Origin of the sequence: Dyadobacter sp. CY345 (genome assembly GCF_021502725.1) — a bacterium.
In the GTDB taxonomy this organism is placed as follows: domain Bacteria; phylum Bacteroidota; class Bacteroidia; order Cytophagales; family Spirosomataceae; genus Dyadobacter.
On record NZ_JAKFFS010000006.1, the window covers coordinates 230,687 to 461,372 of the forward strand.

Genomic DNA, 230,686 nt, shown 5'->3' on the forward strand with positions numbered 1-230,686 from the left:
AATCCCTTTTTCGGCACTGTTTAATTCACTGGCCAGCGTTGTAAGCCGGGAGTCAATAAAATCAAGTGTACTTCTGGTCTCCTGTTTCTTAACCAATATCCCAGCTACTTTATAATTCTGGATAAGACGATTCAAGATATCCTTTCCGCGTTGTGCAACCTGATCAGAAATTGATAAAACGGCTGCTGTGGAGGATTTGCTTGACAACGCAACACCAATTCGTTTTTGGTATTGGATGGCCAAAGCATCCGGATCGTGCAAAATAATCCTGATTTTCGCTCCTTTGAATTCACCAACATTAGCTGTTGGTTCAAGTTTCCAGCTCCCGAAGTTATTCTTGAAAGTTTCTTTATATGAAAACTGTTTCAGGTTACCGTCCGGCATACTGACAAAGAACGAGTTTTGATCAATAATGACCAGGTTAACCGTTGCACTGGAGTAATTTCCGGTTGGATTGATAAGTGTCAGTTTTACAGGGCTGTTTTTGTAAAGATCCTCTGTCGCAAGCCCATCCATCTTCTGGTAAGCTATATCAAGCTTCAAATCGCGGACAACCTCACTGATCAGCTGCTTGGATTTAAGGATTTCAAATTCGTTCTCCATGATCCGGTTTGTGCTTAACAGATCAATTTCATGCAAGGGAGATTGCTGGTCGGCAGTTTTCTTCTCATTTTGAATCAGAAGGGTGGCCTTAATTTCATAAACCGGCTTAGCGACTTGATAGTAAGTAAATACTCCAACTGCTGCTAACGATAGCCCGATAAAAAAGAGCGGCCAGTGATACAGATATTTTTTGAGAATGCTGCTCACATTGATGCTGCGCTGCTTTTCCTGCGGAATTCTAAAGGGTGTAAACTGGGCTAGCTGTGTACTCATAATTAGTTACCTGTATTAGTTCGAAAACAAAACAATGATAAAGTGCCAGGGAAAACGGGAGTAATATTTTAGTGGGCGTGTGATCTGTGAGCATACCAGAATTAATTTATAATCCGCTGCTTGCAAAACATGGTCTCTTAGAATTTTTTCTATCGAATCTGGCAGAATATCAAGCCTGTATTATGTTTCATTGCACACGGTCTATTTTGTGTTTTGAAACCGCAAAAGAGCTTGACATTTTTTCCTTTTTATTTTAAAAAAATTCAGCTTTCACTGAATAATTATAAATCGTCATGAGTTGTGGTTAGTCATAAGCAAAGGTAGAGATAAATTTTCTAAATCAAATATTCAAGCCATTTTAACCAAATAATTTACGGTCAAATATAGAGATGACAAACTTTTATATAAGTTAACCTAAAATTTTCATTACCTGACCTGCGTATTACTTAGGAGATTTTAGCTAAAATGTTTTCTACATTTCCTTGTTAAGTACTAACAAATGTTAATTTTCTCTAACTGAAACCGTTTAATAAGTTTCAACCAATTTTAAACATTTAGTGGTGGAAATCGGGCTGTCGAAGTGCTCATTATCACCATAAAGTTGAGAACTGCTTATACAATTGTGACTATGTATGCTCGAAAATACTCACCCAGGCAATCTTAAATTCAGTAGAAAAATTTTTACGTCACGTAGAAGTTTAGGATAACAGGCAAATCTGCCTACCCGAAATGGTTTTCGCCAATAAATGCACCATTTTAAAAAGAAGTAAACCGTTAAGTCAGAATGTTCCAATGACTTGGGCAAAAAAACACAACTATTTCAATGGCACACTGTACAAGTGATACTATGCCATTTCTTGACCAGCTATTGGGACAAGTTTCAGAGAGTACACCATTTTGCACTTTGTAAGTCAAAAATTTAACATATTCCTTATTTGGACAACTAACTTGTAGAAGTAATAACATAATATATGATATCATACCTCAAAGTAATTCCCAAACCAAGCATCAACGTATATAGAACATAGTTATATTAAGAATGGCATTGGTTTAAGTTTTACCGTACAAAGCATTTTATATGCTTCAATCTGCGCCGAGCCTTGAAAATTACCATTTAATAAATTCTGGTAAATCCAGCGAAATTTATTCGAATGGATTTTCTAGTGACGTTAATTATTCATGAGAAAAAAATACCCTGGGTAGCAATAACTCATATAAAATGCTGAATATTAATCACTTATATAAAATAAGCAAATGCAATAAATTTATATAAAATAATACTATGAATAGATTTGCCAATTTCGTTAAATTTATTAAACGGCAAATATCCTTCGGTAAACACTTAAAATACTGCAAAAAGAGCGCTGTAATAGTATCCGTTTAAAAAATATAGATATGATAAATTTGCATATCACAGTTATCCCGTCTAGATTTGTGTAGATAATACTCCGAATTTACCAGACACAATTAGATAAATGCAGCGATAGGTCTATGTCAATGCAAAAAACGAAATTGATATAATTATACTTCCGGTATTCCAAGGTCACACACACTACACCGAACTGCGCAAACCCGCAGTAAAATCATTGATACTTTAAAAATATTATAAGGTACTTGCTGAGAGTTCTGTATACCAGCAGATTAAAATTCTAGACGACGACTTGATAACACGCTTTTGCCTTTGAATACTTTTATGTTGCTGATGAGAATCAACTTTACATAAAAATTAATCTAGCGGAAGATGATGACTAGATCAGTTAAAAAGAAGTTGCTTATGGATCATAACAAATATTTGCAAAGAATCGAACTTGTCTGATTAGCAGAACTCGATGGCTGTCTTACAAAACCGGTCGTCAGGGCAGAATCAGAAAAAGAATTTCATTATCCGGAAGTCATTTACAAGCGGCGTTTCGCGCTGCTTAGGAATGGGTATGTCTGATAAAAAAACGCGGTATCAAATTATTATTTGCCAGGACACGAAGTAAGTGGCCTTGGAATCATTCTGTCAATCTATCAACGTATTAATATATTCTCACAGCATAATATTTTAATAATATGAAAAAGCGCTATCCTCGCCTTATGCTCAATGCCCATTTATGGATTGATGTGATTCTTTTGAATCTGTCTTTCCTTGCGGCATGCTTCCAAAGATTTGGCAACTGGAAGTACGTTTTGGATCAGCAGTATGTCATTCTTTTATTGACAGCTAACCTGGTTTGGATCTTTGTTATTTACATCCTGCAAACCTACCATTTCACCCGAATTTCCTTTAATTTCAGGAATCAGGTTGTCAATTTGGGTAAGGCAGCGCTTCTGCATGCATCCATCATTATGGGTCTGCTCTACCTCGCACACAGAGGCGATGATTATTCGAGGCAGCAATTTATTGTGACTTACATCGTATTCGCAGCCATGGCTTTGGTCGCCAGGGCGATCATTGTTCTTACATTATATATGTACAGAAAAGCAGGATACAACTACCGGAATTACGCTATTTTAGGAAAGGGCGATCTGGCTGAAATGATATTTGATTTTTACAATGAAAGGAAAGAGCTGGGATATCGTTATTGCGGAACTTTTGAGTTTGATGAAAGTACTGAAAAACTCGATATGCTCGAAGCCATAATGGGCGAAAATACTTTGGATTTTGTTTACTGCTGTCTGTCAGATTTGAGCGATGCACAGATTAAAAGTGTAATCAGGCTTGGAGAACGCCAAAAAACGCATATTCGTCTGGTACCTGATTTTCGTGGATTTATGACCAACATGGCCACAATCGAGTACCATGACCTGATGCCAATTATTCAGGTAAACACCAAACCGTTTTCAAGTGTCAATGAAAAAACCTTAAAGCGTTCGTTCGACCTCATCATTTCATCGACGATCATGATATTAGGTTTGCCGGCTTTTTTACTGCTAATGGCCGCTATCAAACTAAGCTCACCGGGCCCAATTTTCTACCGCCAGAAGCGTTGCGGACAATGGGGCAAGATGTTTGAAATTTACAAATTTCGGAGCATGGTTGTCAACGCTGACAAAATGGGACAGCATTCACAAGGAAGCAGCGATAAACGGATCACAAAGATTGGTCATTTTCTTCGTAAATCCAGATTGGATGAACTGCCGCAGTTTTATAATGTATTAAGAGGAGACATGTCTATTGTTGGTCCAAGACCGCTATATAAATACGATGTCGACATGCTGATGGAAGCAGAACCACATGATTTTCAGAGGTTATTAACTGTTAAACCTGGTATTACATCCATTGGGCAAATAAAAGTTGGCTATGCTGATTCCATGGCTAAAAATGTCGAACGCTTGAAATACGATCTTCAATACCTTAAAGAATACAGCATATTCGCTGATATAGAGCTTATTCTGAAAACCATGCAGCTGATGGTTTCTGGCAGGGGACAATAATTCCTTACCAGCAAAAGGCCAAGCATATTACGATAAGCAATAGCCATAAAGGGCTATTGCTTATCTGGCTAACTTCCGATAGTTTTGTTTAATAAAATAAGCATACAGTAAACACCTGCTTTCAACGCGTCTTCATTTGTAGAATCCAAAAAGAATGCCCTGTCCCATTATTAGTCAGACCATTCTGAGTAAAATACGCAGTTGAAAAAGTTACCCTGAATATTCAAACGACCCAGTACTCTATTTAATTTTTATCATCTTCATGCGTATCGCAATTTTAGGAACCCGCGGGATTCCCAATCGTTATGGTGGCTTTGAGCAGTGCGCAGAATATCTGGCGCGCGGATTAGCTGTAAAAGGTCACGAAGTGATTGTTTACAACTCGCATAACCACCCCTACCAAAAAAGTCAATGGAACGATGTGAGAATTATTCACATCTATGATCCGGAGTATCGCTTTGGCACAGTTGGACAAAGCATCTACGACTTGAATTGTATACGCGATGTCAGGAAACAGAATTGTGATATTATTCTTCAGCTTGGTTACAATACAAGTTCGATCTGGGGAGCGATGCTTCCAAAAGATGCTGTGGTGACTACGAACATGGATGGCCTGGAATGGCAGCGTTCTGGTTTCGGTGAATCTGTTAAAAAATTTCTGCTTTATGCGGAGAAGTGCGGAGTCAGATACAGTGACCATCTGATCAGTGACTCTGTCGGCATACAATCTTATCTAAAAGAAAAATATGCGATCGACTCTACTTTTATTCCGTACGGAGCCGACGAATTTAAATATCCCAACCCGTTTCTTCTGGACGATTATTTTTTAAGGCCTTACGAATACGATCTTCTTATTTCAAGACTTGAACCAGAAAACAGCACTGAGATTATATTGGATGGCGTAGTGAAAGCTGCTCAAAACAGACCTTTCCTGGTAATTGGAAATAATAAGACAAAATTTGGAGATCATTTAAAACGTAAGTTCAAGGGTTATAAAAATATCCGCTTTTTGGGAGGTATTTATGACATCAATAAGCTGAATAACTTGCGCTACTATTCCAACTTATATTTTCATGGGCACGCCGTGGGTGGAACAAACCCTTCACTTCTCGAAGCAATGGCTTCACAGAGTCTGATCGCCGCACATGACAATATCTTCAATCGTTCCATTTTAGGTGAAGATGCATTGTATTTTATGACGCCGGATCAGGTGTCTGAACAACTTGAAAAGGTAAGAAAATCAGAGCCGGACCATATTGTTAAAATTGACAGAAATACAGATAAAATCAGAACGACTTATACCTGGGAGAAAATTACAAATCAATATGAAGAACATTTCAAGAGCATTGCAAAAATTGTTACCCGCCCATCGGTACCAAAGTTAGTTTAATGCATGCCTGAGAAATGATTATTGCACACTCCTTAAAAATTCACAAATCATAGTTATTGTATGAATCGATTATCCCTCATCATTGCCTTTCTTGTCATTGCTTTTCTAAGTTCATGCGGATCGTATACAAACATTCCCTACTTCAAGGATCTGAATAAGCTGGCGCCAACGGAGGAGCAAATCTCCAATTATTCATTTTTCACGATCCAGAATTCGGATGTTTTAGGGATCAATGTAAGCAGTAGAAATCCGGAATCTTCGGCCATTTTCAATAGGGCGAACGGCAACAACGACGACAGTCCCCAGAACAGTTCGCAGAACCCTTCCATGGCTGGATATCTCGTAGATCAAAAAGGAGAAATACATTTGCCATTGATCGGTACGATGAAAGTTTCTGGCCTTACTACATCAGCACTGCGTGATACGCTTAATAAACTTCTAGTCACTTATTATAAAGACCCGGTGACGAATGTTCGTATCTTGAATATCAAGGTCGCTGTGTATGGTGATGTTTTGCATCCAAACGTTTATAACCTTCAAAACGAGCGGACAACTATTACCCAGGCGCTCAGCTTGGCGGGAGATTTAAATATCACTGCGCTCCGTAATATTATCCTAATCAGAGAAGTGGATGGAAAGCGTAGTTATATCCCGATTAATCTCAATTCAAAAAATCTGTTCGAGTCACCATATTATTACCTGAAGAATAACGACGAGATTTATGTGCAGCCTGACCGTACGAAGTACGCAACGGTCGATCGCGGATATCGTACAGCGACGCTGGTTTTGTCAGGACTTTCCATTATCGCCATCGTCCTTTCGAATCTTTTCAGATAATTCGGGCTGTTTGACAAATTAACTCAATGGTATAGAAACTGTTATTTTGGTACCGGAAACAGAATCAATTTTAACGATGCCGTTGAGCTTGTCTATTCGGGAATTGATGTTACTTAAACCCATCGAATTTTTCTTGGTCTGGGTTTGATCAAAACCTTTGCCGTCATCAAGGATCGTGATCAGCAATATATTATCGCTGAGCACGATCCCTAAATGAATTTGCGTTGCCTGGGCATGTTTTATGGCATTGTGGACAAACTCCTTGACAATCAAATAAACATTTTTCCGCATTTCGCTGGAAATTACTTTTTCCGGTATATCATCCGGTATCTGGACACTCAATTTTATCTGGGAATGATCAAATAATTTCATAGTCTGAAATTCTACATAATAGATCAGATTTTCCAGATTATCATTTTCGAAATTAGTGCTCCATATAATTTCTTTGATCTTCTCAGACATCTCATTGATCATTGAGCAAAGCCGTTTTATCTCGTCGTCCTGACGGCCGCTTCGGTTTACCATATCGGCAAAAAGTTTGATCGCAAAAAATCCCGCACCGATATCATCATGGATCTCGCTGCTGATCCGCTGACGCTCATTTTTAAGTGCCTGAAGCTGCTGGGCAAGCAGTCTGCGTAGACGTTTTCGATACAAATAATGGGAAACCAGCGCGTAGATTATCACAAAAAGTACAAGCAATATGGTTGCTTGCTGTCCTTCTAAATCTTTCAAAATCGTCAAACCCAGTATTCCGTTTAGTAAATTATAGCACATGACCGTTGGTAAAATCACATTTATTGACCGAGTTTGCTTAAATTACTCAAAAATCACTCAACAAATTCAGACAATGATTTCAATTTCCATTGTTGAAGACCATGAACATTATCGCTCAGCACTTCTAAAAGCCATCGGCGGCAACAAGCTATTTGAAATTATCGGCGTATATGAATCTGCTGAACTTGCTATTGAACCTCTCCTCAGAAACCCACCTGACATTGCTGTTGTTGATATAGAACTCGACAAAATGTCCGGAATTGAACTGATTAAATTTCTCAAAAACGAAGATATCCGGACACAGTTTTTAATGTGTACATCCTATCAGAATAATGAAAATGTTTTCAATGCGCTAAGGGCTGGTGCCAGTGGATATATTGTCAAAGACTCCAGTGCCTCAGAAATTGAAAACGCAATTATAGAACTGCATCAGGGCGGCTCTCCTATGAATACTTATATAGCCAGAAAAGTGATAAGTCTGCTGCACACCCAACCCCAAAAACAAACGTTCGGACTCAGCGAAAGGGAGCTCGAAGTCATTACACTTTTAAGCAAGGGATTGATTTATAAAGAGATTTCAGATCAGCTTACGATCAGCGCCAACACAGTGAAAAATCATTTGAAAAATATTTACAAAAAACTTCATGTTCAAAATAAGGTAGAAGCAGTTAATAAATATCGCTCACTTTGAAGTACAAAAAGCCCTGTTAGGACTAACAAGGCTGGACATCTGAAATTTTATTAAATCAAAGATTACTCTACGTGATTTTCGATTTCTTCCACATAAATATCCGGAGCATACCCGTCGCTAAAAAAAGTCAAATGACTTCTTTTGACATATTTATTCCATGCCAGACCGCCAAGTACTAATACAGACACCGAAACCTCAGGAAATAAATAAAGTGATATTATCAGGGAAGTAATCAGCACTGTTGCAACAGTCAGGATAATCGTCATTGGTGGAATGAAACTTCCCAGATTTGCACTTGACGTTATACTTTCACGGCGGGATTGAACATACCCGTCTTTAATAAATGGTAAGGTATTCATACTTTTCAATCTTGAAAATAACGTTGAGTAATATGATGAGGTAACGTTGAGCACTTAAAGATAGATAAGTTAAAATGCAAATCGCAAAAGAAATGCAAATAATTTCGTCGTTTTTGTAGCAAAATCGAGAATGTTAGTAAAATTAATATTACAAAACGATATTATCCAATATAGTGTTCACATCGGAGATTTATTCAATGTAGAGAAGTCTCTGGAACTCTTCCATAGATATTTCACACTGAATCACTGTTTTTATCGCACCACTTTCACTCCTTTTGGCGCATCAATTACAGATTTCACACGCCCATCAGCAGATTTATCATGACGAATTTTTACTATACCCAGAGGCGTAGGAAATGTGCCTTCCACCCATGAAAGATCTCCCAGGTGCGGCTGAATTTTGATAGTCTTACAGCCCGGTTCCAGTACAGTCACGCCCAGAACATGCTCTGAAAGCCAGGCTGTCGGCCCTGAGGCCCAGCCATGACAAAGACTATGGCGCAGATTTTTATAACAATATGCGCCAAAATCACCATGAATATCATCTTTCCCTTCCGGAACGATTTCAGTAATCGGAGCTGCATTTTTTGTCCAGTCCAGGTCAAAATCCTCCCAGAAAGTTGTGGCACCCATATCGAGCATACCGCCCCAATAATTACGAATGCAGTCGATCGCACCTTGGTAATCTCCGGCCCTGGCTTTCGCCTGTAACATGTAGTAACCATAAAAGGTAGACATGCGCGCGCATCCGTCCACAGCCAAAATATCGCTGTTAGCTTTCTCAGCAGGCACGATACCTGCAAGCGCCAAAAGAGCCGCGGCCTGCTTCGAACCGTTGGCATCTGGAACATACAGTTTTAAATTCGTTGATGTTTCTTTGCATTTTTTGGCCTGCGCTGGTTCGTCAAGAATCAGACAAAGTTCAGCGCCTGCATCCAAAGTCATAATCATCATAGCATGAAGACCGGCATGAATCGCTTTCGGATTTTCACTCGAAGGCCAGTCTAAAAAGCGGGTACCGTCCAGTGCTTCTTTATTATCTTTGGTTTTACTTATCAGAAGATCCAGCAGCTCAACCAGATATTTTTGCTGTTTTCTGAGATAGGGCAAATCTCCCTGAAACTTATATAAATCTCTGTGAATCAATACCCACCACATGGAATAAGCACTGATCCCGTTCATCCAGCCTGGCAATGGTGTGATGTCTCTGGCCTGATCCAGGCTTTTCGCTACTACTTCGTTTTTCCCAAAAACGGCATTGATGGTCATAATTTCCGGGTGCATATCCCCTACCCAGACAAGTCTGTCTCTTTTAATTCCATCCCATAAAAATTGCTGCATATTCAGATGCACCGTGTAAGCGCCTGTATTAAAAATCTGGTTCAGCCTGTCGTCGCTGCTTTTGAAAGAACCCAGATAGGGAATATCACGGTATTCGAATATCGCGCGCGCTTCTTTGAGCTGGAGCTCGCGGTTGGTATCTACCAGATCAATCCTCACAAAACGAAAACCAGTATTTCCGATCTGCGCAACACCCAGCCAGGGGACTTCGGTGATGATATCGCGCATGGCATGATCATTTGTTGCACCGCTAAGCGTATCGATTTCCGACATGGTTTCGCTGACAGACTCTCCAAAACGAATCCGTATTTTGATCGGCCGGTGGTCCGAAGGCTGATCGGTAACAAGCTGAATTCCTCCCTGAATTTCTTTACCAAAATCCAAAACCAGACCGGGGTGTTGATCCTCCGTACTTTTTAATATACAAAAATTTTTATGAACCAGATCCGCCTGACCACTTCCCGGCCTGAGCAGATTTTCAGCGTCAATAATACTTTGACCCGTCTTATCAGACTGCCAGACAATTCGTGTTGGCGTCAGATAATGCCTGACGCGCTGATCTTTTTCTGCAACCGTAGTATTCCCAAAAATCGGCGGTAGACTTTGTGTAAATCCATGTAGATGTATCAAACAAAAAAGACAGATGGAAAGAAAGAAGTATCGTTTCAAGGGATTCAGGAATGGGATAGATGATTAAAATTAATTTCGGAAAACAAAGAATAATTCTTCTGAAATCCAACCTGTCGTGTCCTGCCTGGCAAACATAACTTACTGATTATATAAAGGCAAAATCAAACCAAAATTAAATAATGGAATTATTCCTATTTTTGGGAAATAATCCATTATTTTTGATTTTCACTTCATCAACTGTTAATTTTATGCAAGTTATCTATTATGTGATCGTCGCCCGCGAAATGGTCTGGCAGTGGTATTACGACAAGAATAATGGCAAATGTTTCCGTGAACTTCTGGGTATGGACGCATACCGATTCATTGAAAGCCTGTCGAAACCTGGTGATCAGATTTCAGTTGGAAGCGATGTTCAACTGATTGAATCAGGTCCTGATCAGCAAAATCGATAATAATTAGCCGCTCGCAGCTATCTTTTACTGATCAAAAAAAATCAGAAATCATGTTAGACAGCAGCGGTGATTACGTTATAAATAAAAACTTCATAAAGGACAGTCAAATATCACATAATGTTTTACGCGGTTGTTGACATAGAGACCACAGGCGGATACCCGTCTGCGAGCGGTATTACCGAAATCGCTATATTAATTCATGATGGGGTTGAGGTAGTAGATCGGTACGAAACACTCATTAATCCCGAAAGATCTATTCCATTATCCATTCAGGCATTAACCGGAATAAATGATGCGATGGTGGCAGAAGCGCCCATTTTTAATGAGGTTGCCGGTAAAATCTATCAAATGTTGTCAGGATGCGTTTTCATAGCACATAATGTAAATTTTGATTACTCGTTTATCAAGCATCATCTAGCATTGGCCGGGCACGATCTGGATGCGCCAAGGCTTTGCACGGTACGGATGAGCCGTCAAATAAAACCAGGCCTCAAATCATACAGTCTGGGCAAGCTCTGCGATGCACTCGGAATTCAAATCGAAAATCGTCACCGGGCTGGTGGCGACGCTCAGGCGACTTCAATTCTTTTCTCAAAACTTTTAGCATGGGACATTGCCGGGCATATCCCAGCTATGCTTAAAAGAAGTTCGAAAGACCAGCAATTGCCTCCCAACCTGGCAAAAGAAGATTTTTTGAAACTTCCATCTTCACCGGGTGTGTATTATTTTAAAGACCAATTGGGAAAGGAAATTTACGTTGGAAAGGCGATTAATATTAAAAAGAGAGTGTCTTCCCATTTCACGGGGCACAACAACGGACCGCAACGCCAGCATTTTCTTCGTGAAATTTATTCGATCGATTTTATTCCCTGTGGCACAGAGCTTATGGCACTACTTTTGGAAGCGGCTGAAATTAGAAGGCTTTGGCCTAAATATAACCGCTCAATGAAAAAACCAGAGCCGCGTTTTGCTCTTCATGCATATGAAGACAATGAGGGATTTATTAGACTTGCCGTCGGCAAGTTCAGTAAAATTCAGCCAGGTATTCAGGTGTTTGATAAAGAAGCAGATGGTATACGAATGCTTCGACAACTGGTTATTGATTTCAAACTTTTTGCGCCCCGATGCTACTACGGCCGATATCCTTTGTTTGCTCCGGAATCAGAACAGATCAATCAGGTCAGCAGCGAATCACAAAAACTTGATGCACAGGAATATAACGCTCTGGTATGGCAAGCGCTTGATTCTTACTCAACAAACCTGCCCAGTTTTATAATCCTTGATGATGCCAGAAATTTTAGCGAACATAGCTGTATTTATGTTCAAAAGGGACGTTTCAGCCGCATGGGATATGTCGATAAATCATCTGATCTGACTGACTGGGAAGACATCGTGCAACGTTTACCGGCTTACTCTTCCAATCATTACATGAACCAACTTCTCATACGATATGCTGGTAACTACCCTGGCAAAGTAAGGCCTCTGAATAATCTTGATGTTTAGGTAACGTTTCCACATTCAGGGAATTAGCGCACGATTTGTAATTCCGTACAGCATAACTACATTGTCTAAAAACAGATTTATTCCTCCATAATCTGTTAATCTATCTTATTTATCTAAAATCAAAATTTCGTTAATGACAATCAGGATTGCGCTTTGAAGGCCATTCCTGAAAATGTGGCATATATAACATCTCAGATTCCGGATACCACTGTCTGTCTGGCATAAATTTTTACTACTGCACGGCATTTCAAACTAATAATGCCAAAACTATGGGAACGACATATCACAGAAGGCAGTTTTTACATCATGCAGTTTTTGCGGTTCCATCGATGATCGCGATGGATGCAATGGCGGCTCAACTTTATAAAGATAAAGGGGCAGGTGTAAATCAGGATAAAAAACTTGGAATTGCCCTGCTGGGTTTAGGTAAATATTCGGAGGAGCAGCTGGCGCCTGCACTTGCTGAAACGCAACACTGCAAATTAACAGGGATTATCACCGGAAGTCCGGAGAAGATCAAAAAATGGCAACAGAAGTATGATATTCCCGAGAAGAATATTTACAACTACGAAAATTTCGACTCCATTAAAGACAATCCTGATATCGACATTGTTTATGTTGTTGTGCCGAACGCCCTGCATGCGCAATATACCATAATGGCTGCAAATGCCGGGAAACATGTAATTTGTGAAAAACCCATGGCTACTTCTGTGGCGGATTGTCAGGCAATGATCGCTGCTTGTAAAAAGGCTGGAAAAATGTTATCCATCGGTTATCGTCTTCACTTTGAGCCGCATCATATGGCGTTCATGGATTTTGGCAAGAAGAAGAAGTTTGGAAAGCTAAATAAAATTACTGCGGTAGATAGCCAGGAAATGGAAAAGGGAGCTTGGCGGTTGGATCGAGAGCGGTCCGGAGGAGGCCCTCTGATGGATCTTGGTATCTACTGTGTTCAGGCGGCAATATATTCTGCTGGCACAAACCCAATAAGTGTCACAGCCAAGGAAGGAGAAAAAACTGACTTAGATCGCTTTCAAGAGGTTGAGCAGTCCATAGAATTTCAGCTGGAATTCCCAAATAATGTTGTTGCAAACTGTCAAACAAGTTATGCTGACAGCGGAAATCTTTTGCGTGTAGACGCTGAAAAAGGTTTTTATGAGCTTCAACCTGCTTATGCATACGACGGCATAAAAGGTAAAACTTCCCAGGGTGATATGGGACTCAAAAATGTTAATCAGCAGGCGTTGCAAATGGATGATTTTGCCAGATGTATCCTTAATAAAACGCAGACCCGGGTGCCTGGAGATATGGGGCTTCGTGATGTCAAAATCCTGATGGCAATCTATGAAGCTGCAAAGACTGGCAAAAAAGTCAACCTCGATCTTTAATTTAAAAATCTACTTTAATCAGACTTTAAAAGGATCCGGCGCCGACGCTGTCTGCTTCGATGCCGGATCATTCTGTGCTTGGTTTTTAATTTTTTACAGCGGCTGTTTCGAAATTGTAAAGTCGTTATTACAGCGTTTTCAAATCTATATCAAATCTGCCTTCCGTAACTTTTACAACCTTTTTATCTATAACGTACTCTGCGTCAAATTCGAAGGTTCCTGAAACAATTTGGTTGATTGTATCTAAGCGGGTAATGACGACTTTACCTGGATTTGTTTCCATCGAATGAAAAATTCTGAATTGATTATCATAGTAAATCCCAAAGGATTTGTCATAAAGATTTCCTAAACCGTTCGAGCCAGTATTTCCTTTTGGTAAGGTTAGCTGAACGCGCTCCCCAGAGTCGGAACTTGTATGAATCATCAAATAAAAGGTCTTTGAATCTATTATTCTCAATTCTGCGTCGATTGCCTTTGCAGACGGGCCACTCTCATTACTAAGACCATTTGCAATCCAGACCTTTCCATCTATTTTACACCCAAAGGTATTCAGTCCCTCGCTTGTAGGTGCAGGTAAGGATTCTTCGTCAGATTTGCAGCCGTTACTAATTGCGCTTACAAAGACTATTATCAGCAAGGCCCTAAGAAAGTAATTCATAAAATCCCGTTATTGGAAAATCCACTCGTGCTATTTTACGGAATAGAGCAAGTGGATTTTCTTTTAATTAATCACTTTAACCACACAGAATCTTTGATTATTCCAGACATGGACTGATATTAAAACTCACTAGCCGGTCTCTGTTTATCCAGGTTACGCTCTACAATTCTACTTTTGATACTCGATGCGCGCGTCCGATATGCATTATTCAACTGGTTTTCTCCTGCCTGCGAAGCAAAGTTTTCACCATGATCAGAAACTGAATGCTGCCGATTTATAACTTCCCCTCCTGCGTGCGCTTCCGAATGTTCCGTAGCATCTTCTGCTCCGTAGGCGTCCAGCATTTCAGAAACTTTCTCAGCCTCATTGTGGGTTTCGGTATGAACGGTAAGAATAACGCCCGCTTTCGAAGCATGTGCGTAACGGCTTACTTCTTCATGATCTGCGCCGAAAAGATCTTTAAAAAAAGCAGTGATCTTATCCAGTATTGCTGCGTCTTCCTGCTCACTGACAGGGAATGGCGCATCATTTTTGTAAGATGCGATTTTCATTTCTATCTGAGAAGGCGAATAACCTGCCGATATCAAATATTGCTCTGCCTGTTCAGCTGAATTTTTGCTGTCAAATATTGCTACTACGGTATTTGCCATGATGATTAGGTTTAAGATTTCAGAAAATTCACAGAATTACAATGCGGATACCAACTATTTTATTCTGTATCAATCAACTTTTGATATCGGTCAATCTGGCTCTCAAAGTTGCGAATTCCAGTCTCATAAATGATCCTGAGAGATTCCAGATCATCAATATCTGCCTCATACATTTTGTCAGCTTCAAGCTCCCTGTCCAGTTTCGGAAGCAAAGTTAACAATTTTTCAAGCGACTGTTTGTTCTGTTCGAGGCGGTAGCGGTTCCAGTCAATAAGGTACTGATAGCTCGTTTTTATATCCCTGTTTTTTGCCATGTTTTAGTTTAGATTCTCACTTCCCGACCAATTGGTCAATTAGCATATTCAAATCATTAATCGTTTTTGTTTACACATGGTGTTGAGCAAATACTATACCCGAAAAAACCAATTATGAAGTTCAGGCCATTTTTTAGATGCCAGCAATTAAAATTATACCAAAAATAGAAAAGCTGGCTTCATAAAGATTCATGGCTTTTCGCAAACCATATTGTAATCAACAGCTTACAAAAAGCTTGTTGTATGCTTAGAATTTTATATACCGTAACCAACTTTTATCCAAATAAATTATCATACGAAACTTTTGAACCGTTAGATAAGTTTGATCCACTTTGCATAATTTTTGAGCGAAAGTGGTCTGATTTTAATGCCTGCTACTTATCTCGCTCCTGGAATTAAAACTCATGATGATGGTCAGATTCGGGTTAATGAAACTTAAACGGAGTTAGTTTTAACTAAGCCCGTGAAAATTAAAAATTTTTTGAAAAACAATAGTAGACTACCAATTAAACAACCCAGCCTAAACATTTATGAAAACAGACCTAGCGCGCGCATCCGTGAGAGAAACCAGCATCGCGCATCTTGAAAAAGGAGACTTTATTATTAATTTGGGAGAAATTTTAGAGACGGATGAACTTACCGACATCTTTAGTATCGTCATTTTGAGAAATAACCAGAAGCAGGTTTTCACATTCAACAAAAATGAACGATTGCTTGTAAGAAAAAAATCCAGCTGAGTGTAAAACTACCAGCCAGATCAGGAGTTTTCGATATTTCCTTCCACACTTGATCTGGTTGGTAACCTAAAATCACGACCGACAGAAAACGCAATAAATGAAAGCCCATCAATATATGAGTTGAAGTAGTAAAACATGGCATCTCCTAACCGGATAAAATGAAATTGGCTCTCCCGACAAAGTCGAAAGAGCCAAAACTTTTACTCAGACATTACGTCAATCTTTGTTAGCCATCGCATCCAACAGCGTATAACGGCTTTTGTGTTTGTCTGTCTCCAGACGGCTGTTAACGTCAAGGTACATGTATTTGGCATCACCTTCCTTGTTCAAGGGAGACCATTCAGGCAAACCTTTTCCGTTAGGGTTTGATGTTTTCACAAAATTGGCAAAATACTCCTGCATCGTTTCCGACACTTTATGATCTTCCGGCGTCCAGGCATAAACCTTATTCAGTGAAAGATTTCCCATCGCATATTCAATTTCAGCCGAGTGCACAGCACCTTTTGGCAACGGTGGTTTCGCCGCAGACGTCTCGGTGCTTTTGGAAATCCCTCCGGCCAGGTTTGCAGAAACATTTCCAACCTCTGCGCTCATAGCAGGCCGTGGACGACCATATAGATAGCGATAAACTGGTTTGCCTCCGCCAGTTTTTGTATGAATATCGATCCATTTCCAGGTACCGAAACCGATGAAACGGTCTCCGGCAAGATCCGTGGCAACCTGTTCAACATCTGCGTCAGAGGCTGCCGAATATTCTTTCAGAACTTTGTCAGCTTGTTCGCCATAAAGCTTTTGAACTGCTTTTGTATAATTTTCTAGCGTCGGACTTTCTTTGCCAAGGATCATCCTGTAATTCATTTCCTCCGTATTCCAACCTGCGAGTAAAGGCACCTGGGACTGTTTTCCCGACAGGTATGTCTTCATTGGTGGCTCAGGAAAAAAGTATCCGTCGACCGCGGACATAAATCGTGGGACATCCGCTTTTGCAGTGGCCTTCAGCAAATCGTCTGCGGAAATAGTGCGCATTTCCGACAGGGAATTTTTTCCAACCATTGTGTTGAATTTTAATCCTGCCTGCTCTGCCTGTGCCAAAGGAACCGGTGGCAAAGTACCCAGAACCGATCCGCTTTCCCCAATCGCAGCTGAAAACAGATTTTTTGATAGCGGCGAGGCCATCAACGCGCTAACAGACAGTGATCCGGCAGACTCACCAGCGATGGTAACTCTGGCAGGATCACCACCAAACGCGGCGATGTTTTGCTTCACCCAGGCCAGCGCCGCAGCCTGATCCAGATATCCGTAATTTCCTGAGGCGTGGTGCGGGGACTCTTTTGTTAGATCTTCGGAAGCATAAAAGCCGAAAACGCCCAGACGGTAGTTGACGGTCAGGCTGACAATTCCTTTTTTCGCCATACTTTCTCCATCATAGCGCCCCTCGGAACCATCACCTGCAACAAAACCCCCTCCGTAAAAATATACCAGAACAGGTAGTTTTTCATTAGCCGATTTTGCCGGGGTCCATACATTGAGATAGAGACAATCTTCGCTCATGCCGTCGGAACGAAAACCCATATCGCCGAAAACTGCGTTCTGCATGGCACGAGGACCAAATTTATTCGTTTTACGGACTCCCTGCCAGTTTTTCACGGGCTGAGGCTCACGCCAGCGAAATTCTCCCACAGGCGGGGCAGCAAACGGAATCCCTTTGTAAGACCTCACGCCAGAGGCTTCAATAACACCTTCTACGGTTCCATTAGTTGTTTTCGCCAGAGGTTGTGACTCTGCCTTTTTAGACTGGGCCAGGGCACTCTGCATCATTTGCAGCGCCACCAGCATAGTAATAAATATTATTTTCATTTCATTTTATTTTAAGTAAACATTGGTTGGTTAAAGCATTTTGTAATAGTAATTTCTATATTGTCTCAATCTGGAACAATAATATAAATTTATTTTCACAATCTTTCTTTTTTCTAACTTGCACGTAAAATTTTTATATCATGGATGAAAAAGATGAGCGGTTTGAACAAAACTTCGAAGGAGTCGGATACCTGCCAGGCCTGGCTATGGACTTTGTAATATTCGGATTTGATCAGCATCAGCTTAAAATTCTCATTCTGGAATATCAAAATACAAGTTTGTACGCGCTCCCTGGGGGTTTTGTGAAAGAAAAAGAGAATTTGAATGACGCAGCCAGACGCGTCCTCCTTGAACGTACCGGGCTTTCCGATATTTACATAGATCAGTTTTACACTTTTGGAGATTTGGCTCGCTATGATGAAGTGCCGCTACGCACGATAATGCAGGCGAAGGGTATTAGTCCGGCTGCCGATCACTGGTTATTGCGCCGGTTTATTTCTGTGGGATATTATGCATTGATTGATTTTAGAAAAGCCGCTCCCAGGCCTGACCCGCTATCAGATACCTGCGTCTGGTACACACTTGACAAACTACCAACGCTGATGCTTGATCATAATGTTATCGTACAAAAAGCGCTGGAAACGCTCAGAGCCGATCTTGACAGAAAACTGGGTGGATATGAAAGCTGGGCAGCCCCCTTGCTGCCGAAAGCATTCACGATGAGCGAGCTTCAGAAATTATACGAAACGATCCTGGGCCAGAAACTTCGCCGATCAAGTTTCCAGCGGAAAGTGCTTGGCCTTGATATTTTGGAAAGACTAGAAAAACAATATAGCGGAGGTGCGCACAAGGCGCCCTATTTATATCAATTTATAGCGAGATAGTTACTTTCAACTTTGGCTAAACTTAAAATAACTTTTCATTCCGTCATACCGTTTTAAATTAATACCGATTTTGTCCGGTTTATTTTTAAATCAACCAAACAAAGGCAAGTCGAAAGCTTGTTTCAATATTTTTTAAATGTCCTGCACAGTGTCAAATTAAAATAAGTTAATGGAACCTGACTGCTGTACTTTTGATATCAAAGTTATATAGAGTCGGACATGATGGCTTTATATCATTGTTAATTGTCGCCCAGAGAAGTTGAGCCGTACTAACAAGATCATGACCAAATTGTGAAAATCAGGCGACCTGGTATCGATAGTAATGTCAGACCTGGATTTATAGTTAAAAAACAAAAAAAGCTTGAAAAACCGCCGACATTTTTAGTTAATGTCTATCTGCGTATATTTGAAAATGAACGCATATCTACCCTTTCTGATCGCCATGGTTGTTGCCATCGTGTTGCTGAACACTTTGGCCAATAAACTTAAAATCGCCTACCCTATTTTGCTGGTTTTGGCCGGACTTGTGACTGGCTTCATCCCCGGACTTCCTATGGTTCGCATTGATCCGGATCTTATTTTCTTTATTTTTCTTCCCCCGCTTCTATTTGAGGCTTCATGGTCCATCTCATTCAAAGAGATGAAAAGATGGTGGCGGATTATCGGAAGTTTTGCGTTTCTGGTTGTATTTTTTACTGCAATGTCCGTAGCAGTTGTCGCACACCACTTTATTCCGGGATTTACCCTGGCTCTTGGATTTTTGTTGGGCGGAATAGTTTCACCACCTGATGCGGTCAGTACCGGCGCTATCACAAAGTTCGTTAAAATCCCAAAAACCACATCTGCTATTCTTGAAGGAGAAAGTCTGCTGAACGATGCATCCTCGCTCATTATTTTTCGTTTTGCACTGGTCGCGGTTGGAACAGGCCACTTTGTCTGGCAGCAGGCAGCCATGAGTTTTATCTGGATGGTGACAGGAGGTGCAGGTATTGGTTTGCTTTTGGCCTGGATCTTCGTTCAACTGCACAAACGCCTTCCTCTGGATGCCCAGTCGAATATCGCGCTGACGATTATCGAACCGTATTTTATGTACTGGCTGGCCGAACAGCTTCATTGTTCCGGCGTACTGGCCGTGGTAAGCGGAGGATTATTCATGTCTGCAAGACGCCTGGTTTTCCTGAATAGCACTAGCCGCATCCAGAGTTTCAGCGTCTGGGGCAGTTTTGTTTTCATATTAAATGGTGTAGTTTTCCTGATCATCGGTCTTGAACTTCCCGAAATTGTTGAAGGCATGCGCGAAAATGGAATACCATTAAAGACTGCAATCGGATACGGCGTATTGATTACACTGGTTTTGATAACTGCCAGAATCATTAGTTCTTATGCCGCCTTACTTGCTACGTATCTTTTCCGCCCCGGTGTAATGCCTCCTGCCAGGTCCAAAAGGAGACGCTGGATGATGCCACTGTTACTGGGTTGGACCGGTATGCGTGGAGTTGTGTCTTTAGCTGCAGCGCTGGCTATCCCGATTACGCTGGATTCCGGAATGGCTTTTCCCGAAAGAAGTCTGATTCTTTTTATCACCTTCGTTGTCATACTGCTTTCACTGGTTGTACAGGGGTTAACCCTGCCCATGTTAGTCTCCCGCACAGGATTGTTTGAAAGTTTTGAAGAGGAATCTGAGGAATCGACAAGGCGCCGGATGAAATTAGGTTTGAAACAGCACGTATATCAGTTTTTGCAAGACAAATACGAAACTGAGTTAAATGGCAATGAGGCCTTAGAAATTTTTCTTAAAAAGTGGGACCATCGCGCCAAAGCGAGCGATGACAGCTGGATGAATGAAAAAACTAAAACAATATTCTTTGAAGTCCTTGAATCGCAAAGACAGTTTCTGACTGAGCTGAATCAGGATCCTAATATTGATGAAAGTATAATACGTCAGCAATTACAGCAAATCGATCTGGAAGAAGAAAGACTGAAAATAATTTGATCAGGTCCGGGCACAACCTTGCCGTCCAAACTTGAATATTTGTCGACCACTGAAATCTTTACATTTTTCCTTCTAATTGAATTACGCTCTATGGCAAAAAAAATATCCAAAAGGGTCAATTTTCAAATGAACAATTATAAAAGTGCTCCGGCAACATTTGCCACCGGAGCACTTTTTTTGTCAGTTAGCTTTAAGTGACGCCATATCGATCACGAAACGATATTTTACATCACCTTTTAACAAACGTTCATACGCCTGGTTAATATCCTGAATATTGATCATTTCAATGTCTGCGACCAGGTTGTGTTCTCCACAAAAATCCAGCATCTCCTGAGTCTCGGCAATGCCGCCGATCATCGAGCCAGCAAAACTTTTCCGTCCCATAATTAAACTAAATGCAGCTACTGGAAGTGGATGCTCGGGAGCACCAACGAGCGCAAGCGATCCGTCCACGCGAAGCAGATTAAGGTATGCGTTTATGTCGTGCTCTGCGGAAACTGCATCCAGAATAAAGTGAAGTTTACCGGCGTAAGCCTGCATCTGCTTTTCATCCTTTGAAAGCACAACTTCGTCTGCGCCGAGGCGTTTGGCTTCCGCAAACTTCGATTCAGATGTGGTGAATGCAACAACCTCAGCACCCATTGCTTTGGCAATTTTAATACCCATATGCCCCAGGCCTCCAATACCGACAACGCCCACTTTTTTTCCAGGACCGACTTTCCAATGGTGCAACGGTGAGTATGTTGTAATACCTGCGCAAAGCAATGGTGCGGCAGCAGCCAGGTCCATATTTTCGGGAATGCGCAGCACATAATTTTCATTCACCACCACACTTTCAGAATATCCACCAAAGGTTGGAGATCCTGGGATATGCTTGTCTGGCGCATTATAGGTGCCAGTCATTCCTTTTTCGCAAAACTGTTCAAGGTCATCATTACAATATTGACACTCCCGGCACGAATCCACCATACAGCCCACGCCAACTACATCGCCTACTTTAAATTTGCTTACATGGCCACCAACGCTTACGATTTTCCCCACTATCTCGTGTCCCGGAACACAAGGGTACATTGAAGGCCCCCACTCACTTTTTGCCGTATGCAGGTCAGAATGACAAACACCGCAGAACAAAATTTCAATTTCTACATCATGCGGAGTGGGTTTTCTGCGGTTGATGTCCATTTGGTTAAGCGGCGACTGAGCAGCCTCAGTTCCGAAAGCTTTTACAACGGTTGTTTCCATGATTATTGATTATTGTTTGTTTTTTGATGATTGATTATGCGTAGTCAGATTTCTTTGGGAACCGTTTTTTATTATATCCCAGATCGGCTATTTTCAATGTCAGATCGGATCCTCGGTCTCGTAATACATTTCTGGCAGGGAAATTTAAAAAACCAGGCATTTCAGATACTCACAAACCAGGCAATTGTAACCCAGAATTGTTGTGCATTAACTGACTCGTTAAAACCATTTATGCGATACTCAAAGCCCAATTCCAGTTTGTTATTATCGGCAGCGTTATAACCCAATGAAAGTAAACCGCGAATTTCCAGGTCCGGGTTACTTCCGGCAAAGATGCCCAAATATTCGTTGTTAAACTTACCATAGAATTCCTTAGGATCAACTTGTTGGCCATTCAGAGGCAATTCCATACCGAGGCGATACCGCAGGCGGAACTCCGCAGGGTCAACATTGTTAAAAGTCTCGTCTGCCACAACGCGATGTGCAATACTAAGAACTTCCAGCGTATTAACACTGCTAAATTGCTGACTTAGTCGATGCGTGAAACTGCCATCTTCCATGCGGACCATGTACCCGCCACCCAGAGAATTGTCAGCCGAAACCTTTTTCGTAAGCATAAAACCTAAATCCGTTCTTTCATATTCGAATCCATTGTTGACAACTTCTCCCGGCTGTCTACTGGAAAATATTTGTCTTGCTTCCAGCTTTGTGTTGAGCTTCCAGGTTTCTGCAACTTTGGCATTAATATTTATCTGCGTAAGCGAACCAGCCCGATAGTTCGATTGACTAAAAACTGAAAAAGAAGTAAGAAGAACTAAAAGTCCGGTAAGAGTTAATTTGTACATCAGTAAATCAAGTTATCTGTATTACGTTGTACAATCTCCCGGGTGGTAACTATCCTGCCATCGCTTTCAGAAAGTATCTCAAAATAATTTTCTTTCCCATCCCTGGTTCCCTTTATTATCAGTTCATACCTGGTCCGGATACCATCTGTGGCAGTTAATTCAAGCAAAGATTTCTTAATTTTACTTTCCTGCCCGACCCATTGAAGCTGGACTTTCTCAATCCTATATTTCTCAAAAGATTTGCTGAGTTCTTCTTTTAACACTTTGCGTCCCTCTGAAGACATTTCACTAATATTTGACATTATTTCAACATCCTGCAAATTTCCGGTTTCGTCAAACTCAATACTAAACCGTTTTCCGGAAGACTTCAATTTCGCCTCGATAGAATTCCCGGTAAGACTTTCTTCTCTGTACCAGTGGATTCTTGATTTTGGAAAGATTGAGGATACCAACTTCAAAGCTTGCTGCGGTACTTCATTTGATTTGATACTGTATTCCCGCTCATACTTCTTCTGCGCAAAGCCAGGTGTACATAACACCATAGCTGTCCAAAAAAGAAAAAATGTAAGAATGTACTGTTCTAATTTCACAGGAAATTAATTTAAATGAATCAAACTTTTAATGTGCCGTGGATATAAAGATCTTTTCAACACGCGAAATTTTCGCTTATATTTCTGAATAACTCACCGGGTTTAACAAATAAATATCTGCCCTTAAAAAATTATGCGCATATTTTGGCTGCGAATTCAGTTTGATCCATTCTGAATCGGCGCTAAAAGCTTTCCAATGCGCATCCCGTTCCGCTTTATTTTCAAAAGATGTCATATAAACAAGGCTTGGCAATTTACTACCGGCTTTAACTTTACCGCAGAAAACAGTATTGAACCCAAGCCGTTTAAATATATCTAATTCACCATTATTGAACTGACTTATCTTATTTTCATGCAGCTTTTCAGTGGCAGCTTCGTATCTTCTAAGTTCGTATATTCTGTCGGCAGCATCTGATTTAAGCGTAGGAACACTCAGCACAGGCATACCGGAAATGGATTCCATCAAAATTGACTCTATGCTTTTAAAGACAGGGTTATCAAAACTGGTATTCAAATAATCATCTCCGGCGGTAAGATAATTCTTGTCGGCAGCTATATTGTCAGATAGCGAAAAGAATTGTTTTGCAGACTTAAATGGAATGAGCACATAAATCAGCGAATCTGCATTTCCTGCTGGTTTGAAAACGCCAACTTTTCCGATTCCTGCCCGATGAAGTGCAGGTATATAAGCCTGTTTCAAATAATTTTCCAAACAATCACGCTGCTTCTCATCTTTTAAGTGATAAACCTTCAATTGATAAAGCTCTCTTTTTTCTGCTAACGCTGAGGTCTGGGCGAAGGCTGCCATGACAAATAACAAAACTGTGAAATACCTCGCCAAATTCGTCTTCATATTCATTTTAAGGTTATAATTATTGTTTTTAAATGCTGTAATATTTGAAAATTTACTTCCAAGGATCTACGCAGTTACCTGGAAATTTTTATTTGGTCAGTGTCGGCATAACTTTTATCCGATCAAATAAATCGTAAACCTGCGTTATTTGCAAACTCTGCCCTTTTAATATAATATTCGTACCAAATCATGTCAGGATCAATTTTATAAAATCTATCGGTCCTCACAGCCTTCATTTAATTCAGAATTATCTTTATATTAGCACATTGCAATATTGAAATTTTCATTTTTACAACCAGTCACATCTTAACTATGCAAACATTATTGTTTTGGGGAAATGGAGAAGATTTAAGCGATTTTCTATCAGCCCAGCCCAACGGACTGGTGCAAAATGTTGAGATCCAATACAATACAAAGCTTGGCAAAGCTTACGTCAGATCTGATAATCAGAAGGTACTGGATTTGTTATCACAGAAATTTGAATTATTGACTACAAGTCCCGACGAAGAATTTCCAGAGGTCGTTGCCCCAGAAAAATCCGGCTGGATTACTGTTCACAAATAATCTCACTAAATGCTTAACGCATAAAAAGATCACCTTCGACAATTCTTTTTCGAGGGTGATATTTTATATCTTGATAGCTGCTACCAAATATATTTTTCCGCCAGGATTCTCAAATAATTTATACCACTTCGCTTCCGATATCTCCCTTGAAATAGATACACTGCTCTTTCAGCTTACTGATGAGAAAATCCGCATCATATGATAATCTTTTTATGGCGCAAAAATCAGTGGTTACATTTATTATCAGCCAGGTGCCGTTAAATATAAAAAAAAGGGATTACTTTGAAATAGCCATTGTGACAAACATCAACAACTTACGTTTCAATAAATAAAAAGTATTAAATGAATATGGACAAACACAGTTCAAAGGCGTCTGCTGCTGGACTTTTAATTGCGCTTGGCATTATCTATGGTGACATCGGTACATCGCCGTTATACACAATGCAGGCAATCATTGGAACGGAGCGCATCTCACTCGACCTGATTTATGGAGCCGTATCATGCATTTTCTGGACACTATCTCTCCAAACAACGCTAAAATATGTCATATTAATCCTGAGAGCGGACAACAATGGTGAAGGTGGAATTCTTGCTCTTTATACATTAATCCGAAAAAATGCAAAATGGCTCATAGTACCGGCAATTATTGGGGCGAGCACATTGCTGGCAGATGGGATTATCACGCCGCCAATGTCTGTGTCTTCGGCTATTGAAGGTTTAAGAATTATTTATCCTGAGATTGAGACAATGCCTATTGTCATTGGTATCATTACGTTATTATTCATCATACAGATTTTTGGCACCACGCTGGTGGGAAGGGCGTTCGGCCCCGTCATGACCATCTGGTTTTTAATGCTATTCGTTTTGGGAGCTGCGCAGGTTATTCAGCATCCGGAAATCCTGAAAGCTCTTAATCCCTACTATGCCTACAACTTACTCGTATCACAACCAAACGGTTTTTGGTTATTGGGCGCTGTTTTTCTCTGTACGACAGGGGCAGAAGCGCTTTACTCAGATCTGGGACATTGCGGAAAGGGCAATATCAGAGTAAGCTGGATTTTCGTTAAATCCTGTCTTGTAATTAATTATTTCGGACAAGGTGCCTGGCTGGCTCTTCACGCCGGCGAGCTTCTTGATGGCCGGAAACCGTTTTATGAAATTATGCCAGGTTGGTGGCTTATTGCCGGAATCAGCATTGCAACGATGGCCGCGGTCATAGCTAGTCAGGCACTGATTAGCGGTTCATTTACGTTGATTTCGGAAGCGATCCGACTTAATCTTTGGCCAAAAGTTCGACTGATCTACCCAAGTGACCAGAAGGGACAGCTTTACGTTCCAAGTTTAAACTGGCTTCTTTGGGCAGGATGTATCGGCGTGGTTCTCTATTTTGAAGAATCGACCCATATGGAAGCGGCGTATGGCCTCGCCATTACGCTGACAATGATTATGACAACGGTTTTGTTTTCCTTTTACTTATTCGTAATTAAGAAAAATAAAATCGCAGCGGGCGTGTTTTTACTCGTTTATCTGGCTATTGAAATTTCATTTCTTGCGGCTAATTTACTTAAATTCTCACATGGTGGCTGGGTTTCACTGCTGCTTGCTTTGGTCATAGCAGCTGTGATGGGTTTATGGTTGAAAGCCCATTATATCAAACTTCGGTTAACAGAATTTGTTGATTTGAAACGCCATATTTCATCTCTGAAAGAACTTAGCAATGACATCAGCATACCTAAATATGCGACACACCTGATCTTTATGTCAAATGCTGATCAGGAAGATGAAATCGAGAGCAAGATTCTTTACTCAATTTTCCAAAAACGTCCAAAAAGGGCTGATATCTATTGGTTTGTGCACGTGGAAACGACAAACGAACCATATACAATGGACTATCATGTGAATGTGATGGCCGAAGATGATGTAATTAAAATTACTTTCCGCCTGGGATTTAGAATTGAACAGCGCATCAATCTCTTTTTACGAAAAGTGGTGGAAGATATGGTTTTAAATAAAGAAGTTGATGTGACCAGTCGTTATGAATCCCTAAACCGGCAAAATGTAATGGGCGATTTTCGGTTTGTTGTCCTGGAACGTTTCCTGTCCGTCGAAAATGATCTTTCCTGGTTTGACGAATTCGTAATGAAATTTTATTTCAGTATAAAAAGCATTACAAACTCAGAAGCTAAATGGTTTGGTTTGGATAGCAGCTCAGTAAAAACCGAAAAGGTCCCGCTGGTAATCCGTCCTAATCGAAATATAAGAATGCACAGGGTTTATGATCATTGATTGATTTGGAAATCTGGTATTTGCCTTGCCCGTTCAACAAAGTATAACGAGCAAGGATCGGCGGAATTATTCAGGCAATCTTGTAAAAGCCAATCAGTCGCAGCAAGTTGAAAAGATTTAAAATTTGGTAGTAGAAAGCCATACCCAGGTCGCTGCTAATTAACTTTTACAGGTTCACAGTCTCATTATTTCGAATTAATATTTTTCAAGGAGCGGCATGATTTCTTTCATGTCGCTCCTTTGCATATGCAGCAAATGCTCCCCGTTCTAACATGCGCGGATACTAATGCGTTTTCAACAGTACTTCAAAAACTAGACAACGTTGTCTACCCTAGTAATGCGCCAACTAACTTTGGCACAATAATTTAAATAACACACAGTGAGGAGAACTCTGAGTCAGGCGATTGAAATTTAGTTAATTACCTCATTTCATTCAACTAACAAGTTTCAGGAATTCATCTCAATCTAACCAGCATTACATTCATATCAACTTAACCAAACTACATTTTATGAAATCATCTCGCCTCATTCAGTCTTTAACACTTATTTCTGTGCTGGGCCTTAGCGCTTGTGAAGATCACCGCGATAGTCCAAATGCGCCATTTCCCGAACGTATCGATTTTGTAGCTGAGCGCCAATACCCGGAAGGGATAGCTTACTCTTCTCAGTTATCGAAATTCCTGATAACTTCAATCCCATTAGGGAAAATCGGGACGGTCAGCACCGACGGAAAATATGAAGATTTGATTAACGCACCGGAATTGATCAGCGGAATCGGTATGAAAGTTGCCGGAAATTACGCATTTGTTTGCAACAGTGACCGTGGTATATCAGTTAAAAGTACAACAGCAGGCGCTTTTCAAACCGCAGAACTTTTGGTCTTCAACCTGACTACACGACAATTGGAACGCCGCACAAATCTGGCTTCGCTGATCCCGGCTGAGCAGCGGAACTTCGCTAACGACGTAACACTTGCGCCGGATGGTACCGCCTTTGTTACTGACTCTTTTTCGCCGGTGATTTACCGGGTTTCTCCGGATGGAATTGCCAGTGTTCTGGCGCGGGATGAAGTTAATTTTACAAGCCCTGGTTTTGGATTAAATGGGATTGTTTACCATCCTGACGGTTACCTCATCGTTGCGAACACCGGACAGGGAAAACTCTTTAAAGTGGATTTACAAAATGGCAATCAGGTGAGTGAAATTATAGGCACAGGCGCGCTTCCGGGTGATGGTTTAACACTTCTTGATGGCGATTTGTACGTCGTGACAGGTGGAGCACGCGTCGCTCAACTTCGCAGCAGCGACAACTGGAAAACTGCTTCGATCCTAAAATTTGATGAGGTCGGTTACTTAGGTGCAACAACCAGCGTTGCAGTTAATAATCAAATATATACACTGAATGCACGAATCGGAACAATTGGAGATGCCCGGGATTTTAGTATTCAGCGGTTCCGTTAATCTCAGAAAAATCTAATCAATCTATTTTGAGGGTTGATAAAATTATAAGCGCAATAAGATCTCCGAAACTAAACGGAAGCTTATTGCGCCTAATTTTTTGGAAATAACCTGACCGCCGGTCAACGAATCGAGTTTAATTATTCAACAATCCAGCGGTTAACCGAATTATATTTTCCCTCCACTACAAGTTTATAAAAACCCTTTGGCAGTTTATTGATATCTATCGAAGCTTTCCCGGCCAAAACAGGTACCTGACTCATAAGCATATAGCGGTCGTTCCCTCCGGTTTCAAAATGATTAGTAACAGATACCCAAATCTTTACATCACCTTCATTATTTTTTGCCGACCAGCTCACGTTTATCTTGCCATCCGCCTTTGTAGCTGCCAGCTCTGACACGGAAATTTTTCCTGTCAACGAGATTCCGTCCAACTCGAAGAATTGTTCTTTCGGTATTTTCAGATCCAGATGCCGTGCCATGGTTGGCATGATATCGACAATAGAAGGAATTTGCTTGTGATCAGCGGATTTCGTAAAATAATCATTTAAATCCTTTGCGTTGGTAACAATCCAGGTACTGCGCTCGGCATCTGATTGACCACCATGATCTTTCCCTGAGGGTTCTCCCCTTCCATGATCAGTTGTAATAAAGACCTGCCAGTTTTCGCCATGCTTACTCTCCCTTTCCTTGACCGCCTGCCAAAGCTGGCCCATCTGCGTATCCATCCGCTTGACAGCATTAAAAAATTGATCACTATTTCCGTAACGGTGCCCCATGTCGTCCGTAAATTCGAGATAAACCCACGACAGGTCAGGCGCTTCATTTTTAATGTGTAAGGCAGCCTCATCCACTACCTTTCCGTCAATCTTACTGATGTACTCAGCATTTTTGTCGTGTGGGAAGTTGATCGTATCCAGTTCAAAACCATCGAAAAAATAATCCATTTTCATTTTCCCAGTTTCCGGTAAATCCGTTCCAATCAGCTTAGTGCGGTTATCAAGCCAGGTAGAATAAATTGCCGTCTTTTTCGCAGGATAGGCTTCCCGGAAAAATCTGAATATGGTCCAGTAATGATAGTTGGGCTTTTTGATATTGTTATCCCATACGTTGTGTTTATTTACCCAGGTTCCCGTCAAAAGGCTGTTGTAGCCTACCGCAGAAATCGTAGGCGTTTGGGAATAGGTTTTTTTCTCGCCACCCACATAAGCCCGGGTAATGCCTCCAACTTTGGCAATGGCATCCAGATTTGGAGTCGATACTTTTTTTAACTGTTCGTAGGATATACCATCGACGATCACAAACAAAGCTTTATTTTTACTGTTTTGTGCAAAAGCAGCGTCTCCAAAAAGAAGTGAAACCGCAAAAAAGACAGACCGTTTTAAATACATTTTTTATCTTAATTTTTAATAATTTTAATTCAAAAACTCAATTGTCCTAATAATGCACAGATATTTCGTTCTATATCGAAGACTAATTTGAATAACTTTCTGATCTTGAATGACTATTCCCAAAGGTTTGCAAAATTGCTGAATCAACCGCAGAATAGTTTTACTTCAATATTAATTTATCTTCACTATTCTGCCCGCTACGGAGAGAATTTAGCTGTCCATTTTTTTTGGGAGTGGAAAGTCACGTGACGGAACGTTCCAAATTGCAAAAAAAGCCGTCCGAACATAGTCCGACGGCTTCTGTTTACCTAATTCTTGATTTACATTTTAACAAATTCAACACGCCTGTTATTAGCTTTCCCGGCTGTCGTGTCGTTAGAATCGACGGGCTCTGCCTCTCCCTTGCCATCACTTTGCAGCCGCGAAGCTTCAATTTCAAACGTTGCCGAAAGCGCAGAGCGCACCGCATTTGCTCTTTTTTTGGAGAGTTCGACATTTGTAAGTTCATCGCCATCGGAATCTGTATAGCCGATAATATTTACTTTAAGTGAGGAATTCTCCTTCAATAACTGAGCGATATCCTGTAAAGTACCAAATGACTCTGGTTTAATCTGATCACTGTTCACGTCAAAGAGAATACCATTTGTACTGAATTTACCTGCACTCGCCAGTTTGTTTCTCAGATTAGGAGCACCAACAGCCAGGCGGATGTTCCCCGTAAAAAATGCACCTTCTTTATTGTCATATTCGGGATTGCTTGACGAAAAAATCATGGAATTCAAAACTGCCCCGGCATCCAGCGCCCTCGGCAGATCCAATACCTTTGTACTGTCCAGATAGACCCGGATACGTTGTTTTTGCCGCCAGATTGAAATTTTAACCGCTGGCTTGTCTGGTGTTTTAAATTCAGGGACACTATTCTTGTACTGATCACCTATTAGGTTCGTTGAGTAGTACATCTGTCCTTTGCCTGATGCCGGCTGAAAAACGAGTTTAAAATTCGCAACATCCGACACTTGCATTTGTGCTCCCATTTTAAACTTTTCATCAACAGTTTTGGTCTGGATCAGACTGATCATCCATTGACCAATGCCGGCAACCTGTTTGTTGGCCATCAGCTCCATTTGAAGTGTAAAATTTTCAGGCAAATCACCATTCATATTTTCTGGATAAAATACGCCGGATTGTGCCATACGAAGCCATTTTCCTTCCCGGCCATCGATCTTTACGAGCTCAGCGCTTGACCTGGTGTTCCAGTTTGATGGAAAATCCCCAAGTGACTCCTGAGAAAAATCTTCCAAAACAATCACCTTTTCACCAGCAATAAAATCAAATTTTGAGTAAGAATTAATGTCATGAATTTCGGTACCTCTTTCGCTTGTATTCTGAGGTTTTTGTTCAGCTTCCGGGCTATTAGTTGACACTGTAGAAGACTCCGGTTGTGAAGGCGTTTCCTGGGGTTCCGTTTTATTTTTTGGTTTCTTTTTCTGAGTTGCCTTGTCTATTGACTGATCAATTTTTTCGCCTACCTTTTGTTCAACTTTATTCCGAACGCGATCTAAAAGCTGTGCGTTGCTTTCAATGGCATAAACACTTACTATTAAAATCAATAAGATTTTTTTCATTGCTAAAAATTAGAATTATAAAATCACCAGAGGAAGCTGCAAAACAGTCCATGGGAGCAAATCAGACTAAAATCATTGTTATTACCAAATTAAATTTGAGTTAAGAAATGCGTAAAATACTGGGCTCCTCCGGACTGCTGTAACAACGCTTAAAAGCTTACTCTCTTTGTAACCGCTATTTTACTGAATATAAATGAGTTAACATCTGAAAAAATTTATTAGTGAATTTTGAATTAATTTCAGTCGTCTCAATACTTAAAAAATCTTATACTAAATCTTCCGCCAGTTTTAAAAAAATCGTCCTCAACGCCTGATTCCTGGCAAAGGCCCAAACCATCTCTTTCCGTAATGGCCAACGCTTATGCATACCATAAACATCAAAATTTTTTTATCACTTGCAGCTGCCTTGATATTTGATCCAAATAAAAATATTTCTATCTTAATTGCTTGTTTTACAGGGATTATCGAACTTAAAAAGGCACCGTACATAAATTATTTTGAGACCAATTTGCCTGCGTCCAGAAGAGATAAATTTGCGATAATCAAAACAACATTTAGGTTTGAATTCCGCTGCCGTTTTTTAATAATTCCTATTTCACAATTAACAATTTCTTCATTTTTGTTTCAGTAATTAAAGCAGCAAAAAAGTGATTTTTGTCTCAACCAAAGGTTTCAAAGCATTTGACGTTAAACAAATTACAAAGAACTCTCCTCGAAATATAAATGAAAGATGCCGATTGAATAGTTGTCGTACTCATCTCAAAAGCTTATTTTATGTTAAAAACATTACCTATTCCTAAACATTTTCGGAAGCTCTCCCGGGTTGTGCTTTGCCAGGCGTTACTTGCCGGGAGTCTGGTTCCGGTTTCAAAAGCAGAATTCAATGTGCTGAGCACCATTAGAATCGACAAAACTATTACCGGGCGAATTATCGATGAAACTGGCAGCGGACTGCCTGGTGTAAGTGTTATCGTAAAAGGAAGCAGCTCAGGAACCATTTCAGACGGTGAAGGAAAATACCAGATCAGCGTTCCCGATAACGCAGTCTCGCTAATATTTTCCTATGTCGGTTACCTGTCCGTAGAAACTCCGGTCGGAAACGCGACTTCTCTGGATATCACCATGCAGCCTGACGCTAGAAACCTGAATGAAGTGGTGGTCACTGCCCTTGGTATCAAACAGGAAACCAAGCGTCTAGGCTATGCGGTTCAGGAGTTGAAGGGTTCGGATTTGGACAAAGCCCGCGAGACCAATTTTGTCAGTGGGCTGGCAGGAAAAATTGCCGGCGTTCAAGTCATGACCAGCCCGAGCGGTATCGGGGGCTCGGCACGTATAACCATTCGGGGGGATAAATCTCTTGATATTAATAAAAACCAGCCGCTTTTTGTAATTGACGGCGTACCAATTACCAATGCATTAACGGGTTCAAGCGGACGGGATTTTCAGGAACTCGATTATGGAAACGGAGCTTCACTGATTAATCCGGATGATGTAGAATCTATGACTGTGCTTAAAGGTGCGAATGCATCGGCACTGTATGGGTCCCGCGGCGCGAACGGTGTGATCGTCATTACCACCAAATCAGGTAAGAACAGCAAAGGGCTGGGCGTATCGGTAAATGCCGGCCTGACTTTTGAAAACCCTCTGATACTTCCTGATTTTCAGCGCGTTTATGGTCAGGGGAACAATGGTGAATTTAGTTTCGTAGATGGAAATGGCGGCGGTATTCGTGATGGTGTGGATGAAAGCTGGGGTCCGCAAATGGACGGAAGACTTATTGCCCAACACAATTCTCCAACTTCGAATGGCTTCCGTGGCGGTGATATCTCCCTGGTTGATGACGGTGTCCTGGGATCACCCGCAGACCTTGCTGCACGTGGAACGATCACGCCAACCCCCTTTCTTCCCGGGAACGATCTGAAAGAATTCTACGAAACAGGTATAACCAAAAATACCAACATTTCAGTTACCGGAGCTAATGAAAAGGGCGATTTCAGATTATCCTACACGTTGCTTGACCAAAAGGGAATTATTCCAAATACGGATATAAAGCGTAACACGTTTGCTATCAACACCGGTTATAACCTGTCGCCAAAACTTTCTGTTCGTATCTCGGCGAATTATGTAAATTCAGCAAGCGACAACCGCCCGAACCTGACATACGGAACCGAGAGTATCATCTATCTGCTGCACTGCTGGATGGGTCAAAATGTAGACTTGAACAGTTTGAAAAACTACTGGATTCCCGGAATGGAAAATAAACAGCAGTTCAATTTCAATTATAACTACCACGATAATCCATATTTCAACCTATACGAAAATACGAACAGCCAAAGCGCGAACAGGATTTTCGGAAACATTGCCGTTAAATATAACTTTAACGATTGGCTGAGTTTACAGGTAAGAGGCGGTACTGACTTTAATAATGATCTCAGAAAAAGAAGACGTGCTTTCAGCACGCAGAGATTTCCGTTTGGCAGCTACCGTGAGGAACGTGTAAAAAATGGAGAATCTAACTTTGACTTCCTGTTTAACGCTTCAAAAGAGATTAACGAAACCTTTACAATCGGAGCAAATTTTGGAGGAAACCGCCAGATCAGTAAAACAAATAATTTTGAAGTTACGGCGCCTCAGCTTTTGATCCCTGGAATTTACAGCTTTAATAACACCCGCGTCGCGCTGGTAAGCTCGATCGACGATATCAATAAAGTAGTCAACAGTTTATACGGGTCAGTTCAGTTTGGTTATAAAAACTTCCTATTCCTGGATGTGACCGCTCGAAATGACTGGTCAACAGCGCTGACGCTTCCAGCGGCGGCTGATTCGTTAGGACAAACGATCAATTCCTACTTTTATCCTTCTGCATCATTGAGTGCAGTGGTAAGCGATATTGTTCAACTTCCTGAATGGGTTTCATTCGGTAAAGTTCGCACCAGTTTAGCTCAGGTAGGTAACGACACAGATCCTTACCGTTTCACATCCGGCTATATCCGCGACAATCCATGGGGTGATTATCCAATTTACAATTCCAACAGCACACTTGTAAATTACAATCTGAAACCTGAGATCAGTACATCCTTTGAAATTGGTACTGAATGGCGGTTTTTGAAGAGCCGTGCAGGTCTGGATTTTACTTTTTATAATATCAATACAAGAAATCAGATTCTTCCATCCGTGCCCGTTTCGCTTACATCTGGGTACAATACTAGGATCGTAAATGCCGGTGAGATCAGAAACTACGGGTTTGAAGTTGTGCTTTCAGGAACACCGATACAAACCGAGGCTTTCCGTTGGGATATCGGAGTGAACTGGTCGGCCAACCGCAGCAAAGTAATCGAATTTGATGGTGTGGTTGAGGATTACCAAATGGCTGAACGTCACGGCGTATCGATCCGCGCACAGGTTGGCGAACGCATGGGAGATATGTATGCTATTGGTTTCAAACGTGTTGAAGATAGAAACAGTCCTTATTTTGGCCAGAAAATATTGAACGAATCTGGCCGGTATGTCAGCACGAATAACCGTATCAAGGTAGGAAATTATAATGCCGACTGGATGGCAGGTATCCGCAATACCTTTACCTATAAAAATGTAAGTCTGGGTGCGCTTTTGGATATCCGTCACGGCGGACAGATTTTCTCTGAAACTTTTGTTGTAGGACTGGAAGCAGGTCAGCTGGAAGAAACTTTGGAAGGACGCGCAAATGGATATGATCTGACCGTTCCTGGTAATGGCGTAATCGCCCAGGGTGTCATTGAAAATGCAGATGGAAGTTTCCGCCCAAATGATGTGAAACTTTCCGCCCGCGAATATCATCAGTCACGTACCGGAAACCGCGATATCCCGGAAGGCGGAATTTTCAATGCTTCTTACGCCAAACTTCGCGAAATCAGACTTGGCTATACTGTCCCTGCGAAATACTTATCAAAAGCTAAAATCAGAGGTTTGAATGTTTCCGTTGTAGGCCGTAACCTGGCTGTATGGAGCAAAGTTCCGCATATTGATCCGGAGACTTCATCGCTAAGCGGCGGAACAATTATCCCTGGTATTGAATCGGTTGGTATGCCTACAACGCGCAGCTGGGGTTTCAATCTTGGATTTAACTTTTAATCAGGCTAAACCTTACGACAATGAAAAAGACAAAACAATATATAATCATACTGGTCGCAGCACTTTTCCTTCTGCCAGCTTGTACCGATGATTTTGTAGAAAAAAACACGGATCCCAATGCGATCACCGATGTAACGCCTGACCTGCTTCTTCCCGGTATTATTCGTACCGCCGTCAATGAAATGGTTAATCAGAGCTGGGGAATTGGCAATATTGTTATTCAACATACCGCTAAAATTCAGTTCGTGTCTGAGGACCGTTATACCTGGGGCGACCGCGACGGACTTTGGAATAACATGTATAACAATCTCCGGAACGTACAGCTTTTGATTGAGCTGAGCGACAAGAATAATTCCAAAAACTACAAGGGTATTTCATTGATCATGCGCGCCTGGATGTATTCGTTACTGACCGATGCGTATGGCGACGTTCCATATACCGAAGCGACGAAAGGAATCAGCGGCACATTTACACCGAAATATGAGACGCAGGAAGTAATTTATGCAGGAATCCTTAATGATTTGAAAACGGCCAACGATCTGCTGGGACCAGGCGAAACAGTTGTGGGAGATTTAATTTACAATGGCGACGTACAGCAGTGGAAAAAGCTTGCAAACAGCCTTCGCCTTCGTTATCTGCTCAGGATTTCTGATGTGAAAGATGTAAAGGCGGATATGCAGGCCATTCTTGCCAACCCAACTGCCACTCCGATTTTCAGCGAAGAAAATAAGAACAGCGACAACGCAACCCTTCGTTATTTGACTTCTGCGCCAAACCAGTTTCCGATGTATACTGCGCGTCAGGGATCTTTTGATGAATTTCGTTTGAGTAAAAATCTGGGAGATAAACTTACCGCTCTATCTGACCCAAGAATTACAGTTTTTGCTCAACCGACCGATGCATCTGTTGCAGCTGGCGCACCAAAATATACGGGAGTACCTAACGGATTAAACGAAGTTGCTGCGCTGGACTATGCCGGAGGACCTAATAACGTTTCACGGGCTGGTGCTCTTTTTTACAAAGGCTCAATCACCGAGCGCGGGCTGGACGTAGCCAAAGGATATATTATGGGATATCCCGAGCTTCAATTTGTATTGGCCGAAGCGGTGAAAAAGGGACTGGTCACCTCGACCAAGACAGCTCAGATGTACTATGAAGAAGGTGTTAGATCCGCATTCGATTTTGTTGATGTGACCATGCCTGCAAATTATCTTACAAGCCCGGGTGTAGCGTACAGCGATGCTGATGCACTTACGGTTGTCGGTACACAAAAATGGATTGCGCTCTTTTTTACCGGACTTGAAGCTTGGTTTGATTGGCGACGTACCGGAATCCCGACAATTACTGCCGGACCGGATAATGTAAATGGCGGAAAGGTTCCTGTCCGTTTTGCTTACCCGCGCAGCGAACAAGTCCTGAATGCCACTAGTTTGAATGAAGCAGTGGCAAGGCAGGGCGCTGATACCTACAATACAAAAGTATGGTGGGATAAATAATAAGCCCGACTATTTCGATATCGGTAAAATCAAGTTCTGTTGAAACAAAATCCCCAGAGATCTTTGCGATGCAAAGATCTCTGGGGATTCTATTTTTAGGAAGTTTGGGCCAATTTTCACGTAGCATGCATGAATAACCTGGAACTGGTATGTGGGTGATTTTGACGGTAATGATATGCATCCAACGGTACTGAAAAAAACTGTTCATAATCAATTTGCCCCTATGAAGGACTTCTTTAAATAAAACATATTATTTTTGGTACTAAAACCTCTTTGTAGGTTGTAACAATGGATATTGGGTTGACTATTGATTATTCAGTCCTTTTTAAAACCTTTTAATATTATAATGATGAACAAAAAAATCTTGCTGGTACTTGCCGGAGCAGCTTTTGTTTTTACGTCTTGTCAAAAAAAATCTTCTGAAACTTCTGATGCCGCAGTAACCGACAGTACATCTGCCCCAGTAGAAACCCAAAAAGCCAATTCAGATTACAAACCTGCATTTGCGGGACAAACCAGGATTGGCGGAGTTAAATCAACCACCGCTTACGAAGGGAAAGTTTTGACGAGCGATCTGAAAAGTCCGTGGGGTATCACAAGCCTTCCCGACGGCCGTTTAATAATTACGGAAAAAGAAGGCACAATGCGGATTGCTACAACAGAAGGTAATTTAAGTGCACCGATCACTGGTATTCCTGCGGTAAACGCTGACGGACAAGGTGGTCTGTTAGGAATTCGTGTGGATCCTGATTTTGGAACAAACCGTATGATTTACTGGATATTTTCAGAGAAACGTCCGGATGGAAATCTAACTGCTGTTGCCAAAGGGAAACTTTCCTCTGACGAAAAGAAAATTGAAGGCGCAACGGTCATTTACCGGGCCACGCCAGCATATGCCGGAAATCTTCACTATGGAGGCCGCATTCTTTTTGACAAAAATGCAAACCTGATCATCAGCACCGGCGAACGTTCCGACACGGTAACCAGGCCGCAGGCTCAGCAATTAAATTCCAGCCTTGGGAAAGTGATCCGGATCACCAAAGAAGGCAAACCGGTCGCTGGCAATCCATTCGAAAGTAAGAGCGGAGCAAAACCAGAGTTGTATTCTTATGGTCACCGCAATGTTCAGGGTCTGGCTTTTCATCCTGTTTCAGGAGATCTTTGGGAAGTTGAATTCGGACCAAGAGGCGGAGATGAACTCAACCGCATCGAAGCAGGTAAAAACTATGGCTGGCCAACAATCACTTATGGGATCGAATACAGCGGCAAAAAAGTTGGCGATTCGATTCAGGTTAAGGAAGGAATGGAGCAGCCGGTATACTACTGGGATCCTGTAATGTCTCCAAGCGGAATTACATTTTACAGCAGTGACAGCATTCCGGAATGGAAAAATAATCTTTTCATTGGTGGTTTGAGCAGCATGCACATTGCGAGACTGATCATTGAAAATAACAAAGTGGTAGGGGAAGAAAGACTTCTTGCAAACGAAGGCCAGCGCTTTCGTGATGTTACCGAAGGCAAAGATGGTGCGTTATATACTGTAACAGATCAGGGAAGATTATACCGCGTTTACAAGAAATAAATTTGATGTTGTAAAACGACAATAATACCATTTAAGATTTATAAGAAAAGTTCTCAGAACTGAGCCCGGGCGCAGTTTCTGAGAACTTTTCTTATTTCTTCTAGATAAAAAAAACTAGTCTCGAAGTTTAATAGAGCTGATTAAACAGCCATTTGAATGTTCCATGAGACTGAGACCTGAACGTAATTTCCGGCCCGAAAGCGTAGAGTTTGCCTTTTCCTACATTGGCTTCAAAGGCTGCTACCCCACCCTGTAGATATGCCTGCCCCCACGCCCACCCGCTCCGAAGCGGACTTGCGTTGGGAAACCAGGCAAGCGGTTTGATAATACCTTTCGCGATAGCATCAGGTGAAACCGTAAAGACAGGACTATTGTCAAAATAGACATCGGTTTTAGCATTCATTCCCCAGCTCGCTTTTGCGGTGGTATCGACGCTCACATTCAAAAGACTGCCCGGAATAAAGTATTTTTCTGATGGCAGCGGCTCACTGCTTCCACTTTTTGTTACCTCGGTTATTGCATTACGAACAGGCAAGCCCAAATGATAAGCAAGTCCGGTACTGCTGCCAATGGAAACGATTTTCCCACCAGCTTCCATGAACTTCTTCAATTGCGGAATGGATTTCGAAGCTGTTAGCGATCCCATCATCGGACGAAATTCTTCCGGAACTTCCTCTTCTTGTGGCCCTCTGCTTACAGCCATGGCGTTCATCACAGAATCGCGCGGCGAAGGGGCCGATATTGCACGGGTTACGAAAACGATTACATCATACTTGCTGCGCAAATCAGTACCGTCAATTTCTTTGGCAAAAACAACATTGAATGGAAAATGGTATTGTTCCAAAATCCAGCGCACCCATCCTGAAGGCATTGAGCCGCCATAAGTATCCCAGAGCGCTACTCTTAGCGGTTTTACTTTCTCCATTGATCCGGCAGGTTTTTTGGATACCGCGCCAACCTGGATACCGAGTTCTTTCGAAGATTTTTCTACGATACTTTTTGACTTTGCACTTTGAGGAATATAAAAAGTACCGTCAGATAGTCTAAAAACATCGGCTCCGGCCTTCAGCAGATCATTGACAGCTACGAAAGCGTCATTGACGCTGGCCTTGATCTGATAACCAGCAGAACCGGAAGTGACCTTACCTGCTGCCAGCTGCAACTGGCCATACGGCATTTTCTCAAATGGTCCGTCAAATGGGTCCAGTATACGGTCAAATTTCACACCCATCTGAAAGGCGAGTGTCCATCCAGCAGCATCATAAGGTTTGATAGGAGGACCGCCGGGATATTGAAAATCATTTGGATAATCCTGGGGTTCAAACATATCGAGGATATGCGGACGAAAAGCCTGAGCCGTTTTGACAATATAGGAACCGGCAGGATAATTTTTGCCCGCTACTGAAAACGAAGAAGTTAATTTTTCGATCTGGATACCAGTCCTTACCAAAGCGTTAATAAATTTAACCGCAGTAGGAAAGTCGGCCTGGTCCGAGGGAATAATGTAACCCCGTGGATCACGTTTGGCAGGAGCCTGAAATATTTCGTCATAATATTTTGAAGGTAGGCCTCCGCCAGTACGAGGAGCAACGCCAGCGGAAGCCGTTGTTTCTATTCCCCGTGGCCTTGCCTTCGCCTGATCAGCTTTGTAGGCCTGATGGATTTCATCCACGCGTTTGGGTGTCGGTGTCCAGTAATCGTTGCTGCCGCGGTTAATGGAATTTTTGCCCATTACATAAATATTGTAAAGCAGGTGATCGCTGTTACGCGCTGCATAATCCAGAACGGAATAGTTCAGTGACACCGAATAATCAATCGACTGTTTAAAATGCCAGGTTTTCTGAGGCGTTACCGGAAAAGGAGTGTTATTATTTGGAATCAAACGCTCAGGAATCAGCGGAACTGGCTCCGGCGTAGGCCCACCGATAATCTCGGTAAGAATCCCGATCATGTTATGAAAGTGCGTGGTTGTGCGCAATCCCCCATTGTACCAGGTAGAAAAACTTGAACCTGTCAAGCGCGTAAATCCAGGTTTGTTTTCAGCATTCAAACGGTTATACATCGCCGCTCCCACCGCATCAATTCCGGTAATCATCATTGGATCAAAAACATAATTAAATGGATCCCGGTACGGAGGCCCGGCTAAAATAGAGCCCGCCGGACCACGCTGATGGTGGTTGTACATAATCTGCGGTATCCATTCCACGAAGAGCTGCTTACCCATATTCCGGCTTTCTATCTGGTTTTGCATAAAAAAGTCGCGGTTATTATCGTGTCCTACGTATTTTTGATAAAGCCTGGGTATCCCCTCATTTTTTCTTTTTGCGGGATCTTTTTCTCTCATATACCAATCCGAAACCAGCTCCTGTCCATCAGGATTTGCATGCGTAAAAAGAATAACAACCTTATCCAGAATCCTTTTATTTTCTTCATCATTCCGGCTGACTATATTGTAAATTGTCTCGATCAATTGGTGTATCCCAACAACCTCGGTCGCATGTAAACCGCCATCAATCCACACAATTGACTTCCCTTCTGCCGCCATTGCACGAGCCTGCTCTTCACTCACTCCCTCTGCACGGGCCATTTTAGTTGAAATTTCCTTGTATCGTTCAAGTCGTTTAAGATTTTCAGGAGATGAAACAATCAGCATATATTGATCCCTGCCTTCGGCTGTCTTACCAATAACTGTCAATTTAATCCGATCAGAAACTGATGCAAGTTTCTTCCAGTAGGCTTCTGTTTGGGTAAAATTAGCCAGCTGATAGTCATCGCCAATCGTGAAACCAAAATGTTCTTTGGGGGTAGGAATCGTCTGAGCAAAAGACAACGAAATGGACAAAATAAACAACAAAACATGTAGACGAATTCGTATCATAGAGAACCGATTAGCGATTAGTAAGTGATTTGAATGACCTTGAAAAGAGTTTGGAATAACAACACGACGTTTTTTCGAACGATCAAGGTACCCCGACAACCAAATTCTTTCATATTTCTGCGAATGATTTGCAAAACGGATTTCACAGGGCAATCAATGGCAGCCTCCGTTGTATTTAAAGTTGACCCAAATAAGAAATAACAATTTTGCCGACGGATACGGCTCAGCTTTCTGTGTTGAAGTAGGTAGGCTATAACGGAGATTAAGAGTTATTGAAAAACTTCGGCTAATCCAAGTTATTCTTGTATCGCCCAAGACGAACTTTTACAGTAACGATCACCTATCACACTTGCATCCAAATCTATCTGCTTGTTGAAAAGTGCGTTGAATATTTTGTCAGCAGGCTCGTCGGTGTACCTGACATGAAGCCCTTCCAGATACTGCGTAGCTATTTCATAAGGAACAAAACGGTAACTATCAAATTGCTTCTCAATTTGCAAGCAAACCATCTCAAAAAAGGGTTGATAAATTCCTTCCGGTGATACAATAAGCAAATTTGTTGATTCGGCAAATGTGATTTCAGAAAGGTTGATCTGTGTCTTATCCCGACCGATTACCGTATAAAATTTACTAACAAGACTCACTGCGAAAAACAATTCTTTGGTTAATGTTCTATCAGGCAATCTCAAACTATCCAATATTAGATAGCCACTGAAGGAAGGCGCCTGACCATAAGTTGTTCCAATCACTTCCTTATCTGCCAGCAAGCCTACTTTGTTTTCAAAATCACTCCACCTTTGTTTGAAATCAGTTGCATCATGAATATTCTCCATAATTATTTTACCTAATTCATCAAATCCGGAATATTGAAAAAATAAACTTCCTTCTCTGGACATCCCCAACGGATAATACTGTTTTATTGACTTATAAATTGGCCAGAAATCGAATTTGCTACTGCTAAAATAAAAAGCGGAAAGTGGCGCGTTACTGGTCATCATTCGATCATGGGATAAAACATAAGAAAAGGGAATGTCTCTGTCGTGAAATCTAAAATTAGCGCTCCGCCTCAAAGAAAAACTTATAATTTCCTACCAACGGTTGACGAAAATCGTTTAACCTGGCTGATGGCGGAGGAGCTACTGTCCAGCCCTTTTGAACAGTTGGTATTTTTTCAAACTGAAAACCATCTTTCAATTTCAGACCATCCTTCGCTGCGATTTCTTTTGCCTTTTCCCGGGCTTCGGCAGCCATGTCGCGTAATAACTTTTCAGTGGATTCCTTTGAAAATTCACTGCTAACCGTAAGACCCGAGATTTCCTTATACTTATCTCGCAATGCTTCGAGCAATGTATATTGTGGACGCGAAAGCGTCAGTATATAGTATGGATGTTCATAGCTTCCAAACTCATTCACCGACCTAACCGTTTTTGGTCCTGCAAAATTGATTTTATTCGCTAAGAGAAAATTTAAAAGAATTTTATCTACATTTTCAATATCGCTTTCGGAAGGCGCAGTCCTGAAATTTGATGTAGTCATGAAAGTAATTTGCTCAGCTTCAAGAATTTCAATCCGGTTCAGTTCAATTTCAATCCTTTTAGTATCCATTGAGTTAATATTTTTTAATTATCAAGATCGCACACGAATCCCAAAATCTCAAACACATTTACAAATAATTTTTATTTAATATTAAGCTAGTTACAAACAATTTATACTTACCCAATTTACGTTCCTCCGCGATCAGGATGTAACTTTGGATATCTACCTAGCTTATACAATCTGCAAATGTTCCCAATTGCTTTTGATCCCATATACAAATACCCTGTTCAGGAAGGCCACCGTTTCCCCATGGACAAATATGAACTTCTTCCTTTACAATTACTCAGGGAAGGCATAGCAGAAAAATCTAATTTTTTCAGTCCGGACATTGTGGATATGGAAGCTGTATATGCCGTCCACGATCGTGAATATACAGACCGGTTTATTCAGGGAAAACTTAGCGACCGGGAAATGAGACGGATCGGCTTTACGCAGACACCACTGCTAGTCCGGAGGGAGTTAATCATTACCAACGGAACAGTCCAGGGGGCACTTGAAGCTTTGGATACCGGAGTTGCGTTTAATATCGCAGGAGGCACTCACCATGCAGGCCATGCGCAGGGGGAAGGATTTTGTATAATCAATGACCAGGCAGTCGCTGCGCAATATCTGCTCGATCACAAAAAAGCTTCAAAAGTACTTATTGTTGACCTTGATGTTCATCAGGGAAACGGAACTGCAAACATCTTTCTAAATCAGCCAGCAGTATTCACTTTTTCCATGCATGGAAAAAACAATTACCCATTCCGAAAAGAAAAAAGCGATCTGGATATCGCGCTTGACGACAAAACGGACGATCAGACATACCTGAAATTACTCGGCGAAGTGCTCCCAGGATTAATTGAGCAGGTGCGTCCTGATTTTATTTTTTATCAGGCGGGTGTTGATATTCTTCAGACAGACAAGTTCGGCCGGATGTCTTGCACGATCCAAGGGTGTCGGCAGCGTGATGAAATGGTCTTCCGACTTGCAAGCAAACACGGCATTCCTTTGCAATGCAGTATGGGAGGCGGTTATTCTCCACAACTCCGAACGATTCTTGAAGCGCATGCCAATACTTACAGGGTTGCTTCCACGATTTTCTGATATGAATTTTAAAAATATTACCGACGATTTCATTGGTACGCTATCTCGCCAACTGCTCCGAAAGCTTTGTTTGGTCGACCTCTGAGAAAAATTGTTTCAGAAGCAGTCGCAGTTTTGGATTTACTATATTTTTACAAAACGGTTTATCGGGATTGTTGTAATAATAATTCAGGTATGTTTCCTGATTCAGTTTGAATTCTTTAAAAGGAATAATCTGCGTTATGATTTTGTCATCAAATTCAGATTGCATCTCATCCAGTAAAACCTTCGCAAGCTGAGCCTGCTGATCTGTAAACGTGTAAATGGCCGATCTGTATTTGGAGCGCATGCTGTGAATAGAGGTGCAGCTATGCGTATGAAGATGAACTGCAATCAGCGTTTGCAGAGAAATCTCTTCTGTTTCATAATTAACCAGCACAGCCTCCGAAAAAGTAGAATTGTCACCAATGGATGAAATCCAGCCCTGCTCCACAGCTATAACTCCTTTCAGCGATTGAAAAATCGCTTCGGTACACCAATGACAACTTCCTCCAAATCCTATTTTGCTGATCATTTTCAAGTTCTAACAACCTTAACAATATTTAATTGAAAACTCTGCAATGCCTCAAATAATTTCAAGATGATCGGAGTCGTTTTTTTTATTTATCGGATCTATTTAATTACTGCATTATACGAGTTAGCTGCCAATCCTGTAATCAAATCATCCACTGCTGCCTTCATAATATCCATAGAAAAGAGTGAATTATCAGTTTGAAAACCGGGATATGTCAAAGCTTTTTTAATGTCATTTTCGAGATTTAGCGAAGACTGTTTGCAGTTGGAAAACAAGCCTTGTTCCTTCAAATAACTTGCAAGATATAACTGCTCCGACTGGCCGGGGGTCGGAATCAGAAGTGCTTTTTTACCCATAAATGCAAGATCCATCAGCGTGGAATAACCGCTTCGGCAAATAACAATTTCGGCGCTCCCCATCAAGTTTGCCAATTCTGAGGCATTTCTGTGAGTATAATAAATCGTATCGGAAGGAAGATTTACCGGAATAGGTCCTTCCGGCCTTCCACCTACGACTACGTACCTATAAGCCTGCGATGGTGGAATTTGATTTAAAATAATGTTCTCTAACTGGGTACGTTGAGGCTCGGGCCCTGATAACAGCACTAAAATTTCTCCGGGATTGAGACGTTGCCCGGACGCTGGGAGTTCAAGCTGGGAAAGTATTCCGATATATCGCGCATTAGAAGGTATGGTCGAAGGATGCGAAAGCTCACCTCCGATACTTTTGTGCTGCAATGCATCCACAATCCAGCAGGCATCAAATTTTTCCAGAATATTGTAATGAAGCCGGCGGAGAATGCTATCGGCAACCGGGCCGGCACCTGTTTTGATCGTCAGTTGATGCGTAAGAATAACTGATGGAACATTCTTGATTTTCAAGCCATACCGATTATCTGAAATAATCAGATCGAACTTATTTTTATCCTGAACATCACGCAACCATTGACGTTCCGCTTTAATTGCCCTTAAAATTTCAGGAACCTGCATCAATATTTTAAGCGGCAAAATGTTGCCAGTTGCGCTGTATCGTATGTTGTAGCCCTCGATCGGCAAAATCCTTAATTGGGGAAAATTACTTTTTAAAAGTAAAGCAACAGATCCATGAGCGGCCAGAGTAACGCGACAATTTTTCTCCAACAAATACCGGATCAGCGGTATGCACCGCGTTGCATGACCCAATCCCCAGTCAAGCGGCGCAAGTAATATATTCAATGAGTCCGGCATTCTTAAAATCGATTTTTCCACCCTGCGTTTGATGCAAAGATAAGAGCCATTAAGTAAATTGTGGGCCATTTCCCCAAGAATGGACAAGAACTATTGGAAACAAAAAACCCGGTCAAAGAATGCCGGGTTTATACTATTTTGTTGATTTCTATCGATCAGGCTGTTTTCTTCTTTTCAGTACTCTTCAACGCCCAGTAAACTAAAACAGGTTGAAAGAACAATCTTGCAAATCTCTTCCCGTCGGTATCCAGCCCGAAAGCATCCCTTTTATTAAGCAGCTGAGAAATATTCCCTGGAAAAACGGCAGTAAAAAAACTAGCGACAAGTTTCCCAACCGTTTCCCGATGTTTTTTAGGAGCAAGTACTAAGGCTCCGCCCATGGCTATCTCCGCGAACCCCGAATAAACGACGGTAGTGTCTTTTTTCAAAGGTATAATATCAGGAACTTGCGCCTGAAATTCTTTCCTTGAAAAGGTCAGATGACTGATACCTGCGAAGATCAGCCCAGCACCTAACACTATTCTCGCTGTCGATTGTATGTCTTTCTCGGTCATAACGGTTTTTATTTTTTTCTGGCAACTGCAAATATTATTCCATAGCGTAGCTTACTTATCGAAATAATAAAATACCTGTGTTGGATTTCAATTATCGTCTGAATTCAGATGATAAACCAACAGCGGCAGTTTAGTATCCAACACGAGCTTTTTAGTCAGGCTTGGATTGATGATAAATTGTTCAATAAAACTTCTCTCCCGCGTTGAAACGACCAAAAGATCTGCACCACGCTGTTCGCAGAATTTTTCGATTCCTTCCAAAACACCACCGCCTTTTTGAATATTAATTTCACTAGCATCAATGCCAAGCTCACTGCTTATCGAGTCCATGAATTGACCGTCAGGCTGGATGTTAGGCTGCTCCAGGGAGCTTACTTTGATAAACGACAGCTTTCCATCCAGTTGCGTGACCAGCGTATTGACCTGTTTTAAGATGCTGATTTCCTCATATTCAAGCTGAGTTGCGTAGACAACATTTTTAGGATGATACGCATCTGTTTGCGGGGGAACAATAAGCACCGGACAACCAGCAGACAGCGCAATGTCAGTTGCTGAACTTCCGATCAATTTGTCGAAAAAACCTCCTTTTCCAGTCCTGCCTACTACAATCATATCAGCACCCAGCTGCGCTGCCAGTCCGATTGCAGCATCTTTTACTGTACCTTTTTCAGCATAGGCAATAGCTTTTAGGCCTTCAATTTCTGCTTCAACAACATATTCGCCAAGCTGCTCTTTGAGAGAATCTTCCATTTGCTGATAAATGGGCAGTGAACTTTGCGTGATGGGAATGGCAAGATCCGCGATATTTGGTTCGGTGGCGTGCATAATACAAAGTTCAGCGCCAGTTTTTACGGCAAAGTATTTTGCCAAAAGAAAAGCCTTGCGGGCATTTTCAGAAAAATCGATGGCAACAAGTATTTTTTTCATGACAGGATTAAAATGATGATTGTTTAAAATTAGCCTTCTAATCTGCTACAATCTCGATGGCTATGCAATTTCTGATGAACCAAGTAAAAAACTTATGACCATAATCATGTAGCGAACTAATTTTCGCCGGGACAGTGCTTCGTTATGAGGCATTAATTTTGTGTTAGTCGAAAAGTGCATTAGTGCGTAATATTGCTACATGTTTTTTTATTATTTACTCCGTCTTCTGTCAATTTCGACGATGTTTTTTGGCAAAATTTCTGTTAATAAAAAATTAAATTTACTATCGATAACTTATCACAGAATATTTAACAGGGTAAAGTAGGATGTTTTATCAATGTCTTAATTTACTTTTTCATATAAAGCTAATTAGCCCAGCTGTTAAGCTCAGATTTGGCCCGGAATGATAGGAATTATTTGTACGTATATATGTATATTCGAAACGTATTTGGAATCTCTACAACACCAAATGTTAACAACTTATAGAACTACTTCTATTTTTTGGCTTAATTATTGTAATAGTCATTGAGTAAGACTGAACGTTATAAGGAACATTGATATGAAAATCTGTATCATCGATGATGATAATACTTGTCATTTTATAGCCCGGCTGCTGATATCAAAAATATTGGTAAAACCTGATATTCTGCAATTCTTCAATGGTCAGGAAGCATTTGATTTTATAGAAACCTGGCAGCACAAGCCGGAGTCACTGCCTAGTATCATCCTCCTGGACATTAATATGCCAGTGGCTAATGGCTGGAAATTTCTGGATATGCTACGAAAACTGGAAAATATATACCAACCTGCAATTTATATTACTAGCTCCTCGCAGGACCAACGTGACTTCTCTCGTATGGAAACTTACCACGAGGTTAGAGGATTTCTTCCAAAGCCAGTGTCGAAGGACATTCTCGAAAAAATTTTACTCGAAGAGCATTGTTAAATATGTTTTTCAACAAAATACTGCCGCTCCAAGCATCCTTCAATCAATGCGCCTCAGCGCCGGACTAATGATTTGACGATCTGAAAAAAAGTGGTTTATCTTCCCCCATATCCCATTCAAACCATAAAATAGTTTACGCTAATAATTACGTAAGCTCTGCAACGGCGATCCTGTCAGTTTGGAGGAATCTACCTAGCTTAACTAACTGGTTCTGCAAATACTTATAAAACAGATTAATTAATACTGGTATTTTCAAAATGAAAATTGAGAAAAACTTAAAAGTCTTCACTATTTAGACTAATTAGTATTAATTTCAACCCCGAAGACATTCGGAACAAGCGAAGAATTTGGAAATTTTGCATTTTACTAATAATTAACATAATGAAAAAAATATTTATCATTGCTGCGTTTGCAGTTGTCTCGACGTATGCCCATGCGCAGCAGAACATTTTATTGGAGCAATCCTTCTGGAAAACTTCTCCTGATGTGAATGCTATCAAAGTAGAAATTGAAAAAGGAAGTAATCCAGCGCAATTTAACGGGGCAACATTTGATCCTGTTGTGCTGGCAATAAACTCCGGAGCGCCGAATGCTACGGTCGAATATCTTATTTCGCAGCCTGGTAATGAGGTTAACAAATTAACACACGACGGCCGCATTTATTTGCATTGGGCTGCAATGAAAGGTAATGTGGAACTGATGGAATACCTTGTTGCAAAGGGATCCAAAGCCAATCTGGTCGACAGCCATGGCGCGACACCATTGAATTTTGCAGCTGGTTCAGGTCAGCAGAATACTAAAATTTATGATATCTGTCTCGCAAACGGCGCTGATCTGAAAAAAGACTTAAATTCTGAGGGAGCTAATGCGTTGCTTTTGGCTATTGCGAACGATAAGGATCTTACGCTGACAAATTATTTCATTTCAAAAGGGCTTGATCTGAAAAGTAAGGATGCCAGCGGTGCGAATGCTTTTAGTTATGCTGCAAAAGCCGGCAATATTGAAATGCTTAAAACATTGCTTCAAAAAGGTGTTCCGGCTCAGGATCAGGCAATGCTGATGGCTGCGCAGGGCACCCGTCGTGGGGCCAATTCTATCGAAGTTTATAAGTATCTAGAAACGCTGAATATTAAACCTACTGTAACAGGAAAAAATGGTGAAAACGCGCTTCATATCCTGGTGCGTAAACCTAAACAAAATGATATCATCTCGTATTTTCTATCCAAAGGTCTTGACGTAAACCAGGCAGACGAAGAAGGTAATACCGTATTTATGAATGCAGCTGCTTCTAATCGTGACATAGCGGTTTTGGAAATGTTGCTTCCAAAAGTTAAAAATATTAACCAGACAAATGCAAAGGGGGTTTCTGCATTGGCCATGGCTGTTCGCGGGAATTCAGCCGAAGCAGTAGGTTATTTGATTGATAAAGGCGCATCAGTTAACGCCGTAGATAAAAACGGTGATAACCTGGCATTTTATCTCGTCCAATCATACGCCCCACAGAGATCGGCCGATTTTGAAGCGAAACTAAAAATGCTTGAACAAAAAGGATTCAAGGTTACAACGCCGCAGAAAAATGGAAATACTTTGTATCATCTGGCGGTTGCTAAAAACGACCTGACACTTGTAAAAGGTTTGGAAAAACTTGGAATTGATGTCAATAGTAAGAATAGCGAAGGAATCACCGCGCTGCATAAAGCGGCTATGGTTTCAAAGGACGATACGATGATGAAGTATCTTTTATCGATCGGCGCGAAAAAGGAAGTGGTTACCAACTTCGACGAAACGGCTTTTGACCTGGCAGCTGAAAATGAGTCTCTTTCTAAAAATAACGTAACCGTAAACTTTCTGAAATAATATTCATGTCTAAAATATTCACAACAGTATTGCTTTTGGTTTTTATTTTTCTTGGTAAAACAGAAAAATCCTTTGCTCAAAAAAGCCCTTCCACCAAATATAAATGTATGATCCAAATGACCAACTACATGGGCGAAGGAGCATACATTGTCATTTCACTTATCGACCCAAAAGGAGCTTATGAAAAAACGCTCTATGTCATGGGGCCTGATAAAAAGTGGTATAACAGCCTGAAAGAATGGAATAAGTTCCGGACTAAAAAACCAACAAACATTAGTGCTATTACGGGCGCCTCGGTAACTGGCGGTGACCGCAGTGTAAACACGATTGAAATTGAGAATTCGAAAGTTAACAGCGGATATAAAATCAGATTTGAAAGCGCGGTTGAAGATAAAGAATACCACATTAAAGATGCCGAAATCCCACTAACTACTGAGGCACTTTCATCAAAAAGCGATGGCAGCGGCTTTATCCGGTATGTCCGTTTCAGCGCCAACTAAGGCTTATTTATGACAATTTCAATATGGAGATACAGCCACTTAGCACTGGCTGTATCTTCTTTTCTTTTTCTGGCACTGGCCTCCGTCACGGGTATCATTCTTGCGTTTCAGCCAATTTCTGAAAAGGCTCAGCCCTATCGTTCTGAAAATTTTGATAAGGCAACCTTGTCTGAAATACTTCCTTTGCTTCGAACCAAATATCCGGGAATCACTGAGCTTACGATTGATGCGAATGATTTTATTCTAGTAAAAGGGACTGACGATAAAGATGAAAATCTTGCAGCTTATGTAGATCCGCTGACCGGGAAAATCCTTGGTATACCCGGTGAGAAAAATGAGTTTTTCGAATGGGTCACCGGGTTTCACCGCTCATTATTTCTCCACGAAACAGGAAGATTCATTATCGGTGTGACGGCATTTTCACTTCTTTTAATCACTATCTCCGGAACAATTCTGATCATTAAGCGCCAGCGCGGATTACTGCGTTTTTTTACAAAAATACAAAGGGATAATTTTGCACAATATTACCATGTTGTAACAGGCAGACTTTCACTGATCCCGATCTTTATTATGGCGTTGAGCGGGACATATCTTTCCATGGAACGTTTTGAGCTTTTCAAATCGACTGTTCAATCTCAGGAAATTAATTTTGATGCTTTGCGCTCTGAACCTACTGCAAATGTCGCCGACTTTGCCATTTTTAAACAGATCAAACTTTCTCAAGTCCAGTCCATAGAATTTCCTTTTTCAGAAGAAGTTGAAGATTTATATACGATAAAACTGAAAAACCGCGAGCTCGCCATCAACCAGATTACCGGCGATGTCATTGCAGAAACAATTTACCCGCTTCCTCTGATCATTAGTAAGCTGAGTCTAAATCTGCATACTGGCAGAGCCAGCGGAATTTGGGCCGCAGTGCTTGCGCTGGCCGCTGCCAACATACTCTTTTTTATCTACTCTGGATTTAGCATTACTATAAAGCGCAGATCAAACAGGATTAAAAATAAATTTAAAGCACATCAAAGCGAGTATATCATTCTCGTCGGCTCTGAAAATGGCAGCACTTTTTATTTTGCCAGCGCAATCCAGCAACAACTCATTGCTGCCGGAAAGTCAACCTATCTCGCTCAGCTTAATGATTATACCCTTTACCCAGCAGCGAAACATATTATCGTGATGACGGCGACCTACGGCCTTGGCGACGCTCCGGCTAATGCAAAAGCATTTCAGGCGAAGTTGGCGAAGTATCCTCAAAAATCGCCAATTGATTTTTCGGTCGTGGGTTTTGGTTCACATGCCTATCCTGACTTTTGCAAATTTGCTTTTGAAGTAAATAACTTGCTCGCGCAACAGCCCTGGGCATCTCCCCTGCTCGAAATATATACGGTAAACGATAAGTCACCTGATGAATTTAATCAGTGGGCAGCTGATTGGTCTCAACATGCCAAAGTGCCTCTGAATCTGTCAGCAGGACTTCTAAAACCCCGGCAGCAGCACAAACAGCAGCTGGTGGTTACAGATATTACACACGTCCACGCGGGTGGTGATACGTTTCTAATTCGTTTTCATCTAAAACGCAGACAACAATTTTCATCAGGTGATCTTCTGGCTATTTATCCGGCTGCTGATTATAGAGAACGGCTTTATTCCATCGGAAAAATCGGCAAGGAAATCCAGTTATGCGTCAGGCTTCATCCCAACGGACTGGGTTCGACTTACCTTTCACGCCTAAAAGCGGGCGATACGATTGAGGCTTGCCTTGTCCCCAACGCACATTTTCATCTGCCTGCAAATGCGCCAGCGGTTCTGATGATTTCAAATGGAACCGGAATAGCTCCGTTTTTAGGTATGATCAACGAACTTCCTGCCAAAACGATTGCGCACTTATACTGCGGTTTCCGTGCCGAATCTTCATTTCAACTTTATAAAAATGCGCTGGAAGAAAGTAAAATGAATAATAAACTTCGCGGACTTCATATTGCATACTCGCGTGAGGGCAAAAAAGAATATGTTAAGGATATCTTGGAAAAAGACCGTCCTCTCATAGCCGATGTACTTGCCCGGAAAGGCGTTATTATGATCTGCGGCTCTTTATCAATGCAAAATAATGTCAGTGCATTGCTGGAAGAAACTTGTCAAAATGAATTAGGTCATAGTCTTAGTTATTATCAGTCGCGCAGTCAGATTCTAATGGATTGTTATTAAATTATTTTAAAACGGCAAAAAACTTTCTGTTTAAAAAATTGATACGTTACGAACAGACTGCTCAAAATAACAAAAGGGCGAGACTTTGAAATTTCAAAGTCTCGCCCTTTTGTTATTTTTTATGAATTGCCTATTTAAAATTACCCAGCTTTGACTTCAAATCTGATACAAGTTCAGAATTACTTTTCGAGGTAGTAAGAATTGTGTTTGCGTCCGAAGAATTACCATAAAAATCGTTATTGGCCTTTCCGTCCACAGAAAGTGCAGCGCCGTTCAATGTAATACCGGCAAAAAGTCCCTTGCTGCGCGAGTATGAATAGACTTCCGCTTCGAGTTTGTAATCAGTTTGTGCAGACGAGCTCCTTCCAACCGGGCCAGCGGCTACTGAAAGATCGCCGCCTAAGGTGAAGCTACCTTTTCCAATTTCCGTAAGTGTTTTGCTGCTTTTAAAAACAAGAACCAGATCAGTAGCCTGCACGCCAATCTGAGCACCCACGCTACCTCCTGTAATTGTCACAAAAATAGGATCACTCCATTGTCCGGCGCTGTTTTTAATCATGGCAACACCCTTTCCATGTTTTCCTCCAATCATCAATCCGGCATTAATCATTTTAGGCACAATGATGATACCCTGTGAAAGTGATAGAAGCTGTGCCGGAATATTTTCCTTCATCTCGCTAAAATCACTCAATACTGCAATAGAAGCTTTTAATTTTTCTTCTTCCTTATCCTGTGCGGAAACGGTTGACAATGTCACAATACTAAGCAAAAGGCTTAGCTGCCATAATTTAATTACTGATTTCATGTTAAACATCATTCGTTACGTGCTGATTTATTTGTCCATTTTCTTGCGAATGGTTTATCTGCAAGATCTGGTTTGACATAAACGCAAACTATCATGCCAGCATATATACGTTGTTATAAAATTTATGAAAACGAATACATACACTACTTGCACCCCGGATTGCATGTATAATTGAAGTTATAAATTACAGATTTAAAATATAATTATTTACATAATAGGATATCTTGCCATTATTAACTTATTAAGAATTTTCATCTTATAGCTGACTATAATAACAGCTAAAAATATAATGTTTATATAACTATTCAAATAAATATACTTTGCGATTTGATGATAATAACTTAAATAAATGTTTTTTGTAAACTATTGAAATACAAAACATGTTTGCAGTTTATAGACAAGTTTTGGGCTTAATGAAATAAAGTTTTAAATTTGCATCAACATAATTATTTTAATAAACTAATAATTGAATTACTAGACAAAATACCTGAAAGCGGACACAGCGGAAACACACATACAAATATTAAAATTGAATTATTACAATATTGGTTTAGTGTGTCTTAATCTTCAAATGGTATTTTGAATTTATTCACCAAACAAAACTGATCATGACACAAGTATCAAAACATAAAAGAAAATCTGCATTGCTGAATTTGAGGAATTCTTTCAAAAGTCTGCTCTTATCCAATTCGCGAAGCGTAGAGAAAAATGCAAAATCCGACGAGATTTCTGAAAACCGTTTTTCGGTTTTGTATAAATACAAATCACAATATCATCACATAGGTTGCTCTTCACAATCACAGGCGCAATCGACGCTGGGCATGCTGATGACCGATGGAGACCGCATACCGGTTGGAATTTATGATGCTAAAACGGACCTATTCGAGTGGGAAATTGTAGGACAATACTTTCATAGCCAGGATCCTATCAGCGAACAGAGCCGTCGCCTTGATGAAGTGCTGAATATTGCTCGCGCGCTTCGTCGCAGAGATTCAAGCTGGCAGCCAGGTTACCTTCAAAGACCAAGCTTTTTTGCTTAATAGTTGTTCAGTAGTCAAAAAACCTGAGGCTTTCTGACTACTGAACTTGTTTCATTTCAGGAATACAATCTTACTTTCCGAAGAAATTCCAGCTCATCTTTTACTTTTAGTTTTTCGTAAATGCGTCTTTTGTAGGTGCTGACGGTATTTTCTTTAAGCTTCATAATGGCTGCAATTTCCTTGTTCCATTTATTTTGGCTCATCAGCTGCATGATTTGCAGCTCTTTTACCGAAAGTCCATAATTCTTAAATCCGTCTTCGGTATAGGGACCTGAGCCAACATAATTCAACAACATTTCCTGCACCCCGCTGCTAGCGTATTTCCGTTTTTTCAAAAGTACTTTCCAGGCAAGCTCAAAGTCGTCCAAACTGGCGGTTTTGGATAAAAATCCATCTGCGCCTGCTTTTAAAAAAGGCAGAGCATAAATCGTTTCGTCGTGGGCGGAATAGATGAATATGGTTATTTCTCTTTGTTTCGCGCGAATGAGCTCTATCATTCTCACATTCTCACTTCCCGGAATATTTATATCGAGAATGACCATGTCAAATTGTCGCTGCTCAATCATGGACAAACCTTGCGGAAAAGATTCCGCTTCATAAAAATTTACTGTGGGATCCAATTCCGATACGATCGTACGGACCCCTAGCCTGATCAGGGTAAAATCATCAATTATCAAAAGATTCATATGCAAAACTAGACTTTAAAGCTGAAAGTATGACAAGGCACCCCTTCCAAAAAGAGAAAGAGCGCCTTGGTAATTAATTTGAAATTCAGATTTATTGTTACTTAGTGCGCAATAACTACTTTCCGCTGATCTGCCTGTCCGTTTGCATAAACTGCACGTACTGAATATATTCCGTTAGCAAAATCACTAACATCAACAGCAGAATTTTTCGACCCTTTGATAAGTTTCCCCGCCTGGTTGTAAATTTCTACCCTTTGGATCTGATTACCTTCTGCATCGACATTTAAAACATTGGCAGCAGGATTTGGATACATTTTCACCAAACTTAGCTCACCTTTAAACTTGATACTGTTGATACGGCTATATGCAAACGTTCCGTCACGGTCGATCATTTTCAGCCTGTAAAAGTTTTGGCCGCTCAATGGATTTGTGTCTGTAAAATGATAATTAGCCCTTGTGTTGCTTTCACCCTGCGCGTTTACTGACGACAGTTTATTCCAGATCTTCGCATCAGCACTTCTTTGAATCTCAAAACTTTCGCTGTTTGTTTCAGAAGTTGTTGCCCAGTTTAAATTAGCCGTTTTACTTTCTGCTGTCACTTCAAATGAAATTAGCGTTACCGGCAAAGGATCTTCGTCATAGGTGTATGTAAGGCAAACACCTGCGCCAGCAATCGTCTGTTCAGTACTTGTTGTATTGCCACTGGTAGTTGAAATTGTTTTGGAACCCTTTGCCTCCGTATCAAAAACTACGTTTCCTGTTCCCAGGTAAGCCGTTTTATCCCCTGTTACAATCGAATTTGCCGCCTGTCCAGAAGAGATATCGTAGTAAGTAAGCGTCTGACGGGCAGTCAGAACAATATCCCGGGCAGGTGGTGAAGGTGTGGTTGCAAATGTTTTAACAGCGTCCATATATGTCTCAACATCGCCTGGGCCAAGGATTGAGATAGAAGCACCGATGATAAGGGTTCTGATCCGGCTTTCAGAATCGGAGTCATTAGTTACACTGATAACCGGATGAGTCGCTAGCGTAGAAGTGAACACCGAAATATTTTGGAGTGCTGCGCCGGTAAGCGGAACGGCCTTATCGACTGCAATGGTTTGCGTCCAGTTCGTCATGGTAGGAGCCAAAACATTACAATTGGTGATCGTATTGGTAGTTCTTTGCAGTTCCAAGCCACCATTAGGGGCTAAACTTGACCCGGCAACTGCCGTGAATGTGGAAGAAGGATTGCCTGTCGGAGAAGTAAATCCGCTTGTTGGAAACTCATATTGCAAAACATAGTTCACCCCGCTTTGACCTGCTATGCTAAAATTACCGTCAGCATCAGTCAACGTGTAAGCGACAGCAACATTTGCAGAGCCCTGTACCACTCTGGATAATTTAACTACGACACCGGCAAGTTTCTGATCACTTCCCGTTACGGTCACCGATCCGGTGATGAAAGCATTGTGATCTGAGTTATGATCCGGAGCGGGTAATACTGGATAGGTTTGTGCTTTTAATTGTAGAGATAGAAAAACAAATAAAATGAGTTTGAGAGTTAGTGTAGTTGTTCTCATCATGAAGGGCGAAATTAGTGATTTATTTAGTATCTTACTGTACATCAACAACTTGCCTAACTTGATCAGTTTTAGGCCAGCAGCTGATTATCAGATAGCAAATTTCCTAAATAAATAATACCTTCTTGTAGAGATTTAAATCGTGATTTATAGAATTATGTGATTAAAATAATCACCAATTGTGATTCTTTTAATCAAATTAGTTTCAAAATTCAATAGAATAAATTCTATTGATTCACTCTAAACCTATTTTCACTGCCCTTTTGCTCACTTACAAAGATTTCAATTTGACAGGAACTGACTGCAACAACCTTGAAGAGGCAGACTATACTATCCGTATTAATTCTATCAAATTGTCATCGTTACTATCGTTTTGTCAGAATACGCGGGATGATAACGAAGAATATTTTTGTTTCAAATTCTGATTAATTATGAGAAGCAAAACCCCAGAACCTGTCGTATTTCGACTAATTCTGGGGTTTCAACAAAATATAAATTTCGATTATGCCTCAATACTGAGAATATTGTCGACAATACTGGCAGAGGCCTCTTCACAAAAATCGAGACCGGAATAATCCGGGTTATAACCTCCAATATAAGGTACAGCCATGATATAAATCCGGTCATTGGCCTTACCTTCGGAATCCACTACCTGAAAATTATCGTTAATCGTTATACCTGGAACATTTAGATAAAACTGTCCGTCGGATCCTTCGTCTACCTTTTGATTTCCTTTTTCAATCTGCTGTCTTGCCTTTTCAGGTGATTTGAACTTAATCTTCGCGCGGCTAACTGTATTGTCTTCTACCAAACTTTGAAATGGGAAAGCATCGAAAGATAAATGAGGTTGTCCAACACAATCCACAAAAGTTTTGAAATGAACAGATTTTGGATGTCCGGCGTCGTCGGTATAGTTATAATTTACCCCTCCGTTTTCAAAAGGTTCTACGGTACTTTCTTCACCTACTGAAACAATTTCTAACCTTCCGGCATGATGGACAGCAAGCAACTCATCGCATGAACTCTGTGGTGCAAACGCAATGACTACCGAAATTAATGGCATCAAAACTTTTTGAAGCCGCATCATATCCTCAGCTGATAGATATTTGGCAGGATAGTTCATGGCAAAACTCAGCACAGCCAACATTTCTTTCCAATAGATTGATTCTCTATTTTTTATGGATTGTTCGGCTTCGCGGTATTCAGCCTTGAAAAGCGTAAATGGATCCCTGCTTTCGCGCAGCCCCATCATAGAATCCACAAAATCCTCCATGCTCAAATCTTTTATTTTTGCATAAAAGCCAGGATCTTTTTCTATGAAAGAGTCTTTAAATTCCTTTTCAAAAACAAAATCAAGTGACAAAAATCCATCGTTCCCAGCCCTGTTATTATTGATACCTTCCTCGCTTAATAACGAATCATTGGAAACGAGCGGATCTTCAAGATGAAATCTTACGGCTGGCAGAAGACCATTTCTTGAATGCATAACAATCTTGAAATCAGAGCTTTCCTGAGATGGAATGTAACTTACTTTCCCCTCTTTATCGGTGCCAAATTGTCCGTTAGCCCTTGCTAATGTCCTGATCGCGTCAATGGCAGTCAATGAAGATCCTTTGAGTGCCACCGGGTGATTTAGCTGCAATTTAAGTTTTGCAGGCGGATATGGTGAATCAAAGTAGCCAGGAATCTTACCTTCATATTTCAACGGCCATTTGTGACCGGTACATATAATAACCTGATCAAACTCAAAATCACCTTTCCCTGCTATCTCGACCTTAGTCTTACAAGATTCAGGCACATCGATAATATCGACAACCTTACTATCAAAGTGGATTTCAGTTACTATTCCTTTATCAGCTGCCTTTTTAATCAACATTTCGAACTGATCAGATAAGTATTGTCCAAAAAGTAATCTCGGCAACACCTTATATTCATGGAACTGGTTCTTATCAATATTAAACTTTGCCAGCACGTCATCTGGCAGATCCTGTATCCAGTCCTTAATCGAAGTAACTATTTCAGGAATTTCATTGTCTGAGACGTTAGTAACATGCTCCACATTAGCACCTTGATCGCTGTATGGCATTCCAGCACCGAGCCTGTCTTTACTTTCAAAGATGTGAATTTCAAAATCAGGCTCTGCATCTTCGGCGAACCTTTTGTAGATGAACAATGCACTCGGACCACCGCCCAGAATGGCTATCTGCTTTTTCAAAATTTTGTTCCGTTGCTAAGTTTTATAATAATACGTCTCATGACTCTAAAGATTAAATAATTGTACCAGCATCTTTTGGAACGGTTTTTTAACCCAACTGTGGAAATCAGTTTAGTTTTTGTGCTTATGACGTTATCTGAAATTTGGATTTATCCGGTAAAATCACTCGGCGGTGTTCGTCTCAAAGAAGCTAATATTGAGCAGCGAGGTATGCAATATGACCGGCGGTGGATGGTTATCGATCACAACGGAACTTTCCTGACACAAAGGACAGATCCCAAGATGGCGCTTTTAAGCATTATTATTCAAGATGACGGATTTCTGATATTTGATAAGTCTGATCGGGAAAGTTCGGCCTTTATGCCACTTAATCCACAATCGAATAGAACGATTAATGTGAAGATTTGGAAGGACAATGTTCAAGCTGTCACCGTATGCAATGATCTGGATGTCTGGTTGAGCAAGCATTTGGAAAAAAATGTAAGGATGGTTTATATGCCCGATTCAAGCCAGCGCATGATGCATGCAGAGGATAGTTACGGACCTGCACTGGTCAGCTTCGCCGATGATTTTCCTTTCTTACTGATTTCTCAGGCGTCTCTGGATGATCTAAACAAGAAACTTGCTGCGCCTGTTACCATGGAACGTTTCCGCCCTAATTTTGTGGTTGCCAATACCATGCCTTACGCCGAAGATCAATGGAAAGATATTGAGATCGGCTCAGCTGAGTTTCTCGTCTCGAAGCCATGTGAAAGATGTATATTAATTAATGTCGATCAGGAATCAGCTGTTAAAAGCACAGAACCTTTAAAAACACTGGCCTCCTACCGAAAAGTGGATAAGAAAATTCTTTTTGGACAAAACCTTACCGGACCGGGTCGCGGAATTGTATTTGAGGGAGATGACGTAAAAATCAAATCCAACATCATTTAGGTATCACCCAATTTACTGAATGGCCAAGACAACGAGGCTGCGATAATTTCAATCTTCAAATAATTCTTTTGTTGATTTATCCTACAATTAGATGATATTAAAGAACATTGCGATCTAAAATGGCAAATTGAGATTACTTTATCATGGAAAAATCCCCTTGTAATATTTAAAGAATATTTAATATTCAGTTTAAAGTTAATTATCTGTTAACCGGCTTCTTACTATCAGGATTATCAAAGCATCTATACTCAGCGGCATGTCACCGTTTTCGTAGGCATCTTCTCTTTACTTTGTATTATTCTATCAACGTGCAACATGTTCTGATCATCAGTCAGTATAGGGATTGTAACTGGAACGATATTTCCTGAACAACAGGTCAATACGACACCAGCTATAATATTTAACCCCGAATACAATGTCAATCAGAATCAAAAGCCTGGCTTTTATATTATCTTTTGTATGTCTGTCTAATCTGGCATTATCTCAGGTTAACGAAGGCGCATTAAAACCAATGACGACGGATCAACGCTCCGTTGACTTTCTGCAATATCGTCCGCGATGGAATTTGAAAATTGGAGCAGGACTTGGCACGACCTGGCGGCAGAAGGAAAATTTTCTGGATGCTTCGGCGCTGTCAATTTCCGCTGAGCCATCTTTCCGTCTCTCCAATTATGTGGCTCTTGGTTTAAGAGGTGAATATACAATTATGAAATCCTACATGTCAAATATAGGCCGCGTTAAGTCTGACCCAATCGGGTCGATTTCAGCCACAGCTGACGTCATCAAGCTCTGGAATAATAATTTCGCGCCCTTTATCGGGCTTGGCGCCGGTGCCTACTTTCTGGGTACAGGTGTCTATCCGGTATCAACCAATCCAACACAAGAAGGTGTTGAGAATGTTAAACAAAATCTTGGAACACGTTTCGGTATCTCCCCCAGGATTGGTGTTAACCTGATGGCATTTTCTGTTGCTGTTGAGATTCATCTTATCGATGAAAAGGTCTGGTATAACCGGGACTATGCAACATTGAAAATAGGTTACACGCTTTAAATAAAAAAATTCAACGCGGATTGTTAGTCAGAAAACGGCTAGAATCCGCGTTTTTGTTTGTTAACAAATGATAATATTAAGCTCTTACCAATTCAGAAACTCAAAATATGCTAAAAGAAACCAAAAAGCGTTCTATTTTTGTTGCAGCCACTTGGCAGATTTGAAACAAACCCTGAACCTTTGATAAAAATGAATAAAAAAGATCGAACTGAGAATGGTCGGGAGGATGGATTACCTCCTTTTGTGCGTTCTTGGCAGCAGCTTTACGCGCTTTTAATCACGACGCTTGTAGTTCTCATTGCCCTCTTTTATTTATTCATGACCCATTTCGAATGAGCTATCTTGATTGGATTGTACTTTCTTTAACACTTACATTTATTGTCGCCTACGGTATTTACAAAAGCCGGGAAAACAAAGATATTGACTCGTATCTTCTGGCAGATAAATCCCTTCCCTGGTACCACGTCACATTATCCCTTATGGCAACTCAGGCCAGTGCCATTACGTTTCTTTCGGCTCCTGGCCAGGCCTACACCGATGGTATGCGGTTTGTTCAGTTTTATTTTGGGTTGCCGCTGGCCATGGTCGTTCTCTGCATCACCTTTGTCCCAAAATTTAATAAATTAAAAATATTCACAGCTTACGAGTTTTTAGAAGGCCGTTTTGATCTTCGTACCCGAACGCTGACATCATTTTTATTTCTTTTGCAAAGGGGACTTTCAACAGGTCTTTCAATTTACGCTCCCTCACTGATTTTGTCCTCCATTTTGGGATGGGATATCACCTGGACTAACATTATTTCTGGTGGAATTGTTATGTTATATACGGTGTCAGGGGGAGCTCAGGCCGTTTCGCATACGCATTTGCAGCAAATGGGCATTGTCACAATCGGGATGGTGATCGCTGGTTTTATGGTCGTCAGGTTATTGCCTGAAAATGTTTCATTTACCGATGCGCTGCACGTCGCTGGAAAAATGGGAAAAACCAATCTGATCGATTTTAGTTTTGATCTTAATAATCGTTATAATGTTTGGTCCGGACTGATCGGCGGTTTTTTTCTTCAACTCTCCTACTTCGGAACAGATCAATCACAAGTTGGCCGGTATCTGACCGGGAGCTCACAGGGACAAAGCAAACTTGGCCTCGCCATGAACGGGCTCTTAAAAATTCCTATGCAATTTTTGATCTTGCTCGTAGGCGTCCTTGTTTTTGCATTTTATCAATTTACCAACCCGCCTCTGTTTTTCAATCAGGTAGAAGTAAATAAGATTAAAAAAACGCAGTATGCAGCGGAGTTTGAAAAACTTGAAAAGGATCATGCACAGATCCAAAAAGGCAAACACACGCATGTCATGGCGCTAACCGATGCCTTAAATAAGGAAGACGAACCGGCCATCGATAAGTCAAGAATAATTCTTGGAAAAATTGAGAATGATGTAAAAGAGGTACGCGGCAAGGCACAAACTTTACTTTCCAAAGCGAACGGAGGTGATGTGAATGACGTCAATTATATATTCCTGCGCTTTGTGATCGATTATCTACCCGTCGGGATGCTTGGGCTTCTTATCGCGGTTATACTTTTGGCTTCCATGGGATCTGTCGCCGCGGCCTATAATTCGCTTGCTTCTTGTACCATTGTTGATATTTATAAACGATTATATCATAAGGATGACCAGGACAGAAACTACGTCCGGGCATCGCGCTGGGCAACTTTTTTCTGGGGTATATTTTGCATATTCGTCGCGCAGTACGCAAGCAGACTGGGCAGCATGATCGAAGCGGTAAATGTATTGGGCTCACTCTTCTACGGCGTAATTTTAGGAATTTTTCTTGTAGCTTTTTATTTTAAAACCATAGGCGGCCGCGCTATTTTCTGGGCTGCGATTCTCGGTGAAATTTTCGTGGTGCTCAGTTACTGGAAAGATCTTACGGCTTTTTTATGGCTTAACCTGATCGGATGTGTACTGGTAATTGCATTTGCTTTCATCCTGGAAAAAATCTGGCCTGAACCTGAGAAGGAAATTTCAATAGAAATGCCTTAGTCCGGACTTCCCGCAAATCACTTTTTTGTCTTTTACGAAGTTTATTTTCAACTTATCAAATAACTGTTTGATTTTTTCAAACAAACGTTTGATTTAATTTTTTATTCTTTTACCTTTGGCTCCGTTATCAAGCGACGTGTAATTTCCTATTGACGCCTGATACTTGCCAATGGAATATAACCACAAACAATTACAGATTATCGGCGTGGCCGAAAAGCTGTTCGCAGAAAAAGGATTCTCGGGTACTTCCATCCGTGACATCTCACAGGAAGCAGATATCAATGTCTCCATGATATCGTATTATTTTGGGTCAAAAGAGAAATTGATCGAAGCACTTTTTGAGACAAGATCAAGAGATTTTGTTAATCGGCTGGAAAGTTTGCTGTTGAATGTTGACCTCTCGCCAATGCAAAAAGTGAACCTGATGATTGACGGTATCGTTGACCGTTTAATAGAAAAACAATGCTTTCATAATGTTGTGGTTCGCGAGCAATTAGCGGGCAGCCGTACACCTATCATCTCAGAACTCCTCACAGTAATGAAGACCAAAAACCTTCGGGCTATGGAGGGTATCATCCAGGAAGGACAAAAACTTGGTGTATTTACAACGGATGTTGATGTACTTATGCTTTCTACGACGCTTTTTGGAACATTAAACCAGGCAATCAGTACGCAGCCGTTTTATCGCCACATCAACCAACTGGAAGACTTGTCACAGGATGAGCTTGATAATCACCTGAAACGAAAGTTAAGTATCCACCTGAAAAAATTATTTAGGGCGGTGCTTGATAAGGAATTAAACGAGGCTATTGCGAGTTAATGCATCAATACTCTCCCGTTTGTCCTAAGAAAGTTAACACCATTTATCATTATCAATTAACATTTCCCTTTTCATGAATTTTTATTGTAAAGCTAAAACAATAAGATTTTTAGCACTCAGTATTTCGCTTCTGATACTGGCGCCTATGCTGGTAGTGGGCCAACAGGCTACCACCGCCACGCAAAATGGTGCCGAACAGAATACACTCGCCAGCGGCAATTTGGAAGATATTATTCAGTATGCCTTAAAGAATCAGCCGGTAATTCGTCAGTCTGTTATTGATGAACGTATTGCTGAAAACACTGTCAAAAGCAAACTTGCAGACTGGTATCCGCAGATTAACTTCAATTATAATTTGCAGCATAACTTTATTATCCAGACGAGTGTCATCGCTGGAAACCCTGTAAGACTTGGCGTAAACAATACCTCCGCAGGACAGTTCACTCTTTCTCAGGCGATTTTTAACCGTGATGTTTTGCTTGCAAAAAGAACAAGAGGCGATGTTCTTCTTCAGGCTGGTCAGAATACGACGTTTAATAAAATTGATCTTGCGGTCAATGTGTCCAAAGCATTTTACGACGTGTTGGCAACGACAGAACAAATCCGTGTTTCAGAAGAAGATATCGTCCGGTTGGAAAGAAGTTTAAAAGATGCGCAGAATCAATATCAGGCTGGTGTAGCCGACAAAATTGACTTCAAACGCGCAACTATTTCTTTGAACAATACGAAAGCTTCCAAGAAAAGCAACGAAGAAGTTCTGAAAGGCAAGCAAGAATATTTGAAAGCGCTGATGGGTTATCCATTGGGTAACGAGCTTAAAATCACTTATGATTCTCTTCAACTGGAAAGAGAAATTATACTGGACACATTACAAGGCCCGGAAATTAATGCAAGGATTGAGTTTCAACAACTGGCCACGCAGAAAAGGCTTCTTGAATCTAATTTACAATATAACAAGATGAGCTTTTTGCCTACGATTTCGGCAAACGGAGCTTATAACCTGAACTACCAGAACAATCAATTCAGCGACCTATACGGAAATAACTTCCCGAATTCTTTTGCTGCGCTGACATTAAGTCTTCCACTTTATCAGGGAGGAAAGCGCAAAGCAAATATCAATATTGCGGATTGGCAGGTTAAACGTGTTGATCAGGATATTCAGAGTTTAAAACTGAATGTAAGTTCTGAATATGCCAACGCATTGGGATACTATAAAGGAAGCCTAGCAAATCTTCTGGCGCAAAAAGAAAATGTTGATTTAGCGAGAGAAGTTTACGATGTTATCCAGCTGCAATACCGCTCAGGTATTAAAACATATCTGGAAGTAATTACATCTGAAACCGACCTTCGTCTGGCCAGAATCAATTATTATAATGCACTCTATCAGGTACTGGCCAACAAGATCGATGTACAAAAAGCACTTGGTCAACTTAACTATTAATTATTGAAACTCCTTGATACCATGTTTTTAAATACCACAAAATATTATACAGCAGCACTTTCAGTTTTAATACTGGCTTCCTGCGGAAAAAAGAATGAGCAACAGGCGGCAATGCAGGGTCCACCTCCGGTGAATGTGACTTTACAGGAAGTTCAGACAACGGATGCGGTTTACCACGACGAATATCCCGGAACTGTAACTGCGCTAAATCAGATTGAACTTCGTCCGCAGGTGACAGGTTTTATAACGGGCATTAAATTTCAGGATGGCGCGCGTGTAAAAAAAGGACAGCTTCTTTATACCATCGACGCGCAGCTTTACTCTGCCAATTATGAACAGGCCGTGGCGAATCTTAACGTGCAAAAAGCGAATGTTGTAAAAGCGCAAAAGGATGCTGACCGTTACCATGAACTTGATAAAAATGATGCGGTTGCAAAACAGCTGGTAGATAATGCTGACGCAGCACTGGAAGTTGCTAAAAGACAGGCAGAGGCGGCACAGGCAAATATTTCTGCGGTTTCAACAAGCGTTCGTTATACCAAAGTTACTGCTCCTTTTGATGGCGTGATCGGTATCTCATTGGTTAAAGTAGGTGCAGCAGTTACAGCCGGTCAAACAGTTCTTAATACGGTTTCAACAGACGCTCAGCTGGCGGTTGACTTTAATGTAGACCAGAAAGAAATTTACCGTTTTTCTAACCTTTTGAAAACAAGCAACGCAAAAGATTCAACTTTTACTTTGGCATTTGGAACCGATATCTATCCGATTCCTGGGAAACTTGCACTTCTTGACCGCGCGGTTGATCCGCAAACTGGTTCGATCAAAGCCCGTATTGTATTCCCAAACAAAGATAATATGTTGAGATCCGGAATGACGGGAACGGTGAGGGTTCGTAATAATGCTTCTGCCCAATCGGTAATAATTCCTTACAAAGCAGTGACTGAACAACTTGGCGAATTCTTCGTATATGTTGCCGGTGATTCAAGTAAAGTTTCGCAGAGAAAACTTGTATTAGGCGAGCCGATCGGTGCGAATATCATTGTGAAACAAGGTCTTAAAGCAGGCGAGAAAATCGCTGTGGAAGGTGTTCAGAATCTTCGTGAAGGTGCTGTTATCAATACCGCTCCCCCAGCAGCTGCTCCGGCGAAAGGTGCTACAAAATAACGGTAAGCTAGAAAAACAGGAAAAGCGGCCCCAAGCCTGACCTCCTTCTGATTCCTTTAAATACTAAAAAAATGATTGCAGATATTTTTATAAAAAGGCCAGTTACGGCAATCGTTACGTCGATTGTGATCGTGCTTGTCGGCCTTATTGCCTTAACAACATTACCGATTGCCCAGTATCCTGACGTAACGCCGCCCACGGTTACAATCTCGGGGGTATTTACCGGAGCCGACGCCCAGACGGTCGAGCAAACGACAACAACGGCTATTGAAACGCAGGTGAATGGTACTCCGGGGATGAGTTATATGTCATCCAACAGTACCAGTAGCGGACAAAGCAGTATTAATGTAGTTTTTGATATTGGTACTGACGTAAACATCGCGGCACTTGATGTTCAAAACCGGGTAAGTGTGGCAGAACCTGCCCTTCCGGATGTTGTAAAAAGATTGGGTCTGACTGTTCGTAAAAGACAGCCAAGTATCATGATCGCCCTTGCGCTTTATTCTCCAAAAGGAACACATAGTGCTCAGTTTATTGGAAATTATGCGAATATTTATCTAAAAGACAGAATTCAGCGGGTAAAAGGTGTGGGTGATATTGTTTCACGTGCAGATGATTTTGGTATGCGTATCTGGTTGAACCCAGAAAAACTTGCCAATTTAAATATGACGCCTTCTGATATTTCCGCCGCTCTGGCTGAGCAGAATTTACAGATTGCCGCAGGAACTGTGGGAGCCAATCCGCAGCCTACGCAACAGGCGTTTGAATACAGTGTTCTTACAAACAGCCGTCTTAACACAAAGGAAGAGTTTGAAGATATTATCGTTCGTTCTGCTCCGACAGAAGGAAGTGTTGTTTACCTGAAAGATGTAGCGCGTGTCGAACTTGGTAAGTTTGACTATAATGCCAATGCGTTTGTCAATGGAAAACCTGCCGCATTTGTGTTGATCTATCAAGCACCCGGTGCAAATGCACTAGATACTTATGATGGTGTAATGGCTGCGCTGGCGGAAATGAAAAAAACTTTCCCGAAAGATATTGATTATGTAATTCCGGTTGAAACAGCCTCTGTTGTGAGGGTATCCATTGAAGAAGTACTGCACACATTTGCAGAGGCGATGATCCTCGTGGTGATTGTGGTATTCCTTTTCCTACAAAACTGGCGCGCTACGTTGATTCCAATTCTTGCAATTCCGGTGTCTTTGATTGGAACATTTATCTTCTTTATTCCTTTCGGATTTACGATTAATACGCTGACACTTTTCGCCTTCGTACTCGCCATCGGTATTGTTGTGGATGATGCAATTGTGGTGGTCGAGGCCGTCCAGCATAATATTGACCACGGCAGGCTTTCGCCAAAAGCAGCGACAGAAAAGGCGATGAAAGAAATATCCGGACCCGTTATCGCAATTGCCCTTATTTTGGCGGCTGTATTCGTTCCGGTAAGTTTTGTTCCAGGTATCGTGGGCAGACTTTATCAGCAGTTTGCGATTACCATTGCGGTATCTGTACTTCTTTCGGCATTCGTTGCACTTTCGCTAACGCCGGCACTTTGTGCGATGATGCTGAAACCTACAGAGGCGGCAGGTGCGAAAAAGAACTGGCTTGAAAAGTTCTTCGATAAATTTAACCGCTGGTTCGACGGCGTTTCTCATTCCTATACAAGAGGTGTAGCCAAATGGATAAAAGGGACTCCTTACGTATTAATTATGATGGTATGTCTGATCGTTGGTCTTGTGTTTCTTTTCAAAAACAAACCATCCGGCTTTATTCCTGTGGAAGATGAAGGACGTCTGTTTGTGACGTACGAGATGCAGGAAGCGGCTTCGACAACCCGTAACATTGCGATGATTAAGGAAATTATGGCGCGTGTTTCTGCCATTCCCGAGATCAAAACAGTTGGTGGACTCGCAGGACTTAACGTTATCAGTTTTTCCAACAAATCCAATGTTGGTACCATGTTTGTGAGTTTGCATCCCTGGGCAGATCGTAAAGGAGCTGAACATCATGTGCAGGCCGTTATTTCTGAAATTCAAAAACGTACAGCCGATATCAAAGAGGCCCGTGTTCTTGCCATTGCGCCTCCGGCGATTCCTGGGCTCGGACAAACATCTGGTTTTACTTTCGAACTTCAACAGACAACAAGTACGGATGATATCAAGAAATTTGAGGCCGTTACCCAAAAATTCCTGGCGGCTGTAAACCAGCGTCCTGAAATCGGGTTTGCCTATACTTTCTTCAATGCGAAAACTCCGTCTTATCAAATCGATGTGGACCGTGATAAAACCAAGAAACTGGGTGTTCAGGTAAATGATGTTTTCAGTACACTTTCCACACTTTTGGGTAGTACGTATGTAAACGACTTTAACCTTTATGGACGTAACTTCCGTGTAATGGTTCAGGCGGACAGCACTTTCCGTTCTAACCTTGATCAGGTAAACAAATTTTACGTAAGAAATTCACAGGGAAATATGATTCCGCTATCGGCAATCATTACGACGAAAGTTGTAGAAAATCCTGCCTTGATTTCTCACTATAATATTTACCGCGCGGTTGAAATCAACGGTACGCCAAAACCAGGTTTTAGTAGTGGACAAGCCATTCAGGCTTTGAAAGAAGTGGCAGAAACACTTCCCGATGGTTACGGATATGAATTCTCAGGTATGAGTTCAGAGGAGATCAAAGCGGGAGATTCGACGACGACAATTTTTGCTATATCGATTGTCTTCGTATTCCTTTTCCTTGCGGCGCTTTACGAAAGCTGGTCAATTCCTTTCTCTGTACTTTTTGCAGTACCGATTGGAGCTTTGGGATCAATTATTACGCTGACACTTTTACCAAATCTTACCAATAATATTTACGCACAGATTGGTTTGATCACGCTTATCGGGCTTGCTGCGAAAAATGCGATCCTTATCGTAGAGTTTGCAAAAGAGCGGGTTGATTCCGGGATGGAGGTTGTGAAAGCAACGCTTGAAGCGGTTCAGCTTCGTCTCCGTCCGATTATTATGACGTCACTTGCCTTTATCCTTGGGGTACTTCCTCTGGCTTTTGCAAGCGGTGCTGCTGCCGAATCACGTAAAACGATTGGATGGACGGTTTTTGGAGGTATGCTTGCCGCAACTTCACTAGCGATCTTTGTTGTTCCGGTTCTTTTTGTAGCGATTGAAAAACTTGCTAATAAGCAGAAAAAGAAAAGACAAGATCGGGAATCGAGACTGGCATAGAAAATTAGCATAGAAAAAAAATAGGCGTGGAAACCGAAACGTTCCGCGCCTATTTTTTTTGCTTTTTACATAGATACATACCAAATTCCTATTGCAATATGTGGTTTTTGAGCGACCGACAAGTTTGCCACACTAATTTAATTCTCCCATAGCGCTCTTTATTAAACGATTTTTTTGTAATTTGTAATATTTATTCTACACACCTAGCTACTATTTTCTCAAAATATGAGAGCCGTTTTTTTATTTGTGTTAATTTTAGTGACCTCATCTGCGTTCTGCCAGGTTGAAAAAATTAGAGAATTACAACAAAAACTTGCTGTAACCAGTGACAGTACGTCATATATCGATCTGTTAAACAAAATTTCACTTCTTTTTTATGAACAAAATGCAGACAGCACGCTTCACTACGCCTTACGAGCGAGGGAGATTGCATCTGGATTGGAATACGAAAAGGGAACAGCAGATGCGAATAATAATCTCGGGATTGTTTTTGATATAAAAGGAAACAACCAACTCGCTTTAAGGTATTATAATGACGCCTATAACATGTATGTGTCACAGAAAGACTCGTCCAATATTGTGCAGACTTTAATGAATATTGCGATGGTTTATAACGTCGGCGGTAAGCATCAAAAAGCACTGGTAAACCTGGATCAGGCACTTTCGATGGGAAGCATGATTTCCCATGATTCAATCACAGCGATCGTTATCTATAATTATATTTCAGGTTATCCGGAAAAATTTGATCACGAAAGAAAATCAAATCTTATCCGTAAAGCAGAAAAAATCTCAGCCAAATACCATGACGTTCGGCTTGCAATTGCTATACAACAGCTGAGAGCGGATGATTTGATCGCGAACGGTCAACGCCAAAAAGGAGTTCTTCTACTGGACAGTACGCTTCAGATCGCGCTGCAAATGGAATTAAATTATCTCAGTATGGACATATTCATAGATCTGGCAGATGATTATCTCAAACAAAGTCCACAAAAATCAATTGATCTTCTGCTTCAGGCACTTGAAATGGCAGAGGAGAAAAGTTACCGAACTTACGCCAAGGAAATCTGCAAAAAATTGTATGATATCTATCTGGAGAAAGGCGACAAAGCTATCGCATTCATTTACAGTGGAAAGTTGCTCCGTCTTTATGAGCGGCAAGCTGAGATTGACAAATCTTCTGGTATAGATTATATTGAGTATGCTGTGAAAGATCAGGAGTTGGCATCGCAGAAATTTAAGGCTGACTACAATAGAAAATTATTTTGGCTCGCCGCTGCAATCTGTATACTCACCTTGTTGGGTATCCTCTTCGTTTTACGAAATTCAAAATATATAAAAAAGACCAACCAGGTATTAACAACACAATTTCGCCAACTGGAATCGACAAGTGAAGCGCTGGAGAAAACCAATCAGGATTATGCCAAACTGATCAAAGTTGTGGCTCATGACTTACGAAATCCAATCGGCGCAATAAGTTCGCTGAGCTCGATGCTTCAAGAAGAGTCGCTCACAAAGGAAGAACAATCGCAGTTTATTGACCTGATACATGAATCGAGTAATAGCTGTATAAAACTGATCAGCGACTTATTGGAAACCGATTTTGACTTTAATGAAGCCGAACTTCAGAAAGAAGAAATCTACCTTCCGACTTTCCTCGAGCACACCATCGCGTTACTATCTTTCAGGGCTTCCGAGAAAAAACAACAGCTGCTTTTGAAAGCGTATCCTCATATCAACATCACTGCGGACCGTGACAAGTTATTGCGGGTTTTGAATAATTTGATTGGCAACGCTATAAAATTTAGTCCAGAGCAAGGCATTATTCAGATCAGCGCCCGAAAAAATGACAAGGGAATCGAAATAGTTGTCAAGGACAATGGATTAGGAATCCCGAAAGAGTCAGCTGAGAAATTATTTGATCCGTTTACATCTTCCAAACGACAGGGGACGGCAGGTGAACGACCTTTCGGATTGGGACTCTATATTTCTAAACAAATCGTCGAGGCACATGACGGAAATTTACGTTTTGAAAGCGTAGAGGGAGAAGGTTCTACATTTGTTGTTTTCCTGCCATTTTAGACAATGTTTTTTTCACTAATCCGGAGATAAAATTCAAAGCACCTATCATTTTCGTGTTAGAGAGGAGATAATCTGTTGTCATATCATGTTAAAAAACCTGGCAACGAGCCAGGTTTTTTAACATGATTTCATTTAAACTTTACCCCGCAAAATCTTTACTAACAAGGAAAGAGGTTTGATTTTATTTTCGAAAAGAGTGTAAATGTTCTTCCCCGATTTGAAAGTACGCATCTTATTTCCGTTGTAATTCTGGACAACTTTTTCACCGGTAAGCATGTTTTCTAAGCCGTCTCGTAAGTAGAGTTCCCTGGTAACCATATTGGATAACATGGGCGTATAATAATAACAATCTTTGAAAAAGTAGTGCGTTACCTGCGACCAGCGCGTTGTTCCTTCTTTGGTGACGGGCGATCCGCCATGAATAATATTGGAAGACCAGATTAAAACATCTCCCTTTTTTGCCAAAAATTTCTTTTTTTCGAATTTATTAACGTTAACTATTTTTTCAATAAAGTTCTCGTACTCGGCGTAGTCAGCATAAGTGGACGTTCTTGAATCCGTTTTAATTTGCGAAAAATCATATTCTGGTAAACGGTGCGAGCCTGGAAAGTAAAAAACAGGACCCTTTTCGTCGCTGATATCTTCAAGCGCAACCCATACTCCGCACATATATCGGGCTGGCAATGAGCTAAAATGTATTGTATCTGAGTGTGCTCTTTGCTGCGATCCAAATTTAAAATTTAGCGTCTGAAAAGGAATAGGCTCGCGATCGTAAAAAAGCCGAAGCATTTCCAATATTTTCGGATGGCAAGCCAGCTCTTTCGAAGCTTCGGACTCTTTCCAAAAATCCTGGACTCTTCGATCATCACGTTGTGTTTTGATTGGAAAATCAGGATTAAAAGCCTTTTTATCAGCATCTTCCCGAGTGGCGTCTACTAGTGAATCCGGGAGGATACCTGAAATCACCACAAAGCCATTTTTCTGATAATCCCTGACGTATTGAAGTTGTTGTTCAGATAGGTTTTTTGTTTTTAAAATCTCTTCGAAAAAGGGGGATTCAATCCATGGCAAATTCGCATTAATCATACTTCAAGTTTTAAAGGGTTGTTTTTCATGACTACAAGAACTAATATTTCTGCTGTGACAAAAATACATTTATTCCATTATCAATTTTGAAAACAACGAACCCTAATTAATTAATTTTCTGATTTAAGTGAAATATTGTCACCGGCTGGACACCGATTCAATAAAAAAGCCGGTTTTGATTGCTCAAAACCGGCTCTGGTATTATATCTGGATAACTTACAGCGATCTTTTTACTTCACGAAGTTCAAAGCTTTCTATAATATCACCAACTTCTATATCATTAAAGTTCTTGATACTCAAACCACACTCATAACCATTACGAACTTCCTGAACATCGTCTTTGTAACGTTTCAGCGAGTCAATTTCTCCGGTTAGAAGTACAATACCGTCACGAACGATACGTATTTTGTTGCTACGTTTCACGAAACCATCCGTAACATAACATCCCGCAATTGTACCAATACGGCTGATTTTGAATACCTCTCTGATTTCAATATTACCGGTAACAATTTCTTCAATTGTCGGAGCAAGCATACCGGTCATCGCATCCTTAATCTCATCAATAGCACTGTAAATTACAGAGTAGTGACGAATTTCAATCTGATCCTGTTCCGCCATTTTCTTAGCATTCGCAGAAGGACGAACCTGGAATCCAACGATAATTGCATCCGCTGCAATGGCAAGGTTAACATCCGATTCAGATATCTGACCAACCGCTTTGTGAATGATATTAACCTGAACCTCATTTGTTGAAAGTTGCAATAACGAATCTGAAAGTGCTTCAACAGATCCATCCACGTCACCTTTGATAATCAGGTTAAGTTCACGGAAACTACCGATCGCCTTACGACGGCCAATCTCTTCCAGTGTAATATGCTTACGTGTACGAATGGTTTGTTCACGTTGAATCTGCTCACGTTTCACAGCGATATCCCGTGCATCACGTTCGTTTTCAAATACGTTGAATCGATCACCTGCCTGCGGCGCTCCATTTAACCCAAGTAACTGAACTGGCATAGACGGCCCGGCAGTTTTCAGCTTGCGACCAAGATAATCGGTCATTGCTTTCACCTTACCAAAGTGCGCACCTGCCAGAACTACATCACCTACTTTAAGTGTTCCAGTTTCAACAAGGATCGTTGTAACATATCCACGTCCTTTATCCAAAGATGCTTCAACTACGCTACCGATCGCACGACGATTTGGATTTGCTTTAAGTTCAAGCAATTCTGCTTCCAAAAGTACTTTTTCTAAAAGAAGATCAATACCCAAACCGGATTTGGATGAAATTTCCTGAGTCTGGTATTTACCACCCCATTCTTCAACCAATATATTCATGTTGGCAAGTTCTTCACGAATTTTTTCCGTGTTGGCACCTGCTTTATCTACTTTACTAAATGCAAATACGATTGGTACACCTGCAACCTGTGAGTGATTAATCGCCTCACGTGTCTGTGGCATGATACTATCGTCCGCCGCAATTACGATAATTACAACGTCGGTAACTTTCGCTCCACGGGCACGCATCGCTGTAAAGGCTTCGTGACCCGGTGTATCAAGGAATGTAACCTGTTTGCCTGTTTTCGTTTTAACACTATATGCACCGATGTGCTGAGTAATACCACCGGCTTCACCACTGGCAACGTTTTCAGAACGGATATAATCCAGAAGGGATGTTTTACCGTGATCGACGTGACCCATGATCGTAACGATCGGAGCTCTTTCGATAAGGCTTTCTTCTGTATCAACTTCTTCAACAACGTCGTTTTGAACTTCCTCTTCCGCTGAGATAAAGGCAACTTCAAATCCGAACTCATCGGCGATGAAAGTAATCGCTTCTGCGTCAAGACGCTGGTTAATTGAAACGAACATACCCATGCTCATACAAACCGAAATTACTTCCTGAACCGTAACTTCCATTAAAGAAGCCAGGTCGTTTGCAGATACAAATTCGGTTACGCGAAGTACTTTTGTTTCTTCCAATCCGTCTGCGTTTGGATCGTTCTGATCTGCACGGTCGCGGCGACGAAGTCCTTTTCCACGTGTGGCTGTGCGGCTGTTACCTCCACCCATTCTTGCCATTGTGGCCTTAATATTGTCAGAAACTTCTTTGTCAGAAACTTCTTCCCTTTTTCCGCCTCTTCTGTTATTTGTGCGGCCTTTATTAGCAGCAGATCCAGCTCCTCCACCTGCGTTACCCGTTCCAGTACTTCCGGCAGCAGGCGTAGTCCCCGTTGTTCCGGCGGCAGGTCTGTTGGTGTTCGTATTGGTAGTACTACTATTGGCAGTTCTCGGCGCGTTCGTATTGGGAGCGCTATTAGGAGTTCTTGACCTATTGTTATCCCTATTGTTATTGTCTCTGGTTCCAGGAGCGCTTGGTGTTGTCGTAGTACCAGTCGCTGGCGTATTTGCCGGAGCACCTGCAGTTGCTGGTCTAACTTCATCACGAATTCGCTTACGCTTACGGCGACGTTTCTTGTCGGTTGCCGAATCGCTTGATGCAACAGGGTCCTTTTTCTTAGCCCTGTCAGAAGGCAGTTCAATTTTACCAATAACCCGAAGACCGCGAAGCTGCTCGCCGCGCGCTTCAATCAATTCAGAATCATTAGTTTCAGGTGTTGCCGGGCTGCTTTCAGTAGCCGTTTTGCTTTCAGCAACGGGAGGGATAGTTTCTTTTACGGGAGTTTCCACCGGGTTTGACTCTTCTTTTTGAGTTGGTGGCTTCACTTCGGCAACGGGTTGTACCGGGGCCACTGGTTCCGGTTTTTCAACTACTACCTCTTTTTCAGCAACTAGCTCTTTCTTTGGTTGTTCGATAATTATATCTTCAACAGGCGGTGTTACGACCGGCTGTGGTTCTGGCTTCACTTCCTGCTGAACTTTCACTGGCTCTGCTTCTTTTACCTCTGCTTTTGGCTCGGGTACGGCAACAGGAGCTGGTGGCGGTGTTTCAGCTTTAACTTCCTTAACAGGCTCTTCAACAACAGGTTCAGGTTTAGGGGGAGTTGGAGCGACCGACGGCTTTTTAGGGTCCAGATCTATTCTTCCTACCACTTTTATACCCGGAAGTCTGTTTTCCAAAGCAGGCGCTGCTGGCTCTGCTTTTTCTTCCACCTGAGGTTTTTCTTCAATTGGTTTAGAAGGCGAATTGCGGAAATATAAAATTCCGTCAACATCACTTTTGTGTTTTTCTTCCTTCACTTCTGCAACTGGTTCCGAAGAAGTATTTCTTGGAGCCCACGAAGATTTAAGATCTTCTGATTTGAAGTCTTTCGCAAGAAAATCAATTTGATCCGAATTAATTTTGGTATTGGGGTTACTTTCCACCTTGTACCCTTTGGCAGACAGATGATCCACGATCGTAGTAATACCTACGTTCAGGATCCTTGCCACTTGGCTTAGGCGCATCATTTTATCTTCTGCCATATTAGCAATTTGTAGAAAAAAGTTTTTGCATCCGTGGAAATATAAACACTATGTCAATACCTCCACATATTCTTGTAATTATTCAAACTCTTTGCGAAGGATATCCAGAATATCTTCAACGGTATTTTCTTCTAAATCTGTCCGTCGAACAAGTTCCTCTTTATTAAGCGCTAAAACACTTTTAGCGGTATCCAATCCTATTTTGTGCAACTCACTGATCATCCACGCGTCGATTTCATCAGAGAATTCCGAAAGATCAACATCTTCATCATTCTGCTCTTCGATATCGCGGAACACATCAATTTCCATACCAACCAGCTTTCCGGCCAGTTTAATATTCTGGCCACCTTTACCGATAGCCAAAGAAACCTGATCAGGTTTCAGGAACACTGATACGCGTTTTGCTTCGCGATCAATCTGCATTGAACTTACTTTTGCAGGGCTTAAAGCACGGCTGATAAGCAGTTCCAGATTGTCCGTGTAATTGATCACGTCAATATTTTCATTACCTAATTCACGAACGATTGAATGGATTCTTGATCCTTTCATACCTACGCAAGCCCCAACCGGGTCAATGCGGTCATCGTATGACTCAACAGCTACTTTCGCACGTTCACCTGGTTCACGAACCACTCTTCTCACCGAAATAATTCCATCATAAATTTCAGGAATTTCTACTTCAAAAAGGCGTTCAAGGAATACAGGAGATGTTCTCGATAATGTAATTCTTGGCGTTCCATTATTCATTTCCACTTTATGGATCACTGATTTAACAGATTCTCCTTTACGGAAACGGTCTTTTGAAATTTGCTCTGTACGCGGCAGCGAAAGTTCATTTCCCTCTCCATCCATGATGATCACTTCATGACGAAGGGTCTGATAAACCTCACCTGTAATCATCTCACCAACCTGATCCTTGTATTTTTCATACATGATCTCCTTTTCCATATCCTTGATTTTCTGGATCAGGGTCTGGCGGGCGGTCTGAACAAGTCTGCGACCAAACTCAACAAGCTTAACTTCCTCTGCAACTTCTTCGCCGACTTCAAAGTCATTCTGAATCTTGCGGGCTTCTGCCAATGGAATTTTGTTGTAATCCCAGATGTCCTCCGAATTGTCATCGACAATCTCGCGGGTGCGCCACATTTCGAGGTCACCACTTTCCGGGTTAATGATTACATCAAAATTATCATCAGTCCCGTATTTTTTACGAATCATTGTACGAAATACTTCTTCCAAAACGCTGATCATCGTTGGACGATCAATGTTTTTTGAGGTGGCAAACTCTGCGAATGACTCAATTAATATTCCGCTATCCATTGTTATGCTTAAGAATATTTGCTGATACTAAGTTATACATAATATATAATTTCCTGCAAATCAGATCGAAATGATAATCTGATCTATAAGTTTTTAAACGAGATTTCCACAAGTGCTTTCGAGACTTGATCCGTCGGGATCTCACGTTTCAGCGATGCTTCATCTACGGGCGTTTTCGATTTTTTCTTTGGCTCTGGCAACTGAAGTAAGATACTATCCTCTCTTGCCTCCATTAAAAGACCTGAAACTGACTCTCCTGTTTTCAAAGTTACCTTCAAATTTCTTCCCAGGTTTTTCAGGTATTGACGGAGCAGAACCAGTGGCTGGTCCAGGCCGGGAGAAGAAACTTCCAAGGTATATGGATCGGCAAAAACTTCCAGCTCTTCCAGTTGTTTTGCCAGTCTGCGGCTGATGGACGTACATTCCTGAATTGTAATTCCTTCGTCTTTATCGACGAGAATGGTTACTTTCTGACTTACCTTTGAAGCCTTTATCTGAATATCCACCAGAAAATAATTGCCTTCCTCCAAAAACGGAGTCAGCAAAACTTCCAAATGTTCTTTTATTGTCATGTAAGATGTACTACAAATAAAAAAGGGGATTAAATACCCCCTCAATCAACCGATCAAACTCGAATTATTATGCAAATGTAAAACTTTTTTATCATTTGTACAAACTCTTGGAGAAGTGTTCTTTATTCAAAGTGTTCGTCTACTTTTGTAACAGGATTGAAATCATATCGCATTGTGAAAGGATTTAAAGGTTTTTTTTGGTTTTTGTTTAAGTGTTTCGCCGCTTACTCTTTACTGGTGTATGCTTTAACGTATTGGGTCCCTACCCCGCACTGGGCTGCCGGTTTCCTGATGATGTCCCTCCCGGTGACGATAATCATCAACATAATTTTTGTTTTTATTTTTTTACTGGTCGATTCGAAGAAATGCCTCGCACCTATTTTCCTGATCGTGCTCGGGAGCGTGTTCCTCCCGAGGACTTACCAGTTTGGTAACGATTCAATAAAACCTATTGCGAAAAAATCGGCAGAAAAAACCTTCACGGTTATGAACTACAACGTTTATGGATTTTGGGTAACTCAGCGCCACGTCCGGGCTGATGATATCAAAACCGAACGTATGAAAGAGTGGATTATAAAACAGGATGCTGATATTCTTTGTATGCCCGAGTTTAATAATGAAAAACAGCTGCCAACCTACCGAACCGTCAAATACTTCAGGGAATCAGGCTACCCCTATTACAACCTGCTTGGTGAAGATATGAATGAAAAAAGCACATTCAAAAGCCTGGCCATTTTCTCTAAATTCCCCATTATCAAACACAAAGAAGAATCCTTTGAGCAACAAAATGGGCTTATGTATGTCGATGTTGTGATTCAGAAAGATACAGTAAGGGTCATTGGTGTGCATCTGTATTCCATGTCGCTCCAATTAAAAACCCTGGTAAGCCAGAAAGAATTTGACGGAGTGAAACGTGAAACCCGATCGACGTTATCATCCATGAAGAGGGGATTTTCGGCACGTACCAATGAAGTCAGGATCCTGGAAAAGTGGATAAGAGAATCGCCTTACCCTATCATCGTATGCGGCGATTTTAATGAAACTCCATACAGCTACTTTTACGGCCGGACAAGAGCTTTGCTCAAAAATGCTTTTGAAGAAAACGGTGAAGGTTTTGGATTTACATATAACCGTATTCCCTGGTTTATCCGGATTGATAATCAATTTTATGATGACAAAGCACTGGATCTCCTGGATTTCAAAACATTGAAGGATATAAAGTATTCCGACCATAATCCAAGTTTCGGAACGTATTCAGTAAACCGTGATTAGTTATAATCCGATTCTATTAACAAGAAGCGGCGATACCCTTTGAGAGTATCGCCGCTTTTTGTTAATAGAATTTCAATGATGTTAGTGATTGTATTGAATCCCAAGACTATCCAGCTCTTCTCTTGAAACAGAAGGCGGAAATATTCCTTTATTCAATTTTTTAACTACCAGTTCCCCTGTTTTAAGCGCTTCCTGCTTTGAATTAAACCCTGTATTGCCTGGCAAGCCGGGAATAATTTTCTGCTCGATCACTGGCACAGTATCCTGAAAAATCCGGTAACCCCAGGTGCTGTCAAGTTGAATTGCAGACACCTTGTAATCGCGAAGACCTTCGCTGCTTGCGTTTTTCTTGTTCCCATCACAGGAAGAAAGAAAAGCTACGGCAGTGAAGGCCCACGTGCAGATCAGAGCAGATCTGAAAATATTTGACTTTATGACCACTTCTTAGTTATCGTCGTCGTCAACTGCTGCGTCAGGATTGAAACCCCAGAAATCATCAACAGGTGTAGAACTTGCAAGTCCTGTTCCAAAATAACCAACGTTGTTGATTACGAAACCTGCTGCATATCCACGTGTACCTCCTTCGAAAGCTGTTTTTTCAACCCATGTATCAGAACCTGGGGTATATTCCCAGCAATCTGAATTCGCAGTTCCACCCACAACATATGCCTTTTCATTAATTACAAGAGCAAATCCGTTTGAACGTACTGGTGGGAAATCACCTTCGTCGTCGTCAAAGACAGTTTTCTGAGTCCAAGTTCCTTTTCCGCTGGTACCACCTGGAACGAATTGATAAAGGTCTCTTACAGTAGCCGCTGAATTGTTGATACCGAAACCAACATATCCAGTTCCGCCGATTGTAAATGAAGTTGCACTTCTTCTTTTCCCGCCAAGGAATGTAGCAACCTCAGTCCAGGTATCCGTTGTTGGATTATATTCGTAAAAGTCCTGATAAACACCAGATGCATTGTATCCAAGACCAACATATCCTTTATCTCCGATTGAGAATGCAGAAGCATACTGACGAGGAACACCTGCGAAATCAGCTACTGCTTTCCATTTGTTCGTTGCCGGATCATACTGCCAGAAATCTTTTTTGTAACCGTTATCAACGGTTGTAACTCCATCATAGCCCGTTCCAACATAAGCTTTTCCTCCTGCTACGAATGAAACAGCATCATTTCTTGCCGCCCCGGTGAACTCCGCAACCTGTGACCATATTTTGCCATCAGCGTCATATTGCCAGAAATCTTTTACTCTTGGAACGCTTTCTCTGGTATATCCTGTACCAATGTAACCTTTGTTATTAATCATAAAGCTTACTGCTCCATAACGGGGAATACCTCCGAAAGATGGTACGTCTTTCTTGTACCAGTTTCCAACTAAATCTGGATCAGAACTATCTCCGCAACCGAATTGGAATAATGCGGTCGAAGCAATTAGAAGGGTTAACGATGACTTTTTTAAGGTATTAAACATGGAAAAAATTCTGGTTTGACTAATTAATACAAATGAATACAAAAATGTTGGTATACTAAGGATAAAAAAAACAATTGCGATAAGATGACCGAATGTGTAGACGAAGAGACATCTGGACCAAATCTACTGCAAACATAACATCTTGGAATTGCTTAGAAAAATTATATATTTACTTTTTGCCTAAAAGTTTCATAATAGCCGTCACTGATAGGTACTGTGTTTTGTCCGATTTTGATGCGTTGGCTTCTGATTATGTCAATTTTATCAATTGAAACAATGTATGATTTGTGCACTCTGAAAAATAGATTCTTCGGCAATTTTTCTTCCAATCCTTTCATAGTCATTCTGGTAATGACAGGATTGGGCTGATTTACGAAGTAAATTTTCAAGTAATCTTTCAGCCCTTCAATATAACTCACATCGGATAATTTTATTTTTACCAGTGAGTAATCTGAGGTTACAAATAAATATTCAGAATTGGTAAAATACGCTTCTGAAAAATTATTTCTTCTGTCCCGAAAGCTTAATAAACTAAAAAGTTCATGCGCTTTATCGGCAGCTTTCCAAAATCGTTCTATCGAAATCGGTTTTAAAAGGTAATCTAAAACATCCAGATTAAAGGCTTCTAACGCAAAATTATCCTTATTTGTTGTGATGACAACCCGGGTGCTGTAAGATAAACTTTTTAAATAATGAAGTCCAGCCATCCCACAATTTTCAATGTCTAGAAATAGAAGGTCTACTTTTTGCGTTTTAAGAATACCGTCAGCATTTTCGGAAGATCTGAAAGTACCGATCAAATTAAAAAATGGGATACTGTTTATATGCTGACTCAAAATTTCCAGATCGTGTTCATTTTTATCAATGACAATACAATTAATATTCCTCATACGTAGTTTAAATGCAAATTGCCGATGTAATATTTAACCATACGTGTAAGCCGTCTATTTTGTTGCATCTAATTTTGGTCTACACATTTTGCCTGTTTGTCTAATTCCTTTTGTTATTCAGTTTATATCTGATAATTTTGCATTTTTACTGTTCTTGCGCTAAATGAAATTTACTCATTATTCTTTTAAAGGATTATTCTCGCCGGTTTCCAGCATACTCGCCGGATTATATTTGTGCGTTTCACTATCAGGTTGCCAATCGGGTGATGAAATCAACGCCCTGGAACAAACCAACCCTGACGATTTCCAGGTTCTGTTTTCTGATACGACTACCGTAAAACTTTCAACGGTTGCCTGGGATTCGACGATGACAGGCGGCGCAGGCCGGATGCTTATCGGAAGATATGTAGACCCATTTTTTGGGAACATGCAGTCTGCTGCTTATTTTCAACCTACGCTGGTGACTGCGTTCACCCTTCCTGAGAAGGCGGTTTATGATTCTTTGGTGTTAAAGCTTCCTTACGATACATATTACTACGGAGACACAACCAAAACGCTGAACTTTTCCGTTCACACTCTTCAGGCCGATATACTCGTTAAAAGCAGTTACTTTAATAATAACACAACGACTTTTGATAAGACGCCAATTGGCAAGAAAAGTTTTAGGCCTTCGCCAAACCAAACTAACTCACTCAGGATCAAACTTGATGATGTGTTAGGAAAAAAGGTGTTTGATCAAAGTGTAGCCAATCTTTTGACTACCAATGAACAATGGATCAATATTGTTAAAGGTCTTGTCGTAATGGCTGACGCGAAGGATAATGCCTCGGTATTAGGTTTTAAAACCAGCAGTGACAGTACCCTGGTAGAGCTTCATTACCACACAGAAGAAAAGGATGGTGTCAGCAAAGCAGTTGGTACATTTAAGGTAACAGCTGAATACAACCAGATTCTTGCCGACAGAGCGGGCACTGAGCTTGCAAAGCTGCCGGTCAACAGCAGGACTGCTTTACCTTCTGAACAATCAGGAAACAAAGTTTTTATTCAGGGTGGTGTGGGCTTAATGGCAAGAGCTGATTTCCCTACGCTGCGAGGATTGAAAGATGTAAAATACTCTGTTCCAAACCGGGCATTTCTTAGAATTACACCTTACAAAAATTCCGTTGTCAAAGGCATTTTCGGAGCACCTCCGGTCATACATGTATACTACTGTGACAAAAATAATCAGTTCATAACATCTAACGGACAGCCAATTCCGTTGTCTACGTTGGGAGGTACAACGCAGCCGGCTGCTGTTGTTGGCGAATATGTAAATGATCTTTTTACAAATACCGAATACTACGAATTTGATGTTAGTTCTCAGTTCACTTCGATACTTGCCAGTGAGTCAGCGGATGCAAACGGATTGTTGTTTATTACATCTGCCTTGGGTGCCAGCACGTTCCCTGAAACTCAAACAGAATTTTCCCAAAGCCTTACGCGACTTGTAATTGGTGATCAAAAAAATGCGGTGCAGCCGGGAGCAAAGCTTCTGCTTTATTACACAACGTTAAAACCATAGTCTGTAAGACAGTTTGATAACATAAAAAGCGAAAGCGGTCCAGGAAATTCCTGAGCCGCTTTCGCTTTTTATGTTTGGGTAAATAACTTATCAGATCGGATTACATGATATACCCATCTTTCGGTAAGATCTTATCAGGAATCAAAGGTGCATCAATGAGTTGCAAAAGATTAATTTCGATCGTTCTGGAAAGTGATGTCATCGGGATGTCATTGTGATTTCCTTCGAACGGGCTCTGCATAACGTAAGAAATACCTTCAACGTAAAAGAACAAAAACGATATCAGGAAAGTAATCGGAATGGCTATCCTTCCAAGACTTTCGATTAGGCCCATTGGCAAAATCAACGTAAAGAGAAAGATAATAAAATGCACAAAAAAGCTATACTGTGTCGGGAAAATTGTATTCTTAATCCTTTCGCACTGCCCCATCGAATCGCAAAGACGACTTAATGTGTCATCGATATTCTGGAAAAACAGTGTACTTAAATATTGCTTGTCGAAAGCATAATTCAATCGTTCCTGAATCAAGAAGAGTATAGCGTTTGGGATATTATCATGTCGTGATACATAATCGAGCTCTTGTTCGGTCAGATGCAAATGCGCATTGATCAACACAGATTCGCGCCGGAGACTGTTGCAGAGCGCATAACACCACGCAATCTGAAGATGCGTTATATTATCAACAATTGCACTTTTTTCATTCGGCTCAGCTTTAATGAATGAAAGCGACTGGCGGATCAGCGTTCTGCTATCATTGACGATTGCTCCCCACGATTTCCTCGCTTCCCACCAGCGGTCGTAGGCCGAGTTTGTCCTGAAACCTAACAAAAGTGAAAGAGCCGTACCTACTACGGAAATAATTGAAATTGGAAAAATGAGAAAGTGCCAGCCCTGATACTGGTACAAATAAAAAACAAGTGCGGCATATGCAGTAACAGCGAGAACCCCAGGCCATATTCCCTTTAAAAGGCGCCAGATAGAAAAAACTTCCTTAACGTACATTCAATAAAATTTAATAGTAATGAGTAAGGACAAATATTGTACCAAAGTAGCTTGACTAATATGCCAAAATGAAGTCTGCGAGGTGATGGGAGGAAACCTCGTGGCGAAACTGTTGTTGGGTTGCAGTATTAATCAGGTTAAAACTGTTTCAAAAAAAACCTATTGAATATTTTTTTTGCAATATCGATTAAAGCCCTGAAATTATTTGGCTTGGTTAAAAACTCATCTGCTCCTGCCTCCTTCGCTTTTATTGCCAGTTCCGGATTATCTGACGTTGAAAGCATTACCGTAGGAATTTCTGCGAGCTCCGGATCAGCCTTCATAGCCAGAATTGTTTCTATACCGTTCATTTTGGGCATATTCATATCGAGCACGACGATCGTATCTGCAAGATCATCCGTACCCTTAATGTTATCAATAAGCTCCATACCATCTTCGGACTCCACAACGTTCACGCCCGGATTAGCCTCTTCCAAAGCCTCCTTCATCAGCATTCTGTCATCCTCGTCATCATCTGCGAGATGAACCGTTTTGTTTTCGTCCATTTCGTATAAAACTCTCTACATGAAAGCATAAGTTTCCGCGAAATTACGAATAATTCGGTTAGGAATAATATTTTAACCTATTTAGACTCAGTATCAATTTGTAACATTTCGAATATGAAGCAACTGACATTTTTATTGATTGATGATGATCAGGACGACCACTTCATCTTCTCAAATGCACTTGATCTGGCATTTCCGGATTCACTTTGCAGTTATACTTTTAACTGTCCGGAGGCCATCGAACTACTGAACGGGCATTCTATGGTAATTCCCGATTTTATTTTTATGGATTGGAGTATGCCTTACATGAATGCTATCGAATGCATCAAATCCTTAAAAGAAATTAAGGATATTGCGGAAACGCCTATGTATATTCTATCCAGCTCCAAGCCAAGCTTTGAGATACAACACATCGTGGGTCTGCACATTAAAAAAGTTTTACAGAAACAAGATTCCATCCAGCAATTAGCCAATGAAATTCAGCAAGCAGTTGGAGGTTATTGATTACTCTCGGTTTGCAAAAGTAAAAGCTGGTTTTCAAAAAGATTCCTAGCCTACCGATTTAACAATTTGTGAAATCTTCTAAACCTGAATTCAAAAAAATCCAGTAACTCTTCTCTAGACAAGGCGAAAAAAGGCTGTTCCTCTACCTCGCCCCACAAAATAAAAGAAAATTCTTCTCCGGGGTTTTTCAAAAAATGAAAATAAATCGTCGTTTTATTTTCATGCGCCTCCCCTTCTTCGATCACATAAGGCTCTCTGACTATTCGATCAATATGAATACCGATTTGATGATAAGTCTCCTGTTCAAACTGCGGGTCGAATCGCTTGTAAAATTGACTTATTACAAGATCATAATCAATGCCGGTTGCAGGGAAAATATCTGACTGAAAAAAATCTAAAAGTTGTTCGCGTGTTGGTCGCTGCATGACCGTAAAATTATCAAACTGTATTTATTTCGCCAATTCTAAACTAATGTGATAAACCAGATCTTCAATACTAACCTCGGCAGTAGCTAGCTTGAGCTTATCCTTATCATAATACTCAGTCAGATATTTGTTATCATTCCCGCTATCGGTTACTATCAAATATTTCGTAGGATAGGTTTTGAAGTACTTTTTTGAGGTAATATGATCATAATTTAAAATAACATGGGGCAATTCAGCAGCTGAATCAACCTTGCCGTAAGAGATAATCACCAGATCACTTGTCGGCAAAAATATAGTGACAAACCATGCAGGATCGTAGTGAACAATTAATTTTACCAGGTCCATTTCATCAGAATCTGGTATGCGATTGGAACTGATAAATGCCACATTCTCCCATTTTGACTTAATTAACTGCCCGATGCGATCAATAAATAATTCCATGTATTCAGGTTAAATTACATAAGCTGTTTTTGTAATATACCTATTTTAAATTGTATACCGGGATTTAATTTTGACAGAATCGATTTACCGGTAGTTATGGCATCGCAAATATTTGAGCTAAGAGTAAATAAAAAAATACTAAAAACAAAAAAACTGCGATACCGGGGCATCGCAGTTTTGAAGAAATTTCGTAGGACGTAGCGGGCTCGAACCGCTGACCTCCGCCCTGTCAAGGCGGCACTCTGAACCAACTGAGCTAACATCCTGATTATCGTTTCAAATATATATCAATTAACTTTTGTCTGCAATCCGAACCTGTAAACTTTTTGCGACGGAATTCTGGAAAGGAGAATCAGGCCGATCACAAAGATAAAAAGCAAGGCAAGTATACTGTTTCGCATGCTCCCTGTAACCTGTTCAACGGCGCCATAGATGAATGTTCCAATCATGATCGCAAACTTTTCAGTAACATCGTAAAAGCTAAAAAAAGAAGCTGTATCAATGGTATTTTCAGGAATAAGTTTAGAATAAGTGGCTCTGGAAAGCGACTGAATTCCGCCCATGACCATGCCTACGGCGCAGGCAATCAAATAAAATTCACTGGCCTCGGTCGTATAATAAGCACCAGCACAGATGAAAATCCAAATGGCCACACCAATCATTAGCGCATAAATATTCCCAATTCGGGAAGAAATCCATGCAAACAAATAAGAACCGGCAATGCCCACAAGCTGGATAAGCAGCACAGTGATAATCAGGCTTTGAGAAGGAAGTTTTAGTTCGGTCGCACCAAAAATTGTAGCCACATACATAACCGTTCTTAAACCCATAGTATAAACAAAAAATGCAAGCAGAAACTTAGCAAGATAGGGCTGTTTTCTTAGCTCAGCATAAACTTTACCAAGCTCAGAAAAACCATTAAAAAGCCAGTTCATGACAGGTTTTTTGCCCTGATTATTTGATGGGAGATAATGAAAAGGAATCTGTGCAAACAATATCCACCAAACGCCGACAGTAAAAAACGAGATCCGGGCAGGCATTGCCCTATCCGAAATTCCGTAAAATGAAGGCGCCAGAACCATACTCAGATTAAACAACAACAAAATTACACTGCCCAAATAACCCATGGAAAATCCTCTTGCGCTTACTCTGTCAAAGTTTTCTTCCGTAACAATTTCAGGAAGGTAGGAATCATAAAAAACGATACTTCCGCTCCATCCTATCAAACTCAGCGCAAATATCAGAACAGAAATATTGAGCGTGTCTTTCGTAAAGAAAAAAAGCAGCATGCAACTTATCGCGCCGAGGTAACAAAAGAATTGCATAAACCTCTTTTTATGTCCAGTAAAATCCGCAATGGCTGTGCAAACCGGGATCAAAAGTGCTGTAAACAAAAAAGATGCTGAAACTGTATAAGAAAAAAGCACCGAACTCTTGACGGCTAACCCGAAGAAATTTACAATCCCGGTCCCGGCTGAAGCATTCATGGCAGCCGCTGAAAAATAAACAGGAAATATACTGGAAACGATAACCAGGGCGTGAACGGAATTGGCCCAGTCGTACATACACCAGGCATTTATTATCTTGGGGTTGTTCTTTTGCATAGAAGAAATTTTGATGCAAAATAAGAAAAGCGGCAGATTAAATCCGCCGCTTTTCTTACAATATTTATAAAGGCCAGTTTTATCAACAACTTTAGATTACAGGCTCAAAAACCATGTAGGTTTCTGTGTCAACGCCACCAACGGGCATTACTCTTTTAAGCCTCAGTTTACTATTGGTAAGTTCTGCAACCGTAAATTTTCCGGAGAATCCGCTCACTGCAATATCCAGCGTTGTTGAATCGTCAAGCAAATACCATGTTCCTCCGTTCAAAACCTGGCTCGTTTTACGTTCCAGCGCTTTGGTTACGTTGTTTGCCAAAAACTGAATGTCCATATAATCAGCAATCGCTTTGGTTTCTTCGTTAAGCTGAGAAACGGCAATTGCCTTTCCACTCAGGTCTGTAACCGAAGTCATACGCCACGGATAATTTACAAGAATTTTGCTCTTTTCCGTCGGCTTCGCAGGATCGTCACTATCTTTACTGCAAGAACCAAGCAGAAATAAAATAGCAAATACGGCAACAAGATTAATTAATCGATTCATTTTTACGTTTTTTGAGTATCAGTTTTGGCTTAACGGGCCATTCCATATCGGAATCTTAGAATAATTAAATTAACGATTCTTCGGCCTGTATTGCAAAATTAACGATTTGTTTCATCAATTCTTATCGAAGTCCATACAAATATGTCATCAAAAAATTTACACATTAAAATTATACTATTGATATTCAGCTCAGTCCAGTGTTTCGCGCAGGATTGTCAGCCAACTTATATTTATACACCAGTCACAACAAATAATAAAATTGAGTGGGAAAAGTTTCCCGAATTCTCTTTACCATTCAAGATTATTTATAATGGACCTCGTTTTGGAGACACCGAATCTGCGCCTCTGAAACATGGTTTCAGCCATCTGGCTTTGTTCAGTGGCAATGAAGGAAATACGCTTCCAGCGAAAAATAGGGCAATGCTTTGGAACAGTGTTGCAACCATCGCGGAAAACCAACCATGGGGCATGGATGCGATCAGAAGTCCGTGGGGAAATGATACAATCACCTACAAAAGACTTTGGGATCAGTACCTGACCAATATGGCCAATACTTTCAACGACTCATACGGAACCGGCGTGCCCAAAGCTGACGTAATTTGTCTGGACGTTGAAAGAATGTTGACCGAGGACCGCGACATTTTAAGATTAAAAGCAAATCCGGTCATTCCTGCTAATTACCGAAATTTGTCAGATGCAGATTTCCTGGCCACTTATAAACGGGATATTCGCTGGTGGTATACCGAAGCGATCAATCATTTAAAGAGTAAAGGACTTGATGCTTCGACAACAGTAACCAGTTACAGTGATGTTCCGGTAAGAGCCACATGGCTGAATATTGAAAGTAACAGCTGGCAGGATTGGACCACCAATCAGGCAAGAACGCATTACCTGACCCAGGATAATTCCGGAAAATTGGGCGGCACTTTTTATAACGCGATGAATGCCCTCACCCCTTCGCCTTATTATTATTACGGTTATGAAAGCCCGATCGGCAAGGATTATTTAACCTATTTGTTGTTTCAGATAGAAGTCAATAAAGCATGGAGCGACAAGCCCATAATACCTTTTGTATGGATGCGGATTCATGATAGTTTTGACCCAACGGTGCCGCTTATTCTGCCATTCCAGGCGCAGGCAACTGCGATTTTCCCATTCTTTTCGGGAGCAAAAGGGCTTTGGTTGTGGGACAATAGCTTCTACGATACCTCACGCAATGAGAATTATACCGTATATGAAAATTTCATCTACGGTCTGTATCGCCTTTCCGAATTCAAAGACATGTTTGAGGGGAATTATGAGCTTGTTATTCCAACAACGGCGCGAGATCTAATGACTTCCAAACGTCCGGTATGGCGTGGTGTAGTGAAAAACGGGAATATTTTGATCGCTGCACAAAACCCATACGCTGCCGACAATGCAGAAACAAGCGTAACACTTTCACATCAAAACTGGGTTAAAACAATAAAGCTAAAAGGCAAAGAAGTTTTTCTATGCAAATTTGACCTGAGTCAGGATAATTCAGCAACTGAGCCAACAATCACCGAAGCATTTTTATTTCCAAACCCAACAGTAACATCGGATTCAAAAATCAGGATGATCGGAATTAATGGAGTTACGGACATAGTATTTTCCTTGCTTGACAAGAATGGCACGGTCATTGTAGAGCGGACACTTCAATCATTGGTTGGGGAAACAGACCTGCCCATTGATTTGCCGACTTTGACGACCGGACTTTATTTCGCCCGTTTTAAAAGCCGGAACAAAACAATTACTCAGAAAATAATCATCACCAGATAATGAACCGTCTTAGCCAGGAAACCAGTCCATACTTATTGCAGCACGCGAATAATCCTGTGGATTGGTATCCGTGGGGCGATCTTGCACTTCAAAAAGCGAAATCAGAAAACAAGCCGATTTTGGTGAGTATTGGTTATTCAGCCTGTCACTGGTGCCACGTGATGGAACGTGAAAGTTTCGAGCACGACAATGTGGCTGAGATCATGAACGAGTATTTCGTTTGCATAAAAGTTGATCGCGAGGAGCGGCCTGACGTGGATGCTGTATATATGGATGCTCTCCAGGCCATGGGAACCCGCGGTGGATGGCCTTTGAATGTTTTTCTTTTGCCCGACTCAAAGCCGTTTTATGGCGTCACCTATCTTCCTCAGCAAAACTGGGTGCAGCTCTTGAAAAGCGTCCACAATGCTTTTACAAATCACTTTGACGAGCTTGCAAGTTCCGCTGAGGGGTTTGTCGAAAATATGGTCCGGTCAGACATTGATAAATACGGACTTGCTTCATCAGCGGATGGATACACTGTTGAAGCGCTGGACGAAATATTTGAGAAATTAAAGCAAAATTTTGATACTGTTAAAGGTGGAATGGATCGGGCCCCGAAATTCCCGATGCCTTCAATCTACAAATTTCTGCTGCGTTATTTTGATATTACACAGAATCCGGAAGCTCTTGCACAGCTAGAATTGACCTTGAACAGAATTGCTCTCGGCGGCATATATGACCACGTTGGCGGCGGATGGGCGAGATATTCTGTCGATGATGAATGGTTTATTCCGCATTTCGAAAAGATGCTTTACGACAATGCGCAGCTGCTGGGTATCTTTTCCGAAGGTTATGCGCTGACGCAAAATCCTTTATATGCTGAACGAATTCACCAGACTATTTCCTGGCTAGAAAATGAAATGCTAAGCGCGGAAGGTGGTTTTTATTCAGCACTCGATGCAGACAGCGAAGGTATTGAAGGGAAATTTTATATCTGGAAAAAGGCAGAATTGAAGGAAATTCTGGGAGATGATTTTGAGTGGTTTGCCAAATTATATAACATCAGCGCTCATGGTAATTGGGAGGATGGCTACAATCATTTACACCTGACCAACTATGTAACGCAAACTGCAAAGGCGGCTGGGATTTATGAGGAAGGTTTTGAACAAAAATACAAAAACGTGCTAGGGACACTACTTGCGGCACGTGCTTCACGCATCAGGCCGGGATTGGATGATAAAATTTTAGCTTCCTGGAACGGCCTGTTGATCAAAGGCCTGACGACTGCCTATCAGGCAACTGGCGACGAAAAAATCCGTAATCTTGCTGTACAGACTGGGATTTTCATTTCCGAAAGGATGACCGAAAACGGTAGATTATGGCATAGTTATAAAAACGGAACGGCAAGTATTACGGCATTTCTGGAAGATTATGCTGCGATCATAGAGGGGTATTTGGGATTGTATCAGATCACTTTCGACGAACAATGGCTTGAAAAGGCTACAACGCTTACTGATTATTCAATTGCCAACTTTTTTGATACATCGGAAGGTTATTTTTATTTCACAGACAGCGAGGGAGAGGCATTGATCGCCAGAAAAAAGGAGCTTTTTGATAATGTTATCCCGGCTTCGAATTCAATTATGGCACAGAATCTTTATGTGCTGGGAAAAATGCTGGATCGTACCGATTATTTAGAATTGTCAGATCAGATGCTTTCTAAAATGAGCAGATTGATTTTTACCGACGTTCAGTGGGTAACCAACTGGGCGGCACTTTATTGCCAGCGTGTGACGCTTACGGTGGAAGTTGTCATTGTGGGAGAAAATGCTGACGATATCCGGAAAGATTTTGACCGCTTTTTTATCCCAAATAAAATAATGGCAGGAACAACTACTTCCTCAGCGCTTCCATTATTAGAAAACAGAACTCCGTTAAATAACGAAACTGCGATTTATATTTGTTACGATAAAACTTGCCAGTTGCCCGTGACTTCGGTTGAGAAGGCACTTGAACAACTTGGTTGACTTGGCTAAATTTCTTAAATGAGGGCAACTGTTTTTTCCACAGCTGCCCTTTTTGGTATCAATCCAGAAGTGGAAAGTATCGTTCGCCGATAACACGCATGTGATGAATGGCGTGACCGATGATAACAAATCCAAGAGCCAAAGCCGAAATTTCACTTTTGTACGCCACTCCGCTTCTTAATATCATTTCATCACTCATATTTTTGAATAAAAGTTCTGTTGATTTTCTGACTACCGAAAACTCTTCCATGAGATTTTCAACGGTGCGTTTATTCGCAATGGTGTTAGCGGCAAGTAGTTGCTCCTCATAACCCGGCAGGACGGTATCGTCATTTCTTGAAAACCGCAGCGCACGGTAACTCATAATCCTTTCATTGTCGATCACATGCTGCAAAATATCTTTAACGGTCCATTTTTCAGGAGCGTAGACCTGTTCGTTTAACAATATTAACTTGTCAATTTCCTCGTAAACTCTTTCAGGAGCATATTTTTCAAATGCTTCAAAAATGTCAATATCTTCAACCAGGAGGATATACCTGTCAAAAAATTCAGGCATGGGGTTAATGTTCGATCGCTTCATCAGATGGGGCTTTTTACTTCAATATTAAGAAGAAAATTCAAAAAGAGTCATAAGACCTGATTTAGTGTTTTTGCAAATCGCGAGTAAATTTAAAATCTGACCTCTGGTTTTTACTTTCAATTTCTCCCTCTATATAAGCATGCAGTAAATCCCCTTTCGGGATCGCATAAACGATTCGCTTCGGAAAGTCATGCTTCGGATTTTCAAAAATATAGTCACTACCGGTAACTTTTGACAGATAGAATAAAGTCTCTTTTCCATCATTTTCCCCGTCTACCCGGACTGCAAAAACAATTTGGAAATTTTGATCCAGTGCCAGTCTTACTCTTTCCAGAACAATGGTATCAGCACCTGTAATTTTGAAACTTTTCCCTTGCAGTTCGTTGTCTGAAACTTTTTCCCATGATTCATATAAAACTCCGTTTTTCTTCTCAGTCTTCCAGATACCCAACAGGTTATCCAATTTTTGAAAGTCTTGCTTAGTAAAAGTTTTTGACTGCGCTGAGCATTCGCAACAGGTAATAACAAAGACAGTTGCTGCAAGACAGAATTGTCGAATGATTGGTATATTAATTAAAATCATAATAATTATCCTCTTATAAGTATAATTTTAGCAAAATGACCGTATCAAATTAGTAAATTATTTATTACATTTGGTTTACATTTTCCCTGAGACTTGAAAAAAATTGCTGTTATCGGCTTACTGGTGCTGTTGCTCTACAATATGTTTGGGCTCACAACTGCTATTTTATTGTTTGATAACAAGTATGAAAGTCCTTCAACTAATACTTCGGCTGGTGAATATGAATTGTTAAAAGTGTATATGCCATCCCTTCCCTATTCTTCCGACTGGGAAAATACTGAGGGACTTGACGGATTAATTAAATCTAATGGTCAGTTTTATAATGCCACGCACGTCAAACATACCAATGATACTTTGTATGTGACCGTAAAGTCGAATCAGGCAGCACGGGATCATTTCTTTGAATTGGCGGATAGAATGCAATCCCTGGCCGACCAGACCAGCGAAAACCCTGAAAACCAGAAGGGTAAGGCCATGAAAATACTGGATAACCTGTTGAAAAACTACGTTCAAAATCAAACTGCATTTGTTATTTTTCAGTCGGCAACCGCTGTACAAAAAGCTTCTGTTAATTACCCGTCAGAACAAGTAAAATACATGTTCTGGGTTAGACAGCTGCGGACACCTCCCCCGGAAAACCTAATTCTTTCCTAAATTTTCAATTCGAAAATTTTCTTTGCAAGCCTTGGACAAATGTTCTATGGCTGCTTTCCAGTATTGTAATAACCTCCTTTTATGGACTTGCAGATTATTCTGCGGTATTAATTGACCTATCTGATATGCTGAAAACTATACAATCAAAAATGCGTCTTTTGAAATTGACAATTACTTTGTCATTCTTAGCAAGTTATGCCTTTGCGCAGATGCCTAATGACGCAATTTATATGAACAAAGGCACTGCCTGCCTTGCTCTTTCCTACAATCATACCGCCTGGGACAAATATTGGGAGGGCACTACCAAGAGAGATAACCTCAATATCGGAACGCAAACGACACAAACTGCGATGGCAATGCTGGCTGTGGGTGTGACCAAAAATCTGAATGTCATTGTTGGCCTTCCGTATATCTGGACGCAAGCAAGTGCAGGTAATTTAAAATGGAACAAAGGCGTTCAGGATGTTTCCGGCTGGCTTAAATATCGTTTCTTCAACCAGGGAGGCCTTTCGCTGAACGCAGTTATTGGCGGTTCGATACCTGTCACCAATTATGTCCCGGACTTCATGCCAATGTCGATCGGACTTCAATGCAAAACAGCCACAGGACGGCTTGTTGTTCGTTATAAACACAAAACCGGCATATACGCTACGGCATTCGGAAGTTATATTTTTAGAAGCAAAATCAAGATCGACCGAGATTCTTACCTGATGGGCGAAACGCTTTACAATACCAATGAAGTAAGTGTTCCCAATGCATACGACTTGTCCGGTCGTTTGGGCTATACTAATAAATATCTCCAGACGGAGGTCTTTGCTGAATATGGTGCATGCACTGACGGCGACAATATCCGTCGCAATGCGATGCCTTTTCCAACAAATAATATGAAATCAACAGCTGTTGGTTTTTATGGCAAATTTCAACCGAAAAATCTTGGCTTCAACGTCAGGGTAGCGCGTGTCATTGACGGCGAAAATGTAGGCCAGGCTATGACCTATCAGGCAGGTATTTTATACCAGTTTGCGTATTTGAAATCGGCAAAAAAGTAAATCGTGTTATTATAGAAATCAGATGAAAAAGTATATAAAATCAATTCAAGTTTGGCCGGGAGTAATTTCATTGACAGGGAGTTTTTTTCTTGCAGTAACAATCTTTTCTTGCAGTAAATCAGTCAATGAACCTTCTGCGGCCATCAACATACCTTCAACGATTGACGCGAACGCAGGAAACTGGAAGACCATTGTTTTAGCTTCGTCAAATGAAATAGTCGTTGCTGAACCGAAATCAGAAACTTCCGCGGAATATTTGGCAGAAGTAAACAAACTTAAAGAAACCGCTGGTGCAGTAACATCCGCTCAGCGCGAGATTATTAACTACTGGGGAGCAGGCGCTTCATTTCGCTGGAACGAAATTGCACGAGAACTGGCTGCGCGTTACAACAACCCGCCTGCGCCGAATACTGAAGGCAAATATCCCGTTCCTGATGCTGCAAATCCACTCGCAGACCCGAAGTTTCCGTTCGCAAATCCACCCTATACAGCAAGAGCACTTGCTTATCTTAGCGTTGCCCAGTATGACGCTTTGGTATCGGCATGGAACTATAAATTTAAGTACAATCGCAAGGCTCCCTCCAAGACAGATGCTTCTATAAAAGCGATCCTCCCGGTTTCTGATCTTCCTACCTATCCGTCAGAAGATGCTGTCGTGGCCGCTGCATCGTTCGAAATTTTGAAAGCGATGTTTCCCGGTGAGGTTCCTTTCCTGGAAGCAAAACTGGCAGAACATAAAAACAGCCGTCTTTGGGCAGGTATGAATGTTGAAAGTGACATCACTGCCGGCGACGCACTCGGGAAAGCTGTCGGACAAAAAATAATGGCACGTGCAAAAGCTGATGGTATGGGTGCAGCAAACAATCAGGCCAAAACTCAGGAAATGATCGCAAATGCGGTAAAGTTGGGTATTGTTCAGACGTGGCAAAGTCAGGAGTTTCCTGCACGTCCGCCGATGCTTCCAACATATGGTTTCGTTCAGCCCTGGAATTTTAACTCTGCGACTGTTGTTGCCTTGCGCCCAAAAGCGCCGCCTGTAATTGATGGTCCGGAGTTCAAAGAAAACATGGACGAATTACTTTCAATCGCAAAAAAACAAACGCGCGAACAAGCTCGTATTGCCAATTACTGGGCAGATGGCGTTGGTAGTTATACCCCTCCGGGACATTGGCATCGGAAGGCTGCGACTTTGGCACATGCAAATAATTTTAGCGAAGTCCGCACAGCGAGAACTTTCGCTTTGGTTGGAACAGCCATGCAGGACGCGGGTGTAGCATGCTGGGATGCTAAATATTACTACTATTACCCAAGGCCTAATCAGATGAATCGCGCGGTGAAAACTTCTGTTGGACTTCCGAACTTTCCTTCGTATACATCAGGCCACTCAATGTTCTCTGGCGCGGCAGCAGAAGTTCTTTCGCATATTTTCCCAAAAGATAAAGAGGAACTTGAAGCAATGGCGGTTGAAGCATCGGTTTCGAGAATTTATGGTCTAATCCACTATCGTTTTGACTGCGAAGAAGGACTGGTCACGGGTCATAAAGTTGGCAATTATGCCGTTCAGCGTGCATTGACCGATGGTGCAGAATAAAACATGCTATTATTAGATATCAAAAACTGCCGGAGCCATAACAAACTCCGGCAGTTTTTTCTTTAAATCTTACCAACAAAATAGGGGCCTTTGAATTTTGGATTGTCATAGCACCAAAAACATCTGGGTCATGAAAACACAACTTACTAAAATTACATTTCTGGCAATTATGCTAACCGCTTCGAGCGCTTTCGCTCAGCGAGTTCAGACAGTATTTAAGGGCCATGGTATTAACAGGTCAGGCGGATACGCAGCCATCTCAAACAAATTCACTACGATCAACGGTGATTATGCAAACATGCCCGAAATCTATGGAGGTTGGTTTGTAAACAGCAAGTTTTTGATTGGAGCAAGTCTTGCCGCAACGACAAATTACATACCTGCACCTTACTCGTTCAATCAACCGACTGATCAGAAAATGACGTATCAATATGGACAATTTGGTCTTATGACTGAATATGTTTTTGCTTCCAATAAAGCGGTTCACCTGGTAGCCAATATGACAACAGGCGCGGGATTTACGCTTCGTTACGATAGAAGAAATGATTGGGACGATTTTGATGATTTGGACGAATGGGAAGATGACGACCAAAATGCAAACTGTTTCTTCGTGATGGAACCGGGTGTGCAATTGGAGATTAATCTTTTAAAGTGGATGAGATTTGCTCCCGGCGTTTCTTACCGAAAAACATTCGGTGCGAAAGGAGATGGATTGTCGGACTCAGATTTAAGTAACGTTTCTTATAATCTCACGTTAAAATTTGGAAGGTTTTAAACTAATTTTACCTCTAACAAAAAAAATCGTCCCAAAGCTAAATACAGACTTGGGACGATTTTTTTTTGCAATTTTTACTACGCAAGATTACTGATATCAAAAGGAAGTTTCCGCATTCTTTTTCCTGTTGCAGCAAAAATTGCATTCCCCAAAGCAGGTGCAATCGGCGGCAGCCCTGGCTCTCCTACTCCACCCGGATTTGCGCCGCTGTCCACGATATGAATGTCCATTTTTGGCGTTTCATTCAGTCGCATAATATTGTATTGATGGTAATTACTTTGATCACAAACACCGTTCGTGAATGTAATACCGTCTTTGATCGCAGCTGTTATACCCATAACGATATTCCCCTCAGTCTGGGCTTTTACGTTATCCGGATTGACATAATAACCGCAATCAATCACCGTCACAACCTTATCAATGGTCACACCCAGATCTTTTTTTGTTACCGTTATGCACGTCGCAGAAATACTGTCAAAGGATTTAAATACGGCAATTCCTTTACCTTGTCCTTCGGAAAGTTTTTCTCCCCAGGCAGATTTTTCGGCAAGCGTTTCGAGCACCTTTTTAAAGCGGTCATCCTTAATCAACTCCATACGTGCTTTCAACGGATCTTTTCCGGCAAGATGCGCCAGCTCATCAATAAAACATTCCTGCCCCCAGCCAAAATTCGAAGCATAAACCGAGCGCCACCAAACAATTGGAATATCCGTTTTTACGTTTGTCCAACTGATTTTTGATGCAACCGGAAAACTGTATTTGTTATTATTCATACTGATTTCCTCACTCAACCATGGATCAGCTTCATCAGATTTCAAACCTTTAAAAACCTGACCAACAATAGATTCACCTATGGCATGGTGATGATAACCTGTTATATTTCCATTTTCCACAAAACCCTGCATATGGCTGAGCATACCAGGACGGTACGGCCCTTGTGAAATATCGTCCTCACGTGTCCAGATGACCTTCACAGGTTTTTTCAGCTCGCGGGAAAGATGGCAGGCTTCCAAAAGAAAATCGTGATACGCCTTTCTGCCAAATGCTCCACCAAGCAAAGTCACATTGATTTTGACTTTTTCAGGAGCTACTTTCAGGTATGCACAGACATCTCTCAGTGCCCAGTCAGGCCCTTGCACTGGCGCCCAGATTTCAACCGAACCGTCATCTTTTACATGAACAATTGCATTTTCAGGCTCAATCGGCGCGTGTGCTAAAAATGGTGTTTCATAATTTGCTTCCAGTTTCTTTTCCGCAGCAGCATATTTAGCAGAAAAATCCCCTTTTTCTTCATAATTAATACCTTCCTTCTTAGCCGCTTGGTAGGTTTCAGCAAAGTACTTTTCGGTGCTGATCGTTTTTTCCAGATCGCCATTATCCCACTTCACATTCAGCGCCTTTTTCCCTTTCAGCGCTGCCCACCAGTTCGTTCCGATAACGGCTACCGCCTCCGAAGTCCTGTGTGGCATAGGTCTTTCCGTTTTTATAACTTTCAAGACACCTTTCACCTTTTTCGTTTCCGTGTCATCAATAGACACAACTTTTCCATGAAGCGAGGGCGAATGTAGAATACTGGCGTAGACCATTCCGGGTATATCAACGTCAAGGCCGTAAATTGCCTTACCCGTAACCCGCTCCGGAACATCAAGACGTTTGTTATATTTTCCAATGATTTTAAAATCTTTCGGATCTTTTAATTTCGGGTTTTTAGGCACTTCAAGTTTGGAAGCATCGTCTGCGAGTTCGCCATATCCTAGACTTTTTCCAGTAGGATTATGCACGATTGCGCCGTCTTTCGCAGAACATTCGCTTACCGGAACGTTCCAGCGTTTTGCCGCAGCTTCCGTTAACATTTCACGCGCGGCTGCCCCCGCCTTACGGATAGGTTCCCAAAGCGATCTTACGGAACTACTCCCGCCGGAAGTCTGATTTCCATATTTATCCTTTCCGTCACTCTGAGCAATTTTAACCTGGTCGAGGCTTACTTCAAGTTCTTCCGCCAGCAGCGATGGTACTGCCTGCGTAGATCCCTGGCCCATATCCGGACGAGGGTTGATGATCGTAATATTTCCGGCTGTATCAATCACGATGAACGGATTAATTTCCAGTTTTAAGATGGCCGGAATTATTTTCTTTACCGTCGCGTCTTTGGCAAAAGAGGATATGCCCAGCGCAAGTCCGAAGGATGTCAGGCCGGTCGTTTTGAGAAAGTCGCGGCGTGTTGCTTTTATATTTTCCAATTTTAATATCGCTTTGAGTGAAGGAATTAATTCTTGCCAATACCTTTTTCAGATACTTTGATCGTATCAGCTGCACGGTGAATAGCTTTGCGGATGCGATCATACGTACCACAACGGCAAAGATTTCCGCTCATTGCCGAGTCGATATCCTCGTCTGTGGGAGTCGGCTTTTCTTTTAGCAACGCCACAGCAGACATAATCTGCCCTGACTGGCAATAACCGCATTGCGGCACTTGTTCTTCGATCCAGGCCTGTTGAATCGCGTGAAGTTTTCCGTCACCAATTCCCTCAATTGTTGTAATCTTCGTCGTTTTCGAGACACTCGAAATGGGTGTCTGGCATGAGCGGGCAGGCTGACCATCCAGATGAACTGTGCAAGCGCCACAAAGCGCCATCCCGCATCCGAATTTGGTACCTTTCAGATCGGCAAAATCCCTCAATACCCACAAAAGTGGCATATCCGGTTCGACATCGACCCTGATTTTTTTGTTGTTTACTGTTAAGTTATAATTCGCCATGGTGATATTGTTTCTATGCAGAAGAAGTATTAAAATTATAATAAAAAATTAGAAATTAAAAACATCTATTAAATACTTATAAACCAACATACTAGACACTTTTCAGTTATTACATCCGACTCATTTTTTTAGGATTATATCTTAATGAAAACATGTAATTCCGGAACCTTCCACAGGTTACCGCTGGTTAACCAAGATAAAACCTGATCAGAATTTAGAAATTGCGGTGAACGGTATGCCCTATCTGCTGAACTTATTTCGATTTTAAAACCTGTTCTGGTTATTTCGATTAAAGCAATAAAATTATGTCAATTACATCTGCCGCTGAATTATCAGGAATGCAAAAAATAAGTGAAGCCGTCGCAATCACTTTAAAACGAATGCGTGACTTCGCGCGGCCAGGCATGACCGCAAAAGAACTTGATGATTTTGGCGGAAAAATCCTGATCGAAATGGGAGCAAAATCGGCTCCTCGTTTAACCTATGGTTTTCCAGGATGGACTTGTATCAGTGTTAATCATGAAGTGGCACATGGCATTCCGTCTGAAACAAAAATATTTAAAGAGGGCGATCTGATTAATATTGACGTCTCGGCAGAACTTGATGGCTTCTGGGCAGATAATGGCGGCTCATTCATTCTGGGCGAAGATATCAATAATCATAAGGCGCTTGTTGATGCTTCAAAGGTAATTTTACAAAAGGCAATCAGCCGGATAAAGGGAGGCGTAAAAATTTCCGAAATAGGCCGGTTTATTGAAATGGAAGCCAGAAAATCGGGTTTTAAAGTGATTAAAAATCTGGCTGGACATGGTGTTGGACGAAGCCTGCATGAAGACCCGCACGAGATCCTGAATTGTTATGTCCATGACAACAAACAGCGTTTTAGAAAAAATTCGGTTGTGGCTATTGAAACCTTTATCTCAACGGCATCCACCTATGCAGATCATGGAAAAGACGGATGGACTATGACAGGAAACAAGGGTGGGTTCGTCGCCCAGCACGAGCATACGATAATTGTAACAGATGGCAAACCCGTTATTCTTACTTCTGCGAATGAGATTTATTGAATGAAATTAGATGTTAGAGACGCCTGTCTTTTTGATATTCTTCTATTGATAGAATTTGAACAAGATCGTAATAACGCGGGAATAATGGATTAAGAACATAATTGTATTCCTGGGCATCACTGCACGTCTGACTTTAACGCCAATATATTTTCTTGTTTTGAAGAATTCATCGCCGAGCTGCTTCAAAACAAGATTTTCGGTAGCTCGCCAATCATCCGGCATTTCCCCGTCCGGCATTTCGTAAAATCTTGCAGAGTTCTCCACTTCGATCGTCATTACAAAAAGATTGGGCGGTAGTTCCGTTTCATCCACATGCACCAATAATTCAAGCATTGCCAAAGCTCGACTTTCACTTGTGTATAGGGCAAAAATACCTTCACTATTCCATCGACCTCCTTCACTTGCTGCGCCTTGCCCGCTGAGATCCCGCGCCCTTTCTTTCTTTTTTGCGATTCGATATAAAATCATGTCTTAAGAATAAACGCCATCCTCGATTCTTCCTAAGATCTGACTGACCAACTTAATACCGGTTGGAGTATTCAAAAGATCAAAAGGTTTCTGTCCTTTCAAAGCTTTGTTTTCTTTGTGAAGCCACCTGTTTAGCCTTTCCGTATCTTCAAAGACAGCCAAACCTTTTGCTACGGTATTAGCAATTTCTACGGAGAGCGAGGAAACCAAATTTCCAAAAACTTCGTCCTTCTTCTTTCTTGTGAGCGTTTTGTACGATAGGTTTAACAATATCGCCATATCTCTCATCGGAATGTTCAAAACATTGGCAAGGTTTTCAACTGATGATTTTGGGATACCGGACGTTGCCGCAACCAAATAATCCAGGCCGGATACCGGTTTTTGTCCAATCGATTTTTCACCGCCCAATATCAGCCAGGTCATTTCATTGACCGAGATATTCCCCCTAAGTTCTTTTAAATTATTCATAAGAGACATTTTACCCAAAGATAAGAATAAAATGTCCACTTTACTAAGGTGGGTTTTAACAGAAACCTTATATCCCATCCGTTACCTTCATCATTTTTGCCAACCCTGTTTTTGCAACTACAAGAGCGTCTTGTGCATAATAATCCTTATTAAACACTTCAAAAGAAAGAATAACCGGCCTTTCAGGATTTTTCAGCGAAGTAAGCAATCCTTTTAACGGCGCAACACCGTCGCCGGGGTATATCCTGTCAGCATCTGTTATGGCTTCACGCGGAGGAGTTTCGGGATAATCATTTATATGAAAAATTTCGATCAAAGGCTTTCCTACATCTTTGACACTGTCCATTCCGGACCCACCCTTATGTAAATGATAAACGTCCATCAAAACACGGGCTGACGGATGGTCTGACTCAACTGCTACGTACAATAGCTCGCCCACACGGCTCAGATTTTTTGAAAATCCCCACAATTCAAGATGCGGAACAACTTTCGTCTGCTCGCCTAATTCAAGGATTTTCCGGTACCGTTCAGCTATTCTGGGAAGCTCCAACGCCGCTCCGGTAGTTGCGCCCATTGGCGGTGCAGCTACTCTCGGACAACCAATTTCAGCCAGTTGATCCATTTCAAGTTTTAATTGTTCAAGCGCTTTTGAACGAGCGTTTTCGTCATCGACAATCCAGGTTGCAAAACCGATCACGTCTTCCACTTTCAGTCCAAGATCATCAATAATCCTTTTTGCTTCTTTTGTGGAATTGGTTTTCAAAAAATCCTGCAAAGTATTTACCCATATCTCCACAGATTTAAATCCAGCTTTTGCAGCCACTTCCAGCTCTTTTCTGAAGCCCAGCTTGTGGCCACGTAATGTGCTCATGTTCAGGGAATAGATAAAAGGTGCAGGCTTCGTCTTATTTATTTCCAAAGGAATAACTGCTGCCGAGGAGACAGCGAGAATGGAGGTAAATGATTCGCGGCGGTTCATTGATGATTTTTTATAAAATGATGTTATTTGAATAAAAGAAACAGCATTCCATTTTTTACCGATTTTATTTGAAATTGATTGTAAATTAGAGTCTCAATGAAGCATTGTTATTATAACATTAACACCCATGAATCCCACTGATTACACAGTCCCGGCAGACACACGTATCGGACATGTTCATCTAAAAGTTTCTAATCTTGAAAAAGCACTCGATTTTTATTGTGGACTATTGGGATTTGAATTGACCGCACGTTACGGGGATCAGGCTGCATTTATTTCCGCAGGCGGTTACCATCATCATATTGGGTTAAATACCTGGTATAGCAAAGGCTTTCCACCAGCTAGCCGGGACGGCGTCGGGCTTTTTCATACGGCTATTTTGTATCCATCCAGAAAAGATCTTGCCCGGATTTACAAACGCCTTATTGATTCTCATTACCCGCTTAGCGGCGCCAGCGACCATGGAGTTTCTGAGGCTATATATTTGAATGATCCAGATAACAATGGAATTGAATTATACTGGGATCGCCCAAAAGAGCTTTGGCCAGTAGCGGAGGATGGTTCTTTGGAAATGTATACGCGCGTCCTGAATCTGAACGGGCTATTAACTGAATTGAACTGATAAATCGACACAAACATATATCTCATGTCTGAAAATGATAAGCTTGACAAAATCGTGGAAGCGAGGTTAAAACTTAAAGCCCGATTTGAGGAAAAAATGTTGCAAACCCCATCCGTGTCAGACGAACAACCTATGGGAACTGGGCCCATCAACAGGCACGGTATGCCTCAGCTGCCGATTGGACAAATAAAAACTACAAAATGGCCAGTGCTGGATCTGGGTTTCAAACCTGATATTTCAACGTTAAATTGGAAATTGACGATCAACGGCGAAGTTGAATCTCCTTTGGAGTTATCCTGGCAAGATTTTATGTCCTTACCCCAAACGAAAGATGTCAGTGATTTTCACTGTGTAACCACCTGGTCCCGCATGGACGTTCCGTGGGTAGGGGTGAAACTCGCGGACCTTGCTGCCTTGGTATCTCCTAAATCGACAGCGACTCATATTCTTTGTTATGGCTATGATAAATACACAACAAATATCACTATCGAAGAAGCATTGAAAGATGATGTATTGTTAGTTCATACTGCCGATAATAAACCCCTGGAAAAAGATCATGGCGGTCCGGTGAGGATGATTACTCCACAACTTTACGCATGGAAAGGTACCAAATGGATTAACCGCATAGAATTTTTAAATAAAAATAAACTGGGTTTCTGGGAGCTGAGGGGCTATTCTAATACGGCATATCCATGGCGAAACGACCGTTACAGTTAAAATGTTCCCCATGTGGAAAAGTTGATATGTGCCTGGTATGATATTTGTTTTTATGTTTTAAACCAAACACAGATAGGCATGTATTTCATCTCTTTCCATAATGGGAAACCAACCACCTCTTCATCAGAAGTTGCTGATCAATTCGGCAAATCTCACAATGATATTTTAAGATCAATCGAAACGCTTAATTGTACCAGAGAATTTAAGACAAGTAATTTCATACCGTCTCCAAACTTATGGCCATCAGGAAAACCTGATCCAACAATATTGATTACCAGAGAAGGACTGGTGCTGTTGGTGATGAATCTTAAAAGCCCTGCTCCACTTTCGTTTAGAAACAATGTAGTAGCCAAATTCGACGGAATGGTATCCACTCTATAAATTAGGGTTAGACGTCTGATGATAGTCTTTGCAATCTCGTGCGAGCTGATTGCAAAGATCAAATTTTTCTCAAATTATTGGACATCTCTGCCGCATATATCTATTTTATTACCTTCGACGGTATTAATAAGACTTCTCCAATTTCCCTCCCTGTTTTCCAATAACTTCACATTCCGAGCGCCGAATGTAAAATTATTTTTACTTTTCAGGTAACAATACTACATTTGAAGTAAGACTCAACGGGAACATTTTCTTCATGCAGACTTCATTCAAAGACAAAGCACTCCGGTGGTCGTACATCAGTATTTTAATCGGACTGATCTTAATCTTCGCCTCTCAATACTTTGCATACAAAAATGTACAGGATTTATCGCTCCACAATCACGGTGTTAACGTAACTGTAAGGATACTGAATCAAACTGCAAATTTTGGATTATCTACCAAAGATGCGCAGTCGAACATGAATGAGTATGTCATAACTGGAAATGAGACATTGCTGGCCGATACTTATGCTACAAAAGTTAAACTTTTGGGTATGAGTGATACGTTGTTTAACCTTGTCAAAGGTGATAGAGTACAGACGGCTCGGGTGAGGAAACTGCTGGAAATTTCCGGGCAAATTGTGAAGAACGCACAGAATGTAATGAATGTTTACCGTGAGCAGGGAAATGAGAAAGCTTTTGAACTGATAAAGCAGGGAGAAGGCATAAGACTCAACAAATTGCTGACGAATACAATCGCTGCCATTGAGCATTCGGAAAAAAGTCATCTTGACCAACAGCGCGCACTGATACAAAAAACGCAAAAAAAGACAACTTTATTTATTACTGGCACAAGTATCTTCGGCTTTTTACTCACCGCCTTTGCCGTAATATCCCTGCTCTGGAATCAAAAAAAACAACGGCAGCTTGAACTGGAAATACGGCAAAAAGAACAAATCCTGGCTCAATATATTGAAGCGATTCCGGATGGTGTTATGGTCTTAAATACCAAAAAAGATATCGTTTTGTTAAATCAATCCGGCCGGGAAATGCTTGGCTTGACCGGTAAACTTGAAACCCTGGCTGAACAAGTTAGTAAATTGGTTCTCCTAGATCCATCGACCTACAACATCCGCTTCACCCCTGACACTTTACCTGTAAGCCGTGCCTTGGAAGGAGAAAAATCGGATGGGAATAAAATTGATCTGATCAAAGACAATGCGCTTTTTCATTTGGAAACAAGCGTGCGTCCGGTCCTGGGGCTGGATGGTGAAATTACAAATGCTATCTCTGTTTTCAGAGACATCACAGAGCGGGCGAATTATGAGGCAACCCTTGAAAAGGCCAGAAAACTAGCCGAAAAGTCGGTTCGTGTGAAAGATATATTTCTCTCTAATGTCAGCCATGAAATCCGGACACCATTAAATGCTATTATCGGATTTACCAGTCTTTTGGAAGAGCAGGTTTTTGAAAAGAAAAGTAAAGATTTCGTCAGTTATATCAGAATGGCCAGCAGGAATCTTCTCGAACTGATCAACGATATTTTAGACTTTTCCAAGATTGAAGCAGGACAGGTTATTCTCGACAAAACGAATACGTCAATTTCGGAGCTAATCGAGTCAGTCTCGGTTATTATCAATCAGCGCGCGAATGAAAAAGGTATTCATTATGAAAAGCATCTGTCTTCCGATCTACCTGAAGTTATTATTACCGACAAGCTCCGCATCTCCCAGATACTTTTAAATGTATGTGGAAATGCCATAAAATTTACAGAAAAAGGTTCTGTGAAAATTCAGGCGATGCCGGTTTCGCCAATTGTCGATAATCTGCAAACCATTCGTTTTACGATAACAGATAGCGGAATTGGTATTCCGGAAGATAAGGTTGATAAAATTTTTGAAAGATTTGTTCAGGCATCGGAAAGTACAACAAGGCTTTTCGGCGGTACAGGATTAGGACTTAGTATCGTTAAATCACTCGTGCAAATCCTTGGCGGAACAATTAAAGTGGAAAGCCAGTTTGGCCATGGAACAACTTTTATTCTGGATTTCCCGTTTGAGGTAGTGACGGATTATACGCCATCAGATAGTGAAGATTCATTCAACAATGAACCGGCCCATATTGGAAACATCCACGTTTTGGCTGCTGAGGACAACATTTTGAATCAAAAACTTCTTGAAGCTATTTTCGAGCGACTTTCGATTGATCTGACCATCGTCGGCAACGGTCAGGAAGCGATTGAAGCCATAGAGAAAAATAATTACGATCTGGTTTTGATGGATATTCAAATGCCGATTATGGATGGCTATACGGCCATTAAAAAGATTAGAAGCTCAATTTCTCAGACGCTGCCGATCATCACGATGACGGCCCATGCGATGGTTGGAGAAAAGGAAGAATGTCTGAGCATTGGGGCGAACAGCTATATTTCAAAACCTTTCCGGGAAATTGAACTGTTAAATACCATTTCCAGCCTGACCGGAAGACAAAATACCAACTTTAATGAAACCAATACAATTACCCATCACAATGAAGAATCTATGAGCACTAATATTGTAAATATTACCTATCTAAACGAAATTACCGGCGGCGATCCAGACCTTCAAAAAGAACTTATTTCACTTTTTGAAGATGAACTGGAAGTCCAGTCCTCGATGATTCATCAGGCTGAAAGTTCCGGAGATAATGAAAAATTGCGCCAGGTCGTTCATAAATTCCGGTCGTCACTGTTTTCCGTTGGCTTGCTTGGTACCGCAGATAAATACAAAAAAATTGAAGGTGAACTCAAAAACAACATTCGCCCGGTTGATCTGAAAGAGCAATTGAACGGCTTACAAATTGAAGCAGAATTAGGGTTAACTGAATTGAAGGCTATTGAAATCGGTTAATACCATAATAACCCTAGTGTGTAGATTTCTTGATTATTTGAACAAATCATACGATTTAGGATCAGCCTTTCACCTACCCTAATTTAATCTTTCGTAGGAAACAGGCAGACATCAATTTTCTAACCCGCTCCTAAAAAAGAAGCTTCCCTCTTAAAACAGGGAAGCTTCTTTAAACTACTACTATACCAAATTAACAAACACTTATTATTAATGAACCGATGACGGATCAATCTTGGTTTTACCGCTCCTTGTCATTAAAACAAAAGGAACGCAGAATAAAAATAAACAGCCCAGGAAAAGGAACACGTCCATATATGAAAGCACCGTCGCCTGTTTGTAAATGCTATATTCCAGCGTTTGATAACCGCTCTTCAACGCAATATCAGGGCTCATACCTTTTGCCATAAAATTTCTCTGCAATCCTTCAACGCGTTGTTGAACCACAGGATTGTTAACATCAAGACGACTTACCAGATCACTTCTGTGCTGCATGTTTTGTCTGGCTATATAAGTGGTAATTACTGCCACACCGAATGATCCTCCAAGCTGGCGCATCATCCCCGTAAACGCTGCCCCCTCCCCGATTTCTCTACCCTTCAATGTTGATAAAGCCAGTGTTGAAATTGGTACGAACAGAAAGCCCAGCCCTGCACCTCTTACAATGAGCATCCAAAAAAATGCGTCAGAACCGGTATCGGGAGTCAGGATAAAATAACCCCAGATGCTGTAAATAAAGAAAACTACCATTCCACCAGCAACCAGATACTGCTGTTTCACACCACGCTGGATAAGCTGCCCGACTATTGGCATACAGAAAGCTGTGACCAATGCAGCCGGTACCATAAGCATACCCGATTGCGTTGCCGTCCATCCGAGAGTCGCTTGTGTGTAAAGCGGAATAACGAATGTTGAACCGTAAAGTCCGAAACCTAAGACAAAGGAAAGAACAGTACCAATGAGGAGATTGCTATTCTTCAAAACCCTAAGCGCCACGATCGGGTTCTTATAACTCAGCTCACGCCAGATGAAGAAGAAAAATCCGAGCACCGCAGTGACTGTGCAAATAATGATAATTTCGTCGTTGAACCAGTCGTCTTCCTGACCTTTTTCCAACACGTATTGTAAAGAACCAACTGCAAGAGCCAGAAGGACTATACCCCACCAGTCAATTTCACTGGCTGATTTTTTCTCAGAATATTTAGGGCTGCGAATAAATTGCATTGTTAAAAGCGCTGCAATTGCTCCAAGTGGAAGATTGATGTAAAATATGTAGGGCCAGCTAAAATTATCTACGATATATCCACCCAGCGGAGGCCCTAACGTTGGACCTACAATTACGCCCAACCCATAAATCGCCTGAGCCATACCACGTTTTTCAGGCGGATAACTTTCAGTGATCAAAGTTTGTGCAGTAACCAAAAGCGCTCCACCTCCAAAACCTTGAATCAAACGGAAAAATACAAGCTCCCAGATATTATCTGAATTTCCGCAACAAAACGAGGCAACAGTAAAAATAATAATTGACGCTGCGAAGTAATTCCGGCGGCCAAATTGCTGTGAAAGCCAGCTCGTCATGGGTACGATGATTACGTTACCAATGGCATAGGCTGTAATAACCCAGCTCACTTCGGAAAGTGTTCCTCCCAAATTCCCCCGCATATCATTCAGTGCCACGTTCACGATCGTCGTATCGACAATTTCCAGAAGCGCACACATAACGGCTGTGATTGTAATGATTACCCTTCGAAAGCCGTATTCTACAAGGGATGGTTGTAATTCCATATGCTAATATTTTTATTGATGTTAAGATCTGGGCTAGTTTGCAACCGCAACTCACCACTGAATTACCTACATCTTAATCAAGCTCAACATCAACAAAGACATTCATTCCCGGACGCAGACGTTGAATAAATTCGTCTTTTACTTCTTTAAATTCAATGCGAACCGGAAGGCGCTGAACCACTTTCACGAAGTTTCCACTAGCGTTGTCAGGTGGCAAAAGTGCAAAACGAGCGCCTGTTGCAGGTGAAAACGAGGCTACTTTGGCTTCAAAGACGTGGTCAGGATAAGCATCGATATGAACCTTAACTTCTTGTCCCAGTTTCATTTTTATAAGCTGAGTTTCTTTAAAGTTGGCAACAACCCAAGGCTGGCTGTTTGCAATTATGCTAAAAAGTGACTGTCCGGCTTGCAAATACTGGCCCAATTGCGCGTTTACTTTCGATACATGACCATCAGTTGGCGCTGTGATAATGGTATACGATAAATTCAATTTCGCGTTATCAATATCAGCCTGACGTGCTTTAATTGTTGCGTTAACAACACTGGTCTGACGTGAAGTTGCAGCGGTTTGCGAAGTTGCTGCTTTTGCCTGACGTTGTGCCGCGTTTTTCTGAGAGATCAGTACCTGAAGCTGACGTTCCGCAGTTTGTTTTGTAGCCAACGCCTGCTCATATTCCTGTTGTGTAATCGAATGATCTTTGATCAGATTTTCATATCTGGCGAAATCCTGGTTTGCTCTCCAAACGCTAACTTTTGCCTGTTCAATCTGCGCTTCTGCAACTTCAACGTTCGCAATATACGTGCTGCCGCTGGCAACGGATGCATTTGTGGTGGCGTTCGCTACGACAAGATTCCCCTGAGAAGCATACAAGTTTGCTTGTGCCTGTTCCAATTTAATTAACTGGTCGCGGTTGTCAAGTACAATCAGCGTATCGCCTTTATGGACCATCTGATTATCTTTCACTTTAATTTCTGTGATATAACCTGAAATTCTTGGAATTACCGGGCTGATGTTTGCATCAATCTGCGCGTCATCTGTTTCTTCGTGATGAAGGCCGTGATTGTATTTTGTATAGCCCCAGGTTCCTCCCACAATGACAAGAACTGCAAGGATAATAACGAATGTGTAACTTTTCTTTTTAGGTGCCTCAATTTCAGCGCCGGTGTTTTGATTGGTTTCCATAGTCTTTGGAATAAAAAAATGTTAGAATGTGCGGACAAGCGATACTTTTTCGCCGCTGTTTTAAAAATTTGGTTAGTTAATTACGCCGGCAGTTTGTTCCAGCTTTTTGTAAGCTATGATCGCATCGGCTTTTGCAGCAGCATAGTTTATCCTAGACTGAACCTGCGCAACGTCTGCATCCAAAAGTTCAGTGGTAGTTACCAGGCTGTTATCGTATTTATTTTTCGTGATTCTGTAATTTTCACCAGCCTGCTCAACAGCTTTTTCATATACCTCAATCTTCTTCTTGCTTAGTACGTAATTGTAATAAGCTGTGTTAACTTCCAGGTGTATACGATCGAGTAAAATCTCTTCATTTGTTTTCATCTGGTAAAGTCTTGTTTTAGCTTCCTCAATTTTAGCTCCTGTTTTCCACAATGAAGCAAGATTATAACTTACCCCAATACCTGCGTTAAATGCGTTTGGAACCGTTACAAAACCGGGAATACTCAAAGCAACATAACCACCAGTCAGTGCTACACTTGGATAAAAATCCGCTTTGGCAACACGAATGTCAGATCCGGCGGCTTTTTGACGAATCGCAATCGCAGCCATATCCTTTCGATGTGTCAGTGCCGTTTGCTCCCAATCCATAGCATTTCCAGCTTCTTTCAAAATTTCAAAACTGCTGGAATCGGCCATAATGGAAGTGCCTTCCGGTAAACCCAAAAGCAGATTCATATTAATGGTGGTAATTTTCAAGTCGTTTTCAGCTTCCATCAAAGCCAGCTGCACGTTGGATTCCTGCAAAGTCGCTTTTAACAAATCGTTACGGGCGATGATGCCGTTTTTCTCGCGGTTTGTAAATTCGGTAACACGTTCATGTTCACGGACTAAGTTTTCAGCGACCAGATCTACTGATCTTTTTGCTTTATATAAATTCCCGTATGCCATAATTGCATTCTGAATTATTGCCTGACGATCACCCTCGGCATCAAGTCTTGAAGCTTCCTGCAAAAATCTGGCAGATTCCAGGCTGTATTTATAACGAAAACCTGAAAAAAGTGGAACAGATGCACTTGCCATTCCATACATCACCTGATTTACGTGAAGCGAACTCATTCCCGAAGAATCTCCCGTGCTTTCACCGCCGGTTTTTAAACTAACGTTAGGCGTATTTAATCTCAGATAAGATGCAGAAACAGCAAAACTTGGTAACTGATTATCTTTAATCTGGCGAATGTTAAGTCCAGCTATATCGACGTTAGACTGGCTCAATTTCAATTGTTTGCTGTTTTTCAGACTAAGCTCTACGGCTTCTTCCAGCGTGATCTGGCGTGGTGTTTGTGCGAATGAATGGGAAGATGCTGCCATCACTAAAATTGCGATTACTGCAAAAGCCATTCTTGTACTACTCAATGGTTTCATATGCTACTGTTGCTTTGAAGATACTCTTTAAATGTTTGCTCAATTTAAGTTTCAGGTCCTTTTCAAATTCTTCCTGAGTAAGATGTTCAAGATTATTTATTTTTCTAAAAAACGACTGTGTGGTTATCACCTGATTGACAGTTCCGTAGAGAGTTGCAGAAAGTAATAAGACATCAATATCCTCTCTAAAATGACCATTATTTTGTCCCTCTTTTATAATTGTATCAAGCCCCTTCCAGTTTTTCAATTTCAAATCGAAAATCAGATCTGATATCACCTGCGTCCGATCTTCTCCCGAAAGCTGCTCGCGCAGCATAATATTGTGAAATGACTGATTGCCCATTAATCTGTCGATTGCGCTATCAATCAGGATAAAAACTTTCTGGATCGGAGTTAAATCGTCGTTGGCTATGATCGTTTCCAGCCGCGTTGTTGATTCTACACTTCTTACCTCAAAAAGCGCTTCAATCAATTTTTCTTTTGAACCGAAATAATATGAGATCATCGAAACGTTAATATCTGCCTCATGAGCAATATCACGTATCGATGTCCCGGAAAAGCCTTTTCCTGCAAAAAGCCGCTCCGCCACATTGATGATCTGTAATTGTTTTGCGTTGTATTCCATTTTGTTGACTATCAGCATCTTTTTACGTTCTATTCCATTCCTGGCTGATTGATGATACAAATGTAACAGAAGGAAAATAACAAATCAAACGTTTGTTTGAATAAACTAAACAAACGTTTGATTTATTCAAGCAGTCATAAGAATAGTACCATTAAAATTATTTTAATGTGATTTTAGACGAAAAATCGTTGGTGTTATAACATTCCAATGACTTCTTGCCGCTCAGGAAATTGCGATTGGACCAACATTACCAAACTCCAATCAGAAAACTTCTGGAAAGGTGAAATTTGAAAATAGGCAAAAACGAAAAGAGCCGGAAATAATCCAGGCTCTTTTCAATCTTTTTGTAATATGGTTTTGATGAATTGGCTAATTAATCATTTAACACGATTCGGATTTTCCGTTACAAAAGCTCCCCAACCTCCCTTCTTCGATTTTTTAGTACCTGAAGATGATGCAATAGCCGCAGGAGAATTTGCATGATAATGATGACAAATCGCGATAGCAATGCCATCTGTGGCATCCATAAATTCTTTACTAAGCTCCATTTTCAGTATTTTTTCGAGCATATAGGCAACTTGTTCCTTGGAAGCCGCACCGCTTCCTGTCACGGATTGTTTTACTTTTTTGGGAGAATACTCAACGATCGGGATATCACGCGCCAGCGCAGCGGCCATAGCAACCCCCTGCGCCCGACCCAGTTTCAGCATTGATTGCGGGTTTTTTCCATAGAAAGGATCTTCAATCGCCATCTCGTCTGGCAGGTAATCATCGATCAGCTGTGAGATCCGCTCAAAGATTTTCTTCAACTTCAATTCATGCGTAGTATATTTGCTGAGATGAATCACACCGTACTGAACCAAAGTAATGTGCTGTCCTTTGACCGATATCACGCCGTAACCCATCACCTGTGTGCCGGGGTCAACTCCTATAATCACCTTTTCGGTAGCGTCAGCTTGCTGCATTTTAATCATGGTGCAAGATAGTCAACTGAAAGCTTCAAATGAAAAAACAGCCTGGCGAAAGCTTTTCTGGGCCGCAAAAATTATTGTTACCCTTCTGATTTTAAGTTACATATATAAAACGTTTCAAAACGAACAAAAGGGAATTGGCGATATTGGATCCGTTTACAATGAAATTTTACACGGAAATCATTTCACCACCTTATTAATTATGCTGGTATTGGTCCCAGTTAATTGGGCGCTGGAAAGTTTTAAATGGCAAAGACTTGCCAGAAAAGCTGTTTCTGTAACGTTCTGGGAAGCTTTCAGAGGAACTTTGACCGGGCTGGCAATCGGTGTGGCGGCGCCTGCCCAGCTTGGCGATACAATCGGAAGGGTTGCTGCGCTGAAATCTGATGACCGCCTGAAAGCCATCGGCGCGGCCATCGTTTCCAACGGAATCCAGTTTTATGTTTCGCTCATTTTTGGCGGCTGGGGCCTTGCCTGGGTCGGGGATAAACTAGGACTTGATTCAGCAGGTAAAAATGGCTTATATGTTTTGCTTTTTTTACTGATGTTGATTGGCTTTTTGGTTGTAGCATATCGAAAACGCCTGAATAATTGGGAACCTCAAAAAATATATTTAAAAAAAGCACTCTCCTACTTCCGGATAATCGGTTCGTATACTGGCACCGACCTGCTCGTTGCAACGACTTTTGGAACACTCCGCTACCTGGTTTTTTTGACGCAATTCCTTCTTGCCTTATCTTTATTCAGTTTTGCAATGTCGCTTATGGATTTGGCTGCCTGCGTTGCCCTCATTTTTCTTGCAAAAACACTTATCCCTGCCATAAACGTTTTAGGAGATCTGGGGCTAAGGGAATTTACTGCACTCTTTGTTTTCAAACAATACAATTTACCTGCCGAACAAGTCATTGCCGCAACTTTTCTGGTATGGATCATAAACGTACTCGGCCCCATCCTGATCGGAATTTTCCTGATATGGAAATACAAATGGAAGAGCCTAAAATAGGAATTTAAAATATGATAGAACAGTACATTACACCCTGGCTGATACCCGTATTATGGACATTATTGACAAGTTATGCGTTGTTTACCATCATTTTATATATTCTTTGGAAACGCATTCCTTCACAGTTTGTGAATCACAATAATCAGGCAGATTTCATCTCCGTCATCATTCCTGTGCGAAACGAAGAATCTAATATCATTGACTTATTACAAGATATCAGTGCCCAGACTTTCCCGGTTTCACGTTTTGAAGTGCTGATTATAAACGATGGATCAACAGATAATACTGCTGAACTTGTCGATAACTTTATAAATAAATCGAATTGCGCAATACAATTGATCGCATTGCCGGACACTCCAACCACTTCCCCAAAAAAACGTGCAATCGAAACTGCGATGGCACTTGCAAAAGGAAATATAATTGTAACCACAGATGGTGATTGCCGCGCGAAACCAGGCTGGCTAGAAGCAATTGCCAATTGCCACGCTGCCACTGGTGCAAAACTGATCAGCGGTCCGGTTACTTTTAACCACGAAACTTCTCTAACGGATCATTTACAAACTGTGGAATTTTCCAGTCTGATTGGAAGCGGCGCAAGTGCCATCCAGGCCGGTTTCCCTTCACTTTGCAACGGCGCAAACCTCGCCTATGAGAAAGATGCATTCTTCGAAGTTGGTGGTTACGACGGAGTAAGGCATATTGCTTCGGGTGACGATGAATTTCTAATGCATAAAATTTCAGCAAGATTTCCAGGTCGAGTTATTTTTCTGAAAAGTCAGGAGGCTGTCATCTCAACCCAGGCGCATAGGGACTGGTCATTGTTTTTTAAACAAAGAAAACGCTGGGCAAGTAAATGGAAACATTACCAAAGCAGAACACCTCTGGTTTTAGCATTATATGTATTTTCCTGCAACCTCGCAATTATCGTTGCAAGTACTTTATGGCTATGTGGAAATCTGCCACATAGTAGTTTTCTAATATTGGTTTTAATAAAGTGTGCCCCTGAATGGTTATTTCTCGGTACAATTCTACACTTTTTGAAAAAAAATGTTTCAATATTCTTCATTCCGCTAACTCAAATTTTTTATCCTTTCTATGTATGTTTTTTTGGTTTAATTGCACAAAAACCAGAATATGAATGGAAAGGCCGTAAATTGGTCTGAATGAGCATGTCACATGCTTGTTTTTAATCGAATTTGGCATGGTTTTCGTAGATATAGTTATGGGCAGAAACAAATTGGAAAGGTAACAGCCGGTTTCTCCGTTCTTAACTATATTGAAATATCATGAAGAGTCTTTTATCGATCTCATTACGTTGTTTGGACGCGCTGCTGTGGTCCCTGGGTTTATCAACAGTAGTTTTAGTGCTAATGTTAGGATTTTACTTCTGCTGGACAATGCCGGCGACTAAAAATGAGCAGGTTGAGCTGGCGAATAAGTCATCTGAAATGAAGATTGAGACAAAATCTGTAATGGTGACTCTTGATAACAATGCAGTTTACGCTGAGCGCTAACAGCCACTGGCGATTTACCGAGTGATTGACCTACACAGCTAAATTATACGGTAAAACAGTTCAGTTTTCTGTTAATGGTACCCCTTCATTTCCAAATCATTAAATTCTACAATATCAGTAGAACTTTATCTGTATTAACTTGACATTCATTCGGCGATTCTGTAAGTTTAGTTATCTAAACAACTCAACCTTAACGCCTGAATGTTATGAGAGAGACCCCATTAATTCCACATTCGCTACCTGACCAACTAAACTCCGGTTTGGCAATGAAGGGAGATAAGACTTATGTCTGGAAGCCACAGAATGATATTCGTATTTCCGAGCTCGCACGATGCATTAAATTTGTCACCCATCCCATCTGCCACGACCGGTCCTTGATTGATTCGGATTGTCTGAGGCATTTCACAATTATTGAACCTTAGGTTAAAATTACCTATACCCGTCAAAATACCTCAAACAAAAAATATTCGGACGTAAATCTGTCCCTAGGGCTATGTTGCTTTATCTCATTGTAAAGATATTGTACCACAGCCCTATTCTTTTCCAGAAAAAATTAATTTCAAATTAAATCCTCATAGCTGATCTGAGGATCGTTGCCTCTGTTATTTGAATTTCATAGCTTTATAGCATGATAGTTAGCGAATCAATCGAGGATTTTTACAAAACGCACCCCGGAGCAAAACTTGCTTCCGGGGATTCCCTTGCCGGCACTTTTCAGCAAGGGCATTTTAATATCTTTTCCCGGAAATTTTGTAACCGTTACAACGCTTACAGCCGGCGAGATTATTACAAGATTTCTCTGATCATCGGTAAGGGAAAATTGCTTTATGGCGACACGAAAATTGATATCAACCAAAATGCGCTGGTCTTTTTCAACCGCAATGTCCCCTATTCCTGGGAAACTTCTTCGGAGAAACAATCCGGCTATTTTTGCCTGTTCAACGACGACTTTCTGAACGGAATGAATCGCACAAAAAATTTCATGGATTCGCCAATTTCAAAAAATGATACTATCCCTGTTTACTTTATAAATGAACAACAGGAAAAATATCTCCTTGACATCTATCAGAAAATGGCGGCTGAGATGGAATCCAACTACGTTTTTAAATATGATCTGGTTAAAAATTACGTAAACCTCATTATTCACGAGGCAGTGAAGATGCAATCCTCGCAGACCACTGATAATCATGTAAACGGTTCAAGCCGCATTGCTTCCTGTTTCTCCGAACTTATGGAAAGACAATTTCCGATCGACTCGCCGGAGCATAAGTTACAGCTGCGTACGGCAAAGGATTATGCGCAAAGACTTTCAATCCACATCAATCATCTCAACCGGGCGTTGAAAGAAGTAACCGGAAAGACTACAACAGAACACATCACAGAGAGATTAATTCAGGAATCAAAGATTTTATTAAAAAAATCTAATTGGAGTATAGCTGAAATTGCATACTGCCTGGGATTCGAGTACCCAGAATATTTTAATAACCTGTTCAAAAAGCAAACCGGAATAACACCAAATTCATTTCGGAAATAAATGTTTGAATTTTATAGGTTATTATTTGAAATACATAAGAATATGTACATGGCGCCTCATTATTTTTGTAACCTAAGAATACAGTTCATAAAAAGATGAAAATGAAATTTATTTTCTCAGAAGATCCTCCTAAGACATTACTAATCTTTCGGCGTTTCAGCTATTTTCAATATTTATTAAAGAAAGAACTAAAATATTTACTTTTCGCTGCCTTATTCCTTATATCGGCAAAAACCAGTGCTCAGGTTTTGACAATCTCAGATGCCATTGAAACTGCTAAATCTAACTATGGCACGATCAAGGCGAAGTGGAACTACGCCAATGCATCAAGAGCAACCGTTCAGCAGAGCATTAAGGACTATCTGCCAAATCTTAATCTTTCTCTTCAGCAGGATTATGGTACAGTAAATGGGCAGAACGGTCCGTTATTTGGATTGGGCGGTCTGGGTGTTGCTTCTTCTGGACTTCCATTGGCAAATCAAAACTGGAATGCTGCCTTTGGGGCGTTATATTTAACTAACGTAAACTGGGATTTTTTTGCTTTCGGCCGCGCCCGTGAAAAAATAAACGTTGCAAAATCTACCGTGATCCGTGATGAAAGCGATTTTGAGCAGGAAGTTTTTCAACATGAAATTCGCGTCGCCGGTGCTTATCTGAATTTATTAGCCGCACAACGACTGACCCGTTCCTGGCAAAATAATCTTGCACGGGCAACTGCCCTGAAACAGGTTGTGGTTACCAGAGCAAAAAATGGGCTGATCGCTGGGGTAGACTCATCACTCGCTAATGCAGAAGTTTCCAGTGCAAAAATTGCAATTACCAGAGCAAAAGATTTTGAGCAGGAGCAGGCTAACCGGCTGGCGGTGCTTATGGGCATTGAGCAACAAGATTTTACGTTGGATACTGTCTTTATAGCAAGAATCCCGGTGTCATTCGCAGATTCTATTAACGCGCCATCAGAAAATCATCCGCTTTTGAAATATTATTCTAACCGGATTGCGGTTAGCAACCAACAGGCTAAATACTTCCACACGCTCAGTATGCCCGTTTTCTCTGCATTCGGAGTTTTTCAAACCAGAGGTTCAGGATTCAGTTCCAATTATGCACAGGATCAGGCCGCATATACAAGCAGCTTTGCGGAAGGTATCAAGCCTGTCCGGTCGAATTACCTTTTAGGTGTTGGGGTTGTCTGGAATATGACCAACGTGTTACGGATCCGCCATCAGGTTTTGTCTCAGAAATTTGTGTCCAATGCCCTTCAGAATGAATATGATCTGGTAGACCAACAAATCAAAAATCAGCTTATTTTGTCGAACAATAAAATACAAAATGCCCTTGCCAACTTTCGCGAAGCACCAATTCAGATTAAATCAGCAACTGACGCATATATCCAGAAAAGCACACTTTACAAAAATGGCCTAAGTAATATCGTTGATCTGACGCAGGCGTTGTACATATTAAACCGCGCAGAAACCGACCGCGATATTGCTTACAGCAACGTCTGGCAAGGACTTTTACTCAAAGCGGCAGCAACCGGAGATTTTAATTTATTCACCAGCAGTTTTTAGCATTCTTTTTGAAAAGAGAATTTGGCCCTCGCTTTAAAATCTTTTCATGATCCCTTTCCCAACCCTATGGAATTAATAAGAAGTGCACTTCGCAAACCCATTTCAATTTTAGTACTCGTTGCCGGGCTATTCTTTTTCGGTATCAATGCGGTGCGGACGATTAAAGTTGATATTTTCCCGAAAATGGATTTGCCGGTTATTTATATTTCCCACCCTTTCGGTGGATTTACACCTAACCAAATGGAGGCTTATTTCGGAAAGCCCTATGTCAATATTTTTCTTTTCGTGAATGGTCTGAAAAGTGTTGAAACGAAAAATATCCAGGGCCTCACGCTGATGAAACTAAGTTTTTATGAAGGCACAAATATGGCGCAGGCCGCTGCCGAGCTCAGTTCCTTTTGTAACCGGATGCAGGCTTCGTTTCCTGCCGGCTCTCAGCCACCTTTCATCATACGTTTCGATGCCTCAACGCTTCCCGTCGGACAACTTGTTTTCAGCAGTCCCACGCGATCCAATAACGAGCTTCTGGACCTTGCGCACGTATATGTCCGGTCTTCTTTTACATCAATTCCCGGCCTGGTTTCTCCACCGCCATTCGGAGGGAACCTTCGTACAATTTTGATCAAAGCGGATCCAGAATTATTACGTTCACATAACCTGACGCCGGATCAACTAGTGGAAGCGATACGGCTGAACAACCAGGCAACTCCGGCCGGAAACGTAAGGATCGGCGATAAAAATTACCTTACACCAGCCAATACGTCCATAAAAAATGTTCAGGATTTTGGCGACATTCCTTTATTTAAAGGTACTGTTCAAAACTTATATCTGCGTGATGTGGCTACGATTGAAGATGGTGCTGACCTTACTGCCGGTTATGCGCTCGTCAACGGAAAAAGATCTGTTTATCTTCCGATCACAAAATCAGCAGATGCTTCGACATGGGAAGTTGTGCAAAGTTTAAAAAAAGCGCTTCCCAGATTTCAGAGCCTGCTTCCGGAAGATGTAAAAATTTCTTACGAATTCGATCAATCGGCTTATGTAATAAATGCCGTTGAAAGTTTAATTACGGAAGGTGCGATTGGCGCGGTTTTGACAGGAATTATGGTGCTTATCTTTCTAGGTGACCCAAGAGGGGCATTGATTGTAATTCTTACTATTCCTACTTCTATTATTTCCGGGGTGTTGTTTCTTAAATTATTTGGACAAACCATCAACATCATGACGTTGAGCGGTCTTTCCCTGGCAATTGGTATTTTGGTTGACGAATCGACGGTAACCATCGAAAACATTCACCAGCATCTTGATCTCGGAAAACCCAAGGCGCTTGCCATTTGGGACGCCTGTAAAGAAATCGCTTTCCCAAAACTTTTGATTCTGTTTTGTATCCTGGCCGTATTTGCACCAGCGTTTACCATGACTGGTATTCCGGGAGCACTTTTTCTTCCTTTGGCGCTGGCCATCGGTTTTTCTATGCTTGTTTCCTACTTGTTATCCCAAACGTTTGTTCCAATCATGGCCAACTGGCTCATGAAAGAACATAAACCTAAACACAAAAAATCTGCTGACTCTTCCATTGCGGCTACGGAAAGTGATACCTGGGAGGACAAAAAAGAATTGGCCGAAAGGACAGACATCAACAATGATGGAAAAGTAACCGGTTTTGAAAAATTCCGGCGGGGCTTTATGCGGATGACTGATAAACTTTTGCCAAAACGAAAACCGGTTGTAATCGGATATGTCGTTATTATTTCGGCGTGTGCAGGATTTTTACTGGTCAATATCGGTAGAGACGTACTTCCAAAAGTGAACGGGCGACAATTCCAACTTCACATTCGTGTCGCTGATGGGACCCGGATAGAACGTACCGAGGAAAAACTTATTCAAACCATCGGAGTGCTTGAAAAATTAATCGGCAAAGAAAATATATCAATTACTTCAGCATTCGTCGGGATGCACCCTGCCCAGTTTTCCGTTAACCCGATTTATTTGTTTACAAGCGGGCCACATGACGCCATTTTGCAGGTAAGTTTAACCCATGATTATCATGTCAACCTTGATGATTTGAAAGAAGATCTGCGGAATAAAATGAAGGAAAATTTACCGGATGTAAAAGTTTCGTTTGAACCGATTGAACTGACCGACAAGATCCTGAGCCAGGGTTCTCCCACGCCCGTTGAAGTCAGGATTATGGGTAAAAATAAAAAACAGAATGAGGAGTATGCTAACAAACTGGCGGCCAAACTAAGCCAGGTAAGTTTTTTGAGGGACATCCAAATTGCTCAGCCGCTTCATTATCCATCGGTGAATATTGATATCGACAGAACCCGCGCCGCACAGCTTGGCGTTGATATGTCTGATGTTTCCAGGTCTTTAACCGCATCCACGTCTTCATCGCGTTATACAGAAAAAAATGTATGGCTCGATGAAAAAATCGGACTTAGTTATGCGGTACAGGTTCAGGTACCTGAAAATAAAATGAACAGTGTCAGCAGTATCGGGGAAATACCAATTCTCAAAAACTCTTCCAGACCCGTCCTGAGTGACGTCGCCACAATCAAAATGGACACGACTTATGGTGAAAACGATAATTTGGGCGCTATGCCGATCATTTCGGTTACAGCCAATCTACATAAAACAGATTTAGGGACGGCAACCACAGAGGTTCAGGCTGCCATTGCTTCCCTCGGTGAATTACCCCGTGGATTGACAATTGAACCGATCGGATTAAGTAACGTACTGATTGAAACACTCGACAGTCTCCAATCCGGACTTGGCGTGGCAATCGTTGTAATATTTTTAATGCTTGCCGCCAATTTTCAGTCATTTAAAGTTTCTCTTGTTGTATTAACGACAGTGCCAGCCGTATTGTTAGGCGCACTAGCCATGTTGACAATCACCGGATCTACATTAAATTTGCAGTCATACATGGGAATTATCATGTCCGTTGGAGTATCGATTGCCAATGCGGTACTTCTCGTTACAAATGCTGAGGAATTACGAAAGCATAATGGGAATGCATTGATGTCGGCAAAAGAGGCGACGTCGCTTCGACTAAGACCGATTTTAATGACCAGTGTTGCGATGATCGTTGGGATGATTCCAATGGCTGCTGGTTTTGGTGAAGGTGGGGACCAGGCTTCTCCTTTGGCCCGCGCGGTAATCGGAGGACTGATCGCGTCTACATTTTCAGCATTGATTATCCTCCCGCTGGTTTTTGCCTGGGTTCAGGAAAAAACATCGACTGCTTCGGTTTCATTGGATCCGGAGGATAAGGAAAGCAAACATTATATACCGGCTCATTAATTCAAAAATATTACAATGCAACCTATCAATAAATATTCGAAATTGAACAGTCTGGTTTTGGCTGCCCTTATGGCGACGGCAATCGGATGCAATTCGAATGCTGAAAAAAAAGAGCAGAAGGAAGAGGCAACTGCTGAAAAAAAAGTCTCGGTTACAGAAACTTTTCCATTGAAAAAAGAGGACCTCTCCACCGCTTTTCATACGCCAGGAGAATTGATTTCATACCAACAGGTTGACCTTTATGCCCGGGAGACCAGTTTTGTAAAAAAACTCTATGCCGATGTTGGAACGGAAGTGAAGGCCGGACAACTCCTGGTATCAATGGAGGCCCCGGAACTCAATTCGCGTTTAGCAGGAGCTGAATCGCGGGCAAAAGCGCAGGAGGCTGCATATATTGCGAGCAAAGCAAATTATAATCGTTTGCTGGAAACGAGTAAAACTCCGGGAACAATCTCGCAAAATGACCTTGACCAGGCTTTGGCACGGATGGATGCAGATTATGCGCAGCTTCAATCTGCAAAAGCGAGCCAGAAAGAAGTGGGCGCTTCTAAAAATTATCTTGAAATCCGTGCACCTTTTGCAGGTATTATCACGGCCAGAAATGTCAATCTCGGCGCTTATGTAGGTCCTTCCGGAAAAGGTTCTGAATTTCCGCTTTTCACGTTGCAGGATCAGAAAAAAATGCGTCTTGTTGTTTCAATCCCGGAAGCTTATGTGGGGTACGTCAACAATCAGACGGAAATCAAATTTTCTGTAAAAGCATATCCAAATGAGCAGTTCACCGCAAAAGTGAAACGTATGGCTGGCGCGCTTGATACCAGACTTCGTTCAGAACGAATTGAAATGGACGTAATCAACAATGACAAAAAATTACTTCCCGGCATGATTGCCGAGGTATCAATTCCTCTCTCTTCTCAGGCTGCCTCTTTTGTTGTTCCAAAAACTGCGCTGGTAACTTCGATGGAAAGAGTTTTTGTTGTCAAAGTAATTGATAATAAGGCGGTTTGGATTGATGTACAAAAAGGAAGAGAAGCAGACGGGAATGTCGAAATATTCAGCGACAGCCTGAAAGTGGATGACAAGCTCGTAAAATCCGCCAGTGAAGAAGTCAGAAATGGGTCTTCGTTGAATACGAAGGTTTAATAAAATGTGAAAGAAAATAGAATCCTTGAATAATCTGCCTCGGCGATATTCAAGGATTTTCATTTTTCAAAATTCATCCTTTACTTTTTTTAAAGGGAAATATCCGAGAAACAGCTCATCTTCTTCCATCTCTTTTTTAACTATCCTTATCGAATATCTCTCTTTAAAAACCATCGGCAAGATATCGCTTACCTGAAAAATATCATCCACATCGATCCCATATTTATCATCGATATGGGAAGGCGCACCTTTAAAGCCTGTATGTTTGTAAAATGCGGTTTGTTTTGCCAGTCGGATGGCCTCACTTTGCGTTTTCGCTACGGTCAGCATTTTATAATGAAATTCATCAAACTCCCCTGCCTTATATCCACCCAGGTTTATAAAAAATAACTTATCTACCCCAACTTCCATTGCCTCACTCCTTTCAGTGATTTCTATTGCATAACCATCCACAGAATTTACTTCGCGGAAGGCGTCAACATGAATTTTCTTTTTTGCCTCCGGCCAGCTTGCATTGATTTCCGGCACCAACTCCTTTAAAGAATTCCCTATACCAAAAAATATATCGTGCTGCTCAGTGAACCTGCCGGGAGGACGGCAACCTAAAAGTACCATGAATAACTTTTTTAAATCCCCAGTCTCTGGCATGTTTTTATACGATGGTTTAATAATATCGAAAAGTTATATAATAGTGACATAACACAATTATCCTTGTCATGAATTAATGTTTAGTTAGTTTTGTAGTCACCTGGAAACATTCAACCAGCTATCTAAATATCAGTCAATTGGTGGATTTAATCTAACAACTGATTGCCGATATTATCGCAAAATAATCTGTGATATTATATACTTCTGGAAAAAATTTATCTTTCAATAAAAAACATTTTGTGAAAATAAAACTTTACAACCCATTCCTGGTAAGAATTTGTATTTCCCTCTCACTTATTCTGTCAGCCAACGACCAACTAATCGCCCAGCGTTTTAATTCTGTCCTTTTCAGCAAACTTCCACAAAACTACCAATTGTACCCAAGAGATTCCCAAAGCGAGGGAACCGTTCCGATTTCAGGAATTGTAGAAGCTACGGGTTACAGTTACGTCTCGGTTCAGGTCTTCCGTAATGATATGCTTATCAAAAATCTGAAAGCAACCCTCAAATATGATAACAAAGGAGTTGGTTCTTTTTCAACTGAGACAAAAATAAAAGCAGAACTGGCTCAATATAGTTTCAAGGTTTTTGCTTGTAAAACCACTGACTCAACATTAATAGTTACGAGAGAAAATGTAGTAAGCGGCGATGTTTTTGTCATTGACGGGCAATCCAATTCTACCGGATTTTTTACCGAGGAAGCGACAGATCCCTATTGTCGCACTTTTGGAAAAATTACCGATATACTCAACACGACGCCATATAATCCAGTCGACACGCTCTGGGCGCTTTCTAATCAGGACAAATATTTTACCGGAGTTGGCACAATGGGCTTTGAAATACAAAAACAGCTATCACAGAAATACGGTATACCAAATTGTTTGATCAACGGAGGTTTCCACTGGTCTTCTTCTGTCAACCATGCACAGCGCACAGAAAACAACCCTGCTGATTTGAACACAGGATATGGACGAATGTTATACCGAATCCAGAAAGCAGGTTTGCAAGATGCAGTGAAAAGTTTTATTTACAGACAAGGAGAATCGGAGGCTTACCACGAAGGCTCGGATTGGGCGGGAAATTTTAGCAAAATGCGCAGCAATCTGAAACTTGATTATCCTAAACTTGAAAAAATTTACGTTTTTCAAATTGACATTATTTATTTCCCATCCACGACCGGAGCCGAACTGCGGGAGTACCAAAGAAAATTGCCTGAAATTTATCCCGATGTTCGATCGTTGGCGACCGTTGGAACTAAACAATTCGACGGGTTACATTATGGCTCCGAGGGTTACCGACAAAACGGGATGGAAGTTTCCAGACTTATTGCGAAAGATTTTTATCAATTGAAGGATACGGTCAATATAAATTCTCCCTCTTTAAAAAAAGTGTTCTATGCTTCGCAAGAGAAAAAACAATTAATTCTGGTATTTGACGAGGGGCAACAAATGGTGTATCCTGAACCATATAAAGTAAATAATCAGGTTACTTTACAAATGAAAGATTTCATTTATTTAAACGGTTTCTCTGCCGGGATTACGACCGCTCAGGCAGATGGCAACAGAATAATACTCAATTTCGACAACCCTCAAAATGCCCAAATAATTGATTACCTTCCTCCTTTCACACTGGAATCGAATTATTTTTATCCCTACAATGGTCCCTATCTAACCAATAGATTAGGAATGAGGGCGTTCACTGTATATCAGTTCCCGATTGCTAATAGCCTGAATTCCGTTAATTTAGCATCTTCGGTCAATCCGTTTGGCAATGCTGTTTTAAGCTGGTCGGAGGTTGCCGGAGCTACAAATTATGTGCTCGAACGGAAACGTGCCTTTGAGGAAAACTATGTTAGTATTGTTAATCTTTCGTCGGCGGCGAGAAGTTATGAAGATAAGACCAATGGTTGGTCTGGAAAAATTTCATACCGTTTAAAAGCGGCCAACGATATTTCTGAGTCTTCGACTTATGGTTATTCGGAAGTCGAAATTCCTATCGTTCTCGGAACAGAAAAGGAAGACAAGAATTCCTTTGAAATTTTCCCAAATCCAGCTACAAATAATGAAAGAGTCTCTGTTCGTTTTACAAGTCCTAAAAAAGGTGTGATTTTGCTTATCAATGCCTTCGGGCAAGTTTTGCGAAAACATGCCGTAAATCATCAAACGATAGTTACTCTTGATATTCACGATCTCCCCAGCGGCAACTACCTGATCCGGTTACAGACAGAAAATAAATTGATTACTAAAATGATTTCCATTGTCGATTAAAAAATCATAATTCGAAGTTGGTAAGCTGAGATTCACTGTTTTTACTTTTGTCGACAAAAGGTTAATATGAAAAAAAATTTCTGAATATATTTGCTGCATCAAGGAAATGGTGTTTTCCTATTTAAAACCGCCTTAAAAAGCTGATGACGCCTGGTCAATTTTAATGTAGAACATTATTTGCCAGAATTATCATGTCTGAAACAAAATTCAAAATGCCTTCTAACGCCAAAAGTTACTTTTTGTCTTTCAATCAAAAGTTTCCATCAACGAAGTACATTTTCAAATGGCTGTTTCTTAGCTCCGTTCTCGCCATTTGTGTTGGATCCGTTTCTGCTTTTTTTCTTGTATCGTTGGAATGGGCAACAAAATTAAGAGAAGCCAATATCTGGTTAATCGCGCTGCTGCCGCTTGCGGGTTTTCTGATCGGGTTATTATATTATTACTTTGGAAAAAGTGTTGAAGCCGGAAACAATCTCCTTATAGATACGATTCACGATCCAAAAGATTTCATTCCATTAAAAATGGCACCATTCGTTTTAATTGGTACCATTGCGACGCACATTTTTGGAGGATCAGCCGGCCGCGAGGGAACGGCACTGCAAATGGCGGGATCCATCGGAGAGCAGTTTTCAAGATTGTTTAAACTCAGCAAAGAAGATAGAAGAATACTGCTTATTTCAGCGGTGAGCGCAGGATTCGGTTCCGTTTTTGGAACTCCACTGGCCGGTGCGATTTTCGGGCTGGAAGTATTTTTGATCGGAAGATTAAGATATGACGCAATTTTTCCAGCATTTATGTCGGCAATTCTGGCCAGTCTGGTCACCGATTCCTGGCAGGTTTCCCATACGCATTATCATATTTCATTCATCCCAAAAACTTCTGTTCTAACGATTTTATATAGCATTGGCGCAGCGATATTATTCGGCATTACAGCAGCCTTTTTCAGCAAAAGTATTCACGCTGTATCCCGAATTTTCAAGTCAAAAATCGACTTCCCTCCATTGCGGCCCGTTGTCGGTGGCATTATTGTGGCACTTGGTGTCTGGGTTTTAGGCACTACTAAATATGTTGGGCTTGGGATACCAACCATACTGCTTTCATTTGAACAGAATCTCCCACCCTATGATTTTCTTCTGAAAATTATTTTTACAATCATCACGCTCGCCGCTGGTTTTAAAGGCGGAGAAGTTACCCCGCTTTTTTTTATAGGTGCAACTTTGGGTAACGCGCTTTCCTATTTTATTCCACTTCCGGTCGGACTGCTTGCCGGTATGGGCTTTGTAGCTGTATTCGCCGGGGCTACCAACACTCCGCTTGCCTGCACACTCATGGCGATCGAATTATTTGGCAGTGAGTGCGGAATTTATGTGGCTATTGCCTGCGTAGTTTCTTACCTGTTTTCAGGAAGCAGCAGCATTTACAGTGCACAGATGATCGGCGAACCAAAAAATTCAGTTTTTCTGGAACAGTCCGGTAAAAGAATGCGTGAACTTTAATGATGCGCGACCAGCTTTTTCCACTCCGGATGCCTTTCCAGAAAACTGAGCACATAAGAGCAGCGCGGAACAATCTGTCTGTTTTCAGATTCCAGCAATTCGAAGGTTTTTGTCACCATCGCTGACGCGACACCTCTTCCTTCCAGCTCCGGCGCAACTTCCGTATGAATCAGATAAACCAGATCGTATTTTATCACATAGTCGATAAATGATCGGTATCCGTCAACTATGAATTCAAAATTGTGCTGTTCCTTATTATCTACAAGAGGAATATCTTCGTATTTCACGTTTCTATAATTTAATGTTGACGCCAATTTAAAGTTAACCAACTCTAAAACCAATCAATTCTTCTACACATTTTTCTGATTTCAGCACATCAGGCCACGTGATATTTCCCGGTATACAATTACTTACAATGCCGAAACGACTTATTGAGGGCTTTTTTCTACAACTATTAGGGATAAAATGGTAACAAAGTGTCGTTTCTGGCTAAATACGGGGAATTAAACCGTTTTAAACAATCAAAAACGCTTTGGCACTTAATTTTAGTAATACTATCAAACATTAACAATCAAACTAACTTACTACCACCATGGGAAATCTACTTTATACAATAGCCGTTATTCTGGTTATTTTGTGGCTTATTGGCTATTTCGGCTTTGCTAGCTTTGGAATGGGAAACATCATTCACGTATTGCTGGTAATCGCTGTTGTTGCCGTTATACTGAGAGTGATCCGTGGAGACAGAGTCGTCTAACAAAATACTTCATCAATAAATATTGGCTCAGAACTTTCAATAGTTCTGAGTTTTTTTGTGCCCACATTTTTAATATTTGCCGGTTCATTTCCAGGCATAATTGTTAGTACAAGAAACAAAAGCTGAACCATTTAAGATTTAACAATTAAATAACAATGGACAATCCTGACGAAATAATTATCCCAGATACTGTTACCGCTGTCTTTACTACGAAAGACAGTTCGGAACGGGCATACAACGAATTAATTTCTCGCGGTTACAAATCAGATGACATAACAGTTTTGATATCGGATGAAACGTGGAAGCTGCATTTCTCTGACCAGGATCATTCCGATCTAACTACGAAAACTTTGGAAAATGCCGGATTGGGGTCCGCAATTGGCGGAACTGTGGGCGCTGTGGCCGGAGCGATAGCGGCAATCGGTACTGCAGTGATTATTCCCGGCTTAGGAATAGCTGTGGCGGGACCAATCCTGGCATCTCTCTCAGGTGCGGGCGCGGGAGGACTTACGGGCGGAATCATTGGCGCGTTGGTTGGGTCCGGTGTCTCCAAAGATCACGCAGAACACTATGATAAAAGCTTGAAAGAGGGCGGAATCATTATTGGTTTTAAACCAAAAACTGTTGGAGACAGGATTGACATTATCACGGCGTGGAATAGCTACGGTGGCCGTCAGATCCATGAAGATTAATTTCAGGAAAATTTTTATTAATATAATAGCGAGTGCAACCCTTTTTGATTCGCACTGGTTTTTTTGGTATAATAATTTTGGTCGATGAAAACCACAAGTTTCGTATATGGCAGATTTTATAAAATGTAAGAAGGAGAATGGGTTTCTTATCTTTGATACCATCGAAAAATATCCGGAAAATATTGCCGATGATATTCTTGATGAATTCGTGAAGCAGGATCTTGAAGCGATTATTTACAAAACCTCGGGAGACCCTCTCTTTCAGGTTACAGGCAGAATTCGTGAAAGTTATGTTAAATTAATTCATGATGAGGCGGGCGAGGATCCAGTTTCAAACAGAACGAATGTAATTAAAAAAGCACTTGAAAATACAATTCAGGAGCTGGTTTTGAACAATTTAGATTAGCGTAAACAGTTTATTTTAATGACACACGAAAAGGTATTTAAACGTAAAGATGGAAGTCTGGTTAAAGTATCGGTCTGGTTATATGTACATCTTAATAAATCGAATTGGGGATATTCAATTTTCCTGAAAGAAAAAGACGCAGACAAATGGATAGATCCGTTCAGTGATAATGAATACATTACCCGCGTCATGAAGCCGCAATTTGTCAACGGACTGAAGCACGACACTTTTGACAATTATGTTTCCAAGAAAGAGATACTTCAGACAAAACTTGAACTTTGGGAGATCATTAAACCATTTTGATTTCCCAAAGTTATTATAAGATGTCTTTTAGCGTATTCCAAACTGTTTCAGCAACAATTTTATGACCTTCTTCGGTAGGATGTATCCCGTCTGGAAGGTTTAGTTTTGCCTCGCCGCCTACGTTTTCCAAAAGAAATGGAATTAGCGTTAGATTATTCTTCTTCGCAAGTTCAGGATAAACATTCCTAAACTCTGTCGTGTAGGTTTTGCCCATACTTGGCGGCATTTGCATTCCAGCTAAAACCAGCTTGGCGTCCGGGTATTTTGTTTTTACCTTGTCCAGAATCGCCTGTAAATTTTTCTTAGTTTCAGTTACAGGAATACCTCGAAGGCCATCATTTCCACCAAGTTCAAGAATAAAAACATCCACAGGCTGCTTTAAATTCCAGTCGATCCTGCTGTTACCTCCTGCCGAAGTTTCACCGCTCACACCCGCGTTAACTACTTTATAATTAAGTCCCAACGAGTCGATTCTTTTTTGTGTCAGTCCTGCAAATCCCTGTGTCGGATCATCGAGCCCGTACGCCGCTGTCAGGCTATTACCGAAGAAAAGAATTGTCTTGGTGGTTTTCTTCTCAACCACTTTCTCGTTTGCAGTTGAGTCATTTTGAGTTGGTTCAGTTTTTTTGTTGCTGTTGCACGCAGTTATCAGCATTACTAATACAAAAACTCGCGTGATTGAAAAAATTGAATTCATGATTGTTTTAATTAAATCCTTCGTTGATGATTTTTGATAAATACAATTCCAGTGCCTTCATTTTTACAATTGAGCGGCATCAACATGTAAAAATATAATATTAATGCTTTATATTACCTGTTAGATCGTTTTCTCAGAATATGTGGGCCGGTCATTTCCTGTCTATCTGGAAAATAAGTAACGCTACAACGAAATTAATTGATGAATACAATACTTAATCTTGAACAAGTAAGTAAGATATATAAAAGCGGCGATCGTTCCCTAACCGTTTTGGATAATATAAGTTTTTCTGTTGAAGCCGGCTCGACGATGTCTATCGTTGGACCATCGGGAAGTGGAAAAACAACGCTTTTAGGATTATGTGCCGGGCTCGACCGCTCCTCATCAGGAAAAGTTGAATTACACGAAACCCGTCTGGACGGCCTGAGCGAAGATCAGCTGGCGGCAGTTCGTAATCAGTATGTCGGATTTATTTTCCAGAACTTCCAACTCATGCCGACGCTGACTGCGCTTGAAAATGTGATGGTCCCGCTGGAATTGCGCGGCGAAAAAAATATTCGTCCACGGGCCCTGGATCTTTTGGATAAAGTTGGACTTGCTGAGCGTAGTCACCACTATCCTACGCAACTGAGTGGCGGGGAGCAACAGCGCGTTTCGCTGGCGAGGGCATTTTCCAACAAACCTCAAATACTTTTTGCTGACGAACCTACTGGTAATCTGGATGCTGAAACGAGCGAAAAAGTGGTTAAATTACTTTTTGATCTAAACAGAGAAGCAGGAACAACATTGGTCGTCGTCACGCACGATTTGGATCTTGCCGCAAAAACGCAAAGGATTATCAAAATTAAAGGAGGAAAAATAATCTCCGATACACAGACAAAATGATTTCTTCCGACGATTCTTTTGATAACAAAAACAGCCTGAACTTTCCATGGCTTTTGCAAATGGCCTGGCGCGATAGCCGGAAAAACCGATCGAGACTTCTCCTTTTTGTATCGTCCATCGTGCTGGGTATTGCTGCCCTTGTGGCAATCTATTCCCTGGGCGACAATCTCAGACAAAATATCGATAGTCAGGCAGCGGAACTTCTTGGAGCCGATCTTCAGGTTTCTGGAAATCGTCCCGTAACAGGAAATACAAAAAAACTGATCGATTCGCTTGGCACAGAACGTTCGGAAGAAAGAAGTTTTGCATCGATGATTTTATTTCCAAAAAGTGGCGGAAATCGTTTGGCTCAGGTAAAAGCGCTGGACGGAAATTTTCCATTTTATGGAGAATTGGAAACAATTCCTGCAACTGCCGGAAAAGATTTCAGGTTAGGAAAACAAGCAATTGTGGACCAGACACTTATGCTGCAATACAATGCAAAAGTTGGCGATTCTATAAAAGTAGGAGAAGAAACATTTGGTATTGCCGGTATTCTGATGAAAGCTCCGGGACAAACCGGGCTCACGAGCTCAGTCGCCCCCTCGGTTTACATTCCGATGAAGTATCTTGACCAAACCGGCCTGATGCAAAAAGGAAGTCGGGTTGCATACAGACATTATATTAAGTTCAAACCCAATACGGACGTTGAAAAGCTGCTGAAAACCATAGAACCGAGGCTGGACGCGGCAGACCTGGACAATAAAACTGTACAAAGTCAAAAAGAGGATACCGGCAGATCTTTTAAGGATCTGACTCAATTTCTGGCACTTGTCGGTTTCATCGCACTTCTGCTTGGATGTATAGGTGTTGCCAGCGCAGTTCATATTTACATTCGCGAAAAACTTAACTCCATCGCAATTTTACGTTGTCTGGGTGTGAAAGGTTATCAGGCTTTTTTAATTTACCTCATTCAAATCGCTGGAATTGGTCTTTTCGGGTCAATTTTAGGTGCCGGACTGGGAAGCATCATTCAGCAATTTTTACCCATCGTACTTAAAGATTTTCTACCTTTTGAACTTACCACCGGAATTTCATGGCCAGCCATTGGACAGGGAATTGGTATCGGACTAATCATTTCCATACTTTTTGCAATGCCTCCCTTGGTTGGCATCCGAAAAATCTCTCCTTTGAATGTTCTTCGCAATACCAGTGAAACCAGCGGAGTTGAAAAAGATCCGGTTATCTGGGTCGTGTACATTCTGATCATCCTGTTCATTTTCGGATTTTCTTATCTACAAACGCGGAACCTAATTCAGGCTTTATCTTTTACAGGCGGTATCCTCGGTTCTTTCATTGTTCTCACTGCGATTGCGACGGGGCTTATGTGGCTGGTGCGGAGATTTTTCCCTTCTTCATGGAGTTATCTGTGGAGACAAGGGCTTGCAAATTTATTCCGTCCCAACAATCAGACCGTAATTCTGATTGTCTCCATTGGCCTGGGCACTTTATTTATTTGTACTTTATTTTTCACACAGACCATTCTCCTGAACCGCGTAAAATTGTCTTCAAGCGGCAACAAGCCTAATATTGTTCTTTTTGATATACAATCAAATCAAAAAGATGCTGTCATCTCGCTTGCGAAACAACAAGGATTACCGGCGGATGAAACGGTCCCAATTGTCAACATGCGACTGGAATCAGTCAATGGAAAAAACGGCTCAGAGATTAAAAATGACTCTTTGAAAAAACAATCGAGGCGAATTTTTGGTCGGGAATATCGGGTAACATTCCGCGATTCATTAACTGCTTCTGAGAAAATGGTTCAGGGCAAATGGACAAGCTCTTTTACGGATCAGTCAAAACTTGTTCCGATTTCTATCGAAGAAGGTTTTGCTGAAAGGAATCAAATAAAGTTGGGCGATACGCTCCTGTTCAATGTACAAGGCGCAATGATGCAGACTGTTGTTGGCAGCATGCGTGAGGTAAACTGGGCGGAGGTCCAGACCAATTTTCTTGTTGTTTTTCCAAAAGGAGTCCTTGAAGAAGCACCTCAATTCCATGTCTTGCTTACTCGTGTCACCTCTCCTGAAATGTCTGCGAGATTCCAGACTGCACTGGTTCAAAGATTTCCCAACGTTTCCATTATTGACCTTGCGTTGGTTCTCAAAGTCATTGACGAACTGTTTAGTAAAATAGGATTTGTCATCCGTTTTATGGCAGGGTTCAGTATTTTGACCGGTCTTGTCGTACTGATTTCATCTGTATTGATTAGTAAATACCAACGGTTGCAGGAAAGTGTTTTGCTTAGAACGCTTGGTGCCAGCCGGAAGCAGATCTTTGCAATCACGGCACTGGAATATTTCTTTTTGGGGGCGATGGCAGCTGCTACTGGCATCATCCTGGCTTTGATAAGCAGTTTTGCATTAGCAAAATTCACCTTTGAGACAGAATTCAAGCCGGAATTGCTGCCGGTATTAATCTTATTTCTGCTGGTTTCCGGGTTGACCGTTTTTATCGGATTGATAAATAGCCGGGGAATATTATCCAAATCTCCGCTGGAAGTTTTACGGCAAGACGTTTAAGTTGATTCGAGAAATTTCGATGGAACAGATAATTATTTCTCTGGATGAATTCGAAGAAGTGTGTCCAAACTGATACCCAGATAAGACGCGATATGTTCCAAAGGAACCCGTTCTACGATTTGAGGTTGGATAAGGAGCATGTAGTCGTATCGCTTCCTGGCTGTGTCAAGTTTAAATAATTTCGCCTGTTCCTCCTGCCGGGCTAAAACACCTTCCATGAGTTTCCGACCCATGGCATCGATTTCCGATGACCGGCTGAAAAGTTCATAAAGCTTATCCTTATCGAATATAACTGCTTCCAAATCTTCCTCAGCCAGGATGGCATACTCCGATCCTTTTTCTTGCTTCAGACTGCGTATGTTTGTAGCTAATTCATTTTCGAAATAGAAATTGGTGTTCAGCTCCTGACCTTCGTGGCTGTAAACAGCTCTGCAATACCCAGTTTCAATGTAGAAAATGGATTTACAGAGTTCACCGGTTTTCAGCAACGCCTCCCCTTTCTGAAAATGGCGCGTCGTTAAAACCTTAATTAAGGCATCCCAATTTTTTTCAGATGTTTCGGGGTAATGAAGCTTTATATAAGTGTAAAGATTTTCCAAGTTTCAAGGATTTAAGTAAAAATCTAACTTATATTTTTATAAATCACATTATCTAAGCTAAAATAACGTGTGCGTACCCACAATGACCCTTATTTACAATTAATTATAAAATTTATTAAGTTTTCTTATTAATTCAAAACATTATTGAATTACTTATTCGTGATAGAATATTCTTAACAATGGAGGTGAAATAATTTGATAGACTTGGGCGACAGATTACAACGGATTCTAACACTTTATCGAAAAAAAATAGTTTTTACACGACGCAAAAAGCTGGCCCCAAGAGTTATTCAAATTTTGGAATGATTATTTTAAATGCCGATTTACCTGACTTATAATTTCTTAAAGCGGGCTTTTTCATCAAACTAAATTCTAAATTTTACATCGTTATGAATTTCATAGAATCTTCGTCAAATACAAGCGAGACGCCTGTTAAGTTATTTGTTCAGGATGTCGGACAGGGAAAACCGGTTGTGTTTATAGCCGGATGGCCTTTAAGCAGTGAAATGTGGGAATACCAGTTTAACGTTTTGCCGAAACATTTCATACGCTGTATCGGTTATGATCGTCGCGGCTTTGGAAAATCTGATAAGCCATGGGATGGTTATGATTACGATACGCTGGCTTCCGACTTAAATGCTGTCTTGGAAGAGCTGGATCTTTATGATGTCACACTTGTCGGATTTTCTATGGGCGGTGGAGAAGTTGTCCGTTACCTTTCGCAATTCGGCGACAAGAGAATAGCGCGCGTTGCTCTGATAAGTTCTGTTGTTCCATTTATGCTGAAAACAGACAATAATCCGGATGGTCTTCCAAAGGAAATGTTTGATGGATTCGTAGAAAGTGCCGAGGACGACAGACCTAAATTCCTTGCTGAATTTGCCAAATCATTCTATGGCAACTCTTTCCTGAACTCCAACGTAAGCGATGAAATACTGATATGGCATAACGCTCTGGCTTTGCAGGCATCGGGACGGGCGACCAGCCGTTGTATACGATCTTTTAGCGAAACTGACTTCCGTGCAGACTTGGCAGAAATAAAAATACCCGTATTGATCATTCATGGTGATGCTGACAAGACTGTCCCTATCGAAGTGAGCGGACAGAAAACATCTGAACTGCTACCGGAGGCACAATACATCGTCTATGAAGGTGCGCCGCACGGACTCTTTATCACTGAAAAAGAAAGATTAAATCAGGATTTAATAAACTTCATTGGCGGTATTGTTCATGAAGACAGTGATCTTAATGATGATGACGAAGACAATTTTGCTTCAAGTGTAGGAAATTTATAGGAGGCTTTTAAAGGCAAAGCTGCTCTCTGTTATCAGGCAAGTCTGATCCAGGGAGCTTTTGTCAGTTATACAGGGATAAGAATTACTTACTTAACGTGAAAAATATGTTTTCAGAAAAACTTAATCTAACCGGAAAAACTGCTGTTATAACAGGTTCAAGCCAGGGAATCGGTGAAGGAATAGCAAACACATTTGCAGAATTTGGGGCTAATATTGTCTTGCATCACCACGATGGCGAAGAAGATGCTGAAAAAATTGCCGCTTACTTAAAGGAGAAATACAAAGTCGATGTTCATATAGTTCAGGCAGATTTTACAGATAAAAACGGAGTAAAAAAATTCTATGACTCTATCATGGAAAAAGTAGAAAAGGTTGATATCCTAGTGCTGAATGCTTCAATACAAAAAGCTAAGAATTGGCAAGATTACACACCCGCTGATTTTGACGATCATATAGAAGCAAATTTTAAATCAACATTTTTCCTGATGCAGTATTTAGCTCCTGCAATGGTTGAAAGAAATTGGGGCAGAATTCTAACCATAGGCAGCGTACAGCAGGTAAAACCACACCCGAACATGATCGCGTATGCTGCCATGAAATCTGCTGTTTTAAATCTCGTACAAAATATTGCTATGCAGCTTGCAGATAAGGGAGTTACAGTAAACAACCTGGCGCCCGGCGTTATTTCGACACCACGGATTGACGAGCACGTACCCGAGGCAGATGAAAGAATTCTTCAACGGTTGCATACGCCATCAGGCGAAATCGGCGTACCCGAAGATTGTGCAGGTATGGCGCTCTTTCTTTGCTCTGATGCCGGAAAGTTTATAACCGGGCAAAATATTTTCGTAGACGGAGGTATGAGTCTCTAAAACATAATAAACAGATTCAAGATTAACAGCCGGTTTAACTGTATTCAATATAAAAAAATAGCCATGCTCTATACATCTATCCGGAGCATGACTATTTTTTTTTGTCATTAACAAAACGTTGAACGCAGCGATAAAGAATGATTTTCAAGACAAAATATCCCTCACAACGGATCCATGTACGTCAGTAAGCCGGAATCGTCGCCCCTGAAATTTGTAGGTCAGGCGCTCGTGGTCAACGCCCATCAGGTGCATTAGGGTAGCCTGAAAATCATGTACATGAACCGGGTCCTTCACGATATTATAACTAAAATCATCTGTTTCACCATAACTGATACCTGGCTTCACTCCTGCCCCTGCCATCCACATCGTAAAACATCTGGGGTGATGATCTCGCCCGTAATCGTCAGCCGTAAGCTTACCCTGAGAATATACCGTCCGCCCAAATTCACCACCCCAGATCACAAGCGTATCTTCCAGAAGCCCTCTCCTTTTCAAATCCATAATCAACGCTGCCGTTGGCTGATCTGTGTTTTTACACTGATGCGCAATACCTTTTGGCAAACCCCCATGGTTATCCCAGCCCTGATGATACAGCTGAACAAATTTGACGTCTTTCTCAATCAGTTTTCTTGCCAGAATGCAATTTGCAGCATAAGTTCCGGCATCACGGCTGTCGGGGCCATAAAGCTCAAACACCTCGTCAGGTTCATCTTTTGTATCCATCACTTCGGGCACTGAGGTTTGCATCCGGTATGCCATTTCGTACTGAGAAATCCGCGCATCTACTTCGGGATCACCATAGGCTTCATTTTGTAACTGATACAGTTTTTTCAGATAGTCCAGCATTTCTTTCCGATCTGTTCCGTCATAACCTTCGGGATTATTTAAAAACAAAACCGGGTCTTTTCCTGATCGAAATTGTACGCCCTGATGTTTGGAGGGCAAAAAACCGTTACCCCAAAGACGCGCATACAAGGGCTGATCTTTCGATCCGTTTTTCGAAACCAAAACAATAAAAGTCGGAAGGTTCTGATTGTCTGACCCAAGACCGTAACTTACCCAGGAGCCAATCGACGGCCTTCCGGGAAGCTGGTTTCCGGTTTGAAAAAAGGTAATGGCCGGATCGTGGTTGATCGCTTCGGAATGGATTGATTTAATGATGCAAAGCTCGTCTATAACTTTCGCAGTATGCGGCAACAGCTCACTGACCCAGGTTCCACTTTTTCCAAACTGATTAAATTTATATATTGAAGGTACCATCGGAAGTGCGCTTTGATTGGCACTCATACCGGTAAGCCGCTGCCCCTGACGAACTGAATCAGGAAGATTCTGACCAGCCAGATCTACCAATTTCGGTTTGTAATCAAACGTCTCAAACTGAGACGGACCGCCGCTCATAAACAGATAAATCACCCGTTTTGCTTTCGGAGCAATATGGGGCAATGCTTTAAGTATTTCCTGTTCAAAATCCGTAGCGTTTTCCGGCGCAGATACCTGCGATGTATTCAAAATCTTTCCGGCACCCAGCAGCGAACCCATGGCAAGCGCACCTAATCCCAGCGATGTTTTGGTTAGAAAACGCCGCCTGTCCAGCTTTTTATTCAGTTGGTCAAATTCGGGACCATTCAGTCTAAATTCTTCGTCGTGATGCTGTGACATAGATTATCTTTTGGTCAATGTTGCGTCCGAATTCAATATGGTACTTGCGACTACCGCGTTTGCAGCTATCGAAGCTACGTCTGATTTTTTATCAATGCTGACTTGTCCCGCGCTAAGCCAGCCGACTGCTTTTTGAGGTGATTTTTTAAATTTTTGATATTCGCTCCTTTGCATTGTTTCAAGCAAATCAATCTCTTTTACAGAAGGCTTCCGGCCGGTAAGTTTTCTATATGCCATAATAATAGCCTGTCTGTTATCAGAAATCCGGCTCATTTTCTCTCCCAATACTTTCATCGCTTCTACAAAAGTTATATCATTCAGTGTCACCAAAGCCTGTAACGGTGTATTGGTTTTCTGTCTTCTGACAACGCAAAAACTTCGGGACGTCGCGTCGAATGTGGAAAGTGTGGGATTGGGAACAGACCTTTTTACGATCACATATAAACTCCTTCGGTAAACAATCTTACCGGAATCCGGCTTGTAAGTCGTGTTATTTATTTCCCATAACCCGTCGGGTTGGTATGGTTTCACACTTTCCCCGCCAATTTTGTCGTTTATCAATCCACTGGCCATCAATACATTATCGCGGATCATTTCAGCAGTCATCCGGTTAGAAGGCCCGCGGGCCAATAATCTGTTTTCAGGATCTTTATCCCGATTTTCTTTGGAGGTTTTTGAGTCCTGACAGTAAGTTGACGACATGACAATCATTTTATTTAATTTTTTAACGTCCCAACCCGATTCCTGAAAACTGATTGCCAGCCAGTCTAGCAGTTCAGGGTGGCTCGGAAGCTCGCCCTGATTGCCAAAATCTTCGGTGGTTTTGACAATTCCGGTTCCAAAGAAATTTTGCCAGAAACGGTTTACAGCGACTCTGGCCGTCAGCGGATTTTCTTGATCTGTCAACCAAAGCGCAAGACCATATCTGTTTTTAGGAAGATTTTTCGGGAATTTCAATATAGATTCAGGCGTATTTGGCGAAACTTCCTCACCAAACGCATCATAATTACCGCGCAAAAGAACATGAGTTTTTTTCGGCTTATTCATTTCCTGCATGACCATTAGCTCGCGAATATTTTCCGAAGAATCAGCCAGCATTGTTCTCGTTCTTGTTAATTTATTGGAAGCCGAAATGACTTTTGGAGATAGTGCTGAGAAATAGTATGCTTTTAATATCTCAATATCTTGCCTGGACATTTGTTCTTTTGCCTTACCAACGATTGTTTCCCAGGAGTTTTTCCGGGCCAGAATTCCGATTTCATAATCAGTCAAGACCCCGTCATATACTATTACATCATCAACCTTCCCACCTTTAAAACCCAATCCACGCCACCATCCACCAATCTGCAAACCAGGCTGTTTTTCAACTTTAAATAGAATATCTTTTGTCAACTGATCCATTGTCGTTTCCATTACGCATTTTTTTCCATCAAGAAATAGATTAAAACCACCTGCTTTTGACGAGCCATCATAAGTGACAGTCAACTGAATCCACTGGTCCCGGGGAATTCCCTTTTGCGTTATTTTTGTAATTGCGTTAGACGGTGCGGTATGTGCCATATTGAGTTCCAGCCTGTCATCTTTCAGGTATAAATGATAACCTCTGAAATTATAAAGTCGCTCAGCCTGAGACTTATGTAAGATCACGCCTTCTTTAAGATCTTTCGGAATATTTAACCAGACACCGATACTGAAAGGCTGCGAACGGCGGAACACACCAGTCTGGTCAAGATCTAAAAAAACATCACCGTTCATCACCAAAGCTTGCCCGTTGTCATGGGTCACAAAAACGGGGTTATCTCCCGTTTGCCCTGATTCTCTTTTCATGATACCTTTTTGTTTCGGCTTTACAGCGTTTCTTAACGCGTTTTTTTCAAAAGAAAAATGCGCCTGCAAATTCGGTTTCGGTAAGTTTTCCGTTCCCAACTCCCTGTATTTTTGCTTATTAATCCATTGTTGAAAATCAGTTTCAGAAGCCGCTTTTGCCTTCTCAACCTCCAATTCCTCTGAAGCGATCCGGGAATTTATAAACCGAAGCATTTTTTCCTGCTGATCGGTCGGCAACATCAACGTCGGTGTCGGCAATGCGTCGTCCCAGGAAATCTGCCCGGCTTCTTTTACATTATTAAAAAAGCTAAAAAGCTGGTAATAATTCTTTTGCGAGATAGGATCGTATTTATGGTCGTGACATTTTGCACAGCCTACGGAAATTCCAAGCATTGCATCACCAAAAGTATTAGTTCGGTCTATTACATATTCCGTCTGAAATTCTTCCTCCACGATCCCACCTTCCATATTTTGCTGATGATTCCGATTGAAGGCAGTCGCGATAATCATATCCTTGGTCGGCTTTGGCATTAAATCTCCCGCAAGCTGCCATTGCACAAATTTGTCGTAGCGCAGGTTTTTGTTAAAGGCATTGATAACCCAATCGCGATACGGCGACATGTCACGCAGCCTGTCCACAGTATACCCATGAGAATCTGCAAAACGAGCCAGATCAAGCCAGTCGACGGCCATTTTCTCACCGTAGTGAAGTGATTTGAAAAGCCGGTCAACTTGTTTTTCATAAGCATTAGTGCTTTTATCATTCAAAAATGTATTAATTTCTTCCAGCGTTGGTGGAAGCCCGGTCAGATCCAGCGAAACCCTGCGCAGCAACAACTCCTTGTCGGACTCCAAGGAAGGCGTCAATTTTTCCTGTTCAAGTTTGGCGAGAATATAATGGTCAATCGCATTTTCGACCCACTTTTGGTCTTTTACCTCAGGCAGATCTGGTTTTTTAGGTTTTACAAAAGCCCAATGAGGCTTATATTCAGCGCCATCCTCAATCCATTTGATCAAAACAGCCTTTTCTTTGGCGGTCAGGCTCAGATGTGAATCTTTGGTTGGCATCATATATTTCGGATCGTTGGAAATAATTCTGTGATAAAGCTCACTTCCTGCCAGTTCGCCCGGATTTATAGCAACCTTGCTCGGATTTTCCGGGAGCATTCCATAAGCAGCATCCTTAATATCAAGACGTAAACCCGCTTTCTGTTTCGCCTTGTCCGGTCCATGGCAGGCAAAACATTTGTCAGAAAGCACAGGTTTTACGTGCTGGTTATAATCCAGCTTTTCCGGTAATGCGTCGTATGCAATTTGCACGTCCGCGGGAAGTTCCGGCCCGCAGGAGAACAGGCAGGTACAAACCAGTATCGCGACAAAGATTTGAAAACACCGCATGGTAGGTCAAGTTCAAAATTCCATTAAAACAAATATATAATTTAATAAATTGTAAAAATTATACAAAATTCACTCAGTTTTATTTTAATAGTAATTTTTTAGTCCACGCTCTGAGAAGTCATGGTTTTAAAACGCAACAGAGACTATAAAGTCTTACCGGTATAAGCGGATATTTTTAACAAAAACTAGAAATCAGATGACAGTTTGAGCTGTCCGCTTACGAACAAAAATGTCCGGTTTTGAACATTCAAAGCCTGAAAAACACGGTTAGAAGCCATATAATTGTTATGGCATAACATTATTGTATTAACCTTCGGTGCAACCGATAGATCTATTAGCCATGATAAAAAACTACTTTAAAATCGCGTTCAGAAATCTTATAAAACACAAGTCATTCAGTTTTATCAATATTATAGGCGTGGCCATTGGTCTTGCATGTTTTTTACTTTTGACTTTATACGTCAAAGATGAACTGAGTTATGACCGGCACAACGTAAATGCTGAAAGAATTTACAGGTTGTCACGGACTTTCCTTTCCAAAGATGGAACAGAATCGCTTCGTCTGGGACATGCCGCGCCACCTTTCGGCCCACTTATCCGGCAGGATTTTCCAGAAATAGAACAAGTTGTCCGTTTGCTCGAAACAGACGCGATGGTTCGTTATGGAGAGCACATTTTTAATGAAGAAAACATCTACGCTGCGGAAGATAATGTTTTCAAAGTGTTCTCATTCAATGTTTTGCAAGGAAATCCTGCAAACGCGCTGGTTAATCCATTTTCCATTATGTTTTCAAGACCAATGGCAGAAAAATATTTTGGAAAGGAAAATCCGCTTGGTAAGACAATCCGGGTTGATAACGAGTTTGATTATACCGTCACCGGCGTTTACGAACCTTTTCCCTCCCAAGCCAGCTTTCATCCAAACTTCCTGATCTCGTTTTCAACACTTGCTGACGACCGGGTATATGGAGCTGAAAACCTACGTTCGAATTGGGGGAATAATTCCTTTTCCACGTTTTTATTGCTGGCGAAAAATTATGATCCTGAAAAACTCGTCAAAGCATTTCCGGCTTTTCAGAACAAACATATTGATCCAAAAGCTTCGACCTGGTCAGTACTCAATTTGACGAAACTGACTGATATTCACCTTCATTCACACTTGGATTCTGAAATGGAAGCCAACGGAGATATACAATATGTTTATTTGTTTTCTGCAATTGCCATTTTTATCCTGCTTATTGCCTGTATCAATTATATGAATCTGGCAACAGCGCGATCAGCCAAAAGAGCAAAAGAAGTTGGTATGCGAAAAGTCGTTGGTGCGGTTCGCAGCCAGCTCATCAACCAGTTTCTGAGTGAATCGATCTTGCTGGTTTGCATTTCGCTGATTCTTGCATTTGCCATTGTAGCAATATGCCTGCCGTTTTTGAATGATTTTACCCAAAAGCAGCTTACTGCAAATTCGCTGTTTACGCCGTCTTTCATCGCGATCGTCATTTCTATAACACTTTTTACCGGCCTCGTTGCTGGAAGTTATCCGGCATTTTTTCTAACTTCTTTTCAGCCAACAAGTGTGCTTAAAGGAAAAATAGCCTCGGCATTGAAAAACGGGCGTTTGCGTCAAACGCTTGTCGTGGCCCAATTTGCAATTGCTGTTGTGCTGATAATTAGTACTGCTGTGGTTTATAGTCAAATGAAATTTATCCAAAATTATAAGCTGGGTTATTCAAAAGATCAGGTCATTCTGCTCTCCCCGCCTGCCGATTCTACTACTAATTTCGAGGCGATCAGTCAGGAATTAAAGCAAAACAGCAACATTACAGAAGTGGGCCGCTCTTCCCGCATTCCTTCCGTCCGGCTTCTTGATTCCTGGGAAGCTTATGTAATGAAAGGTGATTCGATGACACCGTCTGATATCAATATTAAATCGCTTTCGGTTGATGAAGATTTTATTCCTGCATACAAAATTCAAATGGCTGCCGGCAGAAACTTTTCAAAGAAGTTTGGAACCGACAAAACGGAAGGATTCATATTAAACGAAACAGCAGTTCATATGCTGGGCTGGAAAAATGCAAAAGATGCGATCGGTAACCGTTTTGGTTACGGACAGGTACGTGGTCAGATTATAGGCGTTACCAAAGACTATCATTTTGAATCACTCCATCAAAAAGTTGCGCCGATCGTGATGTTTATGCAAACTGAAAACCCGAGATGGCTTTCGGTACAGATCGCTGGCGGTGATATTAAAAATTCTGTTGATCACATGAAAAAAGTATGGGAGAGCCGGTTTCCTGACAAGCCCTTTTCCTATGAATTTCTGGATGAACGATTTGGAAGGTTGTATGCCCGTGAACAAACGCAGCAGCTTCTGTTTGGAATTTTCGCCGGCATCGCCATTTTCATTTCCTGCCTTGGTCTGCTCGGATTATCTATGTTTATGGCAGAACTTCGTGTGAAAGAAATAGGTGTTCGAAAAGTACTTGGCGCTTCCATTCCAAGTCTGGTTGTGCTTCTGTCAAACGACTTCCTTAAACTGGTGTTGATCGCTATTATAATTGCTTCTCCTATTGCCTGGTATGGCATGCACAACTGGTTGGAAAATTTCGCTTATCATACAAATATTTCTATCTGGATCTTCGTCGGCGCCGGATTTCTTTCGGCTGGAATCGCATTGCTAACGATCAGTTTTCAAAGTATCAAAGCGGCATTGCGAAATCCGATAAATGCTTTGAAAAGCGAATAGATTTCTGTTCAAATTGAGTTAAACATCAGGCAATAAAAAACCGGCCGGAAGAGTGGATTATGACTCCATTCTTCCGGCTGGTTTTTTTGTTTTAAGTTAAATTTTTTGGGCCATTGTTGATTAGGAGAACATCTTTCAGATGTAGTACGTATACCCCTAAGAGTTTAAAACAATACCTACATTTAAGATATCGCGTACGAATTACTTTTATGTTATATCTCGCTAAATATCAATAAGTTACCGAATACGAAAATATTTAATAATTTTGATAAAATTTTAAATTATTTCGATACATTGTCTTTTAATTAACTTATATAAGCGTTAAAATCAAAAACTTTTCAATATCCTAAAAGTGCATTTTAGCTTCATTATTTAACCTAACCTTAAAAGAAAATGACACAAAATTTACATTCCTACAGGCGATGGGTCATCTTCGCACAATTCCAAGATTGTTTAGCCCATTGCGATTTTCCCACGAGAAAAGACCATAATCATTATCCATAATTTAGGATCATAGGCTTCCGGGACAATCCAAATCTCACGCTGTAACTTTTGCAGCCAGTGACTTCTTGTGCCTTATAAAAAAAAGGGACGCTCTAAAACCTTTTCAGTTTTCTCACTTTCAATACAACAGATATGTTCAAGTTTTTCAACTCCGCTATTCGATTAGTATTCACGCTGTTATGCTGCCTCATCTCAGGTTTCATGCAGATTCACGCGCAGTCAAATGCAATTGTTGCAGAGAATGCACTGCCTGGAAGCCCGGCTTCGGTATGGGATATCTCTGGTTCAGGATCACTTAGTATTCAAGGATTTGCAACTGATATCAGTTATAATAAAGGAGAAATCGCCCGGTTTAAAATAAAGACCACGGCATCTGGTTACACGGTAAAGGTCTATCGTCTTGGTTATTATGGCGGACTTGGAGCCCGCTTTCAAGGCGACGGGATCGTAACGGCCACTTTGCCACAGTCTCAATCCCCCTGCACCAGTGATTTTGTCGACGCTGCAAATCCTGGTACCGGACTCCTGGATTGTGGGAATTGGGCGGAATCTGCGAACTGGCCAATCCCTGCTGATGCAGTTTCTGGAATATACATTGCTAAACTGACGCGCAATGACGATTTGACCGCATCAAGTCATATTGCATTTATCGTTCGAGACGACGCCAGCAATTCGGATTTACTTTTCCAAACCTCCGATGCGACCTGGCAAGCCTATAATATTTATGGCGATACTGAAACCAACGGAAAAAGTTTATACCGCGGTGTCTCAGGAGGTAAGGCTTCGAAAGTCAGCTATAACCGCCCGTTTTATACCCGCGCAGGAAATGGCGGCGGCGGCGCAATGGAAGACTGGCTTTTTAATTCTGAATATCCTATGCTCCGGTTTTTAGAAAAAAACGGTTATGATGTGACCTATACGACCGACATTGATTCAGATCGTCGTGGAAATCTTATCGCAAACCACAAAGTTTTTATGTCGGTTGGTCATGACGAATACTGGTCAAAAGGAATGCGAAATAATGTAACAGTTGCCAGAGATGCGGGTACTCATCTTGCCTTTTTCAGTGGAAATGAGGTTTATTGGAAAACTCGTTACGAAAATAGTATCAGCACCGGGAATGCTCCATTCCGGACTTTGGTTTGTTACAAAGAGGGGTCACAGGGAGAAAATCAGTGTAACGGAAAATGTGATGAAACCACTACCGAATGGACCGGATTATGGCGAAGTGGCTGCGAATTCCCTGGAAGCGACGGCTGCAATCCGGAGAATAAATTAAGCGGACAATTAAGCTGGGATGGTTTTACGGGCACTATGGAAGTGCCCAGCGATTATAAAAATCTGCGTTTTTGGAGAAATACTAGTGTCGCAGCATTAAACAACGGACAGACCGCAACACTGACGGCGAATACGCTTGGCTACGAATGGAATCCGGAACAGGAAAGTTATCGATCGACCTATCCGGCGGGAAGAGTCATCTTATCCAAGACAATTGTTAATGGAAAAACCCATCATCTCAGCCTCTACAAATCGGCGAGCGGTGCGCTGGTTTTTGGGGCAGGGACTGTACAATGGTCATGGGGATTAGACGACGTTCATGACCGGGGAAGCGAGCCGGTAAGTCCAGCCATGCAGCAGGCAACCGTAAATTTATTTGCTGATATGAATGTACAGCCCAAGAGTTTGCAATCTAATTTACTCGCGGCAATAAAATCAACTGATATAGAAGTACCAGCGCTGTTGATAACTTCACCAACAAGCGGCGCAAGTTTTCCCGCCAACGCAGTGTATACCATTTCCGGTACTGCCTCGGACAACGCCACAGTTTCCGGGATCGAAATATCCACGGACGGTGGTACGACCTGGCGACTTGCCGCTGGAACCCTGAACTGGACGTACGCCTGGACGCCCACAAGCCCGGGAGCCGCTACGATTATGGCAAGAGTTGTTGACGACTCAGGTAATTTAAGTCCTGTAACAAGTTTAAATGTTACAGTCGGTGCGGCAGTTGCTCAGGTTTGTCCCTGCACTGTTTTTTTGCCAACAGATGTCCCTGGTTCTCAGGTTTTCAATGATGGTCAGAGTATACAGCTGGGAATGAAATTCAGTTCTGATGTCAGTGGATTGGTTACGGGTGTAAGATTTTATAAAAATGTTCAAAATATCGGTACACATACGGGACAGTTGTACAGTGCCGGCGGAGCTTTACTTGCTCAAATCGTTTTTTCAAACGAAACTTCCGAAGGGTGGCAGCAGGCAAATTTTTCTTCCCCGATACCGATATCAGCCAACACAACTTACATTATTTCTTATCATAGCTCGTCCGGTTATTATTCGTCTGTGAATCCATATTTCACGACTGAGAAGACCAATGGTCATTTGAAAGGATTGGCTGACACTGATGCGGTTCCGAATGGCGTCTACAAATATTCAGCAATTCCGACTTTTCCAAATGAGAATTTCCAATCAAGCAATTATTATGTCGACGTAGTTTTTGAACTGGGAACGCAGTCAGACGTTACGCCTCCGGCGATCGTTTCAACCTTACCGGCCAGCGGAACTACTAACGTAAATATTTCACCCGAAATAAAGATAACGTTTAATGAGGCGCTGGATGCGGGCACAGTTTCTGCAAATACAGTGCGGCTGCTCAACGGAACAACGGTTGTTCCCGCATCTATCGCTTATGACGTAAGTACACTTTCAGCGACAATTATTCCAACCGTTGCGTTAAGTTACGCCACTACCTATACCATAGAAATTATTGGAGGAAATGCAGATCCACGGATAAAAGATATAACCGGTAATGCGCTGGCCGCAAATTATAGTGCAACCTTTACAACCAGGGCGGCACCGGTTATGCTACCCTCACCAAACGATGGACCGGGTGGACCGATTCTCGTAATCAGTTCTACAACAAATCCTTTTAGCCGCTATACGGTTGAAATATTGAGAGCCGAAGGACTAAATGAGTTTGCGGCAAAAGATATTTCCGAAATCGGCGCTAATCCCGCTTTGCTGAATAATTACGATGTAATCTTGCTGGGCGAATTTATTCTAACTCCCGAGATTGTTACTGCGCTGACGAACTGGGTGAATGCGGGCGGTACTTTAATCGCATTTAAGCCTGACGCTCAGCTTAATTCATTGTTGGGATTAACGACGGTCAGCGGTTTGTTAAGTGATAAATATCTCAAAGTAAATACTGCCACCGCACCGGGCACTGGCATAGTTTCAGAAACTATTCAATTTCACGGTCAGGCCAATTTATATACGCTTAGCGGAGCAACGAGCATAGCAACCTTATATTCCAATGCCGGTTTAGCGACAGAAAACCCAGCTGTCACTTCCAGAGAAGTTGGTTCTAATGGTGGAAAGGCTGTTGCATTTACCTATGATCTTGCAAAATCAATTGTTTACACGCGTCAGGGAAATCCTGCCTGGGCTGGCCAGAAAAGGGATGGACAAAGTGGGCCAATCCGGTCAGATGACCTATTTTTTCCTGACTGGATTGATTTTGAAAAAGTAAGTATCCCTCAGGCTGACGAGCAGCAGCGACTATTGGCTAATATCATCTTGCAAGGGAATCTGCATAAAAAACCTCTTCCGCGTTTCTGGTATCTGCCGCGCAAATTGAAAGCGGCGGTGATTATGACAGGCGACGATCATGCTTCGGGCGGAACGATTGGGCGGTTTGATGATTATTTAGCCAAAAGTTCTTCTAATGATCAGGCAGCTGTCGACAACTGGACTGCCGTTCGCGGTACTTCCTATATTTATCCAAATACACCGATCACAAACGAGCAAGCCGCGAATTTTCAGGCAAAAGGATTTGAAATCGCGCTTCATTTAAATACAAATTGCGACAATTATACCGAAGCTGGTATTTCAAGCTTACTTGCAACCCAATTAAATAATTTTGCAACCCAATTCCCAAGCCTTTTGGAACCAACTACAAACAGAACGCATTGCATCGCCTGGAGCGACTGGGCAACGCAACCAAAAGTGGAATTGCAAAATGGCATACGCCTGGACGCAAACTATTATTATTGGCCGCAAGCGTGGATTTTGGATCGCCCGGGAATGTTTACAGGATCAGGAATGCCAATGCGTTTTGCCGATCTGGATGGATCTATGATTGATGTTTATCAGGCAGCGACCCAACTGACCGACGAATCCGGAATCAATTATGCGACCCATATCAATTCGCTTCTGGATAATGCGATTGGCATAAAAGGCTATTATGGCGTCTTTACGGCTAATATGCATACTGACCTAAACGGTGGCAACAGTACAGACGGCTCGAACGCGATTATCACTTCGGCCCAGTCGAGAAATGTTCCTGTTATTTCTGCTAAACAGATGCTTACCTGGCTGGATGGACGGAACAATTCTGCTTTCGGAAATATGTCCTGGGCTGGTAATGTTTTGAATTTTAGTATCACAACGGCATCTGGCTCCAACAATATGTTTGCGATGTTACCTGTTCGTGCTATTGATGGAGAATTAAGTAGTATTACTGTAAACGGCAGCCCGGTTACTTTTGTGAATGAGACAATTAAAGGAATTCTTTACGCATTCTTCCCGGCTGCATCAGGAAATTATGTGGCTACTTATACGTCGGATAATATTCCTCCGCAGATTCTAAATATCGTCGCTACGCAATCAGACCCGGGATCCGTCGTGATTTCCTGGACAACCAATGAACCGGCCGATTCCAAAGTTGTTTACGGTACTTCGCCGGATGACTTGTCTCAAAATATCGCTACTGCAACTTTGGTAACAAACCACAGTTTGACGATAACCGGACTTTTGCCGGGAACAATTTATTATTACAAGGTCACGTCGGCGGATGCGAAGGCGAATAGTACTACTGAACCCGGCATCAGCGGACCGCTTAGTTTTACCACACCGGTTGCCGCATGTTTTGATGACCAGACAGCCAGCGATTTCAACGCAGGAAACGTAGGAGCAAACACAGTTGTGACGACTGCTGGTGTAAGTCTAAAACCCAAAACAGAAGAATTTACAACTTTACCGCCTGTGAGTGAATGGCAAAGTTTTCCATGGAACAACGGAGGTACCAGCACGATCGTTGACGGACAAATTGCTGTCGACGGCGCCAGATACAACACAGAGCCGGAAACTGCTACATTTGGCCCGGGAACTTCCATAGAATTCAGGGCAACTTTTGGAGCGACACCTTTCCAGCATATAGGATTTGGGGCGGGAAATAATGTCGATATGTATAATAATACTGCCATTTGGGCGATGTTCAGTACCAATAATACGAGTACCGAATTACAGGCCAGGGTCGCGAATTCCAGCTTTGATAATTTCACAATCCCCAATATTGTTTTGGGTGTTCCTCATACATACCGGATTGACTGGAATGTGAATTCCATTGAATTTTTTATAGATGGCGTTTCAGTCCGCACCGTCAACATTAATTTATCAACACCTATGCGGATTGGCATGAGTGATTACAATGTCGGTGGCCCTGCATTATCGATGGACTGGATTCGGGTCACACCTTCCACTTATCCGGCATCGGGAAGTTTTATGTCCCGTGTTTATGATGCAGGAACTCAAAAAGAATGGCAACAGGCAAGTTGGACGGCAGACATTCCTGCTGGAACTTCTGTACAATTATTCCAACGTCAGGGAAATTCTGCTGATCCCGCAGACAATTCCTGGACAACTTTTACGCCAATTGCATCCAGCGGAGCTACGGTTGGCGGAGTTTCCAGATACATTCAATACCGCGCAGACCTAACATCTTCAAACAGCAATGTTACACCGGTATTGACAAGTGTATCAATAGACTGTGCAAAACCAGCTTGCCCCGACATTATTTTTACACCAGCTACGGGCGCTACTTTGGCCGCCGGAACAGTAAGCATTAATTATTCGCAGACGATTTCTCTCTCATCGACAGGCTTCACTTTCTCTGCGTCGGGCCTACCGGCAGGTTTGTCGATTAACCAATCTTCCGGGGAAATTACCGGCAAACCGACTGAACTTGGCCCCTTTAATGTTACTGTGACGGCAACGCAAGGCACTTGTGTTAAAAGTGCAGCTTACACGCTCACCATATCTCCAAATCCACTTCCGGTTACACTGGTTAGTTTTACGGTGGTAAAAGATGAAAAATCAGCGTTATTGAAATGGTCAACTTCGCAGGAAACGAACAGCGAAAGTTTCAGTATCGAGCATAGTCTGAACGCGAAAAACTGGAACAGGATCGGAACGGTATTATCAAAAGGGGAAAGTTCTGTTTTGAGAAAATACAGTTTCACTGATAAAAACGCCGCGAATGGTGAGAATTTCTATCGACTGAAAATGTTCGATAAGGATGGAACTTTCACATTCAGCAAAATTCAAAGCGTAACCTTCGACAACTTGCCTGACAAGCTGCTGGTTTTTCCTAACCCGGCAACTGATGTGCTCACAATAAATGTTGGGGATCTCGCCAAAGTGAAAAGCGTAAGAATGCACAATCAAAAGGGCAATACAGTTTACAGCGCTTATGGAAATAATGTTAACAAAACAATAGATATCAAATCGCTAGTTTCAGGAAACTATATTCTGGTAGTTGTTCGAAAAGATGGTGAAGTAATGACGTCCAAGGTGGTTATCATAAAATAATTTTCAAAACCTATTCCATAAATTATCGAATAGAATCTATAATTTCATAGGTTCTATTCGATAATTTCACAACTTCAATATTTATTACTTTACCAAACAATATAGCGACGCAAAACTATAAGATTGGATGACGTATAGAGTTTGGTATTCATTTCCAGCTTATCCTTTACGGATCATAACATGCAGGAATTACCTGACGTTGTTTATCAAAATTCTTATGTAATGAGGAAAAGCGTTGTATGTGGAATGGAAACCTGGTAAGAATCTAAAATACATGATCGTTCACCGATGAACAAAACTGTTCGAAAACGGACAATTTTTACGCTAATCAAATATGTATTTTATTGATTATTAATTAGATACAAAACGGGCATAGATTTATTGAAATAGTGGACGAAATCTGATACATTCGCTGATCCTCATCCATAATAAGTAATTTATGTTTAAAAATTATCTCAAAATTGCCTTGCGCAATCTCTGGAAACACAAGGTGTTTTCCTTTATCAATGTTTTGGGATTAACAGTCGGCATGTCCGCCTGTTTTCTGATATTCCTTTATGTGCATTTTGAGGTAAGTTATGATGCCTTTCATGGCAAGTCTGACCGGATTTACAGGCTGGTGACGGATATCAAAACGCCATCTGAAACTATCAATACTGGCGTTACAAGCTGGGCTTTTGCGCCTAATATTAAAAATGATTTCCCGGAAGTAGAAGCATTTACACGCGTCAGCGGCGGAAGTTTTCTGGTTAGAAAAGGTGATATAAAATTTCAGGAAGAAAAAACAATATTTGCAGACTCAACTTTGTTTCAGGTTTTTGATTTTGAATTAATAAAAGGAAATCCGAAAACCGCACTGAAAGAGCAACTCAGCATTGTTTTTACAGAAAAAGCAGCGAAAAAGTACTTTGGGGATGCTGATCCGCTTGGACAAACTTTACTATTGTCCGGCGAGGGGCTGCCTGCAACGGTCACCGGTGTGATCAAAGATATTCCCGAAAATTCACAGATAAAAGCTGACATGATTGTGTCCATGGCAACCATGACACAAAGGTTTAACAAAGGCCTTGACGAACAATGGGGGAATTTTGGAGCTACGTCGTATCTGCTGCTTAAACCGCAGACGACCAGTGCTGCGCTGGTTAAAAAATTTCCGGCATTCCTGGAAAACCGTGCAGGAAAAATGATGAAGGAAATGAAGATGCATTATACTTTATTTCTTGAACCGCTAAGAGACGTATACCTGCATTCGACAAGAGGTGGACAGGAAACGGGAAGTGCTAATAATGTGTATGTATTTTCAGCCGTTGCGATCTTTATTTTACTTATTGCCTGCATAAATTTTGTCAACCTTACTACGGCGCGTTCCGTCGAAAGAGCCAAAGAAGTTGGTATTCGCAAAGTGGTTGGTGCACCCCGAATGCTTTTGGCCCGCCAGTTTATCAGCGAATCCATATTGATTTGTCTGATCGCATTTATTTTCTCCGTAGCACTTTCTGCTGCTTTGATTCCCTTGTTTAATAATCTTTCCGGTAAAATCATCAGCACTGGAATATTCAGCAATATGCCATTTTTAGGTGGCATGTTTATCGCGGCGATCCTGATTGGTTTTGTTGCTGGACTATATCCGGCGCTGGTTTTGTCTTCTTTCGAACCTGTTGTTGTTTTAAAAGGAAGGTTTACCACAAGCGTAAAAGGAATATTGTTGCGGAAAGGTTTGGTAACAATTCAGTTTGCCATTTCAATTGCGTTGATCATCGCGACGCTTGTTGTTTATACGCAAATGAACTTCATGCGGAACCGTGACCTTGGTTTCAGCAAAGATCAGATGCTCATCGTAAATTCAGAGGGTGATCCTAAAAGAGAAGCTTTCAAACAATCGCTGACCAATATCGCTGGCGTAAAATCAACCGCCGCATCTTCAAGTGTGCCGGGAAGTGGTAATCCTGGCGCCTACTCGGAAATTGAAAACAAAAGCGGCGATTTACAAATTGCCAATCTTGACCTCTATTTTGTCGATTTCGATTACATACCTCAATTCCAGTTGAAAATGGTAGCTGGCCGGCCGTTTTCCAGAGAGTTTGGAACGGATACTACCCAGGCGATGGTCATGAATGAAGCGGCTGTAAAATTGTTTGGCTACAAAACGCCGCAGGAGGCCATTGGAAGAAGATTCAAGCAGTGGGGACGTGAAGGAAAAATCGTTGGTGTGGTTAAGGATTTCCATTTCCGTGCTTTACAGGAAACAATAAAACCATTAACGATGCGCATCGAACCGGGCGGAAGTGATCTTGTTTCGGTAAAAATTGATGGCAGCAATATAAAAGGCACCGTTGCAGCGATTGAGGAAAAATGGAAAGCAACCATGCCGAACCGGCCATTTAGTTATTATTTTATGGACGAATTTTTCGACAGACAATACCGAGGCGAAGAACGGTTTGAGAAATTATTTTTCAACTTCGCTATACTGGCAATTTTCATTTCCTGTCTTGGGCTCTTAGGTCTGGCGTCTTACAGTACGATGCAGCGAACAAAAGAAATTGGGGTAAGAAAAGTGATGGGTGCGTCCGTTGGCAGTATTGTTGGACTTTTATCCAAAGACTTCCTGAAATTAGTCGTTATCGCGTTTGTGATCGCCTCGCCCCTGGCTTACTATGGAATGTTTAAATGGCTTGAAAACTTTGCTTACAAAACGGATATCAAATGGTGGATATTCGTCAGCGCAGCTGTGCTGTCTGTCTCGATTGCTTTTCTTACTGTCAGTTTTCAAAGTATCAAAGCAGCACTTATGAATCCTGTAAAGTCGCTTCGAAGCGAATAATTCAGGTTTTGATGATAAGCGGTTGAAAGTATAAAAAATAAAACGGCGATTGGTCGGTGTGGTCAAGCGTTTCATCTGGTAATAGTGCCAGTTGGCAGATTGAGCAAATGTAGTGGTTAAACTATTTGATTTGTATGCGCTCTAATAGACATAACAAACAAATTTAAACAATAGAAACCATGAAAAAGTACATCTTAGCAATCGCCGTTTTAGCAACACTTTCTGTTGGAGAATCTTTCGCACAACGCGCTGTTATCAGCGGCAGAGCCGTTCAAAATGCACCGAGAGACAACGCTCGTGAAGAATTTCAGATCAACAAACTCGACAACGTTGTAAAATTGACTCGGAAACAAGCAAATAAAATTAAAAAAATAGAAAACAGTTATGATCGCTTGATGGCGAACAGCAGAGTTAAAAATTACAAACAGCTTGAATGGGACAAACAAAAAGAGATCATGGCTGTTCTGACTCCGGTACAACGCCAACGTTGGATGGCTTATCAAAACAATCCTGGTTATGGCCGCTTCAACGGAAGAGGTTAGAGTGAATTAATTAAAAAAAATGAATGTCCGCTTTCAGACAAATAAATGTCCGAAAGCGGACATTTATTTTTTATAACTAAAAACATAATTAGTTGATTACCAAGATTTAACTAATAAAACCGATATTGGCATAAAATTGTAACATCAAAATTGTTCTCTTTCAAATACGAAGCCATGATAAAAAATTACCTGATCACTTCCTTTCGCAATCTGCGGCGAAACTGGAATTTTACTGCAATTAATATTACTGGACTAACCTTAGGACTGGCGTGCTGTCTTCTGATATTTTTCACAGTACGGTTTGAGCTTAATTTTGACAAACATCATGTCGATGGAGAAAGGATCTACCGGTTTGCAGACCGAAATAAACAGCGGGGAGAAAAAGGTTATAATGTGGGTGCGCCACTACCTGTCATTGCCGCACTTCGCAACGATTTTCCTGAAATAAGAAATACAGTAACCTGCACGTATGCATCCAAAGAAGCTTTGGTGACCGTTGGTCAGGGAGAAAAAAGAAAGAAATTTATTGATCCCAATAACTCAGTTTCTTTTATTGATCCTGAATATTTCAACGTATTCACTTACAAGTGGTTAAAAGGTAGCCCGGCAACCAGCTTGACAAATCCAGGCTCTGTTGTTTTAAGTGTTGATCAGGCAAAAAAATATTTTGGAGAGGAAGACCCTATGGGCAAATCGATTCGGGTCAGCAACACAATGGATTTCATCGTGACCGGGATTATCGACAATCCACCTACGACGACAAGTCTTCCTTTTACTGTTTTGCTCTCGTTTTCTTCCCTGAAAGAATATGGTGCAAACACGGATTGGGACGACTGGAAGTCTACCTATGGCGGCGGGCAGGTGTACATTAAACTTCCTGCATCTGTAAGTAAAGGCCAGATGGAAAAACAGTTGACTGCTTTTGCAAAAAAATACAGAGATCCGAAAGATGCAGCAGAAAACGACTGGATTCTACAACCCTTGGACGACATTCACTTTTCAACCTATACGCAAAATTACTCCGGAAGGACGATCAGTAAGAGTATGATCTGGTCGATGATTTTGGTGGGAGGTTTTATTTTAATTACTGCGTGTGTCAATTTTATCAATCTGGCAACGGCACAAGCTTTGCGCCGTGCACGTGAGGTTGGCGTAAGAAAAGTGCTGGGCAGCACGCGCGGGCAGTTACTTCGTCAGTATTTTTCTGAAACCGGAATCATTACTTTGTTATCAGTAATCCTGGCGCTAATCGTCGCTCAGATTTCATTGCCTTATGTTTCGCAAATCCTGAATGTAAAATCGCAGGGCGTTTTGTTTATTACAGACCCGACGATAATGGCATTTCTTTTCGTGCTTTGTATTGTCACAACTTTTTTGGCCGGTTTCTATCCTGCGTTAATTGTTTCTGGATATCAGCCGATACAGGCATTAAAAGGAAAAGTGGGTAAAACGGGAAGTCAGCAGTCGAATTTGAGAAGAGGTTTGATTGTTTTGCAATTTACAATTTCGCAGGTTATTCTCATAGGCACGATCATCGCTTATAGCCAGATGAAATATTTTCGGACGATGGATGTTGGTTTTACGCGTGACGAAATTATCAACTTGCAGGTTCCTGAACAGAAAGAGGGAAAACTGGAAAATTTACAATCAAAATTACAGGATATCCCCGGAATTAAATCCATCAGTTTCAGTGCCTTTACGCCAATGTCGCGGAGCAACTGGCAAACCAGTTTTACCTATGAAAATGATAAAGAAGTGCTGGATTTTGAAATCGTTATGCGCCCGGCAGACACCTCTTATATCAACACTTATGGACTGGCACTGCTCGCGGGAAGAACTTATCTCCCGGCAGATACCATGCGTGAATACGTAGTCAATGAGGCATTTGTGAAAAAACTGGGTTTCAAGAATCCCCAGGACGCCATTGGAAAAAGACTGGCGATTGGCGGAAGTAATGTAAAATTACCGATCGTTGGTGTTGTTAAAAACTTTAACACATTCAGTCTTCACCGTGAAATTATTCCCTGTGTTTTGACAACTGCCCGAGATAATTATCGTACGCTGAGCATCAAGATGACCGCCAATGCCACACCGGCGCAACTGGCGCAAATCGAAAAAGCTTGGACGGATACCTTTCCGGAATTCATGTTCAAGTATACCTACTTCGATGAGACTTTGAACAGTTTTTATGAGAAAGAACAGCAGCTATTTTCCCTATTCAGAATTCTGACCGGTATTGCTATTTTCATTGGCTGCCTGGGATTATATGGTGTAGTCGCCTTTATGGCAGAATCAAGAACAAAAGAAATGGGCATAAGAAAAGCTATCGGCGCGTCAGCCTTCAATATCTTCGGGTTATTTTCTGTGGATTTTATAAGACTGGTTGTGATCGCACTCGTTCTGGCCTCACCAATAGCCTGGTACGCCATGGATAATTGGCTAAAAGATTATACATACCGCATAGAAATCAGCTGGTGGATTTTCGCAGTTGCCGGTATAATGGCTGTGTTAATTGCCCTGATCACCATTAGTTTTCAAAGTATTAAAGCGGCTTTGATGAATCCGGTGAAGGCGTTGCGGAGTGAGTAATGTTAATTTTAAATAAGAAGTTGGCAGCATCAAAACCAGTATGTTGTCAACTTCTTATATTTTCCATTTTCGCCCGCAAAAAATAATCTCCCATGACGAGCACCGCCAATGCAAAAATAACTGCGGGATAAATAACAGGTAAAACGTTGATTTTAATAAAAAAATCAAAAACCGAAATTGTTAGAGTATTGGAAAAATACGGAACATTATCTGCCGACGGATCGGCTGGTGAAGTAACACAAAAAGCCAGAATTAAAACGGCCAAAGCGGCGAGCGTATACCAAACCTGACGGCTGATAATTGGCTCAGCTGCCGTTTTCTCTGCAAATGCAATCTGTGACAGAATATTCCTTTGAAGCAATGGCGGTGCACTATCCAATTGAATATCATTTATAACTACCCGCAACTTGTTTTCTTTCACAAATTCAAGTTCCGTTTCAAGCTCAATATTTTTCATTACCAAACTGGTAAAATCACTTTTGGTTTCTTCCGTTCCGGCCTTTTGAATGAGTTTTTTTAATATCGACTCTTTATCGTTTTCCATAAATATTCATGTTCATAATAAAAAACGCAGTTCAGCTTCCAGTATTTTCCTCGCCCGGAATAACTTCACCTTGATATTCGAAGCAGACAATCCGGTAATTTCTTCTATTTCACGAATGGTATTCTCATTCATGTAAAAAAGTGTGATCAGAAGCCCGTCCATTTCAGGAAGTTTGGCAATGGCTTGTTTAATGAATTTTGTTTGTTCCTGTGCGTGCATAACTTCCATTTGTGGAGTCTCCAACGATTCAAAATAGCCACTTATATCTTCGTTAACCGAAAATGCGGGCACCCCTCTTTTTTGTAGCTTTGTCACCGCCGTCCGATAAATGATGGTGTAAAGCCACGTTGAAAATTTAGATTTTCCTTCGAACGCGTGAAGTTGTTGGTAAGCTTTTAAAAATCCTTCCTGAGCAACATCCTCGGCATCTTCGGTATTTCGCATAATTCTGAGCGCGATCGTGAAAGCCATATCCTTATACCTGTTTACCAGAAACGCATAAGACGCAGAATCTCCGTTAATTATTTTGTCAATATAAATCTGATCTTCGCGATATTTCATCCGTTGGTCACATGGCTGTCATTTTCAGATTAGACATTCGTTGCACTATGATGGTTACAATAATTGAGGGAAATTTTGTCTAATTAAATTTACAAAATCTTGTAACCAAGCTAAAACCACTCGTGTCTTATGCAGTAAATAATTTCAAATAATAACATTTTTCAATATGAGTGCAACTTCAATGAGCGTCATGATAGCACTTGGCGCATTCTCAGGAATTTTCGGGATTGTTTATGTATTTCTGATGACCAGATATAAGGAACGTATAGCGATGATCGAAAGAGGAGTCGACGCCTCCATTTTTGTTAGTAACAACAAATCCATCTCCCCTACCCTGAAATTCGGGATGTTATTTGTAGGAATTGCGTTGGGCATTATAATCGGTGATGTTATGCACCAATTTTATGGTCTAAGCAAAGGAACGTCCTTTCTTTCTATGGTATTTCTTTTTGGAGGACTTAGCCTTGTCATTAATTTTTTTATCGAAAGAAAACTTGCTGACCAATAAAATTGAGTTTGTTTCCATCCGCTTACCATTCATGTAAGTTATACGCCTCTCATCAAGAACGAATAAATATTTCACCTAGTACCTTGCAAAACATAGTACCTTGATATACCTTTGTTCTGTCGATAGTTTTTAGAGAGACGTTTCTTAAAACTATCACCGAAAAAATATTGAAATGATAATGACTTGATCCATGGAAAACCACCATTTTCCGAGCGTTACCCCTTTGCCTTTTTATTAGCCATCAAAAATAAAATATCATGAAGATCAAATCTATTGTCCTTTGTCTGACAGCGATTGTCAGCTTTTTATTATTTACAACCCGAAAAGTATCGGCGCAAAGTAATGTCCTTGATCGAAAAATTACTGGCTTCATTTCAGACTCAATTTCACAAAAAAAGCTCGATTTTATTACCGTCAATCTAATGACAGATAAAAACACAGTTGTGAAAGTGGATTACTCGAAAGAAGATGGATCCTTTACTTTTTCTGGTTTAAAACCACTTAAATATCAGGTAATCATTATTGGTGTCGGATATAAAAACAAAGTGATTGAAGCAGATCTCACAGATTCTACCAAACAAACGCTGAACCTGGAAAACATCAGCATCAGTCAGGCAACCCTGGGGTTGAAAGAAGTCAAAATCACGGCTGCAAAACCAGTTGTAACGCAGGAAGTTGACAGACTTTCATACGATTTGCAGGCTGACCCTGAAAGCAAAGTGAACAGCGTACTGGATATGATGCGTAAAGTGCCGCTGCTGTCTGTCGATGCAGACAACACGGTCTATTTGAAAGGCAATAGTGATTTTAAAATTCTAATTAATGGAAAACCATCGAGTATGATGGAAAGAAGTTATAAGGAAGTTTTACGTAGTATGCCGGCTTCTTCGATTGAACGCATCGAGGTAATCACCACACCGCCAGCAAAATACGACGCTGAGGGATTGGCTGGTATAATCAATATTATCACCAACAAGAAAATTGACAACGGATATAACGGATCGCTTAACATCAGTGAAAAATTCCCGAATGGCGGCCCCGGCTTCGGAGGATCAGTCTCAGCAAAGTTTGGAAAGTTAGGTATGTCTGCTTTTGGAGGTGCCAGCTCTTTCCATGCGCCTGTCACCACAAATTCAGCTTTAAGAAACACATTTGGCTCAGAACCAACCACCCTCCTTCAAAACGGGACCAATCAGACCGATAGTAAAAATGCATATTTAGGTTACGAAATTACTTATGAAATTGATACACTAAACCTGCTTTCGGGACAGTTTAACATCAACGGAAGTAAATCAGATGGTATAATGACGCAGAACAGTTCGCTGCAAAATACGCAGGATATATTGCAAAACTATATACTTCGTAATCTCAATGTTGGAAACGGACAAGGCATGGACGCAGCTTTGAATTATCAGAAAGGATTTAAAGCTGACAAAAACAGATTGCTGACCTTCTCTTACCGCGTATTTGCTTATGGAAATAAACAAAATAATAACATTGCGTTCACTGAGCGTGTAGACTATGCGGTCCCGGATTATCGTCAGCTAAATGATCAGCGTTTTTCAGAACAGACTTTTCAGATTGATTATGTTTATCCTGTAAAAAAACTTAACATTGAAGCAGGGATAAAAGCAATTTTCCGTGATAATAAAAGCGACTTTCAAAACTGGTCCTTAAACGACGAAACTGATCAGTTTGAAATTCAGCCTGGGTTAGGAAATAAATTCAGGAATGAACAGAACGTTTTTGGAGCGTATAATACTTACCAGTTCAGTCTTAAAAAGTGGAGTTTTAAAGGCGGTGCGCGGATCGAACAAACGGTTATTCGTGCGGAATTTATTTCCTCGGAATCACGTGTGAGCCAGAATTATTTTAACGTCATTCCATCGGTATCCATAAATCGAAAACTGAAAGGCAGCAGTGCGCTTAATCTCGGTTACACGCAAAGAATTCAGCGACCTGGTATTTATCAGTTAAATCCTTTTGTAGACAGATCAAACCCGAATTTCGAACGTACCGGAAATCCTGATTTAAGGCCGGCAAATGTCAATGATATTCAGTTGGGATATAACTGGTCAAAGAAAGTGTCAGTCAATTTTGGTCTTGGTTATACTTTTTTTAAAGACCTAATCTTTCCGGTTTCTGTCTATGATTCCGTATCCAACATTACGCGGACATCTTACGGAAATACAGGTACTGCAAAACTCCCGCAGGGAAATTTAAATATCAATTATCCAATCACTAAAAAATGGAATTTCAGCCTGAATTCCCGGGTTGCCTATGGTATGGTAAGAGGCGTCGTGAACGGTGTTTTAATTAAAAATGAAGGTCTTATGTACCAGATTTCGTCCTCGACAGGTTATCGTTTTGAAAAAGACTGGCGGATCAATGCAAACCTGAATGCAAACGGGCCAAGTGTCAGTCTTCAAGGCACTTCCAATGCGATGTTAAGCACTTCTTTTAGTGTAAATAAGGATATTGTTAAAGACAAATTATCATTTTCGGCTGCGGTCAACAATCCGTTCACAAAGTTCAGACATAACCGAAATGAATCATTCGGGCCTGATTTTGCTCAGCTTAATGATCGCCGCGACTATTTTCGATCTTTTAATTTTAGTGTAAATTATAAGTTTGGGAAATTGAAAGACGCGATCAAAAAGAATAAACGGGGTATCCGGAACGATGATGTGCAGAGTGGAAGTTAGTGGTGGCGTTGTCTGACAATTTGTTTCCGGATGCATGAAAATTATCATTTTTCCGGAAACAAATTATCTTTACAAAATGAGCAACACACACACTTCCATACATGATAATTTTATCCGGGCAATTCTGTCCAGTAAAACCATTGCGACTGAGTATTTTCGAAATTATTTACCCGAATCTATATCTTCAAAACTGAATTTCTCTACACTTACCCAGATACCGGATACCTATCTTTCTGATCAACTCAAAAAATCAATTTCTGACATAGTATTTTCCTGCGAGAAAAATGACACGCCCGATGTAGTTAAAATTTGTTTGTTAATTGAGCACAAAAGCTATCCGGATAAGTACACACCTCTTCAAATTGGACATTACATCTTCTCCGGTTTACAAAAACAGGTTGAAAACAAGGAAGAACTTTCCATTATTATTCCGGTGTTATTGTATCATGGCAAAGGAAAATGGAAATATCAGACACTGGCATCTTTATTTAAAAATCCCGAGCCGGAATGGAAGCAATACCTACCTGATTTTGAATACATTTACAATAATCTTGGAGAGATTTCGGATGAACAGGTCGAAACTTTAAACAATAAGTTTCTTCTGGCATCGATCCTGGCTTTAAAACACAGCTTTGAAAAGGAATGGCTGAAATTAAATGCCCGGCGCATACTTCTCCTGATTTCGGAAGAATCCGAGAAATTACAGAAAAGTTTTGTAATTTACCTGTTCATTAACAGTGGTTTAGAAGAAGAGGCAATTGAAGAAATAATACATTCACTACCAATTACATTAAAAGATACGATTATGAACACGCTGGATATTTTCATCGAAAAAGGCAAAAAAATTGGGATGGAAAGAGGGATACAGACAGGAATTGAAATCGCTAAACTGGATTTCGTTGAAAGTTTACTTCGCAACACCGACTTCTCAACAGTTAAAATTGCTGAGTTAACCGGCGTGTCAGAAATGATTGTAAATTCGGTTTTAAAACAGATAAACGATCAACAATAATCCCGAACAGTGTGGTGTTTGTTAGATTTTTTTTTGTCGCACAAATAATTCTGAGAACCTGGAACGATGACAAAACTTGTCCACGCTGGTTCGATAATCACAATTTGCCCTCTTTCATTTTAAGCAAAGTACATTCAAATGATTCGGGATTCCCTACCAGTTTCTGAGCTTCCACAGCTTTTGTCTGCCACTCTATCGCCTCCGTCTTTCTGCCCAATTTGTACAAAATCTGAGCATAAGTATCTATATAAGCAGGATTGCCCAGACGCATAGGATGTTGCTTCCCCTGGTTCAGTCCATTGAAAAACTCCATACACTGATTCGACCATTTTAAGGCTGTTTCCAGGTCAGAGGGCTTGCTCGACATTTCGTAAAAATGCCAGGCATGTTCATTCAGGTCCATATGAAAAAACTGTGAAGACGGCGCAACTCTAACGACCCGCATAGGTTCTTTTCTAAACGGTACGGGCGGCAGCGGAGGTTGATTTTTCATATCTGCCTCGTCCATTTTCCTCAGAGAATCTACCGTGACACGCATGTGCGTAAAATCCAAAAATTCTCTCGCTTCCCTTATATATTGGACTGTATCCTTTACAGCATACAAATATCTCAACATCCCCCGGCGAGACGCCAGCTGGCCTTTTACATAGTCCTTGTTATAGGTATTTTGGGTGAAAGAAGACAACCTGTAAGCCAGATTCTTATCTCTCTTTTCAACAGCCGCCCGAAAAGTATTGCCGATAATTGCGTTGTTCATAGCCACAGCATCTTCATACGAAGCTGTTTTGTAAACACTATCAACCAGACCGCGTGGAGCTCCATAATGTATGATGTTATAGGCTCGACTGTCTAACGTAGGCCCCAGCGAATAGACAAATTTAACTACGTCATAACTTTTTAACGAATCAATTGGTAATTGCCCAAAATACTGTTCCAGTAAATCGCCAACTGGAAGTGAGAGTTCTTTTCGTTTTGCTATATATTCTTTTAAAAACTTTGAAGACCTCTCGCCTGCCTTATATTCATTTTCGTAATCTTTCAGCTTTTTTTGACCTGTTCTGCTAAGTGCAATATCGGCTTGTTCCGCATATACAAATGACGCGCTTGTTGAACCATTATAGCGGTTCAAGATATTTCCATCGGCATCAATGAACAAAGAAACCAACGCTCCTTTTATCTCGAATTTTTCAGCCAGCTTCTTACCAATTTCGGTTTTGACATTTACGCGCATGGAAACGAAGTTTTTCTCAAATTTTTCTTTCAAAATAGTGGCACCAAATCCCTGTGACGCTACGTCGTTACATTGCTGGCAATGATCGTCTTCCAGATGAAGAAAAATCAGTTTATTTTCATTTTTTGCCTTTTTAGAAAGTTGTTCCCAGGAAAGATCCTTTTCGAAAATGATCTGGCTGAAAACCGGAGCGGAACATAACAATAGCAGAAGAGGAATAAGAAATTTCATGTGGATTGTGGCTAATAATTGATTTCCAAATGTAATCCGGAAAATGCAAATATGTAACCGGTACCGTTTAAAATAATCATTATATTTTATGCTAAAAAAGAATATGCATGTATCCGATTCTGGAAAAGCTGATACATGCATATTTTACAAAAACCAAAAATTAAATTGGCGATCCTGCGGGCATCGTTAATGGCGGCGTAGGTTTAAATTTATCCGGATCCGCCTCAAACTGGTTAATCTGTAAAAGACTGAACAGCACATCCCCTTTTAGTTTTGCATCGGTTGTACTTTTCTGTGAAATCATCCAGTTTTTGAGATTATCAATTTCTCCTATCAAGGTCGCTCTAACGTTATCAGAAGCGGAGGTAGTTGCCGCCAATCCTAACAATGCTTTGAGATAAACCTTACGGACCATACTTTGCAAATCACCCTGATAACCAGGCAGCGCCGCGGACTTCCATATTTGATCATTCAGTTTATTGATTAACGAAATCAAGCCGGGTTGCGTGGCGTCTCGTCCATGGAATTCTAAAAGTCTGGCAGCTCTTTCTGGGTCGAGAAGTAAGGTGATGCAATCCCCAGCCAAAGATTCCGCTGAACCAACGGGATCAAACGTCAAGCCGGTATATCCCTTAAAATTTTCCTGCGTTTTGGCATATCCGATTGGATATGGCGGCAATGATTTTATTAATTTTTCAGGAATTGCGAGCTCAGCCGGTGATATTGCCAACATAATGGCTTCAAGTGCTTTCTGCTGTTCTTTTGGATCAAGGAATTCAGTAACAGGCTGACCGTCGCCGCGAAGTGCATATCGGTAATTCATTCCTCCGACGACGTAGGAAGTTGCCAGGATCTGATAACGATGAAGCAGATAAAGAGGAACCAGCACCTCTTCCAAAGTTGCCAGCGGAGCGCCGATCGGAATCGCTTTTTCAGAAAATCTTGCTAAAATCTGCTTGCGGACTTCCATTAATCTCAACAATTCTTTACTGGCATTTCCTGAATTATCCCAATGCGCAGACTGCGGATGCACACCGAGATCAAACATAAAAAGCTCCCCTATTCTGATTGATTCCTGCATGATTTTTTCAAGACCTGCTTTCTCGTTTTCTCCTTTTTTAAATTCTGCATAACCCCATAAAATCGAACGTTTGTCATAAGTACCGATTCCCTTGGTATAGGCTTCCGAGATATCAATCGAGCCGTCTTTTTTCAAAGATATTTTCGGAAAAGGATAATCCGTTACCGAAGACCTGTCATTGCTGCTGGACATGTGGTTATGATACAATCCCAGCGTGTGACCAACCTCGTGGGCGGCCAGCTGGCGGATTCGTGCCATAGCCTGTTCAACTGCTTTTTGAGGTGCCGTTTTATCGTCTCCATAAGGCTGCGTTAAGCCCTGCAAAATCAGGAAATCCTGTCTTTCACGCATGGAACCGAGCGTAACCTGCCCTTTGATGATCTCGCCTGTTCTTGGGTCAAAAATTCCGATTCCATTAGAATACCCACGGGTCGGACGGTGTACCCAATTAATGATACTATACCGAATATCCATCGGATCCGCTCCCTCAGGAAGTTCTTTTACCTGAAAAGCATTGATATAACCGGCGGTTTCAAACGCCTGATTCCACCAGGATGCACCTTCAATCAATGCCTTTTTTATTTCCGCCGGCGCTCCTCTGTCGACATAATAAATGATTGGTTTTACCGCCTCACTTTTTTCCGCATTTGGATTTTTCTTTTCTAATCTCCACCTGCGAATATATTTTTTAATAATTGGCTGTTCGATTGAAGCGGCAAAGTCGAAGTAGTCCATGGAATTATATCCCGAGCGCGGATCAAATTCTCTCTTTTTATATTTATCATCAGGTAGTTCGATAAATGAGTGATGATTTTGAAGTGTCACGGAATTTGGATCCGGAGCTTTCGGAGCATTTCCCGGGCCACCGCTGAAATAACTCCTTTCATTTCCACCCGGACCAGTAAAAGTTAGCAACGCCTCAAATTCGGTATTTTTTGGAAAACTTTTTGTATTGGCGATCGCGAAAGCAGACCTGGTTTCATCCACGCGGTATACATTTCCTGGTGCTGTCGGACGAAATCCCACTGCGCCCAACCTTTCTCCGGATTTCTGGCTGTCACGGAGTAAAAAACTGGTAAGATCTACGAGCACCTTTCCATCTTCCTTCACTTCCGGTTTAACTGCCCAGATAATCGACTGGGGGAATGATTCAGCCACAGATTTTTTTTCTTCAAGATTGTCAGTATCCGCGCGGTAATCATAATTAGGAAGCGTCAGAAAAATTTTTGGGCCGACGGTTATAAATTTCACAATGCGGTATCCGCCAACGGCTCCCCTATCTCCCGCCCCGCCGCCGCCGCTCGGCATTGAATTGACATATAAAAATTCCTTATCAAACATAACGTCAGGAATTTCAAGAAAAATCTTGCCGTCCTTTTCGTCATAATAAAAATTAAAATACCCTTCACTTTTTCTCATTCCGGCAGTTTTTCTGGCAATGGAAAGTACTTGTGAGGATTTTGTTTGAGCAGACTGATTTGCTGTTGCCGGAGAATTTTGGGCAAAAGAATAGCCAGTAATGGACAGCATTGCTACCGCCAAAAGAAGATTTATTTTCATATCCGGAATGTTAAATACTTTTCGAAAAAAATAAGAAAGCGGATCAGGAAATGATCTTGAAATTTGTAATCAATTCCACGATTTTCCTGATCCGCTTAATTTAGTTTGGGTATTTTAGCTTATTGCTCGCCTTGAAAATGAGTCTGAGAGCAACCCATGAAATCCATTAACCCCATGATTGGCGCACCAGGGGGCATATCCAATACCGAAGCAGGCTCAAATTTGTTCGGGTTTTTATTAAATTCCTCAATTTGAGAAAGTCCGAAAAGTATGTTCGCTTTTTGTTTTGGCGCAGCACTTGCCATTTTTCCTTTCATCCAGTCGCCCAATTCACTCACTTTCAATAACGCTTCACCACGAACGCTTTCCGGTGCTTTTGAATTAGCGGCAAGATTTAGCAGATATTTCAGCGAAAGGTTGTTAACTAAGGTTTGCAATTCACCCTTATATCCCGACACGACAGGTGCCTTCCAGGTGCTTTCAAAAAGTTTATCGATCACAGGCATAAGGCCGGGCTGTTTTTCATCCCTGGCATTGTATTCAACCAAACGTGCCGCACGTTCTGCATTTAACAAATAAGACAATGTCGTTCCGGCAGCTGTTTCAGCCGCAGCGATCGGATCAAAAGTTGGCCCCGTATGCCCTGAGAATGTTTCCAGACTTGCAGGATATCCTGACGGGCGTGGCGGAATTTTCTTGATTAATGCCTCCGGCAAAGCAAGTGCATCTGGTGTTATGGTGCTCAACAAGGATTCCAACGCTCTCCATTGTTCTTTCGGTTCAACCATCCTCGTAACAACCTGTCCGTCGTTTTTCACCGCATGTGTGAAATATAAACCACCAACCGATTTCGCAACTGCCTCAACCTGATAACGATGCAACAAATAAACCGGTACCAACACTTCTTCAATCGTTGCCATCGGCTCGCCTTGCCTGATTGCTTTCTCAGAAAAATTATCCAAAACTTTTCTTCTGACCGTCATAATGTTAGTCATCTGATCAATTGGATTTGAACCATCGTCCCACTGGTGAGAAGTCGGATGCGCGTTTCCGCCAATGTCCGGGATGTAAATAAATCCTTGTTTAAGCGTTTCCTGCATAATTTTTTCCAAACCTTCATCCTCTTTGCCCGCCGGAAACTCGGTATATCCCCACATCACAGCGCGCTTATCCCAGCTTCCGATTCCCTTGGCGTACGAATCTGAAATATCGACCGTACCATCCGCTTTCAAAGAAAATTTAGGGAACGGATAATCCATTACCGAAGCTCTGTCTTTCGGGCTTGCAGCGAAATTGTGATTGAATCCAAGCGTATGGCCTATCTCATGTGCAGACAATTGCCGTATTCTAGCCAAAGCCAATTCCTGCATCGCTTTTGGAACAGGCTTTCCATCTTCATAAGGCTGCAATAAACCTTCCGCAATCAGGTAATCCTGGCGATGGCGATCAGAGCCGAGCGTTACTACGCCTTTAATAATTTCACCGGTACGTGGGTCAACATAAGACGATCCGTAAGAAAAGCCGCGCGGGCTTCCATTTCTGTTCACCCAGTTCACCACGTTATAACGGATATCCATCGGATCAGCGCCTTCCGGAAGCTCTTTCACCTGGAAAGCATTCTTATAACCAGCTGCTTCAAAAGCTTCATTCCAAAACGCTCCACCTTCAATTAAAGCTTGTTTCACAGGTCCCGGAGCACCACGATCGATATAATACACAATGGGTTTCACTGCTTCGCTTGGGGCAGAACCTGGATTTTTCTTTTCAAGTCTGTGCCTTCTGATAAATCGTTTCACAATCGGTTCCGTCATCGGTGCCGAGAAATCCATGTAGCTGAACATCCCAAAAGCGGAACGTGCATCAAACTTTCTGGTTTTATATTTATCATCGGGCAGCTCAACGAAAGACTGATGCATTTTCACGCTAACCGCACTTGGATCAGGTGCAAGGCCAGGCCCGCCGCCAAAAAATCCTGTATTCGGGTTTCCTCCGGTAAAAGTGATCAGCGCTTCAAATTCCGTGTTTTTTAGGAAATTTTTCGTGTTTTCAAGATACAGTACCGAACGGCTTTCATCCATTTTGTATGCTCCGCCGCCACCAGCTGGCTGCGGCACCGCAACCGGCCCGGCAGCTCTTCGCACGCCTAAACGTGAAGCAATATTCTGACTGTCCCGGATGATAAATGGTGTCAGGTCAATCAGCATTTTATCCCCTTCAACCGCAGCTGGCACGAAACCCCATATCACCGATTTTGCGAAAGCGTTTTCGACAGCTTTTTTCTCATCCGGATTTTCTGTGATCGCACGGTAACTGTAAACAGGCTCAACCAATAACACTTTTGAACCTACTTTTACAAATTTGGCAATAGCCGAAGAAGCTTGTCCACGTTCGGGCCCGCCGCTCCCAACGCCGTCTGTCAGGGAAGAAAAGTAGAGAAATTCCTTGTCTAGCTTATCCACTTCCAGATAAACTTTCCCTGATTTTTCGTCATAATAAAAATTAAAAAAACCATCGTACTTTTTCAATCCCTGCGTGATGGAAGCAATACTTGTTGCAGGTGTGGCTGCTTGCCTGGCTGGTGCGCCTCCGCCGCCAGCGGGACTTTGAGCATAAGAAACTGACCCCGCAGCCAGTAAAACGGCTAATGTATTAAAACTTAATTTCATAGTATAGGAGTTATTTAATCAAAAATTTTAAACCGTTATTTTATTAATTCAGCATTTAAAAGGAATATTTCCGACCGCAAATCACCCGTTTTGTTAAGTAGTAACTTCCCCCTAAGTCTTACAGGTTTATCGGTATAATTCAATTCTTTACCCATTTTCACCTCGACCATCGAGGGAATATCGCCTTGTCCGCAATACGGGCACTGATCCATCGGGACCACAGCCAACATGAATTCGGAATGGTTAAGATCGGCATTAATTGGTATAATGTAACCGGGCAGTTCTACAACTTTATTTTGCAAGGCTTCCAGTTTTGCCGGAAAGGCTGGCACCATTTTAAATTCCTTATTCTTTTTATAAGTTCGTTCTGCGATCAGTTTCCAGGTGTTATTCATCAACGGAATATGCGTTGGCGGCTGTGCTTTTGCAAGCAATGCAACCGTTAAAAATAAAAAAAGGAAAACTATTTTTTTCATTATCATGACTTAAGCTCGTAAAATAGTGTTAGAAATATCCGTCCTATAAGCTTGGATTGCAGGTAAAAAGCTAGCAACAACGCCAACCAAGAATCCGCCCAGGACAATAAATAATTCTTCCGGCATAAAATAAAGCCCACTTAACCGCGCTTGCGGGGAATCCTGAAAATGGCCAATCAGTTGCAGACAGATATGTCCCAGAAACAAGCCGATAACAGATCCGATTACCGTCAGAATAATACCTTCCAGAATAATGATTATGAAGACTTTCAACTGGGACCCGCCCATAACGCGCATAATGGCCAGATCATACATCCGCTCTTTTAAGGAATTATATAAAGTCACAAAAATGCTTATCGCTGAAATCAGCATGACGATGATTGCAAACCACTTCGCAGTGTCGACTCCAACGCCGATCAGTGAGAATAACCTGGCACTTTCCTTAGCGGGAGATGCTGCCTGCATCGAAGTTGATTTATTCACCATCATTGGGAAAAGCACGATTGACATACGCGAGCGGTATTGGATTAAAAGTGATGTAATTTCCTTTTTGCTTTGGTGTGCTGGTTCTTCAAGACCATCTTCAATTCCGTGCATTTTCCAGATACTTTCGATACTGGTCAGCACAAGATTATCCGTGACTGTGCCGGTAGGTTTCAGAATTCCGGTTATTGTATTCTGATCTCTTTCATGAACATCTTCGTCCGAGCTCAACCCATGCGACCCGCTAAACTTATCTCCTACTTTCAATTTTTTAATCTTCGCCACTTCCGATCCGATGACGACTTCAAAATCATTTTTCCAATAATTGCCCTGCACAAGTTTTAAATGATAGAGATTAATATAACTCGTGTCCGTTCCAACAATTCTAAACCCGGCATAATTATCGCCTAGCGCAAGCGGCACCGCACGTTTTACCATAGGATTTTGGGCTAGATTCTTTGCGTCCGTTAATGAAATATTCCCTGTCGGAAAATCAATAAAGTAGATACTACTCAGAATCAATTGAAGCGAACTGCCCTTCGCTCCTACCACCAGATCAATTCCATTCGCGTTTCCTTTTAATTTTTCACCTGCCTGTGTGGAACCTAAAAGCAATAAAGTCAGAATGCCTGTCCCAAACGCTATAAGCAGCACATTTAAGAAAAATGTGAGGCGATTGAACTGCAAACTTTTCCAACTTATCCTGATCAAATTCATTCGCCGGTTATAAAATATATTCTTTTGAAAACGCTTCCTTGACCCTCTCGTCATGCGTGGAAACGATCAGCGTCGCCCCATCTGCATCAGAAAGTCTTAATAACAGATCAATTACCGCATTAGCATTTTTATTATCCAGACTCGATGTTGGCTCATCTGCAAAAAGTAAAGCTGGCTTGTTCAAAACTGCCCGGGCAATTGAAGCACGCTGTAATTGCCCTTGGCTTAGTGTGGACGGATAACTATTCATTTTTTGAATAATATCAAGATCAGTCAAAACTTCTGTGATTCTTTGTTCATCATTTTTAAAAGCTGAAAAAGTCTGAACGAGAAATAAATTTTCCTTAACTGTAAGACTTTTTATTAAATGTGGCTGCTGAAAAACAACACCGATATTACGTCCGCGAAATTGATCCAGCGCAGAATTAGAAAGTTTGTAAAGCTCAGTTTCACCAATAAAAACTGAGCCGGAACTCGGTTTTTTAATACCCGTCAAAATGTGCAGCAACGTGGTTTTGCCACTTCCAGATTCACCCAACACCAGCCACTGCTCGCCTTTCCGGATATGCAAATCCGGAAAAGAGAGCGTTTCGCTGGCATAATGATGAGAAAGTGATTTCGTTGTAAGCATAAAATATTGGCTATCGGTAGTCGGCCATCGGCTTTCAGTCCTGGCTATTGGAAAGCCGATCGCCGAAAGCCGACTGCCGACGTCATTTCCCTGTCCCTTCTGTTTTACTATCCCTCACCGTTGGATATTTAATACCAAGTTGTTCAAGATAGGTTGGATACTTAGCCGGATCATAATAGTATTTTTTCATTTCCGGACGAAACTCCTGCATAATTTTTTCGTTCAGGTGAATGGCGGGTTTATCCGTTTTTGAAATAATCGGCGTGTACTTTACATCTTTTGTCTGTACGTCTGTAAAATACGTTTTCGCATTTTTGATAACCTCCGGTTTGACAAAAAGATCGAGTAAAGTCATTGCTTCAACTTTCGCACCAGCCGTTACGCCCTTGTGCGCAATCGGGGTTGCCATCGCGATAGCATTTGCCCAGTGATGACCCGGAAGACCAGGAATATTCGCAGGATATCTCAGCACGATCGTTGGTAAATTCCATGAAATATCCGCAATGTCATCCGAACCGCCGCCGCCCGAACTCGACGTTGCGGTCGGTTTTGCAAATGGACTTAATGTAGTAGCAAGACCATTATTTTCAATAGTTCCTCCTTCCGGATTCCCCATTTCTTTTTGTGCAGCTTTCGCAAGTATCTGGTCAGCCTCCGACCATTTCGGCAACCCAACGGCTTTGATATTTTCATACATCGCCTCCGCCATGGGCTGATTGAAATGTCCCGGCCAGGCGCTTCCAAGAACCTCGTAGGTCATTTTCGTTTCAGTCATTTGGGCAGCACCCTCCGCAATTCTGATTCCATCTTTATACATCTGCATAATTTTAGGATAAGTTCTTTCGCGGAAATAATACCAGACTGAAGCTTTCGAAGGTACTACATTGGGCTGGTCGCCTCCGTCCTTGATCACATAATGCGAGCGCTGGGTGGTTTCCATGTGCTCACGGTGATAATTCCAGGCAATATTGGTCAGCTCAACTGCATCCAAAGCACTTTTTCCGCGCCATGGCGCCGCACCCGCATGAGACGCCTGACCTTCAAAACTGAATAAGGCTGAAACCATTCCATTGTTTCCGGCATCACCATAAGAAACCGACATATTGTTTGCCACATGCGTAAAAATACAAGCGTCCACATCTTTGAAATAACCATCACGAACGTAATATGCTTTCGTGCCAAGCTGCTCCTCCGCAACGCCGGGCCATAACATGATCGTCCCCGGAATCTTCTCCCGCTCCATGATTTTTTTCAAAGCCAGAACAGCAGTAATATTCAAAGGTTGACCGGAATTATGGCCCTCTCCATGCCCAGGAGCGCCTTCGATAATCGGATCGTGATAAGAAACACCGGGTTTTTGCGATGCTTTTGGAATACAATCGATATCGCTTCCGACTGCAATAACCGGTTTACCTGATCCCCATTTTGCAGTCCAGGCTGTTGGCACTCCGGAAATTCCATTTTCAATCGTAAACCCGTTTTTTTGCAAAATATCAGTCAGGTATTTTGAAGTTTCCACTTCCTGAAAACCCAGTTCTCCGAAACTGAAAACCATATCGACCATTTCCTGGGTAAATTTCTGTTGCTTATCAATCTCTTTGGTAAGCTCCGTTTTTAAAGCATCGATTTTCGCCGGTGTCATTTTGGTCTGCGCGGCAACCATCTGCGGACACATCGCAAAAGTACCTGCAACACAAATCCCCTTTGCCAACCAGCTTCTATACCGGTAAAATCTGTTCACATCTTTTTTCATCTTATCACAGATTAAGGTTTTAGTTTAATTTATAGCGCTTTCCGCATTTGCAATTCATAGGAAACTTCCATAACATCCATCAATCACTATAAAAAATATTCAGAACAAGCTCCACAGTTTGACGGTTATGACCATAAAAACAACAAACTATCAAGCATATACGCAACCAGAATTTTAGCGTTTCAACCATTAATAATTAATCCTTTACAATTAACCATTAATCAAATAAGCTTATTCGTCGAAAGCTCTGCATTTGGGATCGGGAAAATATATTCCGGCTGCGTTGGTGCCACCGCTGGCGATGATAATCCCCCACTTCCTTTTGCCGGAATCGTCAGCAAATTCCGAAGCAGGTCATTCGATCGCAATCCTTCACCCAAAAGCTCAATCCGTCTTTCAATCCAGATTGTCTTCACGAGCGCATCTGACGTAGAAATACTGGCATCCGGAAAAACGTAAGCTGCATCCGAACGGTTACGGACGGCTTTCAGCAAAGCAACCGATTTTGCCAGATCTCCTGTTTTCGCAGCGGCTTCTGAATAATTCAGTAAAACCTCGGCATACCGGAGCAAAGGCACATAGTCAAGCGCAGGGTTCGTTTGATTATACTTTTTCAGATAGGTAACCCCACCGGCAACACGTGTAAAATTCGTTTTTCGCGCATCGGTCGCCGACCACGTCGGATCTCCCAGAATACCCGTTGCATTCAGATTATATTCCAGGTTAAGATTGTAGGTATAGGCCAAAGAATTTTGTCCCGCAACAATGTTCAATACTGTCATTGGCATGGAAAAAATTGATTCCGTTGTTGTATAATCTGTCATAAACGGCGTAGCAACATTAGCTTGCAGCTGGCTTTTCACACCCGTTGGTGCGGAAAACGGTGCAGCATCTGATACAATTTTTTTCGCTTCGTCCATCACCTTTGCATAATCTCCCATGGTCAGATAAACCCTGGTTTTGAATGCGATGGCGGTATTTTTATGCGCACGTGTCGTATTCAAAAGTGCGGTGGTATAAGTTAGAGGCAAACCAGCTTCTGCCTCATCCAGATCTTTCAAAATCTGCGCATAAACCTCAGCGACCGAACTTCTGGCAAGATCATTATTAGCCGGAGTTGTTTCGCCTTTTAACCGTAACGGCACACCCGGTGAGGCACCGTTGTCTTTTGTATACGGCTGACCATACCGAGTGATCAACCCAAAATAACAGAATGCCCTGACAAATTTCGCCTCTGCAAGATATTGCGCAGCAAGTGTTTCGCTTACTGCGGTTGGATGCGCCGCAAGTCCGTCGATGATCAGGTTTGCAGCATTAATCGCCGTGTAGGAAGAACCCCAGCCTGAAGAAGCATCATTAGAACCTGACGTAACGGTGTGACTCCATGCATCATACCCCGTAAAAACATTTTGGGTACGGTTGATAAAATCTTCTCCGCGGATATCAGCAAGCATCAAATATCTCCCACCATACAAACTGCCATCTTTCATAGAAGTATAAATTCCATTCACCTGCCCCAGAACACGTTCCGGCGTATCGAACAAAAATGCATCCTGAAGCTGAATATTTGGTATCGGATTAAGCAATTTATCTTCATCACAGGAACTAAGGACAAGGCCAAAAGGCAAGGTCAGAAATACTGCGCTGCGCATCCAGAGTTTTGCTGATTTTATATTGATTTCTTTCATCTTTTGCTTGATTTAAAAATGATCTTAGAATCCAAGGTTTACACCAAATGTGAAAGTACGCCCTTGTGGAATCGAGTTTTTCTCAACACCAGGCGTTGTATTTGAATTACCGTTAACCGAAATTTCCGGATCCGTTCCTGTGTATTTTGTCAGGATAAAAGCATTGAAAGCCTGAACATACAAGCGGAGAGAAGCCAGACCCAGTTTTGCCAAACCACCTGTTGGAACCCGGTATCCCAGTGAAGCCGACTGCAATCTCAGGAAATCCCCCTTTTCTGCATTGTCGGAAATCGGCCACGATGATCCGTTGGAAAGCAGATCTCCATATACCACTCTCGGTACATCCGTAACTTGTCCGGGCGTCGTCCATCTTGAAAGTACGTCCGTGGAGTTATTCCAGAAACGCTGATCGCGCCATGTTGCTTTCGTTCCGTTCATTACGAGATTCCCACCTGAATAGGTAAAATTAACCCCCAAATCAAAAGCGCCATATTTGATCGTATTGATAAAACCACCGTAATAAGTTGGTAAAGCATTACCCAAAAGCTGATAATCATTTACGCCAATCGCAGCGGCAGGTGTGCCATCAAGGTACGTCCAGCGACTTCCGCCGGATGGCACTACGTGACTATACTGAACTTTTTCACCAGCTCTGTTGATAAACACACGCTGGCCATTTTCAGGATTTACGCCATCCGTTTTGGCTCCGTACAAACTTCCGACAGAGTATCCGATTCTAGTGATATTCGTTGCTTCTGCGGCAGTTGCAGTCGTTCCGACCAGCTCCGTTCCTTGTCCATAAAGCTCGGTAACCTTGTTTTTATTTTTGGTAAAGTTGATGCTTGTGGTCCAGCTGAACTTTCCTTTTCTGATTACACTCGCGTTAATTCCGAGTTCAAGTCCGTGGTTATACATGCTGCCAATGTTCATAAAAATGGCATTTCCGGGAATACCTTTGGACGGCGATTGCGGTACGTTCAGGATAAGACCATTCACGCTGTTCGCATAATAGGTTGCTTCCAATTGAATGCGGTCATTAAGAAAACTGATATCTGCTCCCACGTTCGTCTGGTTACTGGTTTCCCAGCCAAGGTCAGGATTTCCACCCTGACTGAAATTCCAGGTTGGTGCTGATCCGTATAATGACGACTCATAAAGTGCAAGCGAACCATATTGACTCACGCCGGAATTTCCAACGCGTCCCCAGCTTGCTCTTAATTTGATGCTGCTCATGATATCGGCAAGACCAGAAGTCTTGTAAAATTCTTCCTCAGACAATGTCCAGCCTCCTGAAACACCACCAAAGTTTCCATATTTTTTACCAGCCCCCAAAGCCGAATTTCCGTCACGACGATAATTCAGCGTAAAGAAATATCGTTTGTCATAATCATAGGTAAAACGAGAGAAAACCGAAACAAGAGCGCTTTCTGTCAAGACGTTCGTAATCGGAACAATCTGCCCGTAACTTCCCTGAAATTCATCAAAGAATGGATCGGAAAGTTGTGTACGTCTCGCACCCCAGCTTGAAGTATTGAACTTCTGAACGTCATAACCAGCCAGCAAAGAAATGTTATGCTTCGTCGCAATGGAAGTATTGTAACTCATTGTATTGGTCCAGTTCCAGTTGCTGATCGTACGGCTCATGTTTTGAGCGCTCCCGTTTGTGGAAAAACCTGGACCGTGCACAGGGCTTTCGAAGGTTACGTTTTCGACTTTCAAACGGTCCATCGCGTAGTTCATTTTGTAAGTAAGGCCCTTCATCAGCTTCACAGTACCACCAAAATTGGCAATGATACGGTCGTTTTCGGAGGTATATTTGTTAAGATCCAAAAGCGGAACCGGATTGTAAAAATTGCTCACAACCTTGTTAGCACCCATACCCAACGTATTTGAAGAAGCCAGGTTATAAGTGCCATCCGCATTATACGGAGAAACGTTAGGAGCTGATAACCAGGCAAGTCGCGCCGAACCTACCAAACCAAAAGCGTTTCCGCTTAGAGAACCCGTGTTTGGGGAAGAGTTCAGGCTGTTGTTGTAATTGATATTGCTGGAAAAGGAAAGCCAGTTATTGAATTTGTGATCCACGTTAAAGCGCGCTGCTTTACGTGTAAATTCATTGGTTTTCAAAATTCCTTTCTGATTGCTGTAATTTGTTGAAAAGTAATATTTTGTTGATTCTGAACCTCCCGAGATACTTAAACTATGGTTTTGAGAAACACCAGTCTGATAAACCTGATTGTACCAGTTGGTATTCACCATGGATCCATCCGGGTTCAAAGTAGGGAAAAACAGTTCCGAAGCTACGGCGTCGTTGCTTGCATTTCCACCCAGAATTTTTGCATTTAAAACGGCTTCATTTTTAATATCCATAAACTGCTGGGCATCAAGCATTGTCGGTAAGCGGGTTGCTTTTGTGATACCAGTCCAGCCTTCATAATTTACTTTTGGCTTGCCTACTTTACCACTTTTTGTTGTGATCAGCAAAACCCCGGCTGCTGCCCGTGAACCGTAAATAGAAGTAGACGCGGCATCTTTCAAAACGTCAATTGACTCAATATCAGATGGATTAATATCGCCAAGCGGATTGTTGGCTACGGTTGAATTTCCGGAAATATCACCAGTGTTGATGGGTATACCATCCACAACGATCAAAGGAAACGAGCTCAGCGAAATTGAATTTACACCGCGTATCCTGATTACGGGCGGATTATTCAAAACCCCGTTTGGCTGTCCTATACTCACACCCGTTGCACGGCCAGCCATTCCCTGGTCAAAACTTTGTACGGGCATATCTTTCAGTTTGTCACCCGAAACACGCGCCGCAGAACCGGTAAATTCATCCTTTGACTGTGTACCATAACCTACGACCATCAATTCACTAAGTTGCTTGGTGCTGCTTGCAAGTTTCACACTAACCTCGGATTGGTTGGTTATGGCAATTTCCTGACCCAAATAACCTACGTAAGAAAATACCAAAACCGGAGAACCTCCGTCTGCGACTTTGATACTATACTTTCCGTTCATGTCCGTGATCGTACCAATGGACGTTCCTTTGATGAGCACCGCCACACCGGGAAGCGCATCGCCATTTTCTCCGTCGGTCACCACGCCGGAGATCTCTCTCTCCATCTTACGGGCCAGGGAAGCAAGTAAAATCTCTGTCTTTTTAGCTTCGCCCGTTGTCTTTAATTCTCTTTCGATTATAACGACCGTTCGTTTCTGCTCGCGATAATCCAGTTTGGTTGAAGCTAGAAGCTCGTGCAAAACTTCGTTAACCGGTTTTTTATTTACCGCAATATTAACCTTGTATGGAGCGATTAGTTCTTCGTTATAAATAAACCTAAAACCGGTCTTTTTGTTGATCTGCGAGAGGGCCTCTTTCAGACTTTTATCTTTGAGTGTCAGATCGATGGTAACCTCCTGAAGACTTTGTCCGGGTAAATGCGCGACCGCCTGCGAAGGCTGAATGATCGCAATCAGGGCACAAAGAAACAGGCATACACTTTTAGTTGTCCATTTAGTAATGGACTGTAAACTTCTGGTACAATTTTTCATACCTTTGGATCAGTTTGGGGTTAAGCGATAAACATTAATTCCAATTTGAATAGCAGAGTCAGTGGGTGATTGGCGTTACGTCCTGACTTCTCTATCATACTTTCCGGCAGCTTCGGCTTGCCGGATTTTTTGTTAAAAACAAGCAACAATGTTACATAGGCAGCGGGTTAGCATTATTTCTTTTCTTCTTCAATAACGTAATTTGTTTATTCTCAAAGTGATAATCCAGATTATTGGCAAGACTTAGCAATTCCAGAATATGCCTCAGGGAATCGGTGGCAGTAAATTCAGCCGACATATGGTAACTTTTCATGGATTCATCAGCGAAAGCAATTTTAACGCCAAATTTATTTTCTAAAATAGCAGTTACATTAGCAAAGCTTTCATTATCAAAAAGCAACTTTCCATCCTTCCATGCTACGGCGTTTGCACTGTTAACAGCCGTCTTTTCTATACTTTTTGTTTTGGTATCGAAATTAACCTGTTCATTTGGCAGTAATATTTTGCGCTGCGGTTTTTCGCCCCAGTCTGATGCCTCCTCAACTTGCACTTTTCCGCGGGTAACAGTAACCTGGACACTTTCCAGAAAATGATAAGATCTGATGTTGAAAGCCGTTCCCAAAACTTTCGTATTAGTTCCGGAGGCTTCTACATTGAAAGGTTTTGTTGTGTCACGTTTTATATCAAAGTAGGCTTCCCCATCCAGTAACACAACATTTCTTTCTTCCGAACCAAACTTAACCGGATATTCCAACTTGCTGGATTCATTCAACCAAACGGTCGAACCGTCCGGTAACCTGATCTCTTTCCTCTCGCCTTTTTTCGTTTCTATTGCTACAATACCAATTTTCAGGAAATTAACTATTCCGGGTTTGGCCAGAAACATCACGATCCCCAGAAGCAGGATAACAGATGCCGCGAGACTTAATGTTTTTATAGGCAGCAAACGTGATTTTGGTACTGAGGTTTTCTTAACTTTTAAAATCTCACCGCTCTCCTTATCCAGATACTTATTCAGCAAACCATCCAGTTTTCCCTCAGCCAATAAATGGAAAAACGCTTCGAGTTCTTTTTCACTCAATTCATTCGCAACATATCTTTTAACGAGAATTTCCAGAAATTGCCTCTCTTCCATTTTTCAGGGATTTATAAGGAAGACGTAAAAAGTTAAGAAGAGGGTACCCCTTCGGAAAAAATATTTTATTATTTTCTAAAAACACAAATTTTCCTTCTGGAAAATACCGGATTACCAAGAAAAAAGATATCAATAAAGAGAAAGGAAGGCTTAAATGCCAGCTAAAAGAAAGAAGGAAAGAAGCGTATTAAAAGAAAGGCCGAAGCTTTTCTGAGCAGAATATTTGAGAAGTTTCATGGTCTTAACCATGTGTTTTTTTATTGCGTTACGAGAAATGCCTAGAACTTCCGCAGCTTCGTCGTAAGTCTGGTCCATTTCGCGGCATAACTTAAACACCTCCTGATTTCTTGGAGACATTTGATCAAGCACTTTTTGCAGGTGCTGATAATATTCTTCTGACTGAATAGTGTCTTCAACCTGGTTTTTCAACTCGCGGGATGCGTTCAAAATTTCTTCGCGGGCAGATTGTTCAACCGATGCGTGTCGTAAAAAGTCGAAGATATGGTTTTTTGAAACCGTGAAAAGATAAGCACGGAATGAACGCACATCTGACAGATTCTCCTTCTTTTCCCAAACCTTCAAAAAGATTTCCTGACACAGATCTTGCGCACACTCGGAAGATTTCACAAACTTGAAAACATACTTGAAAATGTCAGAATGGTACTGGTTGTATATCTCATCAAAAGCTCTTCTGTCGCCGAGCGATATACCATGCAGTAAAGTAGTTTCGTCGATTGCGGTCATCTTTTATCAGGTCATTAAAATGTCAGACTTTCATATCGTTTTTCTAAGTTAATGACATAATGATAAAAATTTCAACATTCGTTAAATTCATTTTAATAAATTTTGACTTTTCAATTAATACATTAGTATAGTTATGAAATTTATAATTTATGTCAAATAATATTCTGAACTATACTGAAAGGAAACAATTTCAGGCGTTCAAATAAAAAAGATTCCTCTTGTGAAGGAATCTTTCAGATAATCAGTTTTTGTTTTTTTATTTTTCACCGGTCGCAATCGGCTTGTCATTTCTTGACCATTCGCTCCACGAACCTACATATAAATTCGCCCCTGTAATCCCAGCTTCCTCCATGGCCAAAAGCGTATGACAGGCGGTAACACCAGAACCGCAATGGACGATTATTTTTTCAGGAGCTTTACCAGCCAATACTTCGGAATATTTTTGCTTCAATACCTCCGGGGATAAGAAATTCCCGTCCTCGTCCATATTGTCTATGTATGGGATATTGACAGCACCCGGGATATGCCCTGCAACCAGATCAATCGGTTCGCTTTCGCCTCTATAACGATAATTTTCACGAACATCAATTACGACAAAATCGGGATTTTCGGCCGCGTGTGCCACTTCTTCCAAACCTACCGTTGGTGAAAGCCAGGCGTCAAAGGGATAGTCCGGATATTCGGTTAATAACGTAAGCGCATCCTGTGAAAGCAAAAGTCCTTCTTTTTTGATCGCTTCCAAACCACCACTTACCACATAAACCTCTTCATGTCCGGCGGCTTTTAACATCCACCAAAAACGCGCTGCCGCCATCGCTCCTCTTTTGTCATCGTAGACAATTACTTTCGTAGTCGGTGTGATGCCTAATTGACCCAATAACCGGGCAAATTTTTTCGCCTCTGGCAATGGATGCCTGCCTCCTTCTGCGGCATTTTCTGATTTCTGTGAAAGATCCGTTTCCAGGTTCACAAATAATGCCCCATCCAGATGTCCCGCGTCAAATCTGTCTTCGGCATCTGCCCCGCCCCGCGCATCGATAATGACAGTATCGCCGGTCGAAGATATTTCTGCTATTTCACTCGTCTTTATGATATTCATGTGCTTCAGTTCCGTTATTGATTAATGGCTCAATTTATAAATTTATCGTCAAATCGTGAGTCAAATTGGATAGAAGCGATATGCCTGCTAAACAAATCATCTTAAATCAAGATCATTTTCACCCGGGACTTAAAATATTTTCATATTTAATATATATAAATCAACATTCAATCCCACATATGTCACCGTCTTTTACTATTTTCACATATCCTTTCAAAAAATGTTTCCCAACCCTTATTTGTCATGTAAACCTTAATTCCTCATGAAAAAACTTATCCTTCTTATTTCAATAGTCTGGGCCATCTCCGCGTGTAAACATCAGAAAGAGGAATCACCCAATCCTGTTGAACAGATAGAAACTCCTGAAGAGCTGACCGCTGATTTTGTAAAAAGTGTAGCCGCAGATGGAGCAAAGGAGGTCATATTTGATCCGAAAAAACAGGCCATCCAAGTTATTTTGCCGGAAAATTACACCAGGGACGACATAGTTTTAGATTTAACCTTTTACGAAGGCGCACAGAACGAATTGGTCAATTGGGATCAATTAATAACTTCTGATAAGGTTTCTTTTACTTTCAGAGGTAATGAACCGAAAGAATTTAATGTCATTCGAAAAGTAGCGTCTTCGTCGGGATTAAGACGATATTCAATTTATGTACAGCAAGAAGGGAAAATAACAGCCGAACTCACGTCCGAAATTCTACTACAACCGGGCGGTGATATTCCTGAGGGTCCTTCTGATTACAGCACTGCTAATATCAGATTTCTTTCTGGAATCGGTACCATTCCGGAAAGTCCAGAAAACAAGACTAAGCCAAGTTTCAGTCTGGCTGATACCCAGAAAAATTTAAGTATAACCGGCGAATACAGTACATCCGGTAAAACTGTAAATTTTGACAATACTGCCGCGCTTGTTTCTTCGCCTGATTTATCATTAACCGTGGCTTTTGGGGATAAGCGTTTCACGTTTCCTGGCAAACTAATGATTAAACGCGCACCTGTTAAAGCGTACCTGTTTTCCTATCTCAATTTATTTCGACCAATTTCACTGAAACAACCATTGAATATCCAGGGAGGATATTTCCTTCCCGCCGAAAAATATATTGTGAAGTTGGAAAGTCAGTCGCAGCAAGTTGAATTTTCTTTGGAAGGGACATACAAGACAAATTCAACCATAGGATTTTCTTTGCCTGCCACAATGGATAATGGATCGTATCTAGTCAGTATATTTGAAAATAATCAGAAGTTATCATCAAAAGGATATATTTTTTCGAGCGACACAACTAAAAAGGCAATTGCCAGAATGTGGACAAAGAATATGCTTTATCCGACTGCAAATCTTGATAATGACATAGAAGAAAATATAGCCGTAAGTCGTGGCCAGAGTATTTACGCTGACCCATTTCCGGCAGTGGTTCAATCTCGGTCCACTCCGTTTGACAATATGAAAAACCTTCCGTCGTTGGAATTGAGAAACGGAAATGATACCAGAATAATAAAACCGATTGTAAAAGCAGATGAAAGTTGGGGCGATGGTGCGTTATTGTTATACTACGGAGAGTATAAAATCCCGGCCGATATCGCGACGGGGAAATACGAAGCGAGGTTGGTATTCGCTAACGAAAATCGTTCGCTTTCCTTTTGGAGTTTAGTGGATGTAAAATAATTAAAAAACCGGGTTGCCGATTTCAGATTCGACAACCCGGTTTAGAAATCAAAAATATCATTAAAACGGAATAATCACCTTCACACTGCCGTTCCGGCCCATGTTATAAATTCCTGAACGGCCATTCGGGGAACTTGCGTAATATTCGAAATATTTCAAACGGTTCAAATTCGATTGATATGAGATATCAAAGACGTTATCAACCTGTAAGAAAAGCTGAAAAATCGGCTTCTTATTGCGGTTGTTCACGGTAGTTCCGCACCCCAGATTAAAAAGCGTATAACCTGCTGTGGCAGTTTCAGTATCGTCTACGCCATAGAATTTGTTCTGAGCTCCATAATAGTCAACTTCTGCTCGAAAATAAGTTGAAGACAAAAACCCAGGTTCCTTGGCGATGGAAAACCTCAGCTCAGATCTTCCGTGAATCGGCGGTATAAAGGGCAGGTATTTCGCTGCGTTTCCTTCGACTGCGATCAGCGCATCGTTTTTGTTCAGGCCTCGAATAAATGCCAGACTATTGTTAAAAGCCAGCCATTTCATGCCGGTCGGATGGAGGTTCAAACTTGCCTCGGCTCCATACAACTGCGCTTTTGACTGCTGGTATTTATAAGTAAAATTTCCCGGGACGATCACGACAGGGTTTCCTAAATCGTCATACAGCCGCGCCTGATAGATGTAATTATCAATGGTGTTGTTAAAAATTTCCAGACTGATATCCATATCTTTCAGATAACCAATAAAACCAATATCGGTTTGAAGACTGAATTCCGGTTCGAAATCCCGGTTACCAAGATAAACAATGTGCGCTCCGGGATCCAGACCGTTTGAACCGATCTCAGTAATGTTCGGAGCGCGATAGCCACGGGATACGTTTGCCTTCAAAAGCAGACGTTCTGAAATATTATAAGTCGCCCCAAGGCTTCCTGAAATCCCCTTGAAACTGCGGTCATAAGATGGAAATTGCAGCACCGCGGCAGTATTCCGGGGAACTTTGAGAAGTTCATCGTAACCTGTCTCCGGATTAGGCTGCACATACTGATTTTCCCAGTTCCATGACCGGGTATCGTAACGCACCCCGCCGCTGACATCAACTTTACCCAGTGATTTTTTCAGGAATAAAAACCCACCAATATCCAGCAAGTTATAATCAGGAATCGGAAAATCTGTTCCATCCAAATTTCTGTTCATCTGATACATCCCATTCACCCCAACAGTTGCCTCAACTCCCTGCCATTCCGGAAAGTTATATTTCAAGTCATAGTTGTAAGTACTGAGCTGCACATACAATCCGGGCTGTTCAGGCGTGGTCGGGTGATTATACTCCCGGCGCACACTTTGCTGGAATCCAAGCAAGGCCGTCAGATCTCCTTTGCCCAGCAAAAAATGATTTTTTGTAAATAACCGGTAATGCTGAATGCGCTGGTGGAGTGGATTAATATTATAAGTTTTCAAGTCCCGCTCAGCGACCAACGGGCGATCCTTTATGTCATCTTTTCCACTTTCAAAAATTTGTCTTGTAAATCGGCGGGTTAAGGAATCCCGGCTTCCATCCGGGATTTCCTGTAAATTATTGTAAAGCGTTGCAAAAACGTAAGACGATCCCCAGCGTTTTTCAAATCCGGTCATCGCCGACAAATTAAGTTCGTTATATGCAGTACCATATACCCTGCCATCCACCTGATTTTTATAAGCCGTAGCATTTTTTCCTGAAACGCGAAAAGCACTTTTCCAGCCATTTTTGTTGTAAGCCAAGCCTCCCGAAGCGCCGATCATGCCGTTATTGGTATGATATTCCGTCGTGATGTCACCCTTCACTTTCCCTTCCGGGCCTTTTGGGATGTAGGGTATAAAGTTGATGACGCCAGCCACTGCGTCCGAACCATAAATCAAACTTGCGGGGCCCTTCACAACTTCTGCACGCTCGATGCCATACTGATCAATTTCAATTCCGTGTTCGTCGCCCCATTGCTGACCTTCCTGACGGATGCCGTTATACAATGTTAAAACGCGGTTATAACCAAGGCCACGGATAAAAGGCTTGGAAACATTGGGACCCGTTGTTACCGCACTAAGTCCCGGAACACCTTTCAAAACAGCGTCGACTATGTTGTTATTGACGTTCATATCCATTTCTTTCTTGCTCATGACAGCAATGGCAACCGGACTTTTCCGAAGTTCTGTTGCTCTGGAAACACCCGTGACAACAACCTCACTTAAATTATTTATCAGAGGAAATAACGTAATATTCACATCCGCCTCCTCATTGGCAAGAATATCAATCTTATTTGTAACACGCTGAAAACCTATTGCAGAAACCTGTAATTCATAACGCCCGGCCGGAATATTAGCGATCGAAAAAGCACCACTGCTGTCAGCCTGTGTGCCAAAAGTCGTTTTTACCAAAGTTGCCGTAGCATACGGAATGGGTTTTCCGGCGAAAGTAATTGTTCCGGTAATGTGATTATTTTGAGCAAGTACCTGCGAGGTAAGCGCCAAAAATATCGCAATGAAATGGATATATTTTTTCATAGAATCAATTCTATTGAGTAGCAAGAATGGAACAACTGCAGATGACCGCATAGCAGACGTACTACAAACAAATGCTGCTGTTGAATAATGATGTTAGAGGTATCAAGAAGAAGGTTAAACAATCGGCGGACCCCGAAGAAATAAAGTCAGGAAATTGTGTTCCGAATCGCGTTCAACATATTGGTAGACAAGAAGCGTTTCCAGACTAATCTCAGGAATGAAAAAAGAAAGTTCAGGAAGAAATGAATCAAATGGAATGTTACTGACACAATCCAGCCAATTCAATTCTGATTGTGTATGATGGTGGTTTGGAAAATTACATTTTGCCCCGAATTCTGCATAGGGATGCACATGGCTGACAACTCTGCCATCGGGCATACGGTGAGAATGCCGAAACACGACGTTGCTCAGGCAAATTAATGCCCACAATACCAGCAAAAAGCCAGCCAACTGTCGTCGTTTCAAAACATTATCATTCATGCAAATAATTTATGTAACAATGCTGCCAATAAATTTTAAATCACCATTTCTTAGTAAGTCCCAATTTCAGCGCGGAATAATCAAATTTGTGGATATATTTTTTCGATGCTTCCATTAAGTCCAACCAAGCAGGATGAATTCATTTCAAATTCACATATCACAAATTTTAGGCAAATCTAAAAATAATATTTTTAAACTAAAATTTTTAAGTTAGAATTATATTTAATATTAATTTTTATTAACTTAATCTTATTTTATTGAGTATACTAATTTTTTCATAAAGCTCTATTTATTGGCCATACATAAACAAAAAAAAAGCGCGTCCCAGATATCAGATCTGAAACACGCAATCGTGTAAATAAAACAAAATCAAAATTTTTCTTGTTTTTAAGCAACCGGGGCTTCTTTATTATACCTATTTCGGTAATCTGTCGGAGATAATCCAGTGATCTTTTTAAAGACAGACCGAAAAGCTTTGGCGTCAGAATATCCGACGTCGTACATTACTTCATTTACATTTTTTCCGCTGGACTCAAACTGCTTTTTCGCTGCTTCGATTTTTACTCGCTGGATATATTCTACCGGTGTATTATTGGTTGCTTTTTTAAATCTGCGCTCAAAGTGCCGTCTGCCAATTGCATACATTGACGACAGTTCTTCAACAGAAATTTTTTCAGTAAAATTATTTTCAATATACTCCTGCGCTTTTTTTATCGGGTCGTCTTCGTGCTTTTTTTGTCCGTTAAACATTACGAACGGCGACTGGCTTTTACGGTCAATTTCAAGCGCATATATTTTCGACGCCATGATGGAAACGTCCCTGCCGGCATGTTTTTCAACAAGATGTAAAAGCAGGCTCCAATAAGATGTCGCGCCGCCGCTGCTGTAAACGCCCTGCTGTTCTGTCACAATCCGACCGTCTACTAAGGTGACCTCCGGGAACATTTCTCTGAATTCTTGCGCAGTTTTCCAGTGACTCGAACATTCTTTGCCATTCAACAAACCCGTTGAAGCCAGAAGAAAAGCACCTACGCAAAGACTTGCCACCTCAGCACCATGCTGATATTGCTCCACGATCCAGGGAACAAACGCTTCGTTCGCAGCAACAGATTTTGCCAGATCGCCGCTAATGGCCGGAATAATTACCAGATCCGCTTTTTCCGCATCAGCTAAAAGCGTGTCGGGATGCACAGAAAACATTCCATTATGAAATTTGACATCCTTTGACAACCCCACCATTTTTACATTAAACAATGGCTTTCTGCCCATTGCTTCAAGGAAATCATTTGCTCCGGTAAACATAGTACGCGCATCGACGATACTACATAAAACGGCTTCATTCGGAATCAAAATCGCTACGTTTTTCATGGGAATTCAGGCTAAGCAAAGATTTTCCTTTTGGGTAAATAAATGTATCAAATTAAATGATAGGTTCGCCAGGCATGTCGCTATTTACCCTTGAAGAAGTCCGTTTTACACATCGTCTTCTCTTTCATTTGACGATAATTTTGTTGAAAACAGATGAAGTATTTTTCAGATCATAATCTGCGGCGATATGCGGAAAGTAATTGTATCCATGAATGTGACGCTCGACGGTTTCATGGCCGGACCAAATTGTGAGCTGGACTGGCATTTCAAATACTGGAATGAAGAAATGGCAAAAGAGGCCGCAGAACAATTGAACAAGGCCGATACAATATTATTAGGGCGTATCACCTACCTGGCGTTGGCAGATTACTGGCCCTTCCAGCCGCTTAACCCAAATTTTGCAAGGCAGGATATGGCCTATGCAGATATGATGAACAACCATCGGAAAATTGTTTTTTCAAGTACATTAAAAGACACGCGCTGGAATAACTCTGTTGTCAAAAAAGACAGTTTAAAAAATGCGGTTTGCCATTTGAAGCAGCAATCCGGTAAAGAAATTCTTGTGCTGGGTAGCGGTACTCTGGTTGCTTCGCTTATTGAATATAACTTAATTGACGAGTATCAGCTTTGGGTTCATCCTGTAACGCTGGGAAAAGGAAAACTCCTATTTAAAAATTCAGAGATAAAAAACAGTTTGAAGCTTGTCAAAGAAAAAGAATTTGAGTCCGGCGTCGTTATCCACTTTTACATTCCTGCCTGCATTAATGACGAATTCAAATAAAAAAGTATCGCAAAAGAAAATATTTCACAACTTCACAGCGATGCATTCAAAAATTTAACGACGACGATTTTTTCGAAATTTAGAGAACAGTAGTCACCATTGGTTCAAACCAAGTCATTTACATTCCCGGTAGGTTCAAACCTGACATTTTTAGATCTTCCAGCAACTTTTCCTGAATGGCCATTTTTGTATCGATAAAACCATGGGCATTAATCCAGACGTTCAGCATAACCTTGTAACCATCATTTTCAATAGATGAAATTCCAATTCGCCGTTCGGGTGTTGCCAGTATGTTCTGTGAGCTGTCAAGCACTTGATTGATGAGATTTTTCACTGTCCCAAAATCGATACTGTTGCTGAATTTCATCTCAATATCCAGGCGTCTTTTTCCCGATGCACTGATATTAATGATCACTTCGTTCGAAAGTTTACTATTTGGAATGATGACAGTTCGGTTATCAAAAGTCTTTACGATGGTATGAAATATTTTGATGCCTACGACCATACCTTCCTGACCCTGAGCGACTATGTTATCACCAACCTTGAACGGTTTTAGCAACAGAATTAAAACACCGCTCGCGAAATTTTGCAGTGTCCCGGAAAGTGCAAGACCTGCCGCTACACCAAGGGCACCAATCAAGGCAGCAAAAATTGTCATTTGGATTCCGATAATCTGCATCGCTGCAATGATCAGCAGAATACGGAGAACGGTAATTGTTAAGCTTAACAAAAATGGCGAAAGAGAAGGGTCAATTTCTCTTTTGAGCATGTGCGCAGACATCCACCTTGACAAAACTTTAATTAGCCACAATCCGGTTATCAGTATTACAATGCCCAATATAAACGAAGGGCCACGATCCAGTATCCACAAGTAAGCTTTATTATAAAATTGATCCAGATTCATTGTTTTTTCATTAAGTTTATCCATCATTCATTCTGCAATGTAATTTTCGTACCAGAAAACATACACCAATCTCATCTCCCGGATCTCATACAAGTGGGAATACGCCTAAAATCAGAAATAACTGAATGAAAAATCCCTTGAATTATGTCCCTCAAAATTTCAGCATATACGCAGGTTCATACATCAAAACTCCGAGAGGTGTTTCTTGAATCCCGCAAACTGGCCTTCCCATGGAAAGATCCGAAGGAGTTCAGGTTGAATCATTTTGACGAAGTTATCAAGGACGAGAAGGTACTAGTCGCTTTACACGACGATATTCCCATTGGATTTATCGCCTGGTGGCCGCCGGCGAGTTTTATTCACTCGCTCTTCATCGATCCTAACTTTGTGGGTAGGGGAATTGGTAAGTTGTTATTGGAAGGATGTATGGAACAAATTTCGCTGCCCGCTTCGCTAAAATGTCTGAAGGCAAATGAAGCTGCTTTGAGATTTTATAAAAAGCATAGCTGGGTCATTGAAGACTCAGGACTTTCGCCGGATGGTGATTATTTTTTACTTTCGTTTGGAAAGAACAATGACTAGAATTTATTGCATATCAAAAACGAAATAGTCTTATTGACGGACGTACTTACTTTTACTTACGGCAACTACGTCAGACAAGGTAAGAATAAGTTGATCTTCATTCTGCTCAATATTCCACTTACTGGTAATACAATCAACAAAAGCACACTGAGGATTTGATTCTACTTTTTCCTTGGGTATAATTTCAAACAAAACTCCGTTAAGCGTATAAGATTTCGGAGCGCAGCACACTGGCAAGCCTTTGTCGTTCAAGACAACTCCGTCATGCCGGAAAGTGATCAGGTATGGCTGATCGGTTGAGGAAACCGACTCCCATTTTATCTCTCCGTTGATCGTCCTTCCGTAAGCTTCCAAACGCCAGGTGCCAAAAATCTCCTTGATGGCCGGTAGTGGTTCGGGATCTTTGTCTCTACAATCGCAAAGGAAAAAAGTTAAGGCCAGGATAACGAAGATGGATTTCATAATGCAAATTGTAATTGTTTTCTGAAAGACAGAAAAACAGAAAGAATGGTTGGATTTAAAATCCAGTATTTGTTTAATTTTAAATAATTAAAATATAAAATCAATTTTCGATTACAACCAAATAATTAAAATCTTAGTCATTTAATTAAAGCTCAACTGTTATGAAGAAAGGGATCCTACTTTTTTTTATTAGTTGCCTTCCATCACTCGTCTCGGCTCAGTGGAATGCGCAGCTTGGTGTTAATGTTATTCCGCTGATAGCCAAAACGCTGGAAGTCACTTCTGAATTCAGCCATCATCCAGGTTATTCGCTTAATGTAAATGCAGGTTATACTTTTAAAACAGGATTTGTTGGCATACCGGATTACAAAATCTATGATTATATAAGCGACAGACAAACATCTGGCGCATTTTTAAAAGCAGGCGGAAGACTCTACCTTCGAAGCCTGACTGGCGTGCAACGAAGGACAAATTTTTTCGTAGGTGCGGCGATTATCGTGTCACAATATGATCAAACTGCTTTGCGGAGACTGGTAACTCCTAACGGTGAAAATACTGAAAATTATGTGGACGTCAGCGCAAAAGGAGTCAGCTTCTGTCCTGCATTTTCGATTGGATTCAGTCGGCGCATCGGAGAAAAATTCACGTTCGATTGGGGGTTACAAAAAGCACTCGTGACTCGTGAGAACGACTTTATAGGTACGAGACGAAGAAATTATCAGCCAGGTGCAGGTAGCGGCCAATCAGTTTTTCTTAGTTATTTTCAGGGGATTTTGTCATTGAAATATAGCCTAAATTAGCCTCCACAATCTCGCTTTCCTCTTCTTTAAATTTCATAGCCGAATCAATGTCTTTGATTCCAGGCAATCGTCTATCTAACTATGCCCATCTTTACAGTCTGTCAGGTTTGGCATCCAGATAACAATGCCCTTCAAGTTGAAATAATTTGTTCTCGTCAATAATCCGCTTAATGAAAACCCGTTCGCTTACCTTGGAATTCAATTGAAAGGAGCATTTTGCTTTTCTTTAATTATCGTCGTATAGCTTGCGCCGTTAACTTTGTGAAAAACATTCGATGATATTCTTTTTACCCTATTCATCCCCAAGCTTAGACGGAAAATAACGTTTATAGATGCAGGTACAATTTTTATACTAATGATCTGGAATAAAATTGTTTCAATTTTATGTGGTCAATTAAGATTCTTTACCACACATGTTGACGGCAAGTTTTCAAAAAAATAGCTTTTTAATTCTATGACCGTACTCTCCAAACCATTTAATACAGACAATGCTATTGAAGTAAAACGCCTGGAAATGGCTTTGGACGCAGCATGCATAGGAACCTGGGATTTTGATCCGGATAAAAAAACCTTCCGGTTTTGTGAACGGTTCAAAGCCATTTTTGATTACTCTTTTGAAGATGCTGTTGAAGTGGATACTATCCTGTCCCGTATTCACACCGACGATCGCGACCTGGTGCTGGGGAGTGTGAAAAGTGCTCTGGATTCTGCTACTGATGGACAATTTGATGTTGAGTTTCGCACCTTTAACAGAAAAGATGAAATTCGCTGGGTTAATCTTAAAGGCCAGGCGCTGAGGAATGACGTAGATAAGGTTTTTCTGCTCTCAGGTATTGCATTAAATATAACAGCCAATGCTTTGATCAAACAGCGATTAACCTTAAACGAGGAACGTTTTAGAAGTCTTATTGAGGAAGCGTCCATGGCAACATGCCTTTTTGTCGGGCCCGAAATGAGGATTGAAATAGCCAATGATATAATGATTGGCTATTGGGGGAAGGATAAATCCATTCTTGGCAAACCGTTGCTGGATGCAATCCCTGAATTACGTGGGCAGGCATTTCCTAAAATTCTTGATGATATTTACAAGAGCGGGGAAATTTTTACCGCGACTAATATGTCCGCCCTCCTCGAAGTTGACGGTGTGCTCAAAGAATATTTCTACGACTTTACCTACAAGCCGCTTCGTAACGAGAAAGGAGAAATATATGCGATCATGGATACTGCGATCGACGTTACGGATAAAGTAGTGGCACTTAAAAGTCTGGAATCAAGTGAGGCCAAATTACGGTCTGTCATTGCAACAGCTCCTGCGGCGATAGGCCTTTTCGTAAGCAGGGATCTGGTTATCGAAATGCCAAACCAAGCTTTTATAGACATTGTCGGCAAGGGTCCTGATATCGTGGGAAAGCCATTAAGAGAAGTTATGCCAGAGCTGGAAAGTCAGGCATATTTACAGATTCTTGATGATGTGTTCACTTCCGGAAAAATGTATCAAAGTTTTGGTACACAAGTAGATATCGTTCAGCACGGTATAATGTCACATAATTTTTATAACATCACGTACACACCACTTTTGGATGCCAGCGGCGAAGTTTATGCCATTCTTGACATTGCAATTGACGTGACGGAGCGAATGGAAGCAGAACAGCAAATTGAGCAAAGTCAGCAGCAATTACTCGCACTTTTTGAACAGTCTCCCGTTGGTATTGCAATTATTGACAAGAATAATCTCGTGTTTACTATGGCCAATCGATTTTACAGCGAGTTGGTCGGGAAGCAACCGGAGGAAATCATCGGCAAGTCATTACTTGAAGCAATTCCTGAATTGACCGGACAAGGCTTTGATGATTTGCTCAACCACGTTGTTAAGACTGAAACTTCCGTCAAGTTTACCGAACTCCCCATTACTATTTTGCGTAACTCGGTCCAGGAAAAAATTTATATCGATTTTGTTTATCAGCCAAAACGGGATATAGACAATGTTGTTTCCGGAATTCTTGTTGTCGTGACGGACATGACGGAACAAGTACTCGCCCGTCAAAAAATTCAGGAAGCGGAAATTGGACTCAGGGGCGCGGTTGAGCTGGCAAATCTGGGTACCTGGCAGATCGACCTGAACACCAGAATTTTAGATTATTCGCCACGGCTCCGACAATGGTTTGGCATTGGGGAAGATGAAATTGTGACGGTTGAAAGGGCATATGAACCCATTCGTGAATCCGATCGCCCGTTGATTAAAGCCGCTATCAATAAAGCCATCGCGCCGGACTCAGATGGAATATATGATGTCGAATATGTGATTGAAGCTGAAAAAACGGGTAGACAGAGGATTCTGCATGCACAGGGCAAAACTTATTTTAATGAAAATGGTGACCCTGTCAGAATCACCGGATCGGCGCAGGATGTTACGGAACAACGTCAGGTTCAGCTGGCCTTGGAAGAGCTCGTCAGAGAGCGCACAGAAGAGCTCGAAATTAAAAATGAGGAGCTCGCAAAGTCTAATATACTGCTCACCCATTCCAATGAAAATTTGCAGCAGTTTGCTTACGTGGCCTCTCATGATTTGCAGGAACCGCTGAGGAAAATACAATCCTTCGGAGACCTTTTGAAAAAACGATTTGCGAACGATCTTGGCGCTGGCGCCGAGTATCTGGATAGAATGCAAGGTGCTGCAAAACGTATGTCCTTTCTAATTGAAGACTTGCTGGCTTTCTCGCGGGTATCCACCCAGCGCGACACAACCAGCCAGGTTTCACTAAATAAAACGGTTAAATCGGTATTAAACGACCTGGAACTGGTCATTCATGAAACTGGCGCACAAATTCATATAGGAGAATTACCCACTATCCCGGGAGACGTATTACAGCTGGGACAGCTATTTCAAAATCTCATCAGCAACGCAATCAAATTCCACAAACCGGGCACTGCGCCTGTTGTTAAAATAACTTCTGAAATTGTAAAAGCGCAGGACTGGCCTTTAACATCCAGACCACTAAAAATGGCAGCTGCTTATTATCGGATTAATATTATCGATCAAGGCATTGGATTTGACAGCAAGTACACCGACAGGATTTTCCAGATTTTCCAAAGACTGCATGGAAAAACAGAATATGCCGGAACGGGTATAGGTCTGGCGATTTGTGAGAAAGTTGTCACCAATCATGGCGGTGTTATCTCAGCAAACAGCGAGTTAGGAGTTGGTTCTGTTTTTAGTGTATTTTTACCGGCCTAAGTTTTAAATGCTGGTTAACATTTCCACGAGCTTCCTAAAGAAAAAAGTCATAACTAACAGAAACCGAAAAAAACTTCATCTGCCTATTTCCGTTCTCTATCATTAATATCCTGAACTTCGTCGAAAACGATTTAATTGTTGGCCGTCATTACAGTAATTTCATAACATAAATCAGCGCAAAAGCTGATTGACCAATATGTTATTTAAATCTAAAAATAGAAATAATGGAAACTTCACGAAACGAATTTCTTTGGAGAAAAGCTAAAAAACGCGCAGCATTTAAAGTACACCTTCGCACCTACGCCTTGGTTATCGGTGGCCTATGGATCATTTACGGCTTAACGACCCAACAGCAATGGGGACATCACTCCTATCCATGGCCAATCTGGCCAATGTTTGGCTGGGGAATTGGATTACTGTCGCATTATCTGTCCGCTTATGGGAATTACAACCCAAAGCAATCCGTTGAAATTGAGTACGAAAAACTTTTGCGTGAAGAAAAATAAATAAAGTATATCATCTTTGTCCCGGCCTGGCAATCAATGTCAGGCCATCCTGTTTTCAAGATTAACCCGAAAATTAAAGCACGCCATTTTTTGAGAACTCCCAAAGACGCTTCAATCCTGCGCATGATTTAAAAACACTCCTGCTTTTTTCAGTAATTTGAGCGTTAGGTCGGCTTTCAATCTGTTAAACAGTTTTAATTAAATAATGAAAAGAATATTTTTACTCCTGCTCCTTCTTTCCGGAACCAGCAGTTTTGCGCAGTTAAAATTAGCACGCCTTTTTTCAGATCATGTGGTGCTTCAAAGACAAAAATCAATACCGGTCTGGGGCTGGACAACACCCAAAGAAACGGTAACAGTGACGTTGGCAGGACAAACTCAAAAATCAAAAGCTGATGCATCCGGCAAATGGATTGTCCGTTTCTCGCCTCTCGAAGCAGGTGGGCCTTACCAGATAAATGCATCCGGGAAATCCGGGAAAGTAAACGTTGAAGATGTTCTTATCGGCGAGGTATGGCTGTGTTCTGGCCAGTCGAATATGGAGTTTAAAGTCCAGCAGGCGGATCATTTTACAGAAGAAAAAAAGAATGCAGATTTCCCAAAAATCCGTCACTTCAACGTGGATCATGAGGTAACGCTGGAAGTTCAGAAAGATCTTAAAAACGGATCGTGGCAAATTGCATCACCTGAAACCGTGGGAAATTTTTCGGCTATCGGTTTCTTTTTTGCCAGAGAATTATATCAAAAATTAAATGTTCCGATAGGTATCCTGCACAGTTCCTGGGGTGGCTCTCAGCTAGAAGGCTGGATCAGCAAAGAGGGAATGTTAAGCAATGATGAGTTGAAAAATTATGCAGAAAATTTCCCGAAATCGTGGGAAGAGGCTGATGCACAACTCGATGCAAAATTAAGAAAACAACTTTTCAAAGACTCCCAGATTAACCCGTCTGCCGCTGACGAAGCAAAATATCCGGAAGCGGATTATGACTTTTCAAAATGGACCAAAGCAGACAGCCCGATCGGACAATGGGACTGGAAAGGTATCTGGGCATTTCGTGGCAATGGGTATATGGCCAGAACGATTACAATACCCGACGACTTTATTAACAAAAAAACAGTTTTAGCACTCGCAGAAAATGATAGTCATAATGCTATTTTTATAAACGGAAAATTGATAACCGAGGGACTAATCAAGGGTGTCAGAAAAATCGAAATTCCAGCGAATGCTTGGAGAACCGGCGAGAATAAGCTCGTTATCAAATTCGGAAACATGATCGCGACGCCTTGGTATGGACTCGGACTTATAGGATCAGCCGACGATTTATATATCGGAACTGAAAAGCAGAAAATCAGCCTAGCCAACGATTGGTACCTGATGCCTTCGTTTTCAGATAAACACACTTATGTTCATTCAAGTAATAATGTCGGCACAACGATCTATAACGCAATGATCGCACCGCTGGTACCGTTTGCCATCCGTGGAAATTTATGGTACCAAGGCGAAACCAATACCGGCCGCGCGTATCAGTATCGTCAGAGCTTTCCGTTACTGATTCAGGACTGGCGTAACAAATGGAGTGTCGATGGAAAACCAGGCGACGAGTCATTTTACTTCGTGCAGCTGTCCAGTTATGGACCAGACCAGGATAGCAACAAAGGAAGTGGATGGGCAGAACTTCGCGAAGCACAAACGATGGCTTTAAAATTGCCCAAAACAGGTATGGCTGTTACTACAGATGTAGGGAATCCTAAAGATATTCACCCCACAAACAAACAGGATGTCGCGCACAGACTGGCTACAAACGCGTTGAAGCTGGATTATGGACAAAATATGGAGTATAGCTCGCCACTGTACGACACGGTTACTTTCAGTGAAGGAAAAGCTACCGTAAGTTTTAAATTTGCCGGAAGCGGGCTGATCGTAAAAGATAAATACGGATACTTGAAAGGGTTTGAAATTGCGGGAGAGGATAAGATCTTTTATTATGCCAAAGCTGAAATCCTTGGAAACACAGTTATTGTTTATCATCCGAAAGGTGTGAAACCAGCTTCTGTACGTTACGCGTGGTCAGACGCTCCGGTAGAAGCCAATCTCTACAATTCCGAAGAGTTTCCGGCAAGTCCATTCCGTACAGATAGATGGCCCGGGATAACCGTAGGGAAGAAATTCGAGTAGCTTTTATTTTCACGCGAAGCAGGTAAGTTAGGGCAAAGGACGCAGAGAAACCTCTCCGCGCCCTTTGCCCTAACGTTTTTGCTTTGCGCGAAATAAAATTATTCGCCGATTTGCCTCTTAAAAAACTTCCACGATTCTTCAAAAACATCGATATCAGTTAAGAATTGATGTTTACCGTTGATCACTTTCAAGAGCGTAACCTCTGGCTGATTTTTCTTTTCATAGGTATATTTTTCGACGGTTATATCGTTGCTCGTATCAGCGTCCGGCATGATCGATTTCACAGGCTCACCTTTGTATCCGTCAAGTGAAGCCCAATATTTCAAGGACTCTTCCGTTGATCTCACCATGCCGAGCGTAACGCCAGGCGTCTTCACTTCGCCGCCATTGTAAGGATTTGTCATGTCCGCCGTTCCGTTAATAATCTGGATCGCAATAGGTTTCCTTGCTTCGCCACAATCCATATTATCCTGTGTTGGTAAATTTGCCACAATTGCGGATAACGCTTTAATTTTGTCCGGCATCGTAAGTCCCAACTTATAGGTCATATGCCCGCCACCTGAAAAACCTGTTGCAAAAACATGCTTTTCATTAATCTTGTAATTCTTTTTAAAATAGGAGATCATTTCTGAAAAGAAAGCTTCTTCATTGAAATTTTCTGTATTCGTCACAGCCGTTGAAGCTTTTCTGCACTCGTTCCAGTAACGCTTGTATCCGGCAGGATATGCGATGATAAAATTTTCCGTCGCTGCCATAGCTTCCAGCTTTGTCGTTTTATCAAAAAGGCTTTGGGGATCACCGCCTGATCCGTGCATCGCAAAAATCAGACTTGCACCATTCGTTGATGCAGGTGGCTTTTTGAAAAAGAAAACCCGGTAATGGTTTTCAATCAATAAAGAATCTTTCATCATCTGTGCGTTAACAAAAACACACGGAGACAGCAACATTGTAAGAACCAGTTTTTTAAGCATTTTATCAGCAATTAATTTCATGTCCGTTCACTGAGGAAGTATCAGTTGCCGCCGAATATACTGATTCGGTCAGACTATTTCGCTTCGGCTATTACATATGTTTCAGTCGAGGATAACCCAAACTGACGGAAACTTTCACCTTTTGAAGGTGAATTAGTTACTCTGTTTCCAGCACAGACAAAATATTACCAGCCGGATCGGTGAACCATGCGATCAATGGTCCGCCTCCACGAAAAATATCATCCTCATCCGTTTTCATATTCGGCATGTCATAACTTTCAAACTGAACGCCAGCTTTTTTGAGCTTTTCCACTGCCTGTTGGACATTAGGGACCGGGAAGTTAAGAATCGTGAATGTAGCGGGTGTATGATTCGGTTTTTCGTACACTATAATATCATTTCCGCCATTGATGTGCAGCTGCAAAATATTCATTTCTTCATCATGGGTTACCTCCAATTGAAGCGTTTCTCCGTAAAACTGTTTTGCTTTTTCAATGTTATCCACTGAAAATCCACTAAAAGCTTTGGTATCTCTGAACATAACCTTTTTGTTTAAATATTAAAAATAAAGTGGTTACATGACCTCTTCAATTACGCAATAAAATAGTTTTTACACAGCTTAAACGATGGATATGGAAAGATTCGCCGGTAGCTTAATGTAAAAAAATATTAGGAGATCACAAAAAAATCCGGGAAAGTCATTCAGATTTTCCCGGAATCAATTTGCATAAAATACCGAACTTTCAAAACTGATAAGCAAGCAACAGGTAGAACCGCTGAGCCAGGGAATTAAGACCTTGGTAAGCAGACATCCCGTTTCCTCTTTCGTATCGTGCTTCCAAAGAATATTTTTTGATTGTGACGCCAACGCCTGCCAAAAGTCCTTGTTCATACTTTCTGACACTTTCAAGTGCCTTACCTGTCGTCACACGCCCTTTATCTGAAAAAAAAGTCGTTTCAGTCCTGAAAGTATTCGACTCAGTAATGGCAATTCCATTCGAAATTCCAAGATTCAAATAAAGGTTTAGCTTCTGCGAAGGGATCTTGTAACGCAGAAAATTATTTAGTTTGAGGTAGCCAAAACCAATGGTATAATCCGTAGAGCTGAAATCCTGATCGCTTACATATTCTTCCAGATGGTTTGATGTTTTGAAAGATGTAAAAAACAGTTCATTATATACCGACACTCTTTGCTTCGTACGTGGCAATATTAAATTTAAAAACACACCGCCAGCAACTTGACTCGACGACGGCAAAGAAGCAAGCAAATATCTATTACCACCCTCGCCTTTGAATCTAAGGTTGGTAACCGAAACTCCCGCCAGTACGCCAAATCTGGACACGATTTTTTCAGTGTTGAATATGGCAATATTTGCAGTAGGCTGGCATTCTTTATTGTAACTTTCAAACAATTTACTAATAGTCCTTTGCGAGTAAGTTACAAATTTCGTATTTGCTAACACGGAAGGACAATCCTGGAAATAATCCGCCAATTGTTTTTTGAAGCCGTCGACTGTTACAATTCCAGACTGATTATCACGTTCTACACGGTATCTGTAATAAACCAGCCATTCGAATTTTTCACCTGACTTTATATAAAAATGAGATTTACCGCTTGGGTCGTTAAAATAGTACAAACTTTTTGCTCCACCTGCCAAGACCATTAAAAATGCCGTATCTGACCGCATTTTTGTAGTCGCGACGCTTGGAAGTTCGCTGGTTTTGTCGCTGTTTTCATTGACCAAAATCTCCGCCCTTACGTAACTTTCCCCATGCACACCGAAACCATTCAGATCGTCAAATCCGTATTTTTTTTCGGCTCCATCCTGTTGACTTTTAAAATAGATTTTCTCCGGATTTTTTGACCAGTTTAAATATTCAATGAATCCGTTGATCGTATCATTCTTTGCAGAGATCACATATCCTGGTTCATAATTTTTTTGTGCAAAAAGTGGGTTGCAAAACAGCGAAAGCACCACACTACAAATCGAAAATAAATGGTATTTCATTAAGTTGAGGTTATATTGAGACTAAATGAGAGGTATATCAATTGTAATATACTTATTTTATCTAAATGTATAAAAGAGGTGACTAAATCTTCTTTGCAGATTTGCGCAATCCATTCTGATGAGAAAGCTGGTTCCTCGATAACTATTTAATTACCAATTGATAAATTAAAAATGAGTTTTGTACGCTAACAGAGTACATTTACCTACAAATCACCAAGTTTGTAGAAAATTCATCCGGACTTATGCCTGGCCTATTGAAATTAATTCTATTATGCGCCGCTTCGCTAAGTATAATCATGGCAGCTACATTCCATGACGATCAGTCTATTGGTGTTAATCAAAGCATCGCTCAATTTCGAATTGATTCCAAGGCGTTTGCTTCCAGTATTATTGATCTGGAAAAAGCCCTGCGGGACTTGAATTCATCAAAACCCGAGACCGTCGAAAAAGCGAAAAAGCTGCTGATTTTGTCTCGTCTTAACTACAAAAAAATTGAGTATATCCTCGAATATTTTTTCTATACATCTTCACGCGTTTATAACAGAGCGCCGAAAAATGAGGTTGAAGAGCCATTCCTTGAATACCAGGAATTAGCAGGCTTGCAATATTTAGAAACTTTACTTTTCGACAGTATTCCTGAACAACATAAGGTTATTTTCGAAGAACAAACTACGCTGCTGCGCGTCGCCTCGGAAGACTTAAATGCTTTATTATACAACTTCTCAGCCACTGACCCGCAACTACTTGAAAGTTTCAGAATTTCCCTCGTCCGGATTATATCACTTGGTATCACAGGATTCGACGCCCCACTTTTAAAATCCGGGATTCAGGAATCGGCAGTCGTGGTACAAACCATGCATAAATCGCTTCTACCCTATATCGTAAAAAACAAATCAGCCGGAGACAGTGTAGATTTTTTTCTAAGGAAAACATATGCGTATCTCAAAGACAATCCGGATTTTGAAGACTTCAACCGTTTGGAATTTCTAACGAATTGCGCGCTTCCATTGCAAAAACATCTGGGTAGATTGATTCGGGGCACTGGTTCTGAAACTAATAAGTATGGCATTTTAAATTACGGTGCTGATCATATTTTCAGTCAAAACGCATTTCAGACAAATTCATTTCCTGGAAGCAACAGAGCCGTTTCAAAGAGTGAAATTGCTTTGGGTGAAAAGCTTTTTTCCGAGACTGCGCTTTCCGGAAATGGTACCAAAAGTTGTGTTTCCTGTCATAACCCTGAGAATTATTTCTCAGATGGATTAGTAAAAAGTGTAGGTTTTGATCCGACTGCTACGGCTAAACGACACGCACCAACGCTAATTTATGCAGGTATGCAACACAACCAGTTTTGGGATGGACGGGCAAAAAGTCTGGAAGAACAAATTGAGGCAGTTATTAAAGATCCGTTGGAAATGCGCGGTGATATGGCAGCATCCCTGGCCAGATTAAATGCGGACAAAAACTATCGCAAACATTTCCAGAAAGCGTTTTCGAAAAAAGGAAAAAGTCCAATTTCAGAGGAAGAAGTTTACCGAGCACTCGCGTCATACATCCGCACTTTAAATCCAAATAATTCTCCATTTGATCAGTATATGGCTGGAAATGAAATGGCCTTGACAGAAATCCAGAAAGAAGGTTTTAACCTATTTATGGGTAAGGCACAATGTGGTACGTGCCATTTTGCGCCACTTTTCAACGGACTTACGCCTCCATTTTATTCTCTTTCCGAGTTTGAGATTCTGGGAACTACCAGAACTGAGGATCTTAAAAATCCTGAACCAGACGAAGATGATGGCCGGTTTACTTTTCGTCCAATCCGGTTTTACAAAGGAGCTTTTAAAACCCCAACTGTACGAAATTCCGCGAAAACCGGCCCTTATATGCATAATGGCGCCTTTCAATCATTGGAAACTTTACTCGAATTTTACAATTTGGGTGGCGGCGCAGGTTTGGGATTAAATTTTCCAAGCCAGACCCTTTCGGCTGGGAAACTGAATTTAACGGAGACAGAAAAAAAGAATATAATTGAGTTTTTAAATTCGCTTACTGACGATTTAAAAGCGATGTAAAAAAATTGGATAACCCTGACACTGATGACTATATGAGAAGAAATTTACTACTGCCTTTATTCCTGTTATTTCTTATCCCATCATACGGACAGCTGATTCGCGGCCCTTATTTGCAGGTTGCAACGTCGATCAGTATGGTAATCCGCTGGCGAACAGACGTAGCCGCCACTTCCCGCGTACAATTTGGAAATACTTCGAACAATCTGGATAAAAAAATTGAAGATAATGCGCTCGTGACGGAACATGAAATAAAGCTCACGGGTTTGACGCCGATGACAAAATATTTCTATTCTATTGGTTCATTATCCACTGTATATCAAGGCGATCCTAATAATTATTTTGAAACCACGCCGATACCCGGAACCAAAGGAAAATACCGCTTCGGTGTTTTGGGCGACTGCGGCACCAACTCTGCTTTTCAGGGAAATGTGCGGGATCAGCTGACAAATTATCTTGGGAAGGACTACATGAACGCGCTGCTTCTACTCGGGGACAATGCTTATTCACAAGGAAAAGACCCGGAATATCAGTCGAATTTTTTCAACCATTACAAAGATAATTTCCTAAAAAAATTTCCTGTCTTCCCAACACCTGGAAATCATGATTATGGAAACGATGACCCAAACCGCCAGATAGATCATAAGATTCCGTACTATGACATTTTCACATTGCCGGTCAAGGGAGAATCAGGCGGCGTCCCTTCGGAAAATGAAGCTTATTATTCCTATGACTACGGTAACGTTCATTTCCTCTCCCTGGATTCTTATGGGAAAGAAGACCAATCTACCCGATTGTACGACACGCTCGGAAAGCAGGTTCAGTGGATAAAAGCTGATCTGGCGGCGAATAAAAATAAGGATTGGGTTGTTGCCTACTGGCATCATCCACCCTTTTCTCTTGGCTCACGAAATGGCGAGACTGAAAACGATATGATCAAAATCCGCGAAAATTTTATCAGAATCTTGGAACGAAATGGTGTCGATCTGATTCTTTGCGGCCATAGCCACGTTTATGAACGAACACGATTAATCCAGGGGTTTTATAACTATTCCGGTTCATTTAATAATGCGGTTCATAACGTCAGCCAGTCGTCCGGAAAATATGATGGGTCTGATAATTCTTGCACCTATATAAAAAGCTCGAATGCAAACAAAGGAACAGTTTACGTTGTCACAGGTTCCGCAGGACAACTCGGTTCTCCAAGTCCGGGGTTTCCACATAAGGCGATGTATTATTCCAATGCCGAACTTGGCGGCTCATTGATGCTCGAAGTGGAAGGAAACCGGCTTGATGCCAAATGGGTTGGGATCGACGGTCAGATCCGGGATAAATTTACGATCGTAAAAGACGTTAATCAAAACAGAACAATTGAAATTGAATCCGGCAAAAGTGTAAACTTGGAAGCATCATTTAACGGTCAATACGTTTGGAGCACTGGTGCAAATTCCAGAACAATTTCAGTGACACCCAATGCGGATGCGGACTATACTGTTAAAGACGTACAGAATTGTTTGACCGATGTTTTTCATGTTAAAGTAACAAAGCAAGTTCCAGTAAAATTAATTTCACTGGAAGGTGTCGCGGATACCCGGAACATCGTAAAATTAAACTGGGCAACAGAATTTGAGACGCAATTTTCTCATTTTCAGGTAGAACGATCCTTCGACGCAACCAACTTTTCAGATCTTGGCCGGGTTAACAGCAATCAAAATTCAAAAGAGAAACAATCCTATGAGTTTTTTGATCAGTCAGGCCAGAGCAACATTTCATCTGACACCATTTATTATCGCTTAAAAATGGTGAATCTGGCGGGCAGTTTTGAGTTTTCAAAAACAATTGGTGTTAAATTGAACCAGATAGTCCTTGGTACCGATCCCACCACATTTTTAGATATCGCTATCGTCCCGAACCCATCGACTCATGACGATGTCCAGGTGAAGTTATTAGGGAAAGATCGCGCAGTTACGGAGATAATGATTCTTGATATTTCTGGAAAAACATTACTGAGCAAACCAATGACCTTAACGAAAGATCTATCTCCTTTTCTCCCAAAAGGTCTGACGAAAGGTATTTATTTTCTGAAAGTTACGATAGACAACAGAACGATCACCAAGAAATTTGTGATTTTATAGCAAAACACACTGCGTCAAAAACCAGAAAAGTGAGCCGGAAACCAGCTCACTTTTCTATTTCACGCTTACTACTTACAAAATATAAAATGCTTCTGGTTCGAAAGCTTTTGGAACCTGTTCTTCATTCATCATCTGTTTCAAATCCCGTTCGATGTTTCTTGAAATAGAAAGCACGGGCGTATCCGTGGGCTTATTTTCGAATGGATCTTGCAGGTGAATAGCCATTTTTTCGATCAGGAAAAAACAAGCGGTTATAACAACCAGAACCGGAACCATTAAAAATCCAAACAAATCCACCATTCCGAAGGGCAGCAGCACAATGAAAAAATGAAGCGCCAAATGAATATATAGACTATATGTTGCAGGGAAAACAGTATTCTTAATTCTTTCACATTTCCCCATGGCATCCGTCAGACGCGTAATTGTACTATCAATTTCTACCTGTTGGAATGGATTGACCCAGCCCTGTTTCAAAGCATTGTTAAGGTCGCGGGCATGAAGCTGGGTTAATCCTAAATGCTTATTGTCATACCCCCGAATATAATCGCAGTCTTCCTGTGGCAGAAATTTTTCGATGGCCGGCATAGGATCATTTTTACGCAATCCAATCCCAAGTGCATAACACCAGGCAATTTGTCGTCTGATGATACGGTGTTTAAATTCCTTGATCGCTTCCGGCTGATACGGATCGTCGATCAGATGAAGAACCTGGCGCGCAAGCGTTCTTGAATCATTAACGATCGATCCCCAGATAATTCTTGCCTCCCACCATCGGTCATATGCCTGATTTGAGCGGAACGCAAGAAGCAGGGATATGATCGTACCCAAAACCGTGGGCACAGTCATATTAATGGAGATGTTCGTGATTTCAAAGTTCTTGTATACGATTTCGATAATTAAGCCGTATAAGGTCACCGCCAGGACTTCGTATTTGATTTTCCCAAAAACGTATTTTATGGGGATATTTTTTTTAAGGAGCATAATTCAGTGCTTGTTGATGTGAGCGATTGGTGTCAGTGCGATACTTAGCGTAGGTTTTCCATATTTGAAAATACAGATTCTTTAATTCGATCGGCGTCGATAAGGGGTAGTCCGCATTTCAGGATTACCGGCAGTGCGTCTATGCTGCTCTTACTAAGTTTCGGTGTACCATAACTTTTTGAGTATCCGATATAGTCAGCATTGTTGTAGTCAAGAAAGTTTTTAAAGACAGCCAGTTTGCTTCCGTAGAAAAATTCAATATTTATACTTTTTAAAGTTGATGGAAAAACTTCCTTCAAAATTTCACATTCGCGGCGAAACTCTTCCGAAACAAATTCATATTCCTTTTTACGATAATTGGAAAAAAGCAAATCCTGAATATCATCGGCTACATGGAAAAGGTGTATAAACAGAATACTAACCTCCTCGCTCGCATTTCTCACAATTGTCTCAGCAACCTGTAATGATGATATACTGAAATCGCTAGGAATAATCACCGTCTTCATAATCTTATCTTTTTGGTTAACAATGCTTTTTGTGAAATTTTGATAATGCAATGTTACGTCCGGCAGATTAACACCGGTTAAAAAAGAGATTATAATCCAGTGAGCGAATTATTAAAATCAGATAAGAATATTAGCGTGAAATTAGAAAGTTAATCTAAATATGGGGAAGATAGACTGTGAAGCGAGTTCCTACGCCAACTTCACTTTTAACTACTATGGAGCCTTGATGCAGTTTGATTATATTATTCGTCAACGGCAGGCCAATTCCGTAACCTTTGTACTTTTCCGTGTTAGACGCTCTAAAAAATGGGACGAAAATTTGCGCAATTTCACGATTGGGAATACCAATACCTTCGTCTGTTATTTCCACAAGGACAAAAGCATCCTCTAACCTGATAACAATGTGAACCGGGGCATTGTCAGAATATTTGCAACTATTTAATACGATATTTGAAAATGCAGCTTTAAGAAGTGTTTCGTTACCGATGATCACGAGTTTTTGTTCATCGTCCGGGAGGTGATCGAAATTAATCTGTACTTTATTTGCCGGGATAATCTGGTCCGCCGTCCCTTTCACAGATAAGATCAATTCGTCAATCCTGATTTCCTCCCATTGCTCTTTTTTTCCGTCAAAACCTGTCTGGGCAAGACTTAACATGCTGTTTGTCAAATGCTCCATCTTTTCCGATTCTCTGAAAATTGTCCGGAATGAATCTTTGACATTATCCGGAACTCCCGGAACTGACAAGCCAAGCTGAGCTTCGCCGCTGATGATTGTTAGCGGCGTTTTAAATTCGTGAGAGGCGTTACTGACAAAGTTATTCTGGATTTCAAAAGTGATCTCCAATCTGTCGAGCATATCGTTAAAGGTTTTGGAAAGATCGGCGATCTCGTCTCTGCTGGAATCAACTGTTAACCGCTGGTTCAGATTATGCGCGCTTATCCCCTTAACATTCCTGATTATACTTCGAATGGGCTGAAAAATCTGGTTTGAAAAAAACTTTCCGAACGTAAATACGAACACAAGAGAGATACAGAATCCTACGATAAGCAAATGTTTCAGATTCTCCATTTCGGCCAGGCCATAAAGATCAACGGCCGAAGAAAGCACGATGATGTTTTCGCCAGGCTGATTGATATTCATTCCCACATACGACGTATCGTTATGAAAAAATCGGGCAGGTTGTTTTCTTACAATCGCATCATAAAATGATTGTGGAAGCGGAAGTCTTTTCCTTAAACTATCCGCTTTTTTGATATCTTTTTTAAAAATTACCTGATGCTGTTCGTACGGCAGATCGCCAAGATGTTTTTCCTTAAAATCGTAATAAATTGAAGTCTGGGACTTGTTCTTTTGAAGCGCTGCATGCCCGACGATGTCGGAACGCACTTCCAGCCGGTGAAAAAAGCTGTTAGAAATACTCTCAGACGCGAAAATGTATAAAAAAACGCTTAGCGACAAAATAATTCCTGCCGTCAAAAACGTAAAGATCAGGGCTATTCTATTTTGGATCTTCATAAGTCTGGCGCATCACGTATCCCATTCCAAAAACAGTATGAATAAGTTTTACGGGCTGATTTTTATCAATTTTCTTACGAAGATAATTGATATAAACATCCACAACATTCGTGCCCAGATTGAAATTTATGTCCCACACATTTTCCAGAATCTCCATCCTGTTCAGCACGCGATTTTGATTGGAAAGCAAAAATTCGAGCAACCGAAATTCCGTAGCCGTCATATCAATCGGTACCGAATCCCGGGTTACCGTTTTTGTGATTTTATCCAAAGCCAGATTTCCCATTCTAAGCACGTCGGTACTTTTTTCCTTTTCGTGATCCTTTCCGCGGCGTGTCAGCGTGCGTATGCGGGCTTCGAGTTCGGCGAGCTTGAATGGTTTCGTCATATAATCATCAGCACCGGCGTCTAATCCAGATACGATATTTTCAGTTGTTCCCAAAGCAGTAAGCATCAGGATCGGAACGGAAGAATTAGTATCCCTTATTTTCCGACAAACCTCCATTCCGTTCATAACGGGTATCATCAAATCAAGAAGAATCAGGTCGAATTCATGCTGCATGGCCATATGAAAACCGGATTGCCCATCCATTGCCACCGTAATTTCATGGCCGGATGCAGAAAGACTTCTTTGAATAAGTGATATTACACTGGGTTCATCTTCTATAAGCAAAAGCTTCATGCGTATGATTTAGTGAGAGTATTGGTAGTCAGACTGATAGATATTAACAAAAAACAGGTATTGAAACTAGTCAATACCTGCCTCTAAAACTAATGAATGAATCTGAAATTTGTATATTTTTAAATTCAGATTTTACCAATCTGATAACTTCTAAACCATTTGGTCAGTCATTTTTCCTGATTTTTTCAAATATCTAACATACAGATAAACGAGACCCAGTGCGAAAAAAATCGACAAAAACGTAATTGTACGCTTGTCAGGATCAGGGATAATATGCTTGTATTCAAATAAAATAATTGCTGCAATACCAACAAGCCAGATGAACAGCGTATTATATTCCTTTATAAGCCAGCGCCTGTAATTAAATTTCATTTCTGAAAAAGTATTTTCGATACCTTTTGGGTTGATAATCCACCGGTTGACCCTCTGACAATAAGTTGTGAAATCTAATCCGAATTTATTGGACAGAAAATTCTCCTCGGCCATTACAATGGACTGATAGATAAATAGAAACAACGGAAATACAATTCCAAGGTAAATCCAGGAGTTCGAGAGAATACCAACGCCAAGAAGCATGAGGATATTTCCCACGTAAAGCGGATTCCGGCAGTGTTTAAAAATACCCTCGGTAACCAGATTTTCGGCATGAACTTTCTTATCGCGACCTCCGCGAATGATGTACGCAAGACCAATCGTAGCGCCACGAATTGCCTCGCCTAAAACGGTTATCGCAAGCCCCAGAATGATGGGTATCCAATAATAATTATTTCCAAAACGCTCCTCTGTAAAAATATCAGGAGATGGCAAAAAAAGCAGCAGGTAAAGAAAAATAAACAAAACATTCCTGAACCTGAAAAAGAAATTTCCTATCGTTATCATTTTTTATGCGCTATAATTCCGGCAAAGTTGTACCATTTAAAAAACGTTTCGCAGTGATTGAAACCGACCTGCTCCAACATTAAAATATTTTCGGAAAGCTTGTAGGGAATTAAAACATTTTCCAGCGCTTCTCTTTTTTGGGAAATTTCAAGGTCGCTGTAATGATTGCGACGCTTGTAATCGTAGTAATATTTAATAAAGTCACGGTTAAACATACTGTCTTCCGCTAGAATTTTCTCGACAAGAATCAACGTTCCACCCGGATTCAGTCCTTTATAAATATTTCTGATCAATTTTTTTCTATGTATCGGACGTACGAATTGTAAGGTCAGACAAAGAATTACTACGGAAGAATTATCGATCGCAAGATCTCCATGCAGATCTGCTGCGCGAAGTTCATAAGATCTTTTGAACCCCGCGTCTTTTAATTTGTTATCACACTTCGCAAGCATCTCGTCGGATTCGTCAATGCCGACAAACGAAATATCTTCCGAAACCAGCGTGTCCAACCCGATCATTGTCGTGCCTGTTGAGCATCCAAGATCATAAACGAGTGTCCCTTCCTGTGCATGATCTGCGGCCAATTCTGCTACCATTCGCTGGATTTCGCCATAATGCGGAACGGAGCGGTTGACCATGTCGTCAAAAACCTTGACAACCTTGGGGCCGAACTTGAAGTCGGATGCCTCGGATATCGATTCTTTGAACACATTATCTTTTTCGATGTTTTCCATTACGTTAACTTATTAGGAATATTAGTCAGGTTAATTCATTTTTTAATAATCTCCGAAAATCAAATCTTTCGTACCTTGTATCGAACTTAAAGGCTAACCGGCTCGCAATATACATTAGAAAAAATTTAGAATATTTGGCAGTACTTGTAAATTACCAAATTATTATAGGTATGAAAACGCGCTGACTTTCTAAAAATTATCAGCACATTACCTTTTGTATGAAATTTAGTTAATTAGGCCCTCGAATTGCAATAGATCGGATTGTCAGAAAGCTGGTGTTTTATAGAGAAGAATACGCAGAATTTTAATTTTCGTGGCAGAATACATAAAATCTGAATTGCTGATATAAATGAACTCATCTTGCTGTCCATCCACCATCAACAGCCAGAATTGAGCCGACCATATAACTGGCAGCGTCGCTTGAAAGAAAAATAGCAGCACCTTGAATTTCTTCCAGCTGCCCCCAGCGGCCAAGTGCAGTTGCACCTAAAACAACAGTTTTAGCCTCTTCGCTATCAGCTATCGGGATATTCATATCAGTTAAAAACGGGCCGGGGCAAATCGCGTTGACCATAATATTAAAAGGTGCAAGCTCAATGCCCAAAGCTCGGGTCATCTGAACGACGGCTCCTTTGCTGGCGGTATATGGGGTACGGTTCGCCAAACCGACCAAACCAAGAGTGCTGGCAAGATTGATGATCCTGCCATATTTTCGTTCTTTCATAAATGGCACAACGGCCCGTGAACTAAGCCAGGTGCCATGCACATTTACGTTCATCACCTTGCTGAAATCGTCGTGGGAAACTTCGTCGATCGGCCCCCGGATGTTAATTCCGGCACTATTGATAAGTATGTCGATTTTGCCAAAAGTATCCACTGCTGTCTGCGCCATCAGTTCAGTTTCAGCCTGGATTGTGATGTCAGCACCAAATGAACATATCTGAGTGCCGAAATCCAATTCTAACTGCTTAGCTGCCAGCTTCCCTTCTTCCACATTTCTGTTCACGAGCATGACGCTGCACCCGGCCGAAGCAAGTCCTGCTGCCATAGCATAACCGAGTCCGCGGGAACCACCTGTGATTACTGCACTTTTTCCGGTCAGATCAAAAAGCTTGATTCCGGGTAAAATTTTTTTATCCATGAAAAATTACGCCACGAAGGCTTTTAATATTGATGAAAACCTTGGGAAACAAATTCTAAAACTGTCGGAAGTGCCGAACGCCAATAAGTCCAGGTGTGCCCACCTTCGCGAATCCTGAACTCATGAGGTATTTCTTTTTTCTTCATTGCGATATGCGCCAGACTATTTCCCTCGTACAAAAAGTCATCATCTCCACAGTCAATATACCAGCGAACTGCCTTCTTTTGTGCATCCGGCATTTTATCGACAAGCGGCAAAACACTATGTCGATTGAAGTAATTGCTTACCGTCGAATCGGCAATGTTCGGATTCGTTTTTACCATATTCTTTTTGGTATCATCCAGTGACAAAGGCCCGATATAAGCGGAAAGCGGGCAAGCTGCCGAAAATAATTCCGGATGATGCAGGGCATACATAAAACTTCCCCCACCGCCCATCGACAAACCGGCAACCGCGCGGAAACGCTTCTCTGTTTTGATTCGATATTTTTTTTCTACGAATGGCATTAATTCCTGAAAGAAAAAATCTTCGTATGGCCAATCGCCTTTTACATCATTAAAATACCCTCTTCGTCCTGTGTCGGCATCAGGCATTACGATGATCATTGGCGTTGCCAAGCCATCCAGAATTGCCTTGTCGGCAATGTGAAGGACTTCTCCAAACTGTACCCAGCCCGTGTGATTGTCACCTGCACCATGTAAAAGATATAGTACCGGATAACTTCTTTCAGAGGTAGCGTAATCGGGAGGCAGATAAATCGCAAACTTTCTTTCCGATTTTAAGAGCTTACTTGGCAGCGATAAATTGTCCAGTACCCTTCCCGTCTGAGCGAAACTTAGTGTAGTCAAAAGGGCAAACAAAATAGTAAAAGTTGCGATTTTCATATCAGGCAGCAGATGTTTTGGATTTAACAATTGAGGAAGCAGACAATAATCTCTTCTTATTATGTAAGATTAAATCCAATTCAAACTACTTATCAGAACTTTGATCGTAGATATTTTTCTATCACCGATTTTCCCGCATATACAGCCCAGTCGAGTGCAGTACCTCCATAGATTTTATCCTGTAAATCCAATCTTGCCCCAGCCTCGACGAGCAGTTTGACAATATCTCCATGTCCGGCAGTAACTGCCTGATGCAAAGGTGTAGAGAACGCATGCGCTCCTTCAGGATTGTAACGATCAGGATTTTCGCCGCTTTCCAGCAACAACCTCAATATTTCTGTACGTCCATGTTGCGCAGCAAAAGCAAAGGCGAGGTGTCGTTCTTTGTCATTGGAACCTGGAAGCAGAGCCTGAAATTCAAAATAACGTCCTGTCGCAGCGGCCGTGGGTAGATTTATTTCGGCACCTGTTTGAATTAAGAACTCAGCCGCTTCAAATTCTCCGTGCGCCAGAGCGGAAAACATCGCATTATTTAAATCTGCGCCATATTCGTGGAATAGCTCAATTAAAGGAATTTGTAACCTACACTCCCTGGCCACCCGGCCAGAGCATACCAGTCCAAGTGTGTAATTTATTTGCTCTGCATTTTCTTTCGCTCCGGCTTCAAGAATTATTCCGGTCAGCTCGACAATATTTTTTGGTAAAATTTCATTTCTGATCGGATTTTCGGCAACGAAATTGAGAAGGCACGGCTTACTAAAATAACCATCATTGTCAAACCGGATATACTGATTGACCAGGTCCGGATATTGGTGAAGATGATTTTCCAATCCACTCTCGTTTCCAGCGTCCAACAGTTCTACTGCTGTCCGAAAAACGTCATCGCTAATTTGTTCCCGATATGTTTTGTCTTCCATTATTTCAAAGATATAATCAAAGATAAACAATTGAACGCGCCTCTAAAACAGAAGATTAACGACAAAAAAAGTTCAGATTGCTCTGAACTTTGCCGCGGTATCAAACCGGAATTTTAAAGTTGGAAAGTTAGTTCGTTGAAGACAGTTTCCCCTCATCGTCAGCAATTTTGCTTCGCAACGATTCAATATCTTTTTTCAGGCCTTCAAGATTATCTTCCGCTTTTCTTGCCTTTTTCGCATCACGCTCAGCTGTGTTCGCACTTTTCCGAGCTCTTTTTGCTTCTTTTTTGTCCTGCGCGTCGTTGCTTAGTTTCGCTGCTGCCTTGCCATTTTCATCAGCTGACTTTTGAGCTTGCTCTGCCGTTTTAGAAACCTCAGCAGTCGCCTCCGCCAGCTGATTTTCAAGCTTCGCCAATTCAAGCTTGTGATCATTTAATCTCTTACTTATTTCAAGAGACTCTTTTTGTTGTTTCAACGTGTTTAAAGAATCTTTTGACACCACCTGAGCTGATAATGAGAGGGATATTAGCATAATTCCCAGCGTGTTGACGATCCATTGCATTTTCATATTCTCGCTATTTTATTGTAAATTATTAAATGTTCTGACTGCAAAAACTATGCCAAGTACACGTAGGATACATTAATTTAAAGATTTTCTAAATGCATCAATATGACCGGACAATTTTACCATCCCATAAAAACCATCCCGGCTCCACAAATAAATATTGTCAGGCCGCCCAAGGGGTGCATATATTTCTCTAGCTGACTGGTTTTAAAAATAGATATACCGTAAAAACCGAGAACAACCATGAACACCATCGTCGCCAGTGTCACCGTGGTATAAACGCCGATCATCAGGAGCATATCAGTTAAAGAATTTTGGGCTGCAGGGAAGTATAACAACGGGATCATCGGCTCGCAAGGACCCAGAAGAAAGATGATAAACATAACCCAGGGCGTTACCTTATGCCGTTCATTACTTCGCACCGCAGAACCGTGCTGATGTTCGTAAACATAAATATCGCCTTCTTCCTCTATGTCAAAATGCTTATGGGTTTTATTTTTAAAAACATTTATTAGCCCCCAGATACTGTAAATGACGCCAAATCCCAGCAACATCCATCCCGCCAGACCACCCCGAACTTCTTCTAACCATTCCACTTTGCTTAATGACCACCCGACCGCCGCACCACCCAGTCCAAGCAATATTGAACTCCACACATGGGCGCATCCGCAGATAACTGTCCACCAAAGCGTTTTTGCGAACGACCAGTTTCTAGCTTTTGACAAGGCAATAAAAGGAATATAATGATCGGGGCCGCTGAATGCATGCAAACAGGCAATTGTTACTGCCGCCGTCAGCAAAACCTGCAATTCAGTATCCATGGGTCAAAATTCGTCTTTAAATATTTTTGCAATTATTTTCAGAGCATCCAGTAATTGCTCAGATTTGTTTCCAAGTAGCCTTACCAAAAGGCCGGATTCAGGAGCGGAAGTAATACCAAAGAGTATATCCGGTTCATTAATTAAATAAGCACTTGCTTTTTCAATCAGGCTGGCGCTATCAATATCATTTTTAAGAAATATCAAACTGGCCTGGTGTGTGAAACCTTCTAGCATGCCTAAGGCCTGAAGCTCGGTTTCAGCAGGAATCAAACAAATATTTTCTTTTATTTTCAATCGATTATTCATGAAAACCTCTGTTACTGCGTGATATTTTGAAAACTTAAAAATTTCGCCGTTAAGCTTTCTTCCACACGTAATTATTTCTCCCCAGATCAGCTCGCATCCTTCCGACAAATAGATTTTATTTTTTGTCATAAAAATTGAATTTTCCTGCGGAACACCCGGATGAGGCAGATAAACGAAGGATGCACCTTTTTCAAGAAACACCTCCATCAACTGACTCGCCCCTTTTTTCATACTGAAAAGTCTCTGATAGGATTGCGTGTGCAGCTGCAAATGACAGTTTTCATCCAGTTCTATTTTGATGTGAAACTGATCACCATCCAAAATTCCTGGTGATGAGCTCATCTGCATCAAATGAAGCCACTTTTCCCTACGGTTTTCTGTAATATCCGCAAGCTTAAACGGAGGGGAAAAATAACTTTTCTTCAAATAAGTACGCTCTTCACGCAGTGCCGCATGGATGTGCAAGTTGGCAATCATCTCAGCAAAGCCGGTTCGTCAATTTCTTCGCACAACGCATATTTTTTTATCCAGTCAATCACTGTTTCAAGTCCTTGCAAACTCATCAGGTTTGTAAAAACAAAAGGCTGACCGTTCCGCATTTTTCGCGAATCCCGTTCCATCACGTCCAGATCCGCATGAACGTAAGGCGCCAGATCGATTTTGTTAATCACCAATAAATCGCTTCTGGTTATGCCTGGGCCACCCTTTCTGGGAATTTTGTCTCCTTCTGCCACATCAATAACAAAGATGCTGATATCTGCCAGGTCCGGACTGAATGTCGCAGATAAGTTATCTCCGCCACTTTCAATAAAAATAATCTCAATATCAGGAAAGCGGTTTGCCATTTCCTCGACTGCTTCCAAATTCATACTCGCATCCTCCCGAATCGCCGTATGCGGACAACCGCCTGTTTCAACTCCGATTATCCTATCCGGAGGTAAAAGACTATTTTGCGTTAAAAAGGCCGCATCTTCCTTGGTATAAATATCATTCGTTATAACGCCGACGCTATATTCTGCCGACATCTGGCGTGTGAGGCGCTCTATCAAAGCCGTTTTCCCTGATCCGACCGGGCCTGCAACGCCAATTTTTATATAATTTCGATCCATGGTTTTTCTTACTTCGGCTGTTGGCTTTCGGCCATCAGCACGTTGATAATTCAAAGAATATTAATTTTTCCTCAGTCGCCAGCGGAATTCCAAAATTTGATAACTGATAACCGATAGCCATTCAGGACATATATAATCGTGAATACAAACTTTCATGCTGAATACACCTGATATCGAATCCAGGCGAGCATAAGCCGAGAAGATCGTGGTCTGGATTCATGGACTCTTCTACGAGCTGATTAATAATAGGATGAAGAGAAAAAAGTAATTCCTGCCCATCCTGCTGCCCCAGCGGAATAAGTTTGACACTGTTTGTCACAAATCCTACGGCTGCGTTGTAATAAAAACCAGTCAGCATTTCACGCTTTTTTATCTGTAAAGCATAAGCGTACAAACCGAAAACAATGCAATAATGCCCGAAAGCATTTTTTGACTTAATATCAGAAAGATATTTTTCCGTCATTAAATTTTTACATAACGGCTGGAAAACTTTCATCAAACGGTTGCCAAGTTTGTGGCTCGCTTCACGCATTTCTTTTGGCAATTTCAATGCGGTACACTCTTCATCCAGTCGCAGCAGTTCAGCATAGTTGTTCTGCTCCGCAGCATCGTAGGCCAGTGAAGCGAAGGCGGCATCGCCATATCTGAAATTTTGTTTAAGCATGCCAATAATAAAATCACCCGCAGTTTTGGTGTTTTTAACGATACCAGCCTGCACATATGTTTCGAGCCCGGAAGAATGTGCATACCCACCGATCGGCAAAGTCGGGTCGCTAAGCTGCAATAAACTGAGCAGTTGGGTATTCATAAATCCGTCGTCAATTGCATGATTTTAGAAAATAAACTGGTTCCTCCCTGATCGGAATGTGGCGATACGGTTGTTTTTAGCGGCTTCAAAAGTCGACGGTTTTCCCGCAAAACTTTATATCCCTGAGCTGTCAACAAACGAAATAACGGTGCCTCGTAAGGCACCAGCAAACTATCATCTTCAAAAAACAACGGCAAATGTTTATTCCCAATTTCATAACAAAGGGAAGCCGTTTCAAAAATGGTGTCGGGCTTGATGATCATGCAATCACAAGGTAAGATTTCGGTCGCAATAATTATAAATTCGTCCTGATAAAGAATATCACCCTGTGTGATTTCAGGAGATTCGCTTAGAAATTTGAAAGAAATAGATTTTCCGGAGCAGGTCTTTTTGTGCAAAATTCGCTTGCGCGTCTCATACCATTCCATTTCCAGCCAGTCTATATGTCTGCCCTTTATTTCGTAAGCATTGACATTTCCTAATTTCGCTCTGATAACCATGGTACTGAAAAATTAAAATCGATCCGGACTTCCATTTAAAACAAGAAATATCTTTGAGCGAGCGAAGCCACAGCAATAGGCTCGCAGGTAATATGCTGTCCGTCAACCTTGACTTCGTAATTTTCAGGATTTACATCAATTTGCGGCGTAGCGTCGTTATGGATCAAATCCTTTTTCGAAATATCCCGGCAATTTTTAACGGGTAAAATCATCTTTTGCAAACCATATTCCTGAACAACATTTCTATCCAGTGATAATTGTGAAACAAAAGTAGCGCAGGTATTAAAAAGCGCTTTTCCATAAGCCCCGAACATGTGCCGGTAAATGACGGGCTGCGGCGTTGGTATGGAAGCATTCGGATCGCCCATTCTACTGCCTATGATCATTCCGCCTTTGATTATCATTTCAGGTTTTACAGCAAAAAAAGCAGGTTTCCATAATACAAGATCAGCCATTTTACCTGCCTCAACGGACCCGACATAGGTTGATATACCATGTGTGATCGCAGGGTTAATGGTATACTTGGCAACATATCTCTTTGCCCTAAAATTATCATTTTTATTATCCGCGTCTTCCGGCAAAAATCCTCTTTGCTTTTTCATTTTGTCAGCGGTTTGCCAGGTCCGGATGATCACCTCACTGACACGCCCCATCGCCTGAGAATCCGAGCTCATCATGCTAAAAACCCCCATATCATGTAAAATATCTTCCGCGGCTATTGTCTCAGGCCGGATACGGGAATCTGCGAACGACACATCCTCCGGCACCGATTTGTCCAAATGGTGGCAAACCATAAGCATATCCAGATGTTCATCGATCGTATTTACCGTAAAAGGTCTCGTGGGATTGGTCGACGAGGGCAAAATATGCGGGTACATGGATGCTTTTATGATGTCCGGAGCATGTCCCCCACCCGCACCCTCGGTGTGGTAAGTATGAATAACCCGACCATTAATCGCAGCCATCGTGCTTTCCAAAAAACCGGATTCGTTCAGGGTATCTGTGTGTATAGCGACCTGAACATCAAACTTATCAGCCATTTTAAGGGAAGCGTCGATCACAGCGGGCGTTGCACCCCAGTCTTCATGAATTTTCAGGCCGATAACACCTGCTTCGATCTGCTCTTCCAGCGGCGCCAGGGAAGCGCAATTTCCTTTTCCTAAAAATCCCAGATTCATCGGAAACGCCTCCGAAGATTCCAGCATTTTCCGGATATTCCACGCGCCGGGTGTTACAGTGGTTGCATTTGTGCCATCTGCCGGGCCGGTCCCGCCTCCGATCATCGTTGTGATTCCGCTGAAGAGTGCGTGATCAATTTGTTGCGGACAAATAAAATGGATATGCGTATCGATTCCACCAGCTGTCGCAATAAGTCCTGCGCCGCCATGCACTTCGGTCGATGCGCCTATAATCATGTTGGGAGAGATATTGTCTGTTGTATCCGGGTTTCCTGCTTTCCCAACGCCAACAATTTTGCCGTCTTTTATACCAATATCCGCTTTAACAATTCCCCAGTGATCGATGATCATCACACTGGTAATCACAAAATCGAGCACTCCTTCTGCTCTTGTAGCGGTTGCAGATTGCGCCATACCATCCCGTATGGTTTTCCCGCCTCCAAATTTTGACTCTTCACCATACCCATGATCACCTACGCACAGATCTTTCTCAATTTCAACAATGATATCCGTGTCGCCAAGCCTGACTTTGTCACCGATTGTCGGCCCATACATATTCGCGTATTTTATCCGGTTTATCGAAAGGCTCATTTAGCTGTATTTTTAAAGTTCAATGCGGCTGATTTTCCAAGTGCTTTTTCCCTGTTTTCAATAAGGTCTCCATCAACCAGATTGTTGAATCCCGATATCGTTTGCGTGCCTCCAAACGCAACCAGCACAACATTTTTTTCTTCTCCCGGCTCAAACCGCACGGCTGTACCCGCAGCAATATTTAATCTCATCCCATAAGATTTCGCACGGTCAAAAAGCAATTGTTTGTTTGTTTCAAAAAAATGAAAATGTGAACCAACCTGAACCGGGCGATCACCCGTATTTATCACCGTGATCATATCGGTACATTTTCCAACATTGGCGATAATATCACCGTCCGCCAAAATATATTCTCCTGGTATCATGATTGCAATATTAGCGTATCGGATTATGAACTGTCACTAATTTTGTCCCATCTGGAAATGTTGCTTCAATCTGAATGTCGTGGATCATTTCGGGTACTCCATCCATCACATCTTCGCGATGAAGTATCGTGGCGCCATACTGCATCAATTCGGAAACTGATTTTCCATCACGCGCCGCTTCCTGTAATCTACTGCTTATTAACGCAATGCATTCGGGATAATTCAGTTTTAACCCGCGGGCTTTCCGCTTCTCGGCAAGCTCGCCGGCTAAAAAAAGCAACAGTTTCTCTTGTTCGCGCGGAGTTAAATGCATGAGTTTAAATAAATGAAGTCAAACAAATAAGTACGTAGGTGAAACTTACGTACGTAAATATAATTAGGTGTGAGGAATAAACAAATGAGTTTTTTAAAATTTAAGCGAGCAAAGAAGAAGCGCGCGCATTTTCGATCGCCTCTTCAATGGTGCTGACTTGGAATTTTCTGAGAATATTGAGTCGGTGTGCCTCGATTGTCCTGATGCTAATTCCCAAGTTTTCAGCTATTTCCTTATTCGTCACACCCTGATCTATCATTCTGATGATTTGCTGCTCACGCTTCGACAGGGTAGTTTCAGATAACGGCGCAACAACAGGTTCCGTAGCGAGATTTTTCTGTTCATGATATTTTCGGACCAACGTATCGGTTACGTCACCTATGAAATAAAATTGTCCGTTATGCACAGTTCGGATGGCATGCAGAAAAATTTTGTTGCTCGTATCTTTTAAAATATAACCGCTTGCTCCCATATCCAGTGCTGTCAAAACATAATCCGGATTGTCGAACAAACTGAAGAATAAAAGTTTAGCCTTGCTGTTATCTTTCAATACCGATTTACCAGTATCCAGACCGCTGATTCCAGGCATACGAATATCCATAATAATTACATCGACACTGGTTTTTCCCAACATTTGAATCGCATCCTCACCTGTTGATGCTTCGCCGATAATTTCCATATCCGGCTCGGCATTAATCAATTGTTTCAGCCCATTTCGAAAAATCTCGTGATCATCAACTAAAAAAACAGCAATTTTATTCATAAGGCAGGGTAAAATTTTTTAAGTTGATGCAAACTAATTTAAAGTTTTCGCAAAGGTAATTCTAATTGAATAGTTGTCCCTTGTCCCGGTTCAGAACTGATATTTAGCGTGCCGCTTAAAAGATCTGCCCGCTCTTTCATCCCCCGCAAACCATGTGCTTTCGGGAATTTTTCCCGCGAATAAATATATTGATTGTCGAAATAAAAACCCTTACCATTATCCTGAATGATCATATTTAAAAAATCTGAATCACTGTCGACATGCACCTCAATTATTGAAGCCCGAGAATGTTTGATCGCATTATTAAGTGCCTCCTGCAAAATCCGGAACACGCCAATTTCGACTTCACGCGGCAGAGATTCGAGACGAATATTTTCTTCTAAATGAAAAGTAATTGAACCCGCTGCTTCCCTGCACATTTTTACCAGCTCACGAATCGCGGAGCGCAAACCAAAATCTTCCAGAACACTCGGAAGTAAATCCGCACAAATACGTTTTGTTTCGAAAATTATACCAGCAAGTAACTCGTTAACCTTTTGTATTTCAGGATCCTTATGCTCCATCCTGTCGTCAACCTGTTCCAATTTCATACGCAAACTTGTAAGCATTTGCCCGATACCGTCATGAATTTCCGCAGCCACGCGCTCCCTTTCCTTTTCCTGTCCGGTGATAATGGAAAAAGAACGGATATGCTGCTCAGTTTCCTGACGACGCATTTTTTCCTCAGTCAACAACCAGAGCTCTTTTTCTGTGTTTTTGCGTTTCGTAATGTCATTGCATACCACCAGATACTGATATAAATTACTTTTGTTGTCAATGATGGGCATCATGGTAACGTCCAGCCAGAAACCGGCTCCGTCTGATGCTGTGTCATAAACTTCTCCCTGCCAAACTTCTGTCCTACGCTCAGGATCGCGGATATGATCATAAATTATACTTTCTTTTCCACCCTTGTTGTTGTAGAACAAAGGTCTACCGCGCAGTTCCGTGATCGTATATTTTGTTACGTGACAATATTTGTCGTTGGCGTAAATGATATTCCCGGCGCTGTCGGTTTTTACAAGATATGTCGCTTTTTCAAGCGCAAAATTGGTTTCACGAAGTTCCTTATGCGATTTTTCGATTGACTTACTACTCTCCTGCAATTGTTCAGCAAGCTTTTTAGACCTGTCTTCAGAATCAATTAATCCGGTCATTGTTTGTCGGATCCTGACGGATAATGGAAAAAAGATCAATCCAGCTTCCAGCAAAAGCGTAAATAAAACAACACCCAACAAAATGTATTCGATCTCCTTTAACGTACGTACCTTCTGCCGCCAAAACCGGTCGTAATCAAAAACGATCAGTTCCATGCCCAACAGATAAGATTTTTCGTACTCTAAAATCTTTTTCAGGTAAGGTTTTATATCAGTAGAATCCGCGGATTTATTTTTCTCCATAACAGCCACCATTTGATTAGCTGCGGAAAGAATTTCCTGATACGGTTCTTTAACCATATCATACATCATCGCGATTTCTTTTCGATTATTTGGAGGTAAATTAAGGAACGAGTTTCCGCCAATAAGTGCTTCATGGGCCTTTTGCCATTGCTTCAGCGTGTTGACAAATTCTTTTCGGTTCGATTCTACATCCCTTCCCGACTCAATCAAGAGCGCTGTTTTTCCTAACGTCTGGCTGTAAGTCCGCAGTCTCCCTGCATAATTAATGATATGAGAATCGTCACGTTGCGCTGTGAGGTATCGTTGAATCAAAATTTGGCTGAGTATAGAAATCACCGCGACGATCAGCAGTGCAGAAACGTACAGCCAAGTAAAATATAGAAAGGTTTTTCTCTCCTGCGTTTCATCTTTTACCTGTTCTTTTTTGAACATAACCTGAATGATTTCTATGTTGAGATGTCCTTTTCCAGAAGCCTAAAACCTCCTATACCTACGTGTAAATATACGTAGGTATAAAACTTAAATCATAACAATTACAAGTCAAAAAAACTTAAAAACAATGATCTGTAAATTTTGCCTGAAATAGTTATAACGAAATATGACTTTGCAATTCTTCCATGCTCATATCCGCAGAGTGCCCCTGCGAAACAACTGCGCCACGGTTCATAAAATAAAAGTAGTCTGTAACCGGACGGGCAAAATCGATCTTTTGCTCAACAAGTAAAACCGAAATACCCTGCTCTTTGGCCAGCTTTTTTAAAATAATACCGATTTCCTGTGAAATAGATGGTTGAATACCTTCTGTTGGCTCATCCAGTAGCAGTAACGACGGCCGTCCTGTAAGTGCTCTTGCAATTGCCAGCTGTTGCTGCTGCCCTCCGCTCAAATTTCCGCCGAGTCTGTTTCTAAAATCTTTCAGAATTGGAAACATCGTATAAATTTCGTCCTCAGGAATTTTTGCCTTCCGGTCGCTCACTGCTTCCAGCCCAAGTTTAAGATTCTCATAAACTGTCAGTTTCGGAATTATTTCTCTTCCCTGCGGAACATAGGCAATACCCATTCTCGATTTTTTGAAGGCTGGCAGATTTGTCACGTCCTCATCCTTGTATTCAATCATTCCCGATTTTGGCTTTACGATTCCCATAATCGTTTTTAATAAAGTAGTCTTACCTACACCATTTCTCCCCATTACTGTCGTGACGGTTCCCTTTTTTACTTCTAATGAAGTGCCCCACAAAATGGTACTTTGCCCATAGGCAGCAGTCAGAGAATTTATTTTCAATATGGATTGGCTCATGGTTCAGAAGTTTTCAAGTTGTACGTTAGCCCGGCCTAAATAACTATCGATTACACGCTGATCATTCCGCACATCTTCGAACGATCCTTCCACCAGAAGTTTGCCCCTGACAAGAACGGTTACCAGGTCTTGGGCGATTTGCTCAACAAATTTCATATCATGCTCAATCACAATGATGCCGTGATGTTTAGATAATTGCATTAAAAGCTCACCGGTTTTTTCAGTTTCCTCGTCCGACATTCCCGCAGCCGGTTCATCGATTAACATCAACTTTGGATCCTGCAAAACCACTATTGCAATCTCTAGCCACTGTTTTTGACCATGAGACAATTCTCCGGCAATCTTTTTCAATTCCTTATTCAGACCAACTTTTGCTGCAACCTGCCGGATTTGAAAATCAATCTCATCTGTCGGTCTGAAGAAAAGAGAAGCAAATATGCTTTTTTTCATTTTGTATGCGAGCAGCATATTATCATATACCGTAAGACTTGGAAATACCGACGGTTTTTGAAATTTCCTGCCAATTCCCATATTCGCAATTTCGACTTCCGTTTTTCCCAAAACCGGAGTTCCATCGTACAAAACCTCACCGGAATCAGGTTTTGTCTTTCCACATAAAATATCAAGAAACGTAGATTTACCAGCACCGTTCGGGCCGATGATCACGCGGAGCTCCTTATCCCGCAAATTAAAATGGCTTAAATTCAATGCATGAACACCGCCAAAGGAAACTGAAAGATTTTTAACCGCAAGTAACATAATAATACGTTTTGTAGGTTTTGAAATATTTGTATTAATCGAATGCCGACCTGATCTGCTCAGGACTCAACTACCTGGCGACCAGAGACCTTTTCAGTAATCTGTTTCTTGCGGAATTTGTTTCCAATTATTTCGATCATTCCCAAGAAACCTTTATCAAAATAAAGTACGGTGATCACAAACAGGAATCCGAGGATAAACAACCAGGAATCCGGGAAAAGGCTAGTACAAATACTATATAAAAAATTGACAATCAGCGCTCCCATGATCGCACCTTTCAGTTTTCCACGGCCACCGAGAGCAACCCACATCACCATTTCTACAGATGCTCTTACGTCCATTCTCCCCGGTGTGATGATACCTGTTTGAGGTGCATAGAGCATGCCCGCGAATGCGGCAAGTAAAGCACCTACTATGAACACTGCCAGCTTATAATCGAGAACACGATAGGCGGTATAACTTGTGCGGGATTCACTATCCCGAATAGCCTGCAATACCTTCCCAAACTTCGAATCCACCAGTTTTTTGCTCAAAAAGTACGTTCCGCAAAGCCCTGCCAGTGATAGCAGATATAACCCTAGCTTCACATTCGGCGAGGCAAGACTAAATCCTAAAAGCGATTTGAAGTCAGTCAGGCCGTTTGTTCCGCCCAGCATCGTCTCGTTTCTCAGAAACAACAACCACATCGCAAGCGCAAGTGCCTGTGTGATGATGGCCATATAAACACCTTTGATCCGGCTGCGAAAAATGAAGTAACCGAAAACGAATGCGAATGCAGCCGGTATCAATAAGCCAAGTATCATCGCAAGACCGAAAGATTGAAATGGAGCCCAGAAAAAAGGTAAGGATTCAACCTGATTCCAGACCATAAAATCAGGAATGGAAGTACCGTCAGCACCACTTGCCGTCGCTCCTTTCATCACAATATGCATTGCCACGCTATATCCTCCAAGGCAGAAAAAAAATGCCTGGCACATCGAAAGAATTCCGGTGTAGCCCCAAATCAGATCAACACCAAGCGCTACAATCGCAAAGCAAAAATATCTTCCCCATAACGAAATTGTGTTGTTAGACACAATTCCAAACAGGTTTCCCAGAGGCAATAGAACTAGAAATAATACTATAAAAGCCCCATACAACCGGAAGTCTTTTGTTTTTTCCATGATTTCATTGAAATGTTTTTCTGACAAAATATTTTTCTAAATCCAGCAATTAATCTTCTGCAATCCGGCCCTTATCGGGAAACAAACCTCTCGGTTTGAATTGAAGAAAAACAACGATCAGCGCGAGAATCAGCACTTTTCCATACACTGCTTCGTAAAAAGATTCGAGCACCTTGGTAAGAAAACCGATTCCCAGACCAGACAAAATAGCCCCGGCAATTTTTCCAACGCCACCTGTTACGACAACTAAAAATGAATCAACAATATAAGTTTGCCCCATATCAGGAACTACATTTCCAATCAGCGTCATCGCGCAACCTGCAAGTCCCGCTAAGCCCGAACCCAAAAAGAAAGTTATAGCATCTACTTTTCTGGTTTCTACACCCAGACAAGCGCTCATACTCCGGTTTTGCGTAACGGCACGGATCTGGATTCCAAGGCGGCTTCGGTACAACATCAAATAAGTCAGCGAAACCACGACGATTGTCAAGACAATGATAAAAAGCCTGTTATAAGGAAGAATTAAATGTGGCATGACCTGCCAGCCACCGGCGAGAAACGAGGGCGCTTTCACCGCTGTCAGATCCCCGAAAATACTTCTCGCTGTTTGCACCATGATCAGGCTGACGCCCCAGGTCGCTAAAAGACTTTCGAGCGGCCGGGAGTATAAATGCCTGATAACCAACCTTTCTAAAACTAAACCAAAAAGACCGGCGACGATAAAAGATATGGGCAAAGACACGAAAAAGAACATATCCGATTTTATGCCAAGCGTATCAATAAATAAAGACTGTACGCAAAAAGTCGTGTAAGCACCGATCATCAGAAATTCTCCGTGCGCCATATTGATGATACCAGCCAAACCGTATACAATGGCCAGGCCCAGCGCGATCAGGATCAGAATACTTCCCAGACTGAGCCCGCTGAACAAATTCTGAGCTTTTTCTATTCTCGACTGTAATCCTTCCAGTGCTTCCACTTTTTCTGCTGCATATTTTTTTGCCCCGGCCAGCTTTCCGGATGCTGAATATTCTTTTAAAATGATCGTTACGTTCTCTCCCCAATTACTATCCAGACTATCTATGTATGCTCTCGCTTCATTTTCAGAAACAGCTTCATTTAACTTTAATTGGAACAAAATTTCTTTTCCGGCAGTCCGGGCTTCCTTGTCATTTTCTAACTTTAATGCCTCTGACAATATCTTAATTTTCGTATCGTCTGCCGACGTCAAAAGCTGTCCATACGCGACGATACGTTTCTTGGGTTCAGGGTTTGCAAGATTTAGATAAGGTAGGATCAGGTTCAGCGACAACCTGTCACTTCGGCTGATATCCACTTTTTTCAAAGATCCCTCACTGGTTTTTTTAGGTTTTCCGTCTGTGTCCAGAACAGGTTTATTTTCCGGAAATAGATAGAACAGCGGAAAAATTTCGCTTCCATCAGCAAGCTCCTCGACCTCTCCGGTTGTCACGGCCTTGCCGTCGACCATGTAAATTTTTTTGTCATTTATAGCGCTCAAAATTGGAAACGTCGACGGATTTCGTATCGAAACCAGTCTTTTAATCGCCTGAGTTCTCGCAGAATCGTTGGAAGGGCTCAGCACTTCATTCACATAAAAACTGGTGCTATCCGATTGCGCAGAAACTTGTTTTCCAATAAAGAGGCACAAACAAAACCCCAGCCACATTTTGACGATGTAGTTCATAACTTGGAAGTTTACAGTAAGCTTTAATTGAAGATTTTGATAACCGGCTGGTGTTATTTAGGTATAAACACCAGCCGGAATTAATATTGCATTCAACTCTGAGTCAATAAGATACATTGAGTGTATCAGGGATTTTCAGCCCAATATTTTTGATAAATAAAATAGCTCGGTTCGAAATATTTTATTTGCTTGCAACAGTATACGTTCCACCGTGACCCACATGGTCACAGTCCTTATCCGGCGACGTTAGTTTTGACCATGGCTCAGGATTTACCAAACCATTTGACTTCCAAATGATATCAAATTGACCGTCAGGTTTTATTTCACCAATCATAACCGGTTTTGCCAGGTGATGATTTTTTGTATCCATTTTCACAAGTCCATCCGGCGAATTAAATTCCAGTCCATAAAGTGCCGGGCGCACTTTTGACACTTCGAAAGAACCCGCTTTTTCTGCCGCTTTCGCCCAAAGATATACACCTGTATATGCCCAGCAAATAGGATCATCTGTAACTCTTTTGTCACCGCCTGGAAGATTATTTTTCTTGCAGAATGCTCTGAAATCTTCGACAAATTTCTTGTTTTCGGCAGATTCCATGGATTGGAAATAATTCCACGCAGCCAAATGGCCAACTAAGAATTCTGTATCTGTTGCACGCAGTTCGTCTTCTGCCACTGAGAAGGCCATTATGGGGCAGGTTGCTGCTGATAATCCCTGGTTTGCGAATTCTTTGTAAAAGGGAACGTTCGAATCTCCGTTGATCGTCGAAAGTACACAGGCTTTTCCGCCAGCCGCGAATTGTTTCACTTTGGAAACGATCGTCTGATAATCCTGATGATGGAAGGGAGTATATTCTTCAACAATATTTTCTTTTGGAACACCTTTCGATAATAAAAATGCCTTTAAAATTTTGTTAGCCGTACGAGGAAACACATAATCCGTTCCCAGTAAATAAAACTTTTTATATCCTCCGCCTGCCTCACTCATCATATATTCAGCCGCAGGGATCAATTGCTGATTCGGAGTGGCGCCTGTATAAATAACGCTAGTCGAACACTCCTCACCTTCATACTGTACAGGATAAAAAAGAAGCCCGTTATTTTCTTCAAAAACCGGAAGCACAGACTTTCTTGAAACGGAAGTCCAGCATCCAAACACTGCTGAAACCTTTTTATCCAATAACAACTCTTTCGATTTTTCAGCAAACAAATCCCAATCAGATGCTGGATCGACGATGACCGGTTCGATTTTTTTTCCTAAAACACCGCCTTTCGCATTGATTTCATCCACCGCCATCAGTACCACATCTTTTAGCGAAACTTCGGAAATAGCCATCGTTCCGCTCAGCGAGTGAAGAATTCCGATTTTAACAGTTTCTCCTTCTTCTGTTTTTTTGTCTCCCGAGGCCGATCCTCCGCAACCTGAAAGTCCAATAACCAAAGTAAGCAACAATATGCCCCATTGACGTATTTGTAATGTTTTCATAGTATAAATTTTGATGGTGATATAGAGTGAAAATTATAAGTCAACCAAAAGAGTCCTGAATTTGTGATTGCGAAGATCTTATAAATTTTAAAAGATACGACGACAATTCAGCTACGTAAGTAATTAAAAAAATCAGAGATAGATAAATTTTATGAAAATCAGAATATAAAAAATTGCACTTGCAACCAGAATTGGCCATAAGATTTTTTGTCGTAATCACCAGTCAATGTAGGCATATTATACTGACGCGCTACGTAAGACAAGCGCAAATTGGTATTGTTTCCGTTAAAGAAATAGTTGAGTCCGCCTCCGTAAACTGAGCTTGATTTCGCCTTATCAAAATCACCAACAAGCTCTGAGCCAACCTGTTCCTTCTTTGATGAGATATTTTGATTCTCATATCGAATCCATGGCTGCAATTTTGACTTTGTAAAATAGTAACCAAGTTCGAGAAACTGAACTGTCTGACGAGGAATCAAACCCGCAAAGGAATATTTCGAATTGACATTGGTTCCTCCCGTCATGTATTGAAAAGCTGCGTTAAGTGTGACAGAACCAGGATTTCCAGCTTTCTTATCAATAAAAACGTCGGTTCCGACATTGTAATATTTTCCTTGAGTATCAAATCCGGCAGCCCAGGCGAATGTATTTCCGGCTCCGAGTTTTGTGCCGGCGTAGTAGTAATCTTTTTCTGGATCCAGGAAATTATAAGCAACGCGACCCACTATACGCAATGGCGCTTGTCCGTCAAGGTTTCTACCTGTAAAAACTCCCAGGCGATACTCCAGCTTATCTTTTAAAAGAAAACCGCGGGCGTTCACACCAAGATCGCGACCAAAATTTCCCTGCAACGGGCTATTTCCGAACATGTTATAAGGATACTGGAAATAAGTAAAATCGTTCGCCATCAAGCCAGCTGCTCCTTGCAATCCATTTCTATTATTGGAAACCAGCTGCATACCAGCGATCAATTGAAATGAGTTTGAAAAATCATACTCATATTGCGCATCCAGAATAATCGGAGCAACTTTAACATTTTTTGTTCCATCGCCAAGCTGAATGCCGATAGGCGATGGAAGGTCGGTTTCCATAAAAAAACTACCCTTTTTAGATAACTGTCCGCCAACCAAAACCCGAGCCCGATAAACTGAAAATCCTTTGTTCCAGTCTCTTGCATTAGCGGAAGGCATTCCGCCAAATCCTGTTTGTTCTGTTGAAGCGAACATATGGACGATTGCGCCAACATGTATTGAAGGTTTAAAGTCCTCCATGCCATTCTCGATAACAACTGAATCTGCTTTCGGAACATAAGCGGAAAACTCGCGAAGCATGCGTGCTTTCTTTACTGCTTTTTTGTCCTTTTCGTCAATATCCGCGGAAGCGTAAACAACGCCACGAGACAAGGCCAACATTGCACTTACACAAAGGATAAATCTTTTCATGATCATGTGGATAAGTTGAATTACGTAAGTATTTAATACAACATTAAGAAACAATTACGTATGTAACAAATCTATTTCTGAAAAATGAAAATATTCATCTAAATATTATATAAATTGATACTTAAAGAATATTATTTGGGTAAAAATTGTATTTACATCATATAAATGAGCCATAACGGACATACGGTTTCATTTAATATTTATTCAATCCAACGCAAAAACCCTCTGTATACCTAAGTACCATACAAAGAAAAACCCGGCTAGTATTACGAGCCGGGTTTTACATACTACTGTCACCT

At 41.4% G+C, this 230,686-nt stretch carries 181 protein-coding genes, 1 tRNA gene, 1 pseudogene and 1 riboswitch (1 of these 184 only partly in view); of the genes and pseudogenes, 78 read left to right on the top strand and 105 right to left on the bottom strand.

Going from position 1 to position 230,686, the window contains the following annotated elements; translation table 11 throughout:
• Window positions 1-876, bottom strand: partial view of a tyrosine-protein kinase family protein gene (locus L0657_RS24160; protein WP_235153346.1) — the 5' end (the start) only. Its footprint begins 1,488 nt before the window's first position; the window shows 876 of its 2,364 coding nt (coding positions 1-876); its start codon is at window positions 874-876; the stop codon falls past the left edge of the window.
• Between the two features lie 2,055 nt (window positions 877-2,931).
• Here L0657_RS24160 and L0657_RS24165 point away from each other — a divergent pair.
• The 3 genes from L0657_RS24165 (at window position 2,932) to L0657_RS24175 (ending at window position 6,523) form a co-directional block, all read left to right on the top strand.
• Window positions 2,932-4,296 (top strand): sugar transferase, encoded by a 1,365-nt coding sequence (locus L0657_RS24165; RefSeq protein ID WP_235153347.1) that lies wholly within the window; start codon window positions 2,932-2,934, stop codon window positions 4,294-4,296.
• Between the two features lie 262 nt (window positions 4,297-4,558).
• Entirely contained in the window at window positions 4,559-5,686 is a 1,128-nt protein-coding gene (locus tag L0657_RS24170) for a DUF1972 domain-containing protein (RefSeq protein WP_235153348.1), read from the top strand.
• Window positions 5,687-5,746: 60 nt separating this feature from the next.
• Window positions 5,747-6,523: a polysaccharide biosynthesis/export family protein gene (locus tag L0657_RS24175; protein ID WP_235153349.1), complete on the top strand. Its 777-nt coding sequence runs from the start codon at window positions 5,747-5,749 to the stop codon at window positions 6,521-6,523.
• A gap of 18 nt (window positions 6,524-6,541) precedes the next feature.
• Here L0657_RS24175 and L0657_RS24180 read toward each other — a convergent pair whose 3' ends face one another.
• Window positions 6,542-7,300, bottom strand: coding sequence for a sensor histidine kinase (locus L0657_RS24180; RefSeq protein ID WP_235153350.1), 759 nt, complete (start codon window positions 7,298-7,300; stop codon window positions 6,542-6,544).
• Window positions 7,301-7,373: 73 nt separating this feature from the next.
• Here L0657_RS24180 and L0657_RS24185 point away from each other — a divergent pair, with 73 nt between their 5' ends.
• Window positions 7,374-7,991 carry a response regulator transcription factor gene (locus L0657_RS24185; protein WP_235153351.1) on the top strand — a complete coding sequence of 206 codons (618 nt, stop codon included), beginning with the start codon at window positions 7,374-7,376 and terminating at the stop codon, window positions 7,989-7,991.
• 62 nt (window positions 7,992-8,053) lie between these two features.
• Here L0657_RS24185 and L0657_RS24190 read toward each other — a convergent pair whose 3' ends face one another.
• Together L0657_RS24190 and L0657_RS24195 are read right to left on the bottom strand one after the other, a co-directional pair.
• On the bottom strand, window positions 8,054-8,350 hold the full coding sequence (locus L0657_RS24190; protein WP_235153352.1) for a hypothetical protein: 297 nt from the start codon (window positions 8,348-8,350) through the stop codon (window positions 8,054-8,056).
• A 252-nt stretch (window positions 8,351-8,602) separates the two neighbouring features.
• Complete coding sequence (locus L0657_RS24195; RefSeq protein ID WP_235153353.1) at window positions 8,603-10,321, bottom strand: alpha-L-rhamnosidase C-terminal domain-containing protein; 1,719 nt, start codon at window positions 10,319-10,321, stop codon at window positions 8,603-8,605.
• Between the two features lie 248 nt (window positions 10,322-10,569).
• Here L0657_RS24195 and L0657_RS24200 point away from each other — a divergent pair, with 248 nt between their 5' ends.
• The 3 genes from L0657_RS24200 to L0657_RS24210 all read left to right on the top strand — a co-directional run bounded on the left by L0657_RS24200 (window position 10,570) and on the right by L0657_RS24210 (window position 13,664).
• Entirely contained in the window at window positions 10,570-10,773 is a 204-nt protein-coding gene (locus L0657_RS24200) for a hypothetical protein (protein ID WP_235153354.1), read from the top strand.
• Window positions 10,774-10,890: 117 nt separating this feature from the next.
• Entirely contained in the window at window positions 10,891-12,276 is a 1,386-nt protein-coding gene (locus tag L0657_RS24205) for an exonuclease domain-containing protein (RefSeq protein ID WP_235153355.1), read from the top strand.
• 269 nt (window positions 12,277-12,545) lie between these two features.
• Window positions 12,546-13,664, top strand: coding sequence for a Gfo/Idh/MocA family protein (locus L0657_RS24210; RefSeq protein WP_235153356.1), 1,119 nt, complete (start codon window positions 12,546-12,548; stop codon window positions 13,662-13,664).
• 127 nt (window positions 13,665-13,791) lie between these two features.
• Here L0657_RS24210 and L0657_RS24215 read toward each other — a convergent pair whose 3' ends face one another.
• From L0657_RS24215 to L0657_RS24225, 3 genes are all read right to left on the bottom strand, one after another.
• Window positions 13,792-14,322, bottom strand: coding sequence for a DUF6252 family protein (locus L0657_RS24215; RefSeq protein ID WP_235153357.1), 531 nt, complete (start codon window positions 14,320-14,322; stop codon window positions 13,792-13,794).
• Window positions 14,323-14,441: 119 nt separating this feature from the next.
• Window positions 14,442-14,972, bottom strand: a complete 531-nt coding sequence (locus tag L0657_RS24220) for a hypothetical protein (RefSeq protein WP_235153358.1) — start codon at window positions 14,970-14,972, stop codon at window positions 14,442-14,444.
• A 59-nt stretch (window positions 14,973-15,031) separates the two neighbouring features.
• Window positions 15,032-15,286: a hypothetical protein gene (locus L0657_RS24225; RefSeq protein ID WP_235153359.1), complete on the bottom strand. Its 255-nt coding sequence runs from the start codon at window positions 15,284-15,286 to the stop codon at window positions 15,032-15,034.
• Between the two features lie 530 nt (window positions 15,287-15,816).
• On the opposite strand from L0657_RS24225, the gene L0657_RS24230 reads away from it, so the two are divergent.
• A complete protein-coding gene (locus L0657_RS24230) occupies window positions 15,817-16,023 on the top strand; it encodes a hypothetical protein (protein WP_235153360.1) in 207 nt (68 codons plus the stop codon).
• A gap of 216 nt (window positions 16,024-16,239) precedes the next feature.
• On the opposite strand, the gene L0657_RS24235 is transcribed toward L0657_RS24230, so the two are convergent.
• Window positions 16,240-17,880 (bottom strand): carboxylesterase/lipase family protein, encoded by a 1,641-nt coding sequence (locus L0657_RS24235; protein ID WP_235153361.1) that lies wholly within the window; start codon window positions 17,878-17,880, stop codon window positions 16,240-16,242.
• Window positions 17,881-18,020: 140 nt separating this feature from the next.
• On the opposite strand from L0657_RS24235, the gene L0657_RS24240 reads away from it, so the two are divergent.
• Window positions 18,021-18,764: an NrtR DNA-binding winged helix domain-containing protein gene (locus tag L0657_RS24240; RefSeq protein ID WP_235153362.1), complete on the top strand. Its 744-nt coding sequence runs from the start codon at window positions 18,021-18,023 to the stop codon at window positions 18,762-18,764.
• A gap of 412 nt (window positions 18,765-19,176) precedes the next feature.
• On the top strand, window positions 19,177-20,757 hold the full coding sequence (locus L0657_RS24245) for a Na+/H+ antiporter (protein ID WP_235153363.1): 1,581 nt from the start codon (window positions 19,177-19,179) through the stop codon (window positions 20,755-20,757).
• Window positions 20,758-20,937: 180 nt separating this feature from the next.
• Here L0657_RS24245 and L0657_RS24250 read toward each other — a convergent pair whose 3' ends face one another.
• The 4 genes from L0657_RS24250 to L0657_RS24265 form a co-directional block, all read right to left on the bottom strand.
• On the bottom strand, window positions 20,938-21,999 hold the full coding sequence (locus L0657_RS24250) for an NAD(P)-dependent alcohol dehydrogenase (protein WP_304488742.1): 1,062 nt from the start codon (window positions 21,997-21,999) through the stop codon (window positions 20,938-20,940).
• A gap of 161 nt (window positions 22,000-22,160) precedes the next feature.
• Entirely contained in the window at window positions 22,161-22,844 is a 684-nt protein-coding gene (locus L0657_RS24255) for a DUF2490 domain-containing protein (protein WP_235153364.1), read from the bottom strand.
• Window positions 22,844-23,434: a hypothetical protein gene (locus L0657_RS24260; protein ID WP_235153365.1), complete on the bottom strand. Its 591-nt coding sequence runs from the start codon at window positions 23,432-23,434 to the stop codon at window positions 22,844-22,846. Before L0657_RS24260 ends, L0657_RS24255 begins: the two co-directional genes overlap by 1 nt.
• A gap of 76 nt (window positions 23,435-23,510) precedes the next feature.
• The gene (locus L0657_RS24265; RefSeq protein WP_235153366.1) at window positions 23,511-24,287 is read right to left on the bottom strand and encodes an NIPSNAP family protein; all 777 of its coding nucleotides are present in this window, start codon (window positions 24,285-24,287) and stop codon (window positions 23,511-23,513) included.
• 312 nt (window positions 24,288-24,599) lie between these two features.
• On the opposite strand from L0657_RS24265, the gene L0657_RS24270 reads away from it, so the two are divergent.
• The 3 genes from L0657_RS24270 (at window position 24,600) to L0657_RS24280 (ending at window position 28,597) form a co-directional block, all read left to right on the top strand.
• Window positions 24,600-24,851: a hypothetical protein gene (locus L0657_RS24270; RefSeq protein WP_235153367.1), complete on the top strand. Its 252-nt coding sequence runs from the start codon at window positions 24,600-24,602 to the stop codon at window positions 24,849-24,851.
• 342 nt (window positions 24,852-25,193) lie between these two features.
• Window positions 25,194-27,137, top strand: coding sequence for a KUP/HAK/KT family potassium transporter (locus L0657_RS24275; protein ID WP_235153368.1), 1,944 nt, complete (start codon window positions 25,194-25,196; stop codon window positions 27,135-27,137).
• A 509-nt stretch (window positions 27,138-27,646) separates the two neighbouring features.
• The gene (locus L0657_RS24280) at window positions 27,647-28,597 is read left to right on the top strand and encodes an SMP-30/gluconolactonase/LRE family protein (protein ID WP_235153369.1); all 951 of its coding nucleotides are present in this window, start codon (window positions 27,647-27,649) and stop codon (window positions 28,595-28,597) included.
• A 137-nt stretch (window positions 28,598-28,734) separates the two neighbouring features.
• Here L0657_RS24280 and L0657_RS24285 read toward each other — a convergent pair whose 3' ends face one another.
• Complete coding sequence (locus L0657_RS24285) at window positions 28,735-29,985, bottom strand: alkaline phosphatase family protein (RefSeq protein WP_235153370.1); 1,251 nt, start codon at window positions 29,983-29,985, stop codon at window positions 28,735-28,737.
• A gap of 320 nt (window positions 29,986-30,305) precedes the next feature.
• Complete coding sequence (locus L0657_RS24290) at window positions 30,306-31,610, bottom strand: OmpA family protein (RefSeq protein ID WP_235153371.1); 1,305 nt, start codon at window positions 31,608-31,610, stop codon at window positions 30,306-30,308.
• A gap of 774 nt (window positions 31,611-32,384) precedes the next feature.
• Here L0657_RS24290 and L0657_RS24295 point away from each other — a divergent pair.
• The 3 genes from L0657_RS24295 (at window position 32,385) to L0657_RS24305 (ending at window position 38,798) form a co-directional block, all read left to right on the top strand.
• On the top strand, window positions 32,385-35,720 hold the full coding sequence (locus L0657_RS24295; protein ID WP_235153372.1) for a SusC/RagA family TonB-linked outer membrane protein: 3,336 nt from the start codon (window positions 32,385-32,387) through the stop codon (window positions 35,718-35,720).
• A gap of 20 nt (window positions 35,721-35,740) precedes the next feature.
• Window positions 35,741-37,216, top strand: coding sequence for a SusD/RagB family nutrient-binding outer membrane lipoprotein (locus tag L0657_RS24300; RefSeq protein ID WP_235153373.1), 1,476 nt, complete (start codon window positions 35,741-35,743; stop codon window positions 37,214-37,216).
• A 349-nt stretch (window positions 37,217-37,565) separates the two neighbouring features.
• Window positions 37,566-38,798 carry a PQQ-dependent sugar dehydrogenase gene (locus tag L0657_RS24305; RefSeq protein ID WP_235153579.1) on the top strand — a complete coding sequence of 411 codons (1,233 nt, stop codon included), beginning with the start codon at window positions 37,566-37,568 and terminating at the stop codon, window positions 38,796-38,798.
• 127 nt (window positions 38,799-38,925) lie between these two features.
• Here L0657_RS24305 and L0657_RS24310 read toward each other — a convergent pair whose 3' ends face one another.
• From L0657_RS24310 to L0657_RS24320, 3 genes are all read right to left on the bottom strand, one after another.
• The gene (locus L0657_RS24310) at window positions 38,926-41,676 is read right to left on the bottom strand and encodes a M14 family metallopeptidase (protein ID WP_235153374.1); all 2,751 of its coding nucleotides are present in this window, start codon (window positions 41,674-41,676) and stop codon (window positions 38,926-38,928) included.
• 296 nt (window positions 41,677-41,972) lie between these two features.
• Window positions 41,973-42,674 (bottom strand): hypothetical protein, encoded by a 702-nt coding sequence (locus L0657_RS24315; RefSeq protein ID WP_235153375.1) that lies wholly within the window; start codon window positions 42,672-42,674, stop codon window positions 41,973-41,975.
• Window positions 42,675-42,729: 55 nt separating this feature from the next.
• Window positions 42,730-43,281 (bottom strand): hypothetical protein, encoded by a 552-nt coding sequence (locus tag L0657_RS24320; protein ID WP_235153376.1) that lies wholly within the window; start codon window positions 43,279-43,281, stop codon window positions 42,730-42,732.
• A gap of 177 nt (window positions 43,282-43,458) precedes the next feature.
• Here L0657_RS24320 and L0657_RS24325 point away from each other — a divergent pair, with 177 nt between their 5' ends.
• A complete protein-coding gene (locus L0657_RS24325) occupies window positions 43,459-44,358 on the top strand; it encodes a histone deacetylase (protein ID WP_235153377.1) in 900 nt (299 codons plus the stop codon).
• A 40-nt stretch (window positions 44,359-44,398) separates the two neighbouring features.
• Here the strand turns inward: L0657_RS24325 and L0657_RS24330 are convergent, their stop codons facing one another.
• The 4 genes from L0657_RS24330 to L0657_RS24345 all read right to left on the bottom strand — a co-directional run bounded on the left by L0657_RS24330 (window position 44,399) and on the right by L0657_RS24345 (window position 47,618).
• Window positions 44,399-44,911 carry a peptide-methionine (S)-S-oxide reductase gene (locus tag L0657_RS24330; protein ID WP_235153378.1) on the bottom strand — a complete coding sequence of 171 codons (513 nt, stop codon included), beginning with the start codon at window positions 44,909-44,911 and terminating at the stop codon, window positions 44,399-44,401.
• 98 nt (window positions 44,912-45,009) lie between these two features.
• The gene (locus L0657_RS24335) at window positions 45,010-46,206 is read right to left on the bottom strand and encodes a glycosyltransferase (protein WP_235153379.1); all 1,197 of its coding nucleotides are present in this window, start codon (window positions 46,204-46,206) and stop codon (window positions 45,010-45,012) included.
• 86 nt (window positions 46,207-46,292) lie between these two features.
• Complete coding sequence (locus L0657_RS24340) at window positions 46,293-46,691, bottom strand: hypothetical protein (RefSeq protein WP_235153380.1); 399 nt, start codon at window positions 46,689-46,691, stop codon at window positions 46,293-46,295.
• An 87-nt stretch (window positions 46,692-46,778) separates the two neighbouring features.
• A complete protein-coding gene (locus L0657_RS24345) occupies window positions 46,779-47,618 on the bottom strand; it encodes a universal stress protein (RefSeq protein ID WP_235153381.1) in 840 nt (279 codons plus the stop codon).
• 559 nt (window positions 47,619-48,177) lie between these two features.
• On the opposite strand from L0657_RS24345, the gene L0657_RS24350 reads away from it, so the two are divergent.
• The 4 genes from L0657_RS24350 (at window position 48,178) to L0657_RS24365 (ending at window position 53,126) form a co-directional block, all read left to right on the top strand.
• Window positions 48,178-48,564, top strand: coding sequence for a response regulator (locus tag L0657_RS24350; RefSeq protein WP_235153382.1), 387 nt, complete (start codon window positions 48,178-48,180; stop codon window positions 48,562-48,564).
• 381 nt (window positions 48,565-48,945) lie between these two features.
• Entirely contained in the window at window positions 48,946-50,421 is a 1,476-nt protein-coding gene (locus tag L0657_RS24355) for an ankyrin repeat domain-containing protein (RefSeq protein WP_235153383.1), read from the top strand.
• 5 nt (window positions 50,422-50,426) lie between these two features.
• Window positions 50,427-50,921 carry a DUF2271 domain-containing protein gene (locus tag L0657_RS24360; RefSeq protein WP_235153384.1) on the top strand — a complete coding sequence of 165 codons (495 nt, stop codon included), beginning with the start codon at window positions 50,427-50,429 and terminating at the stop codon, window positions 50,919-50,921.
• 9 nt (window positions 50,922-50,930) lie between these two features.
• A complete protein-coding gene (locus tag L0657_RS24365; RefSeq protein ID WP_235153385.1) occupies window positions 50,931-53,126 on the top strand; it encodes a PepSY domain-containing protein in 2,196 nt (731 codons plus the stop codon).
• A gap of 130 nt (window positions 53,127-53,256) precedes the next feature.
• Here the strand turns inward: L0657_RS24365 and L0657_RS24370 are convergent, their stop codons facing one another.
• On the bottom strand, window positions 53,257-53,931 hold the full coding sequence (locus L0657_RS24370; protein ID WP_235153386.1) for a lipid-binding SYLF domain-containing protein: 675 nt from the start codon (window positions 53,929-53,931) through the stop codon (window positions 53,257-53,259).
• Between the two features lie 608 nt (window positions 53,932-54,539).
• On the opposite strand from L0657_RS24370, the gene L0657_RS24375 reads away from it, so the two are divergent.
• Window positions 54,540-54,971, top strand: a complete 432-nt coding sequence (locus L0657_RS24375) for a hypothetical protein (RefSeq protein ID WP_235153387.1) — start codon at window positions 54,540-54,542, stop codon at window positions 54,969-54,971.
• A 56-nt stretch (window positions 54,972-55,027) separates the two neighbouring features.
• Here the strand turns inward: L0657_RS24375 and L0657_RS24380 are convergent, their stop codons facing one another.
• The 3 genes from L0657_RS24380 to L0657_RS24390 form a co-directional block, all read right to left on the bottom strand.
• Window positions 55,028-55,657 carry a response regulator transcription factor gene (locus L0657_RS24380; RefSeq protein WP_235153388.1) on the bottom strand — a complete coding sequence of 210 codons (630 nt, stop codon included), beginning with the start codon at window positions 55,655-55,657 and terminating at the stop codon, window positions 55,028-55,030.
• Between the two features lie 101 nt (window positions 55,658-55,758).
• Entirely contained in the window at window positions 55,759-57,222 is a 1,464-nt protein-coding gene (locus L0657_RS24385; RefSeq protein ID WP_235153389.1) for a T9SS type A sorting domain-containing protein, read from the bottom strand.
• Window positions 57,223-57,721: 499 nt separating this feature from the next.
• Window positions 57,722-59,434 (bottom strand): FAD/NAD(P)-binding protein, encoded by a 1,713-nt coding sequence (locus L0657_RS24390; RefSeq protein WP_235153390.1) that lies wholly within the window; start codon window positions 59,432-59,434, stop codon window positions 57,722-57,724.
• Between the two features lie 99 nt (window positions 59,435-59,533).
• Between L0657_RS24390 and L0657_RS24395 the strand changes: the two genes are divergently transcribed.
• From L0657_RS24395 to L0657_RS24430, 8 genes are all read left to right on the top strand, one after another.
• Window positions 59,534-60,367, top strand: a complete 834-nt coding sequence (locus L0657_RS24395; protein WP_235153391.1) for an MOSC N-terminal beta barrel domain-containing protein — start codon at window positions 59,534-59,536, stop codon at window positions 60,365-60,367.
• 415 nt (window positions 60,368-60,782) lie between these two features.
• A complete protein-coding gene (locus L0657_RS24400) occupies window positions 60,783-61,418 on the top strand; it encodes a hypothetical protein (RefSeq protein ID WP_235153392.1) in 636 nt (211 codons plus the stop codon).
• 332 nt (window positions 61,419-61,750) lie between these two features.
• On the top strand, window positions 61,751-63,460 hold the full coding sequence (locus L0657_RS24405; protein WP_235153393.1) for a sodium:solute symporter: 1,710 nt from the start codon (window positions 61,751-61,753) through the stop codon (window positions 63,458-63,460).
• Window positions 63,461-63,629: 169 nt separating this feature from the next.
• Entirely contained in the window at window positions 63,630-64,280 is a 651-nt protein-coding gene (locus L0657_RS24410; protein WP_235153394.1) for a TetR/AcrR family transcriptional regulator, read from the top strand.
• A 73-nt stretch (window positions 64,281-64,353) separates the two neighbouring features.
• On the top strand, window positions 64,354-65,721 hold the full coding sequence (locus L0657_RS24415; protein WP_235153395.1) for a TolC family protein: 1,368 nt from the start codon (window positions 64,354-64,356) through the stop codon (window positions 65,719-65,721).
• 21 nt (window positions 65,722-65,742) lie between these two features.
• Window positions 65,743-66,885 (top strand): efflux RND transporter periplasmic adaptor subunit, encoded by a 1,143-nt coding sequence (locus tag L0657_RS24420; RefSeq protein WP_235153396.1) that lies wholly within the window; start codon window positions 65,743-65,745, stop codon window positions 66,883-66,885.
• Between the two features lie 71 nt (window positions 66,886-66,956).
• A complete protein-coding gene (locus L0657_RS24425; protein WP_235153397.1) occupies window positions 66,957-70,112 on the top strand; it encodes an efflux RND transporter permease subunit in 3,156 nt (1,051 codons plus the stop codon).
• A gap of 225 nt (window positions 70,113-70,337) precedes the next feature.
• The gene (locus L0657_RS24430) at window positions 70,338-72,191 is read left to right on the top strand and encodes a tetratricopeptide repeat-containing sensor histidine kinase (protein ID WP_235153398.1); all 1,854 of its coding nucleotides are present in this window, start codon (window positions 70,338-70,340) and stop codon (window positions 72,189-72,191) included.
• Between the two features lie 132 nt (window positions 72,192-72,323).
• Here the strand turns inward: L0657_RS24430 and L0657_RS24435 are convergent, their stop codons facing one another.
• The 4 genes from L0657_RS24435 to rimP all read right to left on the bottom strand — a co-directional run bounded on the left by L0657_RS24435 (window position 72,324) and on the right by rimP (window position 78,595).
• Window positions 72,324-73,277 carry a phytanoyl-CoA dioxygenase family protein gene (locus tag L0657_RS24435; RefSeq protein ID WP_235153399.1) on the bottom strand — a complete coding sequence of 318 codons (954 nt, stop codon included), beginning with the start codon at window positions 73,275-73,277 and terminating at the stop codon, window positions 72,324-72,326.
• A gap of 216 nt (window positions 73,278-73,493) precedes the next feature.
• A complete protein-coding gene (gene infB, locus L0657_RS24440) occupies window positions 73,494-76,703 on the bottom strand; it encodes a translation initiation factor IF-2 (protein ID WP_235153400.1) in 3,210 nt (1,069 codons plus the stop codon).
• A gap of 78 nt (window positions 76,704-76,781) precedes the next feature.
• Window positions 76,782-78,023 carry a transcription termination factor NusA gene (nusA, locus tag L0657_RS24445; protein WP_235153401.1) on the bottom strand — a complete coding sequence of 414 codons (1,242 nt, stop codon included), beginning with the start codon at window positions 78,021-78,023 and terminating at the stop codon, window positions 76,782-76,784.
• A gap of 83 nt (window positions 78,024-78,106) precedes the next feature.
• Entirely contained in the window at window positions 78,107-78,595 is a 489-nt protein-coding gene (rimP, locus tag L0657_RS24450) for a ribosome maturation factor RimP (protein WP_235153402.1), read from the bottom strand.
• A gap of 204 nt (window positions 78,596-78,799) precedes the next feature.
• Between rimP and L0657_RS24455 the strand changes: the two genes are divergently transcribed.
• On the top strand, window positions 78,800-79,867 hold the full coding sequence (locus tag L0657_RS24455; RefSeq protein ID WP_235153403.1) for an endonuclease/exonuclease/phosphatase family protein: 1,068 nt from the start codon (window positions 78,800-78,802) through the stop codon (window positions 79,865-79,867).
• 81 nt (window positions 79,868-79,948) lie between these two features.
• Here the strand turns inward: L0657_RS24455 and L0657_RS24460 are convergent, their stop codons facing one another.
• The 3 genes from L0657_RS24460 to L0657_RS24470 form a co-directional block, all read right to left on the bottom strand.
• Complete coding sequence (locus tag L0657_RS24460; RefSeq protein ID WP_235153404.1) at window positions 79,949-80,308, bottom strand: DUF4907 domain-containing protein; 360 nt, start codon at window positions 80,306-80,308, stop codon at window positions 79,949-79,951.
• A gap of 3 nt (window positions 80,309-80,311) precedes the next feature.
• Entirely contained in the window at window positions 80,312-81,346 is a 1,035-nt protein-coding gene (locus L0657_RS24465) for a kelch repeat-containing protein (RefSeq protein WP_235153405.1), read from the bottom strand.
• 161 nt (window positions 81,347-81,507) lie between these two features.
• Window positions 81,508-82,236, bottom strand: coding sequence for a LytTR family DNA-binding domain-containing protein (locus L0657_RS24470; protein ID WP_235153406.1), 729 nt, complete (start codon window positions 82,234-82,236; stop codon window positions 81,508-81,510).
• A 163-nt stretch (window positions 82,237-82,399) separates the two neighbouring features.
• Here L0657_RS24470 and L0657_RS24475 point away from each other — a divergent pair, with 163 nt between their 5' ends.
• The gene (locus tag L0657_RS24475) at window positions 82,400-83,797 is read left to right on the top strand and encodes a DUF4270 family protein (RefSeq protein WP_235153407.1); all 1,398 of its coding nucleotides are present in this window, start codon (window positions 82,400-82,402) and stop codon (window positions 83,795-83,797) included.
• A 100-nt stretch (window positions 83,798-83,897) separates the two neighbouring features.
• Here the strand turns inward: L0657_RS24475 and L0657_RS24480 are convergent, their stop codons facing one another.
• Window positions 83,898-84,800 carry a bestrophin family protein gene (locus L0657_RS24480; RefSeq protein WP_235153408.1) on the bottom strand — a complete coding sequence of 301 codons (903 nt, stop codon included), beginning with the start codon at window positions 84,798-84,800 and terminating at the stop codon, window positions 83,898-83,900.
• 137 nt (window positions 84,801-84,937) lie between these two features.
• Complete coding sequence (locus tag L0657_RS24485) at window positions 84,938-85,345, bottom strand: response regulator (protein ID WP_235153409.1); 408 nt, start codon at window positions 85,343-85,345, stop codon at window positions 84,938-84,940.
• 114 nt (window positions 85,346-85,459) lie between these two features.
• Here L0657_RS24485 and L0657_RS24490 point away from each other — a divergent pair, with 114 nt between their 5' ends.
• Window positions 85,460-85,849, top strand: a complete 390-nt coding sequence (locus tag L0657_RS24490) for a response regulator (RefSeq protein WP_235153410.1) — start codon at window positions 85,460-85,462, stop codon at window positions 85,847-85,849.
• 50 nt (window positions 85,850-85,899) lie between these two features.
• Here the strand turns inward: L0657_RS24490 and L0657_RS24495 are convergent, their stop codons facing one another.
• From L0657_RS24495 to L0657_RS24515, 5 genes are all read right to left on the bottom strand, one after another.
• Complete coding sequence (locus L0657_RS24495; RefSeq protein ID WP_235153411.1) at window positions 85,900-86,274, bottom strand: hypothetical protein; 375 nt, start codon at window positions 86,272-86,274, stop codon at window positions 85,900-85,902.
• 24 nt (window positions 86,275-86,298) lie between these two features.
• On the bottom strand, window positions 86,299-86,715 hold the full coding sequence (locus L0657_RS24500) for a hypothetical protein (RefSeq protein ID WP_235153412.1): 417 nt from the start codon (window positions 86,713-86,715) through the stop codon (window positions 86,299-86,301).
• A gap of 191 nt (window positions 86,716-86,906) precedes the next feature.
• Window positions 86,907-86,981 (bottom strand) — tRNA-Val (locus tag L0657_RS24505).
• Window positions 86,982-87,002: 21 nt separating this feature from the next.
• Entirely contained in the window at window positions 87,003-88,319 is a 1,317-nt protein-coding gene (locus L0657_RS24510; protein WP_235153413.1) for an MFS transporter, read from the bottom strand.
• Between the two features lie 91 nt (window positions 88,320-88,410).
• Window positions 88,411-88,863 (bottom strand): hypothetical protein, encoded by a 453-nt coding sequence (locus L0657_RS24515; RefSeq protein WP_235153414.1) that lies wholly within the window; start codon window positions 88,861-88,863, stop codon window positions 88,411-88,413.
• Between the two features lie 141 nt (window positions 88,864-89,004).
• On the opposite strand from L0657_RS24515, the gene L0657_RS24520 reads away from it, so the two are divergent.
• Window positions 89,005-90,663 (top strand): T9SS type A sorting domain-containing protein, encoded by a 1,659-nt coding sequence (locus tag L0657_RS24520; RefSeq protein WP_235153415.1) that lies wholly within the window; start codon window positions 89,005-89,007, stop codon window positions 90,661-90,663.
• A complete protein-coding gene (locus L0657_RS24525) occupies window positions 90,663-92,672 on the top strand; it encodes a thioredoxin domain-containing protein (protein ID WP_235153416.1) in 2,010 nt (669 codons plus the stop codon). The genes L0657_RS24520 and L0657_RS24525 overlap by 1 nt, the downstream gene beginning before the upstream one ends.
• A gap of 58 nt (window positions 92,673-92,730) precedes the next feature.
• On the opposite strand, the gene L0657_RS24530 is transcribed toward L0657_RS24525, so the two are convergent.
• Window positions 92,731-93,252, bottom strand: a complete 522-nt coding sequence (locus tag L0657_RS24530) for a DinB family protein (RefSeq protein WP_235153417.1) — start codon at window positions 93,250-93,252, stop codon at window positions 92,731-92,733.
• A gap of 61 nt (window positions 93,253-93,313) precedes the next feature.
• The gene (locus tag L0657_RS24535) at window positions 93,314-93,715 is read right to left on the bottom strand and encodes a DUF6265 family protein (RefSeq protein WP_235153418.1); all 402 of its coding nucleotides are present in this window, start codon (window positions 93,713-93,715) and stop codon (window positions 93,314-93,316) included.
• A 213-nt stretch (window positions 93,716-93,928) separates the two neighbouring features.
• Here L0657_RS24535 and L0657_RS24540 point away from each other — a divergent pair, with 213 nt between their 5' ends.
• The 4 genes from L0657_RS24540 to L0657_RS24555 all read left to right on the top strand — a co-directional run bounded on the left by L0657_RS24540 (window position 93,929) and on the right by L0657_RS24555 (window position 97,904).
• Entirely contained in the window at window positions 93,929-94,489 is a 561-nt protein-coding gene (locus L0657_RS24540; protein ID WP_235153419.1) for a hypothetical protein, read from the top strand.
• Between the two features lie 149 nt (window positions 94,490-94,638).
• Entirely contained in the window at window positions 94,639-95,538 is a 900-nt protein-coding gene (locus L0657_RS24545; RefSeq protein WP_235153420.1) for a hypothetical protein, read from the top strand.
• Window positions 95,539-95,560: 22 nt separating this feature from the next.
• Window positions 95,561-97,129 carry a phosphatase PAP2 family protein gene (locus L0657_RS24550; RefSeq protein WP_235153421.1) on the top strand — a complete coding sequence of 523 codons (1,569 nt, stop codon included), beginning with the start codon at window positions 95,561-95,563 and terminating at the stop codon, window positions 97,127-97,129.
• A gap of 130 nt (window positions 97,130-97,259) precedes the next feature.
• Window positions 97,260-97,904: a hypothetical protein gene (locus tag L0657_RS24555; RefSeq protein WP_235153422.1), complete on the top strand. Its 645-nt coding sequence runs from the start codon at window positions 97,260-97,262 to the stop codon at window positions 97,902-97,904.
• A gap of 77 nt (window positions 97,905-97,981) precedes the next feature.
• Here L0657_RS24555 and L0657_RS24560 read toward each other — a convergent pair whose 3' ends face one another.
• Window positions 97,982-100,144, bottom strand: coding sequence for a molybdopterin cofactor-binding domain-containing protein (locus L0657_RS24560; RefSeq protein WP_235153423.1), 2,163 nt, complete (start codon window positions 100,142-100,144; stop codon window positions 97,982-97,984).
• 26 nt (window positions 100,145-100,170) lie between these two features.
• Window positions 100,171-100,662: a (2Fe-2S)-binding protein gene (locus L0657_RS24565; protein ID WP_235153424.1), complete on the bottom strand. Its 492-nt coding sequence runs from the start codon at window positions 100,660-100,662 to the stop codon at window positions 100,171-100,173.
• Window positions 100,663-100,967: 305 nt separating this feature from the next.
• Here L0657_RS24565 and map point away from each other — a divergent pair, with 305 nt between their 5' ends.
• Window positions 100,968-101,729 carry a type I methionyl aminopeptidase gene (gene map / locus L0657_RS24570; protein ID WP_235153425.1) on the top strand — a complete coding sequence of 254 codons (762 nt, stop codon included), beginning with the start codon at window positions 100,968-100,970 and terminating at the stop codon, window positions 101,727-101,729.
• Between the two features lie 42 nt (window positions 101,730-101,771).
• Here map and L0657_RS24575 read toward each other — a convergent pair whose 3' ends face one another.
• From L0657_RS24575 to L0657_RS24585, 3 genes are all read right to left on the bottom strand, one after another.
• Complete coding sequence (locus tag L0657_RS24575) at window positions 101,772-102,197, bottom strand: RES family NAD+ phosphorylase (RefSeq protein ID WP_235153426.1); 426 nt, start codon at window positions 102,195-102,197, stop codon at window positions 101,772-101,774.
• 3 nt (window positions 102,198-102,200) lie between these two features.
• Window positions 102,201-102,665 carry an antitoxin Xre/MbcA/ParS toxin-binding domain-containing protein gene (locus tag L0657_RS24580; RefSeq protein ID WP_235153427.1) on the bottom strand — a complete coding sequence of 155 codons (465 nt, stop codon included), beginning with the start codon at window positions 102,663-102,665 and terminating at the stop codon, window positions 102,201-102,203.
• A 67-nt stretch (window positions 102,666-102,732) separates the two neighbouring features.
• Window positions 102,733-103,644, bottom strand: coding sequence for a sugar phosphate isomerase/epimerase (locus L0657_RS24585; protein WP_235153428.1), 912 nt, complete (start codon window positions 103,642-103,644; stop codon window positions 102,733-102,735).
• Window positions 103,645-103,771: 127 nt separating this feature from the next.
• Between L0657_RS24585 and L0657_RS24590 the strand changes: the two genes are divergently transcribed.
• The 4 genes from L0657_RS24590 (at window position 103,772) to L0657_RS24605 (ending at window position 108,233) form a co-directional block, all read left to right on the top strand.
• The gene (locus tag L0657_RS24590; protein WP_235153429.1) at window positions 103,772-104,266 is read left to right on the top strand and encodes a VOC family protein; all 495 of its coding nucleotides are present in this window, start codon (window positions 103,772-103,774) and stop codon (window positions 104,264-104,266) included.
• Window positions 104,267-104,290: 24 nt separating this feature from the next.
• Window positions 104,291-104,983 carry a molybdopterin-dependent oxidoreductase gene (locus L0657_RS24595; protein ID WP_235153430.1) on the top strand — a complete coding sequence of 231 codons (693 nt, stop codon included), beginning with the start codon at window positions 104,291-104,293 and terminating at the stop codon, window positions 104,981-104,983.
• 78 nt (window positions 104,984-105,061) lie between these two features.
• Window positions 105,062-105,364 (top strand): Rha family transcriptional regulator, encoded by a 303-nt coding sequence (locus L0657_RS24600; RefSeq protein ID WP_235153431.1) that lies wholly within the window; start codon window positions 105,062-105,064, stop codon window positions 105,362-105,364.
• Window positions 105,365-105,620: 256 nt separating this feature from the next.
• Window positions 105,621-108,233, top strand: coding sequence for an ATP-binding protein (locus L0657_RS24605; RefSeq protein ID WP_235153432.1), 2,613 nt, complete (start codon window positions 105,621-105,623; stop codon window positions 108,231-108,233).
• Between the two features lie 207 nt (window positions 108,234-108,440).
• Here L0657_RS24605 and L0657_RS24610 read toward each other — a convergent pair whose 3' ends face one another.
• From L0657_RS24610 to ruvC, 5 genes are all read right to left on the bottom strand, one after another.
• The gene (locus L0657_RS24610; protein ID WP_235153433.1) at window positions 108,441-110,015 is read right to left on the bottom strand and encodes a DHA2 family efflux MFS transporter permease subunit; all 1,575 of its coding nucleotides are present in this window, start codon (window positions 110,013-110,015) and stop codon (window positions 108,441-108,443) included.
• Between the two features lie 73 nt (window positions 110,016-110,088).
• Complete coding sequence (locus L0657_RS24615; protein ID WP_235153434.1) at window positions 110,089-111,198, bottom strand: HlyD family secretion protein; 1,110 nt, start codon at window positions 111,196-111,198, stop codon at window positions 110,089-110,091.
• 72 nt (window positions 111,199-111,270) lie between these two features.
• Complete coding sequence (locus L0657_RS24620; RefSeq protein ID WP_235153435.1) at window positions 111,271-112,605, bottom strand: TolC family protein; 1,335 nt, start codon at window positions 112,603-112,605, stop codon at window positions 111,271-111,273.
• Window positions 112,589-113,248, bottom strand: a complete 660-nt coding sequence (locus tag L0657_RS24625) for a TetR/AcrR family transcriptional regulator (protein WP_235153436.1) — start codon at window positions 113,246-113,248, stop codon at window positions 112,589-112,591. Before L0657_RS24625 ends, L0657_RS24620 begins: the two co-directional genes overlap by 17 nt.
• A gap of 359 nt (window positions 113,249-113,607) precedes the next feature.
• A complete protein-coding gene (gene ruvC / locus L0657_RS24630; RefSeq protein WP_235153437.1) occupies window positions 113,608-114,195 on the bottom strand; it encodes a crossover junction endodeoxyribonuclease RuvC in 588 nt (195 codons plus the stop codon).
• Between the two features lie 7 nt (window positions 114,196-114,202).
• On the opposite strand from ruvC, the gene L0657_RS24635 reads away from it, so the two are divergent.
• From L0657_RS24635 to L0657_RS24665, 7 genes are all read left to right on the top strand, one after another.
• A complete protein-coding gene (locus tag L0657_RS24635) occupies window positions 114,203-115,204 on the top strand; it encodes a lysylphosphatidylglycerol synthase domain-containing protein (protein WP_235153438.1) in 1,002 nt (333 codons plus the stop codon).
• 11 nt (window positions 115,205-115,215) lie between these two features.
• The gene (locus L0657_RS24640) at window positions 115,216-116,367 is read left to right on the top strand and encodes a glycosyltransferase (protein ID WP_235153439.1); all 1,152 of its coding nucleotides are present in this window, start codon (window positions 115,216-115,218) and stop codon (window positions 116,365-116,367) included.
• 123 nt (window positions 116,368-116,490) lie between these two features.
• Window positions 116,491-116,718, top strand: a complete 228-nt coding sequence (locus tag L0657_RS24645; RefSeq protein ID WP_235153440.1) for a hypothetical protein — start codon at window positions 116,491-116,493, stop codon at window positions 116,716-116,718.
• A 628-nt stretch (window positions 116,719-117,346) separates the two neighbouring features.
• Window positions 117,347-118,252 carry an AraC family transcriptional regulator gene (locus L0657_RS24650; protein ID WP_235153441.1) on the top strand — a complete coding sequence of 302 codons (906 nt, stop codon included), beginning with the start codon at window positions 117,347-117,349 and terminating at the stop codon, window positions 118,250-118,252.
• Window positions 118,253-118,353: 101 nt separating this feature from the next.
• Window positions 118,354-119,820 carry a TolC family protein gene (locus L0657_RS24655; RefSeq protein WP_235153442.1) on the top strand — a complete coding sequence of 489 codons (1,467 nt, stop codon included), beginning with the start codon at window positions 118,354-118,356 and terminating at the stop codon, window positions 119,818-119,820.
• Window positions 119,821-119,886: 66 nt separating this feature from the next.
• Window positions 119,887-123,126 carry an efflux RND transporter permease subunit gene (locus tag L0657_RS24660; RefSeq protein ID WP_235153443.1) on the top strand — a complete coding sequence of 1,080 codons (3,240 nt, stop codon included), beginning with the start codon at window positions 119,887-119,889 and terminating at the stop codon, window positions 123,124-123,126.
• 15 nt (window positions 123,127-123,141) lie between these two features.
• Window positions 123,142-124,269, top strand: coding sequence for an efflux RND transporter periplasmic adaptor subunit (locus tag L0657_RS24665; RefSeq protein ID WP_235153444.1), 1,128 nt, complete (start codon window positions 123,142-123,144; stop codon window positions 124,267-124,269).
• A gap of 66 nt (window positions 124,270-124,335) precedes the next feature.
• On the opposite strand, the gene L0657_RS24670 is transcribed toward L0657_RS24665, so the two are convergent.
• Complete coding sequence (locus tag L0657_RS24670; protein WP_235153445.1) at window positions 124,336-124,917, bottom strand: DUF1543 domain-containing protein; 582 nt, start codon at window positions 124,915-124,917, stop codon at window positions 124,336-124,338.
• A gap of 239 nt (window positions 124,918-125,156) precedes the next feature.
• Between L0657_RS24670 and L0657_RS24675 the strand changes: the two genes are divergently transcribed.
• Complete coding sequence (locus L0657_RS24675; RefSeq protein ID WP_235153446.1) at window positions 125,157-127,184, top strand: T9SS type A sorting domain-containing protein; 2,028 nt, start codon at window positions 125,157-125,159, stop codon at window positions 127,182-127,184.
• A gap of 93 nt (window positions 127,185-127,277) precedes the next feature.
• Window positions 127,278-127,344: riboswitch (Fluoride riboswitch) on the top strand.
• A gap of 31 nt (window positions 127,345-127,375) precedes the next feature.
• The gene (locus tag L0657_RS24680) at window positions 127,376-128,680 is read left to right on the top strand and encodes a voltage-gated chloride channel family protein (RefSeq protein ID WP_235153447.1); all 1,305 of its coding nucleotides are present in this window, start codon (window positions 127,376-127,378) and stop codon (window positions 128,678-128,680) included.
• Here the strand turns inward: L0657_RS24680 and L0657_RS24685 are convergent.
• Window positions 128,677-128,967, bottom strand: a complete 291-nt coding sequence (locus L0657_RS24685) for a GNAT family N-acetyltransferase (RefSeq protein WP_235153448.1) — start codon at window positions 128,965-128,967, stop codon at window positions 128,677-128,679. The two genes, L0657_RS24680 and L0657_RS24685, sit on opposite strands and share 4 nt — an antisense overlap.
• 305 nt (window positions 128,968-129,272) lie before the next feature.
• Between L0657_RS24685 and L0657_RS24690 the strand changes: the two genes are divergently transcribed.
• The 4 genes from L0657_RS24690 to L0657_RS24705 all read left to right on the top strand — a co-directional run bounded on the left by L0657_RS24690 (window position 129,273) and on the right by L0657_RS24705 (window position 130,838).
• Window positions 129,273-129,437, top strand: coding sequence for a lmo0937 family membrane protein (locus L0657_RS24690; RefSeq protein WP_235153449.1), 165 nt, complete (start codon window positions 129,273-129,275; stop codon window positions 129,435-129,437).
• 155 nt (window positions 129,438-129,592) lie between these two features.
• Complete coding sequence (locus L0657_RS24695) at window positions 129,593-130,129, top strand: hypothetical protein (RefSeq protein WP_235153450.1); 537 nt, start codon at window positions 129,593-129,595, stop codon at window positions 130,127-130,129.
• A gap of 106 nt (window positions 130,130-130,235) precedes the next feature.
• Entirely contained in the window at window positions 130,236-130,535 is a 300-nt protein-coding gene (locus L0657_RS24700) for a hypothetical protein (protein ID WP_235153451.1), read from the top strand.
• Between the two features lie 18 nt (window positions 130,536-130,553).
• Complete coding sequence (locus L0657_RS24705) at window positions 130,554-130,838, top strand: hypothetical protein (RefSeq protein ID WP_235153452.1); 285 nt, start codon at window positions 130,554-130,556, stop codon at window positions 130,836-130,838.
• 13 nt (window positions 130,839-130,851) lie between these two features.
• Here the strand turns inward: L0657_RS24705 and L0657_RS24710 are convergent, their stop codons facing one another.
• A complete protein-coding gene (locus L0657_RS24710) occupies window positions 130,852-131,535 on the bottom strand; it encodes an arylesterase (RefSeq protein WP_235153453.1) in 684 nt (227 codons plus the stop codon).
• Between the two features lie 201 nt (window positions 131,536-131,736).
• Here L0657_RS24710 and L0657_RS24715 point away from each other — a divergent pair, with 201 nt between their 5' ends.
• Both L0657_RS24715 and L0657_RS24720 read left to right on the top strand, forming a co-directional pair.
• The gene (locus L0657_RS24715) at window positions 131,737-132,420 is read left to right on the top strand and encodes an ABC transporter ATP-binding protein (RefSeq protein ID WP_235153454.1); all 684 of its coding nucleotides are present in this window, start codon (window positions 131,737-131,739) and stop codon (window positions 132,418-132,420) included.
• The gene (locus L0657_RS24720) at window positions 132,417-134,984 is read left to right on the top strand and encodes an ABC transporter permease (protein ID WP_235153455.1); all 2,568 of its coding nucleotides are present in this window, start codon (window positions 132,417-132,419) and stop codon (window positions 134,982-134,984) included. The genes L0657_RS24715 and L0657_RS24720 overlap by 4 nt, the downstream gene beginning before the upstream one ends.
• Window positions 134,985-135,016: 32 nt before the next feature.
• Here the strand turns inward: L0657_RS24720 and L0657_RS24725 are convergent, their stop codons facing one another.
• Window positions 135,017-135,583, bottom strand: a complete 567-nt coding sequence (locus tag L0657_RS24725) for a Crp/Fnr family transcriptional regulator (RefSeq protein WP_235153456.1) — start codon at window positions 135,581-135,583, stop codon at window positions 135,017-135,019.
• A 389-nt stretch (window positions 135,584-135,972) separates the two neighbouring features.
• Here L0657_RS24725 and L0657_RS24730 point away from each other — a divergent pair, with 389 nt between their 5' ends.
• Both L0657_RS24730 and L0657_RS24735 read left to right on the top strand, forming a co-directional pair.
• Window positions 135,973-136,878: an alpha/beta fold hydrolase gene (locus L0657_RS24730; protein WP_235153457.1), complete on the top strand. Its 906-nt coding sequence runs from the start codon at window positions 135,973-135,975 to the stop codon at window positions 136,876-136,878.
• Between the two features lie 104 nt (window positions 136,879-136,982).
• Entirely contained in the window at window positions 136,983-137,750 is a 768-nt protein-coding gene (locus L0657_RS24735) for an SDR family NAD(P)-dependent oxidoreductase (RefSeq protein ID WP_235153458.1), read from the top strand.
• Between the two features lie 144 nt (window positions 137,751-137,894).
• Here L0657_RS24735 and L0657_RS24740 read toward each other — a convergent pair whose 3' ends face one another.
• Together L0657_RS24740 and L0657_RS24745 are read right to left on the bottom strand one after the other, a co-directional pair.
• Window positions 137,895-139,409: a DUF1501 domain-containing protein gene (locus L0657_RS24740; RefSeq protein WP_235153459.1), complete on the bottom strand. Its 1,515-nt coding sequence runs from the start codon at window positions 139,407-139,409 to the stop codon at window positions 137,895-137,897.
• Window positions 139,410-139,412: 3 nt separating this feature from the next.
• On the bottom strand, window positions 139,413-142,634 hold the full coding sequence (locus L0657_RS24745) for a DUF1553 domain-containing protein (protein WP_235153460.1): 3,222 nt from the start codon (window positions 142,632-142,634) through the stop codon (window positions 139,413-139,415).
• 340 nt (window positions 142,635-142,974) lie between these two features.
• On the opposite strand from L0657_RS24745, the gene L0657_RS24750 reads away from it, so the two are divergent.
• The 5 genes from L0657_RS24750 to L0657_RS24770 all read left to right on the top strand — a co-directional run bounded on the left by L0657_RS24750 (window position 142,975) and on the right by L0657_RS24770 (window position 158,481).
• Window positions 142,975-145,377, top strand: a complete 2,403-nt coding sequence (locus tag L0657_RS24750) for an ABC transporter permease (RefSeq protein ID WP_235153461.1) — start codon at window positions 142,975-142,977, stop codon at window positions 145,375-145,377.
• A 705-nt stretch (window positions 145,378-146,082) separates the two neighbouring features.
• A complete protein-coding gene (locus L0657_RS24755; protein ID WP_235153462.1) occupies window positions 146,083-152,529 on the top strand; it encodes a N,N-dimethylformamidase beta subunit family domain-containing protein in 6,447 nt (2,148 codons plus the stop codon).
• Between the two features lie 439 nt (window positions 152,530-152,968).
• A complete protein-coding gene (locus tag L0657_RS24760; RefSeq protein ID WP_235153463.1) occupies window positions 152,969-155,350 on the top strand; it encodes an ABC transporter permease in 2,382 nt (793 codons plus the stop codon).
• Window positions 155,351-155,529: 179 nt separating this feature from the next.
• On the top strand, window positions 155,530-155,892 hold the full coding sequence (locus L0657_RS24765; RefSeq protein ID WP_235153464.1) for a hypothetical protein: 363 nt from the start codon (window positions 155,530-155,532) through the stop codon (window positions 155,890-155,892).
• A 174-nt stretch (window positions 155,893-156,066) separates the two neighbouring features.
• The gene (locus L0657_RS24770; protein ID WP_235153465.1) at window positions 156,067-158,481 is read left to right on the top strand and encodes an ABC transporter permease; all 2,415 of its coding nucleotides are present in this window, start codon (window positions 156,067-156,069) and stop codon (window positions 158,479-158,481) included.
• A 46-nt stretch (window positions 158,482-158,527) separates the two neighbouring features.
• Here the strand turns inward: L0657_RS24770 and L0657_RS24775 are convergent, their stop codons facing one another.
• Window positions 158,528-159,025, bottom strand: a complete 498-nt coding sequence (locus L0657_RS24775; protein WP_235153466.1) for a hypothetical protein — start codon at window positions 159,023-159,025, stop codon at window positions 158,528-158,530.
• Window positions 159,026-159,037: 12 nt separating this feature from the next.
• Entirely contained in the window at window positions 159,038-159,586 is a 549-nt protein-coding gene (locus tag L0657_RS24780; protein WP_235153467.1) for an RNA polymerase sigma factor, read from the bottom strand.
• A 166-nt stretch (window positions 159,587-159,752) separates the two neighbouring features.
• On the opposite strand from L0657_RS24780, the gene L0657_RS24785 reads away from it, so the two are divergent.
• The 3 genes from L0657_RS24785 to L0657_RS24795 all read left to right on the top strand — a co-directional run bounded on the left by L0657_RS24785 (window position 159,753) and on the right by L0657_RS24795 (window position 163,811).
• Window positions 159,753-160,094, top strand: coding sequence for a DUF6249 domain-containing protein (locus L0657_RS24785; protein WP_235153468.1), 342 nt, complete (start codon window positions 159,753-159,755; stop codon window positions 160,092-160,094).
• A gap of 257 nt (window positions 160,095-160,351) precedes the next feature.
• On the top strand, window positions 160,352-162,799 hold the full coding sequence (locus L0657_RS24790) for an outer membrane beta-barrel family protein (protein ID WP_235153469.1): 2,448 nt from the start codon (window positions 160,352-160,354) through the stop codon (window positions 162,797-162,799).
• A 34-nt stretch (window positions 162,800-162,833) separates the two neighbouring features.
• Complete coding sequence (locus L0657_RS24795; RefSeq protein ID WP_235153470.1) at window positions 162,834-163,811, top strand: Rpn family recombination-promoting nuclease/putative transposase; 978 nt, start codon at window positions 162,834-162,836, stop codon at window positions 163,809-163,811.
• A gap of 97 nt (window positions 163,812-163,908) precedes the next feature.
• Here the strand turns inward: L0657_RS24795 and L0657_RS24800 are convergent, their stop codons facing one another.
• The 12 genes from L0657_RS24800 to L0657_RS24855 all read right to left on the bottom strand — a co-directional run bounded on the left by L0657_RS24800 (window position 163,909) and on the right by L0657_RS24855 (window position 182,861).
• A complete protein-coding gene (locus tag L0657_RS24800) occupies window positions 163,909-165,273 on the bottom strand; it encodes a hypothetical protein (RefSeq protein WP_235153471.1) in 1,365 nt (454 codons plus the stop codon).
• A 160-nt stretch (window positions 165,274-165,433) separates the two neighbouring features.
• Window positions 165,434-167,914: a zinc-dependent metalloprotease gene (locus L0657_RS24805; protein ID WP_235153472.1), complete on the bottom strand. Its 2,481-nt coding sequence runs from the start codon at window positions 167,912-167,914 to the stop codon at window positions 165,434-165,436.
• 119 nt (window positions 167,915-168,033) lie between these two features.
• The gene (locus L0657_RS24810) at window positions 168,034-170,580 is read right to left on the bottom strand and encodes a zinc-dependent metalloprotease (RefSeq protein WP_235153473.1); all 2,547 of its coding nucleotides are present in this window, start codon (window positions 170,578-170,580) and stop codon (window positions 168,034-168,036) included.
• Between the two features lie 35 nt (window positions 170,581-170,615).
• Window positions 170,616-171,056, bottom strand: a complete 441-nt coding sequence (locus L0657_RS24815) for a hypothetical protein (RefSeq protein WP_235153474.1) — start codon at window positions 171,054-171,056, stop codon at window positions 170,616-170,618.
• Between the two features lie 9 nt (window positions 171,057-171,065).
• Window positions 171,066-172,193, bottom strand: a complete 1,128-nt coding sequence (locus L0657_RS24820; protein ID WP_235153475.1) for an FtsX-like permease family protein — start codon at window positions 172,191-172,193, stop codon at window positions 171,066-171,068.
• Between the two features lie 70 nt (window positions 172,194-172,263).
• Entirely contained in the window at window positions 172,264-172,887 is a 624-nt protein-coding gene (locus tag L0657_RS24825; RefSeq protein WP_235153476.1) for an ABC transporter ATP-binding protein, read from the bottom strand.
• An 82-nt stretch (window positions 172,888-172,969) separates the two neighbouring features.
• Window positions 172,970-174,562: an amidohydrolase gene (locus L0657_RS24830; RefSeq protein ID WP_409015102.1), complete on the bottom strand. Its 1,593-nt coding sequence runs from the start codon at window positions 174,560-174,562 to the stop codon at window positions 172,970-172,972.
• 299 nt (window positions 174,563-174,861) lie between these two features.
• The gene (locus L0657_RS24835) at window positions 174,862-176,328 is read right to left on the bottom strand and encodes a RagB/SusD family nutrient uptake outer membrane protein (protein WP_235153477.1); all 1,467 of its coding nucleotides are present in this window, start codon (window positions 176,326-176,328) and stop codon (window positions 174,862-174,864) included.
• 24 nt (window positions 176,329-176,352) lie between these two features.
• Window positions 176,353-179,883 (bottom strand): SusC/RagA family TonB-linked outer membrane protein, encoded by a 3,531-nt coding sequence (locus L0657_RS24840; RefSeq protein WP_235153478.1) that lies wholly within the window; start codon window positions 179,881-179,883, stop codon window positions 176,353-176,355.
• A gap of 151 nt (window positions 179,884-180,034) precedes the next feature.
• A complete protein-coding gene (locus L0657_RS24845) occupies window positions 180,035-181,018 on the bottom strand; it encodes a FecR family protein (protein WP_235153479.1) in 984 nt (327 codons plus the stop codon).
• Between the two features lie 150 nt (window positions 181,019-181,168).
• Complete coding sequence (locus tag L0657_RS24850) at window positions 181,169-181,762, bottom strand: RNA polymerase sigma factor (RefSeq protein WP_235153480.1); 594 nt, start codon at window positions 181,760-181,762, stop codon at window positions 181,169-181,171.
• Window positions 181,763-182,018: 256 nt separating this feature from the next.
• On the bottom strand, window positions 182,019-182,861 hold the full coding sequence (locus tag L0657_RS24855) for a sulfurtransferase (protein ID WP_235153481.1): 843 nt from the start codon (window positions 182,859-182,861) through the stop codon (window positions 182,019-182,021).
• A gap of 262 nt (window positions 182,862-183,123) precedes the next feature.
• Between L0657_RS24855 and L0657_RS24860 the strand changes: the two genes are divergently transcribed.
• Window positions 183,124-184,527 carry a hypothetical protein gene (locus L0657_RS24860; RefSeq protein ID WP_235153482.1) on the top strand — a complete coding sequence of 468 codons (1,404 nt, stop codon included), beginning with the start codon at window positions 183,124-183,126 and terminating at the stop codon, window positions 184,525-184,527.
• A 60-nt stretch (window positions 184,528-184,587) separates the two neighbouring features.
• Here L0657_RS24860 and L0657_RS24865 read toward each other — a convergent pair whose 3' ends face one another.
• The 3 genes from L0657_RS24865 to L0657_RS24875 all read right to left on the bottom strand — a co-directional run bounded on the left by L0657_RS24865 (window position 184,588) and on the right by L0657_RS24875 (window position 188,904).
• On the bottom strand, window positions 184,588-187,056 hold the full coding sequence (locus L0657_RS24865) for a TonB-dependent receptor (RefSeq protein WP_235153483.1): 2,469 nt from the start codon (window positions 187,054-187,056) through the stop codon (window positions 184,588-184,590).
• 114 nt (window positions 187,057-187,170) lie between these two features.
• A complete protein-coding gene (locus L0657_RS24870; protein ID WP_235153484.1) occupies window positions 187,171-187,536 on the bottom strand; it encodes a hypothetical protein in 366 nt (121 codons plus the stop codon).
• A gap of 387 nt (window positions 187,537-187,923) precedes the next feature.
• Window positions 187,924-188,904 carry a GlxA family transcriptional regulator gene (locus L0657_RS24875; protein ID WP_235153485.1) on the bottom strand — a complete coding sequence of 327 codons (981 nt, stop codon included), beginning with the start codon at window positions 188,902-188,904 and terminating at the stop codon, window positions 187,924-187,926.
• A 187-nt stretch (window positions 188,905-189,091) separates the two neighbouring features.
• On the opposite strand from L0657_RS24875, the gene L0657_RS24880 reads away from it, so the two are divergent.
• Window positions 189,092-189,685 (top strand): dihydrofolate reductase family protein, encoded by a 594-nt coding sequence (locus L0657_RS24880; RefSeq protein ID WP_235153486.1) that lies wholly within the window; start codon window positions 189,092-189,094, stop codon window positions 189,683-189,685.
• Between the two features lie 118 nt (window positions 189,686-189,803).
• Here the strand turns inward: L0657_RS24880 and L0657_RS24885 are convergent, their stop codons facing one another.
• Window positions 189,804-190,616, bottom strand: coding sequence for a mechanosensitive ion channel family protein (locus L0657_RS24885; RefSeq protein ID WP_235153487.1), 813 nt, complete (start codon window positions 190,614-190,616; stop codon window positions 189,804-189,806).
• 117 nt (window positions 190,617-190,733) lie between these two features.
• Here L0657_RS24885 and L0657_RS24890 point away from each other — a divergent pair, with 117 nt between their 5' ends.
• Window positions 190,734-191,171: a GNAT family N-acetyltransferase gene (locus L0657_RS24890; protein ID WP_235153488.1), complete on the top strand. Its 438-nt coding sequence runs from the start codon at window positions 190,734-190,736 to the stop codon at window positions 191,169-191,171.
• Window positions 191,172-191,201: 30 nt separating this feature from the next.
• On the opposite strand, the gene L0657_RS24895 is transcribed toward L0657_RS24890, so the two are convergent.
• Window positions 191,202-191,633, bottom strand: coding sequence for a hypothetical protein (locus L0657_RS24895; RefSeq protein WP_235153489.1), 432 nt, complete (start codon window positions 191,631-191,633; stop codon window positions 191,202-191,204).
• A 161-nt stretch (window positions 191,634-191,794) separates the two neighbouring features.
• Here L0657_RS24895 and L0657_RS24900 point away from each other — a divergent pair, with 161 nt between their 5' ends.
• The 4 genes from L0657_RS24900 (at window position 191,795) to L0657_RS24915 (ending at window position 198,350) form a co-directional block, all read left to right on the top strand.
• Complete coding sequence (locus tag L0657_RS24900; protein ID WP_235153490.1) at window positions 191,795-192,433, top strand: hypothetical protein; 639 nt, start codon at window positions 191,795-191,797, stop codon at window positions 192,431-192,433.
• Between the two features lie 454 nt (window positions 192,434-192,887).
• On the top strand, window positions 192,888-195,668 hold the full coding sequence (locus tag L0657_RS24905) for a PAS domain-containing protein (RefSeq protein ID WP_235153491.1): 2,781 nt from the start codon (window positions 192,888-192,890) through the stop codon (window positions 195,666-195,668).
• 224 nt (window positions 195,669-195,892) lie between these two features.
• Window positions 195,893-196,174: a 2TM domain-containing protein gene (locus L0657_RS24910; RefSeq protein ID WP_235153492.1), complete on the top strand. Its 282-nt coding sequence runs from the start codon at window positions 195,893-195,895 to the stop codon at window positions 196,172-196,174.
• Between the two features lie 205 nt (window positions 196,175-196,379).
• The gene (locus L0657_RS24915) at window positions 196,380-198,350 is read left to right on the top strand and encodes a sialate O-acetylesterase (protein WP_235153493.1); all 1,971 of its coding nucleotides are present in this window, start codon (window positions 196,380-196,382) and stop codon (window positions 198,348-198,350) included.
• A 98-nt stretch (window positions 198,351-198,448) separates the two neighbouring features.
• Here L0657_RS24915 and L0657_RS24920 read toward each other — a convergent pair whose 3' ends face one another.
• The 3 genes from L0657_RS24920 to L0657_RS24930 form a co-directional block, all read right to left on the bottom strand.
• Complete coding sequence (locus L0657_RS24920) at window positions 198,449-199,321, bottom strand: PHB depolymerase family esterase (RefSeq protein ID WP_235153494.1); 873 nt, start codon at window positions 199,319-199,321, stop codon at window positions 198,449-198,451.
• Window positions 199,322-199,478: 157 nt separating this feature from the next.
• Window positions 199,479-199,862: a VOC family protein gene (locus L0657_RS24925; protein WP_235153495.1), complete on the bottom strand. Its 384-nt coding sequence runs from the start codon at window positions 199,860-199,862 to the stop codon at window positions 199,479-199,481.
• Between the two features lie 202 nt (window positions 199,863-200,064).
• Window positions 200,065-201,330 (bottom strand): PorT family protein, encoded by a 1,266-nt coding sequence (locus tag L0657_RS24930; RefSeq protein WP_235153496.1) that lies wholly within the window; start codon window positions 201,328-201,330, stop codon window positions 200,065-200,067.
• A gap of 296 nt (window positions 201,331-201,626) precedes the next feature.
• Between L0657_RS24930 and L0657_RS24935 the strand changes: the two genes are divergently transcribed.
• Window positions 201,627-203,402: a cytochrome-c peroxidase gene (locus L0657_RS24935; RefSeq protein ID WP_235153497.1), complete on the top strand. Its 1,776-nt coding sequence runs from the start codon at window positions 201,627-201,629 to the stop codon at window positions 203,400-203,402.
• Between the two features lie 32 nt (window positions 203,403-203,434).
• Complete coding sequence (locus L0657_RS24940; protein WP_235153498.1) at window positions 203,435-205,534, top strand: metallophosphoesterase; 2,100 nt, start codon at window positions 203,435-203,437, stop codon at window positions 205,532-205,534.
• Between the two features lie 72 nt (window positions 205,535-205,606).
• Here the strand turns inward: L0657_RS24940 and L0657_RS24945 are convergent, their stop codons facing one another.
• The 26 genes and pseudogenes from L0657_RS24945 to L0657_RS25070 form a co-directional block, all read right to left on the bottom strand.
• Window positions 205,607-206,515 carry a bestrophin family protein gene (locus L0657_RS24945; RefSeq protein WP_235153499.1) on the bottom strand — a complete coding sequence of 303 codons (909 nt, stop codon included), beginning with the start codon at window positions 206,513-206,515 and terminating at the stop codon, window positions 205,607-205,609.
• 44 nt (window positions 206,516-206,559) lie between these two features.
• Complete coding sequence (locus L0657_RS24950) at window positions 206,560-207,021, bottom strand: hypothetical protein (RefSeq protein ID WP_235153500.1); 462 nt, start codon at window positions 207,019-207,021, stop codon at window positions 206,560-206,562.
• Window positions 207,022-207,175: 154 nt separating this feature from the next.
• Window positions 207,176-208,540, bottom strand: coding sequence for a sensor histidine kinase (locus L0657_RS24955; protein WP_235153501.1), 1,365 nt, complete (start codon window positions 208,538-208,540; stop codon window positions 207,176-207,178).
• The gene (locus L0657_RS24960) at window positions 208,524-209,222 is read right to left on the bottom strand and encodes a response regulator transcription factor (RefSeq protein ID WP_235153502.1); all 699 of its coding nucleotides are present in this window, start codon (window positions 209,220-209,222) and stop codon (window positions 208,524-208,526) included. Before L0657_RS24960 ends, L0657_RS24955 begins: the two co-directional genes overlap by 17 nt.
• A gap of 150 nt (window positions 209,223-209,372) precedes the next feature.
• Window positions 209,373-210,101, bottom strand: coding sequence for an isoprenylcysteine carboxylmethyltransferase family protein (locus tag L0657_RS24965; RefSeq protein WP_235153503.1), 729 nt, complete (start codon window positions 210,099-210,101; stop codon window positions 209,373-209,375).
• Window positions 210,098-210,835: a carboxy-S-adenosyl-L-methionine synthase CmoA gene (gene cmoA / locus L0657_RS24970; protein ID WP_235153504.1), complete on the bottom strand. Its 738-nt coding sequence runs from the start codon at window positions 210,833-210,835 to the stop codon at window positions 210,098-210,100. The genes L0657_RS24965 and cmoA overlap by 4 nt, the downstream gene beginning before the upstream one ends.
• A gap of 355 nt (window positions 210,836-211,190) precedes the next feature.
• Window positions 211,191-211,976, bottom strand: a complete 786-nt coding sequence (locus L0657_RS24975) for an SDR family NAD(P)-dependent oxidoreductase (RefSeq protein ID WP_235153505.1) — start codon at window positions 211,974-211,976, stop codon at window positions 211,191-211,193.
• Window positions 211,977-211,999: 23 nt separating this feature from the next.
• Window positions 212,000-212,860 carry an esterase family protein gene (locus tag L0657_RS24980; RefSeq protein WP_235153506.1) on the bottom strand — a complete coding sequence of 287 codons (861 nt, stop codon included), beginning with the start codon at window positions 212,858-212,860 and terminating at the stop codon, window positions 212,000-212,002.
• A gap of 92 nt (window positions 212,861-212,952) precedes the next feature.
• Window positions 212,953-213,777 (bottom strand): ankyrin repeat domain-containing protein, encoded by an 825-nt coding sequence (locus tag L0657_RS24985; RefSeq protein WP_235153507.1) that lies wholly within the window; start codon window positions 213,775-213,777, stop codon window positions 212,953-212,955.
• Between the two features lie 127 nt (window positions 213,778-213,904).
• On the bottom strand, window positions 213,905-214,345 hold the full coding sequence (locus tag L0657_RS24990) for a hypothetical protein (protein ID WP_235153508.1): 441 nt from the start codon (window positions 214,343-214,345) through the stop codon (window positions 213,905-213,907).
• Window positions 214,346-214,461: 116 nt separating this feature from the next.
• Window positions 214,462-215,163, bottom strand: coding sequence for a hypothetical protein (locus tag L0657_RS24995; RefSeq protein WP_235153509.1), 702 nt, complete (start codon window positions 215,161-215,163; stop codon window positions 214,462-214,464).
• 3 nt (window positions 215,164-215,166) lie between these two features.
• Complete coding sequence (locus L0657_RS25000; protein WP_235153510.1) at window positions 215,167-215,946, bottom strand: urease accessory protein UreD; 780 nt, start codon at window positions 215,944-215,946, stop codon at window positions 215,167-215,169.
• Complete coding sequence (gene ureG / locus L0657_RS25005) at window positions 215,943-216,632, bottom strand: urease accessory protein UreG (protein ID WP_304488743.1); 690 nt, start codon at window positions 216,630-216,632, stop codon at window positions 215,943-215,945. The genes L0657_RS25000 and ureG overlap by 4 nt, the downstream gene beginning before the upstream one ends.
• A gap of 67 nt (window positions 216,633-216,699) precedes the next feature.
• Entirely contained in the window at window positions 216,700-217,386 is a 687-nt protein-coding gene (locus L0657_RS25010) for an urease accessory protein UreF (protein ID WP_235153511.1), read from the bottom strand.
• Complete coding sequence (locus L0657_RS25015; protein WP_235153512.1) at window positions 217,383-217,886, bottom strand: urease accessory protein UreE; 504 nt, start codon at window positions 217,884-217,886, stop codon at window positions 217,383-217,385. Before L0657_RS25015 ends, L0657_RS25010 begins: the two co-directional genes overlap by 4 nt.
• A gap of 35 nt (window positions 217,887-217,921) precedes the next feature.
• Complete coding sequence (ureC, locus tag L0657_RS25020; RefSeq protein ID WP_235153513.1) at window positions 217,922-219,655, bottom strand: urease subunit alpha; 1,734 nt, start codon at window positions 219,653-219,655, stop codon at window positions 217,922-217,924.
• A 62-nt stretch (window positions 219,656-219,717) separates the two neighbouring features.
• Window positions 219,718-220,020 (bottom strand): annotated as a pseudogene (gene ureB, locus L0657_RS25025) (urease subunit beta); the annotation flags it as partial.
• 10 nt (window positions 220,021-220,030) lie between these two features.
• On the bottom strand, window positions 220,031-220,333 hold the full coding sequence (ureA, locus tag L0657_RS25030) for an urease subunit gamma (RefSeq protein WP_235153515.1): 303 nt from the start codon (window positions 220,331-220,333) through the stop codon (window positions 220,031-220,033).
• A 100-nt stretch (window positions 220,334-220,433) separates the two neighbouring features.
• Window positions 220,434-221,096: a response regulator transcription factor gene (locus L0657_RS25035; protein ID WP_235153516.1), complete on the bottom strand. Its 663-nt coding sequence runs from the start codon at window positions 221,094-221,096 to the stop codon at window positions 220,434-220,436.
• A gap of 38 nt (window positions 221,097-221,134) precedes the next feature.
• Window positions 221,135-222,967, bottom strand: coding sequence for an ATP-binding protein (locus L0657_RS25040; protein ID WP_235153517.1), 1,833 nt, complete (start codon window positions 222,965-222,967; stop codon window positions 221,135-221,137).
• Between the two features lie 154 nt (window positions 222,968-223,121).
• A complete protein-coding gene (gene urtE, locus L0657_RS25045) occupies window positions 223,122-223,832 on the bottom strand; it encodes an urea ABC transporter ATP-binding subunit UrtE (protein ID WP_235153518.1) in 711 nt (236 codons plus the stop codon).
• Between the two features lie 3 nt (window positions 223,833-223,835).
• Window positions 223,836-224,591 carry an urea ABC transporter ATP-binding protein UrtD gene (urtD, locus tag L0657_RS25050; RefSeq protein ID WP_235153519.1) on the bottom strand — a complete coding sequence of 252 codons (756 nt, stop codon included), beginning with the start codon at window positions 224,589-224,591 and terminating at the stop codon, window positions 223,836-223,838.
• 59 nt (window positions 224,592-224,650) lie between these two features.
• Window positions 224,651-225,754: an urea ABC transporter permease subunit UrtC gene (gene urtC, locus L0657_RS25055; RefSeq protein ID WP_235153520.1), complete on the bottom strand. Its 1,104-nt coding sequence runs from the start codon at window positions 225,752-225,754 to the stop codon at window positions 224,651-224,653.
• Window positions 225,755-225,803: 49 nt separating this feature from the next.
• Window positions 225,804-227,459, bottom strand: coding sequence for an urea ABC transporter permease subunit UrtB (gene urtB / locus L0657_RS25060; RefSeq protein WP_235153521.1), 1,656 nt, complete (start codon window positions 227,457-227,459; stop codon window positions 225,804-225,806).
• A gap of 181 nt (window positions 227,460-227,640) precedes the next feature.
• A complete protein-coding gene (urtA, locus tag L0657_RS25065) occupies window positions 227,641-228,945 on the bottom strand; it encodes an urea ABC transporter substrate-binding protein (RefSeq protein ID WP_235153522.1) in 1,305 nt (434 codons plus the stop codon).
• A 158-nt stretch (window positions 228,946-229,103) separates the two neighbouring features.
• A complete protein-coding gene (locus L0657_RS25070; protein ID WP_235153523.1) occupies window positions 229,104-230,387 on the bottom strand; it encodes a hypothetical protein in 1,284 nt (427 codons plus the stop codon).
• Window positions 230,388-230,686 lie beyond the last annotated feature (299 nt).

Coding starts and splice junctions, on each gene's coding strand:
- L0657_RS24945 (WP_235153499.1), bottom strand. CDS start 206,515: ATGCTCCTTAAAAAAAATATCCCCATAAAATACGTTTTTGGGAAAATC.
- L0657_RS24360 (WP_235153384.1), top strand. CDS start 50,427: ATGTCTAAAATATTCACAACAGTATTGCTTTTGGTTTTTATTTTTCTT.
- L0657_RS24290 (WP_235153371.1), bottom strand. CDS start 31,610: ATGAAAAAAATCTTATTGATTTTAATAGTAAGTGTTTATGCCATTGAA.
- L0657_RS24550 (WP_235153421.1), top strand. CDS start 95,561: ATGAAAAAGTATATAAAATCAATTCAAGTTTGGCCGGGAGTAATTTCA.
- L0657_RS24365 (WP_235153385.1), top strand. CDS start 50,931: ATGACAATTTCAATATGGAGATACAGCCACTTAGCACTGGCTGTATCT.
- L0657_RS24175 (WP_235153349.1), top strand. CDS start 5,747: ATGAATCGATTATCCCTCATCATTGCCTTTCTTGTCATTGCTTTTCTA.
- L0657_RS24770 (WP_235153465.1), top strand. CDS start 156,067: ATGATAAAAAATTACCTGATCACTTCCTTTCGCAATCTGCGGCGAAAC.
- cmoA (WP_235153504.1), bottom strand. CDS start 210,835: ATGGAAAACATCGAAAAAGATAATGTGTTCAAAGAATCGATATCCGAG.
- L0657_RS24465 (WP_235153405.1), bottom strand. CDS start 81,346: ATGTTTAATACCTTAAAAAAGTCATCGTTAACCCTTCTAATTGCTTCG.
- L0657_RS24330 (WP_235153378.1), bottom strand. CDS start 44,911: ATGATCAGCAAAATAGGATTTGGAGGAAGTTGTCATTGGTGTACCGAA.
- L0657_RS24350 (WP_235153382.1), top strand. CDS start 48,178: ATGAAAATCTGTATCATCGATGATGATAATACTTGTCATTTTATAGCC.
- L0657_RS24900 (WP_235153490.1), top strand. CDS start 191,795: ATGAAGAAAGGGATCCTACTTTTTTTTATTAGTTGCCTTCCATCACTC.
- L0657_RS24375 (WP_235153387.1), top strand. CDS start 54,540: ATGACACAAGTATCAAAACATAAAAGAAAATCTGCATTGCTGAATTTG.
- L0657_RS24190 (WP_235153352.1), bottom strand. CDS start 8,350: ATGAATACCTTACCATTTATTAAAGACGGGTATGTTCAATCCCGCCGT.
- L0657_RS24305 (WP_235153579.1), top strand. CDS start 37,566: ATGAACAAAAAAATCTTGCTGGTACTTGCCGGAGCAGCTTTTGTTTTT.
- L0657_RS24855 (WP_235153481.1), bottom strand. CDS start 182,861: ATGAATATCATAAAGACGAGTGAAATAGCAGAAATATCTTCGACCGGC.
- L0657_RS24825 (WP_235153476.1), bottom strand. CDS start 172,887: ATGCTTACAACGAAATCACTTTCTCATCATTATGCCAGCGAAACGCTC.
- L0657_RS24605 (WP_235153432.1), top strand. CDS start 105,621: ATGCAGACTTCATTCAAAGACAAAGCACTCCGGTGGTCGTACATCAGT.
- L0657_RS24485 (WP_235153409.1), bottom strand. CDS start 85,345: ATGGACGAAAACAAAACGGTTCATCTCGCAGATGATGACGAGGATGAC.
- L0657_RS24345 (WP_235153381.1), bottom strand. CDS start 47,618: ATGAAAAAAATACTTGTTGCCATCGATTTTTCTGAAAATGCCCGCAAG.
- L0657_RS24650 (WP_235153441.1), top strand. CDS start 117,347: ATGATAGTTAGCGAATCAATCGAGGATTTTTACAAAACGCACCCCGGA.
- L0657_RS24250 (WP_304488742.1), bottom strand. CDS start 21,999: ATGGAAACAACCGTTGTAAAAGCTTTCGGAACTGAGGCTGCTCAGTCG.
- L0657_RS24295 (WP_235153372.1), top strand. CDS start 32,385: ATGTTAAAAACATTACCTATTCCTAAACATTTTCGGAAGCTCTCCCGG.
- L0657_RS24490 (WP_235153410.1), top strand. CDS start 85,460: ATGAAGCAACTGACATTTTTATTGATTGATGATGATCAGGACGACCAC.
- L0657_RS24180 (WP_235153350.1), bottom strand. CDS start 7,300: ATGTGCTATAATTTACTAAACGGAATACTGGGTTTGACGATTTTGAAA.
- L0657_RS24655 (WP_235153442.1), top strand. CDS start 118,354: ATGAAATTTATTTTCTCAGAAGATCCTCCTAAGACATTACTAATCTTT.
- L0657_RS24355 (WP_235153383.1), top strand. CDS start 48,946: ATGAAAAAAATATTTATCATTGCTGCGTTTGCAGTTGTCTCGACGTAT.
- L0657_RS24665 (WP_235153444.1), top strand. CDS start 123,142: ATGCAACCTATCAATAAATATTCGAAATTGAACAGTCTGGTTTTGGCT.
- L0657_RS24880 (WP_235153486.1), top strand. CDS start 189,092: ATGCGGAAAGTAATTGTATCCATGAATGTGACGCTCGACGGTTTCATG.
- L0657_RS24885 (WP_235153487.1), bottom strand. CDS start 190,616: ATGATGGATAAACTTAATGAAAAAACAATGAATCTGGATCAATTTTAT.
- L0657_RS24735 (WP_235153458.1), top strand. CDS start 136,983: ATGTTTTCAGAAAAACTTAATCTAACCGGAAAAACTGCTGTTATAACA.
- L0657_RS24565 (WP_235153424.1), bottom strand. CDS start 100,662: ATGGCGAATTATAACTTAACAGTAAACAACAAAAAAATCAGGGTCGAT.
- infB (WP_235153400.1), bottom strand. CDS start 76,703: ATGGCAGAAGATAAAATGATGCGCCTAAGCCAAGTGGCAAGGATCCTG.
- L0657_RS24600 (WP_235153431.1), top strand. CDS start 105,062: ATGTATTTCATCTCTTTCCATAATGGGAAACCAACCACCTCTTCATCA.
- L0657_RS24995 (WP_235153509.1), bottom strand. CDS start 215,163: ATGGATACTGAATTGCAGGTTTTGCTGACGGCGGCAGTAACAATTGCC.
- L0657_RS24670 (WP_235153445.1), bottom strand. CDS start 124,917: ATGCCAGAGACTGGGGATTTAAAAAAGTTATTCATGGTACTTTTAGGT.
- L0657_RS24805 (WP_235153472.1), bottom strand. CDS start 167,914: ATGAAAATAAATCTTCTTTTGGCGGTAGCAATGCTGTCCATTACTGGC.
- L0657_RS24740 (WP_235153459.1), bottom strand. CDS start 139,409: ATGTCACAGCATCACGACGAAGAATTTAGACTGAATGGTCCCGAATTT.
- L0657_RS24835 (WP_235153477.1), bottom strand. CDS start 176,328: ATGAAAGAAATCAATATAAAATCAGCAAAACTCTGGATGCGCAGCGCA.
- L0657_RS24810 (WP_235153473.1), bottom strand. CDS start 170,580: ATGAAATTAAGTTTTAATACATTAGCCGTTTTACTGGCTGCGGGGTCA.
- L0657_RS24750 (WP_235153461.1), top strand. CDS start 142,975: ATGATAAAAAACTACTTTAAAATCGCGTTCAGAAATCTTATAAAACAC.
- L0657_RS24850 (WP_235153480.1), bottom strand. CDS start 181,762: ATGACCGCAATCGACGAAACTACTTTACTGCATGGTATATCGCTCGGC.
- L0657_RS24840 (WP_235153478.1), bottom strand. CDS start 179,883: ATGAAAAATTGTACCAGAAGTTTACAGTCCATTACTAAATGGACAACT.
- L0657_RS24930 (WP_235153496.1), bottom strand. CDS start 201,330: ATGAAATACCATTTATTTTCGATTTGTAGTGTGGTGCTTTCGCTGTTT.
- L0657_RS24785 (WP_235153468.1), top strand. CDS start 159,753: ATGAGTGCAACTTCAATGAGCGTCATGATAGCACTTGGCGCATTCTCA.
- L0657_RS24400 (WP_235153392.1), top strand. CDS start 60,783: ATGTCAATCAGAATCAAAAGCCTGGCTTTTATATTATCTTTTGTATGT.
- urtA (WP_235153522.1), bottom strand. CDS start 228,945: ATGAAAACATTACAAATACGTCAATGGGGCATATTGTTGCTTACTTTG.
- L0657_RS25040 (WP_235153517.1), bottom strand. CDS start 222,967: ATGTTCAAAAAAGAACAGGTAAAAGATGAAACGCAGGAGAGAAAAACC.
- L0657_RS24165 (WP_235153347.1), top strand. CDS start 2,932: ATGAAAAAGCGCTATCCTCGCCTTATGCTCAATGCCCATTTATGGATT.
- L0657_RS24225 (WP_235153359.1), bottom strand. CDS start 15,286: ATGGCAAAAAACAGGGATATAAAAACGAGCTATCAGTACCTTATTGAC.
- L0657_RS24495 (WP_235153411.1), bottom strand. CDS start 86,274: ATGCAGCGACCAACACGCGAACAACTTTTAGATTTTTTTCAGTCAGAT.
- rimP (WP_235153402.1), bottom strand. CDS start 78,595: ATGACAATAAAAGAACATTTGGAAGTTTTGCTGACTCCGTTTTTGGAG.
- L0657_RS24890 (WP_235153488.1), top strand. CDS start 190,734: ATGTCCCTCAAAATTTCAGCATATACGCAGGTTCATACATCAAAACTC.
- L0657_RS24975 (WP_235153505.1), bottom strand. CDS start 211,976: ATGGATAAAAAAATTTTACCCGGAATCAAGCTTTTTGATCTGACCGGA.
- L0657_RS24780 (WP_235153467.1), bottom strand. CDS start 159,586: ATGAAATATCGCGAAGATCAGATTTATATTGACAAAATAATTAACGGA.
- L0657_RS24860 (WP_235153482.1), top strand. CDS start 183,124: ATGAAAAAACTTATCCTTCTTATTTCAATAGTCTGGGCCATCTCCGCG.
- L0657_RS24775 (WP_235153466.1), bottom strand. CDS start 159,025: ATGGAAAACGATAAAGAGTCGATATTAAAAAAACTCATTCAAAAGGCC.
- L0657_RS24765 (WP_235153464.1), top strand. CDS start 155,530: ATGAAAAAGTACATCTTAGCAATCGCCGTTTTAGCAACACTTTCTGTT.
- L0657_RS24255 (WP_235153364.1), bottom strand. CDS start 22,844: ATGTACAAATTAACTCTTACCGGACTTTTAGTTCTTCTTACTTCTTTT.
- L0657_RS25010 (WP_235153511.1), bottom strand. CDS start 217,386: ATGAATACCCAACTGCTCAGTTTATTGCAGCTTAGCGACCCGACTTTG.
- L0657_RS24990 (WP_235153508.1), bottom strand. CDS start 214,345: ATGAAAATGCAATGGATCGTCAACACGCTGGGAATTATGCTAATATCC.
- L0657_RS25070 (WP_235153523.1), bottom strand. CDS start 230,387: ATGAAAAGATTTATCCTTTGTGTAAGTGCAATGTTGGCCTTGTCTCGT.
- L0657_RS24870 (WP_235153484.1), bottom strand. CDS start 187,536: ATGAATGATAATGTTTTGAAACGACGACAGTTGGCTGGCTTTTTGCTG.
- L0657_RS24660 (WP_235153443.1), top strand. CDS start 119,887: ATGGAATTAATAAGAAGTGCACTTCGCAAACCCATTTCAATTTTAGTA.
- L0657_RS24285 (WP_235153370.1), bottom strand. CDS start 29,985: ATGTATTTAAAACGGTCTGTCTTTTTTGCGGTTTCACTTCTTTTTGGA.
- L0657_RS24230 (WP_235153360.1), top strand. CDS start 15,817: ATGAAAACAGACCTAGCGCGCGCATCCGTGAGAGAAACCAGCATCGCG.
- L0657_RS25015 (WP_235153512.1), bottom strand. CDS start 217,886: ATGGTTATCAGAGCGAAATTAGGAAATGTCAATGCTTACGAAATAAAG.
- L0657_RS24640 (WP_235153439.1), top strand. CDS start 115,216: ATGATAGAACAGTACATTACACCCTGGCTGATACCCGTATTATGGACA.
- L0657_RS24580 (WP_235153427.1), bottom strand. CDS start 102,665: ATGAATAATTTAAAAGAACTTAGGGGGAATATCTCGGTCAATGAAATG.
- L0657_RS24965 (WP_235153503.1), bottom strand. CDS start 210,101: ATGATAACGATAGGAAATTTCTTTTTCAGGTTCAGGAATGTTTTGTTT.
- L0657_RS24205 (WP_235153355.1), top strand. CDS start 10,891: ATGTTTTACGCGGTTGTTGACATAGAGACCACAGGCGGATACCCGTCT.
- L0657_RS24430 (WP_235153398.1), top strand. CDS start 70,338: ATGAGAGCCGTTTTTTTATTTGTGTTAATTTTAGTGACCTCATCTGCG.
- L0657_RS24845 (WP_235153479.1), bottom strand. CDS start 181,018: ATGGAAGAGAGGCAATTTCTGGAAATTCTCGTTAAAAGATATGTTGCG.
- L0657_RS24300 (WP_235153373.1), top strand. CDS start 35,741: ATGAAAAAGACAAAACAATATATAATCATACTGGTCGCAGCACTTTTC.
- L0657_RS24925 (WP_235153495.1), bottom strand. CDS start 199,862: ATGTTCAGAGATACCAAAGCTTTTAGTGGATTTTCAGTGGATAACATT.
- L0657_RS24815 (WP_235153474.1), bottom strand. CDS start 171,056: ATGAAAAAAATAGTTTTCCTTTTTTTATTTTTAACGGTTGCATTGCTT.
- L0657_RS24950 (WP_235153500.1), bottom strand. CDS start 207,021: ATGAAGACGGTGATTATTCCTAGCGATTTCAGTATATCATCATTACAG.
- L0657_RS24985 (WP_235153507.1), bottom strand. CDS start 213,777: ATGGAAGACAAAACATATCGGGAACAAATTAGCGATGACGTTTTTCGG.
- L0657_RS24320 (WP_235153376.1), bottom strand. CDS start 43,281: ATGGATACTAAAAGGATTGAAATTGAACTGAACCGGATTGAAATTCTT.
- L0657_RS24615 (WP_235153434.1), bottom strand. CDS start 111,198: ATGGAAACCAATCAAAACACCGGCGCTGAAATTGAGGCACCTAAAAAG.
- L0657_RS25000 (WP_235153510.1), bottom strand. CDS start 215,946: ATGATTGCCAACTTGCACATCCATGCGGCACTGCGTGAAGAGCGTACT.
- L0657_RS24700 (WP_235153451.1), top strand. CDS start 130,236: ATGGCAGATTTTATAAAATGTAAGAAGGAGAATGGGTTTCTTATCTTT.
- L0657_RS24575 (WP_235153426.1), bottom strand. CDS start 102,197: ATGATTTTATATCGAATCGCAAAAAAGAAAGAAAGGGCGCGGGATCTC.
- L0657_RS24795 (WP_235153470.1), top strand. CDS start 162,834: ATGAAAATTATCATTTTTCCGGAAACAAATTATCTTTACAAAATGAGC.
- L0657_RS24500 (WP_235153412.1), bottom strand. CDS start 86,715: ATGGAATTATTTATTGATCGCATCGGGCAGTTAATTAAGTCAAAATGG.
- L0657_RS24830 (WP_409015102.1), bottom strand. CDS start 174,562: ATGTGTCCGCAGATGGTTGCCGCGCAGACCAAAATGACACCGGCGAAA.
- L0657_RS24480 (WP_235153408.1), bottom strand. CDS start 84,800: ATGTACGTTAAGGAAGTTTTTTCTATCTGGCGCCTTTTAAAGGGAATA.
- L0657_RS24415 (WP_235153395.1), top strand. CDS start 64,354: ATGAATTTTTATTGTAAAGCTAAAACAATAAGATTTTTAGCACTCAGT.
- L0657_RS24545 (WP_235153420.1), top strand. CDS start 94,639: ATGCGTCTTTTGAAATTGACAATTACTTTGTCATTCTTAGCAAGTTAT.
- urtB (WP_235153521.1), bottom strand. CDS start 227,459: ATGAACTACATCGTCAAAATGTGGCTGGGGTTTTGTTTGTGCCTCTTT.
- L0657_RS24170 (WP_235153348.1), top strand. CDS start 4,559: ATGCGTATCGCAATTTTAGGAACCCGCGGGATTCCCAATCGTTATGGT.
- L0657_RS24695 (WP_235153450.1), top strand. CDS start 129,593: ATGGACAATCCTGACGAAATAATTATCCCAGATACTGTTACCGCTGTC.
- L0657_RS24310 (WP_235153374.1), bottom strand. CDS start 41,676: ATGATACGAATTCGTCTACATGTTTTGTTGTTTATTTTGTCCATTTCG.
- L0657_RS24435 (WP_235153399.1), bottom strand. CDS start 73,277: ATGATTAATGCGAATTTGCCATGGATTGAATCCCCCTTTTTCGAAGAG.
- L0657_RS24325 (WP_235153377.1), top strand. CDS start 43,459: ATGTTCCCAATTGCTTTTGATCCCATATACAAATACCCTGTTCAGGAA.
- L0657_RS24875 (WP_235153485.1), bottom strand. CDS start 188,904: ATGAAAAACGTAGCGATTTTGATTCCGAATGAAGCCGTTTTATGTAGT.
- L0657_RS24790 (WP_235153469.1), top strand. CDS start 160,352: ATGAAGATCAAATCTATTGTCCTTTGTCTGACAGCGATTGTCAGCTTT.
- L0657_RS24730 (WP_235153457.1), top strand. CDS start 135,973: ATGAATTTCATAGAATCTTCGTCAAATACAAGCGAGACGCCTGTTAAG.
- L0657_RS24380 (WP_235153388.1), bottom strand. CDS start 55,657: ATGAATCTTTTGATAATTGATGATTTTACCCTGATCAGGCTAGGGGTC.
- L0657_RS24690 (WP_235153449.1), top strand. CDS start 129,273: ATGGGAAATCTACTTTATACAATAGCCGTTATTCTGGTTATTTTGTGG.
- L0657_RS24425 (WP_235153397.1), top strand. CDS start 66,957: ATGATTGCAGATATTTTTATAAAAAGGCCAGTTACGGCAATCGTTACG.
- ureA (WP_235153515.1), bottom strand. CDS start 220,333: ATGCATTTAACTCCGCGCGAACAAGAGAAACTGTTGCTTTTTTTAGCC.
- nusA (WP_235153401.1), bottom strand. CDS start 78,023: ATGGATAGCGGAATATTAATTGAGTCATTCGCAGAGTTTGCCACCTCA.
- ureC (WP_235153513.1), bottom strand. CDS start 219,655: ATGAGCCTTTCGATAAACCGGATAAAATACGCGAATATGTATGGGCCG.
- L0657_RS24935 (WP_235153497.1), top strand. CDS start 201,627: ATGGCAGCTACATTCCATGACGATCAGTCTATTGGTGTTAATCAAAGC.
- L0657_RS24200 (WP_235153354.1), top strand. CDS start 10,570: ATGCAAGTTATCTATTATGTGATCGTCGCCCGCGAAATGGTCTGGCAG.
- L0657_RS24410 (WP_235153394.1), top strand. CDS start 63,630: ATGGAATATAACCACAAACAATTACAGATTATCGGCGTGGCCGAAAAG.
- L0657_RS24920 (WP_235153494.1), bottom strand. CDS start 199,321: ATGCTTAAAAAACTGGTTCTTACAATGTTGCTGTCTCCGTGTGTTTTT.
- L0657_RS24215 (WP_235153357.1), bottom strand. CDS start 14,322: ATGAATTACTTTCTTAGGGCCTTGCTGATAATAGTCTTTGTAAGCGCA.
- L0657_RS24515 (WP_235153414.1), bottom strand. CDS start 88,863: ATGAATCGATTAATTAATCTTGTTGCCGTATTTGCTATTTTATTTCTG.
- L0657_RS24475 (WP_235153407.1), top strand. CDS start 82,400: ATGAAATTTACTCATTATTCTTTTAAAGGATTATTCTCGCCGGTTTCC.
- L0657_RS24705 (WP_235153452.1), top strand. CDS start 130,554: ATGACACACGAAAAGGTATTTAAACGTAAAGATGGAAGTCTGGTTAAA.
- L0657_RS24635 (WP_235153438.1), top strand. CDS start 114,203: ATGGTGCAAGATAGTCAACTGAAAGCTTCAAATGAAAAAACAGCCTGG.
- L0657_RS24595 (WP_235153430.1), top strand. CDS start 104,291: ATGTCTGAAAATGATAAGCTTGACAAAATCGTGGAAGCGAGGTTAAAA.
- urtE (WP_235153518.1), bottom strand. CDS start 223,832: ATGAGCCAATCCATATTGAAAATAAATTCTCTGACTGCTGCCTATGGG.
- L0657_RS24235 (WP_235153361.1), bottom strand. CDS start 17,880: ATGAAAATAATATTTATTACTATGCTGGTGGCGCTGCAAATGATGCAG.
- L0657_RS24760 (WP_235153463.1), top strand. CDS start 152,969: ATGTTTAAAAATTATCTCAAAATTGCCTTGCGCAATCTCTGGAAACAC.
- L0657_RS24720 (WP_235153455.1), top strand. CDS start 132,417: ATGATTTCTTCCGACGATTCTTTTGATAACAAAAACAGCCTGAACTTT.
- urtC (WP_235153520.1), bottom strand. CDS start 225,754: ATGGAAAAAACAAAAGACTTCCGGTTGTATGGGGCTTTTATAGTATTA.
- L0657_RS24240 (WP_235153362.1), top strand. CDS start 18,021: ATGGATGAAAAAGATGAGCGGTTTGAACAAAACTTCGAAGGAGTCGGA.
- L0657_RS24275 (WP_235153368.1), top strand. CDS start 25,194: ATGAATATGGACAAACACAGTTCAAAGGCGTCTGCTGCTGGACTTTTA.
- L0657_RS24915 (WP_235153493.1), top strand. CDS start 196,380: ATGAAAAGAATATTTTTACTCCTGCTCCTTCTTTCCGGAACCAGCAGT.
- L0657_RS24960 (WP_235153502.1), bottom strand. CDS start 209,222: ATGAAGCTTTTGCTTATAGAAGATGAACCCAGTGTAATATCACTTATT.
- L0657_RS24405 (WP_235153393.1), top strand. CDS start 61,751: ATGAGCTATCTTGATTGGATTGTACTTTCTTTAACACTTACATTTATT.
- L0657_RS24625 (WP_235153436.1), bottom strand. CDS start 113,248: ATGCTGATAGTCAACAAAATGGAATACAACGCAAAACAATTACAGATC.
- L0657_RS24555 (WP_235153422.1), top strand. CDS start 97,260: ATGAAAACACAACTTACTAAAATTACATTTCTGGCAATTATGCTAACC.
- L0657_RS24185 (WP_235153351.1), top strand. CDS start 7,374: ATGATTTCAATTTCCATTGTTGAAGACCATGAACATTATCGCTCAGCA.
- L0657_RS24955 (WP_235153501.1), bottom strand. CDS start 208,540: ATGAAGATCCAAAATAGAATAGCCCTGATCTTTACGTTTTTGACGGCA.
- L0657_RS24265 (WP_235153366.1), bottom strand. CDS start 24,287: ATGAAGACGAATTTGGCGAGGTATTTCACAGTTTTGTTATTTGTCATG.
- L0657_RS24910 (WP_235153492.1), top strand. CDS start 195,893: ATGGAAACTTCACGAAACGAATTTCTTTGGAGAAAAGCTAAAAAACGC.
- L0657_RS24335 (WP_235153379.1), bottom strand. CDS start 46,206: ATGGCCCACAATTTACTTAATGGCTCTTATCTTTGCATCAAACGCAGG.
- L0657_RS25035 (WP_235153516.1), bottom strand. CDS start 221,096: ATGAATAAAATTGCTGTTTTTTTAGTTGATGATCACGAGATTTTTCGA.
- L0657_RS24220 (WP_235153358.1), bottom strand. CDS start 14,972: ATGGCAAATACCGTAGTAGCAATATTTGACAGCAAAAATTCAGCTGAA.
- L0657_RS24315 (WP_235153375.1), bottom strand. CDS start 42,674: ATGATGACCAGTAACGCGCCACTTTCCGCTTTTTATTTTAGCAGTAGC.
- L0657_RS24385 (WP_235153389.1), bottom strand. CDS start 57,222: ATGATGAGAACAACTACACTAACTCTCAAACTCATTTTATTTGTTTTT.
- L0657_RS24520 (WP_235153415.1), top strand. CDS start 89,005: ATGTCATCAAAAAATTTACACATTAAAATTATACTATTGATATTCAGC.
- map (WP_235153425.1), top strand. CDS start 100,968: ATGTCAATTACATCTGCCGCTGAATTATCAGGAATGCAAAAAATAAGT.
- L0657_RS24370 (WP_235153386.1), bottom strand. CDS start 53,931: ATGAAATCAGTAATTAAATTATGGCAGCTAAGCCTTTTGCTTAGTATT.
- L0657_RS24895 (WP_235153489.1), bottom strand. CDS start 191,633: ATGAAATCCATCTTCGTTATCCTGGCCTTAACTTTTTTCCTTTGCGAT.
- L0657_RS24680 (WP_235153447.1), top strand. CDS start 127,376: ATGTCTGAAACAAAATTCAAAATGCCTTCTAACGCCAAAAGTTACTTT.
- L0657_RS24340 (WP_235153380.1), bottom strand. CDS start 46,691: ATGACCGAGAAAGACATACAATCGACAGCGAGAATAGTGTTAGGTGCT.
- L0657_RS24420 (WP_235153396.1), top strand. CDS start 65,743: ATGTTTTTAAATACCACAAAATATTATACAGCAGCACTTTCAGTTTTA.
- L0657_RS24245 (WP_235153363.1), top strand. CDS start 19,177: ATGAACGCATATCTACCCTTTCTGATCGCCATGGTTGTTGCCATCGTG.
- L0657_RS24610 (WP_235153433.1), bottom strand. CDS start 110,015: ATGGAATTACAACCATCCCTTGTAGAATACGGCTTTCGAAGGGTAATC.
- L0657_RS24865 (WP_235153483.1), bottom strand. CDS start 187,056: ATGAAAAAATATATCCATTTCATTGCGATATTTTTGGCGCTTACCTCG.
- L0657_RS24470 (WP_235153406.1), bottom strand. CDS start 82,236: ATGAGGAATATTAATTGTATTGTCATTGATAAAAATGAACACGATCTG.
- L0657_RS24525 (WP_235153416.1), top strand. CDS start 90,663: ATGAACCGTCTTAGCCAGGAAACCAGTCCATACTTATTGCAGCACGCG.
- urtD (WP_235153519.1), bottom strand. CDS start 224,591: ATGTTACTTGCGGTTAAAAATCTTTCAGTTTCCTTTGGCGGTGTTCAT.
- L0657_RS24710 (WP_235153453.1), bottom strand. CDS start 131,535: ATGAATTCAATTTTTTCAATCACGCGAGTTTTTGTATTAGTAATGCTG.
- L0657_RS24715 (WP_235153454.1), top strand. CDS start 131,737: ATGAATACAATACTTAATCTTGAACAAGTAAGTAAGATATATAAAAGC.
- ruvC (WP_235153437.1), bottom strand. CDS start 114,195: ATGCAGCAAGCTGACGCTACCGAAAAGGTGATTATAGGAGTTGACCCC.
- L0657_RS24620 (WP_235153435.1), bottom strand. CDS start 112,605: ATGAAACCATTGAGTAGTACAAGAATGGCTTTTGCAGTAATCGCAATT.
- L0657_RS24585 (WP_235153428.1), bottom strand. CDS start 103,644: ATGAACCGCCGCGAATCATTTACCTCCATTCTCGCTGTCTCCTCGGCA.
- L0657_RS24530 (WP_235153417.1), bottom strand. CDS start 93,252: ATGAAGCGATCGAACATTAACCCCATGCCTGAATTTTTTGACAGGTAT.
- L0657_RS24905 (WP_235153491.1), top strand. CDS start 192,888: ATGACCGTACTCTCCAAACCATTTAATACAGACAATGCTATTGAAGTA.
- L0657_RS24755 (WP_235153462.1), top strand. CDS start 146,083: ATGCAGATTCACGCGCAGTCAAATGCAATTGTTGCAGAGAATGCACTG.
- L0657_RS24940 (WP_235153498.1), top strand. CDS start 203,435: ATGAGAAGAAATTTACTACTGCCTTTATTCCTGTTATTTCTTATCCCA.
- L0657_RS24800 (WP_235153471.1), bottom strand. CDS start 165,273: ATGAAATTTCTTATTCCTCTTCTGCTATTGTTATGTTCCGCTCCGGTT.
- L0657_RS24280 (WP_235153369.1), top strand. CDS start 27,647: ATGAAATCATCTCGCCTCATTCAGTCTTTAACACTTATTTCTGTGCTG.
- L0657_RS24745 (WP_235153460.1), bottom strand. CDS start 142,634: ATGCGGTGTTTTCAAATCTTTGTCGCGATACTGGTTTGTACCTGCCTG.
- L0657_RS24270 (WP_235153367.1), top strand. CDS start 24,600: ATGCAAACATTATTGTTTTGGGGAAATGGAGAAGATTTAAGCGATTTT.
- L0657_RS24510 (WP_235153413.1), bottom strand. CDS start 88,319: ATGCAAAAGAACAACCCCAAGATAATAAATGCCTGGTGTATGTACGAC.
- L0657_RS24210 (WP_235153356.1), top strand. CDS start 12,546: ATGGGAACGACATATCACAGAAGGCAGTTTTTACATCATGCAGTTTTT.
- L0657_RS24645 (WP_235153440.1), top strand. CDS start 116,491: ATGAAGAGTCTTTTATCGATCTCATTACGTTGTTTGGACGCGCTGCTG.
- L0657_RS24590 (WP_235153429.1), top strand. CDS start 103,772: ATGAATCCCACTGATTACACAGTCCCGGCAGACACACGTATCGGACAT.
- L0657_RS24980 (WP_235153506.1), bottom strand. CDS start 212,860: ATGAAAATCGCAACTTTTACTATTTTGTTTGCCCTTTTGACTACACTA.